This window comes from Streptomyces sp. NPDC044064 (assembly GCF_056434245.1).
Genome location: NZ_JBWKFN010000015.1, coordinates 20,332 through 195,313 on the forward strand (window position 1 = coordinate 20,332; position 174,982 = coordinate 195,313).

161 protein-coding genes, 3 tRNA genes, 4 pseudogenes and 1 riboswitch are annotated in these 174,982 nt (G+C 71.3%); of the genes and pseudogenes, 109 read left to right on the forward strand and 59 right to left on the reverse strand.

Features of this window, described 5'->3' with window-relative positions; genetic code table 11:
- Positions 1-133: 133 nt before the first annotated feature.
- From pstB to AC07DS_RS24015, 8 genes are all read right to left on the reverse strand, one after another.
- Positions 134-1,003 carry a phosphate ABC transporter ATP-binding protein PstB gene (pstB, locus tag AC07DS_RS23980; protein WP_479148348.1) on the reverse strand — a complete coding sequence of 290 codons (870 nt, stop codon included), beginning with the start codon at positions 1,001-1,003 and terminating at the stop codon, positions 134-136.
- Between the two features lie 25 nt (positions 1,004-1,028).
- Positions 1,029-1,937, reverse strand: coding sequence for a sortase (locus tag AC07DS_RS23985; RefSeq protein ID WP_479148350.1), 909 nt, complete (start codon positions 1,935-1,937; stop codon positions 1,029-1,031).
- Between the two features lie 74 nt (positions 1,938-2,011).
- Positions 2,012-4,009, reverse strand: a complete 1,998-nt coding sequence (locus AC07DS_RS23990; RefSeq protein ID WP_479148352.1) for an Ig-like domain repeat protein — start codon at positions 4,007-4,009, stop codon at positions 2,012-2,014.
- A 140-nt stretch (positions 4,010-4,149) separates the two neighbouring features.
- Positions 4,150-6,783, reverse strand: coding sequence for a hypothetical protein (locus tag AC07DS_RS23995; RefSeq protein ID WP_479148354.1), 2,634 nt, complete (start codon positions 6,781-6,783; stop codon positions 4,150-4,152).
- Positions 6,780-8,447: a phosphate ABC transporter substrate-binding protein PstS gene (locus AC07DS_RS24000; RefSeq protein ID WP_479148356.1), complete on the reverse strand. Its 1,668-nt coding sequence runs from the start codon at positions 8,445-8,447 to the stop codon at positions 6,780-6,782. The genes AC07DS_RS23995 and AC07DS_RS24000 overlap by 4 nt, the downstream gene beginning before the upstream one ends.
- Entirely contained in the window at positions 8,447-9,832 is a 1,386-nt protein-coding gene (pstA, locus tag AC07DS_RS24005; RefSeq protein ID WP_479148358.1) for a phosphate ABC transporter permease PstA, read from the reverse strand. Before pstA ends, AC07DS_RS24000 begins: the two co-directional genes overlap by 1 nt.
- Before the next feature lies 1 nt (position 9,833).
- On the reverse strand, positions 9,834-10,901 hold the full coding sequence (gene pstC, locus AC07DS_RS24010; protein ID WP_479148360.1) for a phosphate ABC transporter permease subunit PstC: 1,068 nt from the start codon (positions 10,899-10,901) through the stop codon (positions 9,834-9,836).
- 185 nt (positions 10,902-11,086) lie between these two features.
- Positions 11,087-11,698, reverse strand: a complete 612-nt coding sequence (locus AC07DS_RS24015; protein ID WP_479148361.1) for a CGNR zinc finger domain-containing protein — start codon at positions 11,696-11,698, stop codon at positions 11,087-11,089.
- A gap of 107 nt (positions 11,699-11,805) precedes the next feature.
- Here AC07DS_RS24015 and AC07DS_RS24020 point away from each other — a divergent pair, with 107 nt between their 5' ends.
- The 5 genes from AC07DS_RS24020 to AC07DS_RS24040 all read left to right on the forward strand — a co-directional run bounded on the left by AC07DS_RS24020 (position 11,806) and on the right by AC07DS_RS24040 (position 16,562).
- Positions 11,806-12,588 (forward strand): MBL fold metallo-hydrolase, encoded by a 783-nt coding sequence (locus AC07DS_RS24020; protein WP_479148364.1) that lies wholly within the window; start codon positions 11,806-11,808, stop codon positions 12,586-12,588.
- A 155-nt stretch (positions 12,589-12,743) separates the two neighbouring features.
- Positions 12,744-13,691 carry an ABC transporter ATP-binding protein gene (locus AC07DS_RS24025; RefSeq protein WP_479148366.1) on the forward strand — a complete coding sequence of 316 codons (948 nt, stop codon included), beginning with the start codon at positions 12,744-12,746 and terminating at the stop codon, positions 13,689-13,691.
- Positions 13,688-14,527, forward strand: a complete 840-nt coding sequence (locus AC07DS_RS24030) for an ABC transporter permease (protein WP_479148368.1) — start codon at positions 13,688-13,690, stop codon at positions 14,525-14,527. Before AC07DS_RS24025 ends, AC07DS_RS24030 begins: the two co-directional genes overlap by 4 nt.
- A gap of 113 nt (positions 14,528-14,640) precedes the next feature.
- Positions 14,641-15,894, forward strand: a complete 1,254-nt coding sequence (locus AC07DS_RS24035) for a sensor histidine kinase (RefSeq protein ID WP_479148642.1) — start codon at positions 14,641-14,643, stop codon at positions 15,892-15,894.
- The gene (locus AC07DS_RS24040) at positions 15,891-16,562 is read left to right on the forward strand and encodes a response regulator (protein ID WP_479148370.1); all 672 of its coding nucleotides are present in this window, start codon (positions 15,891-15,893) and stop codon (positions 16,560-16,562) included. The genes AC07DS_RS24035 and AC07DS_RS24040 overlap by 4 nt, the downstream gene beginning before the upstream one ends.
- On the opposite strand, the gene AC07DS_RS24045 is transcribed toward AC07DS_RS24040, so the two are convergent.
- Positions 16,556-17,065 carry an FxLYD domain-containing protein gene (locus tag AC07DS_RS24045; RefSeq protein ID WP_479148372.1) on the reverse strand — a complete coding sequence of 170 codons (510 nt, stop codon included), beginning with the start codon at positions 17,063-17,065 and terminating at the stop codon, positions 16,556-16,558. The two genes, AC07DS_RS24040 and AC07DS_RS24045, sit on opposite strands and share 7 nt — an antisense overlap.
- Before the next feature lie 248 nt (positions 17,066-17,313).
- Here AC07DS_RS24045 and AC07DS_RS24050 point away from each other — a divergent pair, with 248 nt between their 5' ends.
- Positions 17,314-17,649: a hypothetical protein gene (locus tag AC07DS_RS24050; protein WP_479148374.1), complete on the forward strand. Its 336-nt coding sequence runs from the start codon at positions 17,314-17,316 to the stop codon at positions 17,647-17,649.
- 53 nt (positions 17,650-17,702) lie between these two features.
- Positions 17,703-18,356: pseudogene (locus AC07DS_RS24055) on the forward strand (zinc-binding dehydrogenase); the annotation flags it as partial.
- 51 nt (positions 18,357-18,407) lie between these two features.
- Here AC07DS_RS24055 and AC07DS_RS24060 read toward each other — a convergent pair.
- The gene (locus AC07DS_RS24060; RefSeq protein WP_479148376.1) at positions 18,408-18,833 is read right to left on the reverse strand and encodes a cupredoxin domain-containing protein; all 426 of its coding nucleotides are present in this window, start codon (positions 18,831-18,833) and stop codon (positions 18,408-18,410) included.
- 305 nt (positions 18,834-19,138) lie between these two features.
- Between AC07DS_RS24060 and AC07DS_RS24065 the strand changes: the two genes are divergently transcribed.
- Positions 19,139-23,209 (forward strand): molybdopterin-dependent oxidoreductase, encoded by a 4,071-nt coding sequence (locus tag AC07DS_RS24065; protein WP_479148644.1) that lies wholly within the window; start codon positions 19,139-19,141, stop codon positions 23,207-23,209.
- A 68-nt stretch (positions 23,210-23,277) separates the two neighbouring features.
- Here the strand turns inward: AC07DS_RS24065 and AC07DS_RS24070 are convergent, their stop codons facing one another.
- From AC07DS_RS24070 to dhaM, 3 genes are all read right to left on the reverse strand, one after another.
- Positions 23,278-23,733, reverse strand: a complete 456-nt coding sequence (locus AC07DS_RS24070; RefSeq protein WP_479148378.1) for an ATP-binding protein — start codon at positions 23,731-23,733, stop codon at positions 23,278-23,280.
- Between the two features lie 76 nt (positions 23,734-23,809).
- A complete protein-coding gene (locus AC07DS_RS24075; RefSeq protein ID WP_479148380.1) occupies positions 23,810-24,100 on the reverse strand; it encodes an HPr family phosphocarrier protein in 291 nt (96 codons plus the stop codon).
- A complete protein-coding gene (gene dhaM / locus AC07DS_RS24080; protein ID WP_479148382.1) occupies positions 24,084-24,476 on the reverse strand; it encodes a dihydroxyacetone kinase phosphoryl donor subunit DhaM in 393 nt (130 codons plus the stop codon). The genes AC07DS_RS24075 and dhaM overlap by 17 nt, the downstream gene beginning before the upstream one ends.
- 61 nt (positions 24,477-24,537) lie before the next feature.
- Here dhaM and AC07DS_RS24085 point away from each other — a divergent pair, with 61 nt between their 5' ends.
- The 8 genes from AC07DS_RS24085 to AC07DS_RS24120 all read left to right on the forward strand — a co-directional run bounded on the left by AC07DS_RS24085 (position 24,538) and on the right by AC07DS_RS24120 (position 33,834).
- Positions 24,538-25,317 (forward strand): IclR family transcriptional regulator, encoded by a 780-nt coding sequence (locus tag AC07DS_RS24085; protein WP_479148384.1) that lies wholly within the window; start codon positions 24,538-24,540, stop codon positions 25,315-25,317.
- A 335-nt stretch (positions 25,318-25,652) separates the two neighbouring features.
- Entirely contained in the window at positions 25,653-26,420 is a 768-nt protein-coding gene (locus AC07DS_RS24090) for an MIP/aquaporin family protein (RefSeq protein WP_479148386.1), read from the forward strand.
- Positions 26,417-27,415, forward strand: coding sequence for a dihydroxyacetone kinase subunit DhaK (gene dhaK, locus AC07DS_RS24095; RefSeq protein ID WP_479148388.1), 999 nt, complete (start codon positions 26,417-26,419; stop codon positions 27,413-27,415). Before AC07DS_RS24090 ends, dhaK (AC07DS_RS24095) begins: the two co-directional genes overlap by 4 nt.
- Positions 27,416-27,552: 137 nt before the next feature.
- Entirely contained in the window at positions 27,553-28,215 is a 663-nt protein-coding gene (gene dhaL / locus AC07DS_RS24100; protein WP_479148389.1) for a dihydroxyacetone kinase subunit DhaL, read from the forward strand.
- Entirely contained in the window at positions 28,212-29,897 is a 1,686-nt protein-coding gene (locus AC07DS_RS24105; RefSeq protein WP_479148391.1) for a phosphoenolpyruvate--protein phosphotransferase, read from the forward strand. Before dhaL (AC07DS_RS24100) ends, AC07DS_RS24105 begins: the two co-directional genes overlap by 4 nt.
- Positions 29,898-29,915: 18 nt before the next feature.
- A complete protein-coding gene (dhaK, locus tag AC07DS_RS24110) occupies positions 29,916-30,908 on the forward strand; it encodes a dihydroxyacetone kinase subunit DhaK (RefSeq protein WP_479148393.1) in 993 nt (330 codons plus the stop codon).
- Between the two features lie 56 nt (positions 30,909-30,964).
- Positions 30,965-31,618, forward strand: coding sequence for a dihydroxyacetone kinase subunit DhaL (gene dhaL / locus AC07DS_RS24115; RefSeq protein ID WP_479148395.1), 654 nt, complete (start codon positions 30,965-30,967; stop codon positions 31,616-31,618).
- Positions 31,619-31,800: 182 nt separating this feature from the next.
- Complete coding sequence (locus AC07DS_RS24120) at positions 31,801-33,834, forward strand: sensor histidine kinase (protein ID WP_479148397.1); 2,034 nt, start codon at positions 31,801-31,803, stop codon at positions 33,832-33,834.
- A gap of 85 nt (positions 33,835-33,919) precedes the next feature.
- Here AC07DS_RS24120 and AC07DS_RS24125 read toward each other — a convergent pair whose 3' ends face one another.
- Complete coding sequence (locus tag AC07DS_RS24125; protein WP_003974483.1) at positions 33,920-34,357, reverse strand: hypothetical protein; 438 nt, start codon at positions 34,355-34,357, stop codon at positions 33,920-33,922.
- Between the two features lie 540 nt (positions 34,358-34,897).
- On the opposite strand from AC07DS_RS24125, the gene hemL reads away from it, so the two are divergent.
- From hemL to AC07DS_RS24170, 9 genes are all read left to right on the forward strand, one after another.
- Entirely contained in the window at positions 34,898-36,217 is a 1,320-nt protein-coding gene (gene hemL, locus AC07DS_RS24130; RefSeq protein WP_145884954.1) for a glutamate-1-semialdehyde 2,1-aminomutase, read from the forward strand.
- A complete protein-coding gene (locus AC07DS_RS24135) occupies positions 36,214-36,915 on the forward strand; it encodes a histidine phosphatase family protein (RefSeq protein ID WP_479148399.1) in 702 nt (233 codons plus the stop codon). The genes hemL and AC07DS_RS24135 overlap by 4 nt, the downstream gene beginning before the upstream one ends.
- A gap of 170 nt (positions 36,916-37,085) precedes the next feature.
- Positions 37,086-38,387 carry a polysaccharide deacetylase family protein gene (locus AC07DS_RS24140; protein ID WP_479148401.1) on the forward strand — a complete coding sequence of 434 codons (1,302 nt, stop codon included), beginning with the start codon at positions 37,086-37,088 and terminating at the stop codon, positions 38,385-38,387.
- 115 nt (positions 38,388-38,502) lie between these two features.
- On the forward strand, positions 38,503-39,093 hold the full coding sequence (locus AC07DS_RS24145) for a TlpA family protein disulfide reductase (protein WP_479148403.1): 591 nt from the start codon (positions 38,503-38,505) through the stop codon (positions 39,091-39,093).
- Position 39,094: 1 nt separating this feature from the next.
- Entirely contained in the window at positions 39,095-39,859 is a 765-nt protein-coding gene (locus AC07DS_RS24150; protein WP_479148405.1) for a cytochrome c biogenesis CcdA family protein, read from the forward strand.
- 3 nt (positions 39,860-39,862) lie between these two features.
- On the forward strand, positions 39,863-41,554 hold the full coding sequence (gene resB / locus AC07DS_RS24155) for a cytochrome c biogenesis protein ResB (protein ID WP_479148407.1): 1,692 nt from the start codon (positions 39,863-39,865) through the stop codon (positions 41,552-41,554).
- Entirely contained in the window at positions 41,551-42,633 is a 1,083-nt protein-coding gene (gene ccsB, locus AC07DS_RS24160) for a c-type cytochrome biogenesis protein CcsB (protein ID WP_479148409.1), read from the forward strand. The genes resB and ccsB overlap by 4 nt, the downstream gene beginning before the upstream one ends.
- Before the next feature lie 247 nt (positions 42,634-42,880).
- Positions 42,881-43,177: a hypothetical protein gene (locus tag AC07DS_RS24165; RefSeq protein WP_479148411.1), complete on the forward strand. Its 297-nt coding sequence runs from the start codon at positions 42,881-42,883 to the stop codon at positions 43,175-43,177.
- A 38-nt stretch (positions 43,178-43,215) separates the two neighbouring features.
- Positions 43,216-43,623: an SRPBCC family protein gene (locus AC07DS_RS24170; RefSeq protein WP_479148413.1), complete on the forward strand. Its 408-nt coding sequence runs from the start codon at positions 43,216-43,218 to the stop codon at positions 43,621-43,623.
- Between the two features lie 15 nt (positions 43,624-43,638).
- Here the strand turns inward: AC07DS_RS24170 and AC07DS_RS24175 are convergent, their stop codons facing one another.
- The 4 genes from AC07DS_RS24175 to AC07DS_RS24190 form a co-directional block, all read right to left on the reverse strand.
- Complete coding sequence (locus AC07DS_RS24175; RefSeq protein ID WP_479148414.1) at positions 43,639-45,186, reverse strand: hypothetical protein; 1,548 nt, start codon at positions 45,184-45,186, stop codon at positions 43,639-43,641.
- Entirely contained in the window at positions 45,186-47,300 is a 2,115-nt protein-coding gene (locus AC07DS_RS24180; RefSeq protein ID WP_479148417.1) for a hypothetical protein, read from the reverse strand. The genes AC07DS_RS24175 and AC07DS_RS24180 overlap by 1 nt, the downstream gene beginning before the upstream one ends.
- A gap of 71 nt (positions 47,301-47,371) precedes the next feature.
- A complete protein-coding gene (locus AC07DS_RS24185; protein WP_479148419.1) occupies positions 47,372-48,775 on the reverse strand; it encodes a condensation domain-containing protein in 1,404 nt (467 codons plus the stop codon).
- 159 nt (positions 48,776-48,934) lie between these two features.
- Complete coding sequence (locus AC07DS_RS24190) at positions 48,935-50,152, reverse strand: RNA-guided endonuclease InsQ/TnpB family protein (RefSeq protein WP_479148421.1); 1,218 nt, start codon at positions 50,150-50,152, stop codon at positions 48,935-48,937.
- Positions 50,153-50,287: 135 nt separating this feature from the next.
- On the opposite strand from AC07DS_RS24190, the gene AC07DS_RS24195 reads away from it, so the two are divergent.
- The 4 genes from AC07DS_RS24195 (at position 50,288) to AC07DS_RS24210 (ending at position 52,755) form a co-directional block, all read left to right on the forward strand.
- Complete coding sequence (locus tag AC07DS_RS24195) at positions 50,288-50,737, forward strand: nucleoside deaminase (RefSeq protein WP_479148423.1); 450 nt, start codon at positions 50,288-50,290, stop codon at positions 50,735-50,737.
- Positions 50,730-51,695 (forward strand): isopenicillin N synthase family dioxygenase, encoded by a 966-nt coding sequence (locus AC07DS_RS24200; protein WP_479148425.1) that lies wholly within the window; start codon positions 50,730-50,732, stop codon positions 51,693-51,695. Before AC07DS_RS24195 ends, AC07DS_RS24200 begins: the two co-directional genes overlap by 8 nt.
- Before the next feature lie 91 nt (positions 51,696-51,786).
- Positions 51,787-52,554, forward strand: a complete 768-nt coding sequence (locus AC07DS_RS24205; RefSeq protein WP_479148427.1) for a CDP-alcohol phosphatidyltransferase family protein — start codon at positions 51,787-51,789, stop codon at positions 52,552-52,554.
- Between the two features lie 48 nt (positions 52,555-52,602).
- Positions 52,603-52,755: a hypothetical protein gene (locus tag AC07DS_RS24210; RefSeq protein ID WP_479148429.1), complete on the forward strand. Its 153-nt coding sequence runs from the start codon at positions 52,603-52,605 to the stop codon at positions 52,753-52,755.
- A gap of 128 nt (positions 52,756-52,883) precedes the next feature.
- Here AC07DS_RS24210 and AC07DS_RS24215 read toward each other — a convergent pair whose 3' ends face one another.
- On the reverse strand, positions 52,884-53,486 hold the full coding sequence (locus AC07DS_RS24215) for a TetR/AcrR family transcriptional regulator (RefSeq protein ID WP_479148431.1): 603 nt from the start codon (positions 53,484-53,486) through the stop codon (positions 52,884-52,886).
- A 104-nt stretch (positions 53,487-53,590) separates the two neighbouring features.
- Between AC07DS_RS24215 and AC07DS_RS24220 the strand changes: the two genes are divergently transcribed.
- On the forward strand, positions 53,591-55,474 hold the full coding sequence (locus AC07DS_RS24220) for a serine/threonine-protein kinase (RefSeq protein ID WP_479148433.1): 1,884 nt from the start codon (positions 53,591-53,593) through the stop codon (positions 55,472-55,474).
- Positions 55,475-55,484: 10 nt separating this feature from the next.
- Here AC07DS_RS24220 and AC07DS_RS24225 read toward each other — a convergent pair whose 3' ends face one another.
- A complete protein-coding gene (locus AC07DS_RS24225) occupies positions 55,485-56,459 on the reverse strand; it encodes a quinone oxidoreductase family protein (protein WP_479148435.1) in 975 nt (324 codons plus the stop codon).
- A gap of 100 nt (positions 56,460-56,559) precedes the next feature.
- Here AC07DS_RS24225 and AC07DS_RS24230 point away from each other — a divergent pair, with 100 nt between their 5' ends.
- The 5 genes from AC07DS_RS24230 to AC07DS_RS24250 all read left to right on the forward strand — a co-directional run bounded on the left by AC07DS_RS24230 (position 56,560) and on the right by AC07DS_RS24250 (position 61,679).
- Complete coding sequence (locus AC07DS_RS24230) at positions 56,560-56,904, forward strand: ArsR/SmtB family transcription factor (protein WP_479148437.1); 345 nt, start codon at positions 56,560-56,562, stop codon at positions 56,902-56,904.
- A gap of 111 nt (positions 56,905-57,015) precedes the next feature.
- Complete coding sequence (locus AC07DS_RS24235; protein ID WP_479148439.1) at positions 57,016-58,290, forward strand: hypothetical protein; 1,275 nt, start codon at positions 57,016-57,018, stop codon at positions 58,288-58,290.
- Positions 58,287-59,888, forward strand: a complete 1,602-nt coding sequence (locus AC07DS_RS24240) for a vWA domain-containing protein (RefSeq protein WP_479148441.1) — start codon at positions 58,287-58,289, stop codon at positions 59,886-59,888. The genes AC07DS_RS24235 and AC07DS_RS24240 overlap by 4 nt, the downstream gene beginning before the upstream one ends.
- On the forward strand, positions 59,875-60,630 hold the full coding sequence (locus AC07DS_RS24245) for a hypothetical protein (RefSeq protein ID WP_479148443.1): 756 nt from the start codon (positions 59,875-59,877) through the stop codon (positions 60,628-60,630). The genes AC07DS_RS24240 and AC07DS_RS24245 overlap by 14 nt, the downstream gene beginning before the upstream one ends.
- 101 nt (positions 60,631-60,731) lie before the next feature.
- A complete protein-coding gene (locus AC07DS_RS24250; RefSeq protein ID WP_479148445.1) occupies positions 60,732-61,679 on the forward strand; it encodes a DMT family transporter in 948 nt (315 codons plus the stop codon).
- On the opposite strand, the gene AC07DS_RS24255 is transcribed toward AC07DS_RS24250, so the two are convergent.
- Together AC07DS_RS24255 and AC07DS_RS24260 are read right to left on the reverse strand one after the other, a co-directional pair.
- Complete coding sequence (locus AC07DS_RS24255; protein WP_479148446.1) at positions 61,576-62,457, reverse strand: LysR family transcriptional regulator; 882 nt, start codon at positions 62,455-62,457, stop codon at positions 61,576-61,578. The two genes, AC07DS_RS24250 and AC07DS_RS24255, sit on opposite strands and share 104 nt — an antisense overlap.
- Before the next feature lie 6 nt (positions 62,458-62,463).
- A pseudogene (locus AC07DS_RS24260) lies at positions 62,464-62,775 on the reverse strand (PLD nuclease N-terminal domain-containing protein); the annotation flags it as partial.
- Between the two features lie 76 nt (positions 62,776-62,851).
- On the opposite strand from AC07DS_RS24260, the gene AC07DS_RS24265 reads away from it, so the two are divergent.
- The 8 genes from AC07DS_RS24265 to AC07DS_RS24300 all read left to right on the forward strand — a co-directional run bounded on the left by AC07DS_RS24265 (position 62,852) and on the right by AC07DS_RS24300 (position 69,331).
- Positions 62,852-64,303, forward strand: a complete 1,452-nt coding sequence (locus AC07DS_RS24265; RefSeq protein WP_479148448.1) for a menaquinone biosynthesis decarboxylase — start codon at positions 62,852-62,854, stop codon at positions 64,301-64,303.
- A complete protein-coding gene (gene mqnP, locus AC07DS_RS24270) occupies positions 64,300-65,202 on the forward strand; it encodes a menaquinone biosynthesis prenyltransferase MqnP (RefSeq protein WP_479148450.1) in 903 nt (300 codons plus the stop codon). The genes AC07DS_RS24265 and mqnP overlap by 4 nt, the downstream gene beginning before the upstream one ends.
- Positions 65,203-65,266: 64 nt before the next feature.
- Positions 65,267-65,941, forward strand: coding sequence for a UbiX family flavin prenyltransferase (locus AC07DS_RS24275; RefSeq protein WP_479148452.1), 675 nt, complete (start codon positions 65,267-65,269; stop codon positions 65,939-65,941).
- A 70-nt stretch (positions 65,942-66,011) separates the two neighbouring features.
- The gene (locus tag AC07DS_RS24280) at positions 66,012-66,467 is read left to right on the forward strand and encodes an Lrp/AsnC family transcriptional regulator (RefSeq protein ID WP_066995366.1); all 456 of its coding nucleotides are present in this window, start codon (positions 66,012-66,014) and stop codon (positions 66,465-66,467) included.
- Positions 66,468-66,598: 131 nt separating this feature from the next.
- Complete coding sequence (gene mqnE, locus AC07DS_RS24285) at positions 66,599-67,762, forward strand: aminofutalosine synthase MqnE (protein WP_145884865.1); 1,164 nt, start codon at positions 66,599-66,601, stop codon at positions 67,760-67,762.
- 4 nt (positions 67,763-67,766) lie between these two features.
- Positions 67,767-68,291 (forward strand): N-acetyltransferase family protein, encoded by a 525-nt coding sequence (locus tag AC07DS_RS24290; RefSeq protein WP_479148455.1) that lies wholly within the window; start codon positions 67,767-67,769, stop codon positions 68,289-68,291.
- A gap of 75 nt (positions 68,292-68,366) precedes the next feature.
- Positions 68,367-68,675: a DUF4229 domain-containing protein gene (locus tag AC07DS_RS24295; protein WP_479148457.1), complete on the forward strand. Its 309-nt coding sequence runs from the start codon at positions 68,367-68,369 to the stop codon at positions 68,673-68,675.
- 11 nt (positions 68,676-68,686) lie between these two features.
- The gene (locus AC07DS_RS24300) at positions 68,687-69,331 is read left to right on the forward strand and encodes a TetR/AcrR family transcriptional regulator (protein WP_479148459.1); all 645 of its coding nucleotides are present in this window, start codon (positions 68,687-68,689) and stop codon (positions 69,329-69,331) included.
- An 84-nt stretch (positions 69,332-69,415) separates the two neighbouring features.
- Here AC07DS_RS24300 and AC07DS_RS24305 read toward each other — a convergent pair whose 3' ends face one another.
- On the reverse strand, positions 69,416-70,276 hold the full coding sequence (locus AC07DS_RS24305; protein ID WP_479148460.1) for a MaoC family dehydratase: 861 nt from the start codon (positions 70,274-70,276) through the stop codon (positions 69,416-69,418).
- Positions 70,277-70,634: 358 nt separating this feature from the next.
- On the opposite strand from AC07DS_RS24305, the gene AC07DS_RS24310 reads away from it, so the two are divergent.
- The 5 genes from AC07DS_RS24310 (at position 70,635) to AC07DS_RS24330 (ending at position 78,811) form a co-directional block, all read left to right on the forward strand.
- Positions 70,635-72,578, forward strand: coding sequence for an AMP-dependent synthetase/ligase (locus tag AC07DS_RS24310; protein ID WP_479148646.1), 1,944 nt, complete (start codon positions 70,635-70,637; stop codon positions 72,576-72,578).
- A gap of 169 nt (positions 72,579-72,747) precedes the next feature.
- Positions 72,748-73,647, forward strand: coding sequence for a LysR family transcriptional regulator (locus AC07DS_RS24315; protein ID WP_479148462.1), 900 nt, complete (start codon positions 72,748-72,750; stop codon positions 73,645-73,647).
- Positions 73,648-73,898: 251 nt separating this feature from the next.
- Entirely contained in the window at positions 73,899-74,717 is an 819-nt protein-coding gene (locus AC07DS_RS24320; RefSeq protein WP_479148464.1) for an ATP-grasp domain-containing protein, read from the forward strand.
- A gap of 112 nt (positions 74,718-74,829) precedes the next feature.
- The gene (locus tag AC07DS_RS24325) at positions 74,830-75,624 is read left to right on the forward strand and encodes an AfsR/SARP family transcriptional regulator (RefSeq protein ID WP_479148465.1); all 795 of its coding nucleotides are present in this window, start codon (positions 74,830-74,832) and stop codon (positions 75,622-75,624) included.
- Between the two features lie 169 nt (positions 75,625-75,793).
- Positions 75,794-78,811, forward strand: a complete 3,018-nt coding sequence (locus tag AC07DS_RS24330) for an AfsR/SARP family transcriptional regulator (protein WP_479148467.1) — start codon at positions 75,794-75,796, stop codon at positions 78,809-78,811.
- A 116-nt stretch (positions 78,812-78,927) separates the two neighbouring features.
- Here AC07DS_RS24330 and AC07DS_RS24335 read toward each other — a convergent pair whose 3' ends face one another.
- From AC07DS_RS24335 to AC07DS_RS24350, 4 genes are all read right to left on the reverse strand, one after another.
- On the reverse strand, positions 78,928-79,131 hold the full coding sequence (locus tag AC07DS_RS24335) for a hypothetical protein (RefSeq protein WP_479148469.1): 204 nt from the start codon (positions 79,129-79,131) through the stop codon (positions 78,928-78,930).
- Positions 79,132-79,282: 151 nt separating this feature from the next.
- Entirely contained in the window at positions 79,283-79,951 is a 669-nt protein-coding gene (locus AC07DS_RS24340) for a class I SAM-dependent DNA methyltransferase (protein ID WP_479148471.1), read from the reverse strand.
- A gap of 52 nt (positions 79,952-80,003) precedes the next feature.
- Positions 80,004-80,318: an AzlD domain-containing protein gene (locus AC07DS_RS24345; protein WP_145884853.1), complete on the reverse strand. Its 315-nt coding sequence runs from the start codon at positions 80,316-80,318 to the stop codon at positions 80,004-80,006.
- Positions 80,315-81,031: an AzlC family ABC transporter permease gene (locus AC07DS_RS24350; protein WP_479148472.1), complete on the reverse strand. Its 717-nt coding sequence runs from the start codon at positions 81,029-81,031 to the stop codon at positions 80,315-80,317. The genes AC07DS_RS24345 and AC07DS_RS24350 overlap by 4 nt, the downstream gene beginning before the upstream one ends.
- 68 nt (positions 81,032-81,099) lie before the next feature.
- On the opposite strand from AC07DS_RS24350, the gene AC07DS_RS24355 reads away from it, so the two are divergent.
- Positions 81,100-81,675 (forward strand): helix-turn-helix domain-containing protein, encoded by a 576-nt coding sequence (locus tag AC07DS_RS24355; RefSeq protein ID WP_479148474.1) that lies wholly within the window; start codon positions 81,100-81,102, stop codon positions 81,673-81,675.
- Between the two features lie 92 nt (positions 81,676-81,767).
- Here the strand turns inward: AC07DS_RS24355 and AC07DS_RS24360 are convergent, their stop codons facing one another.
- Positions 81,768-81,971, reverse strand: a complete 204-nt coding sequence (locus AC07DS_RS24360) for a cold-shock protein (RefSeq protein ID WP_003992177.1) — start codon at positions 81,969-81,971, stop codon at positions 81,768-81,770.
- 286 nt (positions 81,972-82,257) lie between these two features.
- Between AC07DS_RS24360 and AC07DS_RS24365 the strand changes: the two genes are divergently transcribed.
- The 6 genes from AC07DS_RS24365 to AC07DS_RS24390 all read left to right on the forward strand — a co-directional run bounded on the left by AC07DS_RS24365 (position 82,258) and on the right by AC07DS_RS24390 (position 90,059).
- Positions 82,258-83,106, forward strand: coding sequence for a menaquinone biosynthetic enzyme MqnA/MqnD family protein (locus tag AC07DS_RS24365; RefSeq protein WP_145884850.1), 849 nt, complete (start codon positions 82,258-82,260; stop codon positions 83,104-83,106).
- A 77-nt stretch (positions 83,107-83,183) separates the two neighbouring features.
- On the forward strand, positions 83,184-84,872 hold the full coding sequence (locus AC07DS_RS24370; protein ID WP_479148476.1) for a serine/threonine-protein kinase: 1,689 nt from the start codon (positions 83,184-83,186) through the stop codon (positions 84,870-84,872).
- Between the two features lie 174 nt (positions 84,873-85,046).
- Positions 85,047-87,404, forward strand: a complete 2,358-nt coding sequence (locus AC07DS_RS24375) for a protein kinase domain-containing protein (protein ID WP_479148478.1) — start codon at positions 85,047-85,049, stop codon at positions 87,402-87,404.
- 41 nt (positions 87,405-87,445) lie between these two features.
- A complete protein-coding gene (locus tag AC07DS_RS24380; protein ID WP_479148480.1) occupies positions 87,446-88,171 on the forward strand; it encodes a prepilin peptidase in 726 nt (241 codons plus the stop codon).
- A gap of 71 nt (positions 88,172-88,242) precedes the next feature.
- Complete coding sequence (mqnC, locus tag AC07DS_RS24385; RefSeq protein WP_145884847.1) at positions 88,243-89,442, forward strand: cyclic dehypoxanthinyl futalosine synthase; 1,200 nt, start codon at positions 88,243-88,245, stop codon at positions 89,440-89,442.
- Between the two features lie 17 nt (positions 89,443-89,459).
- Positions 89,460-90,059: an imidazolonepropionase-like domain-containing protein gene (locus tag AC07DS_RS24390; protein WP_479148482.1), complete on the forward strand. Its 600-nt coding sequence runs from the start codon at positions 89,460-89,462 to the stop codon at positions 90,057-90,059.
- Positions 90,060-90,086: 27 nt separating this feature from the next.
- Here the strand turns inward: AC07DS_RS24390 and AC07DS_RS24395 are convergent, their stop codons facing one another.
- Entirely contained in the window at positions 90,087-91,070 is a 984-nt protein-coding gene (locus tag AC07DS_RS24395) for a chitinase (protein WP_479148484.1), read from the reverse strand.
- Between the two features lie 193 nt (positions 91,071-91,263).
- Here AC07DS_RS24395 and AC07DS_RS24400 point away from each other — a divergent pair, with 193 nt between their 5' ends.
- From AC07DS_RS24400 to AC07DS_RS24415, 4 genes are read left to right on the forward strand one after another with little or no spacing between them, the layout of a single operon-like run.
- Positions 91,264-91,740 carry a hypothetical protein gene (locus AC07DS_RS24400; RefSeq protein WP_479148486.1) on the forward strand — a complete coding sequence of 159 codons (477 nt, stop codon included), beginning with the start codon at positions 91,264-91,266 and terminating at the stop codon, positions 91,738-91,740.
- Positions 91,737-93,983, forward strand: coding sequence for a bifunctional polysaccharide deacetylase/glycosyltransferase family 2 protein (locus tag AC07DS_RS24405; protein WP_479148488.1), 2,247 nt, complete (start codon positions 91,737-91,739; stop codon positions 93,981-93,983). The genes AC07DS_RS24400 and AC07DS_RS24405 overlap by 4 nt, the downstream gene beginning before the upstream one ends.
- Positions 93,983-95,104: an acyltransferase family protein gene (locus tag AC07DS_RS24410; RefSeq protein WP_479148489.1), complete on the forward strand. Its 1,122-nt coding sequence runs from the start codon at positions 93,983-93,985 to the stop codon at positions 95,102-95,104. The genes AC07DS_RS24405 and AC07DS_RS24410 overlap by 1 nt, the downstream gene beginning before the upstream one ends.
- On the forward strand, positions 95,101-95,796 hold the full coding sequence (locus AC07DS_RS24415; protein WP_479148491.1) for a demethylmenaquinone methyltransferase: 696 nt from the start codon (positions 95,101-95,103) through the stop codon (positions 95,794-95,796). The genes AC07DS_RS24410 and AC07DS_RS24415 overlap by 4 nt, the downstream gene beginning before the upstream one ends.
- Before the next feature lie 23 nt (positions 95,797-95,819).
- On the opposite strand, the gene AC07DS_RS24420 is transcribed toward AC07DS_RS24415, so the two are convergent.
- Together AC07DS_RS24420 and AC07DS_RS24425 are read right to left on the reverse strand one after the other, a co-directional pair.
- A complete protein-coding gene (locus AC07DS_RS24420) occupies positions 95,820-96,128 on the reverse strand; it encodes a PASTA domain-containing protein (protein WP_145884844.1) in 309 nt (102 codons plus the stop codon).
- Positions 96,129-96,247: 119 nt separating this feature from the next.
- Positions 96,248-96,754 (reverse strand): GNAT family N-acetyltransferase, encoded by a 507-nt coding sequence (locus tag AC07DS_RS24425; protein WP_479148493.1) that lies wholly within the window; start codon positions 96,752-96,754, stop codon positions 96,248-96,250.
- Positions 96,755-96,801: 47 nt separating this feature from the next.
- Here AC07DS_RS24425 and AC07DS_RS24430 point away from each other — a divergent pair, with 47 nt between their 5' ends.
- Positions 96,802-98,136 (forward strand): geranylgeranyl reductase family protein, encoded by a 1,335-nt coding sequence (locus tag AC07DS_RS24430; RefSeq protein WP_145884842.1) that lies wholly within the window; start codon positions 96,802-96,804, stop codon positions 98,134-98,136.
- On the opposite strand, the gene def is transcribed toward AC07DS_RS24430, so the two are convergent.
- Positions 98,137-98,760, reverse strand: coding sequence for a peptide deformylase (gene def, locus AC07DS_RS24435; protein WP_479148496.1), 624 nt, complete (start codon positions 98,758-98,760; stop codon positions 98,137-98,139). It lies immediately after the preceding gene.
- A 125-nt stretch (positions 98,761-98,885) separates the two neighbouring features.
- Between def and AC07DS_RS24440 the strand changes: the two are divergent.
- A pseudogene (locus AC07DS_RS24440) lies at positions 98,886-99,122 on the forward strand (FAD-dependent oxidoreductase); the annotation flags it as partial.
- 35 nt (positions 99,123-99,157) lie between these two features.
- A pseudogene (locus tag AC07DS_RS24445) lies at positions 99,158-99,973 on the forward strand (FAD-dependent oxidoreductase); the annotation flags it as partial.
- Between the two features lie 115 nt (positions 99,974-100,088).
- On the opposite strand, the gene AC07DS_RS24450 reads toward AC07DS_RS24445, so the two are convergent.
- Positions 100,089-100,904 (reverse strand): C40 family peptidase, encoded by an 816-nt coding sequence (locus AC07DS_RS24450; RefSeq protein WP_145884840.1) that lies wholly within the window; start codon positions 100,902-100,904, stop codon positions 100,089-100,091.
- A 745-nt stretch (positions 100,905-101,649) separates the two neighbouring features.
- On the opposite strand from AC07DS_RS24450, the gene AC07DS_RS24455 reads away from it, so the two are divergent.
- Genes AC07DS_RS24455 through nuoN form a run of 14 tightly spaced genes read left to right on the forward strand, consistent with a single transcriptional unit; the run spans position 101,650 to position 117,540 of the window.
- Positions 101,650-102,009, forward strand: a complete 360-nt coding sequence (locus AC07DS_RS24455) for an NADH-quinone oxidoreductase subunit A (protein ID WP_003992243.1) — start codon at positions 101,650-101,652, stop codon at positions 102,007-102,009.
- A 15-nt stretch (positions 102,010-102,024) separates the two neighbouring features.
- On the forward strand, positions 102,025-102,579 hold the full coding sequence (locus tag AC07DS_RS24460; RefSeq protein ID WP_062151585.1) for a NuoB/complex I 20 kDa subunit family protein: 555 nt from the start codon (positions 102,025-102,027) through the stop codon (positions 102,577-102,579).
- Positions 102,576-103,328, forward strand: coding sequence for an NADH-quinone oxidoreductase subunit C (locus AC07DS_RS24465; protein WP_479148499.1), 753 nt, complete (start codon positions 102,576-102,578; stop codon positions 103,326-103,328). Before AC07DS_RS24460 ends, AC07DS_RS24465 begins: the two co-directional genes overlap by 4 nt.
- Positions 103,325-104,665, forward strand: a complete 1,341-nt coding sequence (locus AC07DS_RS24470) for an NADH-quinone oxidoreductase subunit D (RefSeq protein ID WP_479148501.1) — start codon at positions 103,325-103,327, stop codon at positions 104,663-104,665. The genes AC07DS_RS24465 and AC07DS_RS24470 overlap by 4 nt, the downstream gene beginning before the upstream one ends.
- A complete protein-coding gene (gene nuoE / locus AC07DS_RS24475; RefSeq protein ID WP_479148503.1) occupies positions 104,662-105,444 on the forward strand; it encodes an NADH-quinone oxidoreductase subunit NuoE in 783 nt (260 codons plus the stop codon). The genes AC07DS_RS24470 and nuoE overlap by 4 nt, the downstream gene beginning before the upstream one ends.
- A complete protein-coding gene (nuoF, locus tag AC07DS_RS24480; RefSeq protein ID WP_479148505.1) occupies positions 105,444-106,787 on the forward strand; it encodes an NADH-quinone oxidoreductase subunit NuoF in 1,344 nt (447 codons plus the stop codon). Before nuoE ends, nuoF begins: the two co-directional genes overlap by 1 nt.
- Complete coding sequence (locus AC07DS_RS24485; protein ID WP_479148507.1) at positions 106,784-109,288, forward strand: NADH-quinone oxidoreductase subunit G; 2,505 nt, start codon at positions 106,784-106,786, stop codon at positions 109,286-109,288. Before nuoF ends, AC07DS_RS24485 begins: the two co-directional genes overlap by 4 nt.
- Positions 109,285-110,649 (forward strand): NADH-quinone oxidoreductase subunit NuoH, encoded by a 1,365-nt coding sequence (gene nuoH, locus AC07DS_RS24490; RefSeq protein ID WP_479148509.1) that lies wholly within the window; start codon positions 109,285-109,287, stop codon positions 110,647-110,649. Before AC07DS_RS24485 ends, nuoH begins: the two co-directional genes overlap by 4 nt.
- Entirely contained in the window at positions 110,642-111,271 is a 630-nt protein-coding gene (nuoI, locus tag AC07DS_RS24495) for an NADH-quinone oxidoreductase subunit NuoI (protein ID WP_479148510.1), read from the forward strand. Before nuoH ends, nuoI begins: the two co-directional genes overlap by 8 nt.
- A complete protein-coding gene (locus tag AC07DS_RS24500) occupies positions 111,268-112,110 on the forward strand; it encodes an NADH-quinone oxidoreductase subunit J (protein WP_479148512.1) in 843 nt (280 codons plus the stop codon). The genes nuoI and AC07DS_RS24500 overlap by 4 nt, the downstream gene beginning before the upstream one ends.
- The gene (gene nuoK, locus AC07DS_RS24505; RefSeq protein WP_073901863.1) at positions 112,107-112,406 is read left to right on the forward strand and encodes an NADH-quinone oxidoreductase subunit NuoK; all 300 of its coding nucleotides are present in this window, start codon (positions 112,107-112,109) and stop codon (positions 112,404-112,406) included. Before AC07DS_RS24500 ends, nuoK (AC07DS_RS24505) begins: the two co-directional genes overlap by 4 nt.
- Positions 112,407-112,421: 15 nt before the next feature.
- On the forward strand, positions 112,422-114,317 hold the full coding sequence (gene nuoL / locus AC07DS_RS24510; RefSeq protein WP_479148514.1) for an NADH-quinone oxidoreductase subunit L: 1,896 nt from the start codon (positions 112,422-112,424) through the stop codon (positions 114,315-114,317).
- A gap of 5 nt (positions 114,318-114,322) precedes the next feature.
- A complete protein-coding gene (locus tag AC07DS_RS24515) occupies positions 114,323-115,894 on the forward strand; it encodes an NADH-quinone oxidoreductase subunit M (protein ID WP_479148516.1) in 1,572 nt (523 codons plus the stop codon).
- Entirely contained in the window at positions 115,891-117,540 is a 1,650-nt protein-coding gene (gene nuoN, locus AC07DS_RS24520; protein WP_479148517.1) for an NADH-quinone oxidoreductase subunit NuoN, read from the forward strand. Before AC07DS_RS24515 ends, nuoN begins: the two co-directional genes overlap by 4 nt.
- Before the next feature lie 60 nt (positions 117,541-117,600).
- On the opposite strand, the gene AC07DS_RS24525 is transcribed toward nuoN, so the two are convergent.
- Positions 117,601-118,146, reverse strand: coding sequence for a hypothetical protein (locus tag AC07DS_RS24525; RefSeq protein ID WP_479148519.1), 546 nt, complete (start codon positions 118,144-118,146; stop codon positions 117,601-117,603).
- Between the two features lie 332 nt (positions 118,147-118,478).
- On the opposite strand from AC07DS_RS24525, the gene recQ reads away from it, so the two are divergent.
- Positions 118,479-120,518, forward strand: a complete 2,040-nt coding sequence (recQ, locus tag AC07DS_RS24530) for a DNA helicase RecQ (RefSeq protein WP_479148520.1) — start codon at positions 118,479-118,481, stop codon at positions 120,516-120,518.
- Between the two features lie 66 nt (positions 120,519-120,584).
- Here recQ and AC07DS_RS24535 read toward each other — a convergent pair whose 3' ends face one another.
- From AC07DS_RS24535 to fahA, 10 genes are all read right to left on the reverse strand, one after another.
- Entirely contained in the window at positions 120,585-123,332 is a 2,748-nt protein-coding gene (locus AC07DS_RS24535) for a fumarate reductase/succinate dehydrogenase flavoprotein subunit (RefSeq protein ID WP_479148648.1), read from the reverse strand.
- A 47-nt stretch (positions 123,333-123,379) separates the two neighbouring features.
- Positions 123,380-124,177 (reverse strand): ABC transporter ATP-binding protein, encoded by a 798-nt coding sequence (locus tag AC07DS_RS24540; RefSeq protein ID WP_479148522.1) that lies wholly within the window; start codon positions 124,175-124,177, stop codon positions 123,380-123,382.
- Complete coding sequence (locus AC07DS_RS24545; RefSeq protein ID WP_479148524.1) at positions 124,161-125,087, reverse strand: ABC transporter permease; 927 nt, start codon at positions 125,085-125,087, stop codon at positions 124,161-124,163. Before AC07DS_RS24545 ends, AC07DS_RS24540 begins: the two co-directional genes overlap by 17 nt.
- On the reverse strand, positions 125,084-126,427 hold the full coding sequence (locus tag AC07DS_RS24550; RefSeq protein WP_479148526.1) for an ABC transporter substrate-binding protein: 1,344 nt from the start codon (positions 126,425-126,427) through the stop codon (positions 125,084-125,086). The genes AC07DS_RS24545 and AC07DS_RS24550 overlap by 4 nt, the downstream gene beginning before the upstream one ends.
- A 36-nt stretch (positions 126,428-126,463) precedes the next feature.
- Positions 126,464-126,691 carry a 4Fe-4S dicluster domain-containing protein gene (locus AC07DS_RS24555; protein ID WP_479148528.1) on the reverse strand — a complete coding sequence of 76 codons (228 nt, stop codon included), beginning with the start codon at positions 126,689-126,691 and terminating at the stop codon, positions 126,464-126,466.
- A gap of 33 nt (positions 126,692-126,724) precedes the next feature.
- Positions 126,725-127,516 carry a GntR family transcriptional regulator gene (locus tag AC07DS_RS24560; RefSeq protein ID WP_479148530.1) on the reverse strand — a complete coding sequence of 264 codons (792 nt, stop codon included), beginning with the start codon at positions 127,514-127,516 and terminating at the stop codon, positions 126,725-126,727.
- Positions 127,517-127,762: 246 nt separating this feature from the next.
- Positions 127,763-128,701 (reverse strand): M56 family metallopeptidase, encoded by a 939-nt coding sequence (locus tag AC07DS_RS24565; protein WP_479148531.1) that lies wholly within the window; start codon positions 128,699-128,701, stop codon positions 127,763-127,765.
- 203 nt (positions 128,702-128,904) lie between these two features.
- Entirely contained in the window at positions 128,905-129,285 is a 381-nt protein-coding gene (locus tag AC07DS_RS24570; protein WP_145884822.1) for a GntR family transcriptional regulator, read from the reverse strand.
- The gene (locus AC07DS_RS24575; RefSeq protein WP_479148534.1) at positions 129,282-130,100 is read right to left on the reverse strand and encodes a hypothetical protein; all 819 of its coding nucleotides are present in this window, start codon (positions 130,098-130,100) and stop codon (positions 129,282-129,284) included. The genes AC07DS_RS24570 and AC07DS_RS24575 overlap by 4 nt, the downstream gene beginning before the upstream one ends.
- Positions 130,101-130,274: 174 nt before the next feature.
- A complete protein-coding gene (gene fahA / locus AC07DS_RS24580; RefSeq protein WP_479148536.1) occupies positions 130,275-131,492 on the reverse strand; it encodes a fumarylacetoacetase in 1,218 nt (405 codons plus the stop codon).
- 272 nt (positions 131,493-131,764) lie between these two features.
- Here fahA and AC07DS_RS24585 point away from each other — a divergent pair, with 272 nt between their 5' ends.
- The 3 genes from AC07DS_RS24585 (at position 131,765) to AC07DS_RS24595 (ending at position 135,229) form a co-directional block, all read left to right on the forward strand.
- Entirely contained in the window at positions 131,765-133,015 is a 1,251-nt protein-coding gene (locus tag AC07DS_RS24585) for a carboxylate--amine ligase (RefSeq protein WP_479148650.1), read from the forward strand.
- Between the two features lie 44 nt (positions 133,016-133,059).
- Positions 133,060-134,262 carry an FAD-dependent oxidoreductase gene (locus tag AC07DS_RS24590; RefSeq protein WP_479148538.1) on the forward strand — a complete coding sequence of 401 codons (1,203 nt, stop codon included), beginning with the start codon at positions 133,060-133,062 and terminating at the stop codon, positions 134,260-134,262.
- A 154-nt stretch (positions 134,263-134,416) separates the two neighbouring features.
- On the forward strand, positions 134,417-135,229 hold the full coding sequence (locus AC07DS_RS24595) for an HAD family hydrolase (protein WP_479148540.1): 813 nt from the start codon (positions 134,417-134,419) through the stop codon (positions 135,227-135,229).
- A 34-nt stretch (positions 135,230-135,263) separates the two neighbouring features.
- Here the strand turns inward: AC07DS_RS24595 and AC07DS_RS24600 are convergent, their stop codons facing one another.
- Positions 135,264-135,752 (reverse strand): transglycosylase SLT domain-containing protein, encoded by a 489-nt coding sequence (locus AC07DS_RS24600; RefSeq protein ID WP_479148542.1) that lies wholly within the window; start codon positions 135,750-135,752, stop codon positions 135,264-135,266.
- 3 nt (positions 135,753-135,755) lie between these two features.
- A riboswitch (cyclic di-AMP (ydaO/yuaA leader) is annotated at positions 135,756-135,940 on the reverse strand.
- 530 nt (positions 135,941-136,470) lie between these two features.
- Here AC07DS_RS24600 and AC07DS_RS24605 point away from each other — a divergent pair.
- The 4 genes from AC07DS_RS24605 (at position 136,471) to AC07DS_RS24620 (ending at position 140,828) form a co-directional block, all read left to right on the forward strand.
- Entirely contained in the window at positions 136,471-137,481 is a 1,011-nt protein-coding gene (locus AC07DS_RS24605; protein ID WP_386577132.1) for a polyprenyl synthetase family protein, read from the forward strand.
- 247 nt (positions 137,482-137,728) lie between these two features.
- A complete protein-coding gene (locus AC07DS_RS24610; RefSeq protein ID WP_479148545.1) occupies positions 137,729-138,925 on the forward strand; it encodes a LolA family protein in 1,197 nt (398 codons plus the stop codon).
- A 39-nt stretch (positions 138,926-138,964) separates the two neighbouring features.
- On the forward strand, positions 138,965-139,939 hold the full coding sequence (locus AC07DS_RS24615) for an ABC transporter ATP-binding protein (RefSeq protein WP_479148547.1): 975 nt from the start codon (positions 138,965-138,967) through the stop codon (positions 139,937-139,939).
- The gene (locus AC07DS_RS24620; protein ID WP_479148549.1) at positions 139,926-140,828 is read left to right on the forward strand and encodes an ABC transporter permease; all 903 of its coding nucleotides are present in this window, start codon (positions 139,926-139,928) and stop codon (positions 140,826-140,828) included. The genes AC07DS_RS24615 and AC07DS_RS24620 overlap by 14 nt, the downstream gene beginning before the upstream one ends.
- A gap of 27 nt (positions 140,829-140,855) precedes the next feature.
- Here the strand turns inward: AC07DS_RS24620 and AC07DS_RS24625 are convergent, their stop codons facing one another.
- Positions 140,856-141,443: a flavodoxin family protein gene (locus AC07DS_RS24625; RefSeq protein WP_479148551.1), complete on the reverse strand. Its 588-nt coding sequence runs from the start codon at positions 141,441-141,443 to the stop codon at positions 140,856-140,858.
- 205 nt (positions 141,444-141,648) lie between these two features.
- Between AC07DS_RS24625 and AC07DS_RS24630 the strand changes: the two genes are divergently transcribed.
- Positions 141,649-142,926: a tetratricopeptide repeat protein gene (locus AC07DS_RS24630; RefSeq protein WP_479148553.1), complete on the forward strand. Its 1,278-nt coding sequence runs from the start codon at positions 141,649-141,651 to the stop codon at positions 142,924-142,926.
- A 33-nt stretch (positions 142,927-142,959) separates the two neighbouring features.
- On the opposite strand, the gene AC07DS_RS24635 is transcribed toward AC07DS_RS24630, so the two are convergent.
- From AC07DS_RS24635 to AC07DS_RS24645, 3 genes are all read right to left on the reverse strand, one after another.
- The gene (locus tag AC07DS_RS24635; RefSeq protein ID WP_479148554.1) at positions 142,960-143,427 is read right to left on the reverse strand and encodes a VOC family protein; all 468 of its coding nucleotides are present in this window, start codon (positions 143,425-143,427) and stop codon (positions 142,960-142,962) included.
- Positions 143,428-143,469: 42 nt separating this feature from the next.
- A complete protein-coding gene (rarD, locus tag AC07DS_RS24640; protein WP_479148556.1) occupies positions 143,470-144,420 on the reverse strand; it encodes an EamA family transporter RarD in 951 nt (316 codons plus the stop codon).
- A 125-nt stretch (positions 144,421-144,545) separates the two neighbouring features.
- Positions 144,546-145,400: an SDR family oxidoreductase gene (locus AC07DS_RS24645; RefSeq protein WP_479148559.1), complete on the reverse strand. Its 855-nt coding sequence runs from the start codon at positions 145,398-145,400 to the stop codon at positions 144,546-144,548.
- A gap of 92 nt (positions 145,401-145,492) precedes the next feature.
- Between AC07DS_RS24645 and AC07DS_RS24650 the strand changes: the two genes are divergently transcribed.
- Positions 145,493-145,903: a winged helix-turn-helix transcriptional regulator gene (locus tag AC07DS_RS24650; RefSeq protein ID WP_479148561.1), complete on the forward strand. Its 411-nt coding sequence runs from the start codon at positions 145,493-145,495 to the stop codon at positions 145,901-145,903.
- Positions 145,904-145,919: 16 nt separating this feature from the next.
- Here the strand turns inward: AC07DS_RS24650 and AC07DS_RS24655 are convergent, their stop codons facing one another.
- The 5 genes from AC07DS_RS24655 to AC07DS_RS24675 form a co-directional block, all read right to left on the reverse strand.
- Positions 145,920-146,981, reverse strand: a complete 1,062-nt coding sequence (locus AC07DS_RS24655; protein WP_479148563.1) for a 2-oxoacid:ferredoxin oxidoreductase subunit beta — start codon at positions 146,979-146,981, stop codon at positions 145,920-145,922.
- Complete coding sequence (locus AC07DS_RS24660) at positions 146,974-148,902, reverse strand: 2-oxoacid:acceptor oxidoreductase subunit alpha (RefSeq protein WP_479148565.1); 1,929 nt, start codon at positions 148,900-148,902, stop codon at positions 146,974-146,976. Before AC07DS_RS24660 ends, AC07DS_RS24655 begins: the two co-directional genes overlap by 8 nt.
- Before the next feature lie 286 nt (positions 148,903-149,188).
- On the reverse strand, positions 149,189-149,848 hold the full coding sequence (locus AC07DS_RS24665) for a LuxR C-terminal-related transcriptional regulator (RefSeq protein ID WP_315903872.1): 660 nt from the start codon (positions 149,846-149,848) through the stop codon (positions 149,189-149,191).
- 367 nt (positions 149,849-150,215) lie between these two features.
- A complete protein-coding gene (locus tag AC07DS_RS24670) occupies positions 150,216-151,580 on the reverse strand; it encodes a sensor histidine kinase (protein WP_479148567.1) in 1,365 nt (454 codons plus the stop codon).
- Between the two features lie 152 nt (positions 151,581-151,732).
- Entirely contained in the window at positions 151,733-152,920 is a 1,188-nt protein-coding gene (locus AC07DS_RS24675) for a sensor histidine kinase (protein ID WP_479148569.1), read from the reverse strand.
- Between the two features lie 220 nt (positions 152,921-153,140).
- Between AC07DS_RS24675 and AC07DS_RS24680 the strand changes: the two genes are divergently transcribed.
- The 12 genes from AC07DS_RS24680 to AC07DS_RS24735 all read left to right on the forward strand — a co-directional run bounded on the left by AC07DS_RS24680 (position 153,141) and on the right by AC07DS_RS24735 (position 164,595).
- Entirely contained in the window at positions 153,141-153,557 is a 417-nt protein-coding gene (locus AC07DS_RS24680; protein ID WP_393467498.1) for an NADH-quinone oxidoreductase subunit A, read from the forward strand.
- A complete protein-coding gene (locus AC07DS_RS24685; protein ID WP_479148572.1) occupies positions 153,548-154,198 on the forward strand; it encodes an NADH-quinone oxidoreductase subunit B in 651 nt (216 codons plus the stop codon). The genes AC07DS_RS24680 and AC07DS_RS24685 overlap by 10 nt, the downstream gene beginning before the upstream one ends.
- Positions 154,195-155,457: an NADH-quinone oxidoreductase subunit C gene (locus AC07DS_RS24690; RefSeq protein WP_479148574.1), complete on the forward strand. Its 1,263-nt coding sequence runs from the start codon at positions 154,195-154,197 to the stop codon at positions 155,455-155,457. The genes AC07DS_RS24685 and AC07DS_RS24690 overlap by 4 nt, the downstream gene beginning before the upstream one ends.
- Positions 155,454-156,422, forward strand: coding sequence for a complex I subunit 1/NuoH family protein (locus AC07DS_RS24695; RefSeq protein ID WP_479148575.1), 969 nt, complete (start codon positions 155,454-155,456; stop codon positions 156,420-156,422). Before AC07DS_RS24690 ends, AC07DS_RS24695 begins: the two co-directional genes overlap by 4 nt.
- A complete protein-coding gene (locus tag AC07DS_RS24700) occupies positions 156,422-156,973 on the forward strand; it encodes a NuoI/complex I 23 kDa subunit family protein (protein WP_145886751.1) in 552 nt (183 codons plus the stop codon). The genes AC07DS_RS24695 and AC07DS_RS24700 overlap by 1 nt, the downstream gene beginning before the upstream one ends.
- On the forward strand, positions 156,970-157,614 hold the full coding sequence (locus AC07DS_RS24705) for an NADH-quinone oxidoreductase subunit J family protein (protein ID WP_479148578.1): 645 nt from the start codon (positions 156,970-156,972) through the stop codon (positions 157,612-157,614). Before AC07DS_RS24700 ends, AC07DS_RS24705 begins: the two co-directional genes overlap by 4 nt.
- Positions 157,614-158,000: an NADH-quinone oxidoreductase subunit NuoK gene (gene nuoK / locus AC07DS_RS24710; protein WP_145886746.1), complete on the forward strand. Its 387-nt coding sequence runs from the start codon at positions 157,614-157,616 to the stop codon at positions 157,998-158,000. The genes AC07DS_RS24705 and nuoK (AC07DS_RS24710) overlap by 1 nt, the downstream gene beginning before the upstream one ends.
- Entirely contained in the window at positions 157,997-160,018 is a 2,022-nt protein-coding gene (locus tag AC07DS_RS24715) for an NADH-quinone oxidoreductase subunit 5 family protein (RefSeq protein WP_479148580.1), read from the forward strand. The genes nuoK (AC07DS_RS24710) and AC07DS_RS24715 overlap by 4 nt, the downstream gene beginning before the upstream one ends.
- Positions 160,019-160,024: 6 nt before the next feature.
- Positions 160,025-161,599, forward strand: coding sequence for an NADH-quinone oxidoreductase subunit M (locus tag AC07DS_RS24720; RefSeq protein ID WP_479148582.1), 1,575 nt, complete (start codon positions 160,025-160,027; stop codon positions 161,597-161,599).
- Positions 161,596-163,131, forward strand: a complete 1,536-nt coding sequence (locus AC07DS_RS24725) for an NADH-quinone oxidoreductase subunit N (RefSeq protein ID WP_479148584.1) — start codon at positions 161,596-161,598, stop codon at positions 163,129-163,131. The genes AC07DS_RS24720 and AC07DS_RS24725 overlap by 4 nt, the downstream gene beginning before the upstream one ends.
- A 211-nt stretch (positions 163,132-163,342) precedes the next feature.
- Positions 163,343-164,206 (forward strand): zinc metalloprotease HtpX, encoded by an 864-nt coding sequence (htpX, locus tag AC07DS_RS24730; protein WP_145886739.1) that lies wholly within the window; start codon positions 163,343-163,345, stop codon positions 164,204-164,206.
- Positions 164,203-164,595, forward strand: a complete 393-nt coding sequence (locus AC07DS_RS24735) for a YccF domain-containing protein (RefSeq protein WP_145886737.1) — start codon at positions 164,203-164,205, stop codon at positions 164,593-164,595. The genes htpX and AC07DS_RS24735 overlap by 4 nt, the downstream gene beginning before the upstream one ends.
- A gap of 21 nt (positions 164,596-164,616) precedes the next feature.
- On the opposite strand, the gene AC07DS_RS24740 is transcribed toward AC07DS_RS24735, so the two are convergent.
- Entirely contained in the window at positions 164,617-165,894 is a 1,278-nt protein-coding gene (locus tag AC07DS_RS24740; protein WP_479148587.1) for an APC family permease, read from the reverse strand.
- Between the two features lie 155 nt (positions 165,895-166,049).
- On the opposite strand from AC07DS_RS24740, the gene AC07DS_RS24745 reads away from it, so the two are divergent.
- A complete protein-coding gene (locus tag AC07DS_RS24745) occupies positions 166,050-166,316 on the forward strand; it encodes a GlsB/YeaQ/YmgE family stress response membrane protein (RefSeq protein WP_145886733.1) in 267 nt (88 codons plus the stop codon).
- A gap of 75 nt (positions 166,317-166,391) precedes the next feature.
- Here AC07DS_RS24745 and AC07DS_RS24750 read toward each other — a convergent pair whose 3' ends face one another.
- The gene (locus AC07DS_RS24750) at positions 166,392-166,880 is read right to left on the reverse strand and encodes a YajQ family cyclic di-GMP-binding protein (protein WP_145886731.1); all 489 of its coding nucleotides are present in this window, start codon (positions 166,878-166,880) and stop codon (positions 166,392-166,394) included.
- 212 nt (positions 166,881-167,092) lie between these two features.
- On the opposite strand from AC07DS_RS24750, the gene AC07DS_RS24755 reads away from it, so the two are divergent.
- Positions 167,093-167,174: transfer RNA gene (locus tag AC07DS_RS24755), tRNA-Tyr, on the forward strand.
- A gap of 174 nt (positions 167,175-167,348) precedes the next feature.
- Here AC07DS_RS24755 and AC07DS_RS24760 read toward each other — a convergent pair.
- Positions 167,349-167,516, reverse strand: a complete 168-nt coding sequence (locus AC07DS_RS24760; RefSeq protein WP_479148589.1) for a hypothetical protein — start codon at positions 167,514-167,516, stop codon at positions 167,349-167,351.
- Positions 167,517-167,708: 192 nt separating this feature from the next.
- Between AC07DS_RS24760 and AC07DS_RS24765 the strand changes: the two genes are divergently transcribed.
- Both AC07DS_RS24765 and AC07DS_RS24770 read left to right on the forward strand, forming a co-directional pair.
- Positions 167,709-167,957 carry a DUF7660 family protein gene (locus tag AC07DS_RS24765; protein WP_479148591.1) on the forward strand — a complete coding sequence of 83 codons (249 nt, stop codon included), beginning with the start codon at positions 167,709-167,711 and terminating at the stop codon, positions 167,955-167,957.
- A gap of 312 nt (positions 167,958-168,269) precedes the next feature.
- Positions 168,270-168,482: a hypothetical protein gene (locus tag AC07DS_RS24770; RefSeq protein WP_479148592.1), complete on the forward strand. Its 213-nt coding sequence runs from the start codon at positions 168,270-168,272 to the stop codon at positions 168,480-168,482.
- A 153-nt stretch (positions 168,483-168,635) separates the two neighbouring features.
- Here AC07DS_RS24770 and AC07DS_RS24775 read toward each other — a convergent pair whose 3' ends face one another.
- Positions 168,636-169,292, reverse strand: a complete 657-nt coding sequence (locus AC07DS_RS24775; RefSeq protein ID WP_479148594.1) for an SDR family oxidoreductase — start codon at positions 169,290-169,292, stop codon at positions 168,636-168,638.
- 234 nt (positions 169,293-169,526) lie between these two features.
- The gene (locus AC07DS_RS24780) at positions 169,527-170,792 is read right to left on the reverse strand and encodes an amidohydrolase family protein (protein WP_479148596.1); all 1,266 of its coding nucleotides are present in this window, start codon (positions 170,790-170,792) and stop codon (positions 169,527-169,529) included.
- Between the two features lie 373 nt (positions 170,793-171,165).
- On the opposite strand from AC07DS_RS24780, the gene AC07DS_RS24785 reads away from it, so the two are divergent.
- The 7 genes from AC07DS_RS24785 (at position 171,166) to AC07DS_RS24815 (ending at position 174,816) form a co-directional block, all read left to right on the forward strand.
- Positions 171,166-171,238 (forward strand) — tRNA-Thr (locus tag AC07DS_RS24785).
- 46 nt (positions 171,239-171,284) lie between these two features.
- Positions 171,285-171,357 (forward strand) — tRNA-Met (locus AC07DS_RS24790).
- 88 nt (positions 171,358-171,445) lie between these two features.
- Positions 171,446-171,610 (forward strand): 50S ribosomal protein L33, encoded by a 165-nt coding sequence (gene rpmG, locus AC07DS_RS24795; RefSeq protein WP_003948671.1) that lies wholly within the window; start codon positions 171,446-171,448, stop codon positions 171,608-171,610.
- An 88-nt stretch (positions 171,611-171,698) separates the two neighbouring features.
- The gene (locus tag AC07DS_RS24800) at positions 171,699-172,151 is read left to right on the forward strand and encodes an FAS1-like dehydratase domain-containing protein (protein WP_479148598.1); all 453 of its coding nucleotides are present in this window, start codon (positions 171,699-171,701) and stop codon (positions 172,149-172,151) included.
- A gap of 7 nt (positions 172,152-172,158) precedes the next feature.
- Positions 172,159-172,587, forward strand: coding sequence for a MaoC family dehydratase (locus tag AC07DS_RS24805; protein ID WP_336114127.1), 429 nt, complete (start codon positions 172,159-172,161; stop codon positions 172,585-172,587).
- 129 nt (positions 172,588-172,716) lie between these two features.
- Entirely contained in the window at positions 172,717-173,286 is a 570-nt protein-coding gene (locus AC07DS_RS24810; RefSeq protein ID WP_336114129.1) for a TetR/AcrR family transcriptional regulator, read from the forward strand.
- 93 nt (positions 173,287-173,379) lie between these two features.
- Positions 173,380-174,816: a DHA2 family efflux MFS transporter permease subunit gene (locus tag AC07DS_RS24815; RefSeq protein WP_479148600.1), complete on the forward strand. Its 1,437-nt coding sequence runs from the start codon at positions 173,380-173,382 to the stop codon at positions 174,814-174,816.
- Positions 174,817-174,982: the final 166 nt, after the last annotated feature.

The window sequence follows — 174,982 nt, forward strand, 5'->3', positions numbered from 1 at the left end:
CGTGGGCCGCGCCCGGCGGGCGCGGCCCACGCGGCCGCCGAGAACGGGGGAGCGCGGGCGCTGACGCCCGGCCGGCGCGCCCCGGGACCGCGCCGTCGAGGCGGCCCTCGCGGTCCGCCGGTGCCGGCACGTCTCAGCCGAAGCGGCCCGCCACGTAGTCAGCCGTGCGCTGGTCCGCCGGGGCGTTGAACATCTGCTCGGTCATGCCGTGTTCGACGATCCCGCCGGGGGTGCCCTGCTCGGCGAGGAAGAAGGCGCACTGGTCGGAGACGCGGGCCGCCTGCTGCATGTTGTGCGTGACGATCACGATCGTGACCTGGCCGGCGAGTTCGTGGATGGTCTCCTCGACCCGGCGGGTGGAGGTCGGGTCGAGCGCCGAGCACGGCTCGTCCATGAGCAGGACCCGGGGCCGTACGGCCAGCGCGCGGGCGATGCACAGGCGCTGCTGCTGGCCGCCCGACAGTGCGCCGCCGGGCCGGCGGAGCCGGTCGCGGACCTCCTTCCACAGGCCCGCGCGGGTCAGGGACTCCTCCACCAGCTCGTCCTTCTCGCGGCGGTTCACGCGGGTGCCGGTGAGCTTGAGGCCGGCCACCACGTTGTCGTAGATCGACATCGCGGGGAACGGGTTGGGCTTCTGGAAGACCATGCCGATCCGGCGGCGGGCGTCGGTCAGGCGGCGCTCGGGCGCGTAGATGTCCTCGCCCTCGAAGAGCACCTCGCCGCCGAAGGCCGCGCCGGGGATCAGCTCGTGCATGCGGTTCAGGGTGCGCAGGAAGGTCGACTTGCCGCAGCCGGAGGGGCCGATCAGGGCCGTCACCCGGCCCGCGGGCATGGTCAGCGAGACCCGGCTGAGCACCTGGTGGCTGCCGAACCAGGCCGAGACCGCGCGGGCCTCCAGGGTGGCGGGCGCGGCGCCGGGGACGGGGGCTGCGACGGGCAGTACGGCGGTGTCGCCGACGGCGGTGTCGGTCACTGCGGTGTCGGTCACTGCGGTCTCGGTCATGGTGGCCACCTCTGGTCGGGCAGGTCTAGAGCAGGTTCGGGAGCAGCTCGGTGGTGCGTGTGGCGACCTGGAGGCCCAGCACGGCGACGACCGGCGCGAAGACGATCCACGTCTGGTGGCGGCCCCAGCGGTGCCACGTCCACACCGCGGCGATGGAGGCGAGGAGCAGCGCCTGGAGCCACAGCACGAGCGGCCAGGGCACCCCGGAGGGGCGGGCCAGCGGCTGCTCGGAGTCCGGCAGGGTGCCGGAGCGGATCACGGCCGCCGGGGTCTGGAAGGGCGCGGAGACCAGGTCGGCGTCGACGCGCAGGATGCCGCCGGGCATGAAGCGGGGGCCGGTCGCGGTGACCAGCACCAGGCGGCCCTTGCCCGCGGCGGCGGGGGCGGGTGCCGGGTCGCCGGCCCGCCGTACGTCGATGACCTGGTACTCGGCCTTGCCCTGGCCGGTGGTCACGGTGAAGGTGTTGCCCGCGGTGAGGTCGGCCAGCTGCCCGAACGGGGCGCCGTACGCGGCGGCCCGGCCCATCAGCACGCTGGTCCCGGCCTGCCCGGGCATCGGGGTGTCCCGGCGGTGACCGGGGCCGTCGGTCGTGACGGCGGAGTCGGTGCCCTCGAACACGACCTGGTTCAGGCCGAGTCGCGGTACGTCGATGAGCGCGACCGGGGTGCCCGGCGCGAGCAGCTTGCCCTGCTGGTCGGTCTGGGACACGGGGGCAGTGCCCAGGGCGAGCTGCTCGCGCAGCTCGTCGAACGCGGCGTGCTGCGCGCTGTGCTGCTGGATGCCGCTGACGAGCAGCAGCTGGGCGGTGATGCCGAGCAGCAGGGCTGCGAGGCTGAGCAGGCCGCCGCGGGCCAGGTGGCGGACTGCGGTGACACCGCGGACGCGGGTGCGCGGCGCGGCCGGTGCGAGCGTGGTCGGTACGGCGACGGTCACGTCGGCCCGCCTCCTTCGCTGGGGGTGGGGGGCTGCCGGGGAGACGGGACTGGTCTCCCCGGCAGCCGGGCGGGTCAGGTGGACTTGACGGTGAAGTTGGCGCCGGCCTTGGCCGCGACCGTGGTCGAGCCCGCGTAGAAGGCGTGCAGCGTGTGCTTGCCGCGGCTCAGCTTCGGCAGGGTGATGGTCACCTTGCCGCCGCTCAGCTTGCCGGTGGCGAGCACCTTGGTGCCCTCGTAGATGCGCACGGTGCCGCCCGGGGTGGTGCCGGTCGCGGTGACCTTCACGGTCACCTTGGCCTGGGCGGTGTGGCTGATGGAGGCGGGCGCGGTGGAGCTGACCGACGGCGTCGCCTTGGTGACCTTCAGGCCGGCCGTGGTCGAGGACGCGTTGAGCTTGCCGTTGCCCGCGTAGGAGACGGTCAGCGTGTGCGTGGCGACCTTGAGGTGGTTCGACAGGCCGACGGTGACCTTGCCGGACGCGTCCAGGGTGCCGGTGCCGAGGACCGTGGAGCCCTCCTTCACCGTGACCTTGCCGGTGGGGGCCACGCCGTGCGAGCCGGCCACGGTGACGACGACCTTCGGGGTCTTGCCGTACGCGGTGGTCGCGGCGGTCGCCGTGGTGGTGCTCTTGAACTTCACCGAGCCGGACCAGGTGGCCGTGGCGCCGGTGCCGTTGAGGTTGGCGCCGGCGACCGTGGCGGTGTAGCTGCCGGTGGCCAGTCCCGTGAAGGTGTACGAGGTGGAGCTCGCCTGAACGTCCTTGACGGCCACGACGGCGCCGTCCGAGTCGGTCAGCGTGACCCGGTAGTCGGTGAGCGGCAGACCGGTGGGCGCCGGCGCGGTCCAGGACAGCTTCAGCGACGCGTCGCCCGGCGTGCCCTTCACCCCGGTGGGCGCGGAGGGGGTCGAGGCGTCGATGCCCGACTCCTCCAGGCCGCCCAGCTTGGCGTGCTTGGCCACGCTGACCGAGCCGTTGTACGACTCGTTCACGAAGCCGAAGGCGGAGATGACGCCCTCGGCGGAGTCCGCGGCCATCGCGGCCTCGTGGCTGCCGGCCGTCACGAAGACGTCGTAGAGGTCCTTGTCGAAGAAGATGCTGGTCGGGTCGATCGCCCGGGACGGCACGACGTTGTAGACGTCACGGCCGAAGGTGGAGTTCTCGTAGTAGGCGTTGACCGGGGCGAGCTTGCCGTTGACCGTGGTCACCGGGCTGGTGGCACCGGAGTCGCCGGGCAGCTGCACCGCGGCGAGGTGACCGCCCGCGGCCGCCGAGGTCTTGGTGAAGTCGGGGGAGACGCCGTTGTTCTGGGCGATCCAGGAACCGACCGAGAAGGGGACCAGGGCGCCGTCCTCGGTGAGGGCCGCGTCGCCCTGGTTCTCCTGGACCGTCGGGATGTTCGGGGAGAGCGTGGCGTCGGTCAGGCCGATCGCGGACAGGAAGAACTTGCGGGTGCCCGAGCCGCTCTGCGGGATCTTCGGGTGCACGGTCTGGCCGTTCACCTGGGTGAGCGCACCGGAGTAGATGTCGTGCAGCTGGTCCTGCGTCAGGCTGTTCAGCGCCGAGCCCTTCACCGCGACGCCGACCGCGTCCCGGGCGAACGGGATGTAGGTGAGCGCGGTGCCGGAGGTGGACGGGCCGCTGGAGGAGCGGGCGAAGTCGATCTGGCCCTTGACGGCGACGCCGGAGGTGTCCGGGTACTTGTCACCGGTCAGCGACTCGCTCAGGGCCAGGCGGCCCTTGCCGGAGCCGTTGGGGCGCAGGAAGGACGGGCCGCCCGAGCGGGTGGTGATGTTCGAGGTGGTGGAGCCGGTGCCGGGCTCGATCGCGTCGTAGGAGGCGATGCCCGCGCCGCCTGCCGACTTGACGGCCGTACCGGTGTAGCTCGTGCCGTTCACGGTGTCACCGGCCAGGGCGTTGAGCACGTCCTGGGTGGTGTCGGAGCCCACGCCGACCAGCTGGCGGAAGGTACCGGCGGGGGTGGGGTCGGCGTACGCGGGGCTGGCCAGAGCCAGGCCGCCGGCCACCACGGCCGCGGCGACGAGCGCCGCCGTAGAGCGCGTTCTGCGCATCGAGAGTCTCCTGACGATAGTGCGTCGGTGCGGGAGAAGGGGATCTGGCAGGGTGGTACGGGCCGTCCGCCCCGACTGCCTTTCGGGGCGGGCGGCCGTCTGTGGGGGGCGCCCGGTGCGGGCGCCCCGGTCTCAGGGCCTCAGGGCAGCCGCCTGCGCAGCCGCTCGGGCAGGGAGAAGGCCGGCACCACGGTCACCGTGCGGCCGCCGGGCAGCGGCACCCGCAGGGGCAGCCTCAGCCGGCTGCCGCCCGCGAAGGGCGCGCCGAGTCCGGCGAAGGCGCCGAGCGCGGCCCCGACCGGTACGGCGTAGCGGAGCGGATTCGCGGGGTCGGCCGGGGTGTTCCCGGCAGCCGTGGTCTCCACGGCCTTTCCGCCGTCGTACGAGGCCCGGGCGCTGGGCGTGGCACTGGCGCCGCCGTCCGCTCCCGTGCCTCCGGCACCGGAGGCGCCGCCGGAGGTGGCGCCGCCCGACCCGTCGCCGGTGCCGCCGGAGGACTGGCCGCCGCCGGTGCCGCCCGAGCCCGAGTCACCGTCGGTGGCGGGCGCCCCCTTGTAGTGCAGGAGCGCTTCGGCCGCCTTCAGCGCGCGGTCGCGCAGCGTGCGGGAGAGCGGGGCGTACCCGTCGGGCAGCCGGCCCGGGTCGGCGCCGCTGATCTGACCGGCGCCCGCCGTGTAGCGCAGCAGCGCCGCGTAGTCCGCGCGGGCGTCCGCCTTCAGCCAGCCCGGCCGCGCGGCCGCGTAGACCAGCTGGGCCAGCGGGTAGGCGCCCTTCGCCTTGGCGTTCGCCGGGGTGATCTCGGCGACGTCCTTGCCGGAGGCGCTCTTGGCCGCCTCGGTCAGGGCCGTGGCGGTGGGGGCGACGAACTTGCCCGCCGTGTTGCGCAGCCTGGCCGTCTGCAGGCCGTACCGGTCGGCGGAGGCCGCGTCGGTGACCGTGATGACGAACCGCGAGCCGACCGTCTGCGGGCCGGGGCTGCGGTACGCGGGCGGGTTGGACAGCGGGTCCCAGGTCGACTTCCAGAGGGTGTCGGCGCGCCGGGTGTGCAGGGCGCCGGCGTGCATGTCGTCGACGTACGGGTGGAAGTCGGTCATGCACTGCCGGGCGTCCTTGGGAGCGTCGGTGCCGGGCGGCACCGTGCACCAGGGGTCGCTCTTCGGGTACTCGTCGACGTGCCCGGGGTCGAAGGCGAGACCGGAGGGGTTCAGGTCCGTGTTGGTGCTGTAGTACGGGTTGACCCGCATGCCCCAGTCGTCGGAGACGCCGGAGAGGAACTGCCGGGCCTCCTTGTCCGAGAGGATCCACTGCCACACCGCGCGGGCGCTGTCGCTGTGGCCGAGCGAGGTGAGCAGGTCGGTGTCGGTGGCCGGGGTCTCGGCGACCGAGAGGTAGGCGAACTCGGGGTTGAGGGCGATGAACTCGGGGTCGCTCGCCAGGCCCGCCGGGTTGTTCTTCGCCCAGCCGTATCCGTGGGCCGCCTTGTCGCCGAGCACCGAACCCCAGGTGGAGTTGCGGTACGACTCGGTGAGCAGTTTGGCGACCAGCCGGGGGGTCAGCCTGATCGACTCGACCTTGGTGCCCGCCTGTTTCCTGATGTTCTCGGGCGCTCCGGCCTTGGGTCTGCGTTCGATCGTGAACCCGATGACGGCGCCGGACAGCGCCACGGGCGCGTACGTCGTCGTACCGCCCGGTGCCGTCGTGCCGTCGTCGGCGCCCAGGGCGCGGGTGGTGAAGCCGAGGCCGAACGTCTTGTCGGTGCCCAGCCGGGAGCGGGTGTCGGGCTCGCCGAGTTCCGTGTAGCCGTACACCTTGCCGGACGGGCACAGGGCCGCCTGCCAGCTGGTCACGGCGTCGGCGACCAGCTCGCTGCCGGTGGTGGGGCGCTCGTCGCTGCCCAGCGGGCAGTTGCTGCCCACCTGGTTGAAGTGCAGCGGGATCGCGATGCGGTTCTGCCAGTTGGTCGAGGAGACCGGGGAGCCCGCGTTGACCTGGCTGTGGTCCGCGTACGGCTTTCCGTCGAGGTCGAGGTGGCCCTGCGGGACGATCACCAGCCAGCAGGAGCGCGGTCTGGTGACGCCGCTCTGGGTGACCGGGGAGCCACAGCCCAGGTGCGGGGCCTCGTTGGCGGTCTGTACCTCGAAGTACTCCTGGCCGGTGCCGGCGGCACCGGTGCGGGCGAAGTCGACCTCGTTGGTGGTGTTGTGGTTGAAGAACCGGTTGTTCTGGGTGTTGGTGAGGACCGTCTCGCCGGTGACCGCCTTGAACGGCACCTCGCCCGGGACACCGGGGGGCTGGGCGGCGCCGTAGCGGTTGTCCTGGCCGTAGTTGGTGGGGTCGGCGCTGTAGAAGATCTGGCGGGTGTCGTCCAGCTGGTTGCCGGGCCAGTTGCCGCGGTCGGTGGTCGGGGAGGCGCCGTACTGGCACTGGGTGCGGGGCGGGCCGGGGTTGCCCGGGACGGTGCCGTCGTCGTCGCCCCAGCACTGCATGATCTGCACGAAGTCGGTGTCGAACAAGGTGCCGGCGAAGGTGGTCGGCGTGCCGCCGCTCCAGGAGACCTTGATCGCCTGGCTGGTGAGGTGGCTCGTCCGGTCGACGGTGAACTTCATGTCCTTGAACTCGCCCCGCCCGGAGACGGTGACCGCCGAGCCGGCGGGGGCGGCGGTCGCGGAGGGCGCCGCCTGGGCGACCGCGAGGCCCGCGAGGGCGCCCACGGTCGCACCGGCGAGGAGGCGGATCAGGGCGCCGCGGACACGGCCGGGCCGTCTGCGGATCATCGCCGGTCACCGCCCTCGGCGCTGTCCTGCGACCGGGCGCCGACCAGGCGGGAGACGACCGAGGGCAGCAGGACCAGGCCGAGCACCAGGAACGCGGCCAGCAGCATCAGCGTCTGGGTCGCGGTCCAGCCGTGGCCGGCGGCGACGGCGACCGGCTGGGCGAGGGCGACGGTGTTGTCGGCGCCCGTACCGGTGCCGCCCGAGCCGCCGCCCGCGCTCGCGCCCGGCGCGATGGTCTGCCCGGTGTCCGGGTCGACGGACGGGCCGCCGCTGCCGCCGCTGCCTGTCGTACCGTTTCCGCCGGAGGCGGAGGAGCCGCCGTTCGACGTACCGCCCGCCGTGGACCCGCCGTTGGCGCCACCGTTGCCGTCATCGCCCTTGGCGCCGCCGCTGCCCGTGGTGCACGGCGGGGCGCCCTTCTTGTCGCAGGGCTTCGGGTAGGGCGCGGTGTCGGCGAGCCGGTTGTGGCCGTCGGGGGTGAACGTCGGGTTGTTGCAGCGCTTGATGTCGATGTTCTGCGCCTGCACGCCCGGGATCCGGCGGATCTGGTCGAAGCCGGCCTTGACCAGGTTGATCGGCAGCGGCGAGTAGCCGAGCTTGGGCGCCTGCTGCTGGCCCTGGCACATGAAGTAGTACGAGAACGCGCCCAGCGTCCGGCCCTTGACCGTGCTGAAGGTGCCCCGCACCTTGAGCGGCAGGATCATGTACGAGTAGCTGGACAGCGGGTAGTTGCGCTTGTCGGAGTCGTTGTAGACGCCGTCGAGCTGCTGGGTGAGGTAGTCCGGGGAGTTCTTGTTCGTGTTGATCCGGGCCTTGAGCAGCGAGACCGCGACGTTCTGCGGGGTCGGCTCGGTGTAGTAGCCCGAGTGGTTCAGGATCTTGGCGACCGGGTAGTGCGCGTTGAGCGCGTAGGAGTAGTTGACGTACCCGATCGCGCCCTCGCCGTAGTTCTGGGCGACGTAGCCGGCCACACCGAGGTCGCCGGACTGGGCGATCATCCCGGGGCTGGTCGGGTAGTTCGAGGTCTGACCGCAGGAGCCGGAGCGGCCCACCTTGCGGCAGTAGTCCTGCCACAGCGCCTTGTGCTGGTTGGTCATCCACAGCGTGAACTGGGCGGTGGAGCCGGAGCCGTCGGAGCGGACGACCGGGACGATCGTGCGGTGGGGCAGCTGCAGGCCCGGGTTGTCGGCCCGGATCACCGGGTCGTCCCAGGTCTTGACGACCCCGGTGAAGATCTTCGTGACGACGTCGCCGGACAGACGCAGGTTGGTGACCCGCTTGCCGTTGACGGTCAGGTGGTACATGAAGACGGTGCCGCCGGCGACGATGGGCATGTAGGCGTACGAGCCCGCCGCCGGGCGTTCGGCCGCGGAGCCGTCCGTCGGGTGGGTCTGGAACGGGATGTCGGAGACCGCGAAGTCGACCGTGCCGCTGAGGAACTGGCGGCGGCCGTCGGAGGAACCGGTGCCGGCGTAGCTGATGCGCATGCCGTACTGGTTCACCGCGCGGCGCCACTCGTCCACGGCGTTCTCCGCCCAGGTGGAGCCTGCGCCGGAGATGGGGGTGTAGGTGTCGGCCGACGCCGGGGTGGCTGTCGCGAGGATGCCCATCAGTGCGGCCAGGATGCCCAGCCGTCGTAGGGCGGTGGTGAGTTGGCTGAGCATCAGAGGCTGCCTTCGTTGTCGGGTGCGGGTTCGTGGGCGGGCACCCGGCCCCCGGCCGGGTCCGGTTTCCCGCCCGCACCACCCGTGCGGCTTTCGTGGTCGGGTGCGGGTGGCCCCTGCGGGGCCGAGTCGCCGTCGGCGGCCGCGGGGAGCCGGTCCTGCGGCGTCTCGTCGAACAGCGTCAGACCCGGTGCGTGCAGGTCCGCGAAGCGATCCGCATCGCGCCGCGACGCCCGTGCCGCCCGTCGTGCCTGGCGCTTGCTCTGGTGGCCGGGGCCGCGGCCACCGATGACGCGGGCGATCGCGAACAGCACCAGGACCAGGGCCATCAGCACCGCCGCCGCGCCGAAACCGCGGGCGATCATCGCCGGCTGGGGAGACTTGACGAAGTTGAAGACGGCGAGGGGCAGGGAGACCATCGGGCCGTTCGTCGGGTCGGCGTTCAGCGCCGCCGTGAACCCGGCGGTGAGCAGCACCGGCGAGGTCTCGCCGATGCCGCGCGCGGTGCCGAGGATGACGGCCGTGGCGAGACCCGAGCGGGCGGTGGGCAGGACCACGTGCCACACCGTGCGCCAGCGCGGGGCGCCCAGGGCCTCCGCCGCCTCCGTCAGGGTGCCCGGCACCAGCCGCAGCACCACGTCCGCCGCCCGGATCACGATCGGCAGCATCATCACGCTGATCGCGAAGCCCGCCGCGAGCCCCGACTTCTGCATGCCGAGCCCGAGGATCCAGGTGGCGTACACCATCAGGCCGGCCACGATCGAGGGCAGCGCGGTCATCGCCTCGACGATGGTGCGGACGAAGCGGGAGAAGCGCCCGGGGATCTGGTTCAGGTACACGGCGCAGGCCAGGCCCAGCGGGACCGTGATCACCAGGGCGATGGTGATCATGGTGAGGGTGCCGAGCATGGCGTGCGCGATGCCGCCGTTGGTCAGCGGGTCGAGCGGGCCCGCGGCCTGCATGTCCTGGGTGAAGAAGTTGGCGTGCGGCAGCGCCTCGCGGCCGCGCCAGGCGGTGAAGCCGACGACCAGGGCGAGCGCGACGAACAGCAGGGTGGCCGCGCTCCACAGCACGACGGTCATCACCCGGTCCCGTACCGCCTGCCCGTTCTCCTCCAGGCCGGTGAGCACGGCGTAGACGAGGAGGAAGGCGAGGTAGGCCGTGACGGTGAAGCCCAGCCCGCCGGAGAAGGGGGCGAGCTGGCCGAACAGCAGCACGGCCGTGCAGAGTCCGGAGGCGGCGGCGCCGGTCAGGGACAGCACCCCCGAGCGGGTGGGGCCGCCGATCCGGCGGGGGACGTCCGGGAGTTCACCGGCGGGCTGCGCGGCGGCAGCGGTCTTGCCGACGACGTCGTCGCGTACGGCGTTCTCTTCCACGACAGTCATGTCAGGCCTCGCTCTGTGCGCCGGACCGGGAGCGGGCCACGACCGTCGACGCGGTGAAGTTGACCGCCAGGGTGAGCAGGAACAGCGCCAGGCCCGCGGCCATCAGTGCCGACATGCCGAAGGTGGAGGCGTCGCCGTAGTGCAGGGCGATCAGGGAGGAGACGGAGTTCGCGCCGGTCTGCAGGATGTGCGGCTGGATGGTGAAGACGGGCGAGATGATCAGGTAGACGGCGATGGTCTCGCCGAGCGCCCGGCCGAGCCCCAGCATGGTGCCGCCGATGATCCCGCCCTTGCCGTACGGCAGTACGACGGAGCGGATCATTCCCCAGCGGGTCGCGCCGAGGGCGTAGGCGCCCTCCCGCTCCCCGGCCGGGGCCTGGGCGAACACCTCGCGCATCACCGAGCACTGGATCGGCGCCACCATCAGGGCCACGACGAGCCCCGCGATGAAGGTCGAGGCGGTGTAGACGCTCTCGGTGGCCAGCGGTTCACCCGGCTGGGTGCCGTCCACCTTGAAGAGCGGGAACCACCCGAACCAGTCGGACAGCCAGCGCGACAGCCCGATCACATGCCCCTGCAGGAAGAACAGTCCCCACAGCCCGTACACCACCGACGGCACGGCCGCCATCAGGTCGACCATGGTCACGAGCGTGCGCCGCAGCGGGCGTGGTGCCACGTCGGAGATGAACAGCGCGGTGCCCACGGCCAGCGGTACGGAGATGGCGACGGCGACCAGGGCGATGAGCAGCGTCCCGGTGAGGACCGCGGCGATCCCGAACTTGTGGACGTCCGGCTGCCACTCGGCGGTGGTGAGGAAGGCGAACCCCCTGACCCTGAGCGCCTGTCCGGCCCTCAACAGCAGAAACAGGCCAACACCTGCCATGACTGCCAGGACGGCGACGCCGGTGGCGGTCAGCTGATACCGGAAGATCCGGTCCCCGAGGCTCCGTGCGGCGAACGCCCTTCGGGGCAACGGCCGTTCAGGTTTCTCGGGCGGGTCGGATCTGTTGGGCCCGGCTCTGCCGGGCCCCTCTACGGCGGACACCACGTGTGGCCCCCCATGCGACATCAAGCGACATGTACGGGAACGGCGTCCCCGCGCGGGGAGAGTCAATGGCTGGATGCTGTCGCTTCCGGGCGCCACAGACGGCCCGTAGATGAATGGTTCATGTCATCTCGGTGGGGGAGTCGTGTGTGTAGTGGCCATGCGCCGGTCGGTCCGGTCCGGCCGTGCGCCGGTCCGCGCCGGTCGGTTCAGTCCGGCTGCGCGGGCGCGGTGCGGCGGGCGTAGGCGCGGGCCGCGCGGGCGCGGTCGCCGCAGCGGGTGGAGCACCAGTGGCGGCGGCCGTGCCGGAGGAGGTAGCGGTTGCACGGGCTGGAGCCGCAGGCGGTGAGACGGCCGGCGTCGGGGCCGGTGAGCAGTTCGGCGGCGTCGGAGGCGAGGGCCGCCAGGGCGTGCTCGACGATCTGGGTCGTGGGGTGCGAGGCCGCCCGGTAGAGGCCGCGTTCGGGGTGCCAGTGCAGCAGGGTGGCCGCGGGGGCGCGGGTGAGCGCGTCGTTGAGCGCGTCCAGCGCGTCGGCGGGGGCGGCGTGCCCGTCGACCCGGGAGGCGAGCAGGGCGCGGATCTGTTCGCGCAGGGAGCGCAGCCGGGCCGCGCAGGTCTCCTGGAGCTGAGCGCCGGCCGGGGCCAGGCCGTGCTCCACGAGCCAGCGTTCGGCCGCGGCGGGCGTTTCGAGCAGGTCGGTGAGCTGGCCGCCGGGCAGGGCGACGGCACTGTTGGCGAGGTCGAGGGCGGCGTACTGCTCCGCGCCCGGCGCGGGGTGCACGGTCGGCTCGTCGGTCACGGTCCCCTTCATGAGTCTCATGGTACGGCTTGCATCCATCCGTGAGAGGCGGCTAGCGTTCATCACGGATAGAAGATTTCTATCCGTGAGACAGCTATCCGTGAGACAACCCTCCGCGAGGTGCCCCCATGACTGCAGCCGGTCCGAACTCCGACCCCACGAGCGAGCAGGTGCCCGTCCGCGTCCTCGGCGGCCCGACCGTCCTCATCGAGTACGGCGGCCTCCGCCTCCTCACCGACCCCACCTTCGACGCCCCCGGCGACTACCCCTCGCCCAGCGGCCGGGTCCTGACCAAGACCGCGCCGCCCCGCCTCACCCCGGCCGAACTCGGCCCCGTGGACGTCGTCCTGCTCTCCCACGACCAGCACGCCGACAACCTCGACCACTCGGGCCGTGCCCTGCTCGCCGAGGTGCCCCGCACCCTCACCACACCGAGCGCCGCAGGCCGCCTCGGCGGCACCGCCCGCGCCCTCGTCCCCTGGGAGTCCGTCGAACTGCCCCGCCCCGACGGCGGCACCGTCACCGTCACCGCCGCACCCGGCCTGCACGGCCCCAAGGGCTCCGAGTCGATCGTGGGCGAAGTCACCGGCTTCGTCCTGACCTCCGCCGACCTGCCCACCGTCTACGTCAGCGGCGACAACGCCTCGCTCGAACTCGTCCAGGAGATCGCGGACCGGTACGCCCCCGTCGACACCGCCGTCCTCTTCGCCGGCGCACCCCGCCTGCCCGTCCTCGACGACGCCCTCCTCGTCCTCGACGGCGCGGGAACCGCGACCGCCGCCCGCCTCCTCGACGCCCGCCGCGTGGTCCCGGCCCACTGCGACAGCTGGGCCCACTTCACCGAGACCAGGCAGGACGTGGTGGCCGCGTTCGCCGAGGCGGGACTGACGGAGCGGCTGCAGCCGGCCTGAGCGGCCGGCGGCGTCGTGGGGCCGTAGTACCGCGGTACCACCCGGCCGGGCCCCGTTCAGCCCCCGGTACCACGGAATCGGGCGATTCGGACTTTAGCGTTGCGGGTGAGGCGCCGGACGCGACGGGCGCCCGAGGCCGAGGGAGAGCGACGCGCATGATCGACGCACGGCAACTGACCAAGCGGTACGGAGGGAAGACGGCCGTCGACGGGCTGGACTTCGTCGTGAAGCCGGGCACCGTGACCGGCTTCCTGGGGCCCAACGGCGCGGGGAAGTCCACCACCATGCGGATGATCGTCGGGCTCGACGCCCCGACGAGCGGCTCCGTCACCGTGAACGGCCACCACTACGCCCACCACCGGGCACCGCTGCAGGAGGTCGGGGCGCTCCTGGAGGCGAAGTCCGTCCACCCGGGCCGCACGGCCCACCAGCACCTCAGAGCGCTCGCCCTGACCCACGGCATCCCGCGCCGCCGGGTCGACGAGGTCATCGAGCTGGCCGGGCTCGGCAGCGTGGCCCGCAAGCGGGCCGGTGCCTTCTCGCTAGGCATGGGCCAGCGGCTCGGCATCGCGGCGGCGCTGCTCGGCGATCCGCAGACGGTGATGCTGGACGAGCCGGTCAACGGCCTCGACCCGGAGGGCGTGCGCTGGATCCGCACCCTGCTGACCTCGCTCGCGGCCGAGGGCCGGACCGTGTTCGTCTCCTCCCACCTGATGAGCGAGGTGGCACTGGTGGCGGACCATCTGATCGTCGTGGGCCGGGGCCGGCTGCTGGCCGACACCACCGTGAGCGACCTGGTCCGCGAGGCGGGCGGCGACACGGTGCGGGTCGCGACCGAGGACCCGGCACGGCTGCGGGACGTGCTGGCCGGCCCCGGCGTCGACATCACCGGCCGCGTCGGCTCCGAGGAACTCCAGGTCACCGGTCTGACCGCCCGTGAGATCGGACTGAAGGCCGCCGCACACGGCATCCCGCTGTTCGAACTGACCTCGCGGACCGTCTCCCTGGAGGAGGCGTTCATGGACCTGACCCGGGACGCCGTGGAGTACCACGGCTCCACGACCGGCAACGAGAGCCCCGAGACCGCCGGGAGGACGGCATGAGCACCCTCACCGCCACCGCCGAGGAACCCCGCACCGCTTCCACCCGCCCCGCCTACCGCGTGACCGGACGGCGCGTGCTGTCCTCCGAGTGGGCCAAACTCTGGTCGCTGCGCTCGACCTGGATCACCCTGGGCCTCGGCCTGCTCTTCCTCGTCGTCTTCGGACTCATCGCCGCGGCCCGCTACCGGTCGATGGTCGGCACCCCCCGCATGGCCCCGGACTTCGCCCGCGCGACGGCCGTGAGCCTGTCCCTCTTCGGCACCAACTTCGCCCAGCTGGCGCTCGGCGTCCTCGGCGTGCTGGTCATGGCGGGGGAGTACTCCACCGGACTGATCCGCTCGACCCTGGCGGCCGTACCGCGCCGGCTGCCCGTCCTGTGGTCCAAGGCGGCCGTGTTCGGGCTGGTCGCGCTGGTGGTCGGCACCGTCGGGGCGTTCGTCGCCTTCCTGCTCGGCAGCGGCATCGTCTCCGGCACGCCCGCCGCGATGGACCTGACCCACGCGGGGGTCGTCCGCAGCCTGCTGGGCGCCGGGCTCTACCTCGGCCTGGTCGGCGTCGTCGGGATCGCCCTGGGCGCGCTGCTGCGGTCGGTGGCCGGCGGCATCTCGGTGCTGGTCGGCACCCTCATGCTCATCCCCGGACTGACCTCCCTCCTGCCCAGTTCCTGGCAGGACGACATCAGCCCCTACCTGCCGAGCCACGCGGGCCAGGCGATGTTCGCCGTGACCCAGGACTCCACCACCCTGTCGCCCCTGCCCGGACTGCTGGTGCTCCTCGGCTGGACGGCACTCGCGCTGGCGGGGGCGGCGTACCGGCTGGTGCGCAGCGACGCCTGAGCATGGACGCGATGGACACGGTGATGTCCGAGGGCGGGGGGAACGGCACGACGGCGGCCGGCCGTGTGCACCATGGGCGGGTGACCGCCGTGACCGCCTACGACATCAGTGGGATGGGGCCGCTGGTCGCCCGGCTCGGCCGGGCGGGCCAGCGGCTCCGGCAGGCCGACCGGGCCCGGCCGTGGGTGCTGGACACCACGGTGGTGCTGCTGGTCCTCCTGATGTTCTGCCTGCCCGACCTGCTGCACGCGGGCGCCGGGGACGGCGACGGACCGCGCCACGCACGGCTCACCTTCACCCGGCCGTCCGTGGCGGCCATGTTCGCCCTGCAGGCGGGTCTGCTGCTGCCGCTGCTGTGGCGGAGGCGCCGGCCCCTCGCCGCCTTCGGTGCCGTCTGGGCCGTCTTCGTCCTGCAGTGGTCCCTCGATGTGGCGCTGCGCGCGGACGTGGCCCTCTTCATAGCGCTGTACAGCCTGGCCCTGCACGGGCGGCTGCGGCAGCTGCCCTGGGCCTGCGGGGCCAGCGCGGCCGGGATGGCGCTGGTCGCGGTGCGCGTCTCACCGGCCGTGTCCGTCTGGGACGCGCTGTTCTTCCTGCTGAGCACGGCGACCGCGGCCCTGGCGCTCGGCCTGGTGGTGCGCATCCGCCGGGCCCAGCTCGCAGGACTGCGGGACCGGGCGGCCCGGCTGGAGATCGAGCGCGACCAGCGCAGCAGGCTGGCCGCCGCCACCGAACGGGCCCGGGTGGCCCGCGAGATGCACGACATCGTCGGGCACAACCTGTCCGTCATCATCACGCTGGCCGATGCCGGCGCCTACGCCGGCGACACCGCTCCCGAACGCGGCAAGGAGGCCCTGCACCTCATCGGCGACACCGGCCGGCAGGCGCTCGGCGAACTCCGGCGCGTCCTCGGCGTCCTGCGCGAGGCGGCCGACGGCCCGCCGGGTGCGCCCGAACTCAGCCCGCAGCCCGGCATCGCGGACATCGGCGCACTGTGCGAGGGCGTGCGCGCAGCGGGTCTGGACGTCGTCTACCGGTCCGCCGGAGACGTCGACGCCCTGGACGACGGGGTGCAGCTGACGGCCTACCGGATCGCCCAGGAAGCCCTGACGAACACCCTCAAGCACGCGGGCGCCGGCACCCGGGCCCGTCTGTCGATCGCCGTCGAGGACACCCGGCTGACCATCCGGGTCCAGGACACCGGCCCGGCCGTCCGGCCCGGACCGCCGAACGAGGAAGGGCACGGCCTGGTGGGCATGCGGGAACGAGCGGCACTCTACGGCGGAACGGTCAGCGCGGGCCCGGCGGGCGGCGGCTGGCGGGTGGCCGTCTGTCTGGACCTGGCTTCGGCGGGCGGTGCCGCGTGACGACCGTACTGATCGTCGACGACCAGCCGCTCCAGCGCTACGGCTTCCGCCTGCTGCTGGAGTCCGTCCCCGGGACCGAGGTGGTCGGCGAGTCCGCGCACGGCGCCGAGGCCGTCCGCATGGCCGCCGAACTGCGCCCGGACGTCGTGCTGATGGACGTACGGATGCCCGGCATGGACGGCATCGAGGCCACCCGCCGTATCGCCGGGTCCGGCGGCCGCTCCCGGGTCCTCGTCCTGACCACCTTCGACCTGGACGAGTACGTCCACGCGGCCCTGCGCGCCGGAGCCAGCGGCTTCCTCCTCAAGGACGCGCGCCCCGAGGAACTCCTGGCCGGCATCCGCGCGGTCGCCGTCGGGGACGCCGTGATCGCGCCCGCGCTCACCCGGCGCCTGCTGGACGAGTTCGCCCGGCTCCTGCCGCGGCCCGCCGGTGATCCGGCCGAGGACGCGCGTCTGAACGCCCTCACCGAGCGCGAACGCGAGATCCTTGTCGCCATCGGCAGGGGCTGGACCAACGGCGAGATCGCCGCCCGCTTCGTCCTGTCCGAATCCACGGTCAAGACCCACGTGGGCCGGGTCCTGGCCAAGATCGGCGCGCGGGACCGCGTGCAGGCGGTGATCTTCGCGTACGACCGCGGGCTCGCCCTTCCGGGCGGCGGTCAGTAGCGCAGCGCCGAGCCGACCACCGCGTGTACCTCGCCGGTCAGCTTGCGGTTGCTGGTGGCCGTGGCCTCCCCGGTGGCTCCCGCGCCCACGTCCTTGACCGTCGCCACGGTCACGTCCAGCAGGTTGCCGCTCTTGTCCGTGAAGTTGACCTGGACGGCGAAGGACTTGGCGGAGTCGGCGGTGTTCTTGGCGGTCACCTTGACCGTGGCCTTGCCCGCGCTGTCGGGGGCGGGGGCGCCGAGCGTCACGTCGTCCTTGGCCTTCACCCCGTTCTTCACCGAGTCGAGCTTGTTCCTGGCCTGTGCCGAGGCCGAGGCCAGCGCGTCGCCTGCCTTGGAGGCGAGGGAGGCGGCGGCGGAGGAGGCCGCCGATGCCGCCTTGCTGGCGACGCCCGACGTGTTTCCGGAGCTGTCGCTGCCGGAACATCCGGCCGCCGCGACCCCGACGGCCAGGGCCAGCGCCGCGCCCGCCGTGCCCCTCGTCCACTTCTTTCGCACTGCCATACCGCGCCTCCACCGACTCCCGAGAGCTGTCTGTTCCTCTCACCTCAGTGAAGGGGCCGCGGCCGCGCCCTGCACGCCGGGTGAGGTGTCCGGGTGCCCTCCGTAGGGCCGCCCGGTTTCTCGCTTCCGTCGCGAAATTCACCCGAATGCAGCAGCGGCCGTACTCGCCGGGGGCGCCGATCGGAGTACCGACGGATAGTGGTGCCCGGGGAACGACGTCCCGACGGCTCCCCGGTACAGGAGGCTCCATGCGTGTCTCACGGCCGCTGGCCGCACTCACCGCTGTCGTGTCGCTCGGCATCGCGCTGACCGCTTGCCAGGACCAGGCGTCCGGAACGGTCGTGGCGCACACCGGTGCCCGATATGTGGAGACCTTCACGAACCCGCCGATCCGCGGGTGCCACCGTTTCCGCGAGGGCGTGACCCACATCAAGAACTACACGCTGAGCAGCATGCTCCTGTACACGACACCCGACTGCACCGTGCTGCCGGGCGGATCGAGCATCTACGTGGACATGCAGTCGTCGGACCAGGTGGTCCCGGCCTCCGGCCTGTGGCGGAGCTTCTCCTTCGCCCCCGAGTGACGCGTGCGACGAGGGCCGCCGCGAGTGAGGGCGCCCGGTCGGCGTCGGCGCCATGGATGCGCAGCGCGTCCGACCTGGTCCGCGTGCCGTGGGCCGACGCGATGCTCGTCCCCCTGCCCGCCGACCTGGACCCCGTGGCCATGGCCTCGGCGAGCGACAACTGGTCCCTGTCCTGGCGCCTGGTCGCCCCCCATCTGAGGAACCGGCCCGGGGCCCGCGTCCTGGTCGTCGCCCGCGGCAGCATCGGCCTCTACGTCTGCGACATCGCCCGTGCCCTCGGCGCCTCGGACGTCCTGTACGTCGACCCCGACCCGGAGCACCGCAAGCTGGCCGAGGGCTACGGCGCCCGCACCGCCGAGACGCTCGAACCCGTCCACCACGGCTTCGACCTGGCCGTGGAGGCGACGGGACGCGTCGACCAGCTCGGCCTGGCGGTCAGGTCCCTCGCTCCCGAGGGCATCTGCGAGTCGGCGGGCAACCACTTCCACCCCGGCGAGCTGCCCCTGCTCGACATGTACCTCACCGGCGTCACCCTGCGCATCGCCCGCGACAACGTCCGGGCCCGCATCCCGGACGCCCTCGACCTCGCCCGCTCCGGCCAGGTGGACCCGGCGCGCGTCGTCTCGCACGTCCTCGACTGGGAACATCTGCCCGACGCACTCCCCGAGAAGCACCTCAAGCCGGTCTTCGTCCGCGGCGGCGCGTAGCGGCGGTCCGTCGGGCAGGGACGGGTTGCTGCCCGACGGCCCCCGGGTGCCTCAGCCGACCTGGATGTGCTGGTTCATTCCGAGCTGCTTGTGACTGTCGACCGGGCAGTACACGTCGTACGTGCCCTTCTTGAGCGTCACCGTCACCGTCCCGTCGTGGCCCGGCGGGATGTCCTTGGTCCGGGCGTCCTCCACGCCGGGGCCGTCGATGGACAGGGCGTGGGTGATCTTGCCGGCGTTGTCGGAGACGAAGGTGTAGGTGCCTGGTGCGAACGACGTCCGGGGCAGCTTCAGCGTGTACTCGGTCTCCGTGACCGTCACCCGGGTCCCCGAGCCCGCCTGGGGCGTACCGGAAGCGGTCGAGCCGCTCGCGTGACCGCCGCCTCCGCTCGAACAGGCGGCCAGGAGGAGAGCGGCGCAGAAGGCCCCCGCTGCCGTACGGAGTGCCGTACGGGGTGTATGTGCCGAGATCGACATATGACTCATCCCCTTTCCCCTATGACGGATACGTTCGAACGGGCCGGATGGTTCGGGCCGGCAGGCCACCTGCGGCCCGGCGGCCGGAGCCGGTGCTCACATCCGCCCCCCGGGCCCTGTGCGGTGCGCTTAACCCCTGGTGATCCGGTGCAGAGACACCCGCGTAATGAGCGGTTCGTACCGTCACGAGAGGTGAGATCGGACCGAGCACAGCAAGGGAGGCGCCCGTGACCGCGCCGGGCTCGCGAAGTGAGGGCACGACGACGGTGCGGACGGTCTGCTCCTACTGCGGAGTGGGCTGCGGCATGGTCCTCGACATCGGCAGGGGACCGGACGGGCGGCGTACGGTCCTGAAGGCGACCGGGGACAAGGAGCACCCGGCGAACTTCGGCCGGCTGTGCACCAAGGGCGCCACCACCGCGGACATGCTCGCCGCACCGGGCCGGCTGACCACCGCCCTCGTCCGGGCGGACCGCGGCGAGGAGCCGCAGCCCACGACCGTGGCGGCCGCCGTCGCCGAGACCGGCCGCCGGCTGCGCGCGATCGTCGACGAGCACGGCCCCGACGCGGTCGCCCTCTATGTCTCCGGGCAGCTGAGCCTGGAGGCGCAGTACCTGGCGAACAAGCTGGCCAAGGGCTTCGTCCGCACCAACCAGATCGAGTCGAACTCCCGGCTGTGCATGGCCAGCGCCGGCACCGGCTACAAGCTGTCGCTGGGCGCGGACGGGCCGCCCGGCTCGTACCAGGACCTCGACCGGGCCGACGTCTTCCTCGTCATCGGCTCCAACATGGCCGACTGCCATCCGATCCTCTTCCTGCGGATGATGGACCGGGTGAAGTCCGCGGGGGCCAGGCTGATCGTCGTCGACCCGCGGCGCACCGCCACCGCGGCCAAGGCCGATCTGTTCCTGCAGATCAAGCCGGGCACGGACCTCGCGCTGCTCAACGGCCTGCTGCACCTGCTGCACGCGAACGGCCACATCGACACCGCCTTCGTCGCCGCGCACACCGAGGGCTGGGACGCGATGCCCGCCTTCCTCGCCGACTACCCGCCCGCCACCGTCGCGGAGATCACCGGCATCCCGGAGGACGACATCCGCGAGGCCGCCCGGCTGATCGGCGAGGCGGGGGAGTGGACGAGCTGCTGGACGATGGGCCTGAACCAGTCCACGCACGGCACCTGGAACACCAACGCCCTGGTCAACCTGCACCTCGCCACCGGCGCCATCTGCCGTCCGGGCTCCGGCCCCTTCTCCCTCACCGGCCAGCCCAACGCCATGGGCGGCCGGGAGATGGGCTACATGGGGCCCGGGCTGCCCGGGCAGCGCTCCGTGCTCGTCGACGCCGACCGGGCCTTCGTCGAGGAGCTGTGGGAGCTGGAGCCGGGCGCCCTGCGCGCCGACGGCGTCGGCAGGGGCACGGTCGAGATGTTCCGGAAGATGGCCGACGGGGACATCAGGGCCTGCTGGATCATCTGCACCAACCCGGTCGCCTCCGTCGCGAACCGCAAGACGGTCATCGAGGGCCTGGAGGCCGCCGAGTTCGTCGTCGCGCAGGACGTGTTCGCCGAGACGGAGACCAACGCGTACGCCGACGTCGTCCTGCCCGGCGCGCTGTGGACCGAGGCCGAGGGCGTCCTGGTCAACAGCGAGCGCAACCTGACCCTCGCCCGGCCGGCCGCCGATCCGCCCGGCGAGGCGATGGCGGACTGGCGGATCATCGCCGCCGTGGCCCGCGCCATGGGCTACGAGAAGGGCTTCGCGTACGACAGCGCCGAGGAGATCTTCGAGGAGATCAAGCGCGCCTGGAACCCGGCGACCGGCTGGGACCTGCGCGGTGTGAGCTACGAGCGGCTGCGCGAGACGCCCGTGCAGTGGCCGGCGGCGAGCGCCGACGGCCCCGACCGCAACCCGATCCGGTACGTCGGTGAGGACGGCTCGCCGACCTTCCCGACCGCGAGCGGCCGGGCGGTGTTCCACGCCCGCCCGCACATCCCGGCGGCGGAGATGCCCGACGACGACTACCCGTACGTGCTCAACACCGGCCGCCTCCAGCACCAGTGGCACACGCTGACGAAGACGGCCAAGGTCGCCAAGCTGAACAAGCTCAACCCGGGCCCCTTCGTGGAGGTGCACCCGCAGGACGCGGCCGAGCTGGGTCTCGCCGAGGGGGACGCGGTGGAGGTCGCGTCGCGGCGCGGGCGGGCCGTGCTGCCCGCGGTCGTCACCGACCGGGTGCGGCCGGGCTGCTGTTTCGCGCCGTTCCACTGGAACGACCTGTTCGGGGAGTACCTGAGCGTCAACGCGGTCACCAGCGACGCCGTCGACCCGCTGTCGTTCCAGCCCGAGTTCAAGGTGTGCGCGGTGTCGCTGACGAAGGCGGCGACCCCGGTGACGGTGCGGACCCCGGCCCCGGTGGGTGGCACGGCCACGGCCCAGGCGCCCACCGAGGTCTCCGTCGCATTGCCCGCCGTGCCCGCCCCCGCGTCCGTGCCCGCCCCCTTCGGTCTGGAGCCCGCGCCGCCGCCGGTCCTGGCCGAACACGAACGCCGGTATCTGACCGGCTTCCTGGCCGGCATCCCGTCGGGCGCCCCGGGCGTGCCGGTGCTGCCGCCGGACGCCCCGTTCAGCCCGGAACACGCCCTGTGGGTGAACGGCGTACTGGCCGGGATGTACTCCAGGGCCTCCGACGGCGCCACGACACCTGCCACCGCCTACGGCGCCGGCGGCTCCCCGGGACCGTCCGCGGGCGATCCGCACCGCCAGGTCGTGATCCTCTGGGCGTCGCAGACCGGGAACGCCGAGGAGTTCGCCACCGCCACGGCCGAGCGGCTCACCGTCGACGGCCACCCCGCCGCCCTCCTGCCCATGGCCGAGGCGGACCCCGCCGCACTGCCCTCCGACGCCGACCTGCTGCTGATCACGAGCACCTTCGGTGACGGCGACGCCCCGGACAACGGCGCCGGCTTCTGGGACGCCCTCGCCTCACCCGAAGCCCCGCGCCTGAAGGGCCGGCGCTACGCCGTCCTGGCCTTCGGCGACTCCTCGTACGACGACTTCTGCGGCCACGGCCGGCGCCTCGACCGGCGCCTGGAGGAGCTGGACGCGGTACGGCTGGCCCCGCGCACCGACTGCGAACCGGACTACGAGAGCGAGGCCGAGGCCTGGCTCGACCAGGTACGCACCGCGCTGAAGGGTTCGGAGCGACCGGAACCGGCCCCGGTCCCCGCGGCGCCGGCGGCTCCCCGGCCGGGCCGTCCCGCCCCCGCCACCGCCCGCCTCACCGGCAACCGCCTGCTGAGCCTGCCCGGCGCGGGCAAGGAGGTCCGGCGCTTCACCTTCGACACCCGTGACAGCGACACCCCGCTGGTCTACGAGGCCGGGGACGCCCTCGCGGTGCACCCGGTCAACCAGCCGGACCTCGTCACGGAGTGGCTGGCCGTCACCGGTCTGGACGCGGACGCGGACGTGCAGGTGAAGGCCGTCGGAGAGGTGCCCTTCGCCGAGGCACTGCGGCGCCACCTGGACATCAGCCGCGTCACCGGCGACCTGCTGCGCTTCGCCGCCGACCGGACCCGCGACCCCCGCGAGCTGCGCAAGCTGCTCCGACCGGACAACAAGGGCGAGTTGGCGCGCTGGTCCTGGGGCCGCCAGGCCGTCGACGTGGTCGCCGAGTTCGGCGTCCGGGCCGGGGCGCAGGAGTGGGCCGACGTGCTGGGCCGTCTGCAGCCCCGCCTGTACTCCATATCGTCCAGCCCGCTGACCGACCCCCACCTGGTGTCCCTGACGGTCTCCGTCGTCCGCTACGAGAACCTGCACGGCCGCCCCCGCCAGGGCGTCTGCTCGCCCTTCCTCGCCGACGCCGAGCCCGGCACCCCGGTGCCGGTCCGCGTCCAGCGGGCGCCGCACTTCCGCCCGCCCGCCGGCCCCGCGACACCCGCGGTGATGATCGGCCCCGGCACGGGCATCGCACCCTTCATCGGCTTCCTGGAGGAACGCCGGGCCCGCGGCCACCGCGCCCCGAACTGGCTGTTCTTCGGCGAACAGCACCGGGCGACCGACTTCTACTACGAGCAGGAGCTGGCCGCCCATCTCGCCGATGGCACGCTCACCCGCCTGGACACCGCCTTCTCCCGCGACCAGCGCGCCAAGGTCTACGTCCAGGACCGGATGCGCGAACACGGTCCGCTGCTGTGGTCCTGGCTCCGCGACGGCGCCCACTTCTACGTCTGCGGCGACGCCTCCCGCATGGCCAAGGACGTCGACCAGGTCCTGCGGGAGATCGCCACCGTCCATGGCGGCCTCGGCGAGGCGGAGGCCGCGGCGTACGTCAAACAGCTGGCCACCGACAAGCGCTATGTGCGGGACGTGTACTGACCACGGCGGCGCCGGCTTCTCACTGCGGCGCAGGCAGAGGTGAGCGGACGGTTGCCTTCCACGGATGGTCAACCCTCCATGTGGAGATCGGCCCATCGGATGGTCCTCTCGGGATGGCGGGAGGTTCCGTGTCGTGTGGAGAGAGCCGCGACGATGTCGGTCCCGCGACCGTTTTCCCTGAGTTCGGCGGCGTGGGATCTGTCGTGCGATGGGCGTCGTCGAGGTGTCGGCCCCGCGTCGGTGACCTCGATGCGGAGGGTGCGACGGCTGCCGGCCTCGGGCAGGGACAACCGCAGCACTGCCGGCGGCAGTGCGTGGACGATCGCGTTGGTGGTCAGCTCCGAGATCACCAGGAGGGCGTCGTCCGCCGTCGGGGTGGGCACGCGCCATCGGGCGAGAACGGTGCGTGCCCGTCGGCGTACGGCGGAGACGCCCTCGGGGATGTGCGGCAGCGGGCAGACGTGCTCGGGCCGCGCGGGCGGGTCCACCGGGGCGTCGGACGTGCTCGCGGCAGGGGCGCTCATCCTCGGCCACCTCCACTGGTCTTTGCTTCTCATGCCGGAAGCGGCTGCTGGCTTCATGCCGCTGGTGGCGGCCGGGTCACTCGGCGTTCGCGAGGATCTCGGCCAGCGCCGTGACGGCCTCTTCGGCGTCGTCGCCCTCGGCGCGGACGGTCACGGTGCTGCCGGCCGTGGCACCCAGACCCATGACGGCGAGGACACCGGTCGGGTTGACCGTCCGTCCGGCGTGCTTCAGCTGTATGGCACTGGTGAATCCGGCTGCGGACCGGGCGAGTTGGCCCGCAGGGCGGGCGTGGAGGTTGGCGGGCAGCACGACGGTGGTCTCGTGCTGGGACACGGTCGTGGTGGTGGGCTCAGAGCTTGTGGACATGGCGGGCCTCCTTGGCGGCGTCGGCGACGGTCTTCAGATCGGCGCCGGATGCGGCGGTGACGACGGCTGCGACGGCTCCTTCGACGAAGGGCGCGTCGACGATCAGCACGTCGGGACGGGGATGGTCTTCCAGGACGGTTCGGGCGGTCAGCACGGAGCTGCCGAGGTCGGGCAGGACGACGACGCCCTCGCCGCGGTCGACGCTGCGGATGGCGTCGAGGACGAGGTCGTAGCTGGTGCCGATCCGGCCGTCGGCGGTGCCTCCGGCGGTGGCGAGGGGGACGGTGTCCGAGCCGATCTGCTCCACCAGCAGGCGAAGGCCCGCGGCGAGCTCGGCGCTGTGGGACACGAGTACGATGCCGACAGATGCGCTCATGAACAGTTACCGTAAATCTCGGAACGCTGTTCATCAATAGTGAACCAAGGAGAAATTTTCGATGGTGCAGGCGGTACAGCGGGCGGTGCAGATCCTGCGGGAGCTCGCGTCCACCGGGCCCCGGCTCGGAGTGACCGAGCTGGCCGACCGCCTGGGTGTGGCCAAGCCGACCGTGCACGCGCTGCTGCGCACGCTGGAGGCCGAGGGGCTGGTGGTGCAGGACCGGGACAGCTCGAAGTACCAGCTCGGCCCGGACCTGGTGCAACTGGGCAACGCCTACCTGGACACCCAGGAGCTGCGCACCCGCTCGCTGACCTGGGCGGACCAGCTGGCCAACCGGACGAACGAGGCGGTCTGGGTGGCCGTGCTCACCGGTGACCACGTCATGGTGGTGCACCATGCCTTCCGGCCCGAGGGGGCTGTGCAGATCCTCGAGGTGGGCGCCAGCATCCCGTGGAGCACGTGTGCTCTGGGCAAGGCCATCGTGGCGTTCCTTCCGGCCGGCGAACGTGAGCGGCTGCTCGCGGGTGAGCCGGCGGTGCTCACCGGCGCCAGCATCACCGACCCGGAGGAACTGGCCGGGCAGTTGAAGGAGGCCCTCAGGACGGGCTACGCGATCGAGGACCAGGAATCCGCCATCGGTGACGCGGGTATCGCCTCTCCCGTCTTCGACCGCTCCGGCGACGTGGTCGGCGCTCTCGGCATCGTCGGCCCCGTCGAGCGCGTGCTGGCGGAATCGGCACGTCAGGAGCTTGCGGTCGCCGTCCGGGAGACCGCCCGCAACCTCTCCCGCGACCTGGGCGCCCCGCGCGGGGCGGCCGCCCGCACCACGATGACCTGACCCGTCCCTGCGGCCGGGTCGGCGGCCGTCCTCCTTCTCGCACCTGCCTTTTGTCCCAGGCCCCACGGCATGCCGCCGTGGGGCCTTCTTCGCGTCGACGGAACGTGAGCGTCTGCCGAACCTCTTGACAGGCCGGAAACGCGGCCTTAATTTTCGGAACAACGTTCATCCATGATGAACGCATTGCCAGCCGGGGGCTCACCCGCCCGGCTTCCCCCGAGCGGCCGCCAGGTTGCCCCGACCCTGATCAACCTGGCGGCCACCTCCCTTCACAGCCCGCTCCACGCGGAGGAGGTGAGACGCCCAAGCCGCTGCTCCGGCGCTGGGCGCCTTTCATGGAAGAAAACACTTACCCACAGAAGCTTCTGGCCGAGATGCTGGGCACGGCGATGCTGGTGTTCATCGGCGTCGGTTCGGTCCCCGCAACGCTCATCGTCAACGGCAAGGCCCCGTTCACCTTCGCCGACCTGGGCATGATCTCGCTGGCGTTCGCCACGGTCGTCGTCGCGATGATCTACGCGATCGGCCACATCTCCGGCTGCCAGATCAATCCGGCCATCACCCTCGCGCTCGCCGCGACGCGGAAGATGCCCTGGCGGGATGTCCCCGGCTACGTTGCGGCCCAGGTGGCCGGGGCGGTGCTGGGCGCGCTCGCGATCGTCGGGGTGCTGGGGAAGAAGGCGGTCGACGTCGGCCTCGGCATCGCCGCCTACGGCAGCGGAGTCGGCGCCGGCCAGGCGTTCTTCGCCGAAACCGTCGGCACCGCCATCCTCGCCTTCATCGTCTTCGGCGCCATCGACCGCCGCGCGGCCGGCGGCTTCGCCGGTCTGGCCATCGGCCTCGGCGTGTTCGCGATCATCATTCCCGTGGCGCCCGCCACGGCGGCGTCCATCAACCCCGCCAGGACACTCGGTCCGATGATCACCGGTGAGCTTTTCAACGGCACCGTCCACTGGAACCAGTTGCCCGTATACCTGGCCGCCGAGGTGATCGGCGCGGTCGCCGCCGGTTTCCTGTACGTCGCCCTGAACGCCCGCCGCGGCACTGCCACCGCCACCGATGCGACGGCCGAGCCGGTCGCCGCCGAAGGAGCCCTGTCATGAAGAAGTTCATCAACGCCCCTGAGGCGGTGCTGGCCGAGGCGCTGTCCGGGATCGCCGCCGCCCACCCCGAACTGAAGGTCGACGCGGAGAACAAGGTGATCTCCCGCACCGCGGGCACCAGGCCGGGCAAGGCAGCCCTCGTCTCCGGCGGCGGATCCGGGCACGAACCCCTGCACGGTGGCTTCGTGGGACCGGGCATGCTCGACGCCGCCTGTCCCGGTGAGGTGTTCACCTCGCCCGTGCCCGGCCAGATGCTGGCTGCGGCCCGGACCGTCGACGGCGGCGCGGGCGTGCTGTTCATCGTGAAGAACTACACCGGTGACGTCCTCAACTTCGAGATGGCCGCCGAGCTCGCCGCCGAGCAGGGCATCAGCGTGGAGACCGTCCTGGTCGACGACGACGTGGCCGTCCAGGACTCCACCTGGACCGCCGGGCGCAGAGGCACTGGTGCAACCGTCTTCGTCGAGAAGATCGCCGGAGCGCTCGCCGAGCAGGGCGCCGACCTCGCCACCGTCGCGGAGATGGCCAAGCGCGTCAACGCCGCCTCCCGGTCGTTCGCCGTGGCGCTGACCGCCTGCACCACCCCCGCCTCCGGCAAGCCCGGATTCGATCTGCCCGAGGACGAGATGGAGGTCGGCGTCGGTATCCACGGCGAACCCGGCCGCCGCCGTGAGAAGCTCCGCTCCGCCAAGGACATCGTGGCAACGGCGCTGGACGCGATCCTCGCCGACCAGCCGCTCGTTGCCGGCGACGGGACCATCGTCATGGTCAACGGCCTGGGCGGAACCCCGCTCATCGAGCTGTACGTGGTCTTCAACGAGGTTGCCGCCGCACTCGCGGACAAGGGCGTGGTCGTCGCCCGCAGCCTGGTCGGCAACTACGTGACCAGCCTGGACATGGCGGGCGTTTCTCTCACCGTGTGCAAGGCCGATGCCGACATGCTGTCCCTGTGGGACGCGCCCGTGAACACCCCGGCGCTGCGCTGGGGTATCTGAACCGAGCCGGGGGCGGGGCCACGCGCGACGCGAGGGCCGGGCCGGGTCCTTCCCGCTGTCCGCCCGCTCGGACCGCACCCCTCGCGTCTTCCCCCCGCCCCCGGCTCACTCAACCGCCGCCCAGCCCCGTACCGACCATGAACGGAGACTCCGTGGACACCGACCTCGCCCGCACGTGGGTGCAGGCCATCGCAGCCGCCGTGGACCAGCACAAGGACCAACTCACCCAACTCGACTCGGCCATCGGCGACGCCGACCACGGCACCAATATGCACCGCGGCTTCTCCGCCGCCGTCACGGCCTTGGCCGGCTACGAGCCGGACACCGTCGGAGCCGTACTGGTCAAGACCGGCACCACCCTCATCTCCACCGTCGGCGGTGCCTCCGGACCGCTCTACGGCGGTGCGTTCCGCGCCATCGGCAAAGCCCTGGACACCCCCACCGCCGACACGCAGCAGGTCGCCGCGGCGCTGGCGGCCGGCCTCGCGAGCATCGAGAAGCTCGGTGCGGCCGCACCCGGCGACAAGACCATGATCGACGCCTACGCTCCCGCGCTGGCCGCCTTCCAGCAGCAGGCCGACGGAGGAGCCGCCCTGGCCGCCGCGGCCGTGGTCGCAGCCGACGCCGCCGAAGAGGGCATGCGCGCCACCACGCCGATGCAGGCCCGTAAGGGCCGTGCCTCCTACCTCGGCGCCCGCAGCATCGGTCACCAGGACCCGGGTGCCACCTCCACCGCCCTGGTCTTCCGCGCCCTCGCCGAGACCCTGGAGTCCCGCGCCGAATCGCTGGGGGCCCGATGACCGACCGCCGCACCTACCCCGGGCATGTCGCCGCACCCGGCATAGCCCTCGGCGTCCTCCACCGCACCGACCGGCCGCTCACCAGAACGGCGCTGCCCCAGCGCGCCGACGGCGACCCCACGGAGCAGATCACCGAGGCCTTCGACGCAGTCGCCGCCCGCCTGCTCGACCTGTCCACCTCGCTGCGCGTCCGGGGCAAGGACGAACAGGCCGACATCATGGAGGTCAACAGCTACATCGCACAGGACCAGGATCTGCGCGAGCAGGCCGTCAAGAGGGCGAACGACGGGCGCCCGGTCCCCATTGCCGTCCGCCAGGCCATCGACGCCTACGCCGGAACCATCGCCGCCCTGGACGATCCCACCCTCGCCGAACGCGCTGCGGACGTCCGGCAGGTCGGCCGTCGTGTCCTGGCCCACCTCCACGGCGAGACGGGCCCCGCCCCCGACCAGCCGCTCGTCCTGGTCGCCCACGAGATCGGCGCCGCCGACCTTCTGGAACCCGCTTTGACGGTGACTGCGGCAATCTCCGTGACCGGCGGCCCGAATTCCCACGCCGCGATCGTCGCCCGCTCGCTGGGCATCCCCTTTCTCCTGGGCGTCGACCCTCAGATGCTCGAACTGCCGGACGGGCAGGAGGTCCTGCTCGACGCCGATCAGGCCGACGCGGTCGCCCACCCCGACGACGAAGAACGCATCAGGGCCCTGCACGCGATGGAGGCCGCCCGAGCACGCAGGCTCGCCCTCGCCGAAGAGCGCCACCTGCCCGCCGAGACACTCGACCAGCACCGCATCGTGCTGCGGGCCAACGTGGCCACCCCGGCCGAGGCCCGCGCGGCCGTGACCACGGGTGCCGAAGGTGTTGGCCTGCTCCGTACCGAGCTGCCCTTCCTCAACCATCCCGCCTGGCCGACCCGCGCTCAGCACGCGGCCACCCTCGTCCCCGTCCTGCGCGCGCTCGCCGGGCAGGTCGTCACGGCTCGCACGCTCGACTTCGCCGACGACAAACTGCCGCCGTTCCTCGCCCGCCTCCAGTGCGCGCGGATCGGGCGCGGTCTCCCCCTCATGCTTGCCCAACCGGATGCCTTCGCAGACCAGTTCCGCAGCCTGCTCAGCGCCGGAGCCGACACCGACCTGCGCATCATGATCCCCATGGTCGCGAGCGTCGACGAACTACGCGCCTGCCGAAGCCTCCTCGAGGCAGCGGCCGCCGAAGCCGGTGTACCGGTGCCGCCCCTGGGCATCATGGTGGAACTCCCCGAAGCGGTCGCCGTGGCCGACGACCTCGCCCGCGAAGCCTCCTTCTTCTCCATCGGCAGCAACGACCTCACCTGCCAGATCCTCGGCCTGGACCGGCGCGACCCCACCGCCACCCCCGCCATGGCGGCACACCCCGCAGTACTCGACGCCATCGCCCGCGTCGTCACCGCAGCCCACCGCCACGATCGTCGGGTCTCCGTCTGCGGCGACGCCGCAGCACACCCCCTCGTGACACCCCTGCTCATCGGCCTCGGCTGCGACAGCCTCTCGGTCGGCACCGCCGCCCTCGACGAGGTCCGCGCCCGCATCCGCCGGCTCCGCCACGACACCTGCGCATCCCTGGCCTCCGTCGCCCTCACCCGGGAAACCCCCGAAGAGGTCTGGCGACTCGTCGAGCAGTGCTGCCGGCCCTCGCTGCCCTGAGAAGAAGGGTCCCGGACCGTGAAGAAGCTCATCAACTCGCCCGATGAGGTGCTTGCCGATGCCCTCGTCGGCGTGGCCGCCGCGCACCCCTCGCTGACGGTCGACACGTCCGACCGCTACATCTCCCGTGCGAACGGGCCGACCCCTGGAAAGGTCGGCCTGGTGTCAGGAGGTGGATCCGGGCACGAACCGCTGCACGGCGGCTTCGTCGGATACGGGATGCTCGACGCGGCCTGCCCCGGTGAGGTGTTCACCTCTCCCGTGCCGGACCAGATCCTCGCCGCCACGCGGGCCGTTGACAGCGGCGCGGGGGTCCTGCACATCGTGAAGAACTACACCGGCGACCTGCTGAACTTCCAGATGGCCGCCGAGCTGGCCGCCGACGACGGCGTGTGGGTGGAGGGCGTCGTGGTCAACGACGACGTCGCCGTGGAGAACAGCACGTGGACGGCGGGCCGACGGGGCACCGGGGCGACGGTGTTCGTGGAGAAGATCGTCGGTGCGGCCGCCGAACTCGGCGCCGACCTGGGCACATCCGCGGCCCTGGGCCGGGAGGTCAACGACCGGTCCCGGTCCTTCGGGGTGGCGCTCACGCCGTGCACGGTCCCCGCGTCCGGCAAACCCGGTTTCGAACTGGGCGAGGACGAGGTCGAGTTGGGCGTCGGCATCCACGGCGAGCCCGGTCGCGCCCGCGGCAGGCTGACCTCCGCCAGGGAGATCGCCGGTGTCGCACTGGACGCCATCCATGCCGACATGCCGCTCTCGGGCGACGTGCTCGTGATGGTCAACGGCCTGGGCGGCACCCCACTGATCGAGCTGTACGTGGTGTACGCCGCCGTCGCCGAGTGGCTCACCGGCCATGGCGTGCGGATCACCCGCAACCTGGTCGGCAACTACGTCACCAGCCTCGACATGGCCGGTTGCACGATCACCGTCTGCCGCCTCACACCACAGCTCACCCATCTGTGGGATGCCCCGGTCGTGACCCCCGCGTTGCGCTGGGGACGCTGAGCGGCCGGAGCCATCGACGCCAGACGTACGAGATCGTACGAGGGAGAGGGACGACGATGGACGCGAGCATGTTCCGGGCCTGGATCCACGAGGCCGCCCGATCGGTCACCGACAACGCCGATCACCTGACCCGCCTCGACTCCGCTGTCGGCGACGCCGACCACGGCATCAACATGCGCCGTGGCCTGCAGGCGGCGGTGGCGATGCTGGACGAGACCAACCCTTCCACCCCCGGTGCGGTGCTCGCCACCGTCGGCCGGGCACTGATCAGCAAGACCGGCGGCGCCTCAGGACCGCTGTACGGCACCGGGTTCCGGCAGGCCGCGCGGACCCTGGGCCAGGAACCGGACGTCTCAGCAGCACAACTCGGTGCGGCGTTGGCGGCCGCTCTCACCGGCATCCAGCGGATCGGCGCGGCGCTGGAGGGAGACAAGACCATGATCGACGCCCTGAGCCCGGCCGTGACTGCCTACCAGGCCGTCATCGACACCGGCGGTGACCTGGCGGGCGCCACCCGCGCAGCGTACGACGCCGCTGTGCGGGGTCTGAAGCAGACCGCCGACATGCAGGCCCGGAAGGGCCGGGCGAGCTATCTCGGTGCCCGCACCATCGGCCACGAGGACCCCGGCGCGGCGTCGACAGTGCTCATTCTGTCCGCCCTCGCGACCGTCAGCTCGGCGGGCGAGCGGCACGCGGACGTCGATCAGTAGTCCCCTGCACGTTCATCACGACATCACGGCACGACAAGCGCACGCTCGCGATGAGCGGAGCGTCCGCGACGCGTGGACGCGCCCCTGAATCGCGCACGTTCAAGGGCGGGGAGAAAGTGCGAGGGCAAGTGCAAGGACAACCGGGCAGCGGCCAGAGGCGGTCCGCCCCGAGCAACTGGAGTGTGCGCACGCAGCTCCTGGCCGTGGTGATCGTCCCGATCGTCACCGCGCTCGTACTGGGCGGTCTGCGGGTCGGCTCCGCCGTGCAGAACGCACGGGAGACCGACAACGCACGTCAGCTCGTTCGTGTCGTCGACAAGGGCACCGCGCTGTTGCGGGAGATCGAGGACGAACGCGATCTCAGCGCCCTCTGCATCGCGGCCGGGCGTACAGGCGGCACCAGCCGACTCGACACGCAGCGCTCGAAGTCGGCTGCGGCCCTGGCCCGGCTCCGTGCGGAGGTCGCTCGTGCCCACCGGACGGTGAACTCGGCCCTGGCCGCCCAGCTCGCGCCGCTCGACGCCGTCGGCCGGAAGGTGACGTCACTGCGCCACACGGTCGCCCGGTCGACGATGCGCTGGCAGACCGTGGTCGACGCCTACACGGCCTTGATCACCGAGCTCACCGATGCCCTTGACCTTCTCGCACCGGACACCGTCGGCCAGGCCCTTGTCATGAGGGCCGGCACACTCGAGACCTTTACCCAGGCCACGGAGAAGGCGTCTCAACAACGCGCACTGCTCGGCGGCGTACTGGCCGAGGGACACTTCGATGCGATCGAGGCCCGGCGCCTGACCCTCGCCGACCAGCAGCAACAGGTATTGACCTACCAGTTCCTGTCCAGTGCGCCTGCCGCCCAGCGTCAGTTCTACGAGCGCACCGTCACGGGAGGGGATGTCGACAAGGCCGACACGCTCCGGAAGCAGGCGCTCGCCCTGCAGGGCACCAGCCGCCTCGGCCTCGATGCCGACGTGTGGTTCGACACCATGACGAGCAAGATGGATCTGATGCGCCGGGTCGAGCAGCGGCTCGTCGGATCGGTCGAGGACGAGAGCTCGCGCGAGCAGCGCCAGGCCGAACGCTCGGTGTTCACGGCCTCGCTCGTCGAGCTGTTGATCTTCCTGCTCGTGCTCGGTGTGACGCACGTCCTCGTGCAGTCGGTCGTCGGCCCGCTGCACACCCTGCGTGCCTCCACTCTCGACATCGCACAACGCCGCCTGCCCGAGGTGGTCCGGCTGTTGAGGGACTCCAGCGGCACGCGACTGAAGCCCATCGAGGTCGCTTCCACGGCCGTCGGTTCGGCCGACGAGATCGGCGGTGTGGCCCGCGCGTTCGACGACGTCCATCGCGACTCCGTACGGCTGGCGTTCGAGCAGGCACACCTGCGCGGCCGCATCAACACGATGTTCGTCAACCTCTCGCAGCGCAGCCAGGGCCTCGTGGAACGGCAGCTGGAGCTGATCGACCACCTGGAGAACCGCGAACAGGACCCCGATCTGCTCGCCAGCCTCTTCAAACTCGATCACCTGGCGACCCGCATGCGCCGCAACGGGGAGAACCTCCTCGTCCTCGCCGGCGAGAAGGCGGGTCGCCGGTGGAGCGCCCCGATCCGGCTTGTGGACGTCCTCCGGGCCGCCATCAGTGAGATCGAGCAGTACCAGCGGGTGCAGCTGCGCGGACTGGTGACCGCGGACGTCGACGGCCGGGCGGTGAACGACGTCGTTCATCTCATCGCGGAGCTGCTGGAGAACGCGACCACGTTCTCCTCGCCGGACACCGAGGTGCTGGTCACGTGCCGACTGCTGTCCGGCGGCGGCGCGAAGGTCGAGATCCAGGACAACGGCATCGGCATGTCCGCCCAGGACCTCGAAGAGGTCAACGAGAAACTGGCGAACCCCCCGGTCGTCGACGTTGCGGTGGCGCGACGCATGGGCATGTTCGTCGTCGGCCGGCTCTCCGGCCGCCACGACATCCGCGTCCAGCTCCGGGGGTCATCGCCCCACGGCGTCACGGCAGTGGTCATGCTGCCCCAGAAACTGGTCCGGGAACACGAAGATCACATGGATCCTCCCGGACTGTCGGCCAGGTACAACGCGGAAGGACGCCTCACCGGCTGGCGCAACTACGACACGACCGAGCAGATCGACGCGAGTGCGCCGGCCGGACGTGCACACCGGAACCGCCACCACGGCACCCGCTCGGCCAACAGGGAGTGACGGTGGGAGATCGTCTGTGGCGTACGACGTCCACGTCCTCCCGCCGATCACCGACGCCTATGGGGGAGTGGAGTAAAACCCCAGGTCAGGGCCACACCAAGCAATAAGGCTGATGCCCCGCCTCGTGCAGGCGGTGGCTGAAGTCCTGCCACTCGTGGAGCAGCTGGTACACGTTGAACGCGTCCCGTGGGCCGCCCCGGTCAGGGACCGTCGACCAGATGAACGCCGCCGCGCCCACCGCTTCCTCACCGATGCCGCGCAGGGGGTCGACCACCGTCATGGGGAGCTTGACGACGGCGTAGTCGGGGTGCAGGACGACGAGTTCCAGGGGCGGCACCTTGTGCAGGGGCACGCCCTCGATGCCGGTCAGTACCATCGCGGCCATCGTCTCCGGCTTGATCTTGGTGAACATGCCGTTCATGCCCAGCTCGTCGCCGCCGAGTTCCTCGGGGCGCATCGAGATGGGGACGCGGGCCGCGGTCGCGCCGTCCGGCGCGCCGAAGTATTTGTACGTCACCCCCACCCGACCACCATTCCTGCTCCCCGCCCGGAGGCGGTCGACCCGCTGGTCGAGCCGGCTGTCGAACTGCCGGTCGTGCCGCTCGGGCTCACTCGGTACACCCTGTGCCTGACGTGCGTCAGTCTGCCGTGCTTCGGTAGTTTCCTCCGCGTCGCGCCGGTGCCTTCCCCGCCGGGCACGTCGAGGACCCAGGTCATCAGTCCCCTCGCCCAGTCCGCCACCGCGATGCATATCTCCACCCGACTGCTTTTCTAGGACGCGTGGCCCCCGCCGCGCAACCCGATCATCGTGTCAGTGACCTCCCCCACGGCCGCTCGCCGAAACGTGCGGTGAAACACCAGTCCGCAGGAGCTTCAACGGCCCCTTACTACTACGTGCCGTATGAGCTGTGTGTATCAGCTCTCAGTCTCGCAGATGGCACAACCGCGATCACGGTTCCGATCTTGAGGCGGGCCGCGTCCGGGGCGGGGCGCGGCCTACCCTGAGGAGGTCACCACGCAACCGGAGTCCGAGAAGTCGGAGAATTCGCACGTCATGAGCGCCATGAGCGAACTGCCCTATCCCTATGATGCGCCCGTCTCACAGGCGCTCTTCGACCGTGCGTCCGTCGTCACACCGGGCGGTGTGAACTCGCCGGTGCGCGCCTTTCGTGCCGTGGGCGGCACGCCGCGGTTCATGGTTTCCGGCACGGGGCCGTACCTGACCGACGCCGACGGGCGGGAGTACGTGGACCTCGTGTGCTCCTGGGGGCCGATGATTCTGGGGCACTCCCACCCCGAGGTCATCGGCGCCGTCCAGGAGGCCGTCGCGCGCGGTACCTCGTTCGGCACGCCCGGTGAGGGCGAGGTCGCGCTCGCCGAGGAGATCGTCGCCCGGGTGGAGCCCGTCGAGCAGGTGCGGCTCGTGAGCAGCGGCACCGAGGCGACCATGTCGGCGATCCGGCTCGCCCGCGGGTTCACCCGGCGCTCCAAGGTGATCAAGTTCGCCGGGTGCTACCACGGGCATGTCGACTCGCTGCTCGCCGCGGCGGGCAGCGGGGTCGCGACGTTCGCGCTGCCCGACACGCCCGGTGTCACCGGCGCCCAGGCCGGCGACACGATCGTGCTGCCGTACAACGACCTCGAAGCCGTGCACGAGGCCTTCCACCGGCACCCGGGCGAGATCGCCTGTGTCATCACCGAGGCCTCGCCCGGCAACATGGGCGTCGTCCCGCCGGACCCCGGGTTCAACCAGGGGCTCAAGGACGCCTGCCGGAAGAACGGCGCCCTCTTCATCTCCGACGAGGTCATGACCGGGTTCCGGACCAGCCGCGCCGGCTGGTTCGGGATCGACGGGGTCAAGCCCGACCTCATGACCTTCGGCAAGGTCATGGGCGGCGGGTTCCCCGCCGCGGCCTTCGGCGGTCGCGCCGACGTCATGGCCCACCTCGCTCCGGCCGGGCCCGTCTACCAGGCCGGCACCCTCTCCGGGAACCCCGTCGCCACCGCCGCCGGACTCGCCCAGCTGCGGCTGCTCGACGACGCCGCGTACGACAAGGTCGACGCCGTCTCCGAGCAGATCCGGTCGCTCGTGACCGAGGCGCTCGGCAAGGAGGGCGTGGCGCACCGGCTCCAGACCGCCTCCAACATGTTCTCCGTGTTCTTCACCGACCGGCAGGTGCGGAACTACGAGGACGCCAAGCGGCAGGAGTCGTACCGCTTCACCGCCTTCTTCCACTCGCTGCTGTCGAACGGCGTCTACCTGCCGCCGTCGTCCTTCGAGTCCTGGTTCGTGTCCACGGCCCACGACGAGCGGGCCATCCAGAAGATCGCCGACGCCCTTCCGGCGGCGGCCCGAGCGGCCGCGGAGGCCACCGCAGCATGAGCAGCAACGACAGCTACGCCAGCGAGAAGGACATCACCGTCGTCCACCTCATGCGTCACGGCGAGGTCGCCAACCCGGACGGGATCCTGTACGGGCGGCTGCCCGGCTACCACCTGTCCGAGCTGGGCCGGCAGATGGCCGACCGGGTGGCCGAGCACCTCTCCTCGCGCGACGTCACCCACGTGGTCGCCTCTCCGCTGGAGCGCGCGCAGGAGACCGCCACCCCGATCGCCAAGGCGCACGGGCTCGGCCTCGCCACCGACGAGCGGCTGATCGAGGCCGACAACGTCTTCCAGGGCAAGACCTTCGGGGTCGGGGACGGCGCGCTGCGCAAGCCCGACAACTGGAAGCACCTCGTCAACCCGTTCAAGCCGTCCTGGGGCGAGCCCTACATCGACCAGGTCGTCCGGATGATGGGCGCGCTGGACGCGGCCAAGGACCAGGCCCGCGGGCACGAGGCGGTGCTGGTCAGCCACCAGCTGCCGATCTGGATCGTGCGGTCGTACGTCGAGAAGCGGCGGCTGTGGCACGACCCGCGCAAGCGGCAGTGCACCCTCGCCTCCCTGACGACTTTCACATATCTGGGCGACAGGATCGTCTCCGTCGGCTACAGCGAGCCCGCCATCGACCTCGTGCCGGCTCATCTCCGGGCCGGTGCCAAGCCGGTGCAGGGGAAGAGCAAGGCCTTCGGGGCGTGACGCTCCGGTCGAAACCCCACCTGGCGGCCGCTTCTGACGGTCCGTTTGGAATGGCTTAGGTTCCCTTTGCCGTATCCGTTACGAAAAACATAAATATCAGCGGAACCTCCCCGATCGTCGCGCCCTCTGACTGGGTGACCACCAGCAGGCGCGATGAATCGGGGATCTCCATGCGCACCAACTCCCGGACCGTTTCCCGGAGGGGAATGCTCGGCCTCGGCGCGGGCGCGGCGGCTGCCGCCACACTCGCCGGCTGTGGGTCTCTCAAGTCATCGGACGGTGGTGGGCACGGATCCGGTTCCGGGGGCTCGGCCGGGGGAGACGGCGGCAAGAACGGCGGGACCAAGGCGCGGCCCATCGGTGACGGCTCCACCTCCTTCACCGGCAAGCAGCCGCACCAGCCGGCCAGGCCCGAGCCGCTGGAGCCGGGGCAGACCCCGCCGCAGTTCGTGATCTTCTCCTGGGACGGCGCCGGCGAGGTCGGCAACGGGCTCTTCCCGCGCTTTCTGGACCTGGCCAAGGAGCACGGCGCGAGCATGACCTTCTTCCTCTCGGGGCTGTATCTGCTGCCCGAGTCGAAGAAGCGACTGTACGAGCCGCCGAACAACCCGCGCGGCGCCTCCGACATCGGCTACCTCACCGACGAGCACATCAAGTCGACGCTGACCAACGTCCGCCGGGCCTGGCTCGAGGGGCACGAGATCGGCACCCACTTCAACGGGCACTTCTGCGCCGGGACCGGCACCGTCGGCAACTGGACCCCGCAGCAGTGGTCGAGCGAGATCAGCCAGGCCAAGGCGTTCGTGAAGGAGTGGCGGACCAACACCGGCTGGACCGATCTGCCCTCGCTGCCGTTCGACTACGACAAGGAGCTGGCCGGCGGCCGCACGCCCTGTCTGCTCGGCCAGAACAACCTGCTGCCCACCGCGAAGAAGCTGGGCTGGCGCTACGACGCCTCCTCGCCGGGCGGCCGTCAGGTGTGGCCGGAGAAGAAGCTGGGGATCTGGGACCTGCCGCTGCAGCAGATACCTTTCCCGGGACGTTCCTTCGAGGTCCTGTCCATGGACTACAACATGCTCGCCAACCAGTCGGTCAACTCGACCAAGGCGCCCGCCTACAACTACCCGGGCTGGCGCAAGCAGTCCGCGCAGGCGTACATAGCGGGATTCGAGCGGGCATACAAGACAAACCGGGCGCCGTTCTTCATCGGCAACCACTTCGAGCAGTGGAACGGCGGCATCTACATGGACTCCGTCGAGGAGGCCTTCAAGCACATCGCGCGCGAGAAGGAGAAGGGTGCGGACGTGCGCCTGGTCTCCTTCAGGCAGTTCGTGGACTGGATGGACGTCCAGAAGCCCGAGGTGCTCGCCAAGCTGCGCACGCTGGAGGTCGGTCAGCAGCCGGCCGGGGGCTGGAAGGGCTTCCTGCGGGACGCCGGGGGTGCCAAGTCGGCCTCCCAGAACGCCGCCTGAGGGGCTACCCGGCAATCTGCCTGAAATGTCCGGAGTAAATACCTCCTGAAATGCGGTTTTCCACCCGCCAGGGGGGTGCGCGAAATCCCCGGAACAGGCATGCGAAACTTTTCACATGAGTACCCGTAGCCGCGCCGTCCTGTTCGGCGCCATGGCCGCCGCGGCGGCCCTGACCCTGTCCGCGTGCGGCAACGGCGGCACCTCCGGCGGGGGCGGCAACACCGGCTTCGTCACCGGCAACAACGGCATCGCCACCGTCTCGCAGGGCAAGCGGGCCGCGGCGCCCGACCTGTCCGGCAAGACCATCGACGGCAAGACCCTGGACGTCGCCGACTACAAGGGCAAGGTCGTCGTGATCAACGTCTGGGGCTCCTGGTGCGGACCGTGCCGGGAGGAGGCCAAGTACTTCTCCAAGGTCTCCAAGGCGTACGAGGGCAAGGGCCTCCAGTTCGTCGGCATCAACACCCGGGACACGAGCACCACCCCCGCGATCGCCTTCGAGAAGGAGCACGGGATCGGCTACCCGAGCCTGTACGACCCCACGGGCAAGCTGATGCTCCGCTTCAAGAGGGGCACGCTCAACCCGCAGCTGATCCCGTCCACGCTCGTCATCGACAAGGACGGGAAGGTCGCCGCGCGGGCGCTGGAGGCGCTCGACGACACCACCCTGCTGAAGATGGTCAAGCCGGTCCTCGCGGAGAAGTGACGTGAGCGCACTCGTCACACTCGCCGCGCAGAACCAGACCATCCTCCACGGGGCCCTGCTGGTCTCCCTGCCGATCGCCCTGCTCGGCGGCCTCGTCTCCTTCTTCTCGCCGTGCGTCCTGCCGCTGGTGCCGGGCTACCTCTCCTACGTCACCGGGGTCGCCGGCACCGACCTGGCCGACGCCAGACGCGGGCGCATGGTCGCCGGAGCCTCACTGTTCGTGCTCGGGTTCAGCGCCGTGTTCGTCTCCGGCGGGGCGCTGTTCGGCCAGTTCGGCTGGACCCTGCAGGAGCACAAGGCCGTGCTGGCCAAGGTGCTCGGCGTGCTCATGATTCTCATGGGCGTGTTCTTCATGGGGCTGATGCCCTGGCTCACCCAGCGCGAGTTCCGCTTCCACCGCCGGCCCACGACCGGACTGGTGGGCGCCCCGCTGCTCGGCGCCCTCTTCGGCATCGGCTGGACACCCTGTCTGGGTCCGACCCTGTCGTCCGTGAACTTCCTCGCCATGGAACAGTCGAGCGCCGGGCGCGGAGCGCTGCTGATGGCCGCCTACTGCCTGGGCCTCGGCGTGCCCTTCGTGCTCGCGGCCGTCGGCTTCCGCAAGGCGCTCGGTGCCTTCGGCTGGGTCAAGCGCCACTATGTCTGGGTGATGCGCATCGGCGGCACGATGATGATCGTGACCGGTGTGCTGCTGCTGACCGGGGCCTGGGACCGCCTGGTGCAGGAGATGCAGACCTGGTCCGACGGCTTCACTGTGGGGATCTGATCGATGAGCAACACCGAAACCGACAACGGCCAGGAGCAGGAGGACCTGGGGGCGGCCGGCTCCCAGCTGTCCACCGCCCCGCAGGAGGAGACCACCGCCGCACCGGGCCTCGGCGTCATCGGCTGGGCCCGCTGGTTCTGGCGGCAGCTCACCTCCATGCGGGTCGCGCTGCTGCTGCTCCTGCTGCTGTCGCTCGGCGCGATCCCCGGCTCGCTGATCCCGCAGACCGCCGCCGACGCCTCCAAGGTCGACGACTTCCGCCAGGCGCACAGGACGCTCGCGCCGGTCTACGACAGGCTCGGCCTGTTCCACGTCTACAGCTCGGTGTGGTTCTCCGCGATCTACATCCTGCTGTTCGTCTCCCTCATCGGCTGCATCGTCCCGCGCACCTGGCAGTTCGTCGGCCAGCTGCGCGGCCGCCCGCCGGGCGCCCCCAAGCGCCTCGACCGGCTGCCCGCCTACACCACCTGGCGCACCACCGCCGAGCCGGAGCAGATCCGCGAGGCCGCGCTCGCGCTGCTGAAGAAGCGCCGCTTCCGCGCCCACCTCGTCGGTGACGCCGTCGCCGCCGAGAAGGGGTACGTCCGGGAGCTGGGCAACCTGGTCTTCCACGTCGCGCTGATCGTGCTGCTCACCGCGTTCGCCTCGGGCCAGATGTTCAAGTCGGACGGCACCAAGCTGATGGTGGAGGGCGACGGCTTCGCCAACGCGCTGCCGATGTACGACGACTTCAAGTCCGGCAGCATGTTCAGCACCGACGAGCTGGTGCCGTTCAGCTTCGACCTGAAGGACTTCGAGGGCACCTACGAGCTGACCGGCCCCAACCGCGGCACCCCGCGCACCTTCCAGGCGAAGATCACCTACAGCGAGGGCGCGTACGGCAAGGAGAAGCCGGCCACCGTCAAGGTCAACCAGCCGCTGGAGATCGGCGACTCCAAGGTCTACCTGGTCAGCCACGGCTACGCGCCCGTGATCACCGTCCGCGACGGCAAGGGCAAGGTCGTCTACCAGGACGCCGTACCGCTGCTGCCGCTCGACGGGAACGTCACCTCGCAGGGCGTCATCAAGGTCATGGACGGTTACCGCAACGCCCAGGGGCAGAAGGAGCAGCTCGGCGTCCGGGCCTTCTTCCTGCCGACCTACGGCGGCGGCGGCTCCGTGCTCTCGCAGTTCCCGGCGCTGCTGAACCCGGTGCTGAACCTGGAGCCGTACCACGGCGATCTCGGCGTCAACTCGGGCCTTCCGCAGAGCGTGTACCAGCTCGACAAGACCCACATGAAGGCGTTCAAGGACGCCAAGGGCCTGCAGCTGCGCGGGAACCTCAAGCCCGGGCAGACCCTGCAGCTGCCGAACGGCGCCGGCTCGATCACCCTCGAGAAGGACATCAAGGAGTGGGCCGGCTTCGAGATCGTCCAGGAGCCGGGCAGCGGCTGGGCGCTGGGCGGTGCCCTCGCCGCGATCTTCGGTCTGGCCGCGTCCCTGTTCATCCAGCGCCGCCGCGTGTGGGTGCGGGCGGTGCGCGGCGCCGACGGCGTGACGGTCGTCGAGATGGCCGGGCTCGGCCGCAGCGAGTCCGCCAAGGTGCCCGAGGAACTGGGCGACCTCGCCGGAACCCTCTACGACCAGGCGCCGGGGGCGCCCGACCGCGACTCCACCGAATCCGACGTCGTACCTGCCGAAGGGGCTGAGAAGTGACTCTCGCCGCCGCGACCAACGAACACCTGGCCAGCATCAGCAACACGCTGATCTACTCGTCCATGGCCGTCTACACCCTGGCCTTCTTCGCGTACATCGCGGAGTGGCTCTTCGGCAGCCGCAGCAAGGTGGCCCGTACGGCCGCGGCGCTGACCTCCGCCGGCGAGCAGAAGGCGGGCGGGCCCGCCGTCACCGTCAAGCAGGCCGGGGGCACCGCCGTACTGGAGCGGCCCAAGGTCGTCGTGCGCTCCGCGTCCGGCGCCCGGGACGTGCCGGACGGTCCCGGTGCGCACGGCGGGGACGAGCAGGGCGACCTCTACGGGCGGATCGCCATCTCCCTCACCGTGCTCGCGTTCCTGGTGGAGCTGGCCGGGGTCGTCGCCCGCGCGGCCTCCGTGGGCCGGGCGCCGTGGGGCAACATGTACGAGTTCAACATCACCTTCTCCACGGTCGCGGTCGCGGTCTACCTGGGGCTGCTGGCGCTGAAGAAGAACGTGCGCTGGCTCGGTCTGTTCCTGATCACCACGGTCCTGCTCGACCTCGGTCTGGCCGTCACGGTCCTGTACACCGCGAGCGACCAGCTCGTCCCGGCCCTGCACTCGTACTGGCTGTACATCCACGTCTCCACCGCGATCTTCTGCGGTGCGGTCTTCTACGTCGGCGCGGTCGCCACGATCCTGTACCTGTTCAAGGACTCGTACGAGAACAAGCTGCAGGCCGGCGGGAAGCCCGGCAGCTTCGCGACCTCGGTGCTGGAGCGGCTGCCCGCCTCCGCCTCGCTCGACAAGTTCGCCTACCGCGTCAACGCGGCGGTCTTCCCGCTCTGGACCTTCACGATCATCGCGGGCGCGATCTGGGCGGGCGACGCCTGGGGCCGCTACTGGAACTGGGACCCCAAGGAGACCTGGTCCTTCATCACCTGGATCGCCTACGCCTGCTACCTGCACGCCCGGGCCACGGCCGGCTGGAAGGGCCGCAAGGCCGCCTACCTGGCGATGATCGCCTTCGGCTGCTGGCTGTTCAACTACTACGGCGTCAACATCTTCGTGAGCGGCAAGCACTCCTACGCGGGCGTGTAGGCCGCCCGGACCGAAGGCCGGTTCCCGTGACGCGGATCACGGGAACCGGCCTTCGTCGTACGACGGACAAGGTTCGTGGACACGAATCTGCGAAGGCTCATCCGCGCGGGGGACCACGGAGCCTTCGGCGACCTCTTCGACGCGTACGCACGCGCCGTGTACAACCATGCCTACCGGCTGACGGGGGAGTGGGCGACCGCCGAGGACGTCGTCTCGCTGACCTTCTGGCTGCGTCCGGGACGCGATCGTGCCGCCCGGGCAGAGCGCGGCCCTCTACCGGGCGGTCGCCCGGATCCCCGGCGTGCGCGTCGTGAAGAACGCGGTGGACGGCGCCGGACGGCACGGGGTCGCGATCGCACGCCAGGACCCCGAGAACCCCACCATGAACGAGTGGGTCTTCGACGCGAAGACCCATGACTTCCTGGGCGAGCGCGAGGTGGCCAAGGGGGACCTGCCGACGGCCGGGATCAAGAAGGGCATGGTCCTGGGCAGTGCGTCGGTGCTGCGTCGGGACGTCGTCGACCGTGCAGGTCAGCGGCCGTAACGGGTGCGGATCCGTGGGGTCGGGGTCACGCTGGTGTCATGAGCGGTTCCATCGAACAGGGCACCAGCCGGACGCGCGGGAACACGCACATACTCCACTTCCTGGTGCGCGTCCCGCGGCGCATGGAGGAGGTCTGGGCGGCGGTGGCCACCCCGGCGGGGCTCGCCTCCTGGTTCACCGCGGCCGACGCCCTGGAACCCAGACTCGGCGGCGCGGTCACCCTGCGTGGCATGGGTTCCGGGCGGGTCACCGCGTGGGACGTGGACCGGGTGGCGGAGTACACGGTGGAGGGCGGCGGGCGGATCAGGTTCCATCTGGAGCGGGACGGGGAAACGGCGAGCGTGCTGCGCTTCACCCACGAGTTCCGGGGCGAGGGGGAGGAGGAGGCCCGCTGGCGCTCCCGATTCGAACGTCTTGTCGACATCCTTCAGCTCTCCCAGGCCTAGGGCGTCCCGCCGGATCTACGACGGCGGCAGGCACTCCTTCGTCGGAGGTCTGCCCTCGGGCCAGGCGATCCTGACGAAGCGGGAGCCGCCCTCCGGGGTCAGTTCCACGATCGGGACCGCCTTGTCGTACGGGTTGCCGTGTACGTCCAGGCAGATCCAGCCGCTCGCGCCGCTCACCCGGAGCGAGCCCTTGACCTGCGGCCACTGGAGGCCGACGTCCGTGAGGGCCGGGACGTTCCCGCCGTCCGGTACCGCCTCGCGGATGCCGTGGACCGCCAGCTGCAGGGCGTCGTAGCCGATGATCAGCTGGCCGTCGTCCAGGGCGACCGAACCGATGGGCCCGGAAGGCCCCCGCTCGGCCGCGGTCAGCAACCGCTGCAGCACCCCGAAGTCCGCCGCCGAGCCGCCGGTCTTCGCCGGGTCCCTCGTCCAGGCGTCCGGGTGGGCGAGGGAGGTGTAGCGGACGGAGAGGTTGTGGCGCAGGGCGTCGCGGTCCAGATCGCTCTCGTGGGTCAGGTACGACGCCTCGTCGCCGGTCAGGACCGTGAATCTGCGGTCCTGGCAGCCGCGTCCGCCGAGCGCGTTGATGAACTGCCGCAGCTGGGTGTGACGTCCCGCGAACAGGATGGTGTCGGTCTCCCGGGAGGTGTCGCACACCAGGTGCGTGATCTGCCGGAAGGTGTTCGCCGTCGTCCCTTCCCTGCTGCGGTCGGCGGGCGGCGTGAACGGCTGCGGCTCGTACGGCGAGCCCTTGATCAGCGCCGCGAACGACTCCTGCAGCGTCCGGGTGTACGGGTCGCCCGGCTTGTCGTACACCAGCAGCGCCTTGCCCGCGCTCACCTTGGCGAACGACGCCAGCGCGCGGGCCTCGTCGGTGTTGGTCGGCGACACCCGGGCAAGGCCGGGGTAGGGGTCCGTGCCGCCCTGCCCGTTGGCCAGGTCGTCGGCGGTGATCGAGGAGCCGACCACCGGGATCCCGAGCCGGGTCAGCGCCTGGACGGCCTTCTTGTTGTTGTCGGTGCTCTGCCCGATCCCCGCCACGGCCCGCAGCCGGTCCGCGCTCGTCGTCATCCGCTTCAGCTGGTCCACCGTCTGCTGCCAGTGGTCCCCGGTCGCACCCGGGTTGGCCAGCACCAGCCGGATCGCGGGCGCCTCCCCGTTCGACTCGTGGTTGGCCTGGTACTGCGCCAGATAGGCGCCCTGCAGCTGGTGCTGGATGTCGTTCAGGTTGGTCGCGGAGGAGGAGCTGTACGGGAGCATCAGCGCCACCGTCACGTAACTGCCGGGCTTGAGGCGTTCGTTCTCCCGCGCGACCGCCCCCACGACATCCTTCAGCTGTGCGTGCCCGAAGGAGTACGAGCCCGTCGCCACGCCCACGCACTCGTCGCTGCCCTGCGGCCGGACCACCCCGGGCGCACAGGACCGGTTCTCGTGCATGAGCGCCCGGCCCGCGAACACCAGCCCCGTCACCAGGGCCGCCGTCACCAGCAGCGCCAGATAGCGGCGCAGCGGGATCTCCCACACGCTCTCGCGCACCCACGTGCCCACGCCTCTACGCGCCATCACGCCTCCCCGCTGCGGTCGTCCGGGCCGTCGTCCGTGTCGTCGGGGTCGTCGGGGTCGTCGTGGTCGTCGGGGTCGGCCATCGGGTGCCCGGCGAGCGCCGCCGCCGGCCAGTCCCTGGACGCCCGCCACAGCAGCGCGTTGGCGGCCGGCCGCAGGTTGGACAGCTGCTCCAGCTCGAAGCGGAGCCGGTCGCACACCTTCGGGTCGGGCAGCACCAGCGGATCGCCCAGCTGCCACACCGCGTGCAGCAACCGCCGTATCCGCAGGTGCAGTACGGCGTCCGCGCCCTCGGGCGGCTCCTGCCCGGCGTCCGTGCGGCCGAGCGCGACCGCGGTCCGCCGGTCGCTGTGGCCGGTGAAGTCGCGCCCGGCGGCGTCGTGCGCGTGGAAGTAGGGCGCCGACGCCACGAAGCGCAGGGTGCGCAGCCAGCTCCGGATGTCCGCGGTGTGGAAGGTGTCGCGCAGGTGGTCGACCGCCGGCTCCGAGCTGCCCAGGGCGAGTTCGTGATGGAGCCGGTAGCGGGCCTGCTCGGGGTCCGGGTGGTGCGCGATCAGCGTCTCGTGCGCCGTTCGCCACGACGCGTGGTCGGCGTCCCGCAGATGCAGCCTCAGCAGCAGCAGGGTGCGCACGAAAGGGTCGCCGACGAACCGGCCCGGCTCGGCCGGCAGCCCCTCCTCGGCCAGCCGGGTCCGCAGGGCCCGTACGTCCGCCGGGCCGAAGGTGTCCGGCAGCAGGGCCGCGGCCAGCGCGCAGGCCGAGTCGTGGTCGTGGGCGGCGGCCAGCACGGTCAGCTCGTCCAGGTGCTCGGCGGGCACGAGCCGGTCCAGCAGCGCCTGGTAGGCGGGGGCGGCCTCCTGGTCCTCGTCCAGCTGTACGCCGACGGTGAGCAGCTCACCGAGCGAGGCGGCCCGGTTCTGCGCGGCGGACTCGGCGAGCAGGACGATGCCCAGCGGATTGCCGCCGGTCAACCGGTGGGTCGCATGCGGCATTTGGGGCGGGACCGGGATGTCGTCGCAGACGGCGCCCACGATGTGCAGGGTGTCGTCCGGGCTCAGCGGGGGAAGCGCAACGATCAGCGCCCGCGAGGAGGGAGCCGCGTCCGGGGTCCAGCCGCTGCGCCTGGCCACCTCGGGCAGCTCCCGCCGGACCGCGCTGCGCAGCTCCTCGCGGCCCTCGCCGCGCCGGGCGGCGACGAACGCCACCTGGTCCGCGATGCCCTCGGCGCGGTCGCGCAGCACGGCCTCCACGAGCCCGGGCCCCGGCGCGGTCTGCGCGTCGTCGATCAGCACCAGCGGCCGCCCGAGCCGCTGCATGCGCGGCAGCACCCCCGCGTACGCCTCCGTCAGGTCGGCCAGCAGCGCCCGCACCAGATACCGCTCGGCGTGCTCCCGGGAGGTGCCGCCCGCCCGGAAGTGCCCCGACAGCAGCATGAGCCCGCGCTGGGCGTGCCCGCCCGCGTTCGGGTACGTCCGGTACCAGACCGACGCCTTCTGGTGCCGCCGGCTGGTGAAGCCCTCGGCGACGGACTCCAGGGTCGCCTCGATCGCCCCGGACAGCAGCGGCCCGGTGCCGGTGGCCGCGGCGACCACCTTGGCCGCCACCTTTCCGGCCCAGCGGCCGGCCAGACCGCTGATCCACGAGCCGCTCTCGTTCAGCAGCAGGATCCGCTCGACCTCCCGGCGGATCCGCTCCGAGTCGGCGTCGCCCCAGCCGCTCGCGGCCACCGCCACCAGGCCCGACATCAGCCGCGGAAAGGTGATCCGCCCGGCGCCCGTCACCGGCGCCGCCAGCTGCTCGGCGATCACCAGCAGCGCCTGCGCCACCGGCGACCACGACTCGGCGGGCCGCTCCGCGGGCGGCCTCGCGAACTGCTCCTCCGCGCAGTCGATCAACGCGACCGGCGTGTGGCCCTTGTAGGCGTCCCGTAACTCGGCCAATACAGCGCTCTTGCCCAGCCCGCGGGCGCCCGTGAGCACCACGAAGGGCAGCTCGCCCGGGTGCTCGAACGGATGACCACGGTGCTGGTGGGGGCGCAGGCCCACGAGCCGGGGCGCGAGACCGGCCGGATCGACGTCGAACAGCGCTCCGCGCCCGTGCAACCGTCTGTGCACCGCATTCCCCCCTCAACAGCAGTGTAGAAAGGGGAAGTTGTCACTGACCAGGGTCAGTGATGTCCGTTGGGTTACGAAATCTGTCCGGGCCGCGAGGCCGTCGCCGTGACCAGATCCCGCAGCCGCTCGACGTACAGCCGCATGTTCTTGGCCGCCACGTCGGTGTCCGGGTAGCGGCTCGCCACCCACAGGCCGTCGTGCAGCCGGGTGACCCACACGCACACCTGGTCGCCGTACGACACCCGCAGCAGCCCGTACGCCTTCTGCTCGGCCCACCGCGCGGCGCCCGGGATACCGCGGGCGTCCAGGAACGAGACGATCGAGTACAGGTCGGGGGAGGTCGGCCGGAAGTCCGCGCCGAGCAGCTTCAGCACCCGGGCGAGCGGCATGCGCGCGAGCGGCCGGTTGGCCTGCAGTTCGGCCCGCACGGCCCGCAGCGTGCTGGGCAGGTCGGGCGTGCCGGCCACGGGCACCTCGATCGGGGCGCCGCCCACGAACCAGCCCACCGAGCCGCTCCAGCGGGACTTCACCCGGGTGTGGAACGGCACCACCGTCCGGTACACGGACTGCCCGCCGAGTTCGTGGACGATCAGACCGGTGGCCGCCAGCAGACCGACCAGGCTGCCGCCGTGGGACCGGCAGTACGCCTCGAACGCGGCGGCCGAGTCCGCGTCCGCGAGCGGCTCGCAGATCATCTTCTGCGGCGGCAGCGGACCGCCGGTTCCGAGGCCGAGATCGACGGGGAAGCCCGGCAGCGTTCCGTCGCACCGCCGGACGAACTCCCGCCAGCGCGCCACGATCTCGTGGCCGCCGTCGATGCGGTCGGCGTCCGCCCGCTCCAGCTCGCAGAAGTCGACGTAACTCGCGGCCGGCGTGCGCACCACGGGCCCGCGCCCCCGCAGGCCCGCCGCGTACAGCTCTTGGATCTCGGCGGGGATGCCGTGCAGGGAGTAGGCGTCCACGTTGCTGTGGTCGAAGGCCATGTACACGCTGGTCGAGTCGTCCCGGACGACCGCCGTGTAGATGAGGTTCGGCCAGCGCAGGGCGTCCGCGACGGTGTCGAAGCGGTCCTGGAGGTGCCGGGCCAGGGCGTCCGCGTCACCGAAGTCGCCGACCGTCTCGCGCCGCAGGGACACGTCACCCGCGTCGAGGGTGAACCGGCGCAGCCGGTCGTCCGCCCAGCGGAAGCCGCTGCGCAGCGTCTCGTGCCGCAGCGTCCAGGCCCGCAGGGACTCCTGGAGCACGTCGAGGTCGACCCGGCCCGGCAGGTCGAAGGCCGTACCGATCCAGGTCGGCACGAACAGCCCGCCGTCCCGTACGGACCTGGCCGTTCTGATGTGCGACTCCTGGATGTAGGCCGGCGGCCGGGAGTCCTCCGGCAACCCCTCCGCCGTGGCGACGGTGGCCGGACTCAGCGTCCACTCGACGAGCCGTCCCGGCCGGACCTCGCAGCGCTGGATGTCAGTGATTCGCACGCGTCTCCGATCGCAGAAGGGGCCCTGTGATGTGGGCCCCCTTCAAGGGAATGCCGTCGGACGCGGCCGGGACATGCCCGATCGGGGCATTTCAACGGAACGGGTGGCGGGGCGAACGTGGAAGTGAATAACCGACAGTGACCAGGTACCAGTTGATGGTCAACGACCCCCTCCTCTTCGGAGTGGGCTTGCAGCTACAGTCGCCACTGGCGGTGACGAAAGCGCCGCATGAGGGCGGTTGACGGCGCCCCAGATGACTTTGGCGAGACTCGCGATGTTGCGGGCCGCGTTGTGATCGGCGTGCGCAACGATGCCGCACGACCGGCAGATGAAGAGTTCCTGGGAGGGTCTGTTCGCCTTGTCGATGTGGCCGCACCACGAGCAACGCTGGCTTGTGTACGCAGGGTCGACGTGGATGATCGGAATGCCGGCACGCTTCGCCTTGTAGGCGATAAAGCTGCCGAGCTGAGCAAAAGACCAGGAGTGGAATGTGGCCCGTTGAGGCTTCCTCAGCCGTGCCCGTTCGCGGATGCCGGTAAGGTTCTCCAGCGCGATCCCGCGCCCGGTGCGTTGAGCCTCGGCCACGATACTCTTTGCGATCTTGTGATTGACCTGGGCGGCATGCCGAGCCTCTCGTCCGGCACGCTGCTTCAGCTTGCGTTTGGCTGACTTGGTTCCGGTGGCTTGCAGCTCCGCACGAGTGCGCAGAGTGCTGGCCCGATACCTGTTCAGCTCCTCCCCGGCGAACGGTGTGCCCTCGTCGCTCGTCGTGGCGATGTTCACGATTCCGAGATCAACCCCCAGCCAGCCTGCGGGATGCCCGTTTGGTGTGGCCTCCGGCGTCTCGCATGTGGCGAGTAGGTACCACTTGCCGTCGCGGTGTACGAGATCGCTTTCGCCTCGCCGATAGCGGGCGAGGAGAGCAAGCTGATCGGCCGAGCCCGTGATCGAGATGCCTCGTAGCCTGCCCCGGACGGTCCAGATGCTGACCGTGCGCGCATCCAGTTGCCAAGAGAGGCACCGGTCGTCATAAGGCTGTGCCGCGTTGGCGCGAAAGGTGATAGGTCGCCCTTCCGCGTTCATCCTGCGCCTGGACCCAGGTTTCCCGTAGTTGCCTGCCCTCAGGTTTGCCTTGAGTGCGGCGTAGGCTCCTGCGACTTTACGGATCACGTGGATCGCAGGCTGGGCTGACAGGCCGTAATCGCACTTCACCTGTGCGTAGGCAAGATGCTGGAGTTTCATCTTTTCCGTCACGCAATGGCGGTGGGCCAGCCGAGAGATCCAGTTGACTGCCTCATTGGCCGTGCGCAACGTTTCCTGGAGCGCTCCGGCTTGTACTGCTGATGGCAGCAACTTGATTTGCACGACTGTCTTCACGGGGATCAACTTACGGATCGGATGCACGTCCGGGATTCGATTGTGCGTTGTTACTCAATTCGAGTGAACGGGAAGCGCTGATAGCTGTTGGGCGCGCGCTGGCGGTCCGCCGGGCTGGTGCGGGAGAGTGGAGGCATGCGCAAGGAACAGGCCCGCGCTTGGCTCGCCACCGCCTTCGCCGAGGCGCGCGCCGGGCTCGCCGAGGGCGGCATCCCGATCGGCGCAGCCCTTTACGGCCCCGACGGGAACCTCCTGGGTCGCGGCCACAACCGCCGAGTCCAGGACGACGACCCCTCCATGCACGCGGAAACGGCCGCGTTTCGTGCGGCGGGACGACAACGTACCTACCGCGGCTCGACCATGGTGACCACCCTTTCGCCGTGCTGGTACTGCAGCGGTCTGGTGCGGCAGTTCGGCATCTCACGGGTCGTGATCGGCGAGGCTGGCACGTTTCACGGCGGGCACGACTGGCTCGCCGAGCAAGGTGTGGAGATCGTGATCCTGGAGGACCCCGCTTGCGTCGAGCTGATGCGCGACTTCATCAAGGACAACCCGGCTCTATGGAACGAGGACATCGGTGAGTGAATCGCCTATCCCGACCATCGACCTTCGTCCCTGGAACGACGGCGATGCCGAGGCCCGCACGGTCCTCGCCCGGACCGTCGACCAGGCCTTGCAGGGCGCCGGTTTCCTACTGGTCACCGGGCACGGAGTGGATCCCGGGCTGCGCGGTGCCATCCGGGAGGCCGCGCGGAGGTTCTTCGTGCTGCCTGCCGAGGCCAAACGGGCCTACGAGGCGAAGGTCGGCGGGCGCGGGTGGCTGGGGCCAGGTGCCGAGGCCAACGGGTATGCGGAGGGCACCGCGACTCCGCCCGACCTGAAGGAGTCGTTGACCTTCGCCACGCACGAGCCGTTCGAGGACCCGGTCGTCAACGCCGAGTGGTACGCGCCGAACGTGTGGCCCGCTGAGGTCCCGGAGCTTCAGCCGCTGTGCGAGGAGTACCTCCAGAAGATGGCCTGGCTGGAGAAAGAGCTGCTGGCCCTGCTCGGGTACGCGCTCGGCCTGTCGCCAGACTTCTTCAGCCGACACATGGACCGTCCCACGTACGGCTTTAACATCAATTGGTACCCGGGCACCGAGGTTGTCGGAGCGCCTGCGCCTGGGCAGTTCCGCATTGGGCCGCACACCGACTTCGGCACGGTCACCATCCTCGACCGGCAGGCGGGGAAGGGCGGGTTGCAGGTCTACACCGATGGGGGTGGGTGGCAAGACGCTCCCTGCGATCCTGATTCGTTCACCATCAACATCGGTGATCTGATGGCCCGTTGGACCGGTGACCGGTGGCGGTCGGGTCGGCATCGGGTGCTGCCGCCGCCTGCCGACGAGCCCACCGAGGAGCTGATGTCCCTCGTCTACTTCGGCGAGTGCACCCCCGGGACGCTGGTGGAGTCCGTGTCGGCGCCGGTGGGACGGGTGGCGTACCCGCCCATCGACTCACATGTCTACCTACGGGAGAAGCTCGACTCGATCACAGTCGGTTGAGCGTCGGCTTGCCTGGGGCCCGGGGTATTCGAGGCGGCGTCCCAGCGCCTCTGTACCCTGGCCCGATCACATCGTGCGGGAGGGAACGCCCATGGTCGCTGCCCCGGTTCTGGAGGAGCTGCGGGAGGTCTGCCAGCCGCACGCCAAGCTGGCGAGCCGCAACGGGGAGCACTGGGCGGGCCGGCTGTACATGCGCAGGATCTCGCTGCGGTTCACCCGGCAGCTGGTGCGCACCCCGGTCACCCCGGACCAGCTGACCTGGACCATGGTGGTCTGCGGCATCGCCTCCGGCGCGGCCCTCCTGATCCCCGGCCCGACCGGTGCGGTCCTGGCCGTAGTCCTCATGCAGCTGTTCCTCCTCTTCGACTGCGTGGACGGCGAGGTCGCCCGCTGGAAGGGGCAGAACAGCGCGACCGGCATCTACGTGGACCGGCTCGGGGCCTACCTCGCGGACGCGGCGCTGATGGTGGGGATCGGGTTCCGGGCGGCGGAGAACGGCCTCGGCGGCTGGCTCTCGCTCGGCAGCGCCACCGCGCTCGGGGTGGTCCTGCTGAAGGCCTCGACCGACCTGGTGGACGTGGCCCGGGCCCGGCGCGGGCTCGGGGTGGCCGACGACGAGTCGACCCGGCCGCGGTCGCAGGGCGTGGCCACGGTCCGGCGGCTGGCGGCGGCCTTCAAGATCCACCGCGTGACGAACGGCATCGAGGCGTCCCTGGTCCTGCTGGCGGCGGCACTCGGCGACCTGGCCATGGGCGGGGTCGAGGTGACGAGGTGGGCGCTGGTCGCGCTCGCCGCGATCACCTGGCTGATGGTCCCCGCCCACCTGCTGTCGATCCTGGCGTCGTCGCGGCTGCGATGACGCGATTGCCCGGGGTGATCGCCCCGCAGTAGCGGGACACCGACCGCAATGATCGATTCGGCAGGTCACGGCCGCCGTCGCCCTCGGGTGGACGCAGCGCACTCGCCGCTCACCGGCAACGGCAAGTACCTGGCCTACTTCAACGGCAAGGTCCGTAAGACCTCCGCCACCGGTGCAAGGACTCCTCGGGTCGGCGGCTGAAGAACAAGGCCACCGGGCGCACCCTCGGGCCGGCGTCCAGCGGGGCCGTCGTCAGCGCTTCCGACTCGGGCGCTCCGCGCCGGCGCTGGCGCTGATCCCCGGCTTCTTCATGTGCGCCTGAAAAGCGCTCACTTCGGCTCCGCGCCGACCGACCGCCAGATCCTCTCGGGCAGGATCACCGCGGCCTCGTCGAGGTCGGCGTCGTCGACGCCGGAGAGCCAGCGGCGGGAGACGCCGATCACCGGGCCGAGGATCAGCGATTCGAGCAACGCCGGGGGCAGCGGGGCGAGTTCGCCGGAGGCGACGTACGTCTGGGCCCAGGCCGCGAGGGGGGAGAGGCGGGCCTCCTGGGCGTCGCGCAGGCGCTTGCCGTCGGCCATGCCCGCGCGGTCGGCGTAGGAGGAGTGCAGGAGCAGGGCGGCCTCCCGGTGCTCCTGGACGAAGCCCAGGTAGGCCGTGACCAGTGCCCGGATGCCGGTGTGGGCGGTGCGGGTGCCCTCCAGGGCCTTGACCAGCTCGTCCAGGAGCCGCCCCAGCCAGCGCAGCAGCAGCGCGTTCATCAGGCCGTCGATGCTGCCGAAGTGGTGGTAGAGGCTGCCCAGGCTGACCCCGCTCGCCCTGGTGACGGCACCGACTGTCAGGCCCTGGTCGCCCGCCTCGGCGTACACGCGCAGCGCGGCGTCCAGCAGCTGCTCCGCGGTGGCTTCCCCGCGCTGTTGTTTGCGGCTCATTCTGGAATACTTTTCTAGAAACTTATTTCAGAACAGTGTACTGCCTGGTGGGTACGGCCTGGCAGGCCTCGGCTCGCAGGCGCGCTGAACTCAGGGGGAGAGACGTGGACGGGGAACAGAACGGGGTCGAGCCGCTGGAGGACGACGATCCCCGGCGGATCGGACCGATCCCGCTGCTCGGCCGGCTCGGGGCCGGCGGCATGGGGCGGGTCTACCTGGGTGTGCACGAGGGCCGGTACGCGGCCGTCAAACAGGTGCTGCCCTCGGTGGTGGGTGAGGACAAGGACTTCGTACGGCGCTTCGGGCACGAGCTGGACAACCTCTCCCGGCTGCCCGCGGGAGCCACCGCGCCGCTGCTCGCGGGTGACCGGGCCGCCCGGCCGCCGTGGTTCGCCACCGCGTACGTGCCCGGGCTGACCCTGCGCGAGGCCGTCGAGGTGCACGGCGGACCGCTGCCGCCCGGGGCGCTGTGGCTGCTGCTGCGGGAGGCCGCGGCGGGGCTGGCCGCGGTGCACGAGCTGGACATGGTGCACCGGGACGTCAAGCCGTCGAACGTCATGCTGACCCTGGAGGGGGTCACCCTCATCGACTTCGGTGTGGCCCGGGCCGCCGAGCAGAGCCAGCTGACCCGGACCGGCATGGTGGTGGGCACTCCCGCCTACATGTCTCCCGAACAGGCCTCGGGGGCACGGCGCCTGACCGGCGCGGTGGACGTGTTCGCACTGGGTTCGGTGATCGCGTTCGCGGGCAGCGGCCGGCCGCCCTTCGGTGACGAGTCCGGGCACGGCGTGCTGTACCGGATCGTGCACGAGCAGCCCGACCTGGAGGAACTGCGGGAGGCCGACGCGGAGCTGGCCGCCGTCGTCGCGTCCTGCCTGGACAAGGATCCCGAGGGCCGGCCCACCGCCGCCGAACTCGTCGAACTGGCCGTCGGCCGGGGCCCGTCGGAGCCCCCGCTGTGGCCCGGGTCCATCACCGAACGGCTGACCGCCCGGGCGGCGTTCGCGGCGCGGGTGCCGGACGTGACGGTGGCGGAACCGGAACCGGAACCCGAGCCGGCGCCGGAGGCCGGGTCGGAGCCCGAGGTGGTCGTACGGCCCGACGGGAAGCAGCGGCCGGCCGAGCCCCGCGAACGGCGCCACAGGCGCGTCCTGTTGGCGGTCGTGCCGGCCGTGGTCGTCGTGGGTACGGCGACCCTGGCCTTCCAGCTCCTGCCGTACGCCACCGGCTCCGGCCGGAAGGACACCGCGGGCACCCCCGGGGCGTCCGTCTCCGCGTCGGCCGATCCGGCGCCCGGCCGGTCCTCCGCGAGCCCGTCGGGCAGCGGGAAGCCGGGCGGGAAGGGGCCGGCTTCTCCCGCGGGCAGGAAGAAGCGGGACAAGGGCGGTCCGGGCGGCGGCAAGGACGGCTCGGGCGCCTCCGGTGGCTCGGGTCCGGCGGGCGGTGGCAGCGGCACCACCGGCGGTGACCCGGGATCCGGCTCGGGCGGCTCGTCCGGCGGTTCCGGCAGCTCCTCCGGCGGCTCCTCCGGCAGTTCTTCGGGGGGTACTTCGGGCGGCTCCTCCTCAGGTGGTTCCTCGTCCGGCGGTTCCTCCTCCGGAGGGACCTCCACGGCCGGCCCCGGCACGGGCTCCTTCCGCCTCGAGAACGGCGAGAACGGCAAGTGCCTGATCCAGGTCTACGGCTCCACGGGCCTCGGTGACTGCTCGGACTCGTCCGCCAAGTGGACCTTCCGCAGCGCCTCCGGCGGCAGCGTCAAGGTCATCAACATGTCGAGCGGCGCGTGCCTGAGCGCGAACGGCAAGGGCCAGGCCGTCTTCGTCGGCGACTGCTCCCAGAGCAGCAGCCTGCGCCTGTGGAAGACGGGCTCCGGCAACTCCCTGAGCACCGTCTACGACGGCGGCTGCCTCGACCTCGCCTTCGGTGGCGGGGTGGCCGAGGCGACCTGCCAGTCGGGGGCCGCCTCCCAGAGCTGGGCGAGGACGTGAGGCGGGGCGCCTAGGCGTGCACGCGGAGCAGCAGCTTCCCCGTGCTCGCCCGGGAGCCCATCAACCGGTGCGCCTCCGCAGCCTCCTCCAGCGCGAACTCGGCCGTGACCGGCAAGGACACCGTGCCGTCGACCGCCTTGGCGAAGGCCTGCTCGGACAGGCGGCGCAGCTCGGCCGGGGCCGTCTTCGAAAGGTTCAGGATGGAGAAGCCGGAGACCGAGATGCCCAGCGGGTACAGCTCGGGCTGGCCCACGGTCCACGGCTCGGCGGAGCCGGCGTTGCCGAAGGAGACCAGGCGGCCGAAGGGGGCGAGGGAGGCGAGGCCCGCGCGCAGGGTGTCGCCGCCGACGGGGTCCAGGACCAGGTCGACGCCCCGGCCGCCGGTGGCCTGCCGCACCGGGTCCTGGAAGGCGCCGACGAACACCTCGTCGTAGCCGTGCTCCTTGGCGTAGGCCGCCTTCGCCGCCGAGGACACCACGCCGTACACCGCCCCGGCCCCCGCCGCGCGGGCCAGCCGGCCGGCCACCGTGCCGACCCCGCCCGCCGCTCCCTGGACGAGGACCGTCTCGCCGGGCTGGAGCCGGCCGACCGTGTGGATCAGGGCGTAGGCCGTCGGCAGGACCGTCGGGAGGGTGGCCGCCGTGCGCAGGTCCACGCCCGCGGGGACCGGGAAGACGGTGGTCGTGTCGGCCACGGCCACCTCGGCGTACGCCCCGCCCTCGGTCAGTGCCGCCACCTCCTGGCCGACGGCCAGTCCGGTGACGCCCGCGCCGAGTGCGCGGATCCGGCCGGAGACCTCCAGGCCGGGGACGTACGGCAGCCGAGGCACCCGGTAGCCCTCCGCGCGGGCCTTCAGGTCGGCGAAGTTCACGCCCGTGTAGGCCACGTCGATGCTCACCTGGCCGGGGCCGGGCTCGGGCACCTCGGCCGTCACCGCCCTCAGCACCTCGGGACCGCCGTACTCCTGGAACTCGACCGCGCGCATGCCGTACCTCCGGCTCGAGAGAGTGTTCAATGAAAAGCGAACACTGGCGAGTGTATGATTTTCATCGAACACTCGGCAAGTGGGCAATGGGGAGGACGGCATGGCCGCGAGCAGTCACCGGGCCGCCCCGGAGCACACCCACCCCGGCGACGTGCCCGTCCTCACCGCGCTCGCCGCCCTCGCGGACCCCGTACGCCTCACCCTGGTCAGGGAGTTGGCCGGCTCCGCCGAGTGGTCCCGCAGCTGCGGCAGCTTCGACGTGCCGGTCGGCAAGGCGGCCCTCAGCCACCACTTCGCGGTGCTGCGCGGAGCGGGTCTCGTCGAGCAGCGGGACGAGGGGCCCAAGCGGGTCAACCGGCTGCGCCGGGCGGAGTTCGACGCGCGCTTCCCGGGGCTTCTCGACCTCGTCCTGCGCACCCCCGACCCGGGGTCCCGGCAGGGCTGAAGCAGGTCCTGACAGACCTTCACATTCCTTTTGGTGCCCGTTCGTTGAGCGTTCGGGCCGGAGTCTCCCCGGCTGCGGACGATCCTGCCCCCGCTCACGCAGGAGTACCGGGTGGCCACTCAGAGAACAGAGACCGACAGACCTCGTCAGACCGGTGAGCCCCGCCTGAAGGTCGGCGCTCCGACGGTCCTGCCCAGCCGGCGCTCCCGGGTGCGCCGGCTGGCCCCGCGCGCCGTCGCGGCCGCCACGGCGCTCTGCGCGCTCGTGGTGTTCGTCCAGGGGCATGTCACCCTGCCGTTCACCCGCATCGTCACGATCGAGGCCAAGATGGCCTCGAAGGCGGACTACTTCGAGGATCCCGAGGTCCAGCGGCTGCTCGTGCGGCACGGCTTCCGGGTGCACATCACCCGCATGGGCTCGCGCGGCATCGCCGCCCAGAACTACGACAGCTACGACGTGGTCTTCCCCTCCGGGCAGCCCGCCGCCGACCTGATCACCAAACGGCGCGCGGCCGAGGGCCGCCCGGCGACGACGTACCGCCCGTTCGTCAGCCCGATCGTGCTCGGCACCTACCGCGAGTACGCCGAGACGCTGCAGGAGGCCGGGATCGCCACCCCGCTGCCGGGCGTGCCCGCCGGGGCGAAGCCGCTCTACTACTCGCTCGACATGGAGAAGTTCCTGCGGACGACCGCCGACGGACGGCGCTGGGACGGCCTCGGTGTCGAGCGGCACGGCATCCACAACGGAAACAAGGTGCTCGCCCAGACCTCCGACATCTGCGAGGCCAACTCCGCCGGCACGTACCTGGGGCTGGTCTCCTACGTGTGGAACCACGACAACATCCCGCAGAACGCGACCGAGGCGACCCGCTTCGCCGAGCGGATCCGGCTGCTGCTCAACGACCAGGGCATGCCGTCCTCGGAGAAGAACGAGACCTACGTCTCCGCCGAGGGCAAGAGCATCTCCCCGATCGCGGTCATCTACGAGCACCAGTTCCTGGCCCACCAGCTCGCCGCCCAGGCGGACTCCGGCCACGTCGACAGCGAGCGCGTCCTGCTCTACCCGACGGCGCAGACCGTCACCGAACCGCAGCTCATCGCGCTCACCCCCGAGGGCAGCCGGCTCGGCGACCTGATCACCACCGACCCGGCCCTGCAGAACCGCGCGATGGAGCTGGGCTTCCGGGTCCGGGACGCCGCCGGTGCCGCCTCCACCAGCGACGCGCTGAGCCGGTTCCTGCGCGTCCGCCACATCCAGGCACCCGTCCTCTCTGCGGACGACACCAAGGCAGTGCTGCCCCGCCTCGAACTGCTGGAGCGGATGATCGAGGTGGTCGGGGACTGCGCCCCGGTCGCGCAGTCGGCGGCCGGCGGGGAGGCGCCGTGACCGCACGCCACGCGGGCGCCCGGCCCCTCACCCTCGCCCTCTGCCTGATCCTCCTCGCCGCCCTGGTCTCCTGTTCCGGCGGCGGCAGCGGCCCCGACACCACCCTGCGCGTGCTGGCCAGCGACGAACTCGCCGACATGAAACCGCTGTTGGACCAGTTGCGCGAGGACACCGGGGTCCGCCTGGACATGGACTACAAACCGACCAACGACGCCGGCGACACGCTGCTGACCGGCCGCCACTCCTACGACCTGGCCTGGCTCTCCTCCGACCGCTACCTCCGGCTCCGGGCGAAGCAGGCCCCCGCCGGGGCCACCCCGGCCACCGGCGTGCAGCGCACCTCGATCATGCGCTCGCCGGTCGTCGTCGGCCTCACCCAGGACGTGGCACGCCGGCTGCGCCCCAAGGCGCCCGGCGGACGCGTCTCCTGGGCGGACATCGCCGACGCCGCCGCCACCGGCACCGTCCGCTTCGGCATGGCCGACCCCCGGCACAGCAACAGCGGCCTCGCCGCCCTCGTCGGTGTCGCCACCGCCGCGGCCGGCACCGGCGGCGCCCTGCGCCCCGAGGACGTCAGCTGCGACCGGCTGCGCGGCTTCCGCTCCGGCCAGACCCTGACCGCCGCGACCTCCCACGACCTGCTCGACGCCTTCGCCCGCCGCCCCGGCCGCACCAACGCCCTGATCACCTACGAGTCCGAACTGCTGACCCTGAACGCCTCCGGACGGCTGGCGCAGCCGCTCGACATCGTGCACCCCGCCGACGGCATGGTCCTGTCCGACTACCCGCTGCTCCTGCTCGACCCCGCCCGCCGGGACGCCTACGACCGGGTGGTGGAGTGGCTGACGGACGCCGGCCACCAGCGGGACATCATGCGGCGCACCCTGCGCCGCCCGGTCGACACCGCCGTCCACCGCGACGAACGGCTGCGGGCGCCCCTGGACAACGCGCTGTACTTCCCCGACGACCCGGCCGTCCTCGACCGGCTCCTGGACGACTACGGAGACCCCCGGCGCCGCGCCGCCGACCAGGTGATCTTCCTGCTCGACTTCTCCGACTCCATGCGCGGCGCCCGTACGACCGCGCTGCGCGCCGCGTTCGCGGGTCTGAGCGGGGCGGACTCCTCGGCCGTGGCCAAGTTCGTCCGCTTCTACCAGGGCGAGCGGCTGACCGCGGTCCGCTTCGGCGGCCGGCCCCTGGACGAGCGCACGGTCACCGTCCACGGCGCGGCCGACCTCACCCGGCTCGCGGACTTCGTCGCCGACGGCGGCTACGACGGCTCCACGGCGGTCTGGTCCGCCCTGGACCACGGCTACGCCACCGCCGAACGGGCCGTGCGCGAGGACCCCGGGCGGGCGGTGTCCATCGTGCTGATGACCGACGGCGAGAGCAACGCGGGCATCGACCGCGCCACGTTCGTCAGCCGCTACCGGGCCCGCCCCGCCGAGGCCCGCGCGGTGCACACCTATCCCGTCCACTTCGGGGACGCCGACGCGGCGGAACTGCGGCAGGTCGCCTCGGTGACCGGCGGCCGCATGGTCGACGCCGACGGCTCGTCCCTGTCCGGCGCGTTCAAGGAGATCCGTGGCTGTTCTTGACGGCACCTGGTGGAGCGCCTGGTGGGGCGCGATGACATGGTGGCTGGCGGCCTTCGCCGGCCTGCTCGTGCTGGCCGCGCTCGTCGTACGGCAGGCCGTCCGGCGGGCCAGGAAGGCACCCGAGGACCCCAGCTACCTTCCGCTGTACCTGGACAACGACGCCGTCATGAGCCTGTTCAAGATGGGCAACTACCGGTCGGCGCTGCGCCGGGAGGTCGAGGAGCGGCGGGTCCGCAACACCGGCTGTCTGGCGGTGATTCCCATGGTGTCCCTGCTGTTCCAGCTGACCGGGGGCAGAACCACCGAGGTCGTCGCCAAGTACGTCGAGAACAGCGAGCCGATCTCCGTGATCGGCCTGCTGCTGTCCGTCCTGCAGCGCGGGGACGCGCTCGTCCGGGTGCGGCTGCGGCGGGACTCCGCAACGGTCACGCCGAACCGGGCCCTGCTCGCGGACGGGGCCGCCGACGAGGTGGTACTCAGCGAGATCGGCGAGTTCGTCATGATCACCGGCCGGTTCGAGGCGCAGGGCACCCGGGGCGAGACGCTGGTGATGCGGGCTCCCTACGGAGACGGCGAGCAGGCCGCGCACCTGAGGGTCGTCCTGCGCGTCGAGGGGCTGCGCACCCCGGACCGGCAGCTGCCCGAGGGCGAGTTCCAGGCACACTGCCTGGGCAAGGTGACGAGCTGGCGCTCCGGCACCCGCGAGGTCGTGCTGCAGTACCCGGTGGCCGTCTTCCAGTGAGGGCGTCCGACCTGCGCCCATCGGCACCGCCGATGCCCCCATCGGCAGGACGCCCCACCAGCCCGTGGACCGGTATCGGCGGCCGCTCGTAGCTTCCGGGCATGACCTCAGAGCACAAGGGCACGGCCCAGCTGACCACCGCGATGATGCTGTCCGGCACCCTCGGCGTCTTCGTCGTCGAATCGGGCGCCCCGCCCTTCGACGTCGTCTTCTTCCGCGTCCTGTTCGGCGCCCTCGCCCTCGGCGGCTACGTCGTCGCACGCGGCTGGCTGCGGGACCACGGCTTCACCCCGCGCACCCTCGGACTCGCCGTCCTGGGCGGGGTGTTCATCGTCTTCAACTGGGTGCTGCTGTTCCAGTCGTACGAGAACACGTCCATCTCCGTGGCCACCGTGGTCTACCACACGCAGCCCTTCTACGTGGTCCTCCTCGGCGCCCTCCTCTTCCGGGAGCGGCTCACCGCCGCCCGTGTCGGCTGGATCGCCGTCGCCTTCGCGGGCCTGATCCTGGTCTCCGGCGTGACCCCCGCAGACTTCACCGGCGGCGGTGCCTACCTCACCGGCATCGGCCAGGCGTTGCTCGCCGCCCTCCTCTACGGCCTGTCCACCCTGGTCACCAAGCGGATCACCGGCGTGCGCCCGCATCTGATCGCCCTCGTCCAGGTCCTGGTCGGCATCCCGCTGCTGCTCCCGTTCACCGACTTCGGCGCGATGGCCGGCACAGGCTGGGACTGGGGCTGGCTGATCGGGCTCGGCCTCATCCACACCGGCGTGATGTACGTGCTCATGTACGCCGCCTACGCCCAGCTGCCCACCGCGAAGATCGCCGTACTCGCCTTCGTCTACCCGGCCGTCGCGATGGTGATGGACTGGGCGGTGTACGGCCACCACATCGGCCTCGTCCAGGCGCTGGGCGTCCCGCTGATCGTGACGGCGAGCCTGAAGGTCACCCTTGCTCGGCCACGAGCCGCCGCGCCTGCTCCACGAACAGCCGCGCATGAGCCGGAAGCCGCTTCCCGGACCGCCACGCCAGCTGCGTGCGAAGCGTGAACGGAGGCTCCCAGCCGAGCCGTACCAGGGAGCCCTCCGCGAGTTCGGCGGCGACCGTCACCTCGGGCAGCAGTGCCGTCCCGAGGCCGGCCGCCGCCGCGCGTTTGGTGGCCTCGATCGTGCCGAACTCCATGAACTCCACCGGCTTCAGCGCGGTGAGCTCCCGCTCGAACAGGTCCCGGTAGGCGCAGCCGGGCTCGGTGGCCAGCAGGGCCTGCCCGGTCAGGTCGGCCGTCGTGACCGGCCGTCCGGCCAGCGGGTGTCCGGGCGCCGCGACCAGCGCCAGCGGCTCCACCGCGAGCACCGCGCTCTCCAGACCCGGATGCCGGGTCTCCTCCTCCATCAGGAAACCGACGTCGTACGTCCCCTGCCGCAGCGCCCGCCGGGTCTCGTCGCCGATGGTGGTCCGCAGGGCGAGCCGCACCTTCGGGTGGCGGTGGTGGAAGTACTCCAGCAGCGGAGGCAGCCGGTAGGAGGTCAGGGACTCCATGGTGCCGACCGTGAGGGTGCCGGACGGCTCCTCGGCACCGGTGACGGCCGCCCGGGCCTCCTCGGCCAGCTCGATGATCTGCCGGGCGTAGGGCAGCAGCCGCCCGCCCGCCTCGGTGAGCCTGATGCGGCTGCCGAGCCGGTCGAACAGCTCGACGCCCAGGTCGGACTCCAGGGCGCGGATCTGGCTCGTCACGCTGGACTGCGCGTACGACAGTTCGGCCGCCGCACGGGTGAAGCTCAGGACCGTGGCGACCTTCTCGAAGGTGACGAGCAGCCGGAGTTCCATGTGTCAGTCGCTCTTCGGGTCGTCCTTGTCGAGGGACTTGAGGAACTCGGGGTTGTCGTCGGGGGCGACCCAGGCGGCGGCGCCGCGGTGTCCCGCCGGGAAGGGGGACGGAGCGGAGCCCGCCCCGGGGGCGCGCCGCACCTTGCCGGTGACCAGCCAGGCGACCGGGCCCACCAGCACCTCGCCGAACAGCAGGATGATGATCACCCAAACCACCTTCGGCAGGTGGCGCACCTCTTCTTCGGGAGTGTTCAGACAGTCCACGAAGGCGTAGATCCACAACGCCAGGACCAGCAGGAACGGCAGATACCTGAGCATCGGTGTGCGCTCTTTCCGACAGGTGAGTGGGCCCCGGTGGCGGGCCCAGGTTAGCGGGTGACAGATACTGGGACACATGGCTTACGACGATCTTCGCTCCCTGCTCAGGGCGCTGGAGCGCGAGGGAGACCTCAAGCGCATCAAGGCCGAGGTCGACCCGTATCTGGAGGTCGGGGAGATCGTCGACCGGGTGCAGAAGTCCGGGGGACCGGCGCTGCTCTTCGAGAACGTGAAGGGCTCGGCGATGCCCCTCGCGATGAACGTCTTCGGGACCGACCGGCGGCTGCTGAAGGCGCTGGGCCTGAAGTCGTACGGCGAGATCTCCGAGAAGATCGGCGGGCTGCTGCGGCCCGAGCTGCCACACGGGTTCGTGGGCGTGCGCGAGGCGTTCGGGAAGCTGGGCGCGATGGCGCACGTGCCGCCGAAGAAGGTGAAGGAAGCGCCCGCACAGGAAGTCGTCCTGCGCGGCGACGACGTGGACCTCGACCGGCTCCCGGCCCTGTTCACCTGGCCGAAGGACGGCGGCTCCTTCTTCAACCTGGGGCTCACCCACACCAAGGACCCGGAGACCGGGATCCGCAACCTCGGGCTCTACCGCCTCCAGCGGCACGACAGGCGCACCATCGGCATGCACTGGCAGATCCACAAGGACAGCCGGAACCACTACCAGGTGGCGGCCCGGCGCGGCGAGCGCCTCCCGGTGGCCATCGCCTTCGGCTGCCCCCCTGCCGTCACCTACGCCTCCACCGCGCCCCTGCCCGGCGACATCGACGAGTACCTCTTCGCGGGGTTCATCGCGGGCAAGCGCATCGAGATGGTCGACTGCAAGACGGTCCCGCTCCAGGTCCCCGCGAACGCCGAGGTCGTCCTTGAGGGCTGGCTGGAGCCCGGCGAGATGCTCCCCGAGGGTCCCTTCGGCGACCACACCGGCTTCTACACGCCGCAGGAGCCGTTCCCGGCGCTGAAGATCGACTGTGTGACGATGCGGAAGCGCCCGCTGCTCCAGTCGATCGTGGTGGGCAGGCCCCCGACGGAGGACGGCCCGCTCGGCCGCGCCACGGAGCGCTTCTTCCTGCCCCTGCTGAAGATCATCGTCCCGGACATCGTCGACTACCACCTGCCCGAGGCCGGCGGCTTCCACAACTGCGCGATCGTCTCGATCGACAAGAAGTACCCGAAGCACGCACAGAAGGTCATGCACGCGATCTGGGGGGCCCACATGATGTCCCTCACCAAGCTGATCGTGGTCGTCGACTCCGACTGCGACGTGCACGACCTGCACGAGGTCGCCTGGCGGGCCCTCGGCAACACGGACTACGCCCGTGACCTGACCGTCGCGGAAGGCCCCGTCGACCACCTCGACCACGCCTCCTACCAGCAGTTCTGGGGCGGCAAGGCGGGCATCGACGCGACGAAGAAGTGGCCCGAGGAGGGCTACACGCGCGACGGCGGATGGCCGGACATGGTGGAGTCCGACCCGGATACGGCGGCCCTGGTGGACCGCCGCTGGAAGGAGTACGGCCTGTGAGCAGCGCCTCCGCGGCACTCCCGCAGCCGGGACGCACCAAGGCGTTCCTGCGCCTGGTGATGATCGAGCACTCGGTCTTCGCGCTCCCCTTCGCCTACATCGCCGCCCTCACCGCGATGTTCCAGTGGGACCGGAACATCCACTGGGGACGGCTCCTCCTCGTCACCGTCTGCATGGTCGGCCTGCGCACCTTCGCCATGGCGGTCAACCGGATCATCGACCGCGAGATCGACGCCCGGAACCCGCGGACGGCACACCGCGAGCTGGTGACCGGCGCGATGTCGGTGAAGCACGCCTGGACCGGCGCCCTGATCGCCCTGGCGGTCTTCCTCGGCGCGGCCGCCCTGCTGAACCCGCTCTGCCTGGCCCTGGCCCCCATCGCGGTGATCCCGATGGTGGTCTACCCGTACGGGAAGCGGTTCACGAACTTCCCGCAGGCCATCCTGGGCCTCGCCCAGGCGATGGGCCCGGTCGGCGGCTGGCTCGCGATCACCGGCGAGTGGTCCTGGGACGCGGTGATCCTGGGCCTCGCCGTCGGCATCTGGATCGGCGGCTTCGACCTGATCTACGCCTGCCAGGACGTCGAGACCGACCGCGAGACCGGCGTCATGTCGGTCCCGGCCCGCTTCGGCATCCCGGCGGCGATCTGGGGCGCACGCGCGTGCCACGCCGTCACCACGGCCCTGTTCGTCTGGTACGCCCTGAGCACCCACGCCGGCGCCTTCTTCTGGCTGGGCCTGGTGATCGTCGCGGCCGCCTTCGGATACGAGCACCGCATCGTCCGCCCGCATGACCTGTCCCGTCTGAACAGGGCGTTCTTCAGCGTCAACGGTTTCATCGGCATTGCCCTGTTCGTGTGCGCGCTGCTGGATCTTCTGGTTCGAGGGCTGACTGTCTGAGTACGGTGCGGTGCCGCGGGTGGCCCGGCCTGAGCACCAATTCGTCCGCCGGTACGCTCAAGGTGTGAACGCAGGAAATACGCAGCGCGCGCCTTGGATCGTGGGGGTGTCCGGAGCTTCCGGGACGCCGTATGCCGCTGCCGTGCTGCGGGCGCTGCTGGACGCCGGGGAGGCCGTGGACCTGGTGGTCAGCCGGGCCTCGCGGCTGACGCTGCTGGACGAGACGGGGATCTCGTTCCGGGACGCGCACTGGCAGGAGGACCTGCGGGAATGGCTGGCCCGGGGCGCCGACGGCAAGCCCGGGACGTTCGACGTGGACGTCAGCGCGGTGCGGTACTGGAGCGCGGGGGATCTCGCGGCGGGGCCGTCCTCGGGGTCGTACCCGGCGAAGGGGATGCTCATCGTGCCCGCCTCGACCGCCTGTGTCGCCGGTGTCGCCCTCGGGCTGTCCAAGGATCTGCTGCAGCGCACGGCGAGCGTCACACTGAAGGAGCGCCGGCCGCTGGTCGTGGCCGTACGGGAGACCCCCTTGAACGGTCAGACCCTGCGGCACCTGGTCGCACTCGACGACGCGGGGGCGAGTGTGGTGCCGGCCTCGCCCGCCTTCTACGCGGGCGCGACCCACATCCAGGATCTGGTGGACTTCGTCGCCGGGCGGGTGCTGGACGCGGCGGGCGTCGGGCACGGTCTGTACCGGCGCTGGAAGGGCGATCTGGGCGGCGGTTCAGCGGCCCGTTAGCCGAGCAAGTCGCAGTACCTCTCATCACTTCAGCAACGTCAGAACTTTTCCAGGGGAAGGCTTCGATCGCATGGACGCGGTGGACAGGCAGCTCATCCAGGCCCTGAGGGAGAACGGCCGGGCCTCCTACGCGGAGCTGGGGCGCCTCGTCGGCCTGTCGGGACCCAGTGTCACCGACCGCATCAACCGGCTGGAGGCGGCCGGTGTCATCACCGGTTACCGCGCCACCGTGAACGCGGCCTCCCTCGGCCTCGGCGTGACCGCCCTGATCGGCATCTCGCTGTCCGACGCCGCCGACCACGAGGACGTGGCCCAGCGGCTGAAGGAACTCCCCGAGATCGAGGACTGCTGGTTCATCGCCGGCGACGACTCCTACATGCTCAAGGTGCGGGCGGCCGACGTGGACGGGCTGGAGCGGATCATCCGGCGGCTGAGCGGGACCAAGGGCGTCTCCCGCACCCGCACCACGATCGTGCTGTCCACCAAGTGGGAGAACCGGGTCGGCGAACTTCCCGAAGAGGTGTAGGGAGCTTTCGGCGCCGTGTGGGGGTACCGCCCGCCCGAAGGGTGGGGGAGCTTTCGGCGCCGTGTGGGGGGTGCCGTCCGCCCGAAGGGCGGGGAGTACGGTTGGTCGGGCTGTCGAGGAAAGGTGTTGGCATGGACGTCGGGCTCAAGCGCGAGCTGGAGGAGAAGGTCCGCTCCGGTGAGCGGCTGACCCGTGAGGACGGCATCGCGCTGTACGAGTCGGACGACCTGGCATGGCTCGGCGGTCTCGCGCACGAGGTGCGGACGAGGAAGAACGGCGACGTCGTCCACTTCAACGTCAACCGGCACCTCAACATGACCAACGTGTGCACGGCCTCCTGCGCCTACTGCTCCTTCCAGCGCAAGCCGGGCGAGAAGGACGCGTACACGATGCGCATCGAGGAGGCCGTCCGGCTCGCCAAGGCGATGGAGTCGGAGAACCTCACCGAGCTGCACATCGTCAACGGCCTGCACCCCAACCTGCCGTGGCGCTACTACCCGCGCTCGCTGCGGGAGCTGAAGGCCGCCCTGCCGGACGTCTCGCTGAAGGCGTTCACGGCGACGGAGATCCACCACTTCGAGACCATCTCCGGGCTGTCCGCCTCCGAGATCCTCGACGAACTGATCGACGCCGGTCTGGAGTCCCTCACCGGCGGCGGCGCGGAGATCTTCGACTGGGAGGTCCGCCAGCACATCGTGGACCACAGGACCCACTGGGAGGACTGGTCCCGCATCCACCGGCTGGCGCACGAGAAGGGTCTGAAGACCCCGTGCACCATGCTGTACGGGCACATCGAGGAGCCCCGCCACCGGGTCGACCACGTCCTGCGCCTACGTGAGCTGCAGGACGAGACGAACGGCTTCCAGGTCTTCATCCCGCTGCGCTACCAGCACGACTTCGTGGACATGAAGGACGGCAAGGTACGCAACCGGCTGCAGGCCCGGACCCAGATGGCGACCGGCGCCGAGGCGCTGAAGACCTTCGCGGTCTCCCGGCTGCTCTTCGACAACGTGCCGCACGTCAAGGTCTTCTGGGTCATGCACGGCGTGCAGACCGCCCAGCTCGCCCTCCAGCACGGCGCCGACGACATGGACGGCTCGGTGGTGGAGTACAAGATCACGCACGACGCGGACAACTACGGCACCCCGAACAAGCTGACCCGCGACGACCTGCTGGACCTGATCCGCGACGCCGGCTTCCGTCCGGTGGAGCGCAACACCCGGTACGAGATCATCCGCGAGTACGACGGCCCGGACCCGCTGCGCCGGGAGTCGCCGCAGCCCATGCGGGTCTGAGCCGGTGACGCTGTCGTTCGAGCTGGACCCGGCCGTCTCGCCCGCCCTCAGGGACGAGGTGCTCTCGCTGTGGGCGGACGTGTCCAACGCGGGCGGCTCGGTCGGCTTCGTGCCGCCGGTGACCACGGACGAGATACGCCCCGAGCTGGTCAGGCACCTCGTCGCGATGGCCGAGGGCCGCACCCGGCTGCTGGTGGGCCGGGACGGGACGGGCGCGGTCGTGGCGACCGCGTTCCTCACCCGCAACACGCACCGGCTGATGCGGCACTGGGTGTGGCTGTACACGGTGATGGTCCACCCCCGGCACCAGGGCAAGGGCTACGGCCGCGACCTCCTGGAGGCCGCGGCCGACGCCGCCCGCGGCCTCGACGGCATCGAGGCCATCCGGCTCACCTGCCGGGGCGGCCTCGGCCTGGAGCGGTTCTACGGCTCCTGCGGCTACAAGGAGGTCGGCCGGATACCCGGCGCGATCCGGGTCGCGCCCGGCGACGACCGGGACGACATCTTCATGCTGCTGCCGCTGCCCTGACCCCGCTGCAAGATCGGGTCCACACCGTGCTTCACTGGACGGTGCCCCTATTTGGAATCGGAAGAGTGGATTGAGATGCTCCGCTACACGCTGATGCGCCTCGGCATCTTCGCCGGCTGCTTCGTGGTCGTCTGGGGAGCCGTCTACTCCGGGATCTTCCCGCGCGGCTTCGGCGACTCCAACTTCCTGTGGGTCATGCTGCTCGCTCTGGTGCTCTCGGCGCCGATCAGCTTCGTGGTGCTGCGCAGGGAGCGGGACCGGGCCTCCGTGCAGATCGTGGGCCGGGTCGACCGGATGAAGGCCAACCTGGATGCCAACCGCAGCCAGGAGGACGTGGCGGACGACTCCGCGCGGGCGCAGGGCGGGGCAGCCACGCCCAACTAGGCTTGCCCCTCATGGGTGCCGTGAAGACCAAACGGATGCCGAGGGCGGTTCGGGAGCAGCAGATGCTCGATGCCGCCGTGCGGATCTTCGGCCAACGCGGCTACATGGCCGCCTCGATGGACGAGATAGCCGAGCTGGCGGGCGTGTCCAAGCCGCTGGTCTATCTGTACCTGAACTCGAAGGAAGACCTCTTCACCGCCTGCATCCGCCGCGAGGCCGGTGCCCTCACCCAGGCCGTCCGGGCCGGGGTCCGCGCGGGGCTGCCCGCCGACCGCCAGCTGTGGGACGGGCTCCAGGCGTTCTTCGCGCACACCGCCGAGCACCCCGACGGCTGGTCCGTGCTGCACCTCCAGGCCCGCACCCACGGCGAGAGCTTCGCCGCCGAGGTCAGCGCGATGCGCGAGGAGATCGTCGCGTTCGTGACCCAGCTGATCGCAGAGGCGGCCCGTGCCGCCCACCGGGACCCCGACCTCCGTGACCACGAGGTCGCAGGCCTGGCCGAGGCCCTGGTCGGCGCCGCCGAGTCCCTCGCCGCCTGGGCGAACACCACGGACGGCGTCACCGCCAGGGAGGCCGCGTCCACCCTGATGAACTTCGCCTGGTCGGGTCTGGGCAATCTGATGCAGGGGCGTCCCTGGGCTCCGCCGCAGGACTAGGCGCCGTCGGGGTCCTCATCGTTGCCGGGTGCGAACAACCCCCATGCACCCCCACCCGGCAACGGCGACGCACCCGTACGGCGCCTAGCTCACCTCCCCGGTCAGGTGCAGGCGGCCCCCGGCGCCCCGCAGCTCGAAACGGCCCGCGCCGTCCGCGCCGTACCTCACCGTCCCCGGCAGCAGTACCGGCGCCCGGAACTCGGCCCGGACCGCGGTGGAGCCGCTCGTGCCGTGGGCGGCCAGGCTGCGGGCGACCGTCCACATGCCGTGCGCGACGGCCCGCGGGAAGCCGAAGAGGCGGGCGGCGAGGGGGTGCAGGTGGATGGGGTTGCGGTCACCGGAGGCGGCGCCGTAGCGGCGGCCGACGTCCCCGGCGAGCCGCCACTCGGCCAGGACGGGCAGCGGGGCCGGGCGCTCGTCCCCGGGCCGGCCGGGCCGGCCGGGTGTCCGGTGCCGGGCGAGGTAGGTGCTCCGCGACTCCCACACGGCGTCCCCGCCGGCCGACAGCTCGGTGACCACCGTGGCCTGTGTGCCGCGCCGGTGCTGGGTCAGCCCCTCGATGTGGACGGCCAGTTCGTACTCCCGGGTGGCCGGCAGGGCGGTGCGGCGGACGATCTCGACCGAGGTGTGGACCAGGCCGAGCAGCGGCAGCGGGAAGTCCCGGCCGCTCATCAGGCGCATGGCCAGCGGGAAGCCGAGGACGTGCGGATAGGTGACGGGCAGCGCGTCCGTGCCGTCGGCCGAGCCGGTGGCGAAGCCGCACACCCGCTCGTAGGCGGCCAGCCGGGCCAGGTCGATGCGCAGGCCGGGCAGCACCAGCCGGGTGCGCGGGAAGTCCGCTTCCGGGGACGGGCGCTTGAGGGGAGAGCGCAGCGCGCCCCGGGCCAGCAGCGGGGCCAGCGCGGGAGCGGCGGCCAGGGTGAAGCTCAGACGGCGGTCGGCCATGTCCAACTCCCGCACGACTCGGTCCAAAGTCCTTACTCTGGAGTAAGGTTACCGTAGGTAAGCCTATGCCACGACTGGGGAGCGGTCGAGATGAGTCACCTTGGACCACCTCGGCCGACAGGGGTGGGCGGGCGGGCGGGTGGGGGAAGTTGAAACTCCCTCACATACCCCCCGAGGCTGCACACCCCCGGCTCCGGACCGCCGCCGAACCCGCACAAGCCCCCCACAGGGGCCTCGTACGATCACCTGCCTAACCAGCGGTAACTCCTGTTCGAGGGTCGCCGGTGAACACCTCGCCGCACGAGGTACGTACGTCATGCAGCAAGCAGTTCGCCGCTGCACGCCCGAGGAGCCGCCCGTGTCCACGCCGTACCCGAACTCCCCTGTCTCCTCCGGCGCCACGGTCTCGGCCACCGACTACGACGGCCTGCCGGTCCTGGTGGCGCCCGAGACCCGGCGGCTGGACGGTGCCGTGCGGGAGGCGTACGTCCCGCCGTTCGCGCCGCCGGTCAAGCACGGCTCCCTCGCGGACCTGCCGTTCGACAACGCCGAGGCGGCCCCCGGCGCGATCGTGCTCAGCCGCAGGTTCGCCGACGGCAGCTGGACGGACGTGACCGCCGCGGAGTTCGCCGGGCAGGTGCTCGCGGTGGCGAAGGGGATGATCGCGGAGGGGCTGGTGCCGGGCGACCGGATCGCCGTCATGGCCCGCACCACGTACGAGTGGACCCTGCTCGACTTCGCCGCCTGGGCGGCCGGTCTGGTCACCGTCCCCGTCTACCCCACCTCCTCCGTCTTCCAGACCCGCTGGATCCTGCACGACTCCGGCGCGAAGGCCCTGGTCACGGAGACCGCGGGGGAGGCCGCGGCCATCGCCCCCGAGCTGGAGCGCATACCGGACCTGCGGCACCTGTGGGTGATCGAGAAGGGGCACGTGGAGCGGCTGGCGGAGCTGGGCGACCAGGTGCCGGACGGCGAAGTGGGCGTCCGGCGCGGGATGCTGGGGCCCGACACGCTCGCCACGCTCATCTACACGTCCGGCACCACCGGACGGCCCAAGGGCTGCGCCCTCTCGCACGGCAACTTCTTCGCCGAGGTCGACAACGCCGTCGAACTGCTCTACCCGATCTTCAAGGCGAAGTCGGGCGAGGAGGTCTCGGTGCTGCTGTTCCTGCCGATGTCCCACGTCTTCGGGCGGATGGTGGCGATCGCCTGCGTCCGGGCCCGGGTGCGGCTCGGGCACGCGCCCAGCCTGAAGGCCGAGGACCTGCTGCCGGACCTGGCCGCCTTCCGGCCGACCTGTCTGCTGACCATCCCGTACATGCTGGAGAAGATCTACAACTCCGCGCGGGCCAAGGCGGAGACGGGCGGCCGGGTGGCCGCCTTCGACCGCGCCTCCGCCGTGGCCGTGCGCTACGGGGAGGCGCTGGAGGCCCGCCAGACCGGCACCGGCGGCGGCCCCAACCGGGCCCTGAAAACGGCCCGTTCCTTCTACGACCCGCTCGTCTACCGGCGCATCCGCAGCGCCATGGGCGGCAAGGTCAAGTACGCCATCTGCGGCGGCTCGCCCCTCGGCCGCCGCCTGGCCGCCTTCTACGCCGGTGCCGGCATCGAGATCTTCGAGGGCTACGGCCTCACGGAGACCACCGGCGCCTCGACGGTGACCCCGCCGCTCAAGCCTCGCCTGGGCACGGTCGGCTGGCCGCTGCCCGGCACCAGGGTGCGCATCGCGGCGGACGGCGAGATCCTGATCGCCGGCGACCACGTCCTGCGCGGCTACTGGGACCCGCAGGCGGGCGGCGTCGTCCCCGCGACCCGGGACGGCTGGCTGGCCACCGGCGACCTCGGCGAGCTGGACGACGAGGGCTATCTGACCATCACCGGCCGCAAGAAGGAGCTGCTGATCACGGCCGGCGGCAAGTCGGTGGCACCGGCACCGCTGGAGAACTGGCTGCGCCAGCACCCGCTGATCTCCCAGTGCATGCTCGTCGGCGACGCCCGCCCCTACGTCGCCGCCCTCATCACCCTGGACCCCGACGGCATCACGCACTGGCGCCAGATGAACGGCAAGCATCCCGTGCCGCCGGAACTCCTGGTCGGCGACCCGGAGCTGGAGGCCGTCCTGCAGCGGGCGCTGGACGAGGCCAACAAACTGGTGTCCCGGCCCGAGTCGATCCGCCGATTCGCCGTGCTGCCCGTGGACTTCACCGAGGTGGCGGGCCATCTGACCCCCTCGATGAAGCTGCGCCGGCAGCAGATCATGCAGGACTTCGCGGCCGAGGTGGAGAGCCTCTACACCCGTTGAGACGGTCGGCACCCGCTCCCGCCGGCCCCGCCTCGGTCCGGACTCGGCGAGGAGCGTGGAGCGGGTTGCCGCCTGGGTCGGTTGCGGCCCGGAGTCGATCCTCGTACGGCCGCCGAAGCCAGTCAATCCTAAGGTTTTCTCCCCAAACCCAAGTGCTAGCTTGGGTGTTGTGACCCTGGACGACCTTCGTGTGTTCGTGGCGGTGTGCCGGGCCGGGAGCCTCAGCGCCGTCGCACGGGAGCTGGGCTGCACCCAGTCCGCCGTCAGCCAGCACGTCAAACGCCTGGAGCGGGAGACCGGAGTGGCCCTGCTGGAGCGGCAGCCGCGCGGGGTCGTGCCCACCCGGGCCGGCCGGATCCTCGAAGCCGCGGCGGCCGAGGGGATCTCGGGCCTCGACCTGGCGATACGGCAGCTGCGCGACCTGCTCGACGGGCACGGCGGACACGTCCGCGTGGCCACCGGCGCCACCACCGTCCGGCACTTCATGTCCGACGCCGTCGTCACCTTCCGGCGCCGCCACCCCCAGGTCAACCTCGAGTTCCGAACGGTCAGTTCCGGCCGCGGCAGCTTCGACGCGCTCACCGACGGCACCCTGGATCTGGCCTGGATCACCCTCGGCCCCCCGGTGCGCGGCATCGAGCAGCGCGCCGTCGTCGAGCTGCCCTGGGTGCTCGCCGTACCCGCCGACGACCCGCTGGCCACGCGCACCCATCTGGATCCGGCCGATCTGACCGACGTACGACTCATCCGGCTGCCGCCGAATTCCGCCTCCGCCGCCCAGCTCGAGGACGCCTGCGCCGAGTGGGGCGTCCGGCTCGGCCACGACACCAGCGTCGCCGACTGGGACACCGCGCTGCTGCTGGCCGAGCTGGGGGTGGGACGGGCCGTCGTCCCCGCCGTACCGGGGCTGCCGGTGCCCGGCGAGGGCGCGCTCCGGCTCGTGCCGCTGCCGGGGCTGCGGCCCCTGCCGGTCGGCTGGGCGGTCCGCCGCTGGGACGCGCTCGGTCCGCCCGCGAGGGCCTTCGCGGACACGGTCGTCGAACGCTGCGGCGTACCGGCTGTGCCCTGAAACGGCCGGACAGCGCGGTAAACCGGCTGTTCTGTTTTTGCCGTGAATCCGCCCCCGGCAAGTGCCGGGGAGCGGGTAGCGTAGGAGGGATGCACCTGTATCCAGGTGTGTCGTCAACTGGTCGACCACACAGAAGAAGTGAGCGTCTTGGGCCCACGCACCACCTCGGGAACCGGCCGGGATCGGATCGGTAACGCCCGCTCGTAGCCTGCCTTTCCACCCTCGCCGACTCCGTCACCACGAGCAGAGGCATGAAAGAAGACAACGACGTCCGCCGAATCTTCCTGCTGAACCCTGACCAGCGCCTCGTCCGCGAGGCCGCGCACGCGGGTGTCCAAGTGCGCTCGATCCGGGTCGACGCAACGGACGAGGCGGCCCTGCGCGCACCGCTCGCGGAGGCCGCCGAGGCCGGGCTGTGCGTCAACCCGGCCCGCGCCCTCAGGGTGCTCTCGGACCCGGCGGCCGTACAGCGCCTGGTCCGCGACAACCGGCTCTCCCCCGGGGGCACCGAGGTCGCCCCCGGCGATCTGCGGCTGACCGTGGAGACGCTGAGCGTGCACGGTATGCACCAGGCCGTCGGGATCACCGCCAGCACCCCCTACGGCCTGCTCCACCCCGCCCCGCTCACCGACGACACCGCCGCCGAGGTGCGCGCGGTGGTGACCGCGCTGCTGGACCTGACCGGGTACCAGTACGGACCGGCCCACATCAGCGTCGCCCTCACCTCGCGCGGGCCGGTGATCACCGGCTGCCGGGCGGGACTCGGGGACGACCCGGTGCCCGAACTGGTCAAGGTGGCCGGCGGGTTCGACCTGACGGCCGGCGCCATCGAGGTGCTGGCCGGGCGGCTGGTCGACGCGGTGCGGCCGAACCGGTTCGCGGCCGCGGCCCTGCTGAGCCCGCCGTGGCGGCTGGAGACCACCGAGGTCGGGATACTGCCGCACGTCCGGCACGTCTCGCCGCCCGGTGCGCTGCGCCCCGGACACCTCGTCGTGCACGCCGAATCGCCCGAGCTGGCGGCCCGCCGGGTCGCCTCCCTCACCGCCCTGGTCGTCGGCGACGGCGGCTGACCGGCGACCGGGAACGGATCGGGAACGATCCGGTACGGGCCGACCGCACTGTTGATACGTCGCCGGAAGAAGGACGACGACGCCAGCGACGTCAACGGGAGGCGGAGTCAGGATGCTGAAGTTCTCGATCCTCGGGGCACTGCAGATCCGTACCGTGTCCGGCCCGGCGGAGATCTCCGGCGACCTGCAGCGCACCCTGGTGCAGACCCTGCTGATCAGCGAGGGCCAGTCGGTGTCCGGGGAGAGCCTGGTCGAGGAGATGTGGGGGGACGCGGTCCCCGACAACCAGGCCAACGCCCTGCAGGCCCATGTCAGCCGGCTGCGCCGCAGGCTGCGCAGCCTGGAGCCCGGCCGGTCCGGATCCCGGGTGACCATCCACCCCTCCGGCTACCGGCTGGTGGTGACCGAGGGCGAGCTGGACGCCGCGGAGTTCGTGCGCACGGTACGGCAGGCCGAGTCGGCGTCCCCGCAGGACGCGGAGCGCACCGCGCGGCTGCTCGGCGGCGCTCTCGCACAGTGGCGCGGCCCCGTCTTCGGCGGGTTCGCCGGCGGGACGCTGTGCCAGCTGGCCGGTGCGCGGTACGAGGAGTACCGGATGCGGGCCATGGAGCTGCGCTTCGACGCCGAGCTGCGGCTGGGCCGGCATGCCGCCGTGCTCGCGGAGCTGACAGAGGCGCACACCAACCACCCCTTGCGGGAACGCTTCTGCGAGCAGCTGATGATCGCCCTGTACTGCTCGGGGCGGCAGGCCGACGCCCTGGACGTCTTCCGCCGGATGCGCCGCCATCTCGACGACGAACTCGGCATCCAGCCATCCCCCGCCCTGCGGCATGTCGAGAGCGCGATTCTCCGCCATGACCCGGCTTTGGCCGGTGATGCGCGTTCCTCGCTCCTTCAACTTGCATAAAGGGTTAGCTTTTGACTGAGCCGAGACGTGTCGCACGGTAACGTGAAGTCGCCTTTCAGCGTGGCCCGTTCGGGTACAACCTAGGATTGTCCCGAACATCTCGGGCCGGGCAACGCGATGGGGCGGGGGGGACGGGTTCGTGGAGTCGGCGGTATCCGCTCGGCCTGTCGTGCGCTTCAACATCCTCGGCTCGTTGGAGGGCTGGCACGGCGAGCGTCGGCTGAGACTCGGCAGCCCGACCCAGGAACGCGTTCTGGTCACGCTCTTACTGGAGCCCGGGCGCATGGTGCCGGTGCCCCGGCTGGTCGCCGCGGCCTGGGACGGCGAGCCGCCGCAGACCGCCGGCCACCAGATCCGCAAGGCGGTCGCCGCGCTGCGCACCCGGATACCGGGCGGCGCCGGACTGATCGTCACCGACGGCGCCGGATACCGGGCCGTCATCGACGAGGGCCAGCTCGACCTGCACGAGTTCGGCCGCCGCTCGGCCGAGGCCCGGCAGGCGGTGGCCGCCGGTCAGCCGGCGGAGGCCGTCGGGCATCTGCGGGCCTGTCTGGACCTGTGGCGGGGCCCGGTCATGGCCGGAACGGGCGGTTCGGTGATCTCCGCGGCCTCCGCCGCGCTCGAGGAACGGCACATGGCCGTCGCCGAGCAGTACTTCGAGCTGCAGCTGGAACTCGGCCAGTCCACCGAACTCATCGGACCTCTACGCGAGTTGGTGACCGCGCACCCGCTGCGGGAGACCCTGCGCGGGCGGCTGATGCTCGCCCTGTACCGGGGCGGCCGGCAGGCCGATGCGCTGGAGGAGTTCGGCCGGGTGCGCGAACTGCTCGTCGAGGAGCTGGGCATCGACCCGGGCGCCGAGCTGACAAGGCTGTACGAAGCCATTCTGCGCGACAGCCCCGAAGTGGCGCCCCGGGTACCGCAGTCCGTGGCCGACCGCGCCGCCCACCTCGCACCCGCTCCCCTCGACCGGCCTTCCGGATCCGAGCCCGCGCCCTGCACCCTGCCCTACGACCTGCCGGACTTCACCGGCCGCGACGATGAGCTGGCCCGGCTGCTGGAGGTGGGCCGGGCCCCGGCCGGCGGGTGCGCCCGCATCGTCGGCGTGGACGGCATGGGCGGCAGCGGCAAGACCACCCTGGCCGTGCACGCCGCCCACCTGCTCGCGCCGGACTACCCCGACGGGCAGCTCTTCGTCGACCTGCGCGGATTCAGCCCCGGCGAGAAGGCGCAGGAGCCGGGCGCGGTCCTGCACTCCCTGCTGCGCACCGTCGGCATCCCGGACGACCGGATACCGGACGACCTGGAGCGGCGCACCACCCTGTGGAGAACCGTTTCCGCCCAGCGGAAGCTGCTCCTCCTTCTCGACAACGCCGCCGACGCCGCCCAGGTACGGCCGCTGCTGCCCACCTCCGAGGACTGCCTGGCCATCCTCACCGGCCGGGTCCGCATGCTCGAACTCGACGGCGCCGAGTGGCTCCCGCTCGGCCTGCTCTCGCCCGACGACAGCGCCACCCTGCTCACCCGGATGCTCGGCGCCGACCGCACCGCCGCCGAACCCCAGGCCGTCGACCAGCTCGCCCGGCTCTGCTGCGGCCTGCCCCTCGCCCTGCGTATCACCACCGCCCGGCTGCGCAACCGCCCCCGCTGGACCGTCCGGTACCTGGTCGACCGGCTCGCCGACGAGACCCGGCGGCTGCGCGAGATGAGCGCCGGGGAACGCAGCGTCGAGGCCACGCTCCGGCTGTCGTACCAGGCGATGGAGGAGGACCGGCGCGTCGCCTTCCGGCTGCTCGGCCTGCACCCCGGCAGCGCCATCGACGTCCACTCGGCCGCCGCGCTGCTCGGCACCGACGTCCACGACGCCGAGGACGTCCTGGAGCACCTGCTCGACGCGCATCTGCTGGAGCAGCACGAGGCGGGGCTGTACGGATTCCATGATCTGGTGCGGACGTATGCGATCAGTGTGCGGGAGGTGGAGGACGACGAGGGGTCCGCCGTCGAGCGGCTCGTGGCGTACTACGCGCTGGCCACCGAACAGGCATGCAAGATGCTCTTCCCCGGTCGTGACCGCTTCGGCAACCCGTCCGAGCCGAGCGCGCCCGAACTGCCCCGGCTGGACGGCGACGAGCAGGCTCTGGCCTGGTTCGACCGGGAACACGAGGCGCTGCTCGCGGTCGTCGCACAGGCGGGCGCCCGATGCCTGCACCGCTCCGCCACGTTGCTCGCCCGCGACCTGCTCTTCTATCTCGACCTGCGGGGCCACTACGAGGAGTTCCGGGTGGTCGGCCGCATCGGTGTCGATGCCTGCCGACAGCTTGGCGACTCGGCGCTGCTCAGCGTCTGCCTGGGCAACCTGGCCGTGGCCCACTGGTGGCTGGGGGACTTCCAGGACGGGATCACCACCGCCCAGGAGGCCCTGGAGCTGGCTGCGACCGACGATCGCCGAGGCGAGGCGATGTGCATCGATGTGCTCGGCATGCTGCACGGCGCGATAGGCAACTTCGACGAGGCGCGCAACTACCTGGACCAAGGCATTGCCTTGCACAGGGAGCTGGGCTCACCTCGGGCGGAGGCTGTGGCGCTGGCCAACCTCAGCACCGTGGAGACCTGGGCGGGCCGATATGCCGAAGCGGCCCGGTACGCGGCCCAGGCCACCGAGCTGAACCGGCGCCTGGGCGAGCGCAGCAACGAGATCTCCTCACTGACCTGGCTGGCGCTGGCCCACCTCGGCACCGGCGAGGACGAACGGGCGAGGGCCTGCCTCGCGCAGGCTCTCGAACTGTGCGACGAGTCCCGGAAACCCGCGAACGTAGCTGTCGTCCTCGCCCAGTGGGCGCGGGTCTGTCAGCGCCTCGGCGACATGCGTTCGGTCGCCGAACACGCCGAGCGTGCCTTGGACCTGGTCTCCGCCGAGGGCACGGCCCTGCGCCAGGCGACCGTGGCCAATGTGGTGGGCCTGGTCCACCTGCGCAGCGGCGCACCCGAGCAGGCGATGGAACTGCATCGTCACGCCCACGATCTGGCCTCCCGCCTGGGCTACCGTTTCGAAACCGCCCGTGCCCTGCATGGCATGGCGGAGGCGGCGCAGGCGCTGGGCGACGAACCGATGGCACGTCAGCATCGGGGCGCGGCGGAGGCGCTGTACGACGCGATGCGGGTCACGGACGCGGGGCGTTGTCTCTAGGCAACGAACCTTGTGGATGGCGGGAAACACCGGGCCGGCCCGCATGAAGAACGGCACCGACGGGCGTGAGCCCGGCCGGTGCCGTCGTTGCCGCGGTGCGCGGTTCGCGAACGCCGTCAGTAGTGGACGAGGCCGGGCGGGCGCTCGTCCGCCAGGGTCGGCACGGACTGCGCCTGGTGGCCGGTCAGACCGGAGGCGATGTGCACCAGGGCGTGCTCCATGCCGGTCGCCGGGACGGCCGCCGCGGTGCCGAGTGCCAGGACGCCTGCGCCGGTGAGCGCGGTCAGAGCCGTCTTCGTACGCAGTGCGATGGCGCGCATAGGTCGAACCCCCAGGAAGAGACGGATCGTGATCCGGTCGCCGGGCCTCTCCCCGACGCCGCATCCGATGCTCGGGGCGGGCGATACCCATGCCGTCCCCGACGGTTCCCGGCACGGGGCGGGCTCCCGGTACTCCTGGTTTCAACCGCTCCTAGGCGGGCTTCCGGGCGAACAGGAAGGCCTGCGGGACCGGTTCACCGAGGCCGCTGTCGGGTTCGCGAACCGTGCGGGAGCCGAGCGTGAAACCGGCGTCCACGAGCAGTTCCGCCAGGTGCTCGGGACGGCGCCGGTGGAAGTCCAGCGCCACCGGATGGCCCCAGGGGCGGTCGTGGCGGCGGGTGTGTTCCCCGGCCTGGAAGGCGAGCAGGAGGTGGCCGCCGGGGGACAGGACCCGGTGGAGCTCGGCGAACAGGGCAGGGAGTTCGTCCACCGGGGTGTGGATGGTCGAGTACCAGGCGACGACACCGGCCAGCGCGCCGTCCCCGAGGGGGAGGTCCAGCATGGAGCCCTGCTCGAAGCGCAGCCCGGGGTTCTCGCGGCGGGCGATCGCGAGCATGGACTCGGACAGGTCGAGCCCGAAGACGTCCAGGCCGAGCGCGGCGAGGTGCGCGGTGACCTGCCCGGGTCCGCAGCCGAGGTCGGCCACCGGCCCGCCGGGGCCGACGAGTTCGGCGTAGGCGGCGAGCAGGGCCCGGTCCAGGGGCCTGGCGGTGTACGCGTCCCGGAACTGCTCGGCGTAGTCGTCGGCGACGGTGTCGTAGAAGGTACGGGTGGCGGCGAGGAAGTCGTGGGAGTCGCGGGAGTCGCGGGAGTCGGCCATGGAGAGGGACCGTAGCCAGGCCCACTGACAGCGGGGCTTTGGCAGCCCCGGACTACGCCACCCCCGCCAGTCGCAGCAGTGCCGTCGTCGCCGCGGCGCCCAGGACGACCACCGCGAACGGCGCCCGACGCCACGCCAGAAGGCCTCCGGCCAGCACCCCCGCCGGGCGGGCCCAGCCCGCGAAACCGCCGCCCTCGGTCAGGGCGCCCGTGGCCAGCAGGGCGGCGAGCAGGACGACGGCGCCCGCCGACGCCAGCTCCTGCACCCGGGCCGGAACCGTGACCCGGCCGTGCAGCAGCGGGCCCACCAGGCGGAAGGCGTACGTGCCGACGGCCAGGGCCAGGATCATGCCGACCGTGGCGTTCATGCGGCGGCCCCGGCGGGGCGGCGGTACAGGAACAGCCCGGCCAGTGCGAGCAGCACCGGCACCCCGGCCGGTACCGCGGGCGTCACGGCCAGGGCCAGGGCGGCGCCGAGCAGGGCGCAGCGCCGCAGCGTCGCGTCGGCGCGCAGGGTCGGCACGACCAGGGCCACCAGGACGGCGGGGAAGGCCGCGTCGAGGCCGTAGCGCGCGGTGTCGCCCAGGGCGCGGCCGGCGAGGGCCCCCGCCAGTACGCCGGTGTTCCAGACGGCGAACAGGCCGAGTCCGGAGATCCAGAACGCCCGGCGCCGCCGCCGCGGGTCGGGCTGGGCGAGGGCGAAGGCGACCGTCTCGTCGGTGACGAGATGAGCACCCAGGAAACGGGTCGCGCGACCGGTACCGATGGTCTCGGCCACCGCCAGGCTGAAGGCGGCCGTACGCGTGTTGAGCAGCAGGCCGGTGGCCGCGGCGGCCAGTGGACCGCCTCCGGCGAGGAGCACCCCGACCGCGCTGAACTGGGCCGATCCCGCGTACACCAGCAGCGACATCAGCACCGGGACCCACACAGGCAGCCCGCCCGCGACGGAGACCGCGCCGAACGAGACGCCGACGATGCCACTGGCCAGCCAGACGAGGGAGCTGTCCCGGACCAGCGAGCCGGTCTCCGGCGTGCCGGGACCCGTTCGGCCGAATGAGCGTGTTCGGAGTAGCGAACGCATGTTTTCTACAATGAACAGCGAACACCCAGTCCGTCAAGGCGAACGATCGTACCGATGGAGCGAACGACATGTCCGAGGCACCGTCCGGGCCGCCCGCCCGGCTTCCGATGGAGTGGATCGCCGCGTCCCTCAGGCGTGAGCGCACCCGCACCGGGCTGTCCCTGTCCGAGCTGGCCAAGCGCGCCGGGATCGCGAAGTCCACGCTGTCCCAGCTGGAGGCGGCGAGCGGGAATCCGAGCATGGAGACGATCTGGGCGCTGGCCGTGGCCCTCGGGGTGCCCTTCAGTGCCCTCGTGGAGCCGCCCATGCCCGCGGTCCAGGTGATCCGGGCCGGCGCGGGACCCGCCGTGCACTCCGAGCGGGCCGGCTATCTGGCGACGCTGTTGTCGGCGAGCCCGCCGGGTGCGCGCAGGGATATCTATTACGTCTGGCTGGAGCCTGGGGCCGTACGGGATTCCGAACCGCACATTCCCGGGACCACGGAGCACATCGTGGTCACAGAGGGAGGCGTCAAGGCGGGGCCGCGTGGGGAGACGGTCGAACTGGCGCCCGGGGACTACATGTCCTACCGCGGCGATGTCCCGCATGCTTACGAAGCGCTCACAGCCGGGACAAAGTTCGTACTGATCATGCAGCACATGTGAACCGGAAATGAACGGAAAAAGGCAGGAGCCCCGTCGCCTTGCGGCGTGGGGCTCCTTGGGTACTGCACTCAGGTTCTGCGATCAGGCAGTGATCAGACGGGGGTGACGTTCTCCGCCTGCGGACCCTTCGGGCCCTGCGTCACGTCAAAGCTCACCTGCTGGTTCTCCTCGAGGGAGCGGAAGCCGGAGGCGTTGATCGCGGAGTAGTGAACGAAGACGTCGGGGCCGCCGCCCTCCTGGGCGATGAAGCCAAAGCCCTTTTCGGCGTTGAACCACTTCACGGTTCCGGTAGCCATAAGCCCTCCTTGGGCTCAAAAGGGTTGCCCTGCTCCAGAACCTGCAAGTGCGAAACTGTGCTGCACAACGCATTCGTCTGAAAACGACGAGAGCCCGCGGTCACATGCTCCGCAGGCTCTGTACTGCAAGGGAAACCAAACTGCAACTTGCGGCGAGCCTAGCACGCAGGCAGCCGAAAGCAATAGAGGTCAAGATCACGTCACCCGAATGTTTGAACCACCGGACGGGTGGGTTGACGGTGGGGCCGGTCTCAGCACCGTACAGCACGGGGTCTAGTCTCGCGATGTGGACAATTCTCGCACCCGGCCGCGCGTCGGCCACATCCAGTTCCTGAACTGCCTGCCCCTCTACTGGGGGCTCGCGAGAACCGGCACGCTCCTCGACTTCGAGCTGACCAAGGACACCCCGGAGAAGCTCAGCGAGCAGCTCGTGCGCGGCGACCTCGACATCGGGCCCGTCACCCTCGTCGAGTTCCTGCGCAACGCCGACGATCTGGTCGCCTTCCCGGACATCGCCGTCGGCTGCGACGGCCCGGTGATGTCCTGCGTGATCGTCTCGCAGGTCCCGCTCGACCGGCTGGACGGCGCCCGGGTCGCCCTCGGCTCGACCTCCCGCACCTCGGTCCGGCTCGCCCAGCTCCTGCTGGCCGAGCGGTACGGCGTGCAGCCCGAGTACTACACCTGCCCGCCCGACCTCGGCCTGATGATGCAGGAGGCGGAGGCCGCCGTCCTCATCGGCGACGCGGCCCTGCGCGCGAACCTGCACTACGGGCCCAAGCTCGGCCTGGACGTGCACGACCTCGGGGCCATGTGGAAGGAGTGGACCGGCCTGCCGTTCGTCTTCGCGGTCTGGGCGGCGCGGCGCGACTACCTGGAGCGCGAGCCGGCCCTCACCCGGCAGGTCCACGAAGCCTTCCTCGCCTCCCGCAACCTCTCCCTGGAGGAGGTCGGCAAGGTCGCCGAACAGGCCTCGCGCTGGGAGGCCTTCGACGAGGCGACCCTGGAGCAGTACTTCACCACCCTCGACTTCAGCTTCGGCGAGCCGCAGCTGAACGCGGTCACCGAGTTCGCCCGCCGGGTGGGCCCGACGACCGGCTTCCCGGCGGACGTGAAGGTGGACCTGCTTCAGCCGTAATCGCCACGGCACTACGCTGCGGGCAGTGAGGCGTACCGGGGCGAGGCGGGACGCCCCGGGGGGAAGAGGGGGACGCCATGCAGCCGCTCGCAGCGGACGAACCTGCCGCCGTCGGGTCCTACCGGCTGCTCGGCCGGCTCGGCTCCGGCGGCATGGGCCGGGTCTACCTGGGCCGCAGCGCGGGCGGCCGTACGGTCGCCGTGAAGATGGTGCATCCGCACTTCGCGCTGGACGAGGAGTTCCGGGCCCGCTTCCGGCGCGAGGTGGAGGCCGCCCGCCGGGTCGGCGGGGCCTGGACCGCGCCCGTGCTCGACGCGGACCCGGAGGCCGCCGTGCCCTGGGTCGCCACCGCCTACGCGGCCGGCCCCTCCCTCGCCACCGCCGTCCGGGACGGCGGCGCACTGCCCGCGCACACCGTACGGGCGCTGGGCGCGGGCCTCGCCGAGGCGCTGACGGCGGTGCACGAACTGGGCCTCGTCCACCGGGACGTGAAGCCCTCCAACGTCCTGCTGACCCTGGACGGCCCGCTGCTGATCGACTTCGGCATCGCGCGCGCCACGGACGGCACGGCGTCCCTGACCTCGACCGGTGTCTCCGTCGGCTCGCCGGGCTACATGTCCCCCGAGCAGATCCTCGGCAAGGGGGTCACCGGCGCGGCGGACGTCTTCTCCCTCGGCGCGGTGCTGGCGTACGCGGCGACCGGTGAGCCGCCCTTCCCCGGCGACTCCTCGGCCGCGCTGCTCTACAAGGTCGTCCACGAGGAGCCGGAACTCGGTGACCTGACGGGTGAGTTGCGGGAAGCCGCTGCCGTCTGCCTGGCGAAGGACCCGGCCGCCCGCCCGGCCCCGGCCGAACTGGCCCGCCGGCTCGCCCCCGAGGGCGCCGCCCGCCTGGTCGCCGGCGGCTGGCTGCCGGGCGCACTGGTGGAACAGGTCAGCCGCAGCGCCGTACACCTGCTGAACCTGGAGACCGCGGAGCCGGCGCCGTCGGGCCCGGTGCGGTTCAGCAGTCCTTCGGTGGGCGGGGAACCCGGTGCGGTCCCGCGTGAGCCGGCCCTGGTCGCGGGGGAGTTCGGACCGGCTCCGGTCATGGCTCCCCCCGTGCCGGCCGAGGCTCCGTCCGTGCCGTCGGGGGCTTTGCCCGAGGACGCGGTGCCGGCGCCCGGGAAGGTCAGCGTCAGCGTGGCGGCGGCCTCCGGGCCGGGGGAGAGCGGGCGCGGCCGGCGGGTGAGCTGCACCGTCGCGCTGGCCGTGGCGGGGGCACTGGCCGCGACCGCCGTGGGGATCGGGGCGCTGCTGCAGCCGTGGGCCGAAGGGGGGCACGACACGGTGGGCGGTGCGCGACCTTCCTCCGCCTCGTCCTCGGCGCCGTCACCCGCCGACGGCGATTCGCAGCAGCCGAGTGCCGCGCCGGGCGCGATCCCGGCCCGCTACCTGGGCACCTGGGAGGGCCGGGCCACCGGACTCGGCGGCAGCCTGGACATGGGCACCTTCCGGCTCACCGTCCACCGGGCCGCCGTCGGCAAGGAGCTGGGGCGGCTGAGGCAGACCGACCAGATCGGGGGCGTCTGCACCGACATCCTCACCCTCAAGCAGGTGACGAGGACCCGGATCGTGGCGACCTCGGTGGGCGCCGAGGGCAACCACGCCGGCTGCGATCCCGCGCCGCACCCCGTGGAGTTGACGCCGGTCGGCGACGACCTGCGGTACACCGCACAGAGCGCGGCCGAGGGCGACCCGGAGTCGCGGATGTCGAAGGTGGGCTAGCCCGGCACCGCGCCACGCCCCCGGCGGCCCGCCCGCCCCGGCTGTCACTAGTGTGTCTGCGTTGGCGAACGCCAACGGCGCGCCACCGCACCGGTCTTGGTCCGGACAACGCGTCATAACGCGCAGCACAGCGGTGCAAAGCATCGCAACGGGGAAGGACGGGGAACGCCCGCCATGGAGACACTGCAGCCGGACGACCCGCGGGAGTTGGGCAGCTACCGCATGCTGCGCCGGCTCGGAGCCGGCGGCATGGGCCGGGTCTACCTGGCCCGCTCGCCGGGCGGCCGCACCGTCGCCGTGAAGGTCGTACGCCCCGACCTCGCCGCCGACGCCGACTTCCGCCGGCGCTTCCGGCACGAGGTGGAGATCGCCCAGGCGGTCTCCGGCCCCTGCACCGCCTCGGTCGTGGACGCCGACCCGGACGCACCGCTGCCGTGGCTGGCGACCTCGTACGTGCTCGGCCCGGACCTGACGGACGTCGTGGACGCGCACGGCGCGCTGCCCGAGCGCACCGTGCGCGCGCTGGGTGCCGGGCTCGCGGCCGCCCTCCAGGAGATCCACGCGGCCGGTCTCATCCACCGTGACCTCAAGCCCTCGAACGTCCTCCTGGCCGCCGACGGCCCCCGCGTCATCGACTTCGGCATCGCGCGGGCGGTGGACGGCAACCGGATGACCCAGACCGGCGTCGTGGTCGGCTCGCCCGGCTACATGCCCCCGGAGCAGGCCCTGGGCCAGGACGTCGGCCCCTCCGGCGACGTCTTCTCGCTGGGCGCCGTCCTCGCCTTCGCCGCCACCGGCCGCAACGTCTTCGGCGACGGCGCCGCCTCGCACGCCGCGATGCTCTATCAGGTCGTCCACGGCGAACCGGTTCTGACGGACGTACCGCAGTCCCTGCTCGGTCTGGTGCGGGCCTGTCTGCTGAAGGACCCGGCCGCCCGGCCCGGCCCCGCCGAGATCGTGGCGGCACTGGCCCCGCAGGGCGTCGAGGGCGTGCTCGGCGACTGGCTGCCCTCGGCGGTGGCGTCCACCATCGCCACCCACGCGGCCGGGATCCTGGACCTCGACCTGGAGGTACCGGAGCAGCCGGCCGCCGCACCCTCCTTCGGCCCGGCCCCGACGATGCCGGCCGCAGCGGTCCCGTCGACGGGCACGCCGGCGGCGGGATACGGCTACCCGCCGGCGGGTACGCCCGCTGCCGGGTACGGCTATCCGCCGGCCGGCACGCCCGCTCCCGCCCACGGCGCACCGGCGCCCGGCCACGACACTGCGCAGCCCGGCACCGTCCGGCTCGGCGCCACGGACGCCTCCGCCCCGGCCCCCACCCGCCGCCGCGCCCTCTCCTACGCCCTCGGCGGTGCCGCCGCCGTAGCCGTCGCCGGCGGGGGCACGGCCTGGTGGCTGTCCCGCAAGGACGGAGGCACCGGCACGTCCGACGGCCCGGGCGGACAGGGCAGTTCCGGCGAGCCGGCCGCCGAGACCTTCACCACCCCGCCTCCCGGGGTGGCCCCGCAGCCGCTGTGGCACAGGAGCGCCGCCGAGGACAGCACCGCGACCTCCGTACCGCTCGTCACCTACGACGGACTGCTCCTGGTCAGCGGTGACCCGCTGGTGGCGTACGACGTGAAGACCGGCAAGGCGCGCTGGTCCAGGAAGGGCATCTGCCGCCCGGGAGCCCCGCTCCTCTTCCACGGCGGCAAGGTGTTCCTGGCCGACGGCGACTTCGACGGCGTCCTGGTCGCCTATGACGTACGGACCGGCGACGAGGCCTGGCGCAGCCGGCTCGGCAAGAAGCTGAGCATCGAGCGGACGATCGCCGTCGACGACAGGAACGTCTACGTCACGCTGACCGACTACGGCCAGGCCAAGAGCGCCACCAAGTACCGCACGGCCGTCGCCGCGGTCAGCCACACCACGGGCCGGACCGCATGGCTGCAGCGGCGCGACTGGGGCACCAAGGACTACGACGTCGAGGGCACCGTCTCCGGCAAGTACCTCGTCTACGCCGACTCCAACTACAACCTGACCGTGCGTGACACCGCCACCGGCGGGCAGCTGTGGACCAGGAAGATCGGCGACGACTGGAGCTGGCAGCCCACGGCCGCGAACGGACTGGTGTTCCTGCCGGGCGAGCAGCTCACCGCCGTGGACATCGAGACCGGCAGGACCCGCTGGACGCTCTCGCCGAACGGCCGCCGCGGCTTCAACAACCCCACCGTCATCGACGGCGTCCTCTACGCCACCGACTACGACCGCGGCATCTGGGCCGTCGACGTCGAGGACGCCAAGCGGATCTGGCTGTGCGAGGCGGGCAACCGCGTGCCCAGGGAGACGTTCGTGAAGGCCGGGACGACGCTGTACGGGGCCGCCGGCGCGCTGGGCGGCGGCATCATCTCCCTGGACGCGAGGACCGGCAAGGTCCGCTGGACCTGGGTCGACAACACCGACGCCACCGACTACTGGCAGATCACCCGCTCGGGCAGCCGGCTGCTGGTCACCGGCGGTCAGGAGGTCTACGCGATGCCGGCTGTCTGAGACGGGCCTCCCCGATCGGCCGAACTCCCTAGGATCTCCCCGTGAGCACGGACGCGTTGGCCCTCGTCGCGGCGCTGTGGGGAGCGGTCGCGGGCGCGCTGCTGCCCCGGGCCGCCTACCGGTTCGCCGCCCCGGACGAGGAGCCGTGGCGCAAGCTGTGCCCGGACGGCCACCCGGTCCGCGGGTGGCTCGGCTGGGCACGGTGCGGCGAGTGCGCGCGGACGCCGGACGACGCGTCCGCCGCCCTGGCCACCCTCACCGCCCTCATCTGTGCCGCCCTCGCCGCCGCGACCGGTACCCGGCCCGAGTTGGGGGTCTGGCTGCTGCTCGCTCCGGTGTGGGTGCTGCTGGCCGCCGTCGACCTGCGGGTGCGGCGGCTGCCCGACCCGCTGACCCTGCCGCTCGCGGCCGCGGGGCTCGCCCTGCTCGGCCTCGTCGCGCTGCTGCCCGAGCACGCGGGTCACTGGCTCACCGCGCTGTACGGCGCCCTCGCGCTCGGCGCCGGCTACTACGTGCTGTACCTGATCAACCCGGCCGGCATGGGCTTCGGCGACGTGAAACTCGCCCTCGGCATGGGCGCCGTCCTCGGCTGGTACGGCTGGCCGACCGTCCTGCTCGGAACCTTCGCCGGCTTCCTGTCCGGGGCGTTGTACGGCGGTGGCCTCGTCGTCGCGCGACGAGCGAGCCGCAAGACGGCGATCCCGTTCGGGCCCTTCCTCATCGTCGGAGCCTTCGCCGGGCTGCTGATCGGCGCGTACGCGGCCTGAGCGCAGACGGTCCGAACCCCTGGCGTAGGCTGGATCAGTCCGTCCACAACCCTTGACGAAAGGGACCTCTGGTGACCGAGAAGGCCGACCTCCAGTCTGTCCTCGACCGTGCCGCTGCCGGTGGGCGGATCACCCCGGAAGAGGCGCTCGTCCTCTACCGCGACGCCCCGCTGCACGCGCTGGGCGCCGCCGCCGACGCCGTACGCCGCCGCAGGTACGCGGGCGTCGAGCACATCGCGACGTACATCATCGAGCGCAACATCAACTACACGAACGTGTGTGTCACGGCGTGCAAGTTCTGCGCCTTCTACGCGGCCCCCAAGGACACCGCCAAGGGCTGGACCCGCGACCTCGACGACATCCTGCGCCGCTGCGCGGAGACCGTGGAGCTGGGCGGCACCCAGATCATGTTCCAGGGCGGCCACCACCCGGACTACGGCGTCGAGTACTACGAGAAGCACTTCAAGGCCATCAAGGACGCCTTCCCGCAGCTGGTGATCCACTCGCTCGGCGCCTCCGAGGTCGAGCACATGGCCCGGATCTCCGGGGTGTCGGTCGAGGAGGCCATCACCCGGATCCACGAGGCGGGCCTCGACTCCTTCGCGGGTGCCGGCGCCGAACTGCTGCCCGCCCGCCCCCGCAAGGCCATCGCGCCCCTCAAGGAGAGCGGCGAGCGCTGGCTGGAGATCATGGAGGCCGCGCACCGACTGGGCGTGGAGTCCACGTCCACCATGCTCATGGGCACGGGCGAGACGAACGCCGAGCGCATCGAGCACCTGCGCATGATCCGGGACGTACAGGACCGCACGGGCGGCTTCCGCGCCTTCATCCCGTACACCTACCAGCCCGAGAACAACCACCTGAAGGGCCGCACCCAGGCCACGCTCTTCGAGTACCTGCGGATGATCGCGATCGCCCGCCTCTTCCTGGACAACGTCCAGCACATCCAGGGCTCGTGGCTGACCACCGGCAAGGAGGTCGGCCAGCTGTCCCTGCACTACGGCGCGGACGACCTCGGCTCGATCATGCTGGAGGAGAACGTGGTCTCCTCGGCCGGTGCCAAGCACCGCTCCAACCGGCTCGAGATCATCGACCTCATCCGCAAGGCGGGCCGCGTCCCGGCCCAGCGCGCCACGACCTACGAGCACCTCGTCGTGCACGACGACCCGGCGAACGACCCCGTCGACGAGCGGGTGATGTCGCACATCTCGTCCACGGCGATCGAGGGCGGCACGGCTCACCCCGAGCTGAAGCTGCTGGCGTCCAACTAGAGCCGGCCCGGCGTTCCGTGCTGACACTTCATGTCGCCGAGCAGTCGCCCGAGACGGCGGTCGTGGTCGACGGGGCGTCCGTCGCCGCGGTCGGCCCGTACGAGGAACTGGCCGCCGCCCACCCGCAGGCGAGGGTGCGGCGCTGGCCCGGCATCCTGACCCCGGGACTGCTGAACCCGTACGGCCCGGAGCTGCTGGAGGCCACGTACCATCCCGACCCGCGCGAGGCCGACTCCCTCGGGACCGAGCCCATCGGCGGGGAGCGGGCGCGGGAGATCCTGCGCGGCGACCCCGCCCGCCTCGGCGCGAGCGCGCGGCGCGGGGTGCAGCGGATGCTGGCGCACGGCACGGTGGCGCTGGCCGGGGAGCTGCGGTCGCGGGCCGTGGCCGACGCGGTGCGCAGAGCCGGGCTCGCGACGGGGCAGCGGCCGGACCGTCTGCCGGGCCCGGCGGCGCTGTCCCCGACCCCGCTGATCCTGCTGCCGAAGCTGGTGCCGGGCGGGCCGGCCCGATTCGCCGTGTTCGATGTGGCGGACCGCGCCGAACTGGTCCGGCGCGGTGCCGGGACCTGCGTGGCGACCGTGATCGGAGGACGGCTGGTGTACCGCGGCCGCTGATCACGGCCCGTACCGGGGACGCCCGGCTCAGCCCGCGAAGGCCCGCGCGAACGCGCCCGTGCTCTGCTTCACCCCGCTGCAGTCGGTCGCCGCGTCGTCCGCCCCGGAGTCACCCCTCTCGCAGCGTCGGTCCCGGAACGCCGACCACATCGACACCCAGGCGATCTCCTTCCGCCCGGCGAACTTCCGCACCTGCGCGGCGTCGGAGAGCGTGAAGGTCTCCCCGGCCACGTCGTTGACGCCGATCATCGAGGTGAGTGCCATGCCCCGCCAGGCGGCCGCGTCGGACAGCCCGAACACCTTCTTCAGCTGGGTGTGCGCGGCCTCGGCGGAGGTGAGGGCGTAGTCGCCCATGTCGCCGGTGTAGGACTCGCCGTAGTTCATCGTCATGAGGTTGACGGTGGAGACCTGGACGTCGTGTGTGTTGGCGGACTCCAGCAGGGCGAGGCCGTCCGCGTCGAGCCCGGAGGGCATCACCGGCAGGGTGAAGGAGACCCGCACGCGCGGCCGTTCCTTCTGCAGCCGGGCTATCGCCTCGGAACGCAGGGCGACCGTGCGGGAGTCGGTCAGCTCGTCGCCCTCGATGTCGAAGTCGGCCTGCGTGGAGCCGGCCGCGTCCAGCGCCCGGGCGTAGGCGGCGGCCAGCGCGGAGGCGCTGTCACAGGCGGCGGCCAGTTCCTTGCCGGAGGCCCCGCCGAAGGAGACCCGGACCGTGGCGCCGTCCTGCTTCAGGCGCGCGATCCGGGACTTCACGGCGGAGTCGCCGATCGCCTCGGTGCCGTCCCACTTCGGTGTGCAGTCGCCGCCGCCCGAGATCACGAAGGCGAGGTTGTACGTCGCCGGCGATCCGGCGGAGTCGGTGGCGGAGGCCTCGGTGGCGCTGACGTAGGGGGCGTAGTCGGCGCTGTAGGAGGCGTGGGCGGGCGTGCCTGCACTCCCGGCCGAACACCCGGTTGCAACGACTGCAAACATGCAGGTGAACCCGGTGATCCACGTCAGGGAACTCCTCATCGCACGCTTACCCATTCTTGAAATCTCTGTCGCGGGACGGAAACGAAATTGGTTGCTCGGGCGGAAATCTCTCATACGTAGTAGCTATTCACCTTGGCATTCTCAGGAAAAATACAGCTTGGTGGGTCTTTCACGGGCGGCTCACAAGAATCCCCGGGAAGGTGTCACATAAAGGCTTTCTAATGTCCGAGGAATGCATTCCGAACCCGCCGTGCCCGCCATACCCGCCATCGAAAGTCGCGCCGCCAGACGTGGTCGCCACAGCAAACATGGCAACGGGTCCGTCGAGGGGCTCGTGTTCGTCGACTCCAGCGGACGTCGCTCGAAGGTGCTGCGCCGGATCGGCCTGCTCGTCGGCGTCGTCTGTCTCGCGTACGCGGGTGTGCTCGGAGCCGCGTTCATGGGCTGGGGCACCTCCCTCAGCCCGTCCTCGCTGCTTCCCTTCGGTGACGCCCCGGACGGCCGGGACTCCGGCGGCATCCGCCCACAGGGCGGGATCGGCCGCCGGGCGGATCTCCCGAGCGGCATCCCTTCGCCCTCCGCATCCACTGCCGTCTCCGTGCCCTCGTCCCCGTCCCCGTCCCCGTCCACGTCACCGTCCCCGTCCGTGGCCGTGGCCGTGTCCTCGTCCGCGGCCGCCGAACCGACCGGGCGCGGGCGGCAGTCATGACCACTTCCACGCCCTCCCGCGGTCGCAGGCGCGCCCCCACCCGCATCGAGCGGGCGGCGGTCCGGGCGGCGGCGCTGCAGCGCCCCCGCGTCATTCTCGCCCTGCTGCTCCTGCTGGCACTGACCTGTGTGCTGCTGCTCGACGGCTATCTGCGCGCCGAGGTCGGCGGCGACCAGCGCGTGCGCACCGGCGCCGGCTCCGGCGAGGTCCCCGCCAAGGTCCTCGACGGCGGCCCGATCCTGACCTTCCGGGGTGGCCGGGCCACCCCGGTCTCCGTCCCCTCCAGGACCATCGCGCTCACCTTCGACGACGGCCCCGACCCGACCTGGACCCCCCAGGTCCTCGCGATCCTGCACAAGTACGCCGTCCCCGGCACATTCTTCCTGGTCGGCTCGATGGTGTCGCGTCACCCGGGCGTCGTGCGGACGATGGTCCAGCAGGGCAACGAGGTCGGCATCCACACCTTCACGCACGTCGACCTGTCGTACCAGAGCGACGCCCGCGTCGCCCGCGAGATGCAGCAGACGCAGCTCGCCCTGGCCGGGGCGGCGGGCATCACCACGACCCTGTTCCGCGCTCCGTACTCCTCCGAGACGGACGCCATCGACAACTACAGCTGGCCGGTCTACAAGAAGCTCGGCCGGGACGGCTACACCAGCGTGTTCGTCGACACCGACAGCGACGACTGGAAGCGGCCGGGCGTCTCGAAGATCGTCAAGTGGGCGACCCCGAAGGGCACCCGGGGTGCGTCGGTCCTCTTCCACGACGCCGGTGGCGAACGCTCCCAGACGATCGAGGCACTCCCGAAGTACATCGAGAAGATGAAGGCGAAGGGGTACACCTTCACGACCATCAGCGGGGTCATGGAGAAGCAGCGCCCGGCCGGGAGGCAGGCGGGGTCCGCGGACCCCGCCGGCACGACGGCCGCCTCCCGCCCGCAGGCCGCCCACCGCACGGCCACCGGCACGACCCTGTACGAGGGCAAGGCCCTCGTCGCGGCCGTCGCCGTCGCCGAGTGGACCGTGCCCGCGCTCGCGGCCGGGCTGCTCGTCGTGGGCGTGGCTGTCCTGGGCCGCTTCGGGATGATGCTGGTCCTGGCCCGCCGCCACCACCGGCAGCGCAACAGAAGGCGGTTCTGCTGGGGGCCGCCGGTCACCGGCCCGGTGAGCGTGATCGTCCCGGCGTACAACGAGAAGGAGTGCATCGCCAATACCCTCGCGTCGCTGGCGCGCAGTACCCATCCGATCGAGATCATCGTGGTCGACGACGGCTCGACCGACGGTACGTCCGGGATCGCGCGCAGTGCGGCCGAGTCGCTCGGCATGGCGAACGTCCGGATCGTCCGCCAGGAGAACGCGGGCAAGCCGGCCGCGCTCAACAACGGCGTCCGCAGCGCCTCTCAAGACATCGTCGTGATGATGGACGGCGACACGGTCTTCGAACCGGACACCGTACGGCAGCTCGTGCAGCCCTTCGCCGACCCCGAGGTGGGCGCGGTCGCCGGCAACGCCAAGGTCGGCAACCGCGACACCGTCATCGGAGCCTGGCAGCACATCGAGTACGTCATGGGCTTCAACCTCGACCGGCGCATGTACGACCTGCTGCGCTGCATGCCGACGATCCCGGGCGCGATCGGCGCGTTCCGCCGCGAAGCCGTCCTCCAGGTGGGCGGGATGAGCGAGGACACCCTCGCCGAGGACACCGACATCACCATCGCCCTGCACCGCGCGGGCCGGCGGGTCGTCTACCAGGAGCACGCGCGTGCGTGGACCGAGGCCCCGGGCTCGCTGAAACAGCTCTGGTCCCAGCGCTACCGCTGGTCGTACGGCACGATGCAGGCCCTGTGGAAGCACCGCGAGTCCCTGACGGACAGGGGCCCTTCGGGCCGCTTCGGCCGGGTCGGCATGCCCCTGGTGGTGATCTTCCAGATCGTCACGCCGGTCTTCGCCCCGCTCATCGACGTCTTCACCGTCTACTCGATGATCTTCGTCGACCTCCGGGCGGCCCTGCTCGCCTGGCTCGCGGTGCTGGGCGTCCAGCTCCTCTGCGCGGCCTACGCCTTCCGCCTCGACCGCGAGAAGTACCGCTACCTGCTGATGATGCCCCTGCAGCAACTGGCCTACCGGCAGATGATGTATCTCGTCCTCATCCACTCCTGCATCACAGCCCTCACGGGCGGCCGCCTGCGCTGGCAGAAGCTGAAGCGCACGGGCGAGGTCGGGACGCCGGCGGGGGTGGACTAGTGGGTTCCCATCGCAGGGACGCGTCCGCAACCGCCGCCGTGGGCAACACCGCCCGGCCGCAGCAGCCACGCGACCGCTACTTCGACACCCTCCGAGCGGTGGCCCTGGTGAGGGTCGTGACCTACCACACCTTCGGCTGGGCCTGGTGCGGCATGCTCTTCCCCTCGATGGGCGTCATGTTCGCCCTCGCCGGCACCCTCATGGCGAAGTCCCTGGAACGCCCCGCCCCCAAGGTGCTGAGGAGCCGCCTCAGGCGCCTGCTCCTCCCGTTCTGGTTCTGGGGCTTCTTCGTCGTCCTGGCGATGCTGGTCCACGGCTGGATGCCGGGCCCACAGATCGTCTACTGGATCGTGCCGCTCGGGGACCCGCCGGGCAGCGCATGGGCCGAGCAGGCCTGGGACATCCTCTGGTACCTGCGCACGTACCTCTGGTTCGTCCTGCTCTCCCCGCTGCTGCTGAGGATCTTCCGGCTCGCCCCCGTCCCGGTGCTGCTGCTGTCCCTCACCCCGGTCCTGGTGCTGAACTTCCTGTGGCCGGGCCCGGCGGGCCGCTTCGGCAGCGCCCTGTGGGACCTGTCGACGTACCTCTTCTGCTGGATCCTCGGCTTCGCGCACCGCGACGGGGTGCTGCAACGCCTGAAGCCCTCCGCGGTGCTCGCCCTGTCGCTCGCCGCGCTCGGGTACGGCGGCTGGTACGCCTTCTCGCACCGGGCGGACTTCGGCACGTACGACCTCGACGAGAACCCGCTCGCGCAGGCCTTCTGGTCGGCCGGCTTCGTGCTGCCGCTGATGTGGGCCAAGGCGTACTTCCGGACCGACTTCGCCCGGCTCACCGGACTTCGGCGGACCGACCGACTCGTGACGATCTTCAATGCCCGGGCCGTGACGATCTACCTCTGGCACGAGATCGCGCTGATCCTTGCCGTCCCGCTCATCGACCGGTTCTGGAACGTCCCGGCCTTCGAGAGGTACCTGCCGCTGGAGAGCCAGTGGTTCATGTTCGCCGTCGGCTGGGTCCTGATCGCCGGCTTCGTCCTGGCGTGCGGCTGGGTGGAGGACGTGGCCGCGAAGAAGAAGCCGCGACCGGTCCCGGGAGGCCGTGCTGCAAGAATGGGCGGGTGACCCGCGCTTCCCTGAACAAGCAGCCGCACGAAGTCGCCTCGATGTTCGACGACGTGGCGGAACGGTACGACCTGACGAACGACGTGCTGTCGCTCGGCCAGGACCGGCGCTGGCGCAAGGAGGTGGCGAAGGCGGTCGACGCGCGCCCCGCGCAGAAGGTCCTCGACCTCGCGGCCGGCACGGCGACCTCCTCGCTGCCCTTCGCGCAGACGGGCGCGTACGTGGTCCCCTGCGACTTCTCGCTGGGGATGCTCCAGGTCGGCAAGAAGAAGCACACCTGGCTGCCGTTCACCGCCGGCGACGCGACGAGGCTGCCGTTCAAGGACGACACCTTCGACGCCGTGACGATCTCCTTCGGCCTGCGCAACGTGCAGGAAACGGACGCGGCGCTGCGTGAGATGTACCGGGTGACCCGGCCCGGCGGCCGGGTGGTGATCTGCGAGTTCTCGCACCCGACGTGGGCGCCGTTCCGGACCGTCTACACCGAGTACCTGATGCGGGCGCTGCCGCCGGTCGCGCGCGCGGTGTCCTCGAACCCGGACGCCTACGTCTACCTCGCCGAGTCCATCCGTGCCTGGCCCGACCAGCCCGCGCTCGCCGAACGGCTGCGCAAGGCGGGCTGGTCGAAAGTGGCCTGGCGCAACCTGAGCGGCGGTGTGGTCGCGCTGCACCGGGGCTTCAAGGAGAGCTGAGCCCCGGCGGCGGGGCCGGCGTCTCACCGGTCGATCATCTCGAAGGCGTCGCCGGGCTCGCCCAGTTCGCGTTGCATTCCGCCTCTGGGCGGCCGTGGGATGCGTGGCTCGCGCACGCCCCCGCCGCCCTCGCCCTCACCGAAGTCGAACCACACGTACACCATGGAGTCCCGCGGCACCTCGGCGCCGGGCTGCGGGTACTGCCGTACGACGTAGTCGACGACCGTGAGATGGAATTCCGGGCGGTCCGGCGCGTTCAGGAACAGACCCCGCGCCTGGGCCGTCTCGCGCGCGTCCATGGCCATGAGGCCGACCAGACGAGGAACGCGCACTTCGGGTGTTTTGGGTGTTATGTGCACAGATGTCACCCCCAGCGGTACTGGAAGGGTAACCCGGGTGTGCGTCCCCCGGAAGCGTCATGTGGCTTTCTGTAACACTTGGTTACTCAAAGTCACAGATCAAGTCGGTAGCAGTGCCCCTCGCGTTCCGAGGACGGGGTCACGAACGTCTGCGCGAGCCGCATGTCCAGGCGCCGGGTGACCGCGATGGAGCGCTCGTTGCGCGCGTCGACCATCGCCACCACCTGCGGCACCCCCAGCGCCCGCAGCCGCTCCAGGGTCGCCTCGGCGGCCGCCGAGGCGTACCCCCGGCCCCAGTGCGCCCGGCCGAGCCGCCAGCCGATCTCGATCTCGCCCGACGGCCCCCACTCGTGCGGCCACGGCTGGGCGCCGGTGAATCCGACGACGTCACCGGAGTCGTCCAGCACCGACCACAGGCAGAACCCCCGCTCCGCGTCGTGCCGGCGCTGGCGTGCGGTCAGCTCCTCGTAGACCGAGAGCTCGGCCGATCTGCCGCCGTGGAACTCCATGACCTCGGGGTCGTCGAAGACCCGGTGCCAGGCGAACGCGTCCTCGTCGGTGGGCACTCGCAGCTGTACTGCGGGGAGAGCTCGGTTCACGGGGCAGCCCTTCAGCCGGGTGATCAATTCTGCTGAATAGACTGCCCATGTCCAGTGCCGGTCGGCACGCAGATTTCGAACCTTGGGGAGATCCCGCCGTGACCGAGCCCCTCTCCGACAACACCGCCGATGTGATCGTCGTGGGCGCGGGGCCAGCCGGCTCCACCACCGCGTACCACCTCGCCAAGGCCGGACTCGACGTCCTCCTGCTGGAGAAGACCGAGTTCCCCCGGGAGAAGGTCTGCGGTGACGGCCTCACCCCGCGCGCGGTCAAGCAGCTCGTGGCCATGGGCATCGACATCTCCGAAGAGGCAGGCTGGCTGCGCAACAAGGGCCTGCGCATCATCGGTGGCGGCTCGCGGCTCCAGCTGGACTGGCCGGATCTCGCCGCCTACCCGAACTACGGTCTCGTCCGCAAGCGCGACGACTTCGACGAGCAACTCGCCCGCCAGGCCCAGAAGGCGGGAGCGCGGCTCTTCGAGCTGTGCAACGTCAGCGGTCCGGTCGTCGACGACCGGACGGGCCGCATCACCGGCGTGACCGCCAAGCTCGGCGAGGAGAAGCGCGAGGTCACCTTCCGCGCGCCGCTCGTCGTCGCCGCCGACGGCAACTCCACCCGCCTGTCCCTGGCGATGGGCCTGCACCGCCGTGAGGACCGTCCGATGGGTGTCGCGGTGCGCACGTACTTCACCTCGCCGCGCCACGAGGACGACTACCTGGAGTCCTGGCTGGAACTGTGGGACCGCCGCGGCGCCCAGGACCGTCTGCTGCCCGGCTACGGCTGGATCTTCGGCATGGGCGACGGCACCTCCAACGTGGGCCTCGGTGTGCTCAACACCTCCGCCTCCTTCAAGGAGCTGGACTGGCGGGAGGTCCTGAAGGCCTGGTGCGCGTCCATGCCGCAGGAGTGGGGCTACACCCCCGAGAACATGACCGGGCCCATCCGCGGCGCCGCCCTCCCCATGGCCTTCAACCGCCAGCCGCACTACACCAAGGGCCTGCTGCTCGTCGGCGACGCCGGCGGCCTGGTGAACCCCTTCAACGGCGAGGGCATCGCCTACGCCATGGAGTCCGGCCAGATCGCCGCCGACGTCATCGTCCAGGCCCACGCGCGGGCCACGCCCGCCCAGCGCGAGATCGCCCTGCAGCGCTACCCGCGCGTCCTCAAGGACACCTACGGCGGCTACTACACGCTCGGCCGCGCCTTCGTGAAGCTCATCGGCAACCCGAAGGTCATGCAGATCGCCGCCCAGCGCGGTCTCACCCACCCGCAGCTGATGAAGTTCACCCTGAAGCTCCTCGCGAACCTCACCGACCCGACGGGCGGCGACGCGATGGACCGCATCATCAACGGCCTGAGCAAGGTGGCCCCGAAGGCGTGATCAGGCGCTGAGAGCCGCCGCGTTGGCGGTCCGGCGGGCGTACACCTCGTCCCGCCGGTCCGCCATCTGCCGCAGCGCGTCCTTTTTATCCCGCTTGGAGAGCCGATCCAGGTAGATGTACCCGTTGGTGTGGTCGGTCTCATGGGCGAGGCAGCGCGCGAAGTACCCCGTGCCCTCGACGACCACGGCCTTGCCGTCCCTGTCCTGCCCGCGTACGACGGCCCGGTCCGGCCGCGGTACGGCCATGACGGCGCCCGGCACCGACAGGCACCCCTCGCCCTCGTCCAGCAGCCGCCGGCCGCTCAGGGGCGTCTCCAGCACGGGATTGACGATGTGCCCGACATGCCGGACTCCGTCGTCATCGGGGCAGTCGTACACGAACAGGCGCAGATCGACCCCGACCTGGTTCGCCGCCAGCCCCGCGCCCTCGGCGACGTACATGGTGAGGAACATGTCGTCGATGAGCGCGGCGAGGTCGGGCCCGAACTCCGTGACGTCCCGGCAGGGCTTGTGCAGGACCTCCTCCCCGACCTCGGTGATACGGCGCACCGCACCGCGCCCGGCCTCGGGGGCGTGGCGCGGGTAGTGGTCGGCGGGGCTGCCCTGGACGAACACGCGTGGCATCGCTGTGTCTCCCTGTGTTTGCGAGGATGCTGTGGGCGACAGGGCAGCGGGCCTCCGGCGCCCCTCCTGCCCTCCGGGACTCATGACAACAGAACACGCGCAGCAGTCACAGGGGCTCGCCGGACATGTCGGCCCTCCCGGAGACGCTTCCTGACAGCGGCCGGGGAACGGTCGCCGGGGGCGTGGCCGCTGCCGCCCCGGGGACGGCCTCGACGGCCGCTGCGGCGACCCCGGCCGCCGGCAAGCGGGTCGCCGTCCTCGGCGGCGGGGTCTCCGGCCTCAGCGCCGCCCGCGAACTCGCCGAACGCGGCTACGCCGTCACCGTCTACGAGTACTACGACCACCTCGGCGGCAAGGCCCGCTCGTTGGACGTCCCCGCTGCGGGCACTCGGCCCGGGACGGCGGCCCCGAGCGCACGGCCACCGCCGACCACTACGTCTCCGCGCTGCCCGTCGAACACGCCCGCGCGCGACCTGGGGCCGGGCCCTGCGCGCCGCCGACCCCGGCTCGGCCGCTGCGACGCGCTGAGGACCGACTGGATGACCGGCGTCCAGTTCTATCTGCGCACGCCCACACCGGTGGTCCACGGGCACATCAACTGCCTCGACTCACCCTGGGCGGTGACGGGCATCGGCCAGGCCCAGTTCTGGGACGTGCGGGACTTCGCCCGCGACTGCGGGGACGGACAGGCCCACGACTGTCTGTCCGCGATCGTCTCCGAATGGGACAAGCCCGGCATCCTGTACGGCAAGACGGCACGCGCCTGCACCGAGGAGGAGATCGTCGCCGAGCTCTGGGCCCAGCTGAGCACGGGGTGAACGACTCCGGCAGGGTGACGCTCAGGGACTAGGGCCGGCTCGGCTGGTTCGTGGACCCCGCGGTGACCGGCCTGGGCGGCCCCGACCCGCAGAACCGGGAACGGCTCCTCATCCACCCCACGGGAACGCTCTGCAACCGTCCGCCGGCGAGGACGGCGGTGCCCGACTTCTTCCTCGCCGGCGACTACGTCCGCACGGATGTGGACCTGTCGACGATGGAGGGCGCCAACGAGTCCGCGCGCAGGGCCGTCAACGCTCTTCTGGACGCGGACAATTCGGACACCGGGCGTTGCCGGATCCGGGAGCTGTTCCGCCCGCCCGAGATGGAACCGCTCAAGCGTGTCGACGAGCTGCGCTACCGGCTCGGTCTGCCCAACACCTTCGACCTGGGATGAGTCCAATAGGGCGAATTTGCCTGGATCGTCCAGAAGGTGAGGGGCGGGACGAGCCCGAAGGGCCGCTGCCCCCGAGCGGCTGCGGCCCTACGCGCGTGAGTGGTGTGCCGAGTGCTCAGAGCACCCGCACGGCGCCGGTCGGCGGGTCGTATGACAGCGGCTTCTCCACGATGCCCGTCGACGGGTTCTGCGCACCGACGAACATGCCGTCGCCGGCATAGATCGCCACGTGGTACGCGCTGCCCGCGCTGCCCCAGTAGAGGATGTCGCCCGGCTGCAGGTTGCTCAGCGAGACCTGGGTGCCCTGGGTCGACTGGTCCTGGGAGACGCGCGGCAGGCTGATGCCGACCTGCTTGAAGGCGGCCTGCACGAGGCTGGAGCAGTCCCACGCGTTGGGGCCGGAGGCACCCAGAACGTAGCTCTTGCCGATCTGCGCCTTGGCGAAGGCGAGCACCGCCGCGGCCGAACCGGTGGCCGTGGACGTGCTGGTGGAGGTGCTCGAGCCGGTGCTCGCCGTGGTGGAGAGGGTCGTCCGCTCCGCGTTGCGCGAGGCACGCTCGGCGGCGGCCTTGCGGGCGGCCTCCTGAGCCTTCTTCTTGGCCTCCGCCGCCTTCTGCTTCGCGTCCGCGAGGTCTGACTTGGCCTGCTTCGCGGCGTTTGCGGCGGCCTGATCGCGCTCGGCCTGCAGCTGGTAGTTCGCGGCGGCCTGCTGTGTGGCGTCCGCGGACTGGGCGACCTGAGAGGCCAGGTCGGCCGTCAGGGTGGGCAGTTCGAGGGTCTGCGTCACCGGCTCGGCAGCGTTCGCCGCGCCGGACGCCCCGGCGACTGCCAGGGTGCTGAGGACGCCACCGGCGACTCCGGCCCGCACGGCGATGGTCGACGCGCTGCGGCGGGGCTTCCGGTGGCTGCGTATGTGAGCGGTGTGGGACATGGGAATAACCGGTACCAGGGGCTCCTTCATATCTTCAAGAAACGTGTGCTGCGCCACAGTTGTTCAATCGAGCCCCCGAAGCCCCGGCGTGTCGCTCTTTATTGACGCCGTAACGGACATTGCGGACGACCGTGATCAAGGCCTTGATCACGGTCTTTGATCATTACGTCCGAATTGCCCCGCGCCTACCACTGGTTCGGGTGGATGGCCAAGCCCGGTTCTCAGGCCGCTCTCATGGATGTGGCGGAGGTCACGGAACGGTTACCGGAGGGGCGGCGTCACGCGCGGGCGGGAGCTCGTGAACGTGTGCACGCATTCGCCGCACGTCCACATCCCGCCTCGGGGCTCCCTCTGATGTGTGAACGCGGTCCTCTATCAGGACGCCGGGTCCAGCACCAATTTGCATGCAGAGGAACTCTCTTGATATTGAGACGCCCCCTCCGGCCTGCGGTGACGAGCGAAAATGTCACTTCTGGTGATCACCTGGACGCTTCGCGTACGAAGATCACCCATCATCCGACTTCATGATCCTTCGTCAGGTGGTGGAGATCACAAAGCTTGTGTAATACCCCGTGTCGCAGATCACAGAGCGGCGGGCATAAGATGCGAGGCAGTTGGGCTTGTGACCTGCTTCACATGTTCTCGATCTTCGCCCGGGACGAGCGGGGCTCGTGGGACCGGTGAGGCGGGTGTGAGCCCAGTGCAACCGCCACCAGTCAGTGCCGACTGAGAGGAGCGAGGAGCGGTGAACGCGTATGCGCCCATCCTCGTACTGGGAGCCCTCGGGGCAGGCTTTGCGATCTTCTCCGTGGTCATGGCCACGCTGATCGGTCCGAAGCGGTACAACCGCGCCAAGCTCGAGGCCTACGAGTGCGGTATCGAGCCGACCCCCACGCCGGCCGGCGGCGGGCGCTTTCCCATCAAGTACTACCTGACGGCGATGCTCTTCATCGTCTTCGACATCGAGATCGTCTTCCTCTACCCCTGGGCCGTCACCTTCGACGCCCTGGGGATCTTCGGGCTCGTGGAGATGCTGCTCTTCGTGCTCACCGTCTTCGTCGCGTACGCGTACGTATGGCGGCGCGGCGGCCTGGAATGGGACTGAGGGGCCTTTAGAGACATGGGACTCGAAGAAAAGCTGCCGAGCGGCTTCCTGCTGACCACCGTCGAACAGGCCGCGGGCTGGGTGCGCAAGGCGTCCGTCTTCCCCGCCACCTTCGGCCTGGCGTGCTGCGCCATCGAGATGATGACCACCGGCGCCGGCCGCTACGACCTCGCGCGCTTCGGCATGGAGGTCTTCCGCGGCTCACCGCGCCAGGCGGACCTGATGATCGTCGCCGGCCGGGTCAGCCAGAAGATGGCGCCGGTGCTCAGGCAGGTCTACGACCAGATGCCCAATCCCAAGTGGGTGATCTCCATGGGCGTCTGCGCCTCCTCGGGCGGCATGTTCAACAACTACGCGATCGTCCAGGGCGTCGACCACATCGTCCCCGTCGACATCTACCTCCCCGGCTGTCCGCCGCGGCCCGAGATGCTGATGGACGCGATCCTCAAGCTCCACCAGAAGATCCAGACCTCCAAGCTCGGCGTGAACGCCGAGGAGGCGGCCCGCGAGGCGGAGGAGGCGGCGCTCAAGGCCCTGCCCACCATCGAGATGAAGGGGCTGCTGCAGTGAGCGACGCGAACGGCACCAACGGCGCGAACGGGGTGAACCCCGAGAAGGACCTCGCCGCCTCCAACCTCCCCGGCCAGCGCGGCCAGGGCGGCGAGGAGATCCGCGTCCAGCGCGGCATGTTCGGCGCCGACAAGGGCGGCGACACCTCCGGCTACGGAGGCCTGGTCCGCTCGGTCCGGCTCCCGGGACCGGCGAACCGGCCCTACGGCGGCTGGTTCGACGAGGTCGCCGACGAGCTGGAGGGCGCCCTGGAGGAGCAGGGACTCCTCCCGGAGAACGCCATCGAGAAGACGGTCGTCGACCGGGACGAGCTCACCTTCCACATCGAACGCGAGCACCTGCTCCGTGTCGCCCGCACCCTGCGCGACGACCCGGCCCTTCGCTTCGAGCTGTGCACGGGCGTCAGCGGCGTCCACTACCCGAGCGACAAGGGACGCGAGCTGCACGCCGTGTACCACCTGCGCTCGATCACCCACAACCGGCTCGTCCGCCTGGAGGTCAGCGCCCCCGACAGTGATCGGCACATCCCGTCCCTGGTCTCCGTCTATCCGACCAACGACTGGCACGAGCGCGAGACCTACGACTTCTTCGGGATCGTCTTCGACGGTCACCCGGCCCTGACGCGGATCATGATGCCGGACGACTGGCAGGGCCATCCGCAGCGCAAGGACTACCCCCTCGGCGGCATCCCCGTCGAGTACAAGGGCGCCCAGATCCCGGCTCCGGACCAGCGGAGGTCGTACTCGTGAGCACGCAGTCAGCATCCGCGGCCTCCACCGCCTCGGCACGCGAGACCACCGAGGGCACCGTATATACGGTCACCGGTGGCGACTGGGACGAGGTCGTCCAGTCCGCGGCCCGCGCCGACGACGAGCGCATCGTCGTCAACATGGGGCCCCAGCACCCGTCCACCCATGGAGTGCTCCGTCTGATCCTGGAGATCGAGGGCGAGACGGTCACCGAGGCCCGCTGCGGCATCGGCTACCTCCACACGGGCATCGAGAAGAACCTCGAGTACCGCACGTGGACGCAGGGCACCACGTTCGTGACGCGCATGGACTACCTGACGTCCTTCTTCAACGAGACCGCCTACTGCCTCGCCGTCGAGAAGCTCCTCGGTATCGAGGACCAGATCACCGAGCGCGCCAAGATCATCCGGGTGCTCCTGATGGAGCTGAACCGGATGTCCTCCCACCTGGTGTGCATCGCCACCGGTGGCATGGAGCTGGGCGCCACCACGGTCATGATCTACGGATTCCGTGATCGTGAAATGATTCTCGACATCTACGAGCTCATCACGGGCCTGCGCATGAACCACGCGTACATCAGGCCCGGCGGACTCGCCCAGGACCTGCCGCCCGGCGCGGTGGACCAGATCCGCGAGTTCGTGAAGAAGATGAAGAAGAACCTCCCGGAGTACGACAAGCTCGCCACCGGGAACCCCATCTTCAAGGCCCGTATGCAGGACGTCGGCTACCTCGACCTGGCCGGCTGCATGGCCCTCGGCGCCACCGGTCCGATCCTGCGCTCCGCCGGCCTGCCGCACGACCTGCGCAAGGCCCAGCCGTACTGCGACTACGAGACATACGACTTCGACGTCCCGACCGCCGACAGCTGCGACTCCTACGGCCGCTTCCTGGTCCGCCTGGAGGAGATGCGCCAGTCGCTCCGGATCGTCGAGCAGTGCCTGGACCGGCTCCAGCCCGGCCCGGTCATGGTCGCCGACAAGAAGATCGCCTGGCCCGCCCAGCTCGCCCTGGGACCGGACGGACTCGGCAACTCCCTCGACCACATCAAGAAGATCATGGGCACCTCCATGGAGGCCCTGATCCACCACTTCAAGCTGGTCACCGAAGGCTTCCGCGTCCCGCCCGGACAGGCGTACGTGGCCGTCGAGTCACCCAAGGGCGAACTCGGGGTGCACGCCGTCTCCGACGGCGCCACCCGCCCCTACCGGGTCCACTTCCGCGACCCGTCCTTCACCAACCTGCAGGCCATGGCGGCGATGTGCGAGGGCGGCCAGGTCGCCGACGTCATCGTCGCGGTGGCGTCCATCGACCCCGTGATGGGAGGCGTCGACCGGTGACCACCAGTTCCTCGGAGCGGGGCGTCAGCCTGGGCATGCCCGAACTGCCCGCACCTGCGTACCCGGACGACGTCCGGGCCCGGCTGGAGACGGACGCGCGCGAGCTGATCGCGCGCTACCCGGACTCCAGGTCCGCCCTGCTGCCGCTGCTCCACCTCGTGCAGTCGCAGGAGGGGCATGTCACGCGCACCGGAATGCAGTTCTGCGCGGACATGCTGGACCTGACCACGGCCGAGGTCACCGCCGTCGCCACCTTCTACACCATGTACCGGCGCAAGCCGTCCGGTGACTACCAGGTCGGCGTGTGCACCAACACGCTGTGCGCGGTGATGGGCGGCGACGCGATCTTCGAGACCCTCCAGGAGCACCTGGGCGTCGGCAACGGCGAGACCACCGACGACGGCAAGGTCACCCTGGAGCACATCGAGTGCAACGCGGCCTGCGACTTCGCGCCGGTCGTGATGGTCAACTGGGAGTTCTTCGACAACCAGACCCCCGGCAGCGCCAGGCGTCTGGTCGACGACCTGCGTGCCGGACGGCCCGTGCAGCCCACGCGCGGGGCGCGGCTGTGCACCTTCAAGGAGACCGCGCGGATCCTGGCCGGCTTCCCCGACGAGCGGCCAGGGGCCGTCGAGGAGAGCGGCAGTGCGGGACCCGCTTCGCTGGTGGGCCTTCGCCTGGCAAGGGGAGAGGCCGCACCCGCGCGCGTGGTCCATCCGCGCGGCCAGGAACCACAGGACGCTCCGTCCGCGGGCCGTGTCGAGGAGGAGGGGGAGTGATGACCGTGACCGAACTCAAGGACACCAGCCCCGAGAAGCTGCTCGCACCCGTGCTGTCGGCCTTCTGGGACGAGGACCGGTCCTGGACTCTGGACGTCTACCGGAGGCACGAGGGGTACGAGGGGCTCCGCAAGGCGCTCGCCATGTCGCCGGACGACCTGATCGCGTACGTCAAGGACTCAGGTCTGCGCGGGCGCGGCGGCGCGGGATTCCCGACCGGAATGAAGTGGCAGTTCATTCCCCAGGGTGATGGAAAACCGCACTATCTAGTTGTCAACGCCGACGAGTCGGAGCCCGGGACCTGCAAGGACATCCCGCTCCTCTTCGCGAACCCGCACAGCCTCATCGAGGGCATTGTGATCGCGTGCTATGCCATCAGGTCGTCGCATGCCTTCATCTATCTGCGTGGTGAGGTCGTTCCCGTTCTGCGGCGGTTGCACGAGGCCGTGCGCGAGGCCCACGCGGCGGGATACCTCGGCGAGAACATCCTGGGCAGTGGACTCGACCTCGAACTCACCGTGCACGCCGGCGCCGGCGCGTACATCTGCGGTGAGGAGACCGCACTGCTCGACTCGCTCGAAGGCCGCCGTGGTCAACCGCGGCTCCGTCCCCCTTTCCCTGCGGTCGAGGGGCTCTATGCCTGCCCGACTGTTGTGAACAACGTCGAGTCGATCGCGTCGGTTCCCGCCATTCTGAAAAACGGCAAGGAATGGTTCAGGTCGATGGGGAGCGAGAAGTCGCCCGGCTTCACGCTCTACTCGCTCAGCGGTCATGTCGCGAGCCCCGGCCAGTACGAGGCGCCGCTCGGCATCACCCTGCGCCAGCTCCTCGACATGAGCGGCGGCATGCGGCCCGGGCATCGCCTCAAGTTCTGGACGCCGGGCGGGTCCTCGACGCCGATGTTCACCGACGAGCACCTCGACGTCCCGCTCGACTACGAAGGAGTGGGCGCCGCGGGTTCCATGCTCGGCACCAAGGCCCTGCAGTGCTTCGACGAGACGACCTGCGTGGTGCGGGCGGTGACCCGCTGGACCGAGTTCTACGCCCACGAGTCCTGCGGCAAGTGCACACCCTGCCGTGAAGGGACCTACTGGCTCGTGCAATTGCTGCGGGACATCGAGGCCGGCAAGGGCGTCATGTCCGACCTCGACAAGCTGAACGACATCGCCGACAACATCAACGGCAAGTCCTTCTGCGCCCTCGGCGACGGCGCCGCCTCGCCGATCTTCTCCTCGCTCAAGTACTTCCGCGAGGAGTACGAGCAGCACATCACGGGCCGGGGCTGCCCCTTCGACCCGGCAAAGTCGACGGCCTGGGCCGACCGCCCGGAGGTGAACGCATGACCGTGACCACCAGCGCTCCCTCCGGAGGGGGAGAGGCGGCGGTCCCGCCGGAGGACCTCGTCACGCTGACGATCGACGGTGTGGAGATCAGCGTGCCCAAGGGCACCCTGGTCATCCGCGCCGCCGAGCAGCTCGGCATCGAGATCCCCCGCTTCTGCGACCACCCCCTCCTGGACCCGGTCGGTGCCTGCCGTCAGTGCATCGTCGAGGTCGAGGGCCAGCGCAAGCCGATGGCGTCCTGCACGATCACGTGTACGGACGGGATGGTGGTGAAGACCCACCTCACGTCCCCGGCCGCCGAGAAGGCGCAGCACGGTGTGATGGAGCTGCTGCTCATCAACCACCCGCTGGACTGCCCGGTGTGCGACAAGGGCGGCGAGTGCCCGCTGCAGAACCAGGCCATGTCGCACGGCAACGCGGAGTCCCGCTTCGAGGGCCGCAAGCGGACGTACGAGAAGCCCGTCCCGATCTCCACTCAGGTGCTGCTCGACCGCGAGCGGTGCGTGCTGTGCGCCCGCTGCACCCGCTTCTCCAACCAGGTCGCGGGCGACCCGATGATCGAGCTGCTCGAGCGGGGCGCGCTCCAGCAGGTCGGCATCGGCGAGGGCGACCCCTTCGAGTCGTACTTCTCCGGGAACACCATCCAGATCTGCCCGGTCGGCGCGCTCACCTCAGCGGCCTATCGTTTCCGCTCCCGCCCCTTCGACCTCGTCTCCTCGCCGTCGGTGTGCGAGCACTGCTCCGGCGGCTGCGCGACCCGCACCGACCACCGGCGCGGCAAGGTCATGCGGCGGCTCGCCGCCAACGACCCCGAGGTCAACGAGGAGTGGATCTGCGACAAGGGACGCTTCGCGTTCCGGTACGCGCAGCTCAAGGACCGCCTCGACACCCCGCTCGTGCGCAACGCCGAAGGTGTCCTGGAGCCCGCCTCCTGGCCCGAGGCGCTGGAAGCGGCGGCACGCGGCCTGAGCGCCGCCCGCTCCCGGGCCGGTGTCCTCGTCGGCGGCCGCCTGACCGTCGAGGACGCCTACGCGTACAGCAAGTTCGCGCGCGTGGCACTCGACACGAACGACATCGACTTCCGCGCGCGCGTGCACAGCGGCGAGGAGGCCGACTTCCTGGCTGCCCGGGTGGCCGGCCGCGGCCGTGACCTCGACGGCACGGGCGTCACGTACACCTCCCTGGAGAAGGCGCCCGCCGTCCTGCTCGTCGGGTTCGAGTCGGAGGAGGAGGCGCCCGGCGTCTTCCTGCGGCTGCGCAAGGCTTGGCGCAAGCACAAGCAGCGGGTGTTCTCACTGGCCACACACGCCACCCGCGGCCTGGAGAAGGCGGGCGGCACGCTGCTGCCGGCCGCTCCCGGCACCGAGAGCGAGTGGCTGGACGCCCTCGCGAGCGGTGTCGGCCTGGAGGAGCCCGGCACGAAGGCCGCCGAGGCTCTGCGCACCGAGGGCGCGGTGATCGTGGTGGGAGAGCGGCTCGCCGCGGTGGCCGGCGCACTCACCGCCGCCGTACGCACTGCCGCCGCGACCGGCGCACAGCTCGTGTGGATCCCGCGGCGGGCGGGCGAGCGCGGCGCCGTCGAGGTGGGCGCGCTGCCGGCGCTGCTGCCGGGCGGCCGCCCGGCGACCGACCCGCGCGCGCGGGAGGAGGTCGCCGCCGCCTGGGGGATCTCCGAACTGCCCCTGCGCTACGGCCGCGACACCCACCAGATCATCGAGGCCGCCGCCACCGGCGAACTGTCGGCCCTGGTGGTCGCCGGTGTCGAGGCCGCCGACCTGCCCGACCCCGCACGCGCGCGTGAGGCGTTCGACAGCGTCGGCTTCCTGATGTCGCTGGAGCTGCGGCCCAGCGAGGTCACCGAGCGCGCCGACGTCGTCCTGCCCGTCGCCGCGGTCGCCGAGAAGGCCGGCACCTTCCTCAACTGGGAAGGCAGGGTCCGCTTCTTCGAGGCCGCGCTCAAGCCCGACCAGATGACCCGCCGCCTCGCCCCGACCGACGGGCGTGTGCTGCAGATGCTGGCCGACGCGATGGACGTCCACCTGGGCCTGCCGGACCTGCGCACCGCGCGCGCGGAGATCGACCGGCTCGGCGCCTGGGACGGCCCGCACGCCTCCGAGCCCACGGAGACCGCGGCCTCGCTGCCCCGCCCCGCCGCGGGGGAGGCCGTACTCGCCGGACACCGGCTGCTGCTCGACCACGGTGTCCTGCAGGAGGGCGACGAGGCGCTGGCCGGCACCCGGCACGCCGCACGCGCGCGCGTGTCGTCGGCGACCGCCGCCGAGGCCGGCGTCGGGGACGGCGATCTCCTCGCCGTCACCGGATCGGCCGGCACGGTCGAACTCCCCCTCCAGATCACCGAGATGCCCGACCGGGTGGTCTGGCTCCCGCTGAACTCCGTCGGCTCGGGCGTCGCCTCCGGCACCGGCGCGCAGCCCGGCTCCCTCGTCCGCATCGGCCCGGCGGCACGCGCCGACGCGGCCCCCAAGGAGGTGGAGGCATGAGCCCGTACCTCGCCGCTGAAGACCTCTCGATGTTCGGCCGCGACCCCTGGTGGCTGGTCGTCATCAAGGCGGTGTTCTGCTTCGCCTTCCTGATGGTGACCGTGCTGTTCTCCATCGTCTGGGAGCGCAAGGTCGTCGCCTGGATGCAACTGCGCATCGGCCCCAACCGGCACGGCCCCTGGGGCATGCTCCAGTCGCTCGCCGACGGCATCAAGCTGATGCTCAAGGAAGACATCATCGTCAAGCGCGCGGACAAGGTGGTCTACGTCCTCGCGCCGATCGTCGCGGCCATCCCGGCCTTCATGGCGATCGCGGTGATCCCCTTCGGCCCGGCCGACGACGAGATCTCGATCTTCGGGCACCGCACCACGATGCAGCTGACCGACCTGCCGATCGCGATGCTCTACATCCTCGCGGTCGCCTCCGTCGGCATCTACGGCATCGTCCTCGCGGGCTGGAGTTCCGGATCCACCTACCCGCTGCTCGGCGGCCTGCGCTCCTGCGCGCAGATGATCTCCTACGAGATCGCCATGGGCGCCGCGTTCGCCTCCGTGTTCCTCTACTCCGGCTCGATGTCGACGTCGACGATCGTCGAACAGCAGCAGGACCGCTGGTACATCCTGCTGCTGCCGGTCTCCTTCATCCTCTACATCGTCACGATGGTCGGGGAGACCAACCGCGCCCCCTTCGACATGCCGGAGTCCGAGGGCGACCTGGTCGGCGGCTTCAACACCGAGTACTCCTCGATCAAGTTCGCGATGTTCATGCTCGCCGAGTACGTGAACATGGTGACGGTCTCGGCCGTCGCGACCACCCTGTTCCTCGGCGGCTGGCGCGCCCCGTGGCCGATCAGCGGCTTCTGGGCGGGCGCGAACCACGGCTGGTGGCCGCTGCTCTGGTTCGTCATCAAGGTCCAGCTGCTGCTGTTCTTCTTCATCTGGCTGCGCGGCACGCTCCCGCGCGTGCGCTACGACCAGCTGATGAAGCTCGGCTGGAAGGTTCTCATCCCGGTCTCGCTGACCTGGCTGATGCTCGTCGCGACCGTGCGGGCGCTGCGCAACGAGAACTACGACTTCGCCGACATCGCCCTCTACGTCGGCGGCGGGGTCCTGGCCCTGCTGCTGATCTCCTTCATCGCCGACATGTTCCGCGAGAAGGTGAAGACGGCCGAAGAGCCCGCCGCCCAGCAGCCCGGGTTCGACCCGATGGCGGGCGGATTCCCCGTACCGCCGCTGCCCGGACAGGAGCTGCCGCCGGTGCCGAGGCGCAGCTCGCGCCGGGACCGCGAGCTGATTGTCAGTGGCGGATCGGACACTGTCAGTGACGGATCTTCGGATGGAAAGGAGGCGTCCGATGGCTGAGGAGCCCAAGGAGACCAAGCCCGGTTTCCAGAATCCCGTGGCCGGCTTCGGCGTGACCTTCAAGGCCATGTTCAAGAAGCGGCTGACGGAGCAGTACCCCGAGCAGCAGAAGACCACGGCTCCGCGGTTCCACGGACGGCACCAGCTCAACCGCCATCCGGACGGCCTGGAGAAGTGCGTCGGCTGCGAGCTGTGCGCCTGGGCCTGCCCCGCCGACGCCATCTACGTGGAGGGCGCCGACAACACCGACGAGGAGCGCTACTCCCCGGGCGAGCGGTACGGCCGCGTCTACCAGATCAACTACGCCCGCTGCATCCTGTGCGGGCTGTGCATCGAGGCGTGCCCCACGCGCGCGCTGACGATGACCAACGAGTTCGAGCTGGCCGACTCCAGCCGCGCCAACCTCATCTACACCAAGGAGCAGCTGCTCGCCGGCCTCGAAGAGGGCATGGTCGACACGCCCCACGCGATCTTCCCGGGGACCGACGAACAGGACTACTACCGGGGTCTGGTGACCGAGGCCGCGCCGGGGACCGTACGGCAGGTGGCCGTCTCCAAGGGAGAACAGCCGCAATCGGCAGGCCCTTCGGGCGCCGCCGAGGACCAGGAGGTGGAAGCATGAGCCCGCAGCTCGCGGCCTACACCACCTCCACCGGTGAGGCCTTCCAGTTCTGGGTCCTCGGCGCGATCGCGGTGATCGGCGCCCTGTGCACCGTCTTCATGAAGAAGGCCGTGCACAGCGCGCTCTGCCTCGCCGGGACCATGATCGTCCTGGCGGTCTTCTACCTCGCCAACGGCGCCTACTTCCTCGGGATCGTGCAGATCGTCGTCTACACCGGCGCGATCATGATGCTGTTCCTCTTCGTGGTGATGCTCGTCGGCGTCACGGCCGCGGACTCGCTGAAGGAGACCATCAAGGGCCAGCGCTGGCTGGCCCTGCTGTGCGGGGTCGGCTTCGGAGTCCTGCTGTTCGCCGGCATCGGCAACGCCTCCCTGAAGGAGTTCAACGGCACCGGCCAGGCGAACGCGCACGGCAACGTGGAGGGCCTCGCCGCCCTCATCTTCACCAAGTACGTCTTCGCCTTCGAAATCACCGGCGCCCTGCTGATCACGGCCGCCGTCGGCGCCATGGTGCTCACCCACCGCGAGCGCACCGAGCGTGCCAGGACGCAGCGCGAGCTGGCCGAGCAGCGCGTCCGCGAGGGCAAGCACCTGCCGCCCCTGCCGGCCCCCGGTGTCTACGCCCGGCACAACGCCGTGGACGTCGCGGGCCTGCTGCCCGACGGCACCCCCTCCGAGCTGACCGTCAACAAGACGCTGCGCGAGCGCGGCCAGATCCGTGACGTGTCGGCGGAGGCACTGGGCGACCTGCGGGCCCTGGAACAGCGCGCCGAGGAGCGCCTGGAGCGGACCGAGACCGAGCCGACGACGTTCAAGCGGCCCGAGGAGGCGTCGAAGTGAACCCCGTCAACTACCTCTACCTCGCCGCTCTCTTGTTCACCATCGGCGCGACCGGGGTGCTGATCCGGCGCAACGCGATCGTCGTGTTCATGTGCATCGAGCTGATGCTCAACGCCTGCAACCTCGCGTTCGTCGTCTTCTCCCGGATGCACGGCAACCTCGACGGCCAGATCATCGCCTTCTTCACGATGGTCGTCGCCGCCGCGGAGGTCGTGGTGGGCCTCGCGATCATCGTGTCGCTGTTCCGTACCCGCCACTCGGCCTCGGTCGACGACGCCAGCCTGATGAAGCTGTAAGGGGTCGGAAGAATCGTGGAGAACCTGATCGCGCTGCTCATCGCGGCGCCCCTGCTCGGAGCGGCCGTCCTCCTGGTCGGCGGCCGGCGGCTGGACGCCGTCGGCCACTGGATCGGCACGCTCCTGTCGGCCGCCTCCTTCGTGTTCGGCCTGATCCTCTTCGCCGACCTGCTCGGCAAGAACGCCGAACACCGCACCCTGACCCAGCACCTGTGGACGTGGATCTCGGTCGGCAGCTTCCAGGCGGACGTCACCTTCCGCCTCGACCAGCTGTCGATGACCTTCGTCCTGCTGATCACCGGCGTCGGCTCGCTGATCCACCTGTACTCGGTCGGGTACATGGAGCACGACGAGCGCCGCCGCCGCTTCTTCGGCTACCTGAACCTGTTCCTCGCGGCGATGCTGCTGCTCGTCCTCGCCGACAACTACCTGCTGCTGTACGTCGGCTGGGAGGGCGTCGGGCTCGCGTCGTACCTGCTGATCGGCTTCTGGCAGCACAAGCCCAGCGCGGCCACGGCGGCGAAGAAGGCCTTCCTGGTCAACCGCGTCGGCGACATGGGCCTGTCGATCGCGATCATGCTGATGTTCACCACCTTCGGCAGCTTCGCCTTCGGCCCGGTCTTCAGCCACGCCGGTGACGCCTCCGAGGGCAGGCTCACCGCGATCGGCCTGATGCTGCTGCTCGCAGCCTGCGGCAAGTCCGCCCAGGTGCCGCTGCAGTCCTGGCTCGGGGACGCCATGGAGGGCCCGACCCCGGTGTCGGCCCTGATCCACGCCGCGACGATGGTGACCGCGGGCGTGTACCTGATCGTCCGCTCCGCGGCCATCTTCAACCTGGCCCCGGACGCCCAGCTCGCCGTCACCGTCGTCGGCGCGGTCACGCTCCTCTTCGGTGCGATCGTCGGTTGCGCGAAGGACGACATCAAGAAGGCGCTGGCCGGATCGACCATGTCGCAGATCGGCTACATGATCCTCGCCGCCGGCCTGGGCCCCATCGGCTACGTCTTCGCGATCATGCACCTGGTGACGCACGGCTTCTTCAAGGCCGGGCTGTTCCTCGGCGCCGGTTCCGTCATGCACGGCATGAACGACGAGGTCGACATGCGCAGGTACGGCGGCCTCAGGAAGTACATGCCGGTCACGTTCATCACCTTCGGTCTCGGCTACCTCGCCATCATCGGTTTCCCGTTCCTGTCGGGCTTCTTCTCCAAGGACGCGATCATCGAGGCGGCCTTCGCGAAGGGCGGCACCCAGGGCTGGATCCTCGGCGGCGCGGCCCTGCTGGGCGCGGCCATCACCGCGTTCTACATGACCCGCGTGATGCTGATGACGTTCTTCGGCGAGAAACGCTGGCAGCCGGACGAGAACGGCAACGAGCCGCACCCGCACGAGTCGCCGAAGGTCATGACGATCCCGATGGTCCTGCTCGCGTTCGGGTCGGTCTTCGCCGGCGGGCTGTTCAGCATCGGCGACCGCTTCCTGCACTGGCTGGAGCCGGTCACCGGCCACAGCGAGGGCCACTCGCCGGTCAGCGCGGCCACGGTCACCGGCGCGACGATGGTGTGCCTGGTCATCGGCGTCGGCATCGCCTGGGCCCAGTACGGCCGCAAGCCCGTGCCGGCCGTCGCCCCGCGCGGATCGCTGCTCACCCGGGCCGCCCGGCGCGACCTGCTCCAGGACGACTTCAACCACGTCGTCCTGGTGCGCGGCGGCGAGCACCTCACGCGCTCCCTGGTGTACGTCGACCACACCCTGGTCGACGGCGTCGTCAACGGCACGGCGGCCGGCTTCGGCGGCCTGTCGGGCCGGCTCCGCCGGGTCCAGAACGGCTTCGTCCGTTCCTACGCGGTCTCGATGTTCGGCGGCGCGGCACTCCTGGTCGCCGCGACCCTGCTGATGAGGGCGGTCTGATACCGATGTCCTTTCCTCTGCTGACAGCGACGGCGGCGCTCCCGGCCATCGGGGCCGTCGCCACGGCCGCCGTACCGGCCGCACGGCGCACCGCCGCGAAGTGGCTGGCGCTGCTGGTCTCGCTCGCCACGCTCGCCCTGGCGATCACCGTCCTGGTCCGCTTCGACCCGGACGGTGCCCGCTACCAGCTCACCGAATCGCACGCCTGGATCGCCGACTTCGGGGTCCGCTACGAGGTGGGCGTCGACGGCATCGCGGTGGCGCTCATCGCGCTGACCGCGCTGCTGATCCCGTTCGTGATCCTCGCCGGCTGGCACGACGCCGACCCGCTGGAGACCGGCAGCCGCCGCTGGAGGCCCACCCAGGGCTTCTTCGCGCTGATCCTGGCGGTCGAGGCGATGGTGGTCATCTCCTTCGAGGCCACCGACGTCTTCCTCTTCTACATCTTCTTCGAAGCCATGCTCATCCCGATGTACTTCCTCATCGGCGGCTTCGGGGACCGTGCCCACGAGCACGGCGAGGAGGCGGCCTCCACGCAGCGGTCGTACGCGGCGGTGAAGTTCCTGCTCTACAACCTGGTCGGCGGCCTGATCATGCTGGCCGCGGTGATCGGCCTCTACGTGGTCGCCGGGAACTTCAGCCTCCAGGAGATCGCGCAGGCACGCGCCAACGGCTCGCTGCACATGGCGACGAACACCGAACGCTGGCTGTTCCTAGGCTTCTTCTTCGCCTTCGCGGTGAAGGCGCCGCTGTGGCCGCTGCACACCTGGCTGCCCAACGCCATGCAGGAGGCCACCGCCCCGGTCGCCGTCCTCATCACCGCGGTCGTCGACAAGGTGGGCACCTTCGCGATGCTCCGCTTCTGCCTCCAGCTGTTCCCGGGGGCCAGCAAGTGGGCGACGCCCGTCATCCTCGTACTGGCGCTCATCAGCATCGTCTACGGAGCCCTGCTCGCCGTCGGCCAGCGGGACATCAAGCGCCTGGTCGCCTACGCGTCGATCTCGCACTTCGGCTTCATCATCATGGGCATCTTCGCGATGACCACCCAGGGCCAGTCCGGCGCCACGCTCTACATGGTCAACCACGGCATCTCCACGGCCGCGCTGATGCTGGTCGCGGGCTTCCTGATCTCCCGGCGCGGCTCGCGCCTCATCGCCGACTACGGCGGTGTGCAGAAGGTCGCCCCGGTGCTCGCCGGCACCTTCCTGATCGGCGGCCTCGCCACTCTGTCGCTGCCCGGGCTCGCGCCGTTCGTCAGTGAGTTCCTGGTCCTGGTCGGCACGTTCACGCGCTACCCGGCGATCGGCATCATCGCCACCTTCGGCATCGTGCTCGCCGCGCTCTACACCCTCGTGCTCTACCAGCGCACGATGACGGGCCCGGTCAAGCCCGAGGTCTCGGCGATGCCCGACCTCCGCGCGCGCGAGCTGGTGGTCGTCGCGCCGCTGATCGTGCTGCTGATCTTCCTGGGCGTCTACCCGAAGCCCGTCACGGACATCGTCAACCCGGCGGTCAAGCAGACCATGTCCGACGTACACAAGACCGATCCCAAGCCCTCGGTGGAGGCGGCCAAGTGAGCGCAACAGCCGTCCACAGCCTGTGGACAAACGCGGCCGAGCCGATCTCGAAGATCCCCACGCCGAAGATCGAGTACGGGCAATTGTCGCCGACCCTGATCGTCGTCGGCGCGGCGCTGGTCGGCGTGCTGATCGAGGCGTTCGTCCCGCGCAGGTCCCGCTACTACGCGCAGGTGTTCGTGTCTGTCGTGGCCCTCTGTGCCGCGTTCGCCGCGGTGGTCGCCCTGGCGGCCGACGGCTACGGCACCACGAAGGCGCACATCGCGGCCATGGGAGCGATCGCGGTCGACGGTCCGGCCCTGTTCCTGCAGGGCACGATCCTGCTGGCCGGTCTGGTCGCCCTGTTCACCTTCGCCGAACGGCGTCTGGACCCGGCGGCGCACGGCAACCGGGTCGACTCGTTCGCGGCGCAGGCCGCGTCCGTGCCGGGCGGTGACGGCGAGAAGGCCGCAGTGAAGGCCGGCTTCACCACCACCGAGGTCTTCCCGCTGCTGCTCTTCGCGATCGCCGGCATGCTGATCTTCCCCTCGGCCAACGACCTGCTGACACTGTTCGTGGCCCTGGAGGTCTTCTCCCTGCCGCTGTACCTGCTGTGCGCGCTGGCCCGCCGCAAGCGGCTCCTGTCGCAGGAGGCCGCGGTCAAGTACTTCCTGCTCGGCGCATTCGCCTCGGCGTTCACGCTGTTCGGCATCGCCCTGCTGTACGGCTACGCGGGCTCGATGTCGTACGCGCGCATCGCGCAGGTCGTCGACGGCACGGTCGGCAACGTCGACCCGGCGCTCGCGGGCACCATGGGCAACGACGCTCTGCTGCTGCTCGGCAGCGCCCTGATCGTGATGGGCCTGCTCTTCAAGGTGGGCGCGGTGCCGTTCCACATGTGGACGCCCGACGTCTACCAGGGCGCGCCGACCCCGGTGACCGGCTTCATGGCGGCGGCGACGAAGGTGGCGGCGTTCGGCGCGCTGCTGCGCCTGCTGTACGTCGTCCTGCCCGGCATGCGCTGGGACTGGCGGCCGGTCATGTGGGCGGTGGCCGTCGTCACCATGCTGGGCGGCGCGATCATCGCGATCACGCAGACCGACATCAAGCGGCTGCTGGCGTACTCGTCGATCGCGCACGCCGGATTCATCCTCGCGGGTGTCATCGCGACCTCGAAGGACGGCGTGTCGTCCGTGCTGTTCTACCTGGCCGGGTACTCGTTCGTGACGATCGGCGCCTTCGCGGTGGTCACGCTGGTGCGCGACGCGGGCGGCGAGGCGACGCACCTGTCCAAGTGGGCCGGGCTCGGCCGCCGGTCGCCGCTGGTGGCGGCCGTGTTCGCGGTGTTCCTGCTGGCCTTCGCCGGTATCCCGCTGACCTCCGGCTTCGCCGGGAAGTTCGCCGTGTTCAAGGCGGCGGCGGACGGCGGTGCGGCCCCGCTGGTCGTGATCGGTGTGATCTCCTCGGCGATCGCCGCGTTCTTCTACATCCGGGTGATCGTGCTGATGTTCTTCAGCGAGCCGAGGCCCGAGGGCCCGACCGTGGCCGTGCCGTCGCCGCTGACCATGGCGGCGATCGGGGTGGGCGTGGCGGTCACGGTGGTGCTCGGTGTGGCGCCGCAGTACTTCCTGAACCTGGCGAGCCAGGCGGGCGTGTTCGTGCGCTGAGGCCCGCGCGACGTCCTGCGGCCCCGGTTCCTCCGAGCGAGGAGCCGGGGCCGTCGCCTGTCAGTGGCCCGGCATCTTCGACATGCCCGGTGTCGCCGACGAAGGGCACTTCACGGTCGGGTTCCACTGGGAGAAGAGACCGCGGGGGTTCTTCTTGTAGATCCACACGTGCAGGTCGTAGTGGGTGGGCATGCCCGGGTAGTGGCCGGCCATCGGCCCCTGGAAGTCCTGCCCGAACAGGCGGGGCCGCTTCATGTTCTTGCCGGTGACCGGGACCACCCACTCCACGCCCACGAGCCGGCGGTTACCGTTGCCGGCGTCCTCGTAGAGCAGGCCGCCCGGCTTCTTCGGGTCGAGGGAGCCGAAGCGGGACTCGTTGAAGTAGTGGAAGCCCATGGCGCCCTCGGCGCGGGCCAGGCACACATGCGGCTCGTAGCCGGCGGCGGTCGCGAGCGGCTCGTAGCGGTACAGCGCCGTCGCCGTGTACGCCGCGGTCAGCTGCGGGTCGGTGAAGGCGTCCTGGTCGGCGGCGTGGGCGGGCACCGAGGCCGGCACGGCCAGGGCCGAGACGAGGGCGAGGGCGGCTCCGGCGAGGCGAGCGATCATGGGGCGGGGCTCCTAGGGGCAGACGCGGGTGTACCGGGGGTTGGGAAGCGTGATCCGGCGGCGAGCGGGCCTCCGCGGCCCGCTCCAGCAGCCTGTCCCCGGGCGAGGGGAGTGGCCATCCAGAGGCGCCCCAATGGGTTGAGCGGCGACCTTTTGGCAGCACCTGACGCACCCGATGGGGTGCAGGATCGACTGTCCGGAAACAGTCGCTGCATTGATATGACAAGTCACTCGCACCTGTGGACAACTCCCGACGCTGTCGGCGCGGGCGCCTATCGTGGACGCAGTGGTCGAGGGACGACGCACGGGGGACAAACCCGGGGGACAGGACGATGGGCGCGACGGGCGGGATCAGCGAGATGCCAAGGACGACCGAGGGGCCGGGCGCGGCCGCGAGCGAGGCGCTGGCCACGCTGCACCGGGTCTTCGGATACGAGGCCTTCCGCGGCGAGCAGGAAGCGGTCATCGAGCATGTGGTGGCGGGCGGAGACGCCCTCGTCCTCATGCCGACCGGCGGCGGAAAGTCGCTGTGCTACCAGATCCCGGCCCTGGTCAGACCCGGTACGGGCGTGGTGGTCTCGCCGCTGATCGCGCTGATGCAGGACCAGGTGGACGCCCTGCGTGCCCTCGGCGTGCGGGCCGGCTTCATCAACTCCACGCAGGACTTCGGCGAGCGGCGCATGGTCGAGGCCGAGTTCCTCGCCGGCGAGCTGGACCTGCTGTACCTGGCCCCGGAGCGGCTGCGGGTCGAGGCCACGCTCGACCTGCTCTCCCGCGGCAAGATCTCCGTCTTCGCCATCGACGAGGCGCACTGTGTGTCCCAGTGGGGCCACGACTTCCGCCCCGACTACCTGGCCCTCTCCCTGCTCGGCGAGCGCTGGCCGGACGTCCCGCGGATCGCCCTCACGGCCACGGCCACACGCGCCACCCACGAGGAGATCACCCAGCGGCTGGACATGCCGAGGGCCCGTCACTTCGTCGCCAGCTTCGACCGGCCCAACATCCAGTACCGGATCGTGCCCAAGGCCGACCCCAGGAAGCAGCTGCTCGCCTTCCTGCGGGATGAGCACGCGGGCGACGCCGGCATCGTCTACTGCCTCTCCCGCAACTCGGTGGAGCGGACGGCCGAGTTCCTGAGCAGCAACGGCATAGAGGCGGTGCCCTACCACGCGGGCCTGGACGCGGGCACGCGCGCGGCCCACCAGTCCCGGTTCCTGCGTGAGGAGGGCCTGGTCGTGGTCGCGACCATCGCCTTCGGCATGGGTATCGACAAGCCGGACGTGCGCTTCGTCGCCCACCTGGACCTGCCCAAGTCGATCGAGGGCTACTACCAGGAGACGGGCCGCGCAGGCCGCGACGGAGCGTCCTCCACCGCCTGGATGGCCTACGGCCTCAACGACGTCATCCAGCAGCGCAAGCTGATCCAGTCCGGCGAGGGCGACGAGGCGTTCCGCCGCCGGGCCTCCGCCCACCTCGACGCCATGCTCGCCCTGTGCGAGACCGCCCAGTGCCGGCGCGGCCAGCTGCTGGCCTACTTCGGCCAGGAACCCTCCATCACGGGCTGCGGCAACTGCGACACCTGCCTGACCCCGCCGGAGACCTGGGACGGCACGATCGCCGCGCAGAAGGTGCTGTCGACGGTGGTACGGCTGAAGCGGGAGCGCGGGCAGAAGTTCGGCGCCGTACAGATCGTCGACATCCTGCTCGGCAAGCGCACCGGCAAGGTGATCCAGTTCGACCACGACCAGCTGTCCGTGTTCGGTATCGGCCAGGACCTCGCCGAGGGCGAGTGGCGGGGTGTCGTCCGGCAGCTGCTGGCCCAGGGGCTGCTCGCGGTCGAGGGCGAGTACGGAACGCTGGCCCTCACCGAGGCGAGCGGTTCGGTGCTGCGGCGGGAGCGGGAGGTGCCGCTGCGCAAGGAGCCGAAGAAGCCGGCCACGTCGCGGTCGGGATCGGGCGCCTCCTCGGGCCGGGGCGACCGCAAGGCCAAGGCCGCCGCGGTCGAGCTGCCCGACTCGCTGCTCCCCGCCTTCGAGGCCCTGCGAGCCTGGCGCGCCGAACAGGCCCGGGAACAGGGAGTTCCGGCGTACGTCATCTTCCACGACGCCACCCTCCGGGAGATCGTCACCTCCTGGCCGGGCTCGGTGCGGGAGTTGGGCACGGTGAGCGGGGTCGGCGAGAAGAAGCTGGCGACGTACGGGGAAGGGGTGCTCGAGGTGCTGAACTCCCTCGACGCGCCGGGCACGGCCGCCGGTGGCGCCCCCGCGGGCGATGTCTCCCCTGCGGGCGGCTCTTCACCGGCGCCCGTCGACTCCCCGGACGACTACTGGCCCGAGCCGACGGACGAGCCGGAGCCGGACGACTGGATATAGCCCTCCCGAGGCCCCGGGAGACCGGCCTTCCCTTCGACGCTGCGCCTGGGACGACGCAGGGGATCGTCACAATGCCCGCGCCGCGTATGCCCTGACATCCGCGTCCGAGTCGGTCGTGGCCGTGGCCAGGGCCGCACGTGCCTCCTCGGTGGCGTTGTGCCGGGTCAGGGCCAGGACCGCCGCCTTGCGCACGTCGGGGTTCGGGTCGGCCACGGCCTTGGCGAGGGCGGGGACGGCGGAGTCGGCGGATGCGACCGACAGCGCGGTGGCGGCGCCGGAGCGGACCTGCCAGGCAGGGTCGGACAGGGCGGCCACGGCACGGGCGGCGAGCGGTGCCGGGCAGCCGGGAGTGGCCAGCGCACCCAGCGCGGCACCGCGCACCAGCGGGTCGGCGTCCTCGGTGAGCCGGTCCAGGGCGCCGGTGAGCGACGCCCGGGCCCGCGGGGCCAGGGGCGCCGGGCTGACGGCGGCCAGCGCCTTGGCCACGGCCACGCGGACTTCCCGGGAGGGATCGTTCGAGGCGCTCGCCAGTGGTTCGGCCGCGTCGACCGAGACGAGGGCGCGCACGGCCTCGATACGGACCGGAATGTCGGGGTCGTCCAGCGCGGCGGCGAACACGGATGCTTCGCCCAGCCGCAGGGCGCGCAGGACATCGAGGGCTGCGGCGCGGACCACGGGGTCCGCCTCGCCGAGCGCGCCGATGAGGGCGGCGCCCAGGGCGGGCTCGGACGGCAGGGTCTCGACAAGTTCACGCATCGAGGCCGCGGCGGCCGCGCGGACCTCGGCGTCGGGGTCCGTGAGAGCGCCCGCCAGGGCCGGCCCGGTGCCGGGCGGCACGGTCTCGGTGAGGACGGAGACAGCCGTACGGCGGACCGCGGGATCGGGATCGGACAAATAGGGCTGCAGGGAAGCGAGTTCGGGCTCCTCCTCGGCCAGCCGCAGCAGCTCCAGGAGCCGGGGCGGGGCGGTGCCCGGGGCCCCGCCCGGGGCCTCCGGGCCGGCGGCGCGGACGGACGACGGTCCGGTGGCGACCGGCGCCGCATCGCGCGGACCGGCCATGGCGACGTCCTCGGGCCGGACCTCGCCCAGCTGCCGGGAGGGACCGCCGGCCGGGGCGAAGCCCTCGACCGGGACCAGATACGGAGCCACGGGCCGGACCGTGAACTCCATCGCACCAGAGGGGGACTTGTGCAGATCGAGGTGGTGGAACCAGGAGGCGTCGTCGCGCCCGGGGTGGTCGATCCGGTCGTGGTAGAGCCCCCAGCGGGACTCGGTACGGGCGAGGGAGGCGCGGGCGGCCATCTCCGCGCAGTCGCGGATGAAGGTGACCTCGGCGCAGCGCATCAGCTCGTGCGGGGTGTGGGCGCCCATCGCGGCGATGTCGGCGCGCATCCGCTCGAAGGCCTCCAGGGCGAGGGAGAGACGGACGCCGGACTTGGGCGGTGCCACGTAGTCGTTCACGAAGCGTCGCAGCTTGTACTCGACCTGGGGCTGCGGCGGGCCGTCCGGGTTGCGCAACGGGCGGTAGATCAGCTCGTGCGCCTTGCGGACCTGGTCCGCGGGAAGCTCGCCCGCGTACGCCGTGTACTGGGCGGCGTCCGCACCCGCGAGGTCCCCGAAGACGAAGGCGCCGATCATGTAGTTGTGCGGGACGCAGGCGAGATCGCCCGCGGCGTACAGGCGGGGGACGGTCGTACGGGCCCGGTCGTCGACGCGGACACCGGAGGCGGAGTGGCCGCCGCACAGGCCGATCTCGGAGATGTGCATCTCGACGTCGTGGGTGCGGTAGTCGTGCCCGCGCCCGGCGTGGAAGGTGCCGCGGGTGGGCCGCTCGGTGGAGTGCAGGATGGACTCCAGGGCGGAGATCGACTCCTCGGGCAGATGACTCAGCTTCAGGTAGACCGGGCCGCGGTCGCTGGCGACCTCCGCCGCGAACTCGGCCATCATCTGCCCCGACCAGTAGTCGGAGTCGACGAACCGCTCACCGTGCCGGTTGACCTGGTAGCCGCCGAAGGGGTTGGCGACGTAGGCGCAGGCCGGACCGTTGTAGTCCTTGATCAGCGGGTTGATCTGGAAGCATTCGATCCCGGTCAGCTCGGCGCCCGCGTGGTAGGCCATGGCGTAGCCGTCACCGGCGTTGGTGGGGTTCTCGTAGGTGCCGTAGAGGTAGCCGGAGGCGGGCAGACCGAGACGGCCGCAGGGGCCGGTGGCGAGGATCACCGCGCCCGCGCGGACGGTGACGAAGGCACCGGTGCGGGTGTGGAAGCCGACGGCGCCCACGGCCCGCCCGTCGTCCGGCGCGGTCAGCACACGGACGGGCATCAACCGGTTCTCGATGCGGATCCGCTCCCGCATCTCCCGCCGCCGCAACTGCCGGTACAGGACCTTCTTGACGTCCTTGCCCTCCGGCATCGGCAGCACGTACGAGCCCGAGCGGTGGACCTGGCGGACCGCGTAGTCCCCGTGCTCGTCCTTCTCGAACTTGACCCCGTACGACTCCAGCCGCTGGACCATCGCGAAGCCGCGGGTGGCGGTCTGGCGGACGGTGGACTGGTCGACGATGCCGTCGTTGGCACGGGTGATCTCGGCGACGTAGTCGTCGGGCTCGGCGCGGCCGGGGACGACCGCGTTGTTGACGCCGTCCATGCCCATGGCGAGCGCGCCGGAGTGGCGGACGTGGGCCTTCTCCAGGAGGAGGACGTCCGCGCCGCGCTCGGCGGCGGTCAGGGCGGCCATGGTGCCGGCGGTGCCGCCGCCGATGACGAGGACGTCGCAGGTCAGCTCCTCGGCATCGGTGACGGCGGGGATCTCCATGGTGGTCTGCGCGGGGGCGTTGGCGGGGGTGGTCACCGGGGTGCCTTTCAGGTGCCGAGCGAGGAGAGGACGGTGCGACGCAGGGCCGCGCGGGCCGGGTCGTCGAGGGCGCCACGGTCACGCGGGCGCGGCACGTCGCGTACGGAGGCCAGGCCGCCGGCCCGGAGGAGGGCGACGCGGTCGCCGAGAAAGAGCGCCTCGTCCACGTCGTGCGTGACGAAGACGACGGTCGCGCCTGTGCCGCGCAGGACCTCCACCAGCAGGTCCTGCATGCCCGAGCGGGTCTGGGCGTCGAGGGCGCCGAAGGGTTCGTCCATGAGGACCGCGCGCGGGCTGTCCGCCAGGGCGCGGGCCAACTGGGCGCGCTGGCGCTGCCCGCCGGAGACCCGGTGCGGCAACTGCCCCGCCTGCGCGTTGAGTCCGACGCGCCCGAGCCAGGACTCGGCCCGCGAACGACGCTCGGAGCGCGGTACGCCGCTGATGGCCAGGGGGAGCTCGACGTTTCCGCGCAGGGTGCGCCAGGGCAGCAGCGCGTCCTCCTGGAAGACCAGCGCACGGTCGGCGGACGGCCCGGTGAGCGGGCTGCCGTCCTGCTCCACCGCCCCGGCCAGCGGTGACAGCAGTCCGGCGAGCGTGCGCAGCAGCGTCGACTTGCCGCAGCCGGAAGGGCCGACGACGGTGAGGATCTCGCCCGGCGCGACATCCAGGTCGACGTCGTGCAGGACCGGGGCGTCCGGTCGGCCGAGGACGGCGGCACGGAAGGTGAGCCGGGTGCCGCGTACGACCTCTCGTGACGTCACCGCAGGGGCGACGCCTGTCACGACCGTCTCAGACGAGGTGCTCATCCCGCGCCCCCTGCTCGCTTTCGTCGTGGCCCTGGTGCTGGGCCTCGGGCTGGTTCTCGGGGTTGCCGTCGGCCTTCACGGCGACCGGGGCGGCGATGCGGGGCACCCCAGCGCGCCCCCGGCCGGCGGGCACGTACGAGGCGCGGGGCAGCCAGCTGGTCAGGCGGCGGCCGAGGAGTTCCACAGCCGTGGAGGTGACCCAGCCGAGGAGGCCGATCGTGACCATGCCGACGAAGACGCCCGGGTAGTTCACGACCGTGTAGTCCTGCCAGGTGCGGTAACCGACGCCGTACTGGCCGGAGATCATCTCGGCGGAGATCACGCAGATCCACGAGACGCCGATACCGACCGACAGGCCGCCGAAGATGCCGGGCAGCGCCCCCGGCAGCACGACCGAGCCGAGGATCCGCAGCCGGCCACCGCCGAGGGTACGTACCGCCTCCTCCCATACGGGGGTGAGCGCACGGACCGCGTGCCGGGTGGAGACCAGCACGGGGAAGAAGGCGGCGGTGCACGTGATGAAGACGATGCCCTGTTCGTTCGAGGGGAAGAGGAGGATCGCGACGGGGACGAGGGCGATGGCCGGGATGGGGCGTACGACTTCCAGGACCGGGCCGAGCAGGTCCTCGGCGAGGCGCGAGCGGGCCACGAGCACGCCCGTCGCCACGCCCAGGACGGCTGCCAGCGCGAAGCCGGTGAGGATGCGGGTGAGGCTGTCGGTGAGGTCGGTCCAGTAGTCGGCCCCGGAGACCCGGTCGGCGAAGGCCCCGGCCACGTCGGTGACCGTCGGGAACTGCGAGAAGCGCAGCCACAGGTCGACGTCCAGGCTGGTCAGCAGCTGCCAGAGCCCAAGAGCGGTGGCCAGGGACGCCGCCCGCAGCGCATAGCGGGCGAGCGGCCGCCTGGTCATGAGGACCGCCCGAGTGCGTCGGTGTACGAGACGGTACGGGCGCCGCCGTGAGCCGTGATGTACGCCTGCGCTGTATCTGGAGCGACGAACGGCAGCAGCTGGTCACCGTCGGCCACCCAGACCGCCTTGTCGGCGAACCAGAGGGTGCCGGTGGTTGCGTCGGGGACGTAGGCAGCGCGGATGCCGCCCCGGTGCCCGGCCACGTAGGTCAGCAGCTCCTTCGGCGACTTGAAGGAGACGGTCTTCTTGCTGCCCTTGGGCCATACCTCGCTCGCGGCCGGCGAGGGTGCGGCGGCGAGCCGCTCGGCGTAGGAGGCGCCGAGGGCCTTCTTCACGTACCGGTCGTCGATGAAGGAGTCCACGTCTATGTCGCCGGTGAGCTTGGCGGCCTTGAGGACGGAGACGTCCTGCTTCAGCGCGGCGACGAGCTGGGGTTTGACGGCCGGATCGAAGGTGGCGATGCCGTGCGCGCCGTTGTACAGGTAGACGACCTCGGCGGGCAGACCGGTGGCCCCGGCGACCTTCTCCGCGGCGGTCACAGGGTGGTCGTCGAGATAGTCAGAGGCCTGCGCCTGGGCCTTCAGAAAGGCGTCGAGCACGGCCGGGTGCTGCTTGGCGAAGTCCTCGCGGGCGGTGACACCGTGGAAGGTCGGCAGGTTCAGCCGGGCGCCGTCGTACAGGGCCTTCGCCTTGCCCTGGTAAGCGAGCAGGCCCGGCCAGGCGACGAACTGCGACAGTGCGTCCACGCTGCCGGCGGAGAGGGCCGAAGCGCCGACGGCGGGTTGCTGGTTGAGCTTCGAGACACCGGTGTTCGGGTCGATGCCCGCGCGCTGCAGGGCCCGTACGAGGGTGCCGTCGGCTGCGGAGCCGACACTCGTGGAGACCTTCCTGCCCTTCAGGTCCTTCAGGGAAGCGAGCTTGGAGTCCGGGGCGATGACCACGGTGTTGAGGCCGCCGCGCAGGTTGTAGCCGGTGACCGACACCAGGTGCGTGGGCTGGCCGAGCTGCTTGCCGCGCGCCGCGTTGAGCAGCAGGGGGAAGTCGCCCATCGACCCGATGTCGATCTTCCCGGCGGTCATCTGGGCGGTGATCGGGGCGCCGGTGGCGTAGTCCTGCCAGTCGACCTTGTAGGTGTGGCCGTCGTGCAGGGCGTTCAGCTGCTTCTCGAAGTAGCCCAGGGAGCGAAGCAGGGTCCCTGCGGTGACCGTGTTGATGGTCTTGGACTGGTAGCCGACGGTCACGGTGACCGTGGAGCCGCTGCCCGCTTCGGCGCTGCCGCCACAGGCGGACAGAGGCAGGAGGAGCGCGGTGGCGGACAGAGCGACTGCCTTGCGTTTCATGGTTGTTCGGCCTCTCGCCGGAGCAGGTCGGAAGGGTCAGCGGAGCAGGTAGGGCATGTTGACCGTGACGGCTCCGGTGGGGCAGCGGGCCGCGCACGGGCCGCAGTACCAGCACTCGTCGACGTGCATGTACGCCTTGCCGCTGCTGTCGTCGATGGCGAGTGAGTCCAGCGGGCACATGTCCACGCAGAGCGTGCAGCCGTCGATGCACTTCGACTCGTCGATGGTCACGGGCACGTCGGCCCGGTGGGGCGCCAAGGGCATGGCTGTCTCCAGGAAACGGGTCAGGCAGGGTGGTTACAGCGACCGGTGGAGCAGGCCGCTCATGGTGATGCGGTCGCCGCGGAAACGGATGAACTCCAGGTCGACGGGGCGGCCGTCGGCGAGGTGTGTGAGGCGTTCCAGCATCAGCACGGCGGCGCCGCGCGGGGCCTGGAGCACGGCGGCGGAGTGGGCGTCCGCGTTCACCGCCTCCAGGGTGATCTCGGCGTGGCCGAGGCGCTGGCCGGTGATGGCTTCCAGCAGACGGAAGACATCGGTGTTCTCCAGGTCGGCGCCGAGCAGGGCTGTTCCGATGTCGAGGGGGATGTAGGTGAGGTCGAGGGAGAGGGGGAGGCCGTTCAATCGGCGCAGGCGTTCGATGTAGAGGACGTCGGCGCCGGCCGGGACACGGAGGCGTTCGGCCACCGGGACGGGCGCGGGGGCGGGGCCCAGGGTGCGGACCTCGTTGGTGACGCGGCCGTGTTCGCGGAGGGTTTCCGCGAGGCCCATCAGGTGGTCGAGCCCGTGTGGGTACTTCTGGGCCACGACTACGGTGCCGACCCCCGGCAGCCGCTCCACCAGGCCTTCCACCCGAAGCAGGTCCAGGGCCTGGCGGACGGTGTTGCGGGAGGCGCGGTAGTCGGCGGCGAGGGTGGACTCGTGGGGGAGGGTGCCGTTCTCGAAGGCGCCGGTGAGGAGCTGGTGGCGCAGGAGGTCGGCGAGCTGCCGGGCCCGGTCCGCGCGCAGCCGGCGACGCACGCGGTGGGCGGCGACGGTGGTCGCGGCGCCCTGACCGGCGTGGTCTCGGGAGCGGTCGGTGGGTGGCATGGCTGGAACCATACCGAGCAGGTAGGGAATGGGGTGTTTCTGGAGTGTTGCGCCAGGTGAGGGTGCGTGGGATAGGCCACTGAGCTGGGGTTTTCCGAGAGGGCGGGCTAGAACTGCCACTCGGCTGCTCTTGGGTTCACGCTGATCGGAGCCGGGTGGGGCGCATGCTCGCGCGGGCGGGAGGCCGCCGGCTGGATGTGACGACGGTCCGGCTGCGGCTGCCCCGGGTGGCGTCGGGACACCGGGTCAGGACAGTGCCGTGAGTCCCGGCGCGAACGTGATCAGCAGCGGCAGCAGCGGGACCAGTGCCGCCACCGTCGTCGTCAGGGCCCGGTGCCGGCGGAGCAGGCGTGGTGGGGGTTCCAGGAGGCGGTCCACGCGTTCGCCGAGGAGGCGGCGGCTGGAGGCGCAGGACAGGACGCCGCGGTGCTGGTTCAGCTCGATCAGGGCCAGGGCGGTGGTGAGGTGGCCACAGCGGCGGGATGCCGTGTCGTCGGCGGCCAGTTCGACCAGCCGGTGCGTCTGGTCGCAGAAGTGGGCGAAGAGCGGGACGTGCGGGAAGCCCGTGGCGAGCGCGGTGGACAGGTGGAGCAGCCAGTCGTGGTGGGCGCGGGCGTGGCCGCGCTCGTGGGTGAGGACCGCGTCCAGCTGATGGTCGGTCAGGCGGTGCAGCGCCCCGGTCGTCACGACCAGCTGGGGCGGGTGGCCCGGCATCCACCAGGCGTCCGGGTACTCGTCCTCGAGCACCAGCATCGGTCCGCGTGCCGCCGGCAGTCCCGCGGGCAGGTCGGGGGCGCGTTCGCGCAGGTGCGCCCGGGTCTGGCCGCGGCGGCGGCGGGCCTCGGCGATCTCCCGGGCGAGCATCGCGGTGGTCCAGGCGGCCCCGCAGGCCAGCAGCAGGGTGAGGGCGACGGCCCAGACCGGGGCGGTGGAGAGGTCGTACGCGGCGGTGACGGCGGGCGGCGCGGGGGCGAAGACATGGTCGCGGACCGTGTGGAAGACGGCCGCCGCGCCCAGCACGAGCGCGGTCAGACAGCACAGCAGGACCGTGGCGACCAGGCACTGCCACACCCACAACGCGACCACGGGATCCCGCTCGGGCCAGGCGGCCCGGGTCAGCGCGCGCGGCGCCGGTACGGCGGCCGTCAGGGCGACGACGCTCAGCAGGAGCAGGCAGACGGTCATGCCGGGGCTCCGGTTCCTGGTCGGAGACGGGTGCGGGTGCCGGGTGGTGCGGAGGCGGTGCACGGGGGCGCATCTTCTGGTGCGTGTCCCGTCAGTATGACGGGACGGGCGGCACGAGTGTCAGGGTCGAGCAGCGATCGTCTCTTCCCCGGCCCTCGTGGCGTGCTCCCACTGAGCCGTCTCCCGGCTCCCGAACGCGCCCCCTATGCGCGCAGCGCCGCCCGGACCGCCGCGGTCACCTGCTCCTCCGTCGCCCCGAGCGCCCGTGCCTGTCCCACGAACCCGTCGGCCAGTGCCGCGAGTTCGGCTGCTGGGTCCGGGCGGTCGGCCGGGGCCGGCAGCGGGGCCACGCGGGTGCCCGCGCCGCGCCGTGTCCGGATCAGGGAGGCCGCCTCCAGCTCGCGGTAGGCCCGGGCCACCGTCCCTGCCGCCAGGCCCAGGTCGGCCGCCAGCTGCCGTACCGTCGGCAGCCGTTCGCCCTCGGGCAGGCGGCCGGTGGTGATCAGGGCGGCGAGCTGGGCGCGGATCTGTTCGTAGGGCGGGACGGGACTGGTGGTGTCGACCCGCACGACCGCGCCGTTCACCGGCGTTCCCCCGAGCCCGGCCGGCGGAGCGCCCACCGGCGACGGTCACCGGAGGCGGACCGGCGCCCCCACGACGCCTGCGGGGAGCACACCGTGACCAGCGTCCACGGCACGGTCACGAGCGCGAGCGTGGCCAGCGGCCACAGCACCGCGTTGGCCACCGTCCCGGCGGTGCCGTCGCAGCTGATGTCCATCAGCGCTCCGGACGCCGTCGAGGCGGCGCCCAGGAGGGAGGTGGACACGACCAGTCCCCAGGCGGCGACGACGGCGAGGCTGCGGTCGCGGCGGGACTGCTCGTCGCCGGGCCGGGTCGCGATCCGCCGCAGGGACCAGCCGCAGGCTGCCGTGGCGACGGCCAGGGAGGCCAGCATCGGCAGGCCGTAGTGGAAGCCGGGCCAGGGTGTGGCCGACTGGGTGACGCCCCGGCAGGTCGCCGTGAGGGCACGCCCCGCGTGCCCCAGGTCGTCCGGCGAGGCGATCGCGCCCGCCACCACGAGCAGCACCACCAGCGTCCCCGCGAGGGCCAGGAGCAGCCAGGTCACGCGCGGTGGCACATAGGCCCGGACGCGTCGCGGGGCGAGCCCCGCCGTGCGGACGGTGCCCTGAGCCGGTGGGGTCAGCGCGTCGCCCGCCAGGACGCCGGCCACCGCGCACAGTCCGAACGCCGGGATGGCGTACAGCACCCCGTCGCCGTGGTCGAGCGAGGACAGCCAGCGGCCGGCGAGCGCGCCGACGATCAGACCCGTCCAGCGGGCGTAGCGGTCGACCGGCGCGCGGGACGCCGGAGCGGTCGTACCAAGGTCGGCATCAGCCATGAAAAACCCCCGTGGAAAGCGAGCATCTTGTACTCACCGCTTGTATCAAGCGGTGAGTACAAGATGGCGTCACGGCGGGCTTGTGTCAATTGCTTGCTACAAGTCTCGGCCCGTCCGGTGCAACGCTCGGTCCGTCCGGTGCAAAGCACGGCCCGAGACGACCCGGAACAGCGCTCAGCCCGAGACGACGCGCCCGCTGACCTCCCCGAGTCCCACCCGGCCCCCGTCCGCGCCCGGCGCCCACGCCGACAGCGTCACGACGTCGCCGTCCTCCAGGAACGTCCGCTTGCCGTCCGGGAGTTCGAGCGGGTCGCGGCCGTTCCAGGTCAGCTCCAGCAACGAGCCGCGCTGGTTCTCCGCCGGACCGCTCACCGTGCCCGAGCCGTACAGGTCGCCGGTGCGCAGGGAAGCGCCGTTCACCGTCATGTGGGCGAGCTGCTGGGCCGCGGTCCAGTACATGCTGGAGAACGGCGGCTCGGACACCACATGTCCGTTGATCGCGACGGAGATCCGCAGGTCGTAGCCGCCGGGCTCGATCTCCGGCGCGGCGTCGTCCAGGTAGGGCAGCAGCGGGTGGGTGCGCTCCGGAGGAGCCACGCGCGCGTGCTCCAGCGCCTCCAGCGGGGTGATCCACGCCGACACCGAGGTCGCGAAGGACTTGCCGAGGAACGGGCCGAGCGGGACGTACTCCCAGGCCTGGACGTCCCGCGCCGACCAGTCGTTCAGCAGGCACAGCCCGAAGACGTGCTCCCGGAAGTCGCCGAGCGCGACCGGCCTGCCCTGCTCGGAGGGCACGCCCACCACGAAGCCGACCTCGGCCTCGATGTCCAGCCGGATCGAGGGGCCGAAGACGGGTGCCGGGTCGGCGGGGCCCTTGCGCTGCCCGGACGGCCGTACGACGTCCGTGTCCGACACCACCACGGTGCCCGAGCGGCCGTGGTAGCCGATCGGCAGGTGCTTCCAGTTGGGGGTCAGGGAGTCCTCGGCGTCCGGGCGGAACATCTGGCCGACGTTCCGGGCGTGGTTCTCGGAGGCGTAGAAGTCGACGTAGTCCGCGACCTCGAAGGGCAGGTGGAGGGTCACCGACGACAGGGGGTGGAACAGCGCTTCGATCGTGGACCGGTGCGAGGGCACGGTCACCCACGCCGTCAGCGCGCGCCGCACGTCCGACCATGCCGTGCGCCCGGCCGCCAGCAGGGGCGTGAGGGTGGGCTGCGCGAGCAGGGAGACGTACGGCGAGCCGAGGGCGGCGGCCGCGGCGCCCGCGTCGAGGACGTGGTCACCGAGCCGGACGCCGACCCTCCGCTCCGTGCTGCCGGAGGGCGAGAACACGCCATAGGGAAGGTTGTGCGGACCGAAGGGGTCGCCCTCGGGGACGTCGAAGGGGGGCATGGGGTACTGCCTCGCTCTCATCCGGGCCATGCATGGCGGTGCGTTCCATGTGGTCGCGGCACACGTTACGGCCGAGTCGGGACCACATGGAACGCACCACCAGGCGTTGCTCGAAAGGTTGCTCGGACAGTGTCTAAAGAGTTCGCAATGTCCGAATAGCCCTTGTGGGAGGCGGCAATTCCGGCTTAGCGTCCTTTGGGGGACACGGACGGGTTGGGTCCGGTCCGTAGGGGGGACACGTGGGGGGACCCGTGGCCAGAAGCACCATCGGCGTGCCTTTCGAGGCGGACCGTGACGTGCCGGGACTGATCGTCAAATTCGGGGACTACCCGCTGCACCACGGCGGTGTCGGTGCGATCCGCAGCCTGGGCCGCCTCGGCGTCCCGATGTATGCGATCACCGAGGACGCCTACACGCCCGCGGCCGCCTCTCGCTATCTCGAGCGGGCGTTCGTGTGGCCGACGACCGGCGCCGAGGACCCGGGCCGGCTGGTCGAGGGCCTGCTGCGCATCGGCCGCCGGATCGGCCGTCCGACCGTCCTGGTCCCGACGGACGAGGAGGCCGCCGTCCTGATCGCCGAGCACCAGGACGATCTGGCCGGTCCCTTTCTCTTCCCGCGTGTCGACCCCGCGCTGCCGCGCCGGCTGGCCAGCAAACGTGGCCTGCACGAACTGTGCGCGGAACACGGCATCGCGAGCCCGGCCGCCGCGTTTCCGGAGGCGTACGACGAGGTCGTCGCCTTCGCCGACACATCCCGCTTCCCGGTGGTGGCCAAGAACCGCGAGGCGTTCGTGCGGCGCAGCCGGCCCGCCGTCAACGGCACCACGAGGATCGCCACCCGCGAGGGACTGCTCGCGCTCGCCCGGGACTGGGGCGAGCAGCCCGGCGTGATCCTGCAGGAGTACCTGCCGAGGGAGGAGGCCGAGGACTGGATCGTGCACGCCTGCTTCGACGCCGACGCCAACCCGCTCGCGCTCTTCACCGGCGTCAAGGTCCGCTCCTGGCCGCCGCACGCGGGCATGACGGCGAACGCCTACGTCGTCGACAACCCGGAACTCGCCGACCTCGCCGCGCGTTTCGTCAAACAGATCGGCTTCACCGGCATCATCGACCTCGACCTGCGCTTCGACCGGCGCGACGGACAGTACAAGCTCCTCGACTTCAACCCGCGCATGGGCGCCCAGTTCCGGCTCTTCGAGAACGAGTCGGGCGTGGACGTCGTACGCGCGATGCACCTGAACCTGACCGGCCGTGCCGTACCGGAGGGGGAACAGCGCGCCGGCCACCGTTTCGTCGTGGAGAACATCGACCTGCCCGCCCTCCTCGCCTACCGCCGCAGCGGCTACACGACGCCGCACGCGCCGGCGAAGGCGAGCGGGACGGAACTGGCCTGGCTCGCGGGTGACGACCCGATGCCGTTCCTCACGATGCTCGCCCGGTTCGTGCGCCCGGGCGCGAAGCACCTGTATCAGCTGTGGCGCACCAGCCGGCGCGGCAGCAGCACCACTCACACCACGAAGTAGGCAAGGCCACGAAAGTGGCGCACCGCGTCCTGGGGAGGGACTTCGTGATTCGACCGGTTGCAGTCATCGGTGCCGGGCCGTACGGCCTGTCCACCGCCGCCCATCTGCGGGCGCGCGGCATCCCCGTCCGCGTCTTCGGCGACCCCATGGTCAGCTGGCGCGACCACATGCCCGAGGGCATGCTCCTCAAGTCGACCCCCGCCGCCTCCAGCCTCGACTGCCCGCAGCCCGGCCACACCCTCGCCGACTACTGCGACGCGGCCGGTGTCCGCCGGCTGGTGACCGACGAGGACATCGTCCCGGTGGAGACCTTCATCGCGTACGGCGAGTGGTTCCAGGAGAAGCTGCTGCCCGGCCTGGAGCAGGTCCGGGTCGTCTCCGTGGACCGCGACGAGAGCGGCGGGTTCGAACTCAAACTGGACTCGGGGGAGCTGTTCACCGCCCGCGTGGTCGTGGTCGCCACCGGGCTGTCCGGGCTGGCCCATCTCCCGGCGGAGCTGGCGGCAGCGGCGGCCGACGGTCCGGCGCTCACGGGCCCGGTCTCGCACAGCTCCCAGCACCACGACCTCACCCGCTTCGCCGGCAAGGAGCTGATCGTCGTCGGCGCCGGCCAGTCCGCACTGGAGACGGCCGCCCTCGCGGCCGAGGCCGGCGCCCAGGTGCGCGTGGTCTCGCGCGGCCGCGGCCGCGTCGCCTTCGGCGCCCCGCCCTGGGGCCAGCCCAGGCTGCGCCCCGAGTCGCCCTTCGGGCGTGCCTGGTCCCTGTGGGCGCTCAGCTACTACCCCCAGCCGTACCGCTTCCTGCCCGCCCGCACCCGCCACTACCTGGTCCGCCGGGTCCTCGGCCCGCTCGGCGCCTGGTGGCTGCGCGACCGCTTCGAGGGCAAGGTGCAGGTCGAGGAGGTCGAGCGGGTGGTGGGCGCCGAGGCCCCGGGCGGCAGTCCGGTCCTCACCGTGAGCACCCACGGCGGGCGCACCGAGCGGCTCTCGGCCGACCACGTCATCGCGGCCACCGGCTACCGCGTGAACATCACCGCGATGGACTTCCTCGGCCATGAGCTGCGCACCCGGCTGGCGGTGAGCCGCGGCGCGCCCAGGCTGGGACCCGGGTACGTCTCCTCCGTCCCGGGCCTGTACTTCACCGGCCTCCCGGCGGCGTCCTCGTACGGCCCGGTGATGCGGTTCGTGTGCGGCACGGAGTTCGCCTCGCCGCGTCTGGCCGGGCACCTGGCGGCGGCACACGGCTGAGCCGCGGAAGGCGCCGTTCCGCTCACCCGCGGGTCCGATCGCGTCAACTCCACCACCATCAGGGGTCCCGCAGGCGCCACTTGAGGCCGAGGAGCACACAAGTCCGGGAACTCCAGGGTGAGTCGGCGGGGCGTGGGATCCGTATTCTCTGATCATGGCCGCACCCCCCGCATACACACTGATCGCCACCGACCTGGACGGGACGCTGCTGCGCGGCGACGACACCGTCTCCGACCGGTCGCGCGCCGCGCTCGAGCGGGTGGCGCGGGCCGGTGCCCGGCACCTGGTGGTGACGGGCCGCCCGGCCCCCCGGGTGCGGCCCCTCCTGGAGGGCCTCGGCAGCACGGGACTCGCGGTGTGCGGGCAGGGCGCGCAGGTCTACGACGCCGGCACCGACCGTCTGCTGTGGTCGGTCCGGCTGGACCGGGAACTGGCCGAGACCGCGCTCGGCAAGATCGAGGCCGAGGTGGGGCAGGTCTACGCGGCCGTCGACCAGGACGGCGTGGACGGGCTCACCCTGATCGAACCGGGGTATCTGATGCCGCACCCGACCCTGCCCGCCGTGCGGGTCGGCCGCCGCGACGACCTGTGGTGCGAGCCCATCAGCAAGGTGCTGCTGCGCCACCACACGCTGTCCGACGACGAGTTGGCGGAGACCGCGCGCGCGGCGGTGGGCTCGCTGGCGACGGTCACGATGTCGGGGCCCGGGACCGTGGAGCTGCAGCCGTGCGGCGTCACCAAGGCGACGGGGCTTGCGCTGGCCGCCGAGTACCTGGGGATCGCCGCCGACCGGGCCCTCGCGTTCGGCGACATGCCCAACGACATCCCCATGTTCGACTGGGCCGGACGCGGTGTCGCCATGGCCAACGCCCATCCCGAACTCAAGGCCGTCGCCGATGAGATCACCACGTCGAACGAGGACGACGGCATCGCCGTCGTCCTCGAAAGACTGTTCCCGACCGACTGACCGGGCTAGCCGCAGGGCCCGCCGCGGGCGCCGGTCAGTAGGCGCCGAAGACGTTGTCGATCGACCCGTAACGCGCGGCCGCGTAGTTGCAGGCGGCCGTGATGTTCGCGACCGGGTCGTAGATGTCGAAGGACGTTCCGGCCACGTGGTACGTGTTGAACGTCGGGTCGATGACCTGGAGCAGGCCCTTGGACGGGATGCCCTTGGCCGCGTTGGAGTCCCAGAGGTTGATGGCCGCCGGGTTGCCCGACGACTCGCGGATGACGTTGCGGTGGATGCCGTTGTACGTCCCCGGGATGCCCTTCTGAGCCATGATCGCGAGCGACTCGCGGATCCAGCCGTCGAGGTTGTTCGGGTATCCGGCGAGCGTGGTGGGCGCCGTGCTGGCCGTGGGGGTGGCGGCGGAGGCGCCGGTCGCGCCGATGAGCGGGAGGGCGAGCACGGCGGCGCCGGTGCCGATGACGGCGAACTTGCGGACGAGGCGGTTGGTGCGGGTGCGGCGGGGCAGAGCGGCAGCAGACATGGGGACGTTCCTCTCCGTCGCCTGCGAGGTGAGCTGTCGGGTTCGGGCGGGGAGGTGCCCGGCCGTACCTCTGGGGGGAGGTACGGCTTCACCCCTAGCCGTCCCGGTGCGACGTGCGTCGTCCGGTCCGGCGGCTTACCTGGGTCCCCCGCTCCTGCCGTACGAAATGAGTTCGTCGATGGGTGGTGTCAGACGCGGCAGGATTCGGCGTTCGTCCGACTGGCCCGGAAGCTATGCGACAGCACATGTCCGGAACAAGTAGTGAATTCACCCAATGAGGCAGTTGACCTTGATCTATTCCCAATGGGGTACTTGATCCTTTGCGGTTGCCAACGCTCAACTGGCCGATGCGGCAAGGGGAGAACGCGGTGGCGGCCAATGGCTGATTCACGGACCCGCGTGACCCAACTCACGAAATGGCAAAGGGTATCAAATCAGACATGGGGGATTCGGGAGATTTGCCGAGTGTGGTGCAAAAGGAGTACTCCGCCCGCCGTGCGGTTCGCGACAAATCGGACGAGATCCTGTTAAGTCGTTGTGTACCAACACTTATCAGATGATCAAAAACATACCGGCCCTGATCCGATACCGCCCGGGCTGGACCGGTGGGCGCTATCGGTGATCGAAACAGGACCGGATACGCTGACTTGAGTGATGGCAACGACCTATCGACAAACCGTGTAATCGCCAGCAGACACCAGCAGACAGGAGACCCCTCGTGACCGTCGTCGGGCCGTTCGGGCTGAGCGTGCGGGACCAGGCTCTGGAAGCCGATGTCCAGGCCGGATTGGCGGCTGTCGAGGAAGGCTTGCTCGAAGCCACCAAGAGCGAGGTCCCGTTCATCACGGAGGCCGCGCAGCACCTCGTCCGGGCCGGCGGGAAGCGGTTCAGGCCGCTGCTCGTGATGCTCGCGGCGCAGTTCGGCGACCCGTACGCGCCGGGCGTCGTGCCGTCGGCCGTCGTCGTGGAGCTGACCCACCTGGCCACGCTGTACCACGACGACGTCATGGACGAGGCGTCCGTGCGGCGCGGCGTGGACAGCGCCAACACCCGCTGGGGCAACTCGGTCGCGGTCCTCACCGGCGACTTCCTCTTCGCCCGCGCCTCCCAGATCCTCGCCGACCTCGGCCCCGAGGCGGTCCGGGTCCAGGCCCTCGCGTTCGAGCGGCTGGTCACCGGGCAGATCCTGGAGACCGCGGGCCCCTCGGACGGCCGTGACCCGGTCGACCACTACCTGGACGTGCTCGGCGGCAAGACTGGCTCCCTGGTGGCCGTGTCGTGCCGGTTCGGCGCGATGATGTCCGGCGCCGACGAGACGGTCGTCGACGTGCTCACCCAGTACGGCGAACGGCTCGGGGTCGCCTTCCAGCTCGCGGACGACGTCCTGGACATCGCCTCCGACTCGCACGAGTCCGGCAAGACCCCGGGCACCGACCTGCGCGAGGGCATCCCGACGCTGCCCGTGCTCCGGCTGCGCGAGCGGGCCGCCCGCCTCGGCCTGGCCGAGGACATCGCGCTGTGCGAGCTGCTGGACTCCGACCTCAGCGACGACGCCCGGCACGCAGAGGCGCTGACCGCGCTGCGCGCGCACCCCGCGCTGGAGCAGGCCCGCCGGGACACCGTCCGCTACGCGGAGGAGGCGCGGGCGGCACTGGCCCCGCTGCCGGAGTGCGACGCCAAGGCGGCGCTGCTCGAGCTGTGCGACGCAGTGGTGCACCGGGCCGGCTAGCCGCCCGCACACCCGACCCGACGGCGGTGTCTCCCGCACGACCCCTACGGGTCGGGGGAGGCACCGCCCTCGTGTGTCATACCGCAGGCGTACACGGAGTTGGCTCCGTGGTCTGACGCTTCCTCACGGCCGATTTGGTCAGATGGAAACCACGGAAATCACCACTCCTCACCGATTCGGGTGAGAATGGCGGCTCAGGTGGACCAGTGTGGGGACAGCCGCCGCCGACGACGGAGGTAAGGCACAGATGGCACCGTACGAATCCGACGAGGCAACGGGCGCCGGACAGGGCGAGGACCTGCCCACCGGACGCCGCAAAGCCGCCCGGTACGTGGTCCCGGTCGCGGTGGTGGGGGTGGCGGCGGCCACGATCGGGCTGGTCCCGGCGCTCGCCGACTCCGGCTCGCCCGATCTGCCCAAGATCACCGCGCAGCAGCTCATCGAGAAGATCGCCAAGTCGGACGTGCAGCAGCTGTCCGGCACGGTGAAGGTCAGCACCGACCTCGGCCTGCCGAACCTCGGCGGCCTGGAGAGCAGCCTGGCGTCCGGGGCGGCCCGGGGCGGCGACGGCTCCTCCGCCGACCCGACGTCCAAGCTCACCGAGCTGGTCTCCGGCACGCACACCCTGCGCGTGGCGACCGACGGCCCGGACCGGCAGAAGCTCTCGGTGCTGGAGAGCGGCTCCGAGTACAGCCTCATCCACGACGGCAAGAACGTCTGGGGCTACGACAGCAAGAGCAACGAGGTCTTCCACGGCACCGCCGCCGACTCCGGCAAGGAGCACCGGGCCGAGCCGCCGGCCACGCCCAAGGGCTTCGCCGACGAGGCCCTGAAGTCGGTCGACGACACCACGTCCGTGACCGTCGACGGCACCGCGCAGGTCGCCGGACGCGACGCCTACAAGCTGCTGATCAAGCCCAAGCAGTCCGGTTCGACGGTCGGCGCGATCAGCATCGCCGTCGACGCGAAGACGGGCATGCCGCTCAAGTTCACGCTCACCCCGAAGAGCGGCGGCGCCGCCGTCCTCGACGCGGGCTTCACCCAGGTCTCCTTCGCCAAGCCGGCCGTCTCCACCTTCGATTTCACCCCGCCCAAGGGCGCGAAGGTCACCGAGGGGAAGAAGGAGTCCAAGGCTCCCGGGCACGCCCCGAAGTCGGGTGAGGACTTCACCCAGGGCCTGCAGGGTGCCAACGTGCTCGGCAAGGGCTGGACGTCCGTCGCCACCTTCGACACCGGCGCCAAGGGCGGCATGCCGTCCGGCTCCGAGGGCGGCGCCTTCGGCGGCTTCCTCGGCTCGCTCGGCGACCACGTCTCCGGGAAGTTCGGCAAGGGCACGGTCTTCTCCACCCGCCTGGTCAACGCGCTGATCACCGATGACGGCAAGGTGTACGCCGGAGCGGTCACCAAGGACACGCTGGTCAAGGCGGCCGACGAAGCGAAGTAACCCTTCCGGGGTACGGCACACGACGAATCGAGGGAGCCGATGGGCGAACCGTCCGCCACGGAGCAGGACTCTGGGGAGGCGCCGGCGCACGTCATCGCCACGCGCGGCCTCACCAAGCGCTACCGCGGCGGACAGCTCGCCGTCGACGGTCTCGACCTGACCGTCCCGGCGGGCAGCGTCTTCGGCTTCCTCGGCCCCAACGGTTCGGGCAAGACCACCACCATCCGCATGCTGATGGGTCTGATCGAGCCGACCTCGGGCACGGCCCGCGTCCTGGGCCGCCCCATGCCCCGGGCCGGCCGTACCGTCCTCCCGCAGGTCGGCGCGCTGATCGAGGGCCCCGCCCTGTACGGCTTCCTCTCCGGCCGGGACAACCTGCTGCGCTACGACGCCGCCGACCCGACCGCGGACCCGCGCACCCGGCGGACCCGTGTCGCGGCCGCCCTGGACCGGGTGGGCCTCACGGCCGCCGCAGGCAAGAAGGCCAGGGCGTACTCGCTCGGCATGAAGCAGCGCCTCGGCCTGGCCGCTGCCCTGCTCCAGCCGCGCAGGCTGCTCGTCCTGGACGAGCCCACCAACGGCCTCGACCCACAGGGCATGCGGGAAATTCGCGCCCTGATCCGGGAGTTGGCCTCCGACGGCACCACCGTATTCCTCTCCTCCCACCTCCTCGACGAGATCGAGCAGGTGTGCACGCACGCGGCGGTGATGGCACAGGGCCGCCTGATCACGCAGGGCGAGGTGGCCGACCTCGCGGCCGGGGCGCGCGGCCGGCTGGTGGTGACCACGCCGGACCCGGGCGAGGCGGCCCGGCTGCTGAAGGAACAGGGCGTCGGGGACGTCACCGTCGACGGCGACCGGGTGACCGGCGAGCCGCCCGAGCGGGACCTCGCCGAGATCAACGCCGCCCTTGTCACGGCGGGTGTCCGGGTCCGGGGCCTCACACTCGAACGAGCCTCCCTGGAGGACGCTTTCGTGGCACTGACGGGAGAGGGATTCGATGTCGCGGGCTGAGGCCGAGGTACTCCGGGCACCGGCCGCCGCGGCCGGCCCCGGCCGCCCGAACCCCCTGTGGACCTTCGGGCTGCTGCGCAGCGAGCTGGTCACCACCGTCCGCCGCTGGCGCACCCTCGCGCTGCTCGGGGTGCTGGCAGCGGTGCCGGTTCTGGTCGGGATCGCGGTGCGGATCGAGACGCGGGGCGGCTCGACGGCGGGCCCGGGCGGCGGTGACGGGCCGGCGTTCATCGCGCAGATCACCAACAACGGCCTGTTCCTGGTGTTCACGGCACTGGCCGCGACCCTGCCGTTCTTCCTGCCGATGGCGGTCGGCGTGGTCGCGGGCGACGCGATCGCCGGCGAGGCGGGCGGCGGCACCCTGCGCTATCTGCTGGTCGCCCCGGCCGGCCGCACCCGCCTGCTGCTCACCAAGTACACGACGGTCATGGCCTTCTGTGTGCTGGCCACCCTGGTCGTGGCCGTCTCCGCGCTGATCGTCGGCGCGCTGCTGTTCCCGCTCGGCGACCTCACCACGATCTCCGGCACCCGGATCAGCTTCGCCGAGGGCCTCGGCCGGGCACTGCTGATAGCCCTGGTCGTCGCGGCCTCACTGGTCGGTGTCGCGGCCCTCGGCCTGTTCGTGTCGACGCTGACCAACAGCGGCATCGCGGCGATGGCGACCACCGTGGGCCTGCTCATCACCGTCCAGATCCTCGACCAGATACCCCAGCTGCACGCGCTGCAGCCGTACTTCTTCCCCCACTACTGGCTGTCCTTCGCCGATCTGATGCGCGACCCCGTCTACTGGGACGACCTGGTCAGGAATCTCGGTCTCCAGGCGCTGTACGCGGCCGTGTTCGGCTCGGCGGCCTGGGCGCGGTTCACGACGAAGGACATCAACACCTAGGGCGCGGCGAACCGCGCGGGACGGGACTCAGGCGTCCTGGTGCGGGAAGCGGGCGAGGGGTGTCTCCTGCGCGAAGAACGTCTTGGCGCGCGCCAGCGCGTCGGTGTCCTTCCGTACGTCCCCGGGCGCGCTGCCGTTGCCGAGCAGCACCCCGCCGAAGCGCATCTTCAGATACGCGGCCGAGTTGTTGAGGGTGCCGACGAGGGGCTGGGCGACCGACGGCTCCCGGTCGGCGAGCGCGGCGACACCCCACAGCGTGCGCCCGGCCATCGCCGCCCTGAAGTCGATGCCGGGGGTGCGCAGCCAGCCCGACCAGTAGTCCAGGTACCGCTTGGTGAGGCCGGAGACCGAGTACCAGTACAGCGGCGAGGCGATCACGATGTCCGTGGCCGCGAGCGTGGCGTCCAGCAGCAGGCCGGTCTCGGTGTCCGCGGCCGGTCGTACGCGGTCGCTGTCGTGCCGCACGTCCTCGAAGTCGGGCAGCGTGTGCTCGGCCAGGCGGATCCACCGCTGCTCGACGTCACCGGGCAGCTGCGCGGCGGCCTCGCGGGCCAGCAGTTCGGTGTTGCCGTCGAGGCGGGCACTGCCCAGCACGAACAGGAAGCGGCGGCTCATGGGTCCCCCAAAGCGAGCGATGTCGATACGCGAATACCAGCGCATGCATTTTATGCACACGCAAGCACTTGGTAGCAAGAGGCGTCAGGCGTGCGGCTGGTGCGATGCTGTGACGTCGCGGTTACGCGGGAAGCGGGCTGAGCCGACAGACTGGTTGGCAGGACGCGTACGACCGGGGTGCGACGCCGGGGGAGTGAGGAAACCGATGTCTCGACTCAGCTTCGAGAAGAAGCGGGTGCAGCAGCCCGTGACGCACCCTGCGGTGGTGCAGGTCCGGGTGTCCGGCGAGGGCAGCGCCTCGGTGGGCGGGACGTCGGTCGTCGCGGCTCCGGGCGAGGAGATCCAGCACGCCGTGCTGAACCACCTCCAGCGCCTGGCCATCAGCCTGGGCACCTCCATACGGGCCACGATCCACGACGACCGTGCCGGCTGCGTGGTTCCCCTCGAGGTCTCGGCGGACGGCTCCAGCAGGGTGGCGGGAGACCCCGTCCGGGTCGCTCCGCGCGGCCCGCAGCCGGGTTCCGCGCGGCCGGTCTCCCCGAAGCCGGTTTCCCCGGCCGCGGCGGGTAAGGCCCAGGCTCCCACCGGGCAGTTCGGCCCGCCGCCGGTCATGGACGCGCCCTCGGCTCGCGTCGCCGTACCGGACACCGTGGAGTCACCCCCCGCCTCCGCCGCCGTACCCGAGAGCGACTCCGCCCCGAAGCCCGACCTCGTGTCCGCGTCCTCTTCGGCGTCCGATCTCGTGTCCGCGTCCGCCCCGAAGCCCGACCTCGTGTCCACGTCCACTCCGAAGGCCGACGCTGTGTCCGTGCCCGCCCTGAAGCCCGCCCCTGTGCCCGCCCCCGCCCTGAAGCCCGCCCCCGTGCTCGCCCCCGCTCCGAAGCTCGCCCCCCTGCTCGACCCCGAGCCCGCCCCGGTCGCGTCTGCGACCCCCACCCCCACCCCCGCCCGCGGCTTCGACGCCGTGGCCGAGGAGGTGCTCGGGGACGAGCCCGTGACCGAGACCGCGGAGGGGGCCGAGTTGCTGACCGAGCCGATGGCGCGGATCAACGAGGCTGTCCGGAGCGGCCGTATCGAGGACGCGGCGGAACTCGCCGACCGCACGGTCGTCGAGGCCTCCGGGGTGCTGGGCCCCCGCCACGCCGAGGTGCTGCACCTGCGCGAACTGACCGCCTACATCGCCTACCTGGCGGGCGACCCGGTCCGCTCCTTCGGACTCTCCCTGGACCTCGCGCAGATGCGCCGGCAGGCCGCGGACGCCGAGGGCGCCTACGGCAACGTGCGGAGCGCGGCCACCGCCTGGCGGGCCGTACGCGACCCCGAGGAGGGCCTGCGGATGGGCCGTGACCTGATCGGCCTGTGGGCGGATCTCATGGCGGAGCCGGGACCCGCGGCCGAGGACCCGCAGCCCCTGGAGTCGGCCCGCGCCCGCATGGTCCGCCTGACCGACCGCGCGGCCAAGGCGGCGCAGGCGCAGGCGTAACCGGTCACCCCGCTCCCTGTTCGCGCGCCCGGGCTACTGCACGCAGAACTCGTTGCCCTCCGGGTCCGCCATCACCGTCCAGTCACCGGCGGGCCCCTCGACCTCGTGCAGGACCCGCGCGCCGAGGGCCGTCAGCCGCGCCACCTCGTCCGCGCGCCGCCCGGCGCCGGGGTGCAGGTCGAGGTGGAGCCGGTTCTTGGCCGTCTTGGCCTCCGGGACGCGCTGGAACAGCAGCCGCCGCCCCAGCCCGGTGCCGGAGTCCGGGGCGTAGGGGTCGTCGGGGTGCCGTACGGCGATCAGATCACGGAAGGCGGGGCGGCCGTGGTACTCGACCGTGGCCTCCTCGGGCAGCGCGCCGAGCGACAGCAGTCGTTCGACGAGCGCACTGTTGTCCTCGGCCGTGTAGTGCAGCGCGGCGGCCCAGAAGTCGGCCTGGGCGTGCGGGTCGGCCGCGTCGATGACGAGCTTCCAGTGCAGTGGTGCGGGCGTCTGCGTCGACATGGGCACCACTTATAGCGCCCCCACTGACAGCCGGCCCCTGCGTCAGGCGTCCACCGCGGCTGAGCTGGGCGTCTCGGCGCGGGGCGGCACGACGACCGCCCGCGGCCTCCGCGCGGCACGCAGCGCGTCCGTGGTGAGCAGGATCAGCGCCAGCCACACCAGTGCGAAGCCTGCCCAGCGCGCGGCGGGCATCTCCTCGTGGAAGTAGACGACGCCGAGCAGGAACTGGAAGACGGGGGCCAGGTACTGCAGGAGCCCCAGCGTGGACAGGGGCACGCGGATGGCCGCCGCGCCGAAGCAGACCAGCGGCAGCGCGGTCACGATGCCGGTCGAGGCGAGCAGGGCCGTGTGCCCCGCGCCCTCGCTCGTGAAGGTGGACCGGCCGTGCGCGGAGAGCCAGAGCAGAAAGGCCAGCGCGGGCAGGAACTGGATCGCGGTCTCGGCGGCCAGCGACTCGATGCCGCCGAGGGCGACCTTCTTCTTCACCAGCCCGTAGGTGGCGAACGAGAAGGCGAGGCAGAGGGAGATCCACGGCGGACGGCCGTAGCCGACGGTCAGGACGACCACGGCGGCGACGCCGACGCCGACCGCGGCCCACTGCACGGGCCGCAGCCGCTCCTTCAGGATCAGCACGCCCATCGCTATGGTCACCAGCGGGTTGATGAAGTACCCGAGGGACGTCTCGACCACATGGCCGGCGTTCACGGCCCAGATGTAGACGCCCCAGTTCACGGTGATGACGGCCGCGGCGAGCGCGATGAGGCCGAGCCGCCGCGGCTGCCGCAGCAGTTCCCCGGCCCAGGCCCAGCGCCGTACGAAGAGCAGGGCGACGGCGACGAAGGCGAGGGACCACACCATCCGGTGGGCCAGGATCTCCAGCGCTTCGGCGGGCTTCAGCAGGGGCCAGAACAGGGGGACCAGTCCCCACATGCCGTACGCGGCGAAGCCGTTCAGCAGGCCTGCCCGGTGTTCTCCCTTGGACGTCCCGGCCACGGGCCCCTCCTTCTCGCCTCACTCACGCACGCGAGAACGAAGGTAGCGCCGAGCACCCCCGTCTGTCATGCCCGTATCGGCATACGGTCATGACAGGCGGGGGTGCGGGTCGGTCTCCCGATCCGTCAGCCCTTGAGGGCGGTGGCGACCGCCTCGGCGAGCGGGGTGGTCGGGCGGCCGGCCAGGCGGGACAGGTCGCCGGAGGAGACGACGAGTTCGCCCTTCTCGATGGACGCGTCGACGCCGACGAGGATCTCGACGAACGGCGCGGGCACGCCGGCGCCCGCCAGGATGCCCTTCAGGACCTCACCGGTGACGGCGTTGTAGGCGATCTCCTTGCCGGTCTGCCGGCTCAGCTCGGCCGCGTACTCGGCGAAGCTCCACGCCACGTCGCCGCCCAGCTCGTACGTCGTGTTCTCGTGGCCCTCGCCGGTCAGCACGGCGACCGCGGCGGCCGCGTAGTCGGCGCGCGAGGCCGAGGAGACCCGGCCCTCGCCGGCCGCCGAGACGACCGCGTCGTGCTCCAGCACCGGGGCCAGGTTCTCGGTGTAGTTCTCGTGGTACCAGCCGTTGCGCAGCAGGCTGTAGGGCAGGCCGGAGGCGAGCAGCGCCTCCTCGGTGGCCCGGTGGTCGTCGGCGAGCGCGGCCTTGAGGCCGCCCGGGGCGCTGGTGTACGCGAGCAGCGCCACGCCGGCCGACCTGGCGGCGTCGATGACGACCCGGTGCTGCTGTATCCGGCCCTTGTCGAACTCGTTGCTGGAGATCAGCAGGACCTTGTCGCCGGCCGCGAACAGGCCGTCGAAGGTGTCGGGCGCGTTGTAGTCGGCGACCGCGAGCTTCACCCCGCGGGCCGCGAAGTCGGCGGCCTTCGCCTCGTCGCGGACGACGGCGGTGATCTGCTCCGCCGGAACCTTCTCCAGCAGCTGTTCCACGACGTGACGGCCGAGGTGTCCGGTGGCTCCGGTGACGACGATGCTCATGGTCAGGAATCTCCTTGTGGGGTGGCTATGGCACTCACCCTAGGAGGTGCACTAACCAAGCGAAAGTACCCACTTTGAAGTAAGGTACTGGCATGGCAGTAAGTAACTCGCGTGCGCGCACCGGAGCCGAGGCCGAGGCCATGTGCCCCTACCGGCTCGTCCTGGAGCACGTCACCAGCCGCTGGGGCGTGCTCGTCCTGATCGAGCTGATGGAGGGCTCGCGACGGTTCAGCGAGCTGCGGCGGGCGATCGACCAGGTGGGCCGCATCAGCGAGAAGATGCTCACCCAGACCCTGCAGACCCTGGAGCGCGACGGCCTGGTCCACCGGGACGCCAAGCCGGTCATCCCGCCCCGCGTCGACTACTCGCTCACCGGCCTCGGCCGGGAGGCGGCGGAACAGGTGCGGTCCCTGGCGCAGTGGACGCACGACCGCATGGGCGACGTGGAGAAGGCCCGCCGGACGTACGACGAGGCCCGGGAACTCCGCTCCCGGGCCTCGTGATCACAGAAGAGCGGGATCAGCCGACGACCGTCCAGGTGTCCCCGCCGGCCAGCAGCGCGGCCAGGTCGCCCTTGCCGTGCTGCTCGATGGCCGTGTCCAGCTGCTCGGACATCTGGACGTCGTACACCGGCCGCTCGACGGAGCGGAACACACCGATCGGGGTGTGGTGCAGCGTGTCGGGGTCGGCCAGCCGGGAGAGGGCGAAGGCGGTGGTGGGGGACGCGGACCTCGCGTCGTGCACCAGGATGTCCGCCTCGTTCTCCGGGGTCACCGTCACCACCCTCAGGTCACCGGTCTGCCGGTCCCGTACGACACCATGCCTGCCGTTGGTGCCGAACCGGATCGGCTGCCCGTGCTCCAGGCGGATCAGGGCCTCGTCCGCCTGCTGCTTGTCCTTCAGGGCGTCGAAGGCGCCGTCGTTGAAGATGTTGCAGTTCTGGTAGATCTCGATCAGGGCCGTGCCCGGGTGGTCGGCGGCTGCGCGCAGCACCTCGGTCAGGTGCTTGCGGTCGGAGTCGATCGTGCGCGCGACGAAGGACGCCTCCGCGCCGATCGCCAGCGACACCGGGTTGAACGGCGCGTCCAGCGAGCCCATCGGGGTCGACTTGGTGATCTTGCCGACCTCGGAGGTCGGGCTGTACTGGCCCTTGGTCAGGCCGTAGATCCGGTTGTTGAACAGCAGGATCTTGAGGTTGACGTTGCGGCGCAGGGCATGGATCAGATGGTTGCCGCCGATGGACAGGGCGTCGCCGTCACCGGTGACCACCCACACGCTCAGATCCCGGCGGGAGGACGCCAGGCCCGTCGCGATGGCCGGGGCGCGGCCGTGGATGGAGTGCATCCCGTAGGTGTTCATGTAGTACGGGAAACGGGAGGAACAGCCGATGCCCGAGACGAAGACGATGTTCTCCTTCGCCAGGCCCAGCTCCGGCATGAACCCCTGGACGGCGGCCAGGATCGCGTAGTCACCGCAGCCCGGGCACCAGCGCACCTCCTGGTCGGACTTGAAGTCCTTCATGGACTGCTTGGCCTCGGCCTTGGGGACCAGCTGCAGCAGCGAGTGGGTGGCTTCAGTCATCGATGGCCTCCTTCAGCGCGGCGGCGAGCTGTTCCGCCTTGAACGGCATGCCGTTGACCTGGTTGTACGAGTGCGCGTCGACCAGGTACTTCGCCCGGATCAGGGTGGCGAGCTGCCCGAGGTTCATCTCGGGGATCACCACCTTGTCGTACGAGGTGACCACCGCTCCGAGATTGCGCGGGAACGGGTTGAGATGGCGCAGATGGGCCTGTGCGATCGACTCGCCCGCCGTGCGCAGCCGGCGTACCGCGGCGGTGATCGGCCCGTACGTCGAGCCCCAGCCCAGGACCAGCGTCTTCGCCCCGTGCGGGTCGTCGACCTCGAGATCCGGCACGTCGATGCCGTCGATCTTGGCCTGGCGGGTGCGGACCATGAAGTCGTGGTTGGCCGGGTCGTAGGAGATGTTGCCCGTGCCGTCCTGCTTCTCGATGCCGCCGATGCGGTGCTCCAGACCCGGCGTGCCCGGGATCGCCCACGGGCGGGCCAGGGTCTGCGGGTCCCGCTTGTACGGCCAGAAGACCTCGGTACCGTCCTCCAGCGTGTGGTTCGGGCCGGAGGCGAACTGCACGCGCAGGTCCGGCAGCTCGTCCAGGTCCGGGATCCGCCACGGCTCGGAGCCGTTGGCCAGATAGCCGTCGGAGAGCAGGAAGACCGGGGTGCGGTAGGTCAGCGCGATCCGGGCGGCCTCCAGGGCCGCGTCGAAGCAGTCGCCCGGGGTCCTCGGGGCGACGATCGGGACCGGGGCCTCGCCGTTGCGGCCGAACATGGCCTGCAGCAGGTCCGCCTGCTCGGTCTTGGTCGGCAGACCGGTCGAGGGTCCGCCGCGCTGGATGTCCACGACCAGCAGCGGCAACTCCAGGGAGACCGCCAGGCCGATCGTCTCGCTCTTGAGCGACACACCGGGACCGCTCGTCGTCGTCACCGCGAGCGAGCCGCCGAAGGCCGCCCCCAGCGACGCGCCGATGCCGGCGATCTCGTCCTCCGCCTGGAAGGTCCGCACGCCGAAGTTCTTGTGCTTGCTCAGCTCGTGCAGGATGTCCGACGCCGGCGTGATCGGGTACGAGCCCAGGAACAGCGGCAGATCCGCCTGCTGCGACGCGGTGATCAGGCCGTAGGCCAGGGCCAGGTTCCCGGAGATATTGCGGTAGGTGCCGACCGGGAAGGCCTCGGTGGCCGGGGCGACCTCGTAGGAGACCGCGAAGTCCTCGGTCGTCTCGCCGAAGTTCACGCCCGCCCGGAACGCGGCGATGTTGGCGGCCGCGATGTCGGGCTTCTTGGCGAACTTGGTCTGCAGGAACTTCTCGGTGCCCTCGGTGGGCCGGTGGTACATCCAGCTCAGCAGGCCGAGGGCGAACATGTTCTTGCTGCGCTCGGCCTCCTTGCGGGAGAGGTCGAACTCCTTCAGTGCCTCGACGGTGAGGGCGGTCAGCGGCACGGGGTGCAGGCTGTAGCCGTCCAGCGAGCCGTCCTCCAGCGGGGAGGCGGTGTAGCCGACCTTCTGCAGGGCACGCTTGGTGAACTCGTCCGTGTTGACGATGATCTCGGCGCCGCGCGGCAGGTCGCCGATGTTGGCCTTCAGAGCGGCCGGGTTCATCGCGACCAGCACGTTCGGCGCGTCGCCCGGGGTGAGGATGTCGTGGTCGGCGAAGTGGAGCTGGAACGAGGAGACGCCGGGCAGGGTGCCGGCAGGGGCGCGGATCTCGGCGGGGAAGTTCGGCAGGGTGGAGAGGTCGTTGCCGAAGGACGCGGTCTCCGAGGTGAACCGGTCACCGGTGAGCTGCATGCCGTCACCCGAGTCCCCCGCGAACCGGATGATCACCCGATCCAGGCGCCGCACGTCCTTGGCTCCGCCCGGTTTGCGCTGCTCTCCCACGACGGTTCCGTCGGCCTGCTCCGCTGGGCTGCTGACCTGACTGGTCACTGAACTGGACCTCCTTCGAGGCGGCTGTTCCGGGGATGGTCGTCCCAGGGACCATCCCGGTATCAACCCTACGTCGGTTAGGGTCGCCTTCCCGTGGCCATCCGCGGACGGGTGGCTTTTCGGGACGGCTGGTCGCGCTGACTTCTCATGATTTCCCGTATCACTGGAGCATCGATCAAGACGCTCCCCGCGTATTTCCCGGTTGTCTCCTGCGGCCTCCCACCCGGACGTCCGGTCTCCACAGAAGCCGGACGGACTGACACGCTGCTGACACAGTGTCAGCCCGTTACGAGTTCAGGTAGGTGAGAACGGCCAGAACACGCCGGTGATCGCCGTCACTCTGGGAGAGCCCGAGCTTCAGGAAGATGTTGCTGACGTGCTTCTCCACGGCCCCGTCGCTGACCACCAGCTGCCGGGCGATCGCCGAGTTCGTCCGGCCCTCCGCCATCAGCCCCAGCACCTCGCGCTCACGCGGGGTGAGCCCCGCCAGCACGTCCTGCTTACGGCTGCGCCCGAGCAGCTGCGCGACCACCTCGGGGTCCAGCGCCGTACCGCCCTCGGCCACCCGCACCACGGCGTCCACGAACTCCCGCACCTCGGCGACCCGGTCCTTGAGCAGATAGCCCACGCCCCGGCTCGAACCGGCCAGCAGTTCGGTGGCGTAGCGCTCCTCCACGTACTGCGACAGCACCAGCACCCCGAGCCCGGGGTGCGCCTTGCGCAGCCGTACGGCCGCCCGCACGCCCTCGTCGGTGTGCGTCGGCGGCATCCGTACGTCCGCCACCACCACGTCGGGCAGCGTGCCCTGCGCGTCCAGGTCGGCGATGGTCTTGATCAGCGCCTCCGCGTCCCCGACGCCCGCCACGACATCGTGCCCGCGGTCGGTCAGCAACCGGGTCAGGCCCTCCCTGAGCAGCACCGAGTCCTCGGCGATGACGACCCGCACTCTGTCCTCCACGATCTCCCGGCCCCCCACAGCCCGACCTTCCGACGGTGTCCTGTACGAAGGTCCAGCATTCCAGCATTCGGGCCGCCGCGCCCAGGAGCTGCGGAATCGGGGGATGTCGCAGGAGGCCGTACCGCGGTCGAAGTGCGCCCTCAGACCTCCCGGAACGGCTCGCGCCCTCAAGTACGCCGGGGCAGCCGAGACGCTCTCAAGCACGCCGGGGCGGCTCGCGTCTCAGGCCCGCCAGGGCAGCTGGCACCCTTAGGCCCGCCGGGGCAGCTGGCACCCTCAGGCCCGCCGGGGCGGCTCGAGCCCTCAGGCCCGCTGGGGCGCCAGCACCCTCGTGCCCGCCGGGTCACCCGCATCCTCACGCCCGCCAGGGCAGCTCCGCGATCACCCGGGTGGGGCCGCCGGCCGGTGAGTCCACCACCAGGATCCCGTCCACCGCGTCCAGACGGCCGGCCAGGCCCGCCAGGCCCGAGCCCCGGGTCGCGTCCGCGCCGCCCACCCCGTCGTCCACCACCTGGAGCATCAGCCGGTCCTCCGCGTGCCACACGTCGACCGAGGCGGAACGCGCCCGGCTGTGCTTGCTGATGTTCTGCAGCAGCTCGGAGACGGTGAAGTAGGCGATCCCCTCGATGGCGGCCGCCGGCCGGGCCGGCAGGTCGACCTCCACCCGCACCGGGACCGTGCAGCGGGAGGCGACCGAGGAGAGGGCCGCGTCCAGGCCCCGGTCGGTCAGCACGGCCGGATGGATCCCGCGCGCGAGGTCGCGCAGCTCCTGCAGGGCCGTCTTCACCTCGCCGTGGGCCTCCTCCACCATCCGGGCCGCCGCCTGCGGGTCCTCCTGCAGTTTCTCCTTGGCCAGGCCCAGATCCATGGCCAGGCTCACCAGCCGGGCCTGCGCCCCGTCGTGCAGGTCCCGCTCGATGCGGCGCAGATCGGCGGCCGCCGTGTCCACCACGACCCCGCGGTCCGACTCCAGCTCCACGACCCGCGCCGACAGCCGCGACGGACCGAGCAGCCCGCGCACCAGCAGCCCGTCCACCGTGGTCAGCCCACGTACGACCCAGGGCGTGGCCAGCGTGAACAGCAGGCCGACCAGCGCGGTCACGGTGATCTCGAACGGGTTGTCGAGATAGACGCTGTGCTGCGCGTCGCCGTACAGCTGCAGACCGCCCTGGCCGCCGTACATCGGGAACACCCAGAACCACAGCGGGTACGTCAGCAGCGCCCAGCCGTACGCCCAGAAGTTCACCGCCACGACGAACGAGAACAGCGACCAGGGGAACTGCAGCAGCGTGTACAGCAGATGCCGCCACGACGTGCCGCTCTTCAGCACCGCGCCCATCCACGCGAACGCGCCCTGCCGGCGCGCCCGCAGCGGCTCCGGGTCGGCCACCTCCAGGCGCAGCAGCGCACGCGCGCGCGTGCGCTCCAGCGCGCCGAAGCCGCGGCAGCTCGCGAGCGCCGCCGCCAGCACGGGGATGCCGAGGAAGGTCACCAGCAGGCCCGCGCCGAGCGCCACCATGGTGACCGTCCAGCTGAACAGCACGACCGAGATCGGCAGGCTCAGCAGCACATAGCCGAACTCGCGCCAGCTGCGCGCCTCGAACGGTGCCCGCAGCGCGGCGGGCAGCAGGTGGCGGCGCTCCCCGTCGGGGGCGGGGAAGCCGGATCCGGCCGGGTGCCCGTGTCCCCGCCCGTACTCCTGTCCGTACTCCGTGGCCATCGGTGTCGTCCCGTTCTCCTCGTCCTGGCGGCGTGCTGCCGTGACTCCCAGCCTGGTGCGCGGCGCCTTCCCGGGCCATGGAGGCCGTCGGCCTCTTGAGCCGGGGGTTTTCCCCACCCTCCGGGGGCGTGCCGGGTGCGCCGGGCGTGCGCCTACTCCTTGCGGTCCCGCCAGGGCAGCTCCGCCGTGACCACCGTCGGGCCGCCGGCCGGCGAGTCGACCACGAACAGACCGTCCACCGCGCCCAGCCGCTCCGCCAGCCCCCGCATCCCGCTGCCGCCCTCCAGAGTGGCGCCGCCGCGGCCGTCGTCCCGTACCTGGATGAGCAGCCGGTCGTCCGAGCGCCACACCTCCACCGCGGCCGAGCGCGCCTGGCTGTGCTTGCTGATGTTCTGCAGCAGCTCGGAGACGGTGAAGTAGGCGATCCCCTCGATGGCGGCCGCCGGCCGGGCCGGCAGGTCCGCCGTCACCTTCACCGGGACCGTGCAGCGGGAGGCGACCGAGGAGAGGGCCGCGTCCAGGCCCCGGTCGGTCAGCACGGCCGGATGGATGCCCCGGGCGAGGTCGCGCAGCTCCTGCAGCGCGAGCTTCACCTCGCCATGCGCCTCCGCCACCATCGTGGCGACGTGTTCGTCGGCCTGGCCCTCCCGCAGCTTCTCCTTGGCCAGGCCGAGGCCCATCGCCAGGTTCACCAGCCGGGCCTGCGCCCCGTCGTGCAGGTCCCGCTCGATGCGGCGCAGATCGGCGGCCGCCGTGTCGACCACGATCCCGCGGTCCGACTCCAGCTCGGCGATACGGCGTTCCAGCTCGTCTGAGGGCGACAGCAGCCCGCGCACCATCGCCCGGTCCACGTTGGTCAGTCCCCGCGTGATGAACGGCAGCACCGGCCACAGCACGAACAGCGAGGTCAGCACGAGGGTGAAGGTGAGGATTCCCCAGGGCAGCCGGATGAAGTCGTACAGCAGTGTCCGCCAGCCCACCGGGTCCTTCAGCGCCAGCCACAGCCGCTGCATCGGCCCCCCGCCCCTGGCGATCGGCAGCGGCGTCGGCTCCTCGACCCGCACGCCGAGCAGCGCCCGGGACCGGATCCGCTCCAGCTTGCCCAGTTGCCGGGCGCCCAGCAGACAGACGGCCAGCAGCGGGAGTCCGATCACCGTGAGGGTGAGTACTCCGCTGACCAGCACCACGGTGAACACGTAGGTGAAGCCGAGCAGCGCCACCGGCAGGTTCAGCAGGAGATGCGCGATCTCCCTCCAGGTGTGCGGGCCGAGGGCGAACCGGGCCGGAGGCAGACGGTCGGGGCCGTCGGTCCGGTCGGCGGCGGAGGCGGGAGTGGTCATACCGGCCAGCCTGCCGTGCCCGGCACCCCTTGCGCCATGCGGTCCACCGCCCCTGTTCCCGGGGGAAAACCCCACCCTCCGCACGGTCCCCACATCTCACGGTGTGACGGGCTGCTTACCGTGTCTTTATCAGGGCCTAGACTCCGGTGCGTACAGATCCTCGAATCACGTTGCATCACAGGGTTCACCAAGTCACGAGGTCAGGGAGCGAGGGCGGACGGTGCGGGAGACGTTGGGGCACTCGACGATCGCCGCGGCGGACGTCGCGGCCGGCTACTTCCGGTCCTATTCGGTCGTGGGACTGCTCGCCCTCATCGGCGTGCTCTTCGTCGCGGTCGCGTTCGGCGCCGGACGGCTGCTGCGCCCGGTCGTGCCCACCCCCGAGAAACTCCTGACCTACGAGTGCGGGGTCGACCCCGTCGGCGAGGGCTGGGCCCACACCCAGGTCCGCTACTACGTCTACGCCTTCCTGTACGTGATCTTCGCGGTCGACTCGATCTTCCTGTTCCCCTGGGCGACGGTCTTCGCCGCCCCCGGCTACGGCGCGACGACCCTGGTGGAGATGTTCATCTTCCTCGGCTTCCTCGCCGTGGGCCTGCTGTACGCCTACAAGAAGGGGGTCCTGACATGGGCGTGAACCCGTCCGGTGACGTGAACCCGTCCGGTGCGGAGCCTCTCCTGCTTCCCGAGCCGAAGCGGCTGGGCGCTCTCGCCCGGCTCGCGCCCGAGCCCATGAAGGTGGTCCTGAACTGGGGCCGCCGCTACTCGCTGTGGGTGTTCAACTTCGGCCTCGCCTGCTGCGCGATCGAGTTCATCGCCGCGTCGATGGCCCGCCACGACTTCATCCGCCTCGGTGTCATCCCCTTCGCGCCGGGCCCGCGCCAGGCCGACCTGATGGTCGTCTCCGGCACGGTCACGGACAAGATGGCCCCGGCCGTGAAGCGCCTGTACGAGCAGATGCCGGAACCCAAGTACGTCATCTCCTTCGGCGCCTGCTCCAACTGCGGCGGTCCGTACTGGGACTCCTACTCCGTGACCAAGGGCGTCGACCAGATCATCCCGGTCGACGTGTACGTCCCCGGCTGCCCGCCGCGGCCCGAGGCGCTCCTCCAGGGCATCCTCAAGCTCCAGGAGAAGATCGCCCGCGAGTCGCTGGAGGAGCGGTACGCCTCCCACCGGCCGTCCACCGCCGCCCTGCAGAGCGGCCTGGTGAAGCCCCCGGCGCCTGCTTCGGCCTCGGCCTCGGCTTCGGCCTCGCCCGAGGAGGGTGCGCGATGAGCACGGTCGGCTGGCTGCCCGCCCCCGCCGAGGAACTCTTCGGTCCGCAGGCCACGGCCGAGGAGTCGTACGAGGTCCTGACGGTGGACGTCCCGCCGTCCTCCTGGCTCACCGCCCTGGAGACGGCCCGTACGACCCTGTCCTGCACCTACTTCGACTGGCTGAGCGCCGTCGACGAACCGGGCACGGGCTTCCGCGTCTCCGCCCACGTCGTCGCCCTCGCGCCGGTCCGCCGCCTGCTCGTGCGGACGACGGTCCCGCACGAGGCGCCGAAGCTGCCTTCCGCCGTCGGCGTCTACGCGGGCGCGGCCTGGCACGAGCGCGAGACCCACGAGATGTTCGGGGTCGACTTCGAGGGCCACCCGGGCCTGGAGCACCTCCTCCTCCCGGAGACCTTCGAAGGCCACCCCCTGCGCAAGGACTTCGTCCTCGCCGCCCGTGTGGCCAAGGCCTGGCCCGGCGCCAAGGAGCCGGGCGAGTCCGAGCACGGTGGCCCCAAGCGCCGCCAGATGCTCCCGCCGGGTGTCCCGGACCCGAACGAGTGGGGCCCGCTGAAGGGCCAGCTGCCGCCTGCCCCGGCCCGCCCGGCCCGTCCGGCCCGCGCGGCGGGGGAGCGGCCGGCACGTGCGGCCACAGAGCGCGCCGCGGCCGGCGAGCGTCCGGCACGGCGGACGCGTACGGCGGCGGAGGGCTCGGCCAGCCAGGCATCCGACCAGGCCGCGGAGACTGCGGCTGGAGCGGCTGGAGCGGCTGGAGCGGCTGGAGCGGCTGGAGCGGCTGGAGCGGCTGGAGCAGCCGGGGCGGCCGGGACCGGTGGTGCTGCCGCGCGGCCGCGTCGGACGAGGAGCGCGAGCGAGGGCTCGGCGAGCCAGGCGGCGGCCGGGGCTGCGGCGGAGGCACCGGCAGGTCCGCGCCGCGCGCGCAGTGCCTCGGAGGGCTCGGCCTCCCAACACACCCCGCGCAGCTCGGACGCCCCCTGGCACCACGCGCGCCCGGCGTTCGAGGAGCAGCAGAAGCCGGAGCAGGCACCGGAGCGCGAGCAGGCACCCGACGAGAACCGCGCTCCCGAGCCGCAACCCGAAGCACCTCAGGCACCCGAGGGCCCCAAGGCACCCGAGGCCCCGAAGGCACCCGAGGCCCCGAAGGCACCTGAAACCCCCAAGGCGCCCGAGGACCGGAGCACCTCCGACAGCTCTGACGCCCCCCGCGGCTCCGAAACCCCCGAAACCCCCGACGACCCCACAGGAGGCCCGCAGTGAACGACGCGCTGGACGTCGCCCTGCGACTCGTGGCCGTGTTCGTCGTCTTCCTGACCTTCCCCCTCATCGTCGGCCAGACCGAGCACAAGGTGATGGCCCACATGCAGGGCCGCCTCGGCCCGATGTACGCGGGCGGCTTCCACGGCTGGGCCCAGCTCATCGCCGACGGCGTGAAGTTCGCGCAGAAGGAGGACGTGGTCCCGGCGGGCGCCGACCGCCGCGTCTTCCAGCTGGCCCCCGCCGTGGCCCTGCTGCCGTACCTGCTCGTGCTGCTTGCCGTCCCGATCGGGCCGAGCGCGGGAGCGGTCGGCCAGGTCCTGGACGCGGGCATCTTCTTCGTGCTCGCGGTGATGGGCGTCGGCGTCCTCGGCTCGCTCATGGCCGGCTGGGCCAGCGCGAACAAGTTCTCCCTGCTCGGCGGCCTGCGCACGGCCGCCCAGCTGCTTGCCTACGAACTCCCGATGCTGCTCGCCGCGGCCTCCGTGGCCATGGCGGCAGGCACCGTCTCCCTGCCGGGCATCCTGCACGCCTTCCACTGGTGGTGGCTGCCCTGGCAGATCGTGGGCGCCGTCGTGTTCTTCGTGGCCGGCCTCGCCGAACTGCAACGCCCGCCCTTCGACATGCCCGTTGCCGACTCGGAGATCATCTTCGGCGCGTACACCGAGTACACCGGTCTGCGCTTCGCGCTGTTCCTGCTCGCCGAGTACGCCGGAATCATCGTCCTGTGCGCTCTGACCACCGTCCTCTTCCTGGGCGGCTGGCACGGCCCCTGGGGCGCCGACGGCCTGGGCTGGCTGTGGACCCTGCTGAAGACCGCGATCCTCGCCTTCGTCGTCATCTGGCTCCGCGTCACCTACCCCCGCATGCGCGAGGACCAGCTCCAGAAGCTCTCCTGGACACTCCTCGTCCCCCTCTCCCTCGCCCAGATCGCCCTCACCGGCGTCGTCAAGGTGGTGATCTCCTAATGGCCCCCATCCCTGGCTCCGGCCTGGCCAAGGGCCTGGCCGTCACCCTCCGCACGATGACGAGGAAGTCGGTCACCGAGCAGTACCCGGATGCCCAGCCCGAACTGCCGCCCCGCACCCGCGGGGTCATCGGCCTGTTCGAGGAGAACTGCACGGTCTGCATGCTGTGCGCCCGCGAGTGCCCGGACTGGTGCATCTACATCGACTCCCACAAGGAGACGGTCCCGCCGGCCGCCCCCGGCGGCCGCGAGCGCAGCCGCAACGTCCTCGACCGGTTCGCCATCGACTTCTCCCTGTGCATGTACTGCGGTATCTGCATCGAGGTCTGTCCTTTCGACGCGCTGTTCTGGTCCCCGGAGTTCGAGTACGCCGAGACCGACATCCACGAACTCACCCACGAGCGCGACAAGCTCCGCGAGTGGATGTGGACCGTCCCCGCCCCGCCCGCCCTGGACGCGGGCGCGGAGGAGCCGAAGGAGATCGCCGCCGCCCGCAAGACCGCCGAGAAGCTGGCCGCCGCACAGGCCGAACCGCAGGAGGGGGAATCGTGAGCCTCGCCGCAGCCCAGCACGGCTTCCTGTCCCCGACCGGTGTCGAGATCGCCTTCCTGCTCGTCGGCCTGGTCACCTTCGGCGCGGCCCTCGTCACCGTCACCACCCGGCAGCTGGTGCACGCCGCCCTGTGGCTGGTGGTCACGCTCGGCGGCCTCGCCGTCGAGTACCTCCTGCTCACCGCCGAGTTCATCGCCTGGGTGCAGGTCCTCATCTACGTCGGCTCCGTCGTCGTCCTCCTCCTGTTCGGCCTGATGCTCACCAAGGCCCCCATCGGCCGCTCCCCGGACGCCGACTCCGGCAACCGCTGGATCGCCCTCGCCGTCGCGGTGGCCGCCGCCGGCGCCCTGGTGTGGGTGGTCGCCGACGCGTTCCGCACGACCTGGATCGACCTGACCGGCCCGGCTGCCGGCACCACCAGGGTCACCGGCGAGAGCCTCTTCCAGAACTGGGTCCTGCCCTTCGAGGCCCTCTCGGTCCTCCTCCTCGCGGCCCTGGTCGGCGCGATCGTCCTGTCCCGCAAGGCGAAGGCGGACACGGCCTCCGGCACGACGGGCCAGGCCTCCGGCACCCCGGCCACGGCCTCCGGCGCCCCGGCCACCCCGGTGACCGTCCCCGGCGACAAGGAAGGCGCGCGCTGATGCACCTCGTCTATCCCGCCGTTCTCTCCGCCCTCCTCTTCTGCACCGGCCTGTACGGCGTCCTCGCCCGCCGCAACGCGATCCTGGTCCTGATGTCGGTCGAGCTGATGCTCAACGCCGTCAACCTCAACCTGGTCGCCTTCGACGTCTGGCTCAGCCGGGCCGCCGCGGAGACCCTGCACTCCGGTCAGGCGCTGACCCTGTTCACCATCGCCATCGCCGCCGCCGAGATCGGCATCGGCCTGGCGATCGTGCTCGCCGTGTACCGCAACCGCGGCACCTCCGACATCGACAAGCTCCGCGACACCGCCGAGGGCCACGGCGACGACACCGACGGCCCCGGCACCGACACCCCAGCGGCCGAGAAGGCTGAGGCCACCGCGTGACCACGACCACCCTCGCCGTCCTCGTCCCCCTCCTGCCGTTCCTGGGCGCCGCTGCCGGCCTGCTGCTGGGCCGCACCGCCCCCGGTTTCGTCCGCCCGCTCGCCGTACTGCCGGCCCTGGCCGCGCTCGTGCTGGCCGCGCTGGTCGCCGTACGCCAGGGCGGCGGGCCGCCCATCGTGGCCCACACCGAGATGACCCCGACCGGTTCGGTGCCGATCGAGCTGTCCCTGGACATCGACGGCTTCGCCGCGCTCGTCGCCGTCCTGGTCGCCTTCGTCGCGACCTGCGTGCAGATCTACTCGACGGGCTACCTGCGCGACGACCCTCGCTACCCCTCGTACGCGGCCCTCGTCTCCCTGTTCACCTCCGCGATGCTCGTGGTCGTCTACTCCGGCGACCTGATCGTGCTGCTGGTCGGCTGGGAAGTCATGGGCATCTGCTCCTACTTCCTGGTCGGCCACTACTGGGAGACCCCCGAGGCCCGCGCCGCCTCCCTGAAGGCCTTCCTGGTCACCAAGCTCGGTGACGTGCCGTTCCTCATCGGCCTGTTCGCCCTGGGTACGGACGCCGGCTCGTTCCAGATCACCCGCGTCCTGGGCGCCGTGGCCGGCGGTGGCATCGACCACCCGACCCTGGTCGCCCTGCTGCTGCTCGCGGGCGTGGCCGGAAAGTCGGCGCAGTTCCCGCTGCACACCTGGCTCCCCGACGCGATGGCGGGCCCGACGCCCGTCTCGGCGCTGATCCACGCCGCGACGATGGTCGCCGCCGGTGTCTACTTCGTCGCCCGTCTCCTCCCGGTGTTCGAGGCGTCCCAGGCCGCGATGGTGGTCCTCGCCGTCATGGCCGCCGTCACGATGACCGGCTCCGGCCTCGCCGCGCTCGCCCAGGACGACATCAAGCGCGTCCTCGCCTACTCGACGATCGGCCAGCTCGGCTACATGACCGGCGCGCTCGCCGTCGGAGACCGCGGTGCCGCCGTCTTCCACCTCCTGTCGCACGGCGCTTTCAAGGCGCTGCTGTTCCTCGCGGCCGGCGTGATCATCCACGCCGCCGGCACCAACTCGCTGGCTGCCATGTCCCGCATGAGCCACCTGCGCGACCGCGTCCCGGACGCCTACTGGACGATGACCGTGGCGCTCCTCGCGCTCGCCGCCGTCCCTCCCTTCAGCGGCTTCTTCTCCAAGGAGTCCGTCCTGGGCGCCGCCGAGCACGTGGCCACCGGCCACACCGACCACGCCCCCGGCGCGGCGGGCTGGACCGTCCTCGTCGCCGGTCTGCTCACGGCCCTGCTCACCGCCGCCTACGCCACGCGCCTGTGGCTGCTGGCCTTCCGCGGCAAGGGCGCCGAAGCCCCCGACCACGGCCGCCAGCCGCTCACGATGACCGTCGTGCTGTGGGTGCTGGCCGTGCCGTCCCTGGCCTTCGGCGGGCTGGCCTACCGCTCGCTGCCCGCCTGGTTCGACGGCCGCGACCTGACCCCGACGCTCCTCACCTCCGTCCTCGGCACCGGCCTCGCCCTGGTCGGCGGGCTCGTCACCTACGGCACCTGGCAGCGCACCCGTGCGCTCGCCGCCCGCGTCCCGGCAGCGCCCACGCCCTCCTTCGAGTGGGAGAGCCTCCAGGGCGAGGCCGCCGCCCACCCGGAGGGCGACGCGAGCCTGGTCGAGGCCCACGCCCTCGCCGACCACGGGCCGGCCTACGGCGAACTCGCCCACGCGCCCGACCCCGGCCGGCTGCTGCTCGGCCCGCTGTACCGGCACGCTGCCGTCGGCTTCCACCTGGACGCCGTCTACTCGGCGTTGTTCGTCCGCCCGGTGCAGGCCGGAGCGAGCCTCGTGCGGTTCCTCGACAGCGCGGTCGTGGACACCTACGTACGCGGTGCGGCCGCCCTGCCCCGGCTGCTCGGGGCCGCGGTGCGGCGTGCGCAGACCGGCAATGTGCAGACCTATGTGAGCGCGCTGCTCGCCGGTGCCGTCGTCCTGACGGTGACCGTCCTCCTCGTCGCCACGGGAGCGTGAGCAGGCGTGATCGATATCAACGAGTCCGTGATGCAGTTCCTTCTGGCGTTCGTCGTCGTCGGCCCGCTCCTCGGGGCGGTCGCCGCTCTCCTGCCGGCCCCGCCCGGGCTGAAGGGGAAGTCGCCCGGGCAGGCCGTGCTGCGGCACGGTGTGACGGTGACCGGCGCGATCCTCATCGCGGCGATCGTCCTCGCGCTCGGCTTCGACCACGACCAGCCGTCGAAGATGCAGGCCACGACCGACATCAGCTGGATCCCCGCACTCGACGTGCGGATCCACCTCGGCATCGACGGCATCTCCCTCCCCCTTCTGGTCCTGACCGCGCTGCTGACCTTCCTCTGCGCGCTCTACTCGTACTTCAAGCCGCCGGCGGGCCCGTCCCCGAAGGCGTTCGTCGCGCTGGTGCTCCTGCTCGAGTCCGGCACCCTCGCGACCTTCGCCGTCCTCGACCTGCTGCTGTTCTTCCTCGCGTTCGAGATGGTGCTCATCCCGATGTACTTCCTCATCGCCCGCTGGGGCGGCGAGGGCCGGACCCGGGCCGCGTGGAAGTTCATCCTGTTCACGCTGCTCGGCTCCGTCGTCATGCTGCTCGGCCTCCTCCTGATCGGAATCAAGGCGGGCACGTTCGACATGGTGGCACTCGCCACTGACAACGGCCGGTCACTGACCACATCCGTGCAGGTCATCGCCGTTCTGGCGATCGGGATCGGGCTCGCGGTCAAGACGCCGATGTGGCCGCTGCACAGCTGGCTGCCCGACGCCCACACCTCCGCCCCGACCGTCGGCTCGGTCCTGCTGGCCGGCGTCCTGCTGAAGATGGGCACGTATGGATTCGTCCGGATCCTGCTGCCGATCGCGCCGGACGGCTTCCGCACCTTCGCGCCCTACCTCGCCGCGTTCGCCGTCGTCGGCATCATCTATGGGTCCCTGGCCTGCCTGGCCCTCGCCAAGCAGGGCGCTAAGGGCGACCTGAAGCGGCTGATCGCCTACTCCTCCGTCGGCCACATGGGCTTCGTCCTGCTGGGCATCGCCACCATGACCCCGACCGGCGTGAACGGCGCCCTCTTCGCGAACATCGCCCACGGCCTCATCACCGGCCTCCTGTTCTTCCTGGTCGGCGCGCTCAAGGACCGCACCGGCAGCACCGACCTCGACACCCTCGCGGAGGAGACCGGCGCCGCGCTCTACGGCAAGGCCCCGCGCCTCGGCGGACTGCTCGCCTTCGGCGCCGTGGCCTCGCTCGGCCTGCCCGGACTCGCCGGGTTCTGGGGCGAGATGCTGGCCCTGTTCGGCGCGTTCAACCCCGCCGCCGACCTCAGTCGGCCCGCGTTCCTCACCTTCATGGCGATCGGCGCGTTCGGCACCCTGCTGACGGCCGCGTACATGCTGATCGTGGTCCGCCGGGTCTGCATGGGCGCCGTACCGCAGGACATGCCGAAGCTCGCGGACGTCCAGGGCTACGAGTTCGCGGCCTGGACCCCGCTCGTCGCCCTCACCGTCGTCGCCGGACTGTGGCCGAGGGTCCTGCTCGGCCTGACCGACCCGGCCGTGCAGCAGCTCCTCGCAGGAGGCACCCGATGAGCGCCCTGGCCCAGCCGCTGGCCCAGTCCACGGTGCAGTCCGTGGTCCAGTCCGTCGACTGGCTCGCGATCGCGCCGCCCACCATCGCCGCGGTGGTCGCGCTCGCCGTCCTCGTCGCCGACCTGTTCGTCCCCGAGGCACGCAAGCCCCTCCTCGGCTGGATCTCCGTCGCGGGCCTCGCCGCGGCCACACTGATGCTGCTGCCGCTGCTGGACGGCGACCGCAGCACCTTCTGCCTGCCCCGCGACCCGAGCTTGTGCAGCTACACGGCCGACCACTTCACCCTGGTCATCCAGTTCCTCGCCCTCGGCGGCGCCCTGCTGGCCGCCCTGATGTCGGTGACGAACCTCAGGGACGATCACCAGCGCGTCCCGGCCGGGGAGTTCTGGTTCCTGCTGCTGTCCTCCGCTGCCGGCGCCGCGCTGCTGCCCGCCTCCCGCGACCTGGCCACGCTGATCGTGGCCCTGGAGGTCGCCTCCCTGCCCGCCTTCGCCCTCGTCGGCATCCGGCACGGCGACAAGCGCTCCTCCGAGGCGGCCCTGAAGTTCTTCCTGTCCTCGGTCACCGCCACCGCGGTCAGCCTGATGGGCATCAGCTTCGTCTACGCCTCCACCGGCACCCTCTACCTGACCCGGATCGCCCAGCGGATCCAGCACGTCGACGGCCGGCTCGACACCCTCGTCCAGACCGGCGTCGTCCTCACCCTCGTCGGCTTCGCCTTCAAGACCGCCGCCGTCCCGTTCCACTTCTGGGTGCCCGACACCTACGTGGGCGCGCCGCTGCCCGTCGCCGCCTATCTGTCGGTCGTCGGCAAGGCCGTCGGCTTCTCCGGCCTGATCCTCGTCACCGTCGTAGCCCTCCCGTCCTATGCCGACGTCTGGGGGCCCGCGCTCGCCGCGCTGGCCGCCCTCACCATGACCGTCGGCAATGTCGGTGCCCTGCGCCAGCAGGCCACGCGCGCTTACAGCGCCGTACGCCTGCTCGCCTGGTCCTCGGTCGGTCAGGCCGGCTACCTCCTGGTGCCGATCGCCGCCGCCGCGTACGTCAAGGACGGCCAGAAGGCCATCGGCTCCACGGTCGCGTACGCCCTGATGTACGGCGCCGTGAACCTCGGCGCCTTCGCCGTGGCCGCCCTGGTGGGCCGTACGAAGTCCCTGAACCGGATCAGCGACTACCGGGGCCTGTACGCGTCCAACCCGGCCGCAGCCCTCCTCCTGGCGTTCTTCCTGCTCTGCCTCGCCGGACTGCCGCCGGGCGTCATCGGCCTGTTCGCGAAGGTGACCGTGTTCGCGTCGGCCGTCGACGCGGGCCTGGGCTGGCTCGCCGTGGTCATGGCCGTCAACGTGGTGATCGCCCTCTTCTACTACCTCCAGTGGACGGCCCTGCTGTTCCGCGCCCCCGAGGGCGCCCCCGCGCGGCACCGGGTCCCGGCCCCCCTCACCGCGGCGCTCGCCCTCACCGGAGTCGTCGGCGTGGTCCTCTCCGGCGCACCCCAGCTGGTCCTGCGCTTCGCGGCCACCGGACTGTTCTGAGGACGCGCACGCGCGCGTGGGGCACCCGCGACCCCACGCGCGCGGCGAGGCGCAAGAGGCGCACGGAAGGACGTAAGAGCACGTCACCCGTACGGCCGACGTGCCCCGACGTCCGCTCAAGGGAACTTGGGGCCGCCGCCTGGCGTTGACCAGAACGGGAGGGTCCACTGGACCAAAGGGTTCCCCTGCTGCACGACTTGGAGGGCGTACCGTGCACCGCCGGCACAACGGGCTCAGGACCGCCGTACTCCTCGGGGGACTGTCCGCACTCATCATCGTCATCGGCAGCTTCTTCGGCCGTACGGGACTGATCGTGGCGGTCCTGGTCGCGCTGGGCACGAACGCCTACGCGTACTGGAACAGCGACAAGCTGGCGCTCCGCGCGATGCGTGCCCGCCCGGTGAGCGAGTTCGAGGCTCCCGCGCTGTACCGGATGGTCCGCGAGCTGTCCACGCAGGCCCGCCAGCCCATGCCCCGCCTGTACATCTCCCCGACGGAGGCACCCAACGCCTTCGCGACCGGCCGCAACCCGCGCAACGCGGCCGTGTGCTGCACCGAGGGCATCCTGCGCCTGCTCGACGAGCGCGAGCTGCGCGGCGTCATCGGCCACGAGCTGAGCCACGTCTACAACCGCGACATCCTGATCTCCTCCGTGGCCGGCGCCCTCGCCTCGGTGATCATGTTCCTGGTCAACTTCGCCTGGCTGATCCCGGTCGGCCGCTCGGACGACGACGACGGCCCGGGCCTGCTCGGCCTGCTGCTGATCATGATCCTGGGCCCCATCGCCGCCTCGCTCATCCAGCTGGCCATCAGCCGCTCCAGGGAGTACGAGGCGGACGCCTCGGGCGCCCAGCTCACCGGCGACCCGCTGGCCCTCGCCGGCGCCCTGCGCAAGCTGGAGGTCGGCACCCAGCAGCTCCCGCTGCCCCCCGAGCCCCGGATCGAGACCGCGAGCCACATGATGATCGCGAACCCCTTCCGCGCGGGCCAGGGACTGTCCAAGATGTTCTCCACGCACCCGCCGATGGCGGAACGCATCGCCCGGCTCGAGAAGATGGCAGGTCACCACCAGTGAAGACCATCCTGAACGTCATTTGGCTCGTTCTGAGCGGATTCTGGCTGTTCCTCGCCTACCTGCTCGCCGGCGTGCTGCTGTGCATCACGATCATCGGTATCCCGTTCGGCATCGCCGCCTTCCGCATCGGCGTCTACGCCCTGTGGCCTTTCGGGTACACCACGGTCGAGCGCCGGGACGCGGGTGCGCCCTCGTGCGTCGGCAACGTGCTGTGGCTGATCCTGGCCGGCTGGTGGCTGGCCCTCGCCCACATCACCACCGGCATCGCCCTGTGCCTGACGATCATCGGCATCCCGTTCGGCATCGCCAACTTCAAGATGATCCCGGTCTCCCTGCTGCCGCTGGGCCGCGAGATCGTCCGCACGGACGAGCCGTTCGCGGCCCGCTGACCCAGGGCCTGCCGGGCAGGCCTAGCGCCCGGAAGCCTCGTCGGCCGTGCCGGAGCGGTGCCCCGCCCGCCATCGCCGAACGCCGTAGGCCGCCACGCCCACGGCCAGCACGCCCGCCCCGACGGCGACCGAGGCCGACGGGAGGGCGAACGCCAGCGTCGCGCAGCCGAGCAGCCCCACGGCCGGCACGAGGCGTGCCGACAGTGCCGGACTCAGCGTCCAGGCGGAGGCGTTGGCCACGGCGTAGTAGGCCAGCACGCCGAACGAGGAGAAGCCGATCGCGCCGCGCACGTCCACCGCCGCGGCCAGCACGGCGACCACCGCGCCGACGGCCAGCTCAGCCCGGTGCGGGACCTGGAACCGCGGATGCACAGCGGCCAGCGCCCGGGGCAGATGACGGTCGCGGGCCATCGCGAGCGTCGTCCGGGACACCCCGAGGATCAGCGCGAGCAGCGACCCCAGCGCGGCCACCGCGGCGCCCACCCGCACCACGGGCGCGAGCCCCGGCGCCCCCGCCGCACGCACCGCTTCGGCCAGCGGCGCCCCCGCGTGCCCCAGCCGGTCCGGGCCGAGGACGGCGAGCACGGCCACCGCCACGGCCACGTAGACGACCAGCGCGATTCCGAGCGCCAGCGGAATGGCACGCGGAATGGTGCGCGCGGGATCCCGCACCTCCTCGCCCAGGGTCGCGATGCGCGCGTACCCGGCGAACGCGAAGAACAGCAGACCGGCGGCCTGCAGCACCCCGCCCACACCCGACGACACCCCGATGCCGAGGCGCCCGGCATCGGCCTCCGCGGAGGTCAGGCACACGACCACCACACACGCGAGGACGGCCAGCACCACGGCCACGATCACCCGCGTCAGCCACGCCGACTTCTGGATGCCCCCGTAGTTCACCGCGGTCAGGGCCACCACGGCCGCCACGGCCACCGCGTGCGCCTGCGCGGGCCACACGTACGCCCCCACGGTGAGTGCCATGGCCGCGCAGGAGGCCGTCTTGCCGACCACGAACGCCCAGCCGGCGAGATAGCCCCAGAACGGTCCCAGCCGCTCCCTGCCGTACACGTACGTGCCGCCGGAGGCCGGATAGAGAGCGGCCAGGCGGGCCGAGGACATGGCGTTGCAGTAGGCCACCACGGCAGCGACGGCCAGACCGATCAGCAGCCCCGGTCCGGCGGCGCGCGCGGCCGGGCCGAGGGCGGAGAAGATGCCGGCCCCGACCATCGAACCGAGGCCCACGATCACGGCGTCCCGCACGCCCAGGGTGCGGCGCAGACCGGTGTCGGAGGTGGTCATGCGCCGCACCCTACTGATCTCCGCAACCGCGTGGTGGACCGGTGGCGTCCTCTTCATCGACACGGCACGAACACGCGCGCTACGGACAGCCGATCCTCACCGGATTCTCAAGGGCCGGACAGTGCGGACACAGCGCGGGAGGGCAGGTTCACGGCATGAGCATCATCGGTTGGATCATCCTGGGGCTTCTGGCCGGAGCCATCGCCAAGGTCCTGCTGCCCGGCCGCGACCCGGGCGGCTTCATCGGCACGACCCTCATCGGCATCGCGGGCGCGTTCATCGGCGGCTGGATATCGGCGCGCTGGCTGGACCACCCGGTCAGCAAGCACTTCTACGACGGCGCGACCTGGGCCGCGGCGATCGGCGGCTCGCTCGTGCTGCTGATCCTCTACCGCATCCTGTTCGGCAACTCGCGCGACTGACGAACGCACACCACATGCGGGAAGGGTGGGCCACCTCCGGGTGCCCACCCTTCCCGCATGTCTCCCGCCGGTGTCCTACCGGTAGTTCACGAACTGCAGCGCGAAGTCGAAGTCCTTGCCCTTGAGCAGCGAGATCACGGCCTGCAGGTCATCGCGGCTCTTGGAGGTGACGCGCAGCTCGTCGCCCTGGACCTGGGCCTTCACGCCCTTCGGGCCCTCGTCACGGATGATCTTCGCCACCTTCTTCGCGTTCTCCTGGGAGATGCCCTCCTCGATGGACGCGAAGATCTTGTACTCCTTGCCGGAGAGCTGGGGCTCGCCCGCGTCCAGCGCCTTGAGCGAGATGCCGCGCTTGATCAGCTTGGACTGGAAGACGTCGAGGACAGCGTTGACCCGGTCCTCGGAGTTCGCCTCCATGAGGATCTTGTCGCCGGACCACGAGATCGAGGCACCCACGCCCTTGAAGTCGTAGCGCTGCGAGATCTCCTTGGCGGCCTGGTTGAGGGCGTTGTCGACCTCCTGCCGCTCGACCTTCGAGACGATGTCGAAACTGGAGTCGGCCATGTCCTGTGGCTCCTTGTATCGGGTGCGAATCGGGTGCGTGGCGGCGGCCGCCTAGCCCGGTGTGGAACCGGGCCGCATCCGCACCAGCCTAGCCACCCGGCGACCAGAGGGGCGCAGATGAATCGGGTGGCGAAGCACCCCTCGGCATCGGGTATTGTTTACGTCGTTGCCAGGGAGCGCCGCCGAAAAGCGGTTCGAAGGGCAGCAACCCAGGCGGTGTGCCCGAGCGGCCAAAGGGAGCAGACTGTAAATCTGCCGGCTCAGCCTTCCCAGGTTCGAATCCTGGCGCCGCCACACTGGGGATGACCCCCTCCGACCAGCCATTACGGTAGGTCGGAGGGGGTCTCTTCGTTTCTGACGTCCGTTCGATTCGACGCCGGATTCACCGGGCGTGTCTCACTCCGTCCCACTCGTATCCCACCTCTGATCAGCGCGTCTCCCCCAGGTGTCCCCCCGGGGGAGACGCGCTCACTCGGGCTCGTTCCACTCCCGGAGCGCCGCGCCGATCCGGCTGTTAGCCCGTTCGCGGGTCTGGTCCAACACCCTGGCGTACACCCGGTGCAGGACCGCGATGATGTGGCCGGCCCGGCGGGCGCACTCCATCGCGTCCACACCGGAGCTGAGCCAGAAGAACACCCCCCGTGGCGAAGGTCATATGGTCGGAGAGTCGGCATTGAGGCGGCCTCGACCACGGCCTCTTTCGGAGGGCCTGAAGCATCGTCCTGCCGGGCCGTCCCCGGGCCGGCCGAGGTCACTCGACGACGACCGGCAGGACGGGGTGTTTCTCGCCATCCACCGGCAGTTGGCGTGCCGATTAGAGTGCCGCGCATGACCGCTTCTCCTGATCAGGTCAACAGCAGAGAAGACCTGGCAACTTTCGTCCGTTCGCTGTACCGCAGCTATGTCGCAGAGGGCGATTCGTGGGAGAACGCAGACCTGGCTGGATTCCTGGAGGCCCTCGCCGCATGGATCGACGACGCGGACGGCTGGTACAGCAACGCCGGCCGCGAGCTGGCCGCCGGTGGTGACTGGAGCTTCTTCGCACGAGCGCTTCGAGCGGCAACCATTTACGAGTAGTCAGCAATTGCGCAGCGACGCTGTGCTGACTGTCTGACTGAGTGACAACGCCGGCGGACGGCGGCGGACTGGGGCCAAAGTACAGGGCGGCTGGACTGCGAAAGCGGCTGGTGCCAGGTCACGGGCCTAGTCTGTGTGGACGACGCGCGGCCGGGCTGGGCATGCACTCGGGATTGTGCTCGTGCAGGTCAGGACACCAGCGACCGAGGCGGCAAAGGAAGACCGCCAATCTGCCGGCTCAGCCTTCCCAGGTTCGAATCCCTGCGCCGCCACACAGGGGTCTCTTCGTTGTGCGGCAGGCACACTGGCGGCATGACCTCCCGTCGCAGAACCTGCCCTGTGTGCCGTCGCGAGATCGCCGTCGTCGCGGGGCGCTTCGCGCGGCACGACCCGCCCGGGGCGCGGGAGGGCGGGGAACTCGTCTCGTGTTCCGGATCCCGGAGGACGGCCCAACTCGGTGCGGTCCAGCCGGCGTTGGACGGGTACGCCGTACCGGACTTTCCCGGGCAGCTGCCTCTGTTCTGACCTTCTGGCGCTCTGATCTTCTGACGCCCTGACGCCCTGACGCCCTGACGCCCTGACGCCCTGACGCCCTGACGCCCTGACGCCCTGACGTTCTGACGTTCTGACGTTCTGACCGTTCTGACGCTTCGACAGGTGAACGCCCGGCGGCCGGCCTCAGTTCCCCGCGACCGACTTCACCGCGACCGACACCGGCGTCGACCCGCCGATCAGCTCCAGCGTCAGGCCGGCCGTCGCCGAGGTGTCCACCAGCTCCGCCAGTACGGCCGCCACGTCGTCCCGCGGGATCGGGCCGCGCCCGGTGCGGGCCTCCAGGCGGACCTGGCCGGTGCCCGCGTCGTTCGTCAGCGCCCCGGGGCGCAGGATCGTCCAGTCGAGCGCGTCCTGACGGGTGACGTACGCGTCGGCCACGCCCTTGGCGCGCAGGTACACGTCGAACACGTCGTCGCCCTCGTGCGCGGGGTCCGCGCCCATCGAGGAGACCACCACGAAACGCCGTACGCCCGCACGTACGGCCGCCTCCGTGAACAGTACGGCCGCACCCCTGTCCACCGTGTCCTTGCGGGTCGTACCGCTGCCCGGGCCCGCGCCCGCCGCGAACACCGCGGCGTCCGCGCCCTGCAGATGTGCCGCGACCTCCTCGACCGAGGCGGACTCCAGGTCGAGCAGGACCGGTTCGGCGCCGGCCGCCCGCAGATCGTCGCTCTGTTCCGCGTTGCGGATGATCCCCGCGACGTCGTCCCCGCGCGCGGAGAGCAGTTGCTCCAGCCGCAGCGCGATCTGACCATGACCACCAGCGATGACAATGCGCATGATTCCGACCGTACGCCCGAAGAAGCGCGGCCGCCGCACGGGTTCACGCCGGGGCGTGCCGTGGCTCGGGGGCGCGCCGGGGCATGATCAGGGGCGTGCGGCGGCTTGAGGGCGCCTGGGCGCACGATCCGGGTGTACGGGCTGGAATGTGCGCCCCCCCATTGCGAACATGCGCCCCTCAACCGTACGGGCGTCCCGGGGCCTGACGTGTGCCCCGGCGCGACCGGTGCCACCTCACGACAGCTCCTTCCGCCCCTGCCGCGGCAGCCCCAGTTCCGCCGCTGCCGCCGAGCTGCAGTACTCGCGTACCGCGCTCGTGCGTGCCACCACCCGCCCCCGGTGCACCACGATCCGGCTGTAGGCGAGGGAGAGGGCGCCGGACAGGTGGTCGCCGCGCACGGCGAGGAGTTCCGCGGGGAAGCCGGCCTCCACGCGGACCTCGGGCAGGCCCAGGACCGCGCGCGCCGAGGCGCTCACCGCGTCGTAGGCGTCCTCGGGGCGCAGGCCATGGGCGGAGGAGAGGAGGTAGGCGGCCTCCAGGGGGTCGCCGCGGCCGACGGGGTTCGAGACGTCCCGCAGGGCGCCGCTGCCGGCCGCCACCCGCACCCCTGCCGCGCGCAGCAGCCGCACCGGGGCCGTGCCCCGCCGGTCCACGCCCCCGCAACCGCCCTGGGGCAGGCACACCACCGTCACGCCGGCCGCCGCGAGCTGGTCCGCGAGCCGGGAGGCGGCCTCGGTGTTCAGGCGCGCCAGACCGGCGCACGGGCCGATCGTCACGCCGGGGCGCAGGCCACCCGCCATGGCCGCGAACCGGGACAGCCGGGCCGGGTCCGCCGCGTCCGTGTGCAGATCCACCGGGCAGCCGTGCTCCGAGGCCACCTCCAGCACGGCCTCGACGTAACCCGTGGGATCCGGGTCCAGGTCCGGGCAGCCGCCCACCACGGAGGCGCCCATCTTCAGCGCGTCCCGCAGCATCGCGAGCCCGTCGGCCCCGGCCACCCCGGTCAGCAGGCGCGGCATCGCCACCGTGGTCAGTTCCGCGAGCCCCCGCAGGGAGCGCCGTGCCTGCAGTACGGCGCCGAGCGAGCCCAGGCCCTGGACGTCGCCCACGCGCACGTGTGCGCGCAACGCCGTCGCTCCGTGGCCGAGTTGGAGCAGGGCCGCCTCCGTGGCCCGGCGCTGGACGTCCTCGGGGGCGTACGAGACCGGTCCCGGCTGTTCGGCGGAGAGCGCGGTGTCGCTGTGGGCGTGCGCCTCGGCCGGGGCCGCGAGGAGCAGGTAGCCGCCGAGGTCCACGCGCGCGGCGCCCTTGCGGGCCGGCCCCGCGGTCAGGCTGCCGGCCGTGCCGACCGCCTCGATGCGCCCGCCGCCCAGCCGTACGTCCACGGTCCGGCCGTCGGTGAGCCGAGCCCCGCACAGCAGCAGGGCGGCCGGGTCGGGCTGTCCGGAGGACCCGGAAGGGTTCGACGACGAGGGTGGCTGCGGCTGGCTGTCGGGCATCGGACTCCAGGGGTCGGGCCGGGGGCTCGGGGGCAGGGCCGCGACGGGCCCAAGATCACGCAGAGTGAGTCGAGCCTAGGGTGGCGAGCAGTGCGCGGCGCGGAGGAGCGCAATAGTCGTACCGGCGTGGTCCGCCTCCGGCGGTACCCGCGTCGTCCGCCGGTGTGACCAGCGCTCATGCGTGCGCGCGCTGCGCACCGCGACCGTTTATGACCGGTGTCTCACGCGCGCGTGCCCGGGCCGCAGAGGGGACTTGCGGGGTTCCCGGGAGGCCTGGGAACGGCCCGCCGAGGGCCCGCGAACGGGCCTGTGGCGGGCGGCCGGATACGGATTTGGGTGAACGGCGGCGGACCGTGTAATGTCTTCATCGCTCGCCCCAATAGCTCAGTCGGCAGAGCGTCTCCATGGTAAGGAGAAGGTCAACGGTTCGATTCCGTTTTGGGGCTCTGGTGTGAGAGGTTCCCGTCGCAAGACGGGGACTGATCTCATCAAAGCGGTGTAGCTCAGTCGGTAGAGCAAGCGGCTCATAATCGCTGTGTCACCGGTTCAAGTCCGGTCACCGCTACTGACAGTAGCCGATTGCGGGGTCGGTCCTTCGATCGGCTACTCTTTTTGCGTTAGTTCAGTCAATCCGTTCGTCAAGGAGCACTCACGTGGCTGCCACCGACGTCCGCCCGAAGATCACGCTGGCCTGCGTGGAGTGCAAGGAGCGGAACTACATCACCAAGAAGAACCGGCGTAACAACCCGGACCGACTGGAGATGAAGAAGCACTGCCCGCGTTGCAACGCGCACACTGCGCACCGCGAAACGCGATAAATCAGGCTCGTACGTAAGGCCGCCCCCTCGAACAGGGGGGCGGCCTTACGTCGTTTCACACGCTGCCGAGACCAGGAGGTGCCGGGCCATGGCGCTCGACCAGTCCTTCGTGGGACGGACCTATCCGTCCACCGAGCCCTACGAGGTGGGCCGGGAGAAGATCCGTGAGTTCGCCGAGGCGGTCGGGGAGGCCAACCCCGTGTACTCGGACCCGGAGGCCGCCAAGGCGTTCGGGCACCCCGATGTGATCGCGCCGCCGACGTTCGTGTTCGCCATCACCTACCGGGCGGCCGGAGAGGTCGTCGAGGACCCGCAGCTCGGTCTCGACTACAGCCGCGTGGTGCACGGCAGCCAGAAGTTCGCCTACACCCGCCCGGTGCGCGTGGGTGACCGGCTCACGGTCACCTCCACCATCGAGGGGATCAAGTCCCTCGCGGGCAACGACGTGCTGGACATCCGTGGTGAGGTGCACGACGAGGCGGGCGAGCACGTGGTGACCGCCTGGACCAAGCTCGTGGCCCGTGCGGCCGAGGAGGCGTGAGACAGCGATGACGGCGAAGATCGCGTACGACGACGTCGAGGTCGGCACCGAACTGCCGGCGCAGACCTTCCCTGTGAACCGCGCCACACTGGTGCGGTACGCGGGTGCCTCCGGGGACTTCAACCCCATCCACTGGAACGAGAAGTTCGCCAAGGAGGTGGGCCTGCCGGACGTCATCGCGCACGGCATGTTCACCATGGCCGAGGCGATCCGCGTGGTCACCGACTGGACCGGCGACCCGGGCGCGGTCGTGGAGTACGGCGTCCGCTTCACCAAGCCGGTCGTCGTGCCGAACGACGACAAGGGCGCGGTGATCGAGGTCAGCGCCAAGGTCGCGGCCAAGCTGGACGACAACACGGTCCGCGTGGACCTGATCGCTACCAGCGAGGGCGAGAAGGTGCTGGGCATGTCCCGGGCGGTCGTGCGACTGGCCTGACGGCAGATCCGGGTAAGGGGCGTCGACCATGAGTGGGCGCCCCTTACGCATGGGTCGGCACAGTCACCTGCGCACGGGGTGGCACCGTCACCCCTTGACTGGTTAGTGATTGAGTACTAACTTTCTCGCATGGTCAGGATGAGCGCAGAGGAGCGACGCGAGAGCGTCATTCGCGCGGCGATCGCGGAGTTCGCGCAGAGGGGCTACTTCGGCACCTCCACCGAGGCGATCGCCAAGCGGGTCGGTGTCTCGCAGCCGTACCTCTTCCGGCTCTTCCCGGGCAAGAAAGCGATCTTCGCCGCCGCGTCCCTCCGGTGCATCGAGGACACCTGCCGGATCCTCGGGGAGGCCGCCGAGGGGCTGGACGGGGACGAAGCCCGGCACGCCATGGCGAACGCCTATGTGCGTCTGCTCACGGAGCACCCCGAGACGCTCCAGATGCAGATGCAGACGTACATCACGGTGGCGGCGGCCGAGGCGGAAGGCGACCACGCGTTCGGCGAGGCCGTGCGGGCCGGCTGGATGAAGCTCTGGGAGACCGTGCATCCGCCGCTCGGGGCGGACGTGAACGACACCACGACCTTCCTGGCGTACGGAATGCTCATCAACACCCTTACCGCCATGGGATTTCCGCCGGAGCACCAGGTCTGGCAGGGGATGTACCCGTCGGCCCGGATCACCGGGCGGCTGGAGAAGTAGCGCGCGAGAGGGCGGCGTCCCGCCCTTTTTCATGGGCTGCAAAGTTAGTCAGCAATAACTAATCAACGGCAGTGATCACCCTCTGGGGGAGAGATGTCACAGCAGACCGCACGTCGCGGGGGCGCCGTCTGGGCCCTCGTCATCACCAGCGTCGCCGGGTTCATGGCGGCGCTCGACAACCTCGTCGTCACCACCGCCCTGCCCTCCATCCGCAAGGACCTCGGCGGCGCGCTGGACGACCTGGAGTGGACCGTGAGCGCCTACACGCTCACCTTCGCCGTCCTGCTGATGTTCGGCGCCGCGCTCGGCGACCGTTTCGGGCGCCGCCGGCTCTTCCTCGCCGGAATCACCGTCTTCACCGGTGCCTCCGCCGCGGCGGCCATGGCCCCCGGCATCGGCTCCCTCATCGCCGCCCGCGCGGTCCAGGGCGTCGGAGCGGCCGTGATGATGCCGCTCACACTGACCCTGCTGACCGCGGCAGTGCCCGCCGCCAAGCGGGGTATGGCGTACGGCATCTGGGGGGCCGTCAACGGCCTCGCCGTGGCCTCCGGGCCGCTCATCGGGGGCAGCCTCACCGAGCACATCTCCTGGCACTGGATCTTCTGGCTGAACGTCCCGCTCGGCGTGGCCCTGCTGCCGCTCGCCCGTCTGCGCCTCGCCGAGTCCTACGGCGCAGGTGCCCGGCTCGACCTCCCCGGCACCCTGCTCGTCAGCGGCGGGCTTTTCGGGATCGTGTACGGACTGGTGCGCGGCCCGGTCGACGGCTGGACCGGCCCCCTCGTGCTGACCGGCCTGATCGCGGGCGCCGCGCTGCTCGGCGGATTCGTGCACCACGGCAGCCGCAGCAAGCACCCCATGCTGCCGATGCGGCTGTTCCGCTCCCGCGCCTTCTCCGGGATCAACGCCGCGAGCCTGCTGATGTTCCTCGGGATGTTCGGCTCGATCTTCCTGCTCAGCCAGTACATGCAGGGCGTGCTCGGCTACTCGCCCACCGAGGCGGGCCTCAGGATGCTGCCGTGGACCGGCATGCCGATGCTCGTCGCGCCGATCGCCGGGATCCTCTCCGACCGCATCGGCGGCCGCCCGGTCGTCGCCACCGGCCTGTTCCTGCAGGCCGCGGGGCTCGGCTACCTGGCCTCCGTGGCCACCGCCGACGTGTCCTACGCGGCCCAGCTGCCCGGCCTGATCATCAGCGGCATCGGCATGGCCCTGTTCTTCGCGCCCGCCTCCAACCTGGTCATGTCCAGCGTCCTGCCCGCGGAGCAGGGCATCGCCTCCGGCGCCAACAACGCCCTGCGCGAGGTGGGCGGCGCGCTCGGCATAGCGGTCATGTCGTCGATCTTCTCGGCCCAGGGCGGCTACGAGAGCGCCCAGGCCTTCGTCGACGGACTGCGGCCCGCGCTGGTCGTCGGCGCCGCGATGGTCGCCCTCGCCGGAGTCGCGGCCCTGCTGATCCCCGCCCGGCGCCGCACGGTCCTCGCCACCGGCACGACCGAGCCCGCGCCGGCCCTGGAGACCGCCGCGCACTGAGCGCACAGCGCTCGGCGCCGGCAGCCCGGCTCGGGGCACGGAACACCGCCCGGCACGCGCGGGGGGGGGGGGGGGGGGGGGGGAGGGGGGGGGGGGGGGGGGGGGTGGGGGGGGGGGGGGGGGGGGAGGCGGGGGGGGGGGGGGGGGGAGTCGATTGTGCGTGTTT

Excerpts from the sequence above, each read along its gene's own strand:
- pstB (WP_479148348.1), bottom strand. The coding sequence starts at position 1,003 with ATGACCGAGACCGCAGTGACCGACACCGCAGTGACCGACACCGCCGTC.
- AC07DS_RS23990 (WP_479148352.1), bottom strand. The coding sequence starts at position 4,009 with ATGCGCAGAACGCGCTCTACGGCGGCGCTCGTCGCCGCGGCCGTGGTG.
- AC07DS_RS23995 (WP_479148354.1), bottom strand. The coding sequence starts at position 6,783 with ATGATCCGCAGACGGCCCGGCCGTGTCCGCGGCGCCCTGATCCGCCTC.
- AC07DS_RS24000 (WP_479148356.1), bottom strand. The coding sequence starts at position 8,447 with ATGCTCAGCCAACTCACCACCGCCCTACGACGGCTGGGCATCCTGGCC.
- pstA (WP_479148358.1), bottom strand. The coding sequence starts at position 9,832 with ATGACTGTCGTGGAAGAGAACGCCGTACGCGACGACGTCGTCGGCAAG.
- pstC (WP_479148360.1), bottom strand. The coding sequence starts at position 10,901 with ATGTCGCATGGGGGGCCACACGTGGTGTCCGCCGTAGAGGGGCCCGGC.
- AC07DS_RS24015 (WP_479148361.1), bottom strand. The coding sequence starts at position 11,698 with ATGAGACTCATGAAGGGGACCGTGACCGACGAGCCGACCGTGCACCCC.
- AC07DS_RS24020 (WP_479148364.1), top strand. The coding sequence starts at position 11,806 with ATGACTGCAGCCGGTCCGAACTCCGACCCCACGAGCGAGCAGGTGCCC.
- AC07DS_RS24025 (WP_479148366.1), top strand. The coding sequence starts at position 12,744 with ATGATCGACGCACGGCAACTGACCAAGCGGTACGGAGGGAAGACGGCC.
- AC07DS_RS24030 (WP_479148368.1), top strand. The coding sequence starts at position 13,688 with ATGAGCACCCTCACCGCCACCGCCGAGGAACCCCGCACCGCTTCCACC.
- AC07DS_RS24035 (WP_479148642.1), top strand. The coding sequence starts at position 14,641 with ATGGGGCCGCTGGTCGCCCGGCTCGGCCGGGCGGGCCAGCGGCTCCGG.
- AC07DS_RS24045 (WP_479148372.1), bottom strand. The coding sequence starts at position 17,065 with ATGGCAGTGCGAAAGAAGTGGACGAGGGGCACGGCGGGCGCGGCGCTG.
- AC07DS_RS24050 (WP_479148374.1), top strand. The coding sequence starts at position 17,314 with ATGCGTGTCTCACGGCCGCTGGCCGCACTCACCGCTGTCGTGTCGCTC.
- AC07DS_RS24060 (WP_479148376.1), bottom strand. The coding sequence starts at position 18,833 with ATGTCGATCTCGGCACATACACCCCGTACGGCACTCCGTACGGCAGCG.
- AC07DS_RS24065 (WP_479148644.1), top strand. The coding sequence starts at position 19,139 with ATGGTCCTCGACATCGGCAGGGGACCGGACGGGCGGCGTACGGTCCTG.
- AC07DS_RS24070 (WP_479148378.1), bottom strand. The coding sequence starts at position 23,733 with ATGAGCGCCCCTGCCGCGAGCACGTCCGACGCCCCGGTGGACCCGCCC.
- AC07DS_RS24075 (WP_479148380.1), bottom strand. The coding sequence starts at position 24,100 with ATGTCCACAAGCTCTGAGCCCACCACCACGACCGTGTCCCAGCACGAG.
- dhaM (WP_479148382.1), bottom strand. The coding sequence starts at position 24,476 with ATGAGCGCATCTGTCGGCATCGTACTCGTGTCCCACAGCGCCGAGCTC.
- AC07DS_RS24085 (WP_479148384.1), top strand. The coding sequence starts at position 24,538 with ATGGTGCAGGCGGTACAGCGGGCGGTGCAGATCCTGCGGGAGCTCGCG.
- AC07DS_RS24090 (WP_479148386.1), top strand. The coding sequence starts at position 25,653 with ATGGAAGAAAACACTTACCCACAGAAGCTTCTGGCCGAGATGCTGGGC.
- dhaK (WP_479148388.1), top strand. The coding sequence starts at position 26,417 with ATGAAGAAGTTCATCAACGCCCCTGAGGCGGTGCTGGCCGAGGCGCTG.
- dhaL (WP_479148389.1), top strand. The coding sequence starts at position 27,553 with ATGAACGGAGACTCCGTGGACACCGACCTCGCCCGCACGTGGGTGCAG.
- AC07DS_RS24105 (WP_479148391.1), top strand. The coding sequence starts at position 28,212 with ATGACCGACCGCCGCACCTACCCCGGGCATGTCGCCGCACCCGGCATA.
- dhaL (WP_479148395.1), top strand. The coding sequence starts at position 30,965 with ATGGACGCGAGCATGTTCCGGGCCTGGATCCACGAGGCCGCCCGATCG.
- hemL (WP_145884954.1), top strand. The coding sequence starts at position 34,898 with ATGAGCGAACTGCCCTATCCCTATGATGCGCCCGTCTCACAGGCGCTC.
- AC07DS_RS24135 (WP_479148399.1), top strand. The coding sequence starts at position 36,214 with ATGAGCAGCAACGACAGCTACGCCAGCGAGAAGGACATCACCGTCGTC.
- AC07DS_RS24140 (WP_479148401.1), top strand. The coding sequence starts at position 37,086 with ATGCGCACCAACTCCCGGACCGTTTCCCGGAGGGGAATGCTCGGCCTC.
- AC07DS_RS24145 (WP_479148403.1), top strand. The coding sequence starts at position 38,503 with ATGAGTACCCGTAGCCGCGCCGTCCTGTTCGGCGCCATGGCCGCCGCG.
- resB (WP_479148407.1), top strand. The coding sequence starts at position 39,863 with ATGAGCAACACCGAAACCGACAACGGCCAGGAGCAGGAGGACCTGGGG.
- AC07DS_RS24170 (WP_479148413.1), top strand. The coding sequence starts at position 43,216 with ATGAGCGGTTCCATCGAACAGGGCACCAGCCGGACGCGCGGGAACACG.
- AC07DS_RS24175 (WP_479148414.1), bottom strand. The coding sequence starts at position 45,186 with ATGGCGCGTAGAGGCGTGGGCACGTGGGTGCGCGAGAGCGTGTGGGAG.
- AC07DS_RS24195 (WP_479148423.1), top strand. The coding sequence starts at position 50,288 with ATGCGCAAGGAACAGGCCCGCGCTTGGCTCGCCACCGCCTTCGCCGAG.
- AC07DS_RS24205 (WP_479148427.1), top strand. The coding sequence starts at position 51,787 with ATGGTCGCTGCCCCGGTTCTGGAGGAGCTGCGGGAGGTCTGCCAGCCG.
- AC07DS_RS24210 (WP_479148429.1), top strand. The coding sequence starts at position 52,603 with ATGATCGATTCGGCAGGTCACGGCCGCCGTCGCCCTCGGGTGGACGCA.
- AC07DS_RS24215 (WP_479148431.1), bottom strand. The coding sequence starts at position 53,486 with ATGAGCCGCAAACAACAGCGCGGGGAAGCCACCGCGGAGCAGCTGCTG.
- AC07DS_RS24225 (WP_479148435.1), bottom strand. The coding sequence starts at position 56,459 with ATGCGCGCGGTCGAGTTCCAGGAGTACGGCGGTCCCGAGGTGCTGAGG.
- AC07DS_RS24230 (WP_479148437.1), top strand. The coding sequence starts at position 56,560 with ATGGCCGCGAGCAGTCACCGGGCCGCCCCGGAGCACACCCACCCCGGC.
- AC07DS_RS24250 (WP_479148445.1), top strand. The coding sequence starts at position 60,732 with ATGACCTCAGAGCACAAGGGCACGGCCCAGCTGACCACCGCGATGATG.
- AC07DS_RS24255 (WP_479148446.1), bottom strand. The coding sequence starts at position 62,457 with ATGGAACTCCGGCTGCTCGTCACCTTCGAGAAGGTCGCCACGGTCCTG.
- AC07DS_RS24265 (WP_479148448.1), top strand. The coding sequence starts at position 62,852 with ATGGCTTACGACGATCTTCGCTCCCTGCTCAGGGCGCTGGAGCGCGAG.
- AC07DS_RS24280 (WP_066995366.1), top strand. The coding sequence starts at position 66,012 with ATGGACGCGGTGGACAGGCAGCTCATCCAGGCCCTGAGGGAGAACGGC.
- mqnE (WP_145884865.1), top strand. The coding sequence starts at position 66,599 with ATGGACGTCGGGCTCAAGCGCGAGCTGGAGGAGAAGGTCCGCTCCGGT.
- AC07DS_RS24295 (WP_479148457.1), top strand. The coding sequence starts at position 68,367 with ATGCTCCGCTACACGCTGATGCGCCTCGGCATCTTCGCCGGCTGCTTC.
- AC07DS_RS24300 (WP_479148459.1), top strand. The coding sequence starts at position 68,687 with ATGGGTGCCGTGAAGACCAAACGGATGCCGAGGGCGGTTCGGGAGCAG.
- AC07DS_RS24305 (WP_479148460.1), bottom strand. The coding sequence starts at position 70,276 with ATGGCCGACCGCCGTCTGAGCTTCACCCTGGCCGCCGCTCCCGCGCTG.
- AC07DS_RS24320 (WP_479148464.1), top strand. The coding sequence starts at position 73,899 with ATGAAAGAAGACAACGACGTCCGCCGAATCTTCCTGCTGAACCCTGAC.
- AC07DS_RS24325 (WP_479148465.1), top strand. The coding sequence starts at position 74,830 with ATGCTGAAGTTCTCGATCCTCGGGGCACTGCAGATCCGTACCGTGTCC.
- AC07DS_RS24335 (WP_479148469.1), bottom strand. The coding sequence starts at position 79,131 with ATGCGCGCCATCGCACTGCGTACGAAGACGGCTCTGACCGCGCTCACC.
- AC07DS_RS24340 (WP_479148471.1), bottom strand. The coding sequence starts at position 79,951 with ATGGCCGACTCCCGCGACTCCCGCGACTCCCACGACTTCCTCGCCGCC.
- AC07DS_RS24345 (WP_145884853.1), bottom strand. The coding sequence starts at position 80,318 with ATGAACGCCACGGTCGGCATGATCCTGGCCCTGGCCGTCGGCACGTAC.
- AC07DS_RS24350 (WP_479148472.1), bottom strand. The coding sequence starts at position 81,031 with ATGCGTTCGCTACTCCGAACACGCTCATTCGGCCGAACGGGTCCCGGC.
- AC07DS_RS24355 (WP_479148474.1), top strand. The coding sequence starts at position 81,100 with ATGTCCGAGGCACCGTCCGGGCCGCCCGCCCGGCTTCCGATGGAGTGG.
- AC07DS_RS24360 (WP_003992177.1), bottom strand. The coding sequence starts at position 81,971 with ATGGCTACCGGAACCGTGAAGTGGTTCAACGCCGAAAAGGGCTTTGGC.
- AC07DS_RS24370 (WP_479148476.1), top strand. The coding sequence starts at position 83,184 with ATGCAGCCGCTCGCAGCGGACGAACCTGCCGCCGTCGGGTCCTACCGG.
- AC07DS_RS24375 (WP_479148478.1), top strand. The coding sequence starts at position 85,047 with ATGGAGACACTGCAGCCGGACGACCCGCGGGAGTTGGGCAGCTACCGC.
- AC07DS_RS24395 (WP_479148484.1), bottom strand. The coding sequence starts at position 91,070 with ATGAGGAGTTCCCTGACGTGGATCACCGGGTTCACCTGCATGTTTGCA.
- AC07DS_RS24400 (WP_479148486.1), top strand. The coding sequence starts at position 91,264 with ATGCATTCCGAACCCGCCGTGCCCGCCATACCCGCCATCGAAAGTCGC.
- AC07DS_RS24405 (WP_479148488.1), top strand. The coding sequence starts at position 91,737 with ATGACCACTTCCACGCCCTCCCGCGGTCGCAGGCGCGCCCCCACCCGC.
- AC07DS_RS24430 (WP_145884842.1), top strand. The coding sequence starts at position 96,802 with ATGTCCAGTGCCGGTCGGCACGCAGATTTCGAACCTTGGGGAGATCCC.
- def (WP_479148496.1), bottom strand. The coding sequence starts at position 98,760 with ATGCCACGCGTGTTCGTCCAGGGCAGCCCCGCCGACCACTACCCGCGC.
- AC07DS_RS24450 (WP_145884840.1), bottom strand. The coding sequence starts at position 100,904 with ATGTCCCACACCGCTCACATACGCAGCCACCGGAAGCCCCGCCGCAGC.
- AC07DS_RS24460 (WP_062151585.1), top strand. The coding sequence starts at position 102,025 with ATGGGACTCGAAGAAAAGCTGCCGAGCGGCTTCCTGCTGACCACCGTC.
- nuoF (WP_479148505.1), top strand. The coding sequence starts at position 105,444 with ATGACCGTGACCGAACTCAAGGACACCAGCCCCGAGAAGCTGCTCGCA.
- AC07DS_RS24485 (WP_479148507.1), top strand. The coding sequence starts at position 106,784 with ATGACCGTGACCACCAGCGCTCCCTCCGGAGGGGGAGAGGCGGCGGTC.
- nuoH (WP_479148509.1), top strand. The coding sequence starts at position 109,285 with ATGAGCCCGTACCTCGCCGCTGAAGACCTCTCGATGTTCGGCCGCGAC.
- nuoI (WP_479148510.1), top strand. The coding sequence starts at position 110,642 with ATGGCTGAGGAGCCCAAGGAGACCAAGCCCGGTTTCCAGAATCCCGTG.
- AC07DS_RS24500 (WP_479148512.1), top strand. The coding sequence starts at position 111,268 with ATGAGCCCGCAGCTCGCGGCCTACACCACCTCCACCGGTGAGGCCTTC.
- AC07DS_RS24515 (WP_479148516.1), top strand. The coding sequence starts at position 114,323 with ATGTCCTTTCCTCTGCTGACAGCGACGGCGGCGCTCCCGGCCATCGGG.
- AC07DS_RS24525 (WP_479148519.1), bottom strand. The coding sequence starts at position 118,146 with ATGATCGCTCGCCTCGCCGGAGCCGCCCTCGCCCTCGTCTCGGCCCTG.
- recQ (WP_479148520.1), top strand. The coding sequence starts at position 118,479 with ATGGGCGCGACGGGCGGGATCAGCGAGATGCCAAGGACGACCGAGGGG.
- AC07DS_RS24535 (WP_479148648.1), bottom strand. The coding sequence starts at position 123,332 with ATGGAGATCCCCGCCGTCACCGATGCCGAGGAGCTGACCTGCGACGTC.
- AC07DS_RS24540 (WP_479148522.1), bottom strand. The coding sequence starts at position 124,177 with ATGAGCACCTCGTCTGAGACGGTCGTGACAGGCGTCGCCCCTGCGGTG.
- AC07DS_RS24545 (WP_479148524.1), bottom strand. The coding sequence starts at position 125,087 with ATGACCAGGCGGCCGCTCGCCCGCTATGCGCTGCGGGCGGCGTCCCTG.
- AC07DS_RS24550 (WP_479148526.1), bottom strand. The coding sequence starts at position 126,427 with ATGAAACGCAAGGCAGTCGCTCTGTCCGCCACCGCGCTCCTCCTGCCT.
- AC07DS_RS24555 (WP_479148528.1), bottom strand. The coding sequence starts at position 126,691 with ATGCCCTTGGCGCCCCACCGGGCCGACGTGCCCGTGACCATCGACGAG.
- AC07DS_RS24560 (WP_479148530.1), bottom strand. The coding sequence starts at position 127,516 with ATGCCACCCACCGACCGCTCCCGAGACCACGCCGGTCAGGGCGCCGCG.
- AC07DS_RS24565 (WP_479148531.1), bottom strand. The coding sequence starts at position 128,701 with ATGACCGTCTGCCTGCTCCTGCTGAGCGTCGTCGCCCTGACGGCCGCC.
- AC07DS_RS24575 (WP_479148534.1), bottom strand. The coding sequence starts at position 130,100 with ATGGCTGATGCCGACCTTGGTACGACCGCTCCGGCGTCCCGCGCGCCG.
- fahA (WP_479148536.1), bottom strand. The coding sequence starts at position 131,492 with ATGCCCCCCTTCGACGTCCCCGAGGGCGACCCCTTCGGTCCGCACAAC.
- AC07DS_RS24595 (WP_479148540.1), top strand. The coding sequence starts at position 134,417 with ATGGCCGCACCCCCCGCATACACACTGATCGCCACCGACCTGGACGGG.
- AC07DS_RS24600 (WP_479148542.1), bottom strand. The coding sequence starts at position 135,752 with ATGTCTGCTGCCGCTCTGCCCCGCCGCACCCGCACCAACCGCCTCGTC.
- AC07DS_RS24610 (WP_479148545.1), top strand. The coding sequence starts at position 137,729 with ATGGCACCGTACGAATCCGACGAGGCAACGGGCGCCGGACAGGGCGAG.
- AC07DS_RS24615 (WP_479148547.1), top strand. The coding sequence starts at position 138,965 with ATGGGCGAACCGTCCGCCACGGAGCAGGACTCTGGGGAGGCGCCGGCG.
- AC07DS_RS24620 (WP_479148549.1), top strand. The coding sequence starts at position 139,926 with ATGTCGCGGGCTGAGGCCGAGGTACTCCGGGCACCGGCCGCCGCGGCC.
- AC07DS_RS24625 (WP_479148551.1), bottom strand. The coding sequence starts at position 141,443 with ATGAGCCGCCGCTTCCTGTTCGTGCTGGGCAGTGCCCGCCTCGACGGC.
- AC07DS_RS24630 (WP_479148553.1), top strand. The coding sequence starts at position 141,649 with ATGTCTCGACTCAGCTTCGAGAAGAAGCGGGTGCAGCAGCCCGTGACG.
- AC07DS_RS24635 (WP_479148554.1), bottom strand. The coding sequence starts at position 143,427 with ATGTCGACGCAGACGCCCGCACCACTGCACTGGAAGCTCGTCATCGAC.
- AC07DS_RS24645 (WP_479148559.1), bottom strand. The coding sequence starts at position 145,400 with ATGAGCATCGTCGTCACCGGAGCCACCGGACACCTCGGCCGTCACGTC.
- AC07DS_RS24650 (WP_479148561.1), top strand. The coding sequence starts at position 145,493 with ATGGCAGTAAGTAACTCGCGTGCGCGCACCGGAGCCGAGGCCGAGGCC.
- AC07DS_RS24655 (WP_479148563.1), bottom strand. The coding sequence starts at position 146,981 with ATGACTGAAGCCACCCACTCGCTGCTGCAGCTGGTCCCCAAGGCCGAG.
- AC07DS_RS24670 (WP_479148567.1), bottom strand. The coding sequence starts at position 151,580 with ATGGCCACGGAGTACGGACAGGAGTACGGGCGGGGACACGGGCACCCG.
- AC07DS_RS24675 (WP_479148569.1), bottom strand. The coding sequence starts at position 152,920 with ATGACCACTCCCGCCTCCGCCGCCGACCGGACCGACGGCCCCGACCGT.
- AC07DS_RS24685 (WP_479148572.1), top strand. The coding sequence starts at position 153,548 with ATGGGCGTGAACCCGTCCGGTGACGTGAACCCGTCCGGTGCGGAGCCT.
- AC07DS_RS24690 (WP_479148574.1), top strand. The coding sequence starts at position 154,195 with ATGAGCACGGTCGGCTGGCTGCCCGCCCCCGCCGAGGAACTCTTCGGT.
- AC07DS_RS24700 (WP_145886751.1), top strand. The coding sequence starts at position 156,422 with ATGGCCCCCATCCCTGGCTCCGGCCTGGCCAAGGGCCTGGCCGTCACC.
- nuoK (WP_145886746.1), top strand. The coding sequence starts at position 157,614 with ATGCACCTCGTCTATCCCGCCGTTCTCTCCGCCCTCCTCTTCTGCACC.
- AC07DS_RS24725 (WP_479148584.1), top strand. The coding sequence starts at position 161,596 with ATGAGCGCCCTGGCCCAGCCGCTGGCCCAGTCCACGGTGCAGTCCGTG.
- AC07DS_RS24740 (WP_479148587.1), bottom strand. The coding sequence starts at position 165,894 with ATGACCACCTCCGACACCGGTCTGCGCCGCACCCTGGGCGTGCGGGAC.
- AC07DS_RS24745 (WP_145886733.1), top strand. The coding sequence starts at position 166,050 with ATGAGCATCATCGGTTGGATCATCCTGGGGCTTCTGGCCGGAGCCATC.
- AC07DS_RS24750 (WP_145886731.1), bottom strand. The coding sequence starts at position 166,880 with ATGGCCGACTCCAGTTTCGACATCGTCTCGAAGGTCGAGCGGCAGGAG.
- AC07DS_RS24765 (WP_479148591.1), top strand. The coding sequence starts at position 167,709 with ATGACCGCTTCTCCTGATCAGGTCAACAGCAGAGAAGACCTGGCAACT.
- AC07DS_RS24770 (WP_479148592.1), top strand. The coding sequence starts at position 168,270 with ATGACCTCCCGTCGCAGAACCTGCCCTGTGTGCCGTCGCGAGATCGCC.
- AC07DS_RS24775 (WP_479148594.1), bottom strand. The coding sequence starts at position 169,292 with ATGCGCATTGTCATCGCTGGTGGTCATGGTCAGATCGCGCTGCGGCTG.
- AC07DS_RS24780 (WP_479148596.1), bottom strand. The coding sequence starts at position 170,792 with ATGCCCGACAGCCAGCCGCAGCCACCCTCGTCGTCGAACCCTTCCGGG.
- AC07DS_RS24800 (WP_479148598.1), top strand. The coding sequence starts at position 171,699 with ATGGCGCTCGACCAGTCCTTCGTGGGACGGACCTATCCGTCCACCGAG.
- AC07DS_RS24805 (WP_336114127.1), top strand. The coding sequence starts at position 172,159 with ATGACGGCGAAGATCGCGTACGACGACGTCGAGGTCGGCACCGAACTG.
- AC07DS_RS24810 (WP_336114129.1), top strand. The coding sequence starts at position 172,717 with ATGGTCAGGATGAGCGCAGAGGAGCGACGCGAGAGCGTCATTCGCGCG.
- AC07DS_RS24815 (WP_479148600.1), top strand. The coding sequence starts at position 173,380 with ATGTCACAGCAGACCGCACGTCGCGGGGGCGCCGTCTGGGCCCTCGTC.